The 204,068-nt window shown below is 69.1% G+C and carries 211 protein-coding genes and 2 pseudogenes (1 of these 213 only partly in view); 99 read left to right on the top strand and 114 right to left on the bottom strand.

What is annotated here, in order from left to right:
- Positions 1–621: 621 nt before the first annotated feature.
- Complete coding sequence (locus B0I29_RS32285; RefSeq protein ID WP_181558073.1) at positions 622–930, top strand: hypothetical protein; 309 nt, start codon at positions 622–624, stop codon at positions 928–930.
- On the top strand, positions 930–1,754 hold the full coding sequence (locus B0I29_RS32280; protein WP_245972883.1) for an aldo/keto reductase: 825 nt from the start codon (positions 930–932) through the stop codon (positions 1,752–1,754). Before B0I29_RS32285 ends, B0I29_RS32280 begins: the two co-directional genes overlap by 1 nt.
- Before the next feature lie 83 nt (positions 1,755–1,837).
- Here the strand turns inward: B0I29_RS32280 and B0I29_RS32275 are convergent, their stop codons facing one another.
- Genes B0I29_RS32275 through B0I29_RS32255 form a run of 5 tightly spaced genes read right to left on the bottom strand, consistent with a single transcriptional unit; the run spans position 1,838 to position 4,350 of the window.
- Positions 1,838–2,407 carry a hypothetical protein gene (locus B0I29_RS32275; protein WP_111652882.1) on the bottom strand — a complete coding sequence of 190 codons (570 nt, stop codon included), beginning with the start codon at positions 2,405–2,407 and terminating at the stop codon, positions 1,838–1,840.
- A complete protein-coding gene (locus B0I29_RS32270) occupies positions 2,404–3,006 on the bottom strand; it encodes a CDP-alcohol phosphatidyltransferase family protein (protein ID WP_245972881.1) in 603 nt (200 codons plus the stop codon). Before B0I29_RS32270 ends, B0I29_RS32275 begins: the two co-directional genes overlap by 4 nt.
- The gene (locus B0I29_RS32265) at positions 3,003–3,218 is read right to left on the bottom strand and encodes a hypothetical protein (protein WP_111652881.1); all 216 of its coding nucleotides are present in this window, start codon (positions 3,216–3,218) and stop codon (positions 3,003–3,005) included. Before B0I29_RS32265 ends, B0I29_RS32270 begins: the two co-directional genes overlap by 4 nt.
- A gap of 1 nt (position 3,219) precedes the next feature.
- Positions 3,220–3,543 (bottom strand): ArsR/SmtB family transcription factor, encoded by a 324-nt coding sequence (locus B0I29_RS32260; RefSeq protein ID WP_111652880.1) that lies wholly within the window; start codon positions 3,541–3,543, stop codon positions 3,220–3,222.
- A gap of 33 nt (positions 3,544–3,576) precedes the next feature.
- Positions 3,577–4,350: a phosphotransferase gene (locus B0I29_RS32255; protein ID WP_111652879.1), complete on the bottom strand. Its 774-nt coding sequence runs from the start codon at positions 4,348–4,350 to the stop codon at positions 3,577–3,579.
- Between the two features lie 134 nt (positions 4,351–4,484).
- Between B0I29_RS32255 and B0I29_RS32250 the strand changes: the two genes are divergently transcribed.
- Positions 4,485–5,039, top strand: a complete 555-nt coding sequence (locus tag B0I29_RS32250; RefSeq protein ID WP_111652878.1) for a DUF3558 family protein — start codon at positions 4,485–4,487, stop codon at positions 5,037–5,039.
- Here the strand turns inward: B0I29_RS32250 and B0I29_RS32245 are convergent.
- Positions 5,026–5,616 carry a hypothetical protein gene (locus tag B0I29_RS32245; protein ID WP_111652877.1) on the bottom strand — a complete coding sequence of 197 codons (591 nt, stop codon included), beginning with the start codon at positions 5,614–5,616 and terminating at the stop codon, positions 5,026–5,028. The two genes, B0I29_RS32250 and B0I29_RS32245, sit on opposite strands and share 14 nt — an antisense overlap.
- 103 nt (positions 5,617–5,719) lie before the next feature.
- Between B0I29_RS32245 and B0I29_RS32240 the strand changes: the two genes are divergently transcribed.
- On the top strand, positions 5,720–7,210 hold the full coding sequence (locus B0I29_RS32240; RefSeq protein WP_111652876.1) for an IMP dehydrogenase: 1,491 nt from the start codon (positions 5,720–5,722) through the stop codon (positions 7,208–7,210).
- Positions 7,210–8,733: an acetyl-CoA acetyltransferase gene (locus B0I29_RS32235; protein WP_111652875.1), complete on the top strand. Its 1,524-nt coding sequence runs from the start codon at positions 7,210–7,212 to the stop codon at positions 8,731–8,733. The genes B0I29_RS32240 and B0I29_RS32235 overlap by 1 nt, the downstream gene beginning before the upstream one ends.
- A gap of 63 nt (positions 8,734–8,796) precedes the next feature.
- Here the strand turns inward: B0I29_RS32235 and B0I29_RS32230 are convergent, their stop codons facing one another.
- Positions 8,797–9,957, bottom strand: a complete 1,161-nt coding sequence (locus tag B0I29_RS32230; protein ID WP_111652874.1) for an alkaline phosphatase PhoX — start codon at positions 9,955–9,957, stop codon at positions 8,797–8,799.
- A 244-nt stretch (positions 9,958–10,201) separates the two neighbouring features.
- Between B0I29_RS32230 and B0I29_RS32225 the strand changes: the two genes are divergently transcribed.
- Entirely contained in the window at positions 10,202–11,017 is an 816-nt protein-coding gene (locus tag B0I29_RS32225) for an SAM-dependent methyltransferase (RefSeq protein ID WP_245972878.1), read from the top strand.
- A 292-nt stretch (positions 11,018–11,309) separates the two neighbouring features.
- Here B0I29_RS32225 and B0I29_RS32220 read toward each other — a convergent pair whose 3' ends face one another.
- Both B0I29_RS32220 and B0I29_RS32215 read right to left on the bottom strand, forming a co-directional pair.
- Complete coding sequence (locus tag B0I29_RS32220) at positions 11,310–12,917, bottom strand: RICIN domain-containing protein (RefSeq protein ID WP_111652873.1); 1,608 nt, start codon at positions 12,915–12,917, stop codon at positions 11,310–11,312.
- A 96-nt stretch (positions 12,918–13,013) separates the two neighbouring features.
- On the bottom strand, positions 13,014–13,904 hold the full coding sequence (locus tag B0I29_RS32215) for an aldo/keto reductase (protein WP_220091465.1): 891 nt from the start codon (positions 13,902–13,904) through the stop codon (positions 13,014–13,016).
- A gap of 273 nt (positions 13,905–14,177) precedes the next feature.
- Between B0I29_RS32215 and B0I29_RS32210 the strand changes: the two genes are divergently transcribed.
- Entirely contained in the window at positions 14,178–14,753 is a 576-nt protein-coding gene (locus B0I29_RS32210) for a DUF1062 domain-containing protein (RefSeq protein WP_111652872.1), read from the top strand.
- 54 nt (positions 14,754–14,807) lie between these two features.
- Here B0I29_RS32210 and B0I29_RS32205 read toward each other — a convergent pair whose 3' ends face one another.
- Together B0I29_RS32205 and B0I29_RS32200 are read right to left on the bottom strand one after the other, a co-directional pair.
- The gene (locus tag B0I29_RS32205; RefSeq protein WP_111652871.1) at positions 14,808–15,176 is read right to left on the bottom strand and encodes a DUF4259 domain-containing protein; all 369 of its coding nucleotides are present in this window, start codon (positions 15,174–15,176) and stop codon (positions 14,808–14,810) included.
- A gap of 98 nt (positions 15,177–15,274) precedes the next feature.
- Positions 15,275–15,586 (bottom strand): hypothetical protein, encoded by a 312-nt coding sequence (locus tag B0I29_RS32200; RefSeq protein ID WP_111652870.1) that lies wholly within the window; start codon positions 15,584–15,586, stop codon positions 15,275–15,277.
- Between the two features lie 52 nt (positions 15,587–15,638).
- Here B0I29_RS32200 and B0I29_RS32195 point away from each other — a divergent pair, with 52 nt between their 5' ends.
- Both B0I29_RS32195 and B0I29_RS32190 read left to right on the top strand, forming a co-directional pair.
- Entirely contained in the window at positions 15,639–15,944 is a 306-nt protein-coding gene (locus B0I29_RS32195; protein WP_111652869.1) for a hypothetical protein, read from the top strand.
- A gap of 67 nt (positions 15,945–16,011) precedes the next feature.
- Positions 16,012–16,425, top strand: coding sequence for a hypothetical protein (locus tag B0I29_RS32190; protein WP_146616952.1), 414 nt, complete (start codon positions 16,012–16,014; stop codon positions 16,423–16,425).
- Positions 16,426–16,458: 33 nt separating this feature from the next.
- Here the strand turns inward: B0I29_RS32190 and B0I29_RS32185 are convergent, their stop codons facing one another.
- The 4 genes from B0I29_RS32185 to B0I29_RS32170 all read right to left on the bottom strand — a co-directional run bounded on the left by B0I29_RS32185 (position 16,459) and on the right by B0I29_RS32170 (position 21,746).
- A complete protein-coding gene (locus tag B0I29_RS32185; RefSeq protein ID WP_111652867.1) occupies positions 16,459–16,809 on the bottom strand; it encodes a hypothetical protein in 351 nt (116 codons plus the stop codon).
- A 51-nt stretch (positions 16,810–16,860) separates the two neighbouring features.
- Positions 16,861–17,862 carry an NAD(P)H-dependent glycerol-3-phosphate dehydrogenase gene (locus tag B0I29_RS32180; protein ID WP_111652866.1) on the bottom strand — a complete coding sequence of 334 codons (1,002 nt, stop codon included), beginning with the start codon at positions 17,860–17,862 and terminating at the stop codon, positions 16,861–16,863.
- A 49-nt stretch (positions 17,863–17,911) separates the two neighbouring features.
- The gene (locus B0I29_RS32175; RefSeq protein WP_111652865.1) at positions 17,912–18,850 is read right to left on the bottom strand and encodes a hypothetical protein; all 939 of its coding nucleotides are present in this window, start codon (positions 18,848–18,850) and stop codon (positions 17,912–17,914) included.
- Positions 18,851–18,938: 88 nt separating this feature from the next.
- Entirely contained in the window at positions 18,939–21,746 is a 2,808-nt protein-coding gene (locus B0I29_RS32170; protein ID WP_111652864.1) for a glycosyl hydrolase, read from the bottom strand.
- A 151-nt stretch (positions 21,747–21,897) separates the two neighbouring features.
- Between B0I29_RS32170 and B0I29_RS32165 the strand changes: the two genes are divergently transcribed.
- The 5 genes from B0I29_RS32165 to B0I29_RS47575 all read left to right on the top strand — a co-directional run bounded on the left by B0I29_RS32165 (position 21,898) and on the right by B0I29_RS47575 (position 26,074).
- The gene (locus B0I29_RS32165; protein WP_111652863.1) at positions 21,898–22,818 is read left to right on the top strand and encodes a LysR substrate-binding domain-containing protein; all 921 of its coding nucleotides are present in this window, start codon (positions 21,898–21,900) and stop codon (positions 22,816–22,818) included.
- 105 nt (positions 22,819–22,923) lie between these two features.
- Positions 22,924–23,439 (top strand): hypothetical protein, encoded by a 516-nt coding sequence (locus tag B0I29_RS32160; RefSeq protein WP_146616951.1) that lies wholly within the window; start codon positions 22,924–22,926, stop codon positions 23,437–23,439.
- A gap of 110 nt (positions 23,440–23,549) precedes the next feature.
- Positions 23,550–24,167: a DUF6518 family protein gene (locus tag B0I29_RS32155; RefSeq protein ID WP_111652861.1), complete on the top strand. Its 618-nt coding sequence runs from the start codon at positions 23,550–23,552 to the stop codon at positions 24,165–24,167.
- A 76-nt stretch (positions 24,168–24,243) separates the two neighbouring features.
- The gene (locus B0I29_RS32150) at positions 24,244–24,831 is read left to right on the top strand and encodes a TetR/AcrR family transcriptional regulator (RefSeq protein ID WP_111652860.1); all 588 of its coding nucleotides are present in this window, start codon (positions 24,244–24,246) and stop codon (positions 24,829–24,831) included.
- A gap of 49 nt (positions 24,832–24,880) precedes the next feature.
- Positions 24,881–26,074: a flavin monoamine oxidase family protein gene (locus tag B0I29_RS47575; protein WP_111652859.1), complete on the top strand. Its 1,194-nt coding sequence runs from the start codon at positions 24,881–24,883 to the stop codon at positions 26,072–26,074.
- 76 nt (positions 26,075–26,150) lie between these two features.
- On the opposite strand, the gene B0I29_RS32140 is transcribed toward B0I29_RS47575, so the two are convergent.
- Positions 26,151–27,464, bottom strand: a complete 1,314-nt coding sequence (locus tag B0I29_RS32140) for an FUSC family protein (RefSeq protein ID WP_245972876.1) — start codon at positions 27,462–27,464, stop codon at positions 26,151–26,153.
- A gap of 135 nt (positions 27,465–27,599) precedes the next feature.
- On the opposite strand from B0I29_RS32140, the gene B0I29_RS32135 reads away from it, so the two are divergent.
- Positions 27,600–28,301 (top strand): AraC family transcriptional regulator, encoded by a 702-nt coding sequence (locus B0I29_RS32135; protein ID WP_111652857.1) that lies wholly within the window; start codon positions 27,600–27,602, stop codon positions 28,299–28,301.
- Here B0I29_RS32135 and B0I29_RS32130 read toward each other — a convergent pair.
- Positions 28,286–28,858, bottom strand: a complete 573-nt coding sequence (locus B0I29_RS32130; RefSeq protein WP_111652856.1) for a dihydrofolate reductase family protein — start codon at positions 28,856–28,858, stop codon at positions 28,286–28,288. The genes B0I29_RS32135 and B0I29_RS32130 overlap by 16 nt on opposite strands.
- A 58-nt stretch (positions 28,859–28,916) precedes the next feature.
- On the opposite strand from B0I29_RS32130, the gene B0I29_RS32125 reads away from it, so the two are divergent.
- Entirely contained in the window at positions 28,917–29,378 is a 462-nt protein-coding gene (locus tag B0I29_RS32125) for a DUF427 domain-containing protein (RefSeq protein ID WP_111652855.1), read from the top strand.
- On the opposite strand, the gene B0I29_RS32120 is transcribed toward B0I29_RS32125, so the two are convergent.
- Positions 29,379–30,347: an aldo/keto reductase gene (locus B0I29_RS32120; RefSeq protein ID WP_111652854.1), complete on the bottom strand. Its 969-nt coding sequence runs from the start codon at positions 30,345–30,347 to the stop codon at positions 29,379–29,381.
- Between the two features lie 406 nt (positions 30,348–30,753).
- Positions 30,754–33,525, bottom strand: a complete 2,772-nt coding sequence (locus B0I29_RS32115) for a S8 family serine peptidase (RefSeq protein ID WP_111652853.1) — start codon at positions 33,523–33,525, stop codon at positions 30,754–30,756.
- Between the two features lie 152 nt (positions 33,526–33,677).
- On the opposite strand from B0I29_RS32115, the gene B0I29_RS32110 reads away from it, so the two are divergent.
- The 5 genes and pseudogenes from B0I29_RS32110 to B0I29_RS32090 form a co-directional block, all read left to right on the top strand.
- Positions 33,678–34,130 (top strand): hypothetical protein, encoded by a 453-nt coding sequence (locus tag B0I29_RS32110; protein WP_146616950.1) that lies wholly within the window; start codon positions 33,678–33,680, stop codon positions 34,128–34,130.
- Entirely contained in the window at positions 34,091–35,050 is a 960-nt protein-coding gene (locus tag B0I29_RS32105) for a hypothetical protein (RefSeq protein WP_111652851.1), read from the top strand. The genes B0I29_RS32110 and B0I29_RS32105 overlap by 40 nt, the downstream gene beginning before the upstream one ends.
- A gap of 17 nt (positions 35,051–35,067) precedes the next feature.
- Positions 35,068–35,616, top strand: coding sequence for a QsdR family transcriptional regulator (locus B0I29_RS32100; RefSeq protein ID WP_245972874.1), 549 nt, complete (start codon positions 35,068–35,070; stop codon positions 35,614–35,616).
- 65 nt (positions 35,617–35,681) lie between these two features.
- On the top strand, positions 35,682–35,891 hold the full coding sequence (locus B0I29_RS32095; protein WP_111652849.1) for a DUF3311 domain-containing protein: 210 nt from the start codon (positions 35,682–35,684) through the stop codon (positions 35,889–35,891).
- Between the two features lie 34 nt (positions 35,892–35,925).
- Positions 35,926–37,455 (top strand): annotated as a pseudogene (locus tag B0I29_RS32090) (sodium:solute symporter family protein); the annotation flags it as partial.
- 462 nt (positions 37,456–37,917) lie between these two features.
- Here the strand turns inward: B0I29_RS32090 and B0I29_RS32085 are convergent.
- On the bottom strand, positions 37,918–38,508 hold the full coding sequence (locus tag B0I29_RS32085; protein ID WP_181558072.1) for a TetR/AcrR family transcriptional regulator: 591 nt from the start codon (positions 38,506–38,508) through the stop codon (positions 37,918–37,920).
- A gap of 57 nt (positions 38,509–38,565) precedes the next feature.
- Here B0I29_RS32085 and B0I29_RS32080 point away from each other — a divergent pair, with 57 nt between their 5' ends.
- The 7 genes from B0I29_RS32080 (at position 38,566) to B0I29_RS32050 (ending at position 49,948) form a co-directional block, all read left to right on the top strand.
- On the top strand, positions 38,566–39,939 hold the full coding sequence (locus B0I29_RS32080) for an MFS transporter (protein ID WP_111652847.1): 1,374 nt from the start codon (positions 38,566–38,568) through the stop codon (positions 39,937–39,939).
- A 59-nt stretch (positions 39,940–39,998) separates the two neighbouring features.
- The gene (gene fumC / locus B0I29_RS32075; RefSeq protein ID WP_111652846.1) at positions 39,999–41,444 is read left to right on the top strand and encodes a class II fumarate hydratase; all 1,446 of its coding nucleotides are present in this window, start codon (positions 39,999–40,001) and stop codon (positions 41,442–41,444) included.
- Between the two features lie 7 nt (positions 41,445–41,451).
- Positions 41,452–42,660 carry a threonine/serine exporter family protein gene (locus B0I29_RS32070; RefSeq protein ID WP_111652845.1) on the top strand — a complete coding sequence of 403 codons (1,209 nt, stop codon included), beginning with the start codon at positions 41,452–41,454 and terminating at the stop codon, positions 42,658–42,660.
- A complete protein-coding gene (locus B0I29_RS32065) occupies positions 42,657–43,301 on the top strand; it encodes a YoaK family protein (protein WP_111652844.1) in 645 nt (214 codons plus the stop codon). The genes B0I29_RS32070 and B0I29_RS32065 overlap by 4 nt, the downstream gene beginning before the upstream one ends.
- Positions 43,298–44,896, top strand: coding sequence for an MFS transporter (locus B0I29_RS32060; protein WP_181558071.1), 1,599 nt, complete (start codon positions 43,298–43,300; stop codon positions 44,894–44,896). The genes B0I29_RS32065 and B0I29_RS32060 overlap by 4 nt, the downstream gene beginning before the upstream one ends.
- A 103-nt stretch (positions 44,897–44,999) precedes the next feature.
- The gene (locus B0I29_RS32055) at positions 45,000–46,322 is read left to right on the top strand and encodes a lipase family protein (protein WP_111652842.1); all 1,323 of its coding nucleotides are present in this window, start codon (positions 45,000–45,002) and stop codon (positions 46,320–46,322) included.
- 272 nt (positions 46,323–46,594) lie between these two features.
- On the top strand, positions 46,595–49,948 hold the full coding sequence (locus B0I29_RS32050; protein ID WP_111652841.1) for a CARDB domain-containing protein: 3,354 nt from the start codon (positions 46,595–46,597) through the stop codon (positions 49,946–49,948).
- Positions 49,949–50,922: 974 nt separating this feature from the next.
- Here the strand turns inward: B0I29_RS32050 and B0I29_RS47030 are convergent.
- On the bottom strand, positions 50,923–51,642 hold the full coding sequence (locus B0I29_RS47030) for a TetR/AcrR family transcriptional regulator (protein ID WP_245972872.1): 720 nt from the start codon (positions 51,640–51,642) through the stop codon (positions 50,923–50,925).
- A gap of 103 nt (positions 51,643–51,745) precedes the next feature.
- Here B0I29_RS47030 and B0I29_RS32035 point away from each other — a divergent pair, with 103 nt between their 5' ends.
- Positions 51,746–52,819: an alkene reductase gene (locus B0I29_RS32035; RefSeq protein ID WP_111652840.1), complete on the top strand. Its 1,074-nt coding sequence runs from the start codon at positions 51,746–51,748 to the stop codon at positions 52,817–52,819.
- A 2-nt stretch (positions 52,820–52,821) separates the two neighbouring features.
- Here B0I29_RS32035 and B0I29_RS32030 read toward each other — a convergent pair whose 3' ends face one another.
- Both B0I29_RS32030 and B0I29_RS32025 read right to left on the bottom strand, forming a co-directional pair.
- Entirely contained in the window at positions 52,822–53,394 is a 573-nt protein-coding gene (locus B0I29_RS32030) for a TOPRIM nucleotidyl transferase/hydrolase domain-containing protein (RefSeq protein WP_111652839.1), read from the bottom strand.
- A 41-nt stretch (positions 53,395–53,435) separates the two neighbouring features.
- Positions 53,436–54,047 carry a TetR/AcrR family transcriptional regulator gene (locus B0I29_RS32025; RefSeq protein ID WP_111652838.1) on the bottom strand — a complete coding sequence of 204 codons (612 nt, stop codon included), beginning with the start codon at positions 54,045–54,047 and terminating at the stop codon, positions 53,436–53,438.
- Positions 54,048–54,129: 82 nt separating this feature from the next.
- On the opposite strand from B0I29_RS32025, the gene B0I29_RS32020 reads away from it, so the two are divergent.
- Together B0I29_RS32020 and B0I29_RS32015 are read left to right on the top strand one after the other, a co-directional pair.
- Complete coding sequence (locus B0I29_RS32020; RefSeq protein ID WP_111652837.1) at positions 54,130–55,566, top strand: MFS transporter; 1,437 nt, start codon at positions 54,130–54,132, stop codon at positions 55,564–55,566.
- A 50-nt stretch (positions 55,567–55,616) separates the two neighbouring features.
- On the top strand, positions 55,617–55,841 hold the full coding sequence (locus B0I29_RS32015; RefSeq protein WP_146616948.1) for a hypothetical protein: 225 nt from the start codon (positions 55,617–55,619) through the stop codon (positions 55,839–55,841).
- Here the strand turns inward: B0I29_RS32015 and B0I29_RS32010 are convergent.
- The 6 genes from B0I29_RS32010 to B0I29_RS31985 all read right to left on the bottom strand — a co-directional run bounded on the left by B0I29_RS32010 (position 55,838) and on the right by B0I29_RS31985 (position 61,623).
- Positions 55,838–56,428 carry a TetR/AcrR family transcriptional regulator gene (locus B0I29_RS32010; RefSeq protein WP_111652835.1) on the bottom strand — a complete coding sequence of 197 codons (591 nt, stop codon included), beginning with the start codon at positions 56,426–56,428 and terminating at the stop codon, positions 55,838–55,840. The genes B0I29_RS32015 and B0I29_RS32010 overlap by 4 nt on opposite strands.
- 4 nt (positions 56,429–56,432) lie before the next feature.
- Complete coding sequence (locus B0I29_RS32005; RefSeq protein WP_111652834.1) at positions 56,433–57,290, bottom strand: SDR family NAD(P)-dependent oxidoreductase; 858 nt, start codon at positions 57,288–57,290, stop codon at positions 56,433–56,435.
- Positions 57,291–57,617: 327 nt separating this feature from the next.
- A complete protein-coding gene (locus B0I29_RS32000; RefSeq protein WP_111652833.1) occupies positions 57,618–58,277 on the bottom strand; it encodes a cation efflux transmembrane domain-containing protein in 660 nt (219 codons plus the stop codon).
- Complete coding sequence (locus B0I29_RS31995; protein ID WP_111652832.1) at positions 58,277–58,606, bottom strand: ArsR/SmtB family transcription factor; 330 nt, start codon at positions 58,604–58,606, stop codon at positions 58,277–58,279. The genes B0I29_RS32000 and B0I29_RS31995 overlap by 1 nt, the downstream gene beginning before the upstream one ends.
- 27 nt (positions 58,607–58,633) lie before the next feature.
- Positions 58,634–60,199 (bottom strand): glycoside hydrolase family 43 protein, encoded by a 1,566-nt coding sequence (locus B0I29_RS31990; RefSeq protein WP_111652831.1) that lies wholly within the window; start codon positions 60,197–60,199, stop codon positions 58,634–58,636.
- Positions 60,196–61,623, bottom strand: coding sequence for an MFS transporter (locus B0I29_RS31985; protein ID WP_146616947.1), 1,428 nt, complete (start codon positions 61,621–61,623; stop codon positions 60,196–60,198). The genes B0I29_RS31990 and B0I29_RS31985 overlap by 4 nt, the downstream gene beginning before the upstream one ends.
- Before the next feature lie 172 nt (positions 61,624–61,795).
- On the opposite strand from B0I29_RS31985, the gene B0I29_RS31980 reads away from it, so the two are divergent.
- Together B0I29_RS31980 and B0I29_RS31975 are read left to right on the top strand one after the other, a co-directional pair.
- Positions 61,796–62,446 carry a TetR/AcrR family transcriptional regulator gene (locus B0I29_RS31980; protein WP_111652829.1) on the top strand — a complete coding sequence of 217 codons (651 nt, stop codon included), beginning with the start codon at positions 61,796–61,798 and terminating at the stop codon, positions 62,444–62,446.
- An 8-nt stretch (positions 62,447–62,454) separates the two neighbouring features.
- Positions 62,455–64,365, top strand: a complete 1,911-nt coding sequence (locus tag B0I29_RS31975; protein WP_111652828.1) for a hypothetical protein — start codon at positions 62,455–62,457, stop codon at positions 64,363–64,365.
- On the opposite strand, the gene B0I29_RS31970 is transcribed toward B0I29_RS31975, so the two are convergent.
- Positions 64,352–65,197, bottom strand: a complete 846-nt coding sequence (locus B0I29_RS31970; protein WP_111652827.1) for a LysR family transcriptional regulator — start codon at positions 65,195–65,197, stop codon at positions 64,352–64,354. The genes B0I29_RS31975 and B0I29_RS31970 overlap by 14 nt on opposite strands.
- Positions 65,198–65,293: 96 nt before the next feature.
- On the opposite strand from B0I29_RS31970, the gene B0I29_RS31965 reads away from it, so the two are divergent.
- The gene (locus B0I29_RS31965) at positions 65,294–65,803 is read left to right on the top strand and encodes an SRPBCC family protein (RefSeq protein WP_111652826.1); all 510 of its coding nucleotides are present in this window, start codon (positions 65,294–65,296) and stop codon (positions 65,801–65,803) included.
- Here the strand turns inward: B0I29_RS31965 and B0I29_RS31960 are convergent.
- Positions 65,761–66,003, bottom strand: a complete 243-nt coding sequence (locus B0I29_RS31960) for a helix-turn-helix transcriptional regulator (protein WP_311733609.1) — start codon at positions 66,001–66,003, stop codon at positions 65,761–65,763. The genes B0I29_RS31965 and B0I29_RS31960 overlap by 43 nt on opposite strands.
- 118 nt (positions 66,004–66,121) lie before the next feature.
- The gene (locus B0I29_RS31955) at positions 66,122–66,556 is read right to left on the bottom strand and encodes a nitroreductase family deazaflavin-dependent oxidoreductase (RefSeq protein ID WP_111652824.1); all 435 of its coding nucleotides are present in this window, start codon (positions 66,554–66,556) and stop codon (positions 66,122–66,124) included.
- Positions 66,557–67,028: 472 nt separating this feature from the next.
- On the opposite strand from B0I29_RS31955, the gene B0I29_RS31950 reads away from it, so the two are divergent.
- Positions 67,029–67,832, top strand: coding sequence for a cyclase family protein (locus B0I29_RS31950; RefSeq protein WP_111652823.1), 804 nt, complete (start codon positions 67,029–67,031; stop codon positions 67,830–67,832).
- A 34-nt stretch (positions 67,833–67,866) separates the two neighbouring features.
- Here B0I29_RS31950 and B0I29_RS31945 read toward each other — a convergent pair whose 3' ends face one another.
- The gene (locus tag B0I29_RS31945; RefSeq protein WP_111652822.1) at positions 67,867–69,177 is read right to left on the bottom strand and encodes a vanadium-dependent haloperoxidase; all 1,311 of its coding nucleotides are present in this window, start codon (positions 69,175–69,177) and stop codon (positions 67,867–67,869) included.
- A gap of 14 nt (positions 69,178–69,191) precedes the next feature.
- Positions 69,192–69,731: a TetR/AcrR family transcriptional regulator gene (locus B0I29_RS31940; protein WP_111652821.1), complete on the bottom strand. Its 540-nt coding sequence runs from the start codon at positions 69,729–69,731 to the stop codon at positions 69,192–69,194.
- A gap of 117 nt (positions 69,732–69,848) precedes the next feature.
- Between B0I29_RS31940 and B0I29_RS31935 the strand changes: the two genes are divergently transcribed.
- The 4 genes from B0I29_RS31935 to B0I29_RS31920 all read left to right on the top strand — a co-directional run bounded on the left by B0I29_RS31935 (position 69,849) and on the right by B0I29_RS31920 (position 74,205).
- Positions 69,849–70,373 (top strand): hypothetical protein, encoded by a 525-nt coding sequence (locus B0I29_RS31935; protein ID WP_111652820.1) that lies wholly within the window; start codon positions 69,849–69,851, stop codon positions 70,371–70,373.
- Between the two features lie 81 nt (positions 70,374–70,454).
- A complete protein-coding gene (locus B0I29_RS31930) occupies positions 70,455–72,110 on the top strand; it encodes an FAD-dependent monooxygenase (protein WP_245972886.1) in 1,656 nt (551 codons plus the stop codon).
- Positions 72,107–73,744 carry a CocE/NonD family hydrolase gene (locus tag B0I29_RS31925; protein ID WP_111652818.1) on the top strand — a complete coding sequence of 546 codons (1,638 nt, stop codon included), beginning with the start codon at positions 72,107–72,109 and terminating at the stop codon, positions 73,742–73,744. The genes B0I29_RS31930 and B0I29_RS31925 overlap by 4 nt, the downstream gene beginning before the upstream one ends.
- Complete coding sequence (locus B0I29_RS31920; protein WP_111652919.1) at positions 73,741–74,205, top strand: DUF3237 domain-containing protein; 465 nt, start codon at positions 73,741–73,743, stop codon at positions 74,203–74,205. The genes B0I29_RS31925 and B0I29_RS31920 overlap by 4 nt, the downstream gene beginning before the upstream one ends.
- Positions 74,206–74,332: 127 nt before the next feature.
- Here the strand turns inward: B0I29_RS31920 and B0I29_RS31915 are convergent, their stop codons facing one another.
- The 7 genes from B0I29_RS31915 to B0I29_RS31885 form a co-directional block, all read right to left on the bottom strand.
- Entirely contained in the window at positions 74,333–75,856 is a 1,524-nt protein-coding gene (locus B0I29_RS31915; RefSeq protein ID WP_111652817.1) for a class I adenylate-forming enzyme family protein, read from the bottom strand.
- Positions 75,853–76,830 carry an acyl-CoA dehydrogenase family protein gene (locus tag B0I29_RS31910; protein WP_111652816.1) on the bottom strand — a complete coding sequence of 326 codons (978 nt, stop codon included), beginning with the start codon at positions 76,828–76,830 and terminating at the stop codon, positions 75,853–75,855. Before B0I29_RS31910 ends, B0I29_RS31915 begins: the two co-directional genes overlap by 4 nt.
- The gene (locus tag B0I29_RS31905; protein WP_111652815.1) at positions 76,827–77,993 is read right to left on the bottom strand and encodes an acyl-CoA dehydrogenase family protein; all 1,167 of its coding nucleotides are present in this window, start codon (positions 77,991–77,993) and stop codon (positions 76,827–76,829) included. The genes B0I29_RS31910 and B0I29_RS31905 overlap by 4 nt, the downstream gene beginning before the upstream one ends.
- 13 nt (positions 77,994–78,006) lie before the next feature.
- Positions 78,007–79,362, bottom strand: a complete 1,356-nt coding sequence (locus tag B0I29_RS31900; RefSeq protein WP_111652814.1) for a cytochrome P450 — start codon at positions 79,360–79,362, stop codon at positions 78,007–78,009.
- A gap of 92 nt (positions 79,363–79,454) precedes the next feature.
- Positions 79,455–80,561 (bottom strand): polyprenyl synthetase family protein, encoded by a 1,107-nt coding sequence (locus B0I29_RS31895; protein WP_375790647.1) that lies wholly within the window; start codon positions 80,559–80,561, stop codon positions 79,455–79,457.
- Between the two features lie 145 nt (positions 80,562–80,706).
- Positions 80,707–81,894, bottom strand: a complete 1,188-nt coding sequence (locus B0I29_RS31890; protein WP_111652813.1) for an aminotransferase class V-fold PLP-dependent enzyme — start codon at positions 81,892–81,894, stop codon at positions 80,707–80,709.
- Positions 81,895–81,918: 24 nt separating this feature from the next.
- Complete coding sequence (locus B0I29_RS31885; protein WP_245972871.1) at positions 81,919–83,013, bottom strand: hypothetical protein; 1,095 nt, start codon at positions 83,011–83,013, stop codon at positions 81,919–81,921.
- Between the two features lie 155 nt (positions 83,014–83,168).
- Between B0I29_RS31885 and B0I29_RS47570 the strand changes: the two genes are divergently transcribed.
- The 3 genes from B0I29_RS47570 to B0I29_RS31875 all read left to right on the top strand — a co-directional run bounded on the left by B0I29_RS47570 (position 83,169) and on the right by B0I29_RS31875 (position 85,539).
- On the top strand, positions 83,169–83,294 hold the full coding sequence (locus B0I29_RS47570; protein WP_260330041.1) for a hypothetical protein: 126 nt from the start codon (positions 83,169–83,171) through the stop codon (positions 83,292–83,294).
- 345 nt (positions 83,295–83,639) lie between these two features.
- A complete protein-coding gene (locus B0I29_RS31880; RefSeq protein ID WP_146616946.1) occupies positions 83,640–84,668 on the top strand; it encodes a hypothetical protein in 1,029 nt (342 codons plus the stop codon).
- A 1-nt stretch (position 84,669) separates the two neighbouring features.
- Positions 84,670–85,539 (top strand): NAD-dependent epimerase/dehydratase family protein, encoded by an 870-nt coding sequence (locus tag B0I29_RS31875; protein ID WP_111652810.1) that lies wholly within the window; start codon positions 84,670–84,672, stop codon positions 85,537–85,539.
- 158 nt (positions 85,540–85,697) lie between these two features.
- Here the strand turns inward: B0I29_RS31875 and B0I29_RS31870 are convergent, their stop codons facing one another.
- Positions 85,698–86,600: an SEC-C domain-containing protein gene (locus B0I29_RS31870; protein ID WP_111652809.1), complete on the bottom strand. Its 903-nt coding sequence runs from the start codon at positions 86,598–86,600 to the stop codon at positions 85,698–85,700.
- 62 nt (positions 86,601–86,662) lie between these two features.
- A complete protein-coding gene (locus B0I29_RS31865) occupies positions 86,663–87,385 on the bottom strand; it encodes an SDR family NAD(P)-dependent oxidoreductase (RefSeq protein ID WP_111652808.1) in 723 nt (240 codons plus the stop codon).
- Between the two features lie 82 nt (positions 87,386–87,467).
- On the opposite strand from B0I29_RS31865, the gene B0I29_RS31860 reads away from it, so the two are divergent.
- Positions 87,468–88,319, top strand: coding sequence for a LysR family transcriptional regulator (locus B0I29_RS31860; RefSeq protein WP_111652917.1), 852 nt, complete (start codon positions 87,468–87,470; stop codon positions 88,317–88,319).
- Between the two features lie 182 nt (positions 88,320–88,501).
- On the opposite strand, the gene B0I29_RS31855 is transcribed toward B0I29_RS31860, so the two are convergent.
- Together B0I29_RS31855 and B0I29_RS31850 are read right to left on the bottom strand one after the other, a co-directional pair.
- Positions 88,502–89,287 carry a nucleotidyltransferase domain-containing protein gene (locus tag B0I29_RS31855; protein WP_111652807.1) on the bottom strand — a complete coding sequence of 262 codons (786 nt, stop codon included), beginning with the start codon at positions 89,285–89,287 and terminating at the stop codon, positions 88,502–88,504.
- 241 nt (positions 89,288–89,528) lie between these two features.
- Positions 89,529–92,270: a CHAT domain-containing protein gene (locus B0I29_RS31850; RefSeq protein WP_111652806.1), complete on the bottom strand. Its 2,742-nt coding sequence runs from the start codon at positions 92,268–92,270 to the stop codon at positions 89,529–89,531.
- Positions 92,271–92,404: 134 nt separating this feature from the next.
- Here B0I29_RS31850 and B0I29_RS31845 point away from each other — a divergent pair, with 134 nt between their 5' ends.
- From B0I29_RS31845 to B0I29_RS31835, 3 genes are read left to right on the top strand one after another with little or no spacing between them, the layout of a single operon-like run.
- On the top strand, positions 92,405–93,661 hold the full coding sequence (locus tag B0I29_RS31845) for a S8 family peptidase (RefSeq protein WP_181558070.1): 1,257 nt from the start codon (positions 92,405–92,407) through the stop codon (positions 93,659–93,661).
- On the top strand, positions 93,662–94,294 hold the full coding sequence (locus B0I29_RS31840; RefSeq protein ID WP_245972870.1) for an RNA polymerase sigma factor: 633 nt from the start codon (positions 93,662–93,664) through the stop codon (positions 94,292–94,294).
- Positions 94,272–94,754, top strand: a complete 483-nt coding sequence (locus B0I29_RS31835) for a hypothetical protein (RefSeq protein WP_111652803.1) — start codon at positions 94,272–94,274, stop codon at positions 94,752–94,754. The genes B0I29_RS31840 and B0I29_RS31835 overlap by 23 nt, the downstream gene beginning before the upstream one ends.
- Here the strand turns inward: B0I29_RS31835 and B0I29_RS31830 are convergent.
- Positions 94,723–94,992 carry a hypothetical protein gene (locus B0I29_RS31830; RefSeq protein WP_111652802.1) on the bottom strand — a complete coding sequence of 90 codons (270 nt, stop codon included), beginning with the start codon at positions 94,990–94,992 and terminating at the stop codon, positions 94,723–94,725. The genes B0I29_RS31835 and B0I29_RS31830 overlap by 32 nt on opposite strands.
- Before the next feature lie 94 nt (positions 94,993–95,086).
- Between B0I29_RS31830 and B0I29_RS31825 the strand changes: the two genes are divergently transcribed.
- Genes B0I29_RS31825 through B0I29_RS31815 form a run of 3 tightly spaced genes read left to right on the top strand, consistent with a single transcriptional unit; the run spans position 95,087 to position 98,616 of the window.
- Positions 95,087–96,325 (top strand): beta-ketoacyl-[acyl-carrier-protein] synthase family protein, encoded by a 1,239-nt coding sequence (locus B0I29_RS31825; RefSeq protein WP_111652801.1) that lies wholly within the window; start codon positions 95,087–95,089, stop codon positions 96,323–96,325.
- 45 nt (positions 96,326–96,370) lie between these two features.
- Positions 96,371–96,700: a PadR family transcriptional regulator gene (locus tag B0I29_RS31820; RefSeq protein WP_111652800.1), complete on the top strand. Its 330-nt coding sequence runs from the start codon at positions 96,371–96,373 to the stop codon at positions 96,698–96,700.
- Between the two features lie 14 nt (positions 96,701–96,714).
- Positions 96,715–98,616: a hypothetical protein gene (locus B0I29_RS31815; protein WP_111652799.1), complete on the top strand. Its 1,902-nt coding sequence runs from the start codon at positions 96,715–96,717 to the stop codon at positions 98,614–98,616.
- 138 nt (positions 98,617–98,754) lie between these two features.
- Here the strand turns inward: B0I29_RS31815 and B0I29_RS31810 are convergent, their stop codons facing one another.
- Together B0I29_RS31810 and B0I29_RS31805 are read right to left on the bottom strand one after the other, a co-directional pair.
- A complete protein-coding gene (locus B0I29_RS31810) occupies positions 98,755–99,498 on the bottom strand; it encodes a maleate cis-trans isomerase family protein (RefSeq protein WP_111652798.1) in 744 nt (247 codons plus the stop codon).
- A complete protein-coding gene (locus B0I29_RS31805; protein ID WP_111652797.1) occupies positions 99,495–100,040 on the bottom strand; it encodes a TetR/AcrR family transcriptional regulator in 546 nt (181 codons plus the stop codon). The genes B0I29_RS31810 and B0I29_RS31805 overlap by 4 nt, the downstream gene beginning before the upstream one ends.
- Positions 100,041–100,124: 84 nt before the next feature.
- Here B0I29_RS31805 and B0I29_RS31800 point away from each other — a divergent pair, with 84 nt between their 5' ends.
- Positions 100,125–101,006: a DUF4437 domain-containing protein gene (locus B0I29_RS31800; RefSeq protein ID WP_111652796.1), complete on the top strand. Its 882-nt coding sequence runs from the start codon at positions 100,125–100,127 to the stop codon at positions 101,004–101,006.
- 25 nt (positions 101,007–101,031) lie between these two features.
- Here the strand turns inward: B0I29_RS31800 and B0I29_RS31795 are convergent, their stop codons facing one another.
- A complete protein-coding gene (locus tag B0I29_RS31795; RefSeq protein ID WP_111652795.1) occupies positions 101,032–102,096 on the bottom strand; it encodes a magnesium and cobalt transport protein CorA in 1,065 nt (354 codons plus the stop codon).
- Between the two features lie 25 nt (positions 102,097–102,121).
- Entirely contained in the window at positions 102,122–102,712 is a 591-nt protein-coding gene (locus B0I29_RS31790; protein ID WP_111652794.1) for a polysaccharide deacetylase family protein, read from the bottom strand.
- On the opposite strand from B0I29_RS31790, the gene B0I29_RS31785 reads away from it, so the two are divergent.
- Complete coding sequence (locus B0I29_RS31785; RefSeq protein WP_146616945.1) at positions 102,690–103,103, top strand: hypothetical protein; 414 nt, start codon at positions 102,690–102,692, stop codon at positions 103,101–103,103. The genes B0I29_RS31790 and B0I29_RS31785 overlap by 23 nt on opposite strands.
- 114 nt (positions 103,104–103,217) lie before the next feature.
- Here the strand turns inward: B0I29_RS31785 and B0I29_RS31780 are convergent, their stop codons facing one another.
- Both B0I29_RS31780 and B0I29_RS31775 read right to left on the bottom strand, forming a co-directional pair.
- Positions 103,218–103,583, bottom strand: coding sequence for a hypothetical protein (locus B0I29_RS31780; protein WP_111652792.1), 366 nt, complete (start codon positions 103,581–103,583; stop codon positions 103,218–103,220).
- 84 nt (positions 103,584–103,667) lie between these two features.
- A pseudogene (locus B0I29_RS31775) lies at positions 103,668–103,985 on the bottom strand (sigma factor-like helix-turn-helix DNA-binding protein); the annotation flags it as partial.
- A 252-nt stretch (positions 103,986–104,237) separates the two neighbouring features.
- Between B0I29_RS31775 and B0I29_RS31770 the strand changes: the two are divergent.
- Complete coding sequence (locus tag B0I29_RS31770; RefSeq protein WP_111652790.1) at positions 104,238–104,969, top strand: class I SAM-dependent DNA methyltransferase; 732 nt, start codon at positions 104,238–104,240, stop codon at positions 104,967–104,969.
- Positions 104,970–105,198: 229 nt separating this feature from the next.
- Here B0I29_RS31770 and B0I29_RS31765 read toward each other — a convergent pair whose 3' ends face one another.
- Together B0I29_RS31765 and B0I29_RS31760 are read right to left on the bottom strand one after the other, a co-directional pair.
- A complete protein-coding gene (locus B0I29_RS31765; protein WP_111652789.1) occupies positions 105,199–105,384 on the bottom strand; it encodes a hypothetical protein in 186 nt (61 codons plus the stop codon).
- Between the two features lie 23 nt (positions 105,385–105,407).
- Positions 105,408–105,875, bottom strand: a complete 468-nt coding sequence (locus tag B0I29_RS31760) for a riboflavin biosynthesis intermediates N-glycosidase (RefSeq protein ID WP_111652788.1) — start codon at positions 105,873–105,875, stop codon at positions 105,408–105,410.
- A gap of 484 nt (positions 105,876–106,359) precedes the next feature.
- Here B0I29_RS31760 and B0I29_RS31755 point away from each other — a divergent pair, with 484 nt between their 5' ends.
- The gene (locus B0I29_RS31755) at positions 106,360–107,043 is read left to right on the top strand and encodes a hypothetical protein (RefSeq protein ID WP_220091464.1); all 684 of its coding nucleotides are present in this window, start codon (positions 106,360–106,362) and stop codon (positions 107,041–107,043) included.
- On the opposite strand, the gene B0I29_RS47565 is transcribed toward B0I29_RS31755, so the two are convergent.
- Positions 107,028–107,153 (bottom strand): hypothetical protein, encoded by a 126-nt coding sequence (locus tag B0I29_RS47565; protein WP_260330043.1) that lies wholly within the window; start codon positions 107,151–107,153, stop codon positions 107,028–107,030. The two genes, B0I29_RS31755 and B0I29_RS47565, sit on opposite strands and share 16 nt — an antisense overlap.
- Positions 107,154–107,295: 142 nt before the next feature.
- On the opposite strand from B0I29_RS47565, the gene B0I29_RS31750 reads away from it, so the two are divergent.
- The gene (locus tag B0I29_RS31750) at positions 107,296–109,233 is read left to right on the top strand and encodes a potassium transporter Kup (protein ID WP_245972868.1); all 1,938 of its coding nucleotides are present in this window, start codon (positions 107,296–107,298) and stop codon (positions 109,231–109,233) included.
- Here B0I29_RS31750 and B0I29_RS31745 read toward each other — a convergent pair.
- The 4 genes from B0I29_RS31745 to B0I29_RS31730 are packed head-to-tail and all read right to left on the bottom strand — an operon-like array spanning position 109,216 to position 112,546.
- On the bottom strand, positions 109,216–110,013 hold the full coding sequence (locus tag B0I29_RS31745) for a MerR family transcriptional regulator (protein WP_111652785.1): 798 nt from the start codon (positions 110,011–110,013) through the stop codon (positions 109,216–109,218). The genes B0I29_RS31750 and B0I29_RS31745 overlap by 18 nt on opposite strands.
- A gap of 12 nt (positions 110,014–110,025) precedes the next feature.
- Positions 110,026–110,775 carry an ABC transporter permease gene (locus tag B0I29_RS31740; RefSeq protein WP_111652784.1) on the bottom strand — a complete coding sequence of 250 codons (750 nt, stop codon included), beginning with the start codon at positions 110,773–110,775 and terminating at the stop codon, positions 110,026–110,028.
- Positions 110,772–111,530 (bottom strand): ABC transporter ATP-binding protein, encoded by a 759-nt coding sequence (locus tag B0I29_RS31735; protein WP_245972867.1) that lies wholly within the window; start codon positions 111,528–111,530, stop codon positions 110,772–110,774. Before B0I29_RS31735 ends, B0I29_RS31740 begins: the two co-directional genes overlap by 4 nt.
- A gap of 35 nt (positions 111,531–111,565) precedes the next feature.
- A complete protein-coding gene (locus tag B0I29_RS31730; protein ID WP_111652783.1) occupies positions 111,566–112,546 on the bottom strand; it encodes a zinc-dependent alcohol dehydrogenase family protein in 981 nt (326 codons plus the stop codon).
- A gap of 79 nt (positions 112,547–112,625) precedes the next feature.
- Here B0I29_RS31730 and B0I29_RS31725 point away from each other — a divergent pair, with 79 nt between their 5' ends.
- Positions 112,626–112,976, top strand: coding sequence for a winged helix-turn-helix transcriptional regulator (locus tag B0I29_RS31725; protein WP_245972866.1), 351 nt, complete (start codon positions 112,626–112,628; stop codon positions 112,974–112,976).
- Here the strand turns inward: B0I29_RS31725 and B0I29_RS31720 are convergent.
- The 5 genes from B0I29_RS31720 to B0I29_RS31700 form a co-directional block, all read right to left on the bottom strand.
- Positions 112,963–113,556, bottom strand: a complete 594-nt coding sequence (locus B0I29_RS31720) for a DUF4352 domain-containing protein (protein ID WP_245972863.1) — start codon at positions 113,554–113,556, stop codon at positions 112,963–112,965. The two genes, B0I29_RS31725 and B0I29_RS31720, sit on opposite strands and share 14 nt — an antisense overlap.
- 123 nt (positions 113,557–113,679) lie before the next feature.
- On the bottom strand, positions 113,680–115,059 hold the full coding sequence (locus B0I29_RS31715) for a PepSY-associated TM helix domain-containing protein (RefSeq protein ID WP_111652781.1): 1,380 nt from the start codon (positions 115,057–115,059) through the stop codon (positions 113,680–113,682).
- A gap of 128 nt (positions 115,060–115,187) precedes the next feature.
- Complete coding sequence (locus tag B0I29_RS31710; protein WP_111652780.1) at positions 115,188–115,874, bottom strand: histidine phosphatase family protein; 687 nt, start codon at positions 115,872–115,874, stop codon at positions 115,188–115,190.
- 331 nt (positions 115,875–116,205) lie between these two features.
- Complete coding sequence (locus B0I29_RS31705; RefSeq protein ID WP_111652779.1) at positions 116,206–116,904, bottom strand: alpha/beta fold hydrolase; 699 nt, start codon at positions 116,902–116,904, stop codon at positions 116,206–116,208.
- Positions 116,905–117,070: 166 nt separating this feature from the next.
- A complete protein-coding gene (locus B0I29_RS31700) occupies positions 117,071–117,724 on the bottom strand; it encodes a hypothetical protein (protein ID WP_111652778.1) in 654 nt (217 codons plus the stop codon).
- 87 nt (positions 117,725–117,811) lie between these two features.
- Here B0I29_RS31700 and B0I29_RS31695 point away from each other — a divergent pair, with 87 nt between their 5' ends.
- The 3 genes from B0I29_RS31695 to B0I29_RS31685 all read left to right on the top strand — a co-directional run bounded on the left by B0I29_RS31695 (position 117,812) and on the right by B0I29_RS31685 (position 120,535).
- The gene (locus B0I29_RS31695) at positions 117,812–118,273 is read left to right on the top strand and encodes a hypothetical protein (protein ID WP_111652914.1); all 462 of its coding nucleotides are present in this window, start codon (positions 117,812–117,814) and stop codon (positions 118,271–118,273) included.
- 243 nt (positions 118,274–118,516) lie between these two features.
- On the top strand, positions 118,517–119,395 hold the full coding sequence (locus B0I29_RS31690) for a bile acid:sodium symporter family protein (protein ID WP_111652777.1): 879 nt from the start codon (positions 118,517–118,519) through the stop codon (positions 119,393–119,395).
- A gap of 363 nt (positions 119,396–119,758) precedes the next feature.
- Positions 119,759–120,535, top strand: coding sequence for an inositol monophosphatase family protein (locus B0I29_RS31685; protein WP_111652776.1), 777 nt, complete (start codon positions 119,759–119,761; stop codon positions 120,533–120,535).
- A gap of 20 nt (positions 120,536–120,555) precedes the next feature.
- On the opposite strand, the gene B0I29_RS31680 is transcribed toward B0I29_RS31685, so the two are convergent.
- Positions 120,556–121,554: a hypothetical protein gene (locus B0I29_RS31680; protein WP_146616944.1), complete on the bottom strand. Its 999-nt coding sequence runs from the start codon at positions 121,552–121,554 to the stop codon at positions 120,556–120,558.
- Positions 121,555–121,625: 71 nt separating this feature from the next.
- Between B0I29_RS31680 and B0I29_RS31675 the strand changes: the two genes are divergently transcribed.
- From B0I29_RS31675 to B0I29_RS31665, 3 genes are read left to right on the top strand one after another with little or no spacing between them, the layout of a single operon-like run.
- Positions 121,626–122,327: an SIMPL domain-containing protein gene (locus tag B0I29_RS31675; RefSeq protein ID WP_111652774.1), complete on the top strand. Its 702-nt coding sequence runs from the start codon at positions 121,626–121,628 to the stop codon at positions 122,325–122,327.
- A 15-nt stretch (positions 122,328–122,342) separates the two neighbouring features.
- Positions 122,343–122,786: a hypothetical protein gene (locus B0I29_RS31670; RefSeq protein ID WP_111652773.1), complete on the top strand. Its 444-nt coding sequence runs from the start codon at positions 122,343–122,345 to the stop codon at positions 122,784–122,786.
- A gap of 4 nt (positions 122,787–122,790) precedes the next feature.
- Positions 122,791–123,216: a PIN domain-containing protein gene (locus B0I29_RS31665; protein WP_111652772.1), complete on the top strand. Its 426-nt coding sequence runs from the start codon at positions 122,791–122,793 to the stop codon at positions 123,214–123,216.
- On the opposite strand, the gene B0I29_RS31660 is transcribed toward B0I29_RS31665, so the two are convergent.
- Positions 123,178–123,975 carry a class I SAM-dependent methyltransferase gene (locus B0I29_RS31660; protein ID WP_111652771.1) on the bottom strand — a complete coding sequence of 266 codons (798 nt, stop codon included), beginning with the start codon at positions 123,973–123,975 and terminating at the stop codon, positions 123,178–123,180. The two genes, B0I29_RS31665 and B0I29_RS31660, sit on opposite strands and share 39 nt — an antisense overlap.
- A gap of 87 nt (positions 123,976–124,062) precedes the next feature.
- Here B0I29_RS31660 and B0I29_RS31655 point away from each other — a divergent pair, with 87 nt between their 5' ends.
- The gene (locus tag B0I29_RS31655) at positions 124,063–124,878 is read left to right on the top strand and encodes a hypothetical protein (protein ID WP_111652770.1); all 816 of its coding nucleotides are present in this window, start codon (positions 124,063–124,065) and stop codon (positions 124,876–124,878) included.
- Here B0I29_RS31655 and B0I29_RS31650 read toward each other — a convergent pair.
- The 3 genes from B0I29_RS31650 to B0I29_RS31640 all read right to left on the bottom strand — a co-directional run bounded on the left by B0I29_RS31650 (position 124,875) and on the right by B0I29_RS31640 (position 128,502).
- Complete coding sequence (locus tag B0I29_RS31650) at positions 124,875–125,216, bottom strand: hypothetical protein (RefSeq protein WP_146616943.1); 342 nt, start codon at positions 125,214–125,216, stop codon at positions 124,875–124,877. The genes B0I29_RS31655 and B0I29_RS31650 overlap by 4 nt on opposite strands.
- Position 125,217: 1 nt before the next feature.
- Positions 125,218–126,918, bottom strand: coding sequence for a hypothetical protein (locus B0I29_RS31645; protein WP_111652768.1), 1,701 nt, complete (start codon positions 126,916–126,918; stop codon positions 125,218–125,220).
- 135 nt (positions 126,919–127,053) lie between these two features.
- On the bottom strand, positions 127,054–128,502 hold the full coding sequence (locus B0I29_RS31640; RefSeq protein ID WP_111652913.1) for a cryptochrome/photolyase family protein: 1,449 nt from the start codon (positions 128,500–128,502) through the stop codon (positions 127,054–127,056).
- A gap of 78 nt (positions 128,503–128,580) precedes the next feature.
- Here B0I29_RS31640 and B0I29_RS31635 point away from each other — a divergent pair, with 78 nt between their 5' ends.
- Both B0I29_RS31635 and B0I29_RS31630 read left to right on the top strand, forming a co-directional pair.
- On the top strand, positions 128,581–129,444 hold the full coding sequence (locus B0I29_RS31635) for an alpha/beta fold hydrolase (RefSeq protein WP_111652767.1): 864 nt from the start codon (positions 128,581–128,583) through the stop codon (positions 129,442–129,444).
- 36 nt (positions 129,445–129,480) lie between these two features.
- Positions 129,481–130,326 (top strand): MerR family transcriptional regulator, encoded by an 846-nt coding sequence (locus tag B0I29_RS31630; RefSeq protein ID WP_111652766.1) that lies wholly within the window; start codon positions 129,481–129,483, stop codon positions 130,324–130,326.
- Positions 130,327–130,829: 503 nt separating this feature from the next.
- Here B0I29_RS31630 and B0I29_RS45335 read toward each other — a convergent pair.
- Both B0I29_RS45335 and B0I29_RS31620 read right to left on the bottom strand, forming a co-directional pair.
- Positions 130,830–131,285 (bottom strand): hypothetical protein, encoded by a 456-nt coding sequence (locus B0I29_RS45335; protein ID WP_146616942.1) that lies wholly within the window; start codon positions 131,283–131,285, stop codon positions 130,830–130,832.
- Positions 131,286–131,617: 332 nt separating this feature from the next.
- A complete protein-coding gene (locus B0I29_RS31620; protein WP_181558069.1) occupies positions 131,618–132,226 on the bottom strand; it encodes a TetR/AcrR family transcriptional regulator in 609 nt (202 codons plus the stop codon).
- A 575-nt stretch (positions 132,227–132,801) separates the two neighbouring features.
- Here B0I29_RS31620 and B0I29_RS31610 point away from each other — a divergent pair.
- Positions 132,802–133,041, top strand: a complete 240-nt coding sequence (locus B0I29_RS31610) for a hypothetical protein (RefSeq protein ID WP_146616941.1) — start codon at positions 132,802–132,804, stop codon at positions 133,039–133,041.
- Between the two features lie 18 nt (positions 133,042–133,059).
- On the opposite strand, the gene B0I29_RS31605 is transcribed toward B0I29_RS31610, so the two are convergent.
- Entirely contained in the window at positions 133,060–133,344 is a 285-nt protein-coding gene (locus B0I29_RS31605) for a chorismate mutase (protein ID WP_111652763.1), read from the bottom strand.
- Positions 133,345–133,399: 55 nt separating this feature from the next.
- On the opposite strand from B0I29_RS31605, the gene B0I29_RS31600 reads away from it, so the two are divergent.
- Entirely contained in the window at positions 133,400–134,296 is an 897-nt protein-coding gene (locus B0I29_RS31600) for an alpha/beta fold hydrolase (protein WP_111652762.1), read from the top strand.
- Positions 134,297–134,375: 79 nt separating this feature from the next.
- On the opposite strand, the gene B0I29_RS31595 is transcribed toward B0I29_RS31600, so the two are convergent.
- The 5 genes from B0I29_RS31595 to B0I29_RS31575 form a co-directional block, all read right to left on the bottom strand.
- Entirely contained in the window at positions 134,376–134,795 is a 420-nt protein-coding gene (locus tag B0I29_RS31595) for a hypothetical protein (protein WP_111652761.1), read from the bottom strand.
- A gap of 147 nt (positions 134,796–134,942) precedes the next feature.
- Complete coding sequence (locus B0I29_RS31590) at positions 134,943–135,761, bottom strand: alpha/beta fold hydrolase (protein WP_111652911.1); 819 nt, start codon at positions 135,759–135,761, stop codon at positions 134,943–134,945.
- A gap of 42 nt (positions 135,762–135,803) precedes the next feature.
- Entirely contained in the window at positions 135,804–138,530 is a 2,727-nt protein-coding gene (locus tag B0I29_RS31585) for a helix-turn-helix transcriptional regulator (protein ID WP_111652760.1), read from the bottom strand.
- A gap of 11 nt (positions 138,531–138,541) precedes the next feature.
- Positions 138,542–140,077, bottom strand: a complete 1,536-nt coding sequence (locus tag B0I29_RS31580; RefSeq protein WP_111652759.1) for a sensor histidine kinase — start codon at positions 140,075–140,077, stop codon at positions 138,542–138,544.
- Positions 140,074–141,210, bottom strand: coding sequence for a PP2C family protein-serine/threonine phosphatase (locus B0I29_RS31575; RefSeq protein ID WP_111652758.1), 1,137 nt, complete (start codon positions 141,208–141,210; stop codon positions 140,074–140,076). Before B0I29_RS31575 ends, B0I29_RS31580 begins: the two co-directional genes overlap by 4 nt.
- 226 nt (positions 141,211–141,436) lie before the next feature.
- On the opposite strand from B0I29_RS31575, the gene B0I29_RS31570 reads away from it, so the two are divergent.
- Positions 141,437–142,942: a GGDEF domain-containing protein gene (locus B0I29_RS31570; protein WP_111652757.1), complete on the top strand. Its 1,506-nt coding sequence runs from the start codon at positions 141,437–141,439 to the stop codon at positions 142,940–142,942.
- A 40-nt stretch (positions 142,943–142,982) separates the two neighbouring features.
- Here B0I29_RS31570 and B0I29_RS31565 read toward each other — a convergent pair whose 3' ends face one another.
- Entirely contained in the window at positions 142,983–143,240 is a 258-nt protein-coding gene (locus B0I29_RS31565; protein ID WP_111652756.1) for a hypothetical protein, read from the bottom strand.
- A 130-nt stretch (positions 143,241–143,370) separates the two neighbouring features.
- Here B0I29_RS31565 and B0I29_RS31560 point away from each other — a divergent pair, with 130 nt between their 5' ends.
- Both B0I29_RS31560 and B0I29_RS46015 read left to right on the top strand, forming a co-directional pair.
- Positions 143,371–143,841, top strand: a complete 471-nt coding sequence (locus B0I29_RS31560; protein WP_111652755.1) for a hypothetical protein — start codon at positions 143,371–143,373, stop codon at positions 143,839–143,841.
- Between the two features lie 172 nt (positions 143,842–144,013).
- The gene (locus B0I29_RS46015) at positions 144,014–144,739 is read left to right on the top strand and encodes a hypothetical protein (protein WP_181558068.1); all 726 of its coding nucleotides are present in this window, start codon (positions 144,014–144,016) and stop codon (positions 144,737–144,739) included.
- A 13-nt stretch (positions 144,740–144,752) separates the two neighbouring features.
- Here the strand turns inward: B0I29_RS46015 and B0I29_RS31550 are convergent, their stop codons facing one another.
- Positions 144,753–145,073 (bottom strand): GIY-YIG nuclease family protein, encoded by a 321-nt coding sequence (locus B0I29_RS31550; RefSeq protein WP_245972862.1) that lies wholly within the window; start codon positions 145,071–145,073, stop codon positions 144,753–144,755.
- Positions 145,074–145,268: 195 nt separating this feature from the next.
- On the opposite strand from B0I29_RS31550, the gene B0I29_RS31545 reads away from it, so the two are divergent.
- Positions 145,269–145,478, top strand: coding sequence for a DUF4287 domain-containing protein (locus B0I29_RS31545; RefSeq protein ID WP_181558067.1), 210 nt, complete (start codon positions 145,269–145,271; stop codon positions 145,476–145,478).
- Positions 145,479–145,523: 45 nt separating this feature from the next.
- Here the strand turns inward: B0I29_RS31545 and B0I29_RS31540 are convergent, their stop codons facing one another.
- From B0I29_RS31540 to B0I29_RS46010, 3 genes are read right to left on the bottom strand one after another with little or no spacing between them, the layout of a single operon-like run.
- On the bottom strand, positions 145,524–147,545 hold the full coding sequence (locus B0I29_RS31540; protein WP_111652752.1) for an ATP-binding protein: 2,022 nt from the start codon (positions 147,543–147,545) through the stop codon (positions 145,524–145,526).
- Positions 147,546–147,551: 6 nt separating this feature from the next.
- Positions 147,552–149,693: an alpha-galactosidase gene (locus B0I29_RS31535; protein WP_111652910.1), complete on the bottom strand. Its 2,142-nt coding sequence runs from the start codon at positions 149,691–149,693 to the stop codon at positions 147,552–147,554.
- A complete protein-coding gene (locus tag B0I29_RS46010; protein ID WP_181558066.1) occupies positions 149,693–149,857 on the bottom strand; it encodes a hypothetical protein in 165 nt (54 codons plus the stop codon). The genes B0I29_RS31535 and B0I29_RS46010 overlap by 1 nt, the downstream gene beginning before the upstream one ends.
- A 126-nt stretch (positions 149,858–149,983) precedes the next feature.
- Between B0I29_RS46010 and B0I29_RS46380 the strand changes: the two genes are divergently transcribed.
- From B0I29_RS46380 to B0I29_RS31520, 3 genes are all read left to right on the top strand, one after another.
- On the top strand, positions 149,984–150,973 hold the full coding sequence (locus B0I29_RS46380) for a lipoprotein (RefSeq protein ID WP_220091462.1): 990 nt from the start codon (positions 149,984–149,986) through the stop codon (positions 150,971–150,973).
- An 85-nt stretch (positions 150,974–151,058) separates the two neighbouring features.
- Positions 151,059–151,322 (top strand): GlsB/YeaQ/YmgE family stress response membrane protein, encoded by a 264-nt coding sequence (locus B0I29_RS31525; RefSeq protein WP_111652751.1) that lies wholly within the window; start codon positions 151,059–151,061, stop codon positions 151,320–151,322.
- 126 nt (positions 151,323–151,448) lie between these two features.
- On the top strand, positions 151,449–151,736 hold the full coding sequence (locus B0I29_RS31520; RefSeq protein ID WP_111652750.1) for a hypothetical protein: 288 nt from the start codon (positions 151,449–151,451) through the stop codon (positions 151,734–151,736).
- Positions 151,737–151,742: 6 nt separating this feature from the next.
- Here the strand turns inward: B0I29_RS31520 and B0I29_RS47560 are convergent, their stop codons facing one another.
- Complete coding sequence (locus B0I29_RS47560; RefSeq protein WP_281270926.1) at positions 151,743–152,297, bottom strand: sugar O-acetyltransferase; 555 nt, start codon at positions 152,295–152,297, stop codon at positions 151,743–151,745.
- Positions 152,298–152,335: 38 nt separating this feature from the next.
- Here B0I29_RS47560 and B0I29_RS31510 point away from each other — a divergent pair, with 38 nt between their 5' ends.
- The gene (locus B0I29_RS31510; protein ID WP_111652749.1) at positions 152,336–152,995 is read left to right on the top strand and encodes a Type 1 glutamine amidotransferase-like domain-containing protein; all 660 of its coding nucleotides are present in this window, start codon (positions 152,336–152,338) and stop codon (positions 152,993–152,995) included.
- A gap of 930 nt (positions 152,996–153,925) precedes the next feature.
- Positions 153,926–154,408 (top strand): hypothetical protein, encoded by a 483-nt coding sequence (locus B0I29_RS46005; protein WP_181558065.1) that lies wholly within the window; start codon positions 153,926–153,928, stop codon positions 154,406–154,408.
- A 36-nt stretch (positions 154,409–154,444) separates the two neighbouring features.
- Here the strand turns inward: B0I29_RS46005 and B0I29_RS31500 are convergent, their stop codons facing one another.
- Positions 154,445–155,206, bottom strand: coding sequence for a YqjF family protein (locus B0I29_RS31500; protein WP_245972860.1), 762 nt, complete (start codon positions 155,204–155,206; stop codon positions 154,445–154,447).
- Positions 155,207–155,243: 37 nt separating this feature from the next.
- A complete protein-coding gene (locus B0I29_RS47945; protein WP_220091461.1) occupies positions 155,244–155,435 on the bottom strand; it encodes a phosphotransferase in 192 nt (63 codons plus the stop codon).
- A gap of 195 nt (positions 155,436–155,630) precedes the next feature.
- On the opposite strand from B0I29_RS47945, the gene B0I29_RS31490 reads away from it, so the two are divergent.
- Positions 155,631–156,059, top strand: coding sequence for a pyridoxamine 5'-phosphate oxidase family protein (locus B0I29_RS31490; protein WP_111652746.1), 429 nt, complete (start codon positions 155,631–155,633; stop codon positions 156,057–156,059).
- A 27-nt stretch (positions 156,060–156,086) separates the two neighbouring features.
- Here the strand turns inward: B0I29_RS31490 and B0I29_RS31485 are convergent, their stop codons facing one another.
- From B0I29_RS31485 to B0I29_RS46000, 3 genes are all read right to left on the bottom strand, one after another.
- A complete protein-coding gene (locus tag B0I29_RS31485; protein WP_111652745.1) occupies positions 156,087–156,551 on the bottom strand; it encodes a MarR family winged helix-turn-helix transcriptional regulator in 465 nt (154 codons plus the stop codon).
- 70 nt (positions 156,552–156,621) lie between these two features.
- Positions 156,622–156,834 (bottom strand): DUF3072 domain-containing protein, encoded by a 213-nt coding sequence (locus B0I29_RS31480; RefSeq protein ID WP_111652906.1) that lies wholly within the window; start codon positions 156,832–156,834, stop codon positions 156,622–156,624.
- A gap of 77 nt (positions 156,835–156,911) precedes the next feature.
- Positions 156,912–157,397 (bottom strand): hypothetical protein, encoded by a 486-nt coding sequence (locus B0I29_RS46000; protein ID WP_181558063.1) that lies wholly within the window; start codon positions 157,395–157,397, stop codon positions 156,912–156,914.
- Positions 157,398–157,515: 118 nt separating this feature from the next.
- Here B0I29_RS46000 and B0I29_RS31470 point away from each other — a divergent pair, with 118 nt between their 5' ends.
- Positions 157,516–157,920, top strand: coding sequence for a DUF2255 family protein (locus B0I29_RS31470; RefSeq protein ID WP_111652744.1), 405 nt, complete (start codon positions 157,516–157,518; stop codon positions 157,918–157,920).
- A gap of 11 nt (positions 157,921–157,931) precedes the next feature.
- Positions 157,932–158,792 (top strand): aldo/keto reductase, encoded by an 861-nt coding sequence (locus tag B0I29_RS31465; RefSeq protein WP_220091460.1) that lies wholly within the window; start codon positions 157,932–157,934, stop codon positions 158,790–158,792.
- A gap of 45 nt (positions 158,793–158,837) precedes the next feature.
- On the opposite strand, the gene B0I29_RS31460 is transcribed toward B0I29_RS31465, so the two are convergent.
- Together B0I29_RS31460 and B0I29_RS31455 are read right to left on the bottom strand one after the other, a co-directional pair.
- Positions 158,838–160,355 carry a non-reducing end alpha-L-arabinofuranosidase family hydrolase gene (locus tag B0I29_RS31460; RefSeq protein ID WP_111652743.1) on the bottom strand — a complete coding sequence of 506 codons (1,518 nt, stop codon included), beginning with the start codon at positions 160,353–160,355 and terminating at the stop codon, positions 158,838–158,840.
- Between the two features lie 256 nt (positions 160,356–160,611).
- A complete protein-coding gene (locus tag B0I29_RS31455) occupies positions 160,612–162,141 on the bottom strand; it encodes a sigma-70 family RNA polymerase sigma factor (RefSeq protein ID WP_111652742.1) in 1,530 nt (509 codons plus the stop codon).
- A 108-nt stretch (positions 162,142–162,249) separates the two neighbouring features.
- Between B0I29_RS31455 and B0I29_RS31450 the strand changes: the two genes are divergently transcribed.
- The gene (locus B0I29_RS31450) at positions 162,250–162,750 is read left to right on the top strand and encodes a DUF6624 domain-containing protein (protein ID WP_111652741.1); all 501 of its coding nucleotides are present in this window, start codon (positions 162,250–162,252) and stop codon (positions 162,748–162,750) included.
- Positions 162,751–162,778: 28 nt separating this feature from the next.
- Here the strand turns inward: B0I29_RS31450 and B0I29_RS31445 are convergent, their stop codons facing one another.
- On the bottom strand, positions 162,779–163,336 hold the full coding sequence (locus B0I29_RS31445; RefSeq protein ID WP_111652740.1) for a pyridoxamine 5'-phosphate oxidase family protein: 558 nt from the start codon (positions 163,334–163,336) through the stop codon (positions 162,779–162,781).
- A 253-nt stretch (positions 163,337–163,589) separates the two neighbouring features.
- Between B0I29_RS31445 and B0I29_RS31440 the strand changes: the two genes are divergently transcribed.
- Positions 163,590–165,032: an MFS transporter gene (locus tag B0I29_RS31440; RefSeq protein ID WP_111652739.1), complete on the top strand. Its 1,443-nt coding sequence runs from the start codon at positions 163,590–163,592 to the stop codon at positions 165,030–165,032.
- Positions 165,033–165,042: 10 nt separating this feature from the next.
- Here the strand turns inward: B0I29_RS31440 and B0I29_RS47020 are convergent, their stop codons facing one another.
- On the bottom strand, positions 165,043–165,633 hold the full coding sequence (locus B0I29_RS47020; protein WP_111652738.1) for a TetR/AcrR family transcriptional regulator: 591 nt from the start codon (positions 165,631–165,633) through the stop codon (positions 165,043–165,045).
- A gap of 79 nt (positions 165,634–165,712) precedes the next feature.
- On the opposite strand from B0I29_RS47020, the gene B0I29_RS31430 reads away from it, so the two are divergent.
- Complete coding sequence (locus tag B0I29_RS31430) at positions 165,713–166,771, top strand: MBL fold metallo-hydrolase (protein WP_111652737.1); 1,059 nt, start codon at positions 165,713–165,715, stop codon at positions 166,769–166,771.
- A gap of 50 nt (positions 166,772–166,821) precedes the next feature.
- Here B0I29_RS31430 and B0I29_RS31425 read toward each other — a convergent pair whose 3' ends face one another.
- The 3 genes from B0I29_RS31425 to B0I29_RS31415 are packed head-to-tail and all read right to left on the bottom strand — an operon-like array spanning position 166,822 to position 169,676.
- On the bottom strand, positions 166,822–167,967 hold the full coding sequence (locus B0I29_RS31425; RefSeq protein ID WP_220091459.1) for a sensor histidine kinase: 1,146 nt from the start codon (positions 167,965–167,967) through the stop codon (positions 166,822–166,824).
- Positions 167,960–168,637, bottom strand: coding sequence for a response regulator (locus B0I29_RS31420; RefSeq protein WP_111652903.1), 678 nt, complete (start codon positions 168,635–168,637; stop codon positions 167,960–167,962). The genes B0I29_RS31425 and B0I29_RS31420 overlap by 8 nt, the downstream gene beginning before the upstream one ends.
- A gap of 58 nt (positions 168,638–168,695) precedes the next feature.
- The gene (locus tag B0I29_RS31415) at positions 168,696–169,676 is read right to left on the bottom strand and encodes a LacI family DNA-binding transcriptional regulator (protein WP_181558062.1); all 981 of its coding nucleotides are present in this window, start codon (positions 169,674–169,676) and stop codon (positions 168,696–168,698) included.
- A gap of 224 nt (positions 169,677–169,900) precedes the next feature.
- Between B0I29_RS31415 and B0I29_RS31410 the strand changes: the two genes are divergently transcribed.
- Positions 169,901–170,848: an ATP-binding protein gene (locus B0I29_RS31410; protein WP_111652735.1), complete on the top strand. Its 948-nt coding sequence runs from the start codon at positions 169,901–169,903 to the stop codon at positions 170,846–170,848.
- Between the two features lie 37 nt (positions 170,849–170,885).
- The gene (locus tag B0I29_RS31405) at positions 170,886–171,260 is read left to right on the top strand and encodes an STAS domain-containing protein (RefSeq protein WP_111652734.1); all 375 of its coding nucleotides are present in this window, start codon (positions 170,886–170,888) and stop codon (positions 171,258–171,260) included.
- Here B0I29_RS31405 and B0I29_RS31400 read toward each other — a convergent pair.
- The 5 genes from B0I29_RS31400 to B0I29_RS31375 form a co-directional block, all read right to left on the bottom strand.
- Positions 171,236–171,460 (bottom strand): SRPBCC family protein, encoded by a 225-nt coding sequence (locus B0I29_RS31400; RefSeq protein ID WP_220091458.1) that lies wholly within the window; start codon positions 171,458–171,460, stop codon positions 171,236–171,238. The genes B0I29_RS31405 and B0I29_RS31400 overlap by 25 nt on opposite strands.
- A 7-nt stretch (positions 171,461–171,467) precedes the next feature.
- On the bottom strand, positions 171,468–171,803 hold the full coding sequence (locus tag B0I29_RS31395) for an STAS domain-containing protein (protein ID WP_111652733.1): 336 nt from the start codon (positions 171,801–171,803) through the stop codon (positions 171,468–171,470).
- A 187-nt stretch (positions 171,804–171,990) separates the two neighbouring features.
- Complete coding sequence (locus B0I29_RS47855; RefSeq protein ID WP_425452343.1) at positions 171,991–173,115, bottom strand: phosphatase PAP2 family protein; 1,125 nt, start codon at positions 173,113–173,115, stop codon at positions 171,991–171,993.
- A 29-nt stretch (positions 173,116–173,144) separates the two neighbouring features.
- Positions 173,145–173,897: a YdcF family protein gene (locus B0I29_RS31380; protein ID WP_111652732.1), complete on the bottom strand. Its 753-nt coding sequence runs from the start codon at positions 173,895–173,897 to the stop codon at positions 173,145–173,147.
- Entirely contained in the window at positions 173,897–174,496 is a 600-nt protein-coding gene (locus B0I29_RS31375; protein ID WP_111652731.1) for a TetR/AcrR family transcriptional regulator, read from the bottom strand. The genes B0I29_RS31380 and B0I29_RS31375 overlap by 1 nt, the downstream gene beginning before the upstream one ends.
- Before the next feature lie 217 nt (positions 174,497–174,713).
- On the opposite strand from B0I29_RS31375, the gene B0I29_RS31370 reads away from it, so the two are divergent.
- The 3 genes from B0I29_RS31370 to B0I29_RS31355 all read left to right on the top strand — a co-directional run bounded on the left by B0I29_RS31370 (position 174,714) and on the right by B0I29_RS31355 (position 177,449).
- On the top strand, positions 174,714–175,892 hold the full coding sequence (locus tag B0I29_RS31370; protein WP_111652730.1) for a serine hydrolase domain-containing protein: 1,179 nt from the start codon (positions 174,714–174,716) through the stop codon (positions 175,890–175,892).
- 335 nt (positions 175,893–176,227) lie between these two features.
- Positions 176,228–176,863 carry a maleylpyruvate isomerase family mycothiol-dependent enzyme gene (locus B0I29_RS31360; RefSeq protein ID WP_111652901.1) on the top strand — a complete coding sequence of 212 codons (636 nt, stop codon included), beginning with the start codon at positions 176,228–176,230 and terminating at the stop codon, positions 176,861–176,863.
- 109 nt (positions 176,864–176,972) lie between these two features.
- Positions 176,973–177,449: a hypothetical protein gene (locus tag B0I29_RS31355; protein ID WP_181558060.1), complete on the top strand. Its 477-nt coding sequence runs from the start codon at positions 176,973–176,975 to the stop codon at positions 177,447–177,449.
- Between the two features lie 126 nt (positions 177,450–177,575).
- Here B0I29_RS31355 and B0I29_RS31350 read toward each other — a convergent pair whose 3' ends face one another.
- Genes B0I29_RS31350 through B0I29_RS31340 form a run of 3 tightly spaced genes read right to left on the bottom strand, consistent with a single transcriptional unit; the run spans position 177,576 to position 179,194 of the window.
- Positions 177,576–178,115 carry a hypothetical protein gene (locus B0I29_RS31350; RefSeq protein ID WP_220091456.1) on the bottom strand — a complete coding sequence of 180 codons (540 nt, stop codon included), beginning with the start codon at positions 178,113–178,115 and terminating at the stop codon, positions 177,576–177,578.
- A 23-nt stretch (positions 178,116–178,138) separates the two neighbouring features.
- Positions 178,139–178,543, bottom strand: coding sequence for a DUF3224 domain-containing protein (locus tag B0I29_RS31345; RefSeq protein WP_111652728.1), 405 nt, complete (start codon positions 178,541–178,543; stop codon positions 178,139–178,141).
- 36 nt (positions 178,544–178,579) lie between these two features.
- On the bottom strand, positions 178,580–179,194 hold the full coding sequence (locus B0I29_RS31340; protein WP_375790656.1) for an SDR family oxidoreductase: 615 nt from the start codon (positions 179,192–179,194) through the stop codon (positions 178,580–178,582).
- A gap of 49 nt (positions 179,195–179,243) precedes the next feature.
- Here B0I29_RS31340 and B0I29_RS31335 point away from each other — a divergent pair, with 49 nt between their 5' ends.
- Positions 179,244–179,717, top strand: a complete 474-nt coding sequence (locus B0I29_RS31335; RefSeq protein WP_311733621.1) for an NUDIX domain-containing protein — start codon at positions 179,244–179,246, stop codon at positions 179,715–179,717.
- 10 nt (positions 179,718–179,727) lie between these two features.
- Here B0I29_RS31335 and B0I29_RS31330 read toward each other — a convergent pair whose 3' ends face one another.
- The 4 genes from B0I29_RS31330 to B0I29_RS31315 all read right to left on the bottom strand — a co-directional run bounded on the left by B0I29_RS31330 (position 179,728) and on the right by B0I29_RS31315 (position 182,644).
- Positions 179,728–180,126, bottom strand: a complete 399-nt coding sequence (locus B0I29_RS31330; RefSeq protein WP_111652727.1) for a hypothetical protein — start codon at positions 180,124–180,126, stop codon at positions 179,728–179,730.
- Between the two features lie 380 nt (positions 180,127–180,506).
- Positions 180,507–180,800, bottom strand: coding sequence for a hypothetical protein (locus B0I29_RS46365; protein ID WP_220091455.1), 294 nt, complete (start codon positions 180,798–180,800; stop codon positions 180,507–180,509).
- 54 nt (positions 180,801–180,854) lie between these two features.
- The gene (locus B0I29_RS31320) at positions 180,855–181,622 is read right to left on the bottom strand and encodes a hypothetical protein (RefSeq protein WP_111652726.1); all 768 of its coding nucleotides are present in this window, start codon (positions 181,620–181,622) and stop codon (positions 180,855–180,857) included.
- A gap of 320 nt (positions 181,623–181,942) precedes the next feature.
- Entirely contained in the window at positions 181,943–182,644 is a 702-nt protein-coding gene (locus tag B0I29_RS31315) for an alpha/beta fold hydrolase (protein WP_111652725.1), read from the bottom strand.
- Between the two features lie 46 nt (positions 182,645–182,690).
- On the opposite strand from B0I29_RS31315, the gene B0I29_RS31310 reads away from it, so the two are divergent.
- Positions 182,691–183,260, top strand: coding sequence for a TetR/AcrR family transcriptional regulator (locus B0I29_RS31310; RefSeq protein ID WP_111652724.1), 570 nt, complete (start codon positions 182,691–182,693; stop codon positions 183,258–183,260).
- On the opposite strand, the gene B0I29_RS31305 is transcribed toward B0I29_RS31310, so the two are convergent.
- The 5 genes from B0I29_RS31305 to B0I29_RS31280 form a co-directional block, all read right to left on the bottom strand.
- On the bottom strand, positions 183,205–184,305 hold the full coding sequence (locus B0I29_RS31305; RefSeq protein ID WP_111652723.1) for an acyltransferase family protein: 1,101 nt from the start codon (positions 184,303–184,305) through the stop codon (positions 183,205–183,207). The genes B0I29_RS31310 and B0I29_RS31305 overlap by 56 nt on opposite strands.
- Before the next feature lie 74 nt (positions 184,306–184,379).
- Positions 184,380–184,811 (bottom strand): ATP-binding protein, encoded by a 432-nt coding sequence (locus tag B0I29_RS31300; protein WP_111652898.1) that lies wholly within the window; start codon positions 184,809–184,811, stop codon positions 184,380–184,382.
- Between the two features lie 41 nt (positions 184,812–184,852).
- Positions 184,853–188,380 (bottom strand): glycoside hydrolase family 9 protein, encoded by a 3,528-nt coding sequence (locus B0I29_RS46360; RefSeq protein ID WP_220091454.1) that lies wholly within the window; start codon positions 188,378–188,380, stop codon positions 184,853–184,855.
- Positions 188,381–188,431: 51 nt separating this feature from the next.
- Entirely contained in the window at positions 188,432–189,319 is an 888-nt protein-coding gene (locus B0I29_RS31285; RefSeq protein ID WP_111652722.1) for an LLM class flavin-dependent oxidoreductase, read from the bottom strand.
- A complete protein-coding gene (locus B0I29_RS31280; protein ID WP_220091453.1) occupies positions 189,319–191,052 on the bottom strand; it encodes an FAD-binding oxidoreductase in 1,734 nt (577 codons plus the stop codon). The genes B0I29_RS31285 and B0I29_RS31280 overlap by 1 nt, the downstream gene beginning before the upstream one ends.
- 80 nt (positions 191,053–191,132) lie before the next feature.
- Between B0I29_RS31280 and B0I29_RS31275 the strand changes: the two genes are divergently transcribed.
- Together B0I29_RS31275 and B0I29_RS31265 are read left to right on the top strand one after the other, a co-directional pair.
- Positions 191,133–191,597, top strand: a complete 465-nt coding sequence (locus tag B0I29_RS31275) for a MarR family winged helix-turn-helix transcriptional regulator (protein ID WP_111652721.1) — start codon at positions 191,133–191,135, stop codon at positions 191,595–191,597.
- 534 nt (positions 191,598–192,131) lie between these two features.
- Complete coding sequence (locus tag B0I29_RS31265) at positions 192,132–194,504, top strand: carboxypeptidase regulatory-like domain-containing protein (RefSeq protein WP_111652719.1); 2,373 nt, start codon at positions 192,132–192,134, stop codon at positions 194,502–194,504.
- A 51-nt stretch (positions 194,505–194,555) separates the two neighbouring features.
- Here B0I29_RS31265 and B0I29_RS31260 read toward each other — a convergent pair whose 3' ends face one another.
- Positions 194,556–195,233 (bottom strand): hypothetical protein, encoded by a 678-nt coding sequence (locus B0I29_RS31260; RefSeq protein ID WP_111652718.1) that lies wholly within the window; start codon positions 195,231–195,233, stop codon positions 194,556–194,558.
- 66 nt (positions 195,234–195,299) lie between these two features.
- A complete protein-coding gene (locus B0I29_RS31255) occupies positions 195,300–196,631 on the bottom strand; it encodes a hypothetical protein (protein WP_146616938.1) in 1,332 nt (443 codons plus the stop codon).
- Between the two features lie 143 nt (positions 196,632–196,774).
- On the opposite strand from B0I29_RS31255, the gene B0I29_RS31250 reads away from it, so the two are divergent.
- The 9 genes from B0I29_RS31250 to B0I29_RS31210 all read left to right on the top strand — a co-directional run.
- Positions 196,775–197,239 (top strand): MerR family transcriptional regulator, encoded by a 465-nt coding sequence (locus tag B0I29_RS31250; RefSeq protein ID WP_111652895.1) that lies wholly within the window; start codon positions 196,775–196,777, stop codon positions 197,237–197,239.
- A complete protein-coding gene (locus B0I29_RS31245) occupies positions 197,236–197,694 on the top strand; it encodes a carboxymuconolactone decarboxylase family protein (RefSeq protein WP_245972859.1) in 459 nt (152 codons plus the stop codon). Before B0I29_RS31250 ends, B0I29_RS31245 begins: the two co-directional genes overlap by 4 nt.
- A 224-nt stretch (positions 197,695–197,918) precedes the next feature.
- The gene (locus B0I29_RS31240; RefSeq protein WP_111652715.1) at positions 197,919–199,382 is read left to right on the top strand and encodes a hypothetical protein; all 1,464 of its coding nucleotides are present in this window, start codon (positions 197,919–197,921) and stop codon (positions 199,380–199,382) included.
- 300 nt (positions 199,383–199,682) lie between these two features.
- Positions 199,683–201,104 carry a DUF6461 domain-containing protein gene (locus B0I29_RS31235; RefSeq protein WP_183192743.1) on the top strand — a complete coding sequence of 474 codons (1,422 nt, stop codon included), beginning with the start codon at positions 199,683–199,685 and terminating at the stop codon, positions 201,102–201,104.
- A gap of 242 nt (positions 201,105–201,346) precedes the next feature.
- Positions 201,347–201,988, top strand: a complete 642-nt coding sequence (locus B0I29_RS31230; protein WP_111652713.1) for an NADPH-dependent F420 reductase — start codon at positions 201,347–201,349, stop codon at positions 201,986–201,988.
- A 629-nt stretch (positions 201,989–202,617) separates the two neighbouring features.
- On the top strand, positions 202,618–202,974 hold the full coding sequence (locus B0I29_RS31225) for a hypothetical protein (protein ID WP_111652712.1): 357 nt from the start codon (positions 202,618–202,620) through the stop codon (positions 202,972–202,974).
- Between the two features lie 43 nt (positions 202,975–203,017).
- Positions 203,018–203,362 carry an ArsR/SmtB family transcription factor gene (locus tag B0I29_RS31220; protein WP_111652894.1) on the top strand — a complete coding sequence of 115 codons (345 nt, stop codon included), beginning with the start codon at positions 203,018–203,020 and terminating at the stop codon, positions 203,360–203,362.
- Positions 203,363–203,366: 4 nt separating this feature from the next.
- A complete protein-coding gene (locus tag B0I29_RS31215; RefSeq protein WP_111652711.1) occupies positions 203,367–203,831 on the top strand; it encodes an SRPBCC family protein in 465 nt (154 codons plus the stop codon).
- Positions 203,831–204,068, top strand: the beginning of a protein-coding gene (locus tag B0I29_RS31210; RefSeq protein WP_111652710.1) for a dihydrofolate reductase family protein. The gene runs 386 nt beyond the window's last position; 238 of the gene's 624 nt are visible here — the first part of the coding sequence; it begins with the start codon at positions 203,831–203,833; its stop codon lies off the right edge, out of view. Before B0I29_RS31215 ends, B0I29_RS31210 begins: the two co-directional genes overlap by 1 nt.

Here is a 204,068-nt window from a genome sequence, read left to right as displayed (position 1 = left end):
GGTCGACACTTCGGAGAAGTCACTTCCCGGACCCGCCGAAGACCAGCTTAGAGCACCGCTTCTCACCGCCTCTTGACACAGAGGGGTGCCAGTTGCGGGATCGCGATGACGAGGGTTCCGTGGCGGTTGCTGGGCCTCCAGCGGTTGCCGGCGACGCCTGTCCGTCAACGTTGCCTGGCGAAACGTCTCGGAGCGATGTCTCGGCAGCCGTTATCGCAGCGCCGGAGTCCGGTTCCCGCCCTGCGGGATCGGGCTCGCCCGCGATCGGCGGAGGGTCCGACGAGCCCGGGCCGGCCATCCGAGGTTCCACTTTCGAGGCGAAGACTGCGGAGCCTATGCCGGCGCACTCCCATCACCCGCGCTGCGCATGCCGGGGTCTGCCTCACGCGTCAATCAGAGCGGGCACTCCGGGACACCCGCGTTGCTCCCCACCGTCGGGGCGGATCGGCGGGAATGGCCGCCGCTGGAATCGGCGTGTTCAGGAACGCGGGCCTCCCGGCAAGAAGATTGGAGCCGGCCAACGCCGATTCCGCGTCGGCATGATCGCCGGTCCGCCCGGGCGCATGCGTGGCAGGTTATTTGAAGCGACGTGAGCGGTGGGGCCGTCTACGGTCGTCGGTGATGACTGTTGACGGATCGCCGCTCGTCAGCGACAAGTGGCCTCGCCTTGCCGCGGCGCTCACGGCCGCCCTTTGCGACCTCGGCGAAGGCGGCTTGGCGGGGCAGGTCGCCGGGCTTCGTGCTCTTCAGGACTGTGGGTGTGGCGAGGACTTCTGTCAGAGCTTCTATACGCAGCCTCCGCCGGACGGCGCCTACGGGCCTGGTCACCGGAACGTGAACCTCGATCAGCCGTGCATGATCGTTCTTGACATGGTCGATGACGTGATCATGTTTGTCGAGGTAATCGACGGGCGTGATTTGCTTCGATGATGGAGACGACGTTCCGTATCGGTGGTGACCTGGTGGTGCGCAGGCTCGGGTTCGGTGCGATGCACCTTCCGGCCGCACCCGGACCCGCTCGTGAAGCCGCGATGGCCCTGCTCCGGCGGGCGGTTGAGCTGGGTGTCACGCTGATTGACACCGCTCATCTGTACGGTGCCGGAGCCAACGAGGAGCTGCTGGCCGAGGCGCTTCACCCGTATCCCGACAACCTCGTCATCACGACCAAGATCGGTGTTGCTCAGCACGGCCCTGACGCCGAGTGGCGGCTGGACGGGCGGCCGGCGACGCTGCGTGCCCAGGTGGACAACGCGCTGCGCCGCCTGCGCGTCGAGCGGATCGAGCTGCTTCAGCTGCACCGGATCGATCCGGAGACGCCGCTTGCCGATCAGGTCGGCACGCTCCGGGATCTGCGCGACGAGGGCAAGATCGCGCGGATCGGGTTGTCCGAGGTCAGCGTCGCCGAGCTTGACCAGGCGCGCCGGATCGTCGACATCGCCAGCGTGCAGAACCGGTACAACATCCTGGACCGCGAGCACGAGCCGGTGCTGGAGGCCTGCGCCCGGGACGGGATCGCCTTTCTGCCCTGGCGACCCGTCGCTGCCGGTAGCGCGGATGCGAACGCGGAGATCGCGGCGGTGGCGGCTCAGGCCGGAGCGACGGCCACCCAGATCTCGCTCGCTTGGCTGCTTGGCCGATCGCCGGTGATGCTGCCGATTCCGGGTACTACGCGGATCGCTCACCTGGAGGAGAATCTGGCCGCGGAACGTATTCAGCTCACCACGGCCCAGCGGGAGACCCTGGACCGGCTGTGACGAAGCAGCGGGAACCCGAGCAACGGGAATCAGCGACTCTCGGGAGCGGGTCAGCTGGCTCTCGGGAGCGGGCCAGTCGGCTCTCAGGAGCCGGCCAGCGCGATGGCGACGAAGCGGATCGCTCGGCCCAGCATGCACATCGCTGCGAACACGGCCGGGCGCATGGGTGTGCGGCCCAGGTAGACGCTGGCGGCCAGCAGTGGTGGAAACCCGGTGATCGCGCTCAGAAGCAGCATGCCCGTCGCCTGACGAGGGCGGTCCATCACCTCGATCAGCCGGGCGCCGGCAGCCTTGGGACGCGCGAGCAGAGTGCCCAGCCGGCCTGGTGACGTGGGCACCGCATCCGGCAGACCTGGTGGTGAGGGCACCGCATCCGGTCGGCCTGGCGGGGTTGGCGCTGCATCCGGCGGGCCTGGTGGTGTGGGTGGGTGGCGGTCGAGGCGTTGTCGCAGCCATGCTGATCGGAGCGCGCCGCGTGCGGCCAGGAAGATCAGAACCTTGCCGGCTGTCTGGCCCGCGGCGGCGGCGAGGCCGAGCGCCACGGGTGGGGCTTCGGTCGTCAGTACGGCGGTGATCACGTATGGCTCGGCCGGGGTGAACGGCAGGAAAGCCGACAGGAACCCGACGGCCACAGCCGTCAGGACCGCGATCATGGCCGGGCAAGTGGTAGCCCCGCCGGCAAGCAGGCGGTCGGCACGGCCGGCGATCCGACCGGCAGTCTGGCGGTGTGGATCAGGGAGGCTACCTTCACCGCGGTGACCGCGAGGGCGAACGTGACCGCCACGGCCACCGGTGCGGCGATTGCCAGGATCACCACGGCCGCGGTGTTCAGAGCTTTCGCCGGCGGTGACCAGTTCCACCAGTACACACGGCGATCCACCTGGGCGAAGTAGTTCGGGCTCAGCAGTGGCCAGCGCAGGAACATCAGGCTCAGCAGCTGGTCGATGACCATGAACTGGATCAGGAACACCGCGATCGGCCACACGGTGGCGGGTTGCAGCACCACCAACGCGGCGGCGCAGGCTGACGTGCACGCGCGGTCCGCGACGATGTCGAAGACCGCACCGGTACGCGTCTCCTGCCCCAGCGCCCGGGCTGCGGTGCCGTCGAGGATGTCGCCGATCCAGTAGGTCAGGTACGCAGCGACGAGCAGGGAAACACTGCGGTGGGTCAGCGCCGCCATGGCGAGACCGATGGAGGCGATCGTGCGTACCGAAGTGATGGTGTTGGGGATGGTGACCAGGGTGGTCATTCGGCGTCTTTGAGGATGCGTTGTATGTCGGCGGTGCGCCGGTTCAGGTCGGCCAGCTGCGTGCTCAGGTCGGTGAGGAGGCGCTGGGTTTCGGTGTACTGCCGTTGCAGCTCGTCGGAGACGCCGGCGCGTTTGCGGACTCCCGCGTACCAGATGGCGGCGATGAGCAGGGCAGCGACGGCGACGAGGAAGACCGAGGCGGTGATGTCCATCTTAGTTGCTTCCTTCATGGCTCAGGGTCGCGACGGCGGCCGCCACCACGTCGGGCGTGAGGTGCAGGGAGAACGGGGTGGCCTCGTAATACTTGAGGGCCTTGCCGTCGGGTGACAGCTCCAGGTGGGCGGTGACCAGGCCGGCCTTTTCCAGCTTCTTGAGGTGCACCTGCAGCAGCGCGCGGCTGATGCCGAGGTCGCGGGCGAGCTGCGAGACGTAGGTGCGTCCGCTGGTCAGGGCCGCGAGCACCCGCAGCCGGTGCGGGCTGGCGAGCGTGGCAAGGACCTCGACCAGCCGGTCACCGCTCAACTCGCCTTGGCTCATGCCAACTATTATTGGCATGTGCAAAGCTAGCCGTCAAGCGGTGAAGAATCCGTCCGGCAGGGCCGCCACCTCCGCCGCCGACTGCTCCATGTTGGCCGCGACCGGCAGCAGCGCGATGCCGACGGGATCGCCGGCGTCGGCCATCCGGCGCAGCGCCGCCGCGTGCCGGCGGGCGCGTTCCACCACCACGCCGCGGAACGCGAGCCGATCACCCTGGTAGCCGTAGGCGTCCAGCAGTAGGTGCAGGCGGCGGGAACGGTCGTCGAAAGCGTCGAATCCGAAGTGCCGGGCGGCACCCCGCGTGTACAGCGGCACCCAGGACAGTGCCGAGAACGCCAGATCGAGCTCGCGGGTCGACGGTCCCGCGGTGTCCCAGTCGAAGAAGCCGACGAGGCCGTCGGCGTTGACGACCGCGTTGTAGGGCGCCGCGTCCTGGTGCCCGACGACCATCCCGGGCCGCATCGGCCCGAGGGCGAACCAGCGTTGATCCTCCGGCGGAGAGAAGTCCGCCGTCGCATCGTGCAGCCGCCGCAACCACTGCCCCACCTGGACCAGCGTCCGGTCGGTGAATGCCCACTCCGGCCACGGAATCCGCGAACCGATCACCTCCCCGGGCAGATAGGTCAGCATCTCCCGGCCCTGCTCGTCGAAGCCGAGAGCCCGCGGCGCGCCCTCGAACCCCGCTCTCTCCAGATGCCGCAACAGCGCGTGCACCGTAGGCGTCCACGGCGACGCCCGCTTGTGGACGACATCCCCGATCCGCACGGCTCCGACAGTGTTTCCGCCAGGCAGAACCTCTTCACTCATCGGTCCTTCATAGCGGCCGCACGCCGGCGCCGACACCGAGTTTTGGGGTTTCTTTGGCGAGGTCGCGCATCCTTTCGGCAGAGGCCTTAAAAACCCTTAAGACCCCTTTTGTGTACGCCCGAAGGAGAGCCCTCATGAAGCGTCGCCTCGTCGCCCTCGCTGTTCTCGCCACCGTCTCGCTGACCAGCGGTTGTGGTCTGCTGGAGTCCGCAAGCGCCGGAGCCGCGCCGGCCACGAAGTCCACGGCGAAGGCCCAGCCGACGAAGCCTCAGCCGACGCCCTCCACTAAAGCCGAGCAGCCCGAGACGAGCGTCAAGGACAGCGGCGACATCCCCGACCCCTGCACGCTGCTCTCCGAGGCCGAGGTGACCGGTCTGACCGGCCGGATCGTGAGCCAGATCGACGAGGACGGTGTCGAGTCCGGCGAGTCGGCGCGGTTCTGCCAGTGGCAGCAGGAGGGTGGGCAGCTCGCGGTCTTCCTGAGCCGCACCACCCCCGCCGACTTCCAGGTGACCGTCGCCGACGCGCAGTGGGTCGACGGGGTGGGCGAGGACGCGTACGCGCACTCGGGTCACCTGTTCGTGCTCTACGGCACCGTGCAGGTAGACGTCTACTCGCGAGGCGCTTCCGACGAGCAGAACATCGCCGACGCGAAGCAGGTGGCGAAGCTGCTGCTCACCCGGATCTGACCGTCGAGGTGATGCGGACCAGGGACGGGGAGCGGGGTGTCGAGCCGAACCCGAAGCGGACCGGCGGGTCGACGTCGGTGAGGTGGCCGAGGTCCACGCCGTCCAGGACGCCGGACGCCGAGGTGATCGGGTGCAGGTCCTGGGCGGCGTACCACTCGCGGCGTCCGTTGCCGGCGGTGCCGTAGGTGCGGACGCCTTTCAGCAGGCGGGCGGGCGTGTCGATAAGGCGTACCCAAGCTGGTTGCCGGGCCAAGGGTGGCGGGACCGCGCGCAGGAGCGCGCCCAGCGCGCCGCGGCGGCCGGTGGTGAAACGCAGGGTGAGCGGGCCGGCGGTGACGGACCATCGCGGGCCGTGCCGCTCGACGGCGACCGGGAGCACGCGCACGTCGTCGAAGGAGTACGTCTCGGCGATGAACCGGCCCAGTTCCTCGGTCGGCGCCAGCAGCTCGCGGCGGCCGCCGGGATGTTCGATCATGACGTCGCTGACCGGGCCGAACGGGGAGCGCGGCCAATGTCCCAGGACGAGTCGGGTACCGCTCGACGTCCCGACCCCGGCGATCCATCCGTCAAAACGCACCGGCCAGTCTTACCCGCTGTGTCCGTCGTCCATGCCGTTTTCGCTGGTACGGTCGTCCGATCATGCCGCCTGAAACGGACATTACACACAAGGGAGTGCAGCAGTGCGGATCCTTCCCGAGATCTCCCGCACCTTCGGTGAGTACCTTCTCGTCCCCAACCTCACCGACGAAGACTGCACGCCGGGCAACGTCGATCTGTCCACACCGCTCGTGCGGCATCCGGTCGGGCAGGAGTCGCCGATCCGGATCGCCACCCCGCTGGTCAGCGCGATCATGGGCGCCGTCTCGTCGCCGCAGCTGGCGATAGCTCTCGCGCAGGTCGGCGGCCTCTCGTTCATCCATCAGAACCAGCCGATCGCCGAGCAGGCCGGCATGGTCTCGGCGGTCAAGAAGCACAAGGCCGGCTTCCGGCACAACGACGTCAACATCGAGCCGACCGCGACCCTCGGTGAGGCCGACGAGCTGCTCCGGTCCACCGGCCGGCAGGTCGTCGTGGTCACCGACGACGGGACGCCGTCCGGGCTGTTCCTCGGGATGATCACCGCGCAGGACTTCAACTTCCACCGGCACCAGATCGGTGACGCCGTCGAGACCCGGATGCGCCGCGGCGCCGCCCTGGTCACCGGCACCCCGGGGATGTCGCTGACCACGGCGAACGAGCTGCTCTGGGACTCCCGCCAGGACGTGCTGCCGCTGGTCGGCGACGACGGCCGGGTCACCGCGCTGGTCCAGCGCCGCGATTACGAGCTGCACAAACAGTTCAGCAACGAGACCGTCGACGCGTCCAAGCAGTTCCGGGTCGGCGCCGGGGTCAACACCCACGACTACCGGGAGCGGATCCCGGCGCTTGTCGACGCCGGCGCGGACGTGCTGTGCCTGGACTCCTCGGACGGTTACTCGGTCTGGCAGAAGCACGTCATCGAGTTCGTCCGCAAGGAGTACGGCGACGACGTCCGGATCGGCGCCGGCAACGTCGTCGACGCCCGCGGGTTCGACTATCTCGCCGAGGCCGGCGCCGACTTCGTGAAGGTCGGCATCGGCGGCGGCTCGATCTGCATCACCCGCGACCAGAAGGGCATCGGCCGCGGCCAGGCCTCCGCGCTCGCCGAGATCGTCACGGCTCGCGACGCCTACGCCGAGGAGACCGGGATGTACGTGCCGCTCTGCTCCGACGGCGGCGTCCTGCACGACTCGCACATGGCGATCGCGTTCGCGTTCGGTGCCGACTTCCTGATGCTCGGCCGCTACTTCGCCCGGTTCACCGAGAGCCCGGCGCCGCTGGTCAAGGTGCGTGGCCAGGCGCTGAAGGAGTACTGGGGTGAGGGCAGCGCGCGGGCCCGCAACGTCGCCCGGTACGGCCAGGGCAGCGAGCTCGCGTTCGAGGAGGGCGTCGACGGCTACATCCCGTTCGCGGGCAGCCTCTACGACAACGTCAAGGTCACCCTCGCGAAGCTGCGCTCCACGATGGTCAGCTGCGGCTCGACGACGCTACGCCGTTTCCACGACACCGCGATGCTGGTCCAGGTGTCCCAGCAGACATTCGTGCAGAACTCCGAGGACATCGAACGCAATGAGCGGCCTACTGTCGTCTGATGCACCTCGACCCGCGAACTCCGATTCTGGTGGGTGTCGGCCAGACCTCCGAATTGCTCGACAGCCCGGACTATCGCCGACGCTCACCCGTGGAGCTGGCCGCCGATGCCGCACGAGCCGCGCTCGCCGACACCGGCGCCGATCCCGCGGCGGTGATCGCTGCCGTCGACACGGTGGCCACCACCCGCCAGTTCGAGAACTCGCTGCCCGGCGCGCGGGCCCCGCTCGGCCGTTCCGACAACTTCCCGCGCTCGGTCGCGCAGCGCCTCGGTGCGCATCCCGCGCGGGCGGTCCTCGACGTCACCGGCGGCCACACCCCGCAGCGCCTGGTCAACGAATTTGCCGCGGCCATCGCCGCCGGCAACCACGAGGTGGTCCTTCTGAGCGGTTCGGAGGCCATCTCCACCATTCTTGGGTACGCACAAAGCCCTGCCCGCCCCGACTTCAGTGAACACGTCGACGGCGATCTCGAGGACCGTGGCTTCGGACTGGACGGCCTGCTCGACCCGCACACCGCGGCACACGGCCTGACCGACACCACCAGCCAGTACGCGCTGTTCGACAACGCCCGCCGGGCCCGGCTCAAACTGTCCCGCGAGGACTACGCGACCGCCATGGGTGAACTGTTCGCCCCATTCACCCGGGTGGCCGCCGCCAACCCGCACGCGGCCGCGCCGGTCGAACGCAGCGCCGCCGAACTGGTCACGCCGACCGAGGCGAACCGGCCGATCGCCGACCCGTACACCCGGTACGTGGTGGCGCGGGACAAGGTGAATCAGGGCGCGGCGATCGTCCTCATGTCGGTGGCCGCAGCGACCCGGCTCGGCGTGCCCAGCGAACGGTGGGTCTACCTTGCCGGCCACGCTGACCTGCGGGAACGTGATCTGATGGACCGGGCCGACCTGTCCGCCTCGCCGGCGTCGGTGATGGCGGCGCGGCACGCCCTGGAGGTGGCCGGGATCGGGTTCGACTCGCTGGAGTTCGTCGATCTGTACAGCTGCTATCCGATTCCGGTGTTCACCATCGCCGACGCGTTCGGGCTGACGGCCGACGATCGGCGCGGGCTGACCGTGACCGGTGGGCTGCCGTTCTTCGGTGGCGCCGGCAACAACTACTCGATGCACGCCATCGCCTCGGTGGTGTCGCTGGTCCGGGGGCAGCCCGGGAGCTGCGGGTTCGTCGGGGCGAACGGCGGGGTGATGAGCAAGTACTCGGCGGGGGTCTACACGGCCGCGCCGACGCCGTGGCGGGCCGACGACAGCGCCGCGCTGCAGGCCGAGATCGACGCCTGGGCGGCTCCGGAACAGGCTTTTGTCGCGGACGGGTGGGCGGTGGTCGAGACGTACACCGTCAAGCACGGGCGGGACGGGTCGCGGACCGGGGTGGTGATCGGGCGGCTGGAAGCGGACGATCGGCGGTTCATCGCGGTGTCCGACGCGGATCTGCTCGGCGGTGCTGAGCCGATCGGGACCCGGGTGTTCGTGCGCTCGGTGGACGGGATCAACCGGGTGAGCGTCGTTTAGGCGTACCCAGGAAAAGAGCGCATGCGGGGGTCCTGGAGGGACCCCCGCATGGTCTTTATCGCCTCAGGTGCGGAACGGGCCGGTGATGCAGTACGTGATGCCGCCCGACGACGAGCCGGATGTGCCGCGCTGCGACGAGAAGTAGAGGCGGTTGCCGGCCGCGGTGAACGCCGGGCCGGTCAGCTCCGACGAGCCCTGGCCGCTGACCCGCAGGAACACCGAGATCTTGTCGTCCGGGGTGATCAGGTTGATCTCCATGTTGCCGCCGTCCTCGGCGACGTAGAGGTCGCCGAACGAGGATCCGGTGACGTTGTCGACGCCGGTCAGCGGCGCGGTGCCGGGGCTGACCAGGCTGTCGTCGTAAGCGAGCTCATACGTGCTGGTCAGGAGGTTGACCTGCCAGACGCGGTTGTCGCCCTTCGTGGTGAACCAGACCGTGTCGTTCGCGTAGTGGCAGCCCTCGCCGCCGTTGAACGACTTCGATCCGGACACCTGACTGCGAGTCTGGGTGGGCGATCCGTCCGGGTCCGGCACGTTCTGCCAGGTGAACGAGCCGGAGGTGCCGCTGCCGGCCACGAACACCTGCAGAACGCCGGCGGACAGGTCGCCCCAGGTGGTCGGCACGAACCGGTAGAAGCGTCCGTTGGTCTCATCCTCGGTCAAATAGATGACCTTGCGGACCGGGTCGGCGGCCGCCGCCTCGTGCTTGAACCGGCCCATCGCCGGGCGCACCACCGCGGTCCCGCCGAGCGGATAGGTCTCCCACACCCGGCCGAGAGTGACCTCCTCGCAGGAGAGCCAGGTGTTCCACGGCGTCTTGCCGCCCGCGCAGTTCTGGTTGGTGCCGGAGAGGATCCGCGACGCGCCGATGACGGTGCCGCTCGCGTCGAACAGGATCCGCGAGGCGCCGCCGCCCGCGGATGAGGAGACCTCCGAGTTGGAGACGTAGATCCAGCCGGTGCCGTTCGGGATCACCGCACCGCCGTCCGGGGCGTCGTGCCAGGTGTACGACGTGCCCGGAACGACCTGCCGGGAACGGGCGATGATCTTGCTGGTGAAGCCGGCCGGCAACTGGATGCCGTTCGCGTCGGCGGCCTGGAGGGCGCCGTAGGGGCCGGTGGCGTTCTGCGCGGGCGCGGCGTAAGCGGCCGACCAGGCGGTGAAAGGCAAGGCCAGGCCGCCCGCGCCGGCCATCGTGGCGCGCAGCAGTTGTCGCCGGTCCATGTGTACTCCTGGATGTCTGTGGGGTGGGCCTCCAGGAAGCGGGTTGATGTTGTCCGCCGAGTGCCGGGCGCCCGGCCAATAGGCGAACTTCGATCGTCAGAAGTGGTTCTTGGGGATCACCGCGTGCACGCCGACCGTGCGGTCGACGACCTGGGAGACCTCGAAGTCGGCCGGCGCCAGTCCTACGGCGACACCGTGTCCCGGGCGTGTCCGAGCAGTGAAGAAGATCGTCTATTGTGCAGGCGTGGATCCCACGAACGCAGCCCCCCAAGGCATTGATCCGAACCAGCCGCACCCCGCACGCCGCTACAACTACTGGCTGGGCGGCAAGGACAACTTCGCCGCCGACCGCGCGTCCGGCGACGAACTCCAGCGACTGTTCCCGAAGGTGCGCCTCGGCGCCCTCGCGAACCGGGCCCTGCTCCAGCGGGCCACCCGATTCCTCACCGCCGAGGCGGGGATCCGGCAGTTCCTCGACATAGGCACCGGCCTGCCGACCGCGGACAACACGCACGAGGTCGCACAGCGGCACGCCCCGGACAGCCGGGTGGTCTACGTCGACAACGATCCGCTCGTGATGGTGCACGCCCGGGCGCTGCTGAACAGCAGTCCTGAGGGGCGGACGGCGTACATCGAGGCCGACCTGAACGATCCCGAGTCGATCCTCGCGAACCCGACGCTGAGCGAGACGCTGGATCTGAAGCAGCCGGTCGGCCTGATGCTGATCGCGGTCCTGCACTTCATCCACGGCCACGGCTCTGCTCAGCCGATCGTCCGCACACTGCTAGACGCGCTCCCGGCGGGCAGCTACCTGGTGGCCACCCACGCGACGTCCGACTTCGGCACCCCGGAGCAGCAGGCGCTCTACCAGCAGCTGATCGCCCAGGGTAAGTCCGACGTGTGGACCCGTCCGCACGACGAGTTCGCGGCGCTGTTCGACGGCTTGGAGCTGGTCGAGCCGGGCGTGGTGCCGGCCAGCGAGTGGCGCCCCGAGCCGGGAGCCGAGATCCCGGAGCGCTCCGACATCAACGTCTGGACCGCGGTAGGCCGCAAACCCTGAGGCTCCCGCGGTGGTCGAGGGCTGCGTGTCGATTTCGGGCGCAATCCTCACCCGAACTCGACACGCTCGCGGGCCGCGGCCGGTGTGTGTCGATTAGGGGTGCGATTCGCGCTTAAAGTCGACACACACTTCGGCCAGCGCCCGCGGTGGCCGGGGGCGTGTCGACTCTCGTTCAGTCCGCGAGCGCCCTGGTGACGCGCAGCCATCACGAAGTCAGCCAGTCGAGATCTTGGACCGCCGCCCCGCGGCCGCCCGCGCCGAGTTCAGCGCGAGCGGCCGGGCCTCCAAAAGATCAACACCAGGTCAGAACCGAGTTCGTACGCGTGACGTTGCTGATCGTGTTGTTGCTGCCCGTGCACGGGCTCCACGTGATGTTGGTGTTGGCGACGGTCAGGTTCCGGAAGCTGATCCCCGACGACGGGGCGAACTCGGTGCGCGCCGCGATCCGGATCTCACCGCCGCCGCTGACCGTGCCGGACACCCCGGCGATCACGCCGTTGTAGCAGTTCTCGACGAGGATCGCGTTGTTGCCGGTGTTCGCGATGTCCACCCGGTCGACGGTGAAGCCGCCACTCTCCGAGACACAGAAGATCCCTCGGCCGCCGGCGCGCGCTTTGACCGTACCGACTTTGATGTTGTTGGGGTAAGCGTCGCCGACGCGTCCGTTGCGGTTGGCCATCCGGAAGGCGGCGTAGCCGGTTCCGGCGCCGGCGTTGTCGGCGTCCACGGTTCCGACCGTCGCGTTGATCGTCTGGTTCAGCAGCAGGCCGGACTCGCCGACGCTACGCGCCGTGACGGTTCCGATGGTGATCCCGTCGACGCCGTAGGTCTCCACGGCGTGTGACGAGGCACCCGACACGTAGACGTTGTCGATCCGCACGTTGCGGGTCCACTCGGCGGTGTTGCCGCGGTTGTCGATGCGGACGCCGAGGCCGGCGCTGAGCCGCATGTCGAGCTGGCCGAGCCACACGTTGGACACGTTGCGCATGAAGATGCCGTAGATCGGCGAGCCGGTCAGGTTCAGGTACGGCACCTCGATGTTGCTGACGCCACGGGCATAGATCGGGGCGTAGTCGCCACTGCCCGTACCCGTGACGTTGATCGTGCCGCAGACGGAGAGTGACGTATAGCTGGCGAGTGAGATGCGACTGCCCGCGGTCATCGAGCCGTTGCCGCGGACCACGACGCGCTGGATGGAGGTACGGCCGGCGGTGAGGCTGCCGATGCCGGCCTGGACGGCGGCGCGGAAGTCGGTGCCGGTGTAAACGGCGGTGCCGGAGGCGTTGCGGGCGGTCCAGGTGCTGCCGCTGACGGTCACCTCGGACTGGAACGTGCCGGTGCCGCAGGCCGCCGTGGTGCTCACCTGGGCGAGGGTCCATTGCTGGTTGGCGCCGTCGGCGTCGGCGAACTGGGAGATGATCCCGCCGTCGGCGGTGGACCATTCCCACAGGTCAAGGGCCTTGCCGGTGTGCCGGTTGATGAACCGCACGTCGCCGTTTGCGGAGTCCTTCAGCGTGAACTGCTGACGGGTCGTGCCGTTGTCGCTGTTCTGGATCAGCTGGGTGCCGTCGGTGGCGTTCGGCAACTCGAGGAAGAGCCCGCTGTGCCGGCTCTTGATCTTGTACCAGCCGCTGCCGGCGTCGACGAACTGCCACTGCTGCCAGTTTCCGTCGTTGCGGCTGAACTGGGCGATGCCGGCGCCGGCGGCGGTGGACAGGTTGTAGACGTCCATGGCTTTGCCGCTGTGCCGGTTGACGAAGACGTACCAGGCCGCGGTGTTGACGCTTGCGGCACTGGCCTGTTGCAGGCCGATGGCGGCGCCGGCGCCGCCGAGCAGGAGGACGACGGCGCCGATCAGAGCGGCCCGCCATCTGCGGGGATGTCTCGGGGATGTGGACATGGGGGATCCTTCGGTCTTGTGAGCGCTAACAACGAGGCGCGGCCCCTCGGGGGTGGGAGCGCGCCCATCGGCACAATATAGACGTAAGTGGATTCTCTATGTCCACGGCAGCGACGAGCGCGTCCGCCAGTACCGCTCACTCGGCTCAGCGAGGCCGGACAGTCGCTCCAGATCACTGTCGGTCAGCGCGAGAGTGGCCGCCTGCAGGTTGGAGGCGAGCTGCCCGCTGGTGGCAGCACCGGAGAGCACGATCGTCGCCCATGGCTGATGCAGTGCCGCGGCCAGGGCGACCACGTCCTCGGCAAGTCGTCCGTTGGCCAGGGCTTCCTTGACGATCACCGCCCGCCCGGACGCATGCGCCTCAGCCAGGGCATCCCCGGCTCCGGTCTCGAGAAGATTCCAGGTCGCCTGCACGCTGCGAAACAACGGCATCCCGTCGACCTCGATCGCGCAGGCGGCCCGGATGGTGTCGGCCTGCGCGGGCCCGCTGGTGGACAGACCCACCACAGCACCCTGCCCGGCGAGCCGGCGATGCAGATCCGTATCGGTCAGCACCGGGCTGTCCGGCGTCACCGAATGAACCTGATAGAGCCCGAGCCGCTCCCCGAGCAGCGCCCGGGTTTCCCCGAGCTGCCGCGCGAACGTGGACACACTGTGGTCCTTGACTTCGTGGACTTCTGCCGTGACCTGCCAATTCGCTGTATAGGTGTAACCCCACTTGCTCCCGGCGATCGCGTCGTCATGCCCCGGCAGCCACCCGGCCAGAAACTCCTCGGCCCGGCCATAGGACCGCGCCACGTCGAAATACCGGACCCCGGCCGCATAGGCCTGGTCCAGAAGGGTTTCCGCCCGCTCCCGCAAAACCTCGGCCGTGCGTTCCGGCGGCAGATCCCGCTCCCGCCCGAGATTGATGTACCCAGGCCGTCCCACAGCGGCCAGCCCCAGCCCGATCCGAGCCACTCCGTCGATTCCGTCAAACAGTTCCACAATCGTCGACAATGCCAGCTCATTGTCGAAAACCGGTGGAGCCGCCCGGCACCACGCTGTTAGCGTCGCCGGATCACCGACGAAGGACGGGCCGTTGTACACCTGCTGAGACATCCACCGCGCCGCGTACAGCGGCAGGGTCCTGCTCGCTGAGAGCAGTGACATCCCGCATGGGCAAAGCGAGTGCCGGCACTCGCTCCATCACCATGCGCGGACACCCTCCGCGGAGCGCAGTCTCCGCACGGAAATGTCGCAGCAGAACGGCAAAATTCAATGTCAAGACCCACGACGGTACGCCGTATCGCGCGAACCTGGCAGGTCCGCCCGAAAGCCCTGCCGCTGATCCGCCGCCGATGCCTGAACTGCAGCTCGGCGCGTTATCGAGCGAACGGAAAGTTCCGGGTCAACGCGAACCACAAACTCCTCGACGTCTGGCTGCTGGCACTCTGCACCGGATGCGGAAAGACCATCAAACTGACCGTTCTGGAACGAGCCAACGTCCGCACCATCAACCCCAGGTCGCTGACCAGATTCCACGACAACGACATCACCCTGGCGGCGAAACTGCTGGCAGATCCACGGTTGCTGCGCCGCAACGACGTATCCCTCGACTGGTCCGACGCGTGGACCCTCCACCGGACGAACATGGAGATCCCGGCGGACGACAAGATCGAGATAGCGGTCGGCTCCACCGAGCGCATCCCGATCAGACTGACAGTCCTGCTGTCAGCCGGCCTGGAGACGTCCCGATCCGAGGTGTACCGACTGATCGCCGACGGCAACCTGGCCCTGAGCCGCCCGTTGCCCGCCAAACCATCCACCGGCTTCACCTTCACCATCCACTGTTAGCCGGATGATCCCGACCGGCGGGGACGCACCGCGCGTCTCTGCCGGTCGGCTCGGTCACCTGGCGCGGATCGCCTCGGCGAGCTGGTCGAACGTGCGCTCCAGCACCGTTCGTCGCTGCTCCTTGTGCCCCGGAGCCGGCTCCAGCCCATCGATGCGCGCGTCCCACACGGCCAGGAAGGTCGCCTTCCACGCCTCGACCGTCGCGGCCGCGGGCAGCTCGACGCCGACCCAGCCCTTGCTAGCGAGAACGTGCAGGACCTCGAGGTTGCACGGAACGGCGACACCCCAGTACTCGTCGGGCTCCAGCTCGACCGGATCACCGCCCATGGCGTCCTCAACCTCACGCACCAGCCGCGCGGTGAGAACCGACAGATGATCCGCAGCCGTGTCGCTGTCAAAGTTGCCGCTGCCCCAGGTACCCACGGCCCACACCCTAATAGGGAGCGCCCTCGCGACGCGCCAGGCTCTGACATGAGCGGGCGGTGGCCCGCTGCTCTTCACCCTCTGCCATCGTGCGTCTCTTACAGCAGGGGTAGACGCTCGCCGGCCGGACCGCGACCGTTGTCGAGAAAGAAGAGGTAGCAACGCAGGTCGTCGGCGAGTCTGCCATCGAGGTATCGCAGGTAGTCGGTGAGGCCGGCGCCGACGTCCTCATCGCCGGGCAGGCCGCCGCTGCCCCAGTCCTTCTGCTTCCGCAGGATCCACTCTTCCCATGTACCGCCGAACACGTCCTCGGGATCTGACCGGAGGGAACGCTCCGACAGAGACGCGAACACCGCATCGATGTGCGGTATCGGATCCCAGTACCGCGGCACGGAGAGATGATCTTGCATCTGGACACGATAGCGTCGCGGGTCGCGTTCACTGCCTCGCTACGCTTGCCCCGTGAACCCGGCGGCCGAGAGAGCGGAGCGGATCCGGCTCTTGACGGAGATGGCACGGATTCTGCTGGCAGCTGGTGCTGACGAGGACCAGATCGCGAGCGAGCTGCTCCGGCGGACCGATTCGCCGGTCTCGGTGATCAAGGCTGTCCATGACGCCACAGGGATGGACCTGGGCGAGGCCAAGTGGGTCGTACACCGCAATCTGGATCCCGGGGTCCGCAGAGCCGCGGAATCCTTGTGGCAGGACCTGCTGGACGGAATTGCCCAGCTCCACGAATCACCCAGCGCCCCCGACTCGGACCGCTAGATTCTCGGCGGGAGATCCGATCGATTGCGCTTGTGTGCGCTTCATATCCTGCGTCCAGGAGGCGCAAATGACCAATGCTGAGCTGATCGATCGGTTGATCGAGGAGGCAGCTCACGCCCTTGACTGGCGTGGCAATTGCGCTACATCGGGACGCCTCCCTGTCTTCAACCTCTGGGGACCGGTCATGTATCTGACTCCGGACGGCGAGGTCGTTATTGACCACGAGGATGACGGGCCGGCGCGACTGGCCGAGCCCGCCGAGCGCGACTTCGCGCTCGCCCGAGCCGCTGAGCAGTATCCGGAACTCGCCTACCTGAAGCCGCCGAAACCGCCGAATTCGGCTACGTGCAGCCTGTGCTGCGGCCGTGGCCGGGTAGCGGTCTCGCAATGGGCGATCGTGCCGTGGCAGGACGGACAGGAACCCAGATCGTTCGTGTACTGCCCGAAGTGCAACAGTCTTGGATGGACCGTGACCGGCTGAGCTCGCACCGCGGCGCCGTATCGAGTGGTCCCGTCAGCGGAATTCGGTGACTACGGTGATGGGGCCGACGATGTTGGCGTTGAGGGTGTCCAGGTCTTCGGCGGGGATCCAGTATTCGAGGATGGTGCGGCCGCCTACCTGGTGGACCTCGTATCGGTCGAGGAATGAGCGGCGGACCTCGAAGCGGGTCACGTAGCCTGCGCCGGAGGCTGGGACGTTCCAGTCTCGGGCGATCATGGTGGCGTATTCCTCGTTCAGGACCGGGTAGAAGATCGGCTGGTCCGGGAGGCGCGGGGGCCAGGCGCGCCAGTCTGAGGCTTCGACCAGCGCCAGCTCCTCCGGGCCGGTCGGCCGCCACAACGTCACCGTCTCGGGATTCTCCACCGGGTCATGATCGTCCAGCTTGGGGGCGGCGGCCAGTGAATTCGGGGTGGCTCAGCCGGGTTCGGATTCGTGGCCGGCGGGGTGGGTGCGCAGGAGGCCGTCGTAGGCGTGGGCCGCGGTGATCTCGCCGGTGATGACGCGGTGGATCGTGCGGGTTATCGGCATCGGCAGTGAGTGGCGGTCGGCCAGCTGGACGGCGGCGTGGACCGTTTTCACGCCCTCGGCTACCTGGCCCATCTCGGCGAGGATGTCGTCGAGGGTTCGGCCTCGGCCCAGCTGTTCGCCGACGTGGCGGTTGCGGCTGTGCGGGCTGATGCAGGTTGCCACCAGGTCGCCCATGCCGGCCAAGCCTGCCAGGGTGGCCGGCTCGCCGCCCAGCGTCACCGCCAGGGTGGTGAGCTCGGCCAGGCCTCGGGAGATCACGCCGGCTCGGGTGTTGTCGCCCACGCCCAGGCCCTGGGCGATGCCTGTCGCGATGGCTACGACGTTCTTCAGGGCGCCGCCGATCTCGCAGCCGATGACGTCGTGGTTCGTGTAGACGCGCAGCAGGCCGCGCCGGAACACGCGCTGGATCTCGGTGGCGACGGTCAGGTCCTCGGTGGCGATCACGGTGGCGGCTGCCATGCCGGCCATGATCTCCTTGGCCAGGTTCGGACCGGTGAGCGCCGCGGCGGGGTGTCCCGGCAGCACATCTTTGATCACCTCGGTCATCCGGAGCAGCGAGTCACGCTCCAGGCCCTTGCTGAGGCTCACCACCGGGATCCACGGGTGCAGGTCCGGCCGGACCAGTTCCAAGGTGGCACGGAACGCTCCGGTGGGCACGCCGACCACCAACAGTTCCGCGTGGGCTGCCGCCTCGGCGAGGTCCGAGGTGGCGCGGAGCCGGGCCGGCAGCGGGAATCCCGCGAGGTAGCGATCGTTGGTGTGCTTGGCGTTGATCTCGTCCGCGGTCTCCGGGCTGCGGGCCCAGATCAGCGACTCGTGATCTCTGCGGGTGAGAACGGACGCGACCGTGGTACCCCACGAACCAGCCCCCAGCACGGTGATCCGCATGATTCCCCTATCCGTCGGCAACTCAGGATACGGCCGTGAGAACGATTTGTTACCGCCCCGAAATAGAAATGAGCGCCAGCACCGCCGGGGCGTGCCGGCGTCGCTCGATGCGGGAGGCCGCTGATGCGAGCGCCTCCTGGTAGACCGCCGGTTCGGCGTCGATCAGGGCGCGCAGCAGTGACAGGGCGGCGGCGCGGACCGGTTCGACGGCGTCGACCGCGCGTTCGACGAGGAACGGCACGAATTCCGGCGCCGGCTGCCGGCCCATCGCGCGCACGGCCCGCTCCCGCACGTACCCGTTGCGGTCGAGGCTTGCCAGCGCGCAGGCCAGGGGAGGGGCGCCGGGAAGGACCGCGGCGGCCGCGAAGAGCCGGAGCTGTTCGGCCAGGTCTCCGCGGCGGGCATGGTGGACGAGGCCGTCCAGCAGGTAGGGATGGGTACTGAGCTTCCGCAGTGCGGCCCGCGCGGCGTCGTCCTTCAGCGGAATGAAGTCGTCCAGCAGGTGGCGGGCGAGACCGAGTTCGAGGCGTACCGGCCAGGCCGCGAAGTAGTCCGGTCCGCCGGCCGGTTCGGCGACGCTGACCGGGGCGGGCACCCGGAGGGCACGGACGCAGAGGCTGCCCAGCCAGACGCCGAGTGCGCCCATGAAGATCGGTATCGCGCCGTCGATGCCGTGCCGGATGCCGTCCACCAGCACCGCGACCCCGCCGCCGAGGAAGAGCACCACGCCCATGACCAGGAACAGCCGGTCTCGTGACCGCGGCGGAACCACGTCGGCATCCGGTGCTCGCCAGAACGTGCGGAGGACGAGATAGCCGACGGTGCTCACGGTGAGGCAGGCCGCCATGAGCAGCGGCGCTTCGAGGGCGGCCCGGGCCAGGTCGATCACGCTGTGGGCGACGCCGGCGCCGATCGCGGCGAAGATCCCGCCGACGACGACCCAGGCGATGACGTCGGTCCGGTCGGGGCGGCGGGACGTGCTGCGCATTCGCGGGAACGTACCAAAAATGATCTTGATTGAGAATCGGAAAAGCGGTGGCCTGCCTCAGCGAGCTCTGGGGCAGGCCACCGGGAGATCACTGGTAGGGGATCAGCGTCACCGGGCCCAGCAGGCCGTTCTTCGTCGGGGTCCGGCTCGCGAACTCGGCCGGCCTGGTGATCCGCAGGCGGTTGAGCAGCACGCTCGCCACCGTGACGGTCACCGTGTTGGCGCCCGGCCGCAGCGTGCTGCCGAGGTCGATCACGGTGTCCAGCTGATCGGCCGGCTCGACCTGGCGGCCGTTGACGAACACCTGATAGGAGCCGCCGACCGCGCCCACGTCCAGCAGGGCTTTCCCGCCGCGGGAGGTCACCGTCGTGGTGTAGCTGCCGACGCCTACGGCATCTTCGATGCCGGGAATCTCGCTCCAGGAGCGCAGCGCCACGTCAGAGATCTTGTGGGTACGGTGGACGGTCGTCGATGACGAGTCCGTGCTCGTTCCGGGGAGCCATTCGTCGAGCGTGAGATTCCACGATCCCAGGGTGACCGGGGTGCCGGTGGTCAGTGTCGGCGCGGTGATCCGCTTGCCGGTCCAGGTCGGGCCGGCCAGGGCGATGATGGTGGCCGCGCCGGCGGGCAGCGAGACGGTCAGCGTGGTGCGGTTGCCGTTGCGGGTCGCGCCGCCGACGGCTTCGATCTTGCCGGTCCAGGCGTCCAGACGGTACGGGACGGCGGTGGTCCGGCCGGCGAGGGACACCGACGTGGTGACGGCCGTGGTGGCGCTGTTGACCAGGACGTAGTAGCTGGTGTCGCCGTCGGTGCGCAGGGTCGAGGTCACCGACTTGTTGGCGACCTGGGCGTCAGGTCGCACGGCCAGCTTGGTGAGCGCGTCGGCGTCGTCGGTGGCGGTGCGGACGTTCGGTGATTTCCGGAGCTTGGTGAAGACAGCGCGCAGGGCACTGTCATCCGAGGCTGCCGCTGCGGCCGTTTGGGCGTACCCAATGGTGTGTTGTGGGCCGGCGCCGATGATGATCAGCTGGAGTCCGTCCTGGGTTTTGCGGGCGATAGCCCGCGCGGTCTCCAGCGACATGGGTGAGCTGTCGACGACGAGTGCGCGGTAGGGGGTCTTTCCGCTCAGCGAGCCGGGGGTGACGTAGCCGTAGGTGTAGCCCGCGGTAGCCAGGAAGCTGCCGTCGTGGGTCGGGGTGTCGCCGCCGAAGGTCTGATTGAGGACGGCGACGTCGTAGCGGGCCTGGCCGGTCTGCAGGGTCTGCTGCATGCGGGCGTAGTAGTCCGCGAGTTCCGGTTCCATGGTCCAGGTGGCCTGGCGGGGGCCGAACGCCTCACCGATGTTGCTGCCGAAACCGTGGAAACCGGGCCAGTACGCGGCGTTGTCGGTGATGGTGCCGTCCGCGCTCGGCGGGATCGTCGGGTACGGCAGACCGTGGAAGATCATCTGGTTGATGCCGCGGGAGTACTCCCGGTTGGCGAGCGCGGCGATCTGCGCGGGCGTGAGTCCGTAGAGGTTGCCGAAGCCGCCCGGGAGCATCTCACTGCTCACGACGGTCTTGCCGGCGACGACGGCGCTGGTGGAGGCGGTGCGCATCCGGGCCTCGGAGCAGCCGAGCGACTCGCACTCGGTGATGTCGAGACGTTTGGCGGCGTCACCGAGGTCGATCGGCTCACCGTACGGCTGGGCGCGGAACTTCAGTCCCAGCTTGTTGGCCCAGGCCTTGATGGGTTCGAGGTGATTGCCCAGGTAGAGCTTGTTGATGGTGGCTTCGATGTCGTGCTGGATGCGCTCGGCGTTCGCGGCCTGGCCGTCGGCGTAGGTGTACACCGGGGTCGGCGAGGCGAACGGGCTGGCCGGCGCGGTCTTCGCCAGGACCGGGAGGTACGTCTGAAGGCTGTAGCCGTTGGTCGCGCGGAACGTCCGCAGGAAGTCGCTGGACCACAGCTGAGCGCCGCTCAGTTCGAGCGAGTCCTCGAAGATCGAGCCGCCGTTGGCCTTGAGCAGCCGGCGGGTGTCGGCGTCGAGCAGCTTGTCGAAGTACGCGATGAAGGCCTTCGTGCCGGCCGTGTCGAGGTGGTTGACGACGCGCGACTCCGGGTCGGACAGCGGCGAGACGGTGCTGCCGAACGGGGCGTCGTTGCGTTGCGCGGTGCCACGCTTCCAGTAACCGGTGACGATCCAGGTGCCGTCGCCCGGCGCGGTCCAGGTCAGCTGGCCGTTGCGGACCGTGCCGCTGATGTCGGTGACCGTGGTGAGGTCGACCTTCGGCTGGGTCTCGGCGCAGGCGGCGACGCATCGGGTGGCGGTCGCCGTGACGTACGTGGGCTTCGAGGTCTTGATCGTGGTGGTGACCACGCCGTTCTCGGAGGTGCGGTCCTGGTACGTGCGGGCGGCCGGCGCCGGGACCGCCGCCGTGAAGGTCGTTTTCGCGGCCACGACCGCGCTGCCGGTGACCAGCTCCTGGCTGGCGGCGTCGGTGGAGACGTCCAGGCCGGGTACCGCGGCGGGCCAGCGGCTGCCGAGCGTCAGGTCGATCTGGACGCCGAGCTTCTGGCCCTCGGCGAGGACGGCACGGACCGCGGCACGCCAGTTCGCGTCGCCGTACTGGTGTTTGTCGGGGTCGACGACGTAGTCGGTGCCGTCCATGACCATGGCGATCTCGACGCCTTTGTAGCCGGCGGCGGCCACCTGGCGCAGCTGCTTCACGGCGGTGGTGGCGTCGACCGAGGACGGCCACCACCAGCGGAACATCGCGCTGTAGTCGGAGCGGGCGGCGGTGAAGTCGGTGACGAAGCGGGAGGGGTGGTGGGTGCCGGCCTGTGCGGTTGCCGCGATCGAGAGGGTGGCGGTCAGGGCGCAGGTGACCGCGAGGGTTCGTCGGGGTAGGTGCATACCGTGATCTCCTGGGGGTTGTTATCTGAAACGTTTCATAAAATTGACGGCGTTGTGGCTATGGAGAGGGCGGTGCTGTTAACGTGACGGAAATCATCCGTTGATCGGACGGTAGGCCTTCTCGCCCGGCCCGGGCAAGGACGGAGCATCCATGAACTCGATTGATGCCGCCATCACTGCCGTCGATGATCTGGCCGCGCTCGACCTCAACATGCTGACCGCGCTGCGGGCCCTGCTGCAGGAGCGCGGTGTCACCCGGGCCGGTGCCCGGCTCGGGCTCGGGCAGCCCGCCACCAGCGCGGCGCTGCGCCGGCTGCGGCAGCATTTCGACGATCCGCTGCTGGTGCGGACCGGCACGGTCTACGAGCTGTCGCCGCTGGCAGCCGTGTTGCTCGGCGCCGTCGAGGAGGCTCTGGCCGCCGCCGAGTCGGTGTTCCTCGGCGCGCACGGATTCCGGCCGGCGGCGTCGCACCGCACGTTCACCGTGATGGCCTCGGACGGATCACTCGCGCTGCTCGGTGCGGCGCTGCTGCCCCGGTTCGCGGCCTTGCCTCTTTTGAGGCTGGAGTTCGTCCCGCTCGTTCTTGATGACGTCGATGCCACGCTGCGGGCGGTCGACGCGGTGGTGATGCCGCGCGGGATCTTCGCCGGACATCCTGCCGCTGACCTGTGGTCGGATGAGTTCGTGCTGGTGGTCGGGGAGCGGTCGGCGCTGCGGGCGGGCGATGTCACGCCGGAGCGGCTGTCGGCGATGGAGTGGGTCAGCTCGTTCCACGGGCCGTCGGTGCTGACGACGCTGGAGTCGTGGGGGATCCGGCCGCGCGTGCAGGTGGTGGTGCCGAGTTATCTGGCGATTCCGCTGCTGCTGGCCGGGTCGGAGCGGCACGTGGCGTTGTTGCAGCGGCGGGTGGCGGAGCAGATGCGGGCAGTCGGCGGGGTGCGGATCCTGCCGGCGCCGGAAGGGGCGCGGGAAATTCGCATGGCGTTGTGGTGGCACGCTTCTCGCGAACGGGATCCGGCGCATTTGTGGTTTCGGGAAATGGTCATTGACTCATTAATGCAGCCCTTTTAGTGAGTCGTTTCAATTATCGTGGTGGATTGCTGGGGTGCCAGGAGGGAGCGTGGGCGACGGTCCCGGCGCGACCGCCGCCGTTGTGGCGCGGCCCAGACGTTCCGCATGGTTAAATACCGAAATGTCTGGCTCCGGCGCCCCCGCGCCCCGAAACTGGTGACCGCGGCGAAGTGGCAGGTCGCCGATATCGGCGGCCCGCGGACACCGACTGATGAGTACGTCAGCTCCAGAGTCTGGTTCACCCTGCGCGGAATCGACTTTCCTGAAACCGGATGGCACGACGACCCGCTGCCGACGCTCAGCACGGCAGCGGCCGCATACGAGTCCATCCGTGACGGCGAGCCTGAGGCATTCTCCTACTTCTTCGACGGGCCGTACTTCCTCTACTACCGCCGGATCGACACGTCGCCGCCGACGGTGTACATCGAAGGCAACTGTGACGGCGACCCGGATGACGTCTTCTCTGTCACGACGGGCGAGATGCTGCTGGAAGAGCTCCGGCACACGCTGTATGAAGCTGCACGAGTCCTGCACGCGGAAATCGCTGACAAGAAGCACATCGACACGTCGGTGCAGCTCGCCGCTGATCTTGTCGACCGGCTTTCCTTGAAACAGACCTGATCCAGGTTCACGACTCCGGGCAGGGGTCTGCCTTTCGGTCGATCCGCAGGCGGGGAGGTCGGCCGCGAAGAGGATCTGGCACGGCCTGAGGCTGCCTAGGGTCAACGGCCATGATGATCATGCGGCGGGTGGCTGTGGTGGCGCCGGTGGCCGGGTTTCTGCTGGGGTTTCTGGATTTCGTCTGGATCAAGTTTCTGCCGTCCCCGCTGGCTGACCTGGGCAATTCACTGGCTACGTGGGCGGTCGCGGCGTTCCTGCTGACCTGGTTCGGCCGGTGGCGGCTGCCGATGGCGATTCTCGGCGCGGTCGTCTGCCTGGTGGTGGCGGTGCCGAGTTACTACCTGGCCGCCGCGTTCATTCAGAACGACGACTGGCGCAATCTCTACGACGTCAACGCGTTCCTGTGGATGGGGTTCGGGGTCGTCGCGGGAGTCGTTTTCGGTGGTGGAGGAGTGCTCGCCCGGTCGGGTGGGCCGCTGCGGTTGCCGGCGCTCGCGCTGCCCGGTTCGGTGCTGTTCGCCGAAGGGGCGGTCAATCTTCTGCGGCTCGGCAATCCGGACTATGAGACCGGGGACCTGCTTGCCTATGCCGCTCTGGTGATCGTTCTCGGTCTGGTGGTGACGGTGCTGCTGGCCCGCTCGTGGCGGGATCGGCTGCTGACATGCGCGTGGGCGGTGCCGCTGACCGCGGGTGGCTGGGTGCTGCTGACGGCGTCCGGGTTCCGGTAGGCGTGCGTGCGAAGCTGAACTCGTGACAGGACACGCGGCCGCCCGTACTCGTTCTCCGAAGCGTACCGAAGCGCAGATGCCGCAGCTCATCGATGCGATCTGCGAGGTCATCGCGGAGCGAGGGTACGAGAACACCCGCTTCACCGATGTCGCGAAACGCGCCGGGACATCGGTGGGGAGCCTGCAGTACGCGTTCGGCAGCCGGGAGAACATGGTCGCCACCGCGCTGGAGGACCGGGCCGGACGGTATCTCGCCGAAATGCAGGCCGGCGGCGCGGAATTGGCGTCGCCGCTCGCCCGGCTGCGCTGGCTGGCATCGCATCTGGCGGCCGGCGTCGGCGGTGACGAGGCCGCCCGGCTGGAATGGCTGATCTGGACCGAATATTGGCGGACATCGCTGCGTGACGAACGGCTGCGGGTCACGTCGACCGAGTCGTACCGCAGCTGGGTCGCGATGATCAGTTCGGCGATCTCGGAATGTGTGGATGCCGGTCTGGTGGCCCCGCGGGAGGACGTGCACGCCATCGCGGTGGCGGCGCTCGGGATGGGTGACGGGCTCGGGGTGCAGGTGTCGCTCAGTGATCGGGACTTCGGCTGGGAGGACGCCGGGCGGATGGTGCGTACCTGGCTGGGACTGGCTCTGAACTGCCCGGATCTGCTGTAGCGGGCGTCGTGGTATCTCCGTATGATACGGCGATACCAAAGGAGGTCCGATGGATGTCGTCATTGTCGGCGCCGGCATCGCCGGGCTGATCGCACGCCAGGAACTGGAGCGGGCGGGGTATTCCACGCTGGTTCTCGAGGCTCGGGATCGGGTCGGCGGGCGGACCTGGACGCAGCGGTTTCCGGGCTGCGGGACGCCTGTCGATCTGGGGGCGGAGTGGGTATCGCCGGAGCATCACCACGCACTGGTGACCGAGATGGCGGCACACGGTGTGACTCTGGCCGGGGTGGTCGCGCCCGAGACGGCGGCACACGGTGGGACTTCGGCAGGGGTTGTGGCGATCGTGGAGCGGGATGCCGCGCGGATCGCGTTCGGTGATGCCGCGCTGCCGGTTGACCTCGATGTGCCGTTCGCGCGGTATGTCGCCCGGCTCGACCTCACCGCTGACGCCCGCGCGGTGCTGCTGTCGCACGCGTTCACGCTGATGGGCGGCGACCCCGACCACTACTCCGCGGCCGCGGTGCTGCGGGAGGTGGCCGGTTTCGGTCATCGCTATCACGACGCGTTCGAGGCGCACGGCGTTCGCATCGCCGGCGGCGCCGACGGTCTCGCCCGCGCCCTCGCCCGCGAGGGCCACGGCGAGATCAAAACCAGCACGCCGGTCCAGGCCGTCCATATCGAGCATGATGGGGTACGCGTAGAGGCCCACGACCTCACTGTCACTGCTCGGGCCGTCGTGCTGGCCGTGCCGGTCAACACGCTCGGCGGCATCACCGTGACACCGGAGCCGGACGTGCTGACGCAGGTCAAGAAAGTGCTGCCGCACGCGGGTGCAGCTGCCAAGGTCTGGTATCGAACCAGCGGCGGCGCGGGCGAGATGGCCGGTGACGGGCCGGTCAAGGAGTGCTACTCGGTGCCGGCCCGCGACGGTGGACGGCTTACCGCGGTCTTCTCGCTCGACCGGGAGAGCGAGGCGGCCAGAGTGGAGTTCGAGCAGGTCACCGGCTCGGTCACCGGGGAGCGGCTGGCCGCCGACTGGGTCGCTGATCCGTACGCGCTGGGCACCTGGATGGCGTTCGCTCCCGGTCAGCTGCCGTTGCTGCGAGGGCTGGAGGAGCACGTCGGGCCGGTGCTGTTCAGCGGCGGGGACATCGCGGCCGGCTGGCTGGGCTGGATGGACGGCGCTGTCACGTCGGGGCGGTACAGCGCCGAGAAAGTGGGGCGGCTGCTTGCCGGGGGCTGACTTCGGCGGTGCTCTGCGCGTACCCAAGGAAGGGCCGGCGGCGGGTCGCGGTGAGTGACCCGCCGCCGGGTTTGGGTTAGCGCTTGCCGGTGGTGGTGAGGGCTTTTTCCCAGGCCAGGCGGACGGCGGGGAGGATTTCGGAGACCGCGGGGATGCCGGGGCCCGGTTCGCGGAGGCCGACCGAGAGGGCGGGGGCGGAGCGTTCCAGGGAGCCGGCCATGCGGTCGATGTCGGTGATGATCGAGCCGGTCAGGACCAGGACGCCGGTGTCGTCGACCTCGGTGCGAACCTTGCGCAGGGTCTGTTTGCGGGCCTCGCGGAGTTCGTCGAGGACGCCGTGGAGTTCGCCGGTGTCCTGCATGGCGTGCGCGGTGAACGCTTCCGACGCTGCCGTGAGGACCTCGCCGATCGGTTCGGGCACGTGCGGGGCCTGTGGTGTGGCGGCGGCGTCGAACATCGAGCGGGCTACCGAGTTGACCTGCTGGACGCCGTGTTCGAGAGTGCGCAGGGTCTGGTGGATCGGGGTGACCCGGGTGGTCGGCGTGGTCGGTGACCAGCGGGCCTGGCGGGCGAGTTCGTCGACCGCCGTGACCGCGTCGTCGAGGTCCTCGCCCAGGTTGCGGGAGCGTTCCAGCCAGTGCGCGGCCTCGTCGCGGGTGTAACCGCCCTGGACGCCGGCGCCGAGGCGGCCGAGCAGGTCGGCGATCTCCGAGGAGAGGTGCGCCAGCTTGTGCCGGGCGCGTTCCCGGGGTGTCATCCCGCCGACCAGCGGCGAGAGGATCACGCCGACGACGATGCCGAGGGCCGTCGCCGCCACGCGCTGCCAGACGAAGTCCTCGGTCACGGCGCTGCCACCCACGATGATGCCGAGCGAGGTCAGCGGGACGGTCGCGGAGGCGTCGCCGAGGCGCAGCAGGCGGCCGGCGGCCAGGCCGAACCCGGCGATGATCGCGATCGACCACGGGCTGAGACCGAACGCGTGCCACACGCCGACCGTCACCGCGATGCCGGCGAGGGTGCCGACGAGGCGCTGGGCGCCTTCGCGGACCGAGGCGAACGAGCTCATCTGCACCGACAGCGTCGCCGAGATCGCCGCGAAGATCGCGCCGGGCAGGTGCAACGTTTCAGCAGCCGACCAAGCGATGGCGGCGGAGGCCGCCGTGACCAGGACGGAGCGGGCGAAGGTGGGGTCGATCCGGGCCCGGAGTTTCCCGGCGGTTTCGGTGACTCGCTCGGGTAGGTGGGGCAGCAACCTTCTCGTTCCCGCGCGGACCGCCTTCTCGACTGCGGGTCTGACCTTGCGGCGCAGAAGTCCTGCCACGACGGCACAGAGCGTGAGGCTCAGGACGACGAAGGTGGTCGGGTTGGCGGAGGCGAGCGAGTGGAGCAAGGAACTCGGCTTTCTGTGCATTGCGGCTGGTCTGTTGCTGCAAAGCTATCGCCGAGTCGGTGGTCTTAAGCCGCAATTAGGGCGATTGTGACGGGGGTCGCGCCCAAGAGAGTGATCATTTGTATCCTTGGATCTGTGGGACTGACGTTCACTACGCGTGATTCTGACTCGCCGTGGATCGACACGGTGTGGACCTGTCGCAGCTCGCGGGTGGACACGATGACCTCGGTCGCCACACCTCACTGGGGACTGGTGTTCTGGCAGCAGGACGGCCGGTCGTTCGCGGGCGTCACCGGGCCGGAGACCAGGGCAGGGACCGCGCCGGTGCCGGAGGGCGCGGATTTCACCGGGATCGAGTTCGCGGTGGGTACGTCGTTGCGGTCGGTGCCCATCGAGTCATTGGTTGACCGGGGCCTGGAACTGCCTGGGCCTTTCGTTCTTGACGGCTCCCGCTGGGAGATCCCAGGGCCTGACGACGCTGAGGCGCTGGTGTCACGCCTCGTTCGGGCCGGAGCCGTCGTGCGGGATCCGCTGGTTTCCTCGGTGCTCGACGGGTCTTCCTTGGACGTGCCGGCGCGGACGGTTTCGGCGCGCACGGTGGAACGGCGGTTCCGGGCGGCGACCGGGCTCACCCAGGGTGCGGTACGGCAGATCGCCCGGGCCCGGGAGTCCGCGACCCTGCTCGCCGGTGGGATGCCGGTCGCCGACGTCGTCGTGTCGGGCTCCTATGTCGATGAGCCGCACCTGGCCCGGGCGTTGCGGCGATTCGTCGGGCGCACAGCCGGTGAGCTGCGTACCGGTGGTGGCGGGGCGATCGCGCTTCAGCTGACCTCGTAGATCAGTTTCAGGACGCCGTTCGGGTACGCGGCGGAGTCCTTGAGCTTGAGCACCCGCTTGTCGTTGTCGGCCTCGCTGAACAGGCGCTTGCCCGCGCCGAGAAGCACCGGGAAGACGAGCAGGTGGTATCGGTCGATCAGGCCGTCGTCGGAAAGGCGGCGGGCCAGTTCGGCGCTGCCGTGGATGAAGATGGCGCCGCCGTCGGACTTCTTCAGCGCGGCGATGTCGCCGGAGGAACGCAGAATCGTCGTCGGGCCCCAGCCGTCGACCAGGGCGTCCTCGGTGAGGGTTTCCGAGACGACGTACTTCGGCAGGTCCTTGTAAGCGGCGTGGTCCTCGGAGTCGCGCCAGATCGGTGCGAACGCCTCGTAGCTGCGGCGGCCGAACAGCAGCGCGGTGGTCTCGGCGAGTTCCTCGCCCTTGAGCGCGAACGCCTCCGGCAGGAACTCGACGTCGTTGATGACCCAGCCGCCGCTGCGGTGGCCCTCGACGGTCCCGCCGGGTGAGTCGACGACGCCGTCGAGGGACATGAAACCGGTGTAGATCAGTTCGCGCATGGTCTTCATGGTAGGACGGGTGTCTTGTACAGAAACGACAGCGAGCCATGCTGGGACGATGGAATCGGTCTGGGATTACCCGCGCCCACCGCGCCTGGAGCGCGCCACTGCCCGGGTGACGGTCGTGCACGCGGGGCAGGTGATCGTCGACAGCGACAGCTGCTGGCGGGTGCTGGAGACTTCGCACCCGCCCGTCTACTACGTGCCCCGTCAGGACATCGCCGCTGGTGTGCTGGAGCTGGGCGAGGGGCGGTCGTACTGCGAGTTCAAGGGCGTCGCCGATTACTGGGACCTCGTCGCCGGAGACGTCCGGGTGTCGCGGGCCGGCTGGTCCTACGCACGCCCCACACCTGCGTACGCGGACATCGCTGGCGCCGTCGCCTTCTATCCGAGCCGGGTGGACGAGTGCCGGGTGGGCGGCGAGCTCGTCCGGGCGCAGGACGGTGACTTCTACGGCGGCTGGATCACGGCGGACATCACCGGCCCGTTCAAGGGCGGTCCGGGGACGACGGGGTGGTGATCAGTTCTTTGCGTACGGGTTCGCCCAGGCGGAGTGGTCCACCGCGTTGAGGCGCTGCAACTGGTCGCCGGTCAGCTGCAGGCCGACGCCGTCCAGGGCGGTGTCGAGCTGGCTGACCTTGCTGCCGCCCAGCATCGGCCGGATGTTCCGGCTCAGCAGCCACGCCAGGACCACCTGGCTCCGGCTCGCCTCGGACTCGGTGGCGACCTCGTCGAGAACTTTCAGACGGGCGGTGTTGCCGGGGTGGTCGTACACGTCGTCGATCGGCTTCGCCGGGTTGTCGTAGGCGCCCGACATCAGCGGGGTGTACGCCCACAGATCCAACTGATGCTCGGCGGCGTAGTCGGCCTGCTCGTCGCTCAGCACTCCGAAGCGGTGCACCACGCCGGGGGACAACATGCCGGGACGCGGGCGCAGGTACGTCGCGTTGAGCTGCAGCGCGTCGAACGGCCGGGCTCCGATCTTCGTGGCGTGGGCGCGGCCGCGCTCGACCAGCCAGGCCGGGAAGTTGGAGACACCGAACCGGTCGGCGTCGAGGCCGGCGAGAGTCTCGACGACGTCCTCGATGGGCACCGACCGGTCCTCCTGATGCAGCCACAACAGGTCGACCCGGTCGAGGCCGAGCCGTTCCTGGCTGCGGGCGAAGGCGGCTTTGATCGCGGCGGGTGACAGGCCCTCGCGGCGGTCCGGCCAGGAGCCGGGTTCCAGTGGTTCGGCGCCTAGTTTCGTGGCGATCTTCACCTGGTCGCGGACGCCGGGGCGGGCGGCCAGCCAGCGGCCCAGGATCTGCTCGCTGTCGCCGCCGTGGCCGGTGTCGCTCGCCCAGAAGGAATAGCAGTTGGCGGTGTCGATCCAGGTGCCGCCACGCTCGACGAATCGGTCGAGGAGTGCGAACGAGGTGTGTTCGTCGATGGTGGTTCCGAACATCATCGCGCCGAGGACCAGTGGGGAGTGGGTTGCTTTCTCCATGGTGTCGACTGTGGCACCTGGAGCGCGCTCCAGGTCAAGCGAAAGTGTTGATGAGGTGAGGGCTGTGGTCCGCGTGAGCGGATGAGGCTGGGCATTGGGTGGAGGGCGACGTACTGCGAAAGTGGTTACACCCGTTGTGGGCGTGACCACATCCGCAGTGGGTGTGGGACCAAAACTTGTATGTGCCTCGAGCCGAGCGAGGCCTGGGCCGCTTCATCGTCCAAGCGTCGACAGAGGTCTCGCGAGCCGCCGTTTTGCTCGCATGGGCCAAGGAACGGCGCGGATAGGCCCGGTCGGAAGCCTCCGCAGCGGCCGATGCCTTCATCCGGTGGATTGACAGGCCATTTCAATCTGACCGCCCGGCCTGGGCCGGGCGCACTCGGGTGCGCCCGGCCACTGATGGTTGTCAGGCCGGTTCGAAGCCGGTCAGGTGCAACGAGAATGCTCTGATCGAGCCGGTGTCGGCGTTGGCCCGGTCAGCCACCTGGAATGTCCAGGTGCCGTCGGCCGCCGACGACCGCAGCGCACTCAGCGGTGAGTTCGGCTTCCAGCTGCCGGTGTACGGCGCGTTCGCTGACAGTGCCGCGCTGAACGGGTTCGCCGCGCTGTCGTCGAAGACCACCTGGCACAGGTTGTTGCCGCCGCCTCCGCTGCGGGCGAACAGCGTGGCCGTGCCGCCGCCGGGGGCGGTCAGCGTGCCCACCAGGTCGCCGACGAACGTGTGGTCGAGGCCCACCGTCGGTGAGGCCGCTGTCGTGTTGCACTCGGTGCCGTCGATGGAGAACGTCAGCGAGGATGCGTACCCGACGCCGGTGACCGACACCGTCGCCGCGGCGCCGGTGGGGTCGTTGTCCGGGATCGCCACCGGGTCGCCGGTGTACGCGAAGTCCAGCACCGTCGATGACGGCTGCCCCGTCGGTACGGCCGGGTTGCTGGTTGTCGGGGACAGCACGCCGGCGAACGTGGTTCTGATCTTCAGGGTCACCGGGCGGCCCAGCGGATAGTCGGCGGCCAGTTTCAGGGTGTAGTCCCTGGTCTTGGACGCCCCCGCGGCGATGTTGCCGTACGAACGGCTGCGCGGCGTCACCGTGGCCCTCGGATCGTCGGTGTCGACGACCACGTTCACGCCGGTCGCCGTACCGTCTCCGATGTTTTCCGCAGGAAGGGTGACCGTCGCTGTCTCGCCGGGTTCGAGGTAGGCGTCGCTGTCGCCGGTGGTCGGGGTGACCGTGGGTGTGCCGGCTCGGACGAGTGGCTGCGGGGTGGCGCCGGTGTTGCGTAGCAGCAGGTCGGCGCGGATGACGCCGTAGCCGGTGCGGTTGTCGTATCCGGTGGGCGCGAGGTCCAGCGCGGTGCCGGTCAGGGCGGTCCTGATCTCGGCGTTGGTCAGGCCCGGGTTGCCGGAGAGGGCCAGGGCGGCGATGGCGGCGGCGTGCGGTGCGGCCGCCGAGGTGCCGAAGAACGGGGCGAAGTCGGCGATCGACGTGGTCACGCCGTCCGCCGCGGTGATCTGCGGCTTGGCGCGGACGGTGCCGCCGGTCGAGGAGAAGTCGCCCGGGGTGATCGGGGTGCCGTCGGCGTTGTAGAAGATCCGGCGCGGGCCGTCGGAGGTGAACCGTTCCGGCTGGGACTGGCGGGTGTGCAGGTTCGGGTACGGCCCGGCCGGGTTGGGCGGGTCGCCTGCCTCCAGGTCGAAGGGCAGCGGCTCGGCCGCCGGGGTGGCGGCGACCGCGAAGGCCTGCTCGGCGGCGCTGTGCCCGCGCAGCACACCGGGTGTCGAGAAGCCGGTGAACCGGCCGCGGAAGATGCTGAGCTGCAGGTATCGGTCGGCTCCGGCGAACTTCACGACGGCGAGTTTCTGGCCGGTGCCGGATCCGGTGGCGAGGATCTCGAACGGGTCGTCGTCGCCGTCCTGCACGTCCTGGGAGAACCCGGTGACGTTGCCGGCCCGGTCGAGCACGTACAGGTCGTAGTCGTTGGCCGAACCTTCGAGCGGGTCGGCCCACCACAGGGTCGTCACGCGTCCGGCGCTGTTCGGGGTGAGGCCGTTGAACTCCTGCACGCCCGTACCCGGGTCGAAGTCGTGGGCGTCACCGGCGATCTTGCCGATGCCCCGGCCGGAGTCGACGAAGTCGCCCTCCCAGTTGCCGGAGGTGCCGTCGAGGGTGTTGCCCTCGTTGCCGGCCGAGCTGAAGTAGTAGGCGCCGTCGGCGGTGACGTCGTTGACCGCCTGCGCCGGAAGACCGTCCTGGAACGGGCTCTCGTGGTAGTACACGACATCGTCGACGATGATGTCGCACCCGGCGGTGAATCGCAGCGCCCGGATGTTGTCGGCGAAGCTGACCTCACTGGTGAAGGCGGTGGCAAAACCCAACTGCGCATTGGGTACGAGGTCGTGAATGATTTCGAGCATCGCGGTGCCCTCGTCGCCGGAGCCTTCCTGACCGGTGAGCACGTCGACGTCGGCGGGCAGGTCGCCGGTGGACTGGGACTGGGCGAGGGAGTCGACGCCGTCGGAGAGGGCGCAGACCTTCACGCCGGTTCCGGTGACCTTGTAACGGGTCCGTGCCGTGTCGGCGGCGTGGGTCCGGTCGCCCTCGGAGATGACCGAGCCCTGGTTGACGGCGGCCGCTCTCGGTGCGGCCGCTTTCTGCAGGGCGGTCTCGATCCGGGCCACCTTGGCGCCCTTGGACTCAGGTTCGGGTACGGCCTTCGGGTCTTGTTGATGCCCGCTGATCAGGCCGTGTTTCAGGTTGACGGTGGTGACGTCTTTCCAGCCCGCGATGGTGGTGATCGAGGTGAGCGGTGCCTCGACCAGGACGGTTCCGGTCTCGGGTGACGGGTATCGGATCCCGGCGCCGACGCCGCGGAGCCTGTCGATGAGGTCGTCGCCCACCTTCTCGGCGTGGACTTCGATCTCGGTGGTGCCGGACTTGGTGACCTCGACGCCCGTGTCGAGCCTCGGCAGGGCGCCCGTGGTCACCTTGTTGTTGCGTTTGCGCAGCTCGATCGCGAGCCGGCTGTCGAGTTTGCGCTCCGCCGAGGTCATCGACTTCTTGAGCTGCTGGAGTGCGGCGATCTGGGCGTACGCGCTGGTTGCCGGATCTGCCGGTGCTTGAGCGTTGACACCGGGCGTGGCCAGGCCGACGACGGTCACGCCGGCCGTGAAGATCACCATTGAGCGCTTGAGTACATTCAATGCCGAGCCCCCATACTGACATCCATCGATTTGATGTTCATGGATGTTAGTCGCGTGTGGACCGACGGTCGACATCCCAAAAAATGTCGTAGGGCGGTGCCATGCTGTCGGCGAACGGGGGAGGTTCGGTCGTGGACGGCTTCGTGAAACTCTTCGTGGACTACTGCCAATACGTCGTGCACGCTTCCGGCGACGCGTCCGGCGTGGGGATCTACAAGATCGGCGACGGCCTGGTGCATCCGGGCGGGCCGACGGTGCTCACCGGGTTCTGCGGGACGCACACCGGCTGGATCGAGGCGCGGGCCCGAGTGCTCGACGGCGAGCCCGAGGTGCTGCCGCTCGACGAGTGGGACGCGGTCAGTGAGGCGACGCTGTGGTGTCCGAGCGGGCGGTTCTCGGTGCGCGGGCTGATGGGTGGTTCGGCGCCTGAGCTGAGCGGGATCGCGGTTCCGCGCGGGCTGATCCGGGTGCGGGTGCATGCGCGGGATCGGCTGCACGAGACGGTTCGGGGGGAGGGGATCCGCCCGAGCAGCACGAGGTTCTGGTGTGGCCGGTTGACGAGGACGCCGGGTGGCGCACGGTGATCGATGACCGGGAGCGGTTCTGGGAGCAGAAACCGGGGGAGGCGGCCGCGGAGTTGATGGTCGGGCTGCTGACTCAGGCCGACGACGGCCACACCTTGAACTGGTCGTGGGCCCGCGCCGGCGAGCCGATCTTCCCGGCGCCGCTGACCACCCTGCCGGACGACGAGACCAGCATTGTCCGTTTGCTGGTCAGCCCGGATGGGACCCGTTTGGGCGTACGGAATGAAGGGGTTCCGGGTCGTCTTGCCGTGACCCTCGGGCTTGTCTGGGATCATCTGCTCGACTGTCTTGAGTCCGGTGCCGACCCGGCGCCGTGGGAGGCGAAACTGCAGGCCACGGCGGCTGAGGCGCGTGAGCGGGCCGAGCATCAGCGTCAGGTCGCCGATGATCGGGAGGCGCGGGCCTGGGGTGGCGCCAAACCCACCGAGCGGCTGCGGGAGCTGGACCGGCAGACGCATGCGCGCCCGCTCGCCGTTCTTGACCGCGCGCTGCTCGATCGCCTGGCCGCGCTGCCTGCCGCTCGTCAGAGGGAGGTGGCGATGTGGGCGGCCCGGCGTGCCGTCGAGAATGCCGGCCTCGACCGGGCCGGCTGGGTGGCCGACATCCTCGCCCTGATCGAAACCGGTCAGCCACTGCCGCCGTGGCTCACCGATGACTATGGACAGGCCGCGTTCCGGCGGCTCTTCACCGATCCGGACCTCCCGCACACCCTGATCACGTTGCCGAACGGGCAGCCCGACTTCCTGCAGATGTCCGTGGCGTTCCCGGCCCTGACCGGATTGGGTCATCAGGATCCACTGGCCGCGGCGATCGAGGCGGTCTACGGGGCTGCCATCAGCCACGGCCACGAGCACGCACGATTCCTCCGTGAGGCCCACGTGATGGTCGGCGAAACAGGGGACATCGATGAGCGCGGGTGACCGGTACGGTGCTGGGGGTGACCGGCCAACGGGTGGTGAGCGACGACGAGGTGACCCGCGCGGGGTGCCACTTCTTCCTGCGGCACGGCACCATCACCATGGACGATCTGGCGGCCGCCATGTGCGTCAGCCGCGCCACGCTGTACCGGGTGACGCACGGCCGCGACCGCCTCCTCGGCGATGTGCTGTGGCGCCTCGCGGAGCGGATGCTCGCCGAGGCCGTGCGCCGCCGCACCTGCGACGGTGTGGACGGTGCCCTCGAGGTCACCCAGCGGTTCACCGGGTGGCTGCGTGCCGACGAGTCGTTCCGCCGGTTCATCGCGACCGAGCCGGACGTCGCGGCGCGGATTCTGCTGACCTACGCCGGTGGGGTGACCGGCCGGGTCGTCACGGCCCAGCAGGAAATCTTCAAGGAGGTCGGACTGGACAACGCGAGCGCCGACCTCGCGTACCTGTATGTGCGCATCATCGAATCGGCGCTCTACTCGGAGCTGGTCTCCGGACACAGTGCTGATCTTGGCGTGGCCGAACGCGCAGCGAGGACACTGCTGCTGACGGGTTGTTGAGACAGCCGTCGCAGCTTTGTTGTTAATCATGGTGTAACGCATAGAGGGCTGCATATGGTGCGGCGATGCCCACACCCGCCCCGCGGTCGCGGCACTGGCAATGGCTGCTGGTACTGCCGACCGTCGCGCCGCTGCTCACGCCGTTCGCGAACCGGCTCGAACCGACGCTGATCGGCGTCCCGTTCTTCTTCTGGTACCAGATCGCGTGCGCGGTGTTCGCCATCGTGATCATCACGGCGGTCTACCTGGCGACCCGCGAGGACAACCGTGAGTGACCGCCACGTCGAGGTCGGCGTCTTCCTCGCACTGATGGCCGTGGTGGTGGTTCTCGGGTTCGGCGCGGCGCGCTGGCGCGCCTCGGAAGATCCGCAGACGCTGGAGGAGTGGGGTGTCGGCGGACGCTCGTTCGGCAACTGGGTGACCTGGTTCCTGATCGGCGGGAGCATGTACAGCGCGTACACGTTCATCGCCGTGCCCGCGCTCACCTACGGCGTCGGCGCGATCGGATACTTCGCCGTGCCGTTCGCGATCGTCACGACACCGCTGACGTTCCTGTTCACCACCCGCGCCTGGTCGGTGGCGCGCCGGCACGGATTCGTCACGCACAGCGAGTTCGCGTCCGCGAGGTTCGGCTCACCCGGCCTGGGTGCCGCGGTCGCGGTCACCGGGATCCTCGCCACCATGCCGTACGTGGCCGTGCAGCTCCTGGCCCTGCAGGCCGTGCTGCGAACGGTCGGCTTCGGCGGCGAATGGCCGATGCTGGCAGCCGTCGCCGTGGTGTCGATCTGCACGTTCCGCTCCGGCCTGCGCGCGCCCGCCCTGCTCTCGGTCGTCAAAGACATCCTGATGGCGTGGATGCTGCTGACCGCGGTGCTCATGGTCGCGATGTACGGCGGCTGGGATCGCACCTTCCGCGTCGCCGGCGAACACTTCGCCGCGACTCCGTCGCCGGCCGACGGCCTGCTCCTGCCGCAGGTCGGCCACCTCGGCTTCCTCACCCTGGTCATCGGCTCAGCCCTGGCGGTCTTCGCCTATCCCCACGCGCTGGTCGGCATGCTCGCGGCCAAAGACCGGGCGACGGTACGCCGGAACGCCGCGGCGCTCCCCGTCTACTGCATAGCTCTGGCGTTGATGGCGCTGCTCGGCTTCTTTGCGTTGTCACGAGGGGTGACGCCGGTCGACGGTGACCTGAACACCGTCATTCCGCGGCTCATCCACGAATACTTCCCCAGCTGGTCGGCGGGGATCGCGTACGCGGGGCTGAGTGTGGCCGCGCTGATTCCGGCGGCGGTCATGTCGATCGCCGCGGCGAACGCGTTCACCCGCAGCCTGTTCCGGCCCTATCTGCGCCCGGACGCCACGCCGGCCACGGAAGCTCGGGTGAGCCGGTGGGTGTCGCTGATCGTCAAGTTCGGTGCTGCGGCGCTGATTCTCGCGGTGGATCCGGCGTACTCGGTGGAGCTCCAGCTCATCGGCGGTGTGGTCATCCTGCAGACGATCCCGGCGGTTTTCATCGGACTGCTGACCGGGTGGTTCCACCGGGTCGGGTTGATCGCTGGTCTGCTGGCCGGCCTGGGTGTCGGGGTCGGGATGCTCTACGACATCCCCCGGGCCGACGGGACCGGCCACTTCGGCGGGTCGAGTTGGTCGGTGAGCTTCCTCGGCTTCGGGCCGGGCACGACGGTGTACGTCGGGGTGGTCGCACTGGCGGTCAACCTCGTGGTCGCCGTCGGGCTGACGCTGGTCCTGCGGGCGTCGGGGGTGGCGGCCGGCGTCGACGCGACCCACCCGGACGACTACCTCGCCGACGCGGGGGACGCGAAGCTGAAGCGCCTCGACGGCCTGATCGACGGATTGCCGCGCAAGCCGCTCTCGGTTGACGGGCGGGGTGCCCATACGGCCGGCGCGGTGCGGACCCGCGAGGCGGAGCCGGCGCTGCGGAGCGGCTCGGCGGCGCCGGAGTCGTTGTCGCAGTCGGGGCCGGGGCCTGGGTCTGGGTCTGGGTCGGTTCCCAGTGTTCCGGTTCCGCGTGACGCGGAGGGGTTCCCGAGGGAGTTGGGTGCCTTTTCGCGGGAGGCGAGTTCTTTCTCGCGGGATTCGAGTTGGCTGCCTCCGGACTCGGGGTGGCCGCCGCGGGGTGGCTCAGGCCGGCCTCCGGGCGACGAGCCCGATGACATCCGAGCCACGACGACGCGGTAGCCCCGAGCCCGCAAGCCGGCTTCCGGCCGGCTTGTGCTTACGGTCGTGTTTTCGGCGTTCGAGCGACCGTAAGCGCGAGCCGGTGAGGAACCTGCCCTCGGGTCAGTGGGGTGTGCGGTGGGGGGCCAGGACTCGGTTGATGCGGTCGGCCAGCCAGGGGCCGAGCTCGCCCGTGCCGTCGATCGCCCAGGTGAGCTGGGCTCCGGAGTAGACCGCGTACAGCGTGTCGGCCAGGTCCGCCGCGTCGTCGATCTTCAGCTCGCCGGCGACGGCTGACTCCTCGATCAGGGCCACCAGCTGGGCGCGTAACGCTCGGCTCTGGGCCACCGAGTGGGTGTGCAGGACCTCGTCGGTGAGGTCCAGCTGGAGGAACGCCAGGTTGTTGGCCATGCCCTCGCGGGTGGTGATCGGGGCGGTGAAGGCGATCAGGCCGTCGCGCAGGGCATCCAGAGGGCCGGCGCCGCCTGCCCGGGCCTGCTCGAAGGCGGCGCCGACCGAGCCCGCCTCGCGGGTGGCGAAGGCGACGAGCAGGCCGTGCTTGGAGCCGTACCGCTGGGTGAGCGCGGGCGGGGTCAGCCCTGCTCTGCGGGCGACGGCGGCCAGCGTCAGGCCGGCGGGTCCGACCTCGGTGACGGTGTCGGCGACCGCCTGGAAGACCTCGTCGTCGCTGACCATGCGTGGGCGTCCCGTCATACCGGGCATCCTAGTTCCCGCTTTACTTTACGAACGTACATAAAGTAATTTGGCGACGTGACCCTTCTGCTGCTCTGCGCTGCACAGGCGATGCTGATCATCGACGTCGTGGTGGTGAACGTGGCCGTCCCCGCGATCCGCGCCGACCTCGGCATCCCCGACGAGCGGATCGTGCTCGTCGCGATCGCCTACACCCTCACGTTCGGCAGTTTGCTGATCGTTTTCGGACGGGCCGGGGATCTCTTGGGGCGGCGGCGCCTTTTTCTGTACGGGTTGTCGCTGTTCACCGTCGCCTCTTTCGCCACGGGTCTGGCGCAGAGCGAGTGGCAGTTGCTCGCCGCCCGGGCCGCGCAGGGTGTCGGCGCGGCGATGGTCGCCCCGGCCGCGCTGGCGCTGCTGACGACGGCGTTCGCCGAGGGCGCCGGCCGCAACCGGGCGCTCGGGTACTGGGGTGCCGTCGGGTCGGCCGGCGCGATCGGCGGTCAGCTGCTCGGCGGGCTGATCACCAGCACGCTCGGCTGGCGCTGGATCTTCCTGATCAACGTGCCGATCGGCGTGGCCGTGATCGCCGCCGCCCGCTGCCATCTGACCGAGAGCCGAGCTCGTGACAGAACACCGCTTGACCTGCGTGGCGCTGTTCTGCTGGCCGGCGGTCTGGCCTCGGCGATTCTGGCGCTCACCGTGAGCCCCTGGCTCGCCGTCGTCGCCGTCGTTCTTCTGGCAGCGTTCGCCGTGGCGGAGCGGCGGCATCCGGATCCGATCCTGGACGCGACCCTGCTGCGTACCGCCGCCGTCGGCCGGGCCAATCTCCTGCTTGCCGTCAATGCGGGGGCACTCGGTGCGACGCTGTTCTTCACGACGATGTACCTCCAGGAGATCCTGGGCTATCCAGCTGTCCTGGTCGGGCTGGCGTTCGCCCCGGTCACCCTGGTCGTCCTGATCGTCTCGCCGCGGGCCGGTGCGCTGGTCAGCCGCTTTGGTCCCCGTGCGCTGCTGACCTGGGGTTTCCTGTTGCTGGCCGCCGGGATGTTCCTGCTGGCGCGCCTGCCTGCCGACGGCAGCTACCTTCGGGATGCCCTCGTACCGCTGCTGCTGGTCGCTCTCGGGAGCGGTCTGTCCTACGCCCCGATGTTCGTCGCCGGCACCACCGGCGTGCCCGGCGACCGCCAGGGCGTGGCGTCCGGCCTGCTCAACTCGGCGCAGGAACTCGGCGCAGCCACCGGCCTCGCCCTACTCGGCGCACTAGCGGCAGCAACAGCGGCAGCAGCAGCAACAGCGGCGGCAGCAACAACAGCGGCACCGGCGGCAGGGACAGCGGCGGCGGCCGGATACCGGATCGGGCTGCTTGCGGCCGGTGCTGCGATGCTCGCCTGCCTGCCACTGATCCGAGGAATTCCTGCTAGATCGACAAGTGCACATCGGACGCACTGATCGTGCACTGACGATTGGTCTGCTCCTCTCATCAAGAAACTTTGACGAGGGGAACAGCCATGACCGACCCGCAGCTTCGCGACGTGCCGATCGGCATCAGCGCCACCGGTAGCCGGACCGAATTCGACAGCATGGGGGACGTCGACGTTCCCGCCGGGCACTACTGGGGCGCGCAGACCCAGCGTTCCCTCATCCACTTCTCGATCGGCGACGACCACATGCCGATCGAGGTCTACCACGCGTACGGGTACGTCAAGAAAGCATGTGCCCTGGTCAACGAGGCGGCCGGCCGGCTGCCCGAGTGGAAGGCCGCCGCGATCGTGCGGGCCGCCGACGAGACGATCGACGGCAAGCTGGACGCCGAGTTCCCGCTGTACGTGTGGCAGACCGGCTCCGGCACCCAGTCCAACATGAACGTCAACGAGGTCCTCTCCAACCGGAGCATCCAGCTGCTCGGCGGTGACCTCGGCAGCCAGCACCCGGTCGGTCCGAACGACGACGTCAACATGGGACAGAGCAGCAACGACACGTTCCCCACGGCGATGCACGTCGCGGCCGTACGGATGCTCGACGACGTCCTGCTGCCCAAGGTCGAGGCGCTCACCGAGGCCATCGAGGCGAAGGCGCAGCAGTGGGACTCGATCGTCAAGATCGGGCGTACCCACCTGGAGGACGCGGTCCCGCTGACCGTCGGTCAGGAATGGTCCGGGTACGCGGCCCAGCTGCGCGCCTGCATCGCCGAGATCCGCCACGTCCGGGAGGGACTGCTCGAACTCGCCGTCGGCGGCACCGCGGTCGGCACCGGCCTGAACGCGCCGAAAGGCTTCTCGAAGGACGTCGCCGCCAAGATCGCTGAGCTGCTCGGGAAGCCGTTCGTGACGGCACCGAACAAGTTCGCGGCGCAGGGCTCGCTCGACCCGATGGTGCGGGCCAGCGCCGGGCTGCGCGGCCTCGCCGTCGCCCTCATGAAGATCGCCAACGACATGCGCTGGCTGGCGTCCGGCCCGCGGACCGGGTTCGCGGAGTTGCTGCTGCCGCAGAACGAGCCGGGCTCCTCGATCATGCCGGGCAAGGTGAACCCGACACAGTGCGAGGCGATCGTGATGATCGCGATCCAGGTGCTCGGTGACGACTCGGCGATCGCGTTCGCCGGCTCGCAGGGCAACTTCGAGCTGAACGCGATGCGCCCGGTGATCATCAACAACTTCCTGCACTCGGCGCGGATCCTCGCCGACGGCTGCGAGAAGTTCCGCACGTTCTCGGTCGAGGGAACGCAGGTCAACGAGAAGAAGGTCGCCGAGTACGTCGCGGAGAGCGTGATGCTGGTGACCGCGCTGAGCCCGGTCATCGGGTACCAGAACTCCGCGCACATCGCCGAGTCGGCCATCGCCGAGGGGACCACGCTCAAGGAGGCGGCGCTCGCCTCCGGCAAGGTTGACGAGGAGACCTTCGACAAGATCGTCAACCCGCTCGCCATGGTCGGCGACGGCGTCGAAGGGGCCTAGGCACACCATGGATGACGGCCTCCTCACCGCCGCCGCGGTGCTGCACGCCAACGGCAACGAGACCGAGGATTCGATCACGGCGGTGAAACGGGCCGGCGCGGCGCTCGGCCACCCGCTGACCCCGGAGTTCACCTGGGACACAGCGGCCCTGAGACCAGTGGAAAGCATCAAGGCAACGCCGCTGTCGATCAACATGGCCCGGGTCGAGGCCACCACGCAGGCCATCGACGATCTGGAAAACCAGCGGGTCACGCCCGAGGGCTTCGCGGATCGGGTACGCCAGGCCCGCGACCTGCCCGCCGCCGGAACACTGCTGTTCACCCTGGCCGCCGTGGTCGGCGCGGGCGGGCTGGCCGTCATCTTCGGCATCCGGCACTGGCCGGCTCTGCTCGCCGTCTGCGCCGCGGCGGGGCTCGGCGCCCTGCTGCGGCGCGGGCTGGGCAGATACGGCGCCGGCGCGGTCGCCCAGGCCTTCGCGGCCGCCCTGCTCGCCGGGGTGATCGGCGCGATCGCGGTACGCCTGAATCTCAGCTCCGACCTGCGCCTGGTCGTCGTCTGCCCGTGCATGGTGCTGGTACCCGGCCCGCACCTGCTCAACGGCGCCCTCGACCTCGCGGCCATGCGGCTGCGGCTCGGCACGACCCGGCTGATCTACGCCGGGCTGATCCTGCTGGGCATCTCGGCCGGCCTGCTCATCGGCCTCGCCCTTGGTGGCGAGTCGTTGCCGGCGACCGCGCCGGGCCGGGAGATCTCCTGGTGGCTCGACGCCCTCGCGGCCGGCGTGGTCGCGCCCTGTTACCTGATCTTCTATTCGGCGCGGCTGCGGATCGCCGCCTGGTCGGCCGCCGTCGGCGCGCTGGTCCACGCGGTGCGCTGGTACGCCCTCACCGTCTGGCACGTCAACCTGGCGATCGGCGCCGGAATCGCCTGCCTGCTGGCCGGGGTGCTGCTCATCCCGGTGGCGCGCCGGTACCGCGTACCCTTCGCAGCCGTCGGCTTCGCCGCGGTGGTCTGCCTGATTCCCGGGGTCTATGTCTTCCGGGCCGCGAGTGCGCTCGCGCAGCTCGCGTTCGCCAAGGGTGACGCCGCCGCGCTGCTGGTAACCGGTGCGCAGGACGCCGCGACCGCCGTCGTCATCCTCCTTGCCATGGTCATCGGCCTGCTGCTGCCGATCACCGCCTGGCGTCTGATCAACAACCGCAAGGGCGCGTCATGACCACCAGACAACTGACCACCGGCCTGCTCAGCCTCATCGCCGGCCTCTCCGACTGCCTCGGATGGCTGCTGCTGCACGGCGTCTTCACCGCACACATCACCGGCAACCTGGTGGTCTTCGTCGCCGACGTGGCCCGGGGACGCACCCCGGATCTCGGCCCGCTGCTCACCATCCCGGTGTTCATCCTGGCGACAGCCGCGGCGACCCTGCTGGCGTTGCGCTTCCACGAGGACCTCGCGGTCCAGCGGTGGCTGCTGTGCGGGCAGACCGTGCTGCTGATCGCGGCCGCCCTGTCCGGCGCGAACCTGGCGACGCTGCTCCTCGCGGTCTGCGCGATGGCCCTGCAGAACTCGCTGCTGCACCTGCTCGTGGCACCGGCGCCGTCCACGGCGGTGATGACCGGCAACGTCGTCTCGGCGACGATCGCCCTGGTCAGGCTCGCTGTCGCCAGAGGTGACCGGCAAGCGGCGGCCACCGCGTTCGGCAACACCTGGCCGCTGCTCGCCGGCTTCACCATCGGCTGCGTCCTGGCCGGGGTGACCGCCAACGCGATCGGTAACACCGCCTGGTTCATCCCGGCAGCGGTGTCCCTGGCGACGACCGTATGGCTGTGGACGCGGCCGGCAGGCGGAACCCGATGAGCGCCGCCGGTGCGTGGGCGCCGCTGCGCCGCCCGGTGTTCCGCGTGGTGTGGATCGCCGCCTTCATCGCCAATGTCGGCACCTGGATGCAGACCGTCGGCGGCCAATGGCTGCTGCTCGAACAGCACAGCTCCAGCCTGCTGGTCTCCCTCGTGCAGAGCGCCTCCAGCCTGCCGGTTCTCCTGCTGGTCATCCCGGCCGGTGTGGTGGCCGACTTCCTCGACCGGCGGCGGCTGCTGCTCGCGGCGCAGGCCGTCCAGGCCGTACTCGCCGGGCTGCTGGCGGTGCTCACCGCGGCCGGGCACACCTCACCGGAGCTGCTGCTGGCCTTCACGTTCCTGCTGGGCTGCGGCGCTGCGGTCCAGCTGCCCGCGTACCAGTCCTTCGTCTCGGATCTGCTGCCTCGTACCGAGGTCGGTCAGGGCGCGACGCTCAGCTCGCTCGGCGTCAATCTGGCCCGCGCGGTCGGTCCGGCGATCGCCGGTCTTCTCCTCGCCCACCTGGGCGTTCCCTGGCTCTTCGCGCTCAACGCGCTCTCCTTCGTCCTCTTCGGCGCCGCCCTCGCGGCCACCCCTTCCCAAAGATCAAAAGCCACTTCAGGGGTACGCGCAACGAGCTGGTCCACTCTCGAAGCCGGTGGCCGTTACGTCACCTACGCCCCGGTGGTCCGCCGGATTCTGCTGCGCCTGGTGATGTTCGCCGTGCCCGCCAACGTGCTCTGGGCCCTGCTCGCCCCGCTGGCCGAACGCCACCTCGGCCTTGGCGCGTCCGGGTACGGCATCCTGCTCGCCGCCGGTGGTGTCGGCGCTGTCGCCGGCGCGCTCCTGCTGCCCCTGGTACGCGACAAGATGTCACCATCGCTGCAGCTCACCGTGGCCGGCGTGGTCTACGGCGCCGGTCTGATCGCCCTGGCGTTCTCCCGCAACCTGATCGAGGCGTCGATCATCCTGCTGCCCGTCGGCGTGGCCTGGATCGCGGTGATCGCCGGCCTGAACGCCGCCACCCAGGCGTTCCTGCCCGACTGGGTCCGCGCCCGCGCCCTGTCGGTGTACCAGATGGTGCTGTTCGCGACGTTCGCCGGCAGTGCCGCCGCCTGGGGTGTCGTCACCACCTGGATCGGCCTCGGCACCACGTTCGCCGTCGCCGGATTGCTGCTGCTCGCGACCACGGTGGCCGGGTTGTGGCTGCCGCTGCACCGCACCGACATCGGCGACCGGACCGCTGTCCCGTACGACACCTCGCCGGCGAAGGAGAGTGCCGGCTCCGACGATCCGCTGGAGATCGTCGTCCGCTATCACGTGTCCCCGGAGCACCTGGAGGACTTCCTCGAAGCGATCGAGAACCTGCGCACCAGCCGCCTGCGCATCGGCGCGACGCACTGGGCGCTGCTGCGTGACGCGGCCGATCCGGCGCTGCTGACCGAGCGGTACCGGGTGGCGTCCTGGGCGGACCACCTCGATCAGCACGAGCGCCGGCTCACGCCGTTCGACCGGCAGGTGGAGCAGCGTGTCGACGACCTCGCCGACGCCGTCGAGCCGGCGCGGCACCTGGTCTTCGTACCCGTCCCGCACCGGGTGGCCGCCGCGCGAGAGTGAGAAAACATCCCTCTGGTTTGTCTCGGTTCCTGAAGTTACCTTCCGGTAACCGCACGGTTTCCCATCGATTTCGATGACTGAAAACCGAGTCAGTGGAGGGCACATGTCCGGTCGTTTCCGCATGTCCGTAGCGATTCTCGCCGCAACCGTCGCCGCCACGACGGTTGCGGCGGTCCCGGCGCAGGCCGCTGTTTCCCGGGGGATCACGATCCCCGCGTTCTACGACCCGCCGGCAGACCTGCCCGCGGCCGACGGCACGCTGATCCGCACCCAACCGCTCAAGCTCGCTCTCTCCTTGCCCGGCATCACCGGCACCCTGCCCGGCAGCGCGACCCGGATCATGTACAAGTCGACCGACGCGGGCGGCGGCCCGGTCGCCGTCACCGGTGCCTACATCGAGCCGGCCGCCGCCTGGCGTGGTTCCGGATCGCGGCCGCTGGTCGTGCTCGCGCCCGGGACCATGGGCCAGGGCGACCAGTGCTCGACCTCGCTCGCGCTGGAGAAGGGCCTGATCCTCGGCATCGGTCAGGAACGTTCGACGGTGTCGATCGGGTACGAGATCCTGGCGATCTACCGGCTGCTCGCCAAGGGCATCGCGGTGGTGCAGACCGACTACCCGGGACTCGGTACGACGGACCGGCTGCACACCTACGTCGGCCGCGTCGACTCCGGGCATGCCGTGCTCGACGCCGCCCGCGCCGCCAAGAAGCTGACCGGCACCTCGGTCACCGCGGCCTCGGCCGTCGGACTCTACGGGTACAGCCAGGGCGGCGGCGCTGTCGCGTCGGCCGCCGAGCTGCAGCCGACGTACGCGCCCGACGTCAAGCTCACCGCGACGTACGCCGGTGCGCCGCCGGCCAACCTGATCGACGTCGTCGCCGCGATCGACGGCACCGAGCTGGTCGGCGCGCTGGGCTGGTCGATCAACGGGTTCACCCAGACCGTGCCGGCGCTGAAGCCGCTCGTCGACTCCTACCTCAACGACGCCGGCCGGGCCGCGCTCGCGGATCTGTCCACCATGTGCGTCGGCGACGCGCTCTTCGGGTACGCGAACAAGCGCAGCACCGGGTGGACCAGGAGCGGTCAGTCGCTGGCGTCGATCATCGCGGCCGAACCCGTCCTGAAGGCCGCCATCGGCGATCAGCTGATCGGCACCCGCAAGCCGGTCGGCGTGGTCCGGGTGGCCACCGGGGTGAGCGACAACCTGGTCGCCCACGGCCAGGCGCGCACTCTCGCCGCCGACTGGTGCCGGCGCGGTGGAAAGGTCGTCTACGACCCGATCCTGCTCGCCGACTCGGGCAGCCCGCTGCTGAACCATTTCGGTCCGCTGCTCACCGACCAGGGCACCGCCGTCGACTGGCTCACCCTGCGGCTCGCGGGCGTCCCGGCGATCTCCAACTGCGCGCTGCTGCCGGTTCTGTTGTAGGGGCGCGGCAACGCTCCTCCGCCTGAGCGGGTCGTCACGGCACTTGTCGTGACGACCCGCTCTGCTTTGTGCGTACCCAAGGGGCTTGATCTGGGTCTTGATCTTGGGCTCGCAAAGTATCGATCGCAGTCGTTGACGAACTGGTGACGCATCTGAAACATTGAATGCCCCTTGCTGAAAGAACTTGGCAAGGAGCCGGAAATTTGTTCCAAGAGCGTCGCAATATCTCAGCACCGTCTTCCCCCGCTCCCGCCCCGCACAGGACGGAACCCATGAGACGCAGCAGATTCCTCGCCGCGGTCGTCGCGGCCGGCATGATCGTCCTCGGCATGTCGCCGCCGGCAGCGAACGCCGCCGGACCCAACCTGGCCGCCGGCAAAGCCGCCTCCGCCAGCGGATCCCTCGGCGCGCAACCCGCCTCCGCCGTCACCGACGGTAACCAGCAGAGTTATTGGGAGAGCCCGAACGGATCATTCCCGCAATGGGTGCAGGTCGACCTCGGCGCCACCGCCACGGTCGACCAGGTGATCCTCAAACTGCCGCCGGCGACCGCGTGGGCCACCCGCACGCAGACGCTGAGCGTGCAGGGCAGCACGAACGGATCCAGCTTCAGCACGCTCTCGGCCTCGGCCGGCCGGGTCTTCGACCCGGCGACCGGCAACACCGTCACCATCGGTTTCACCTCGGCGAGCGTCCGGTACGTGCGGGTCAACGTCACCGCCAACACCGGCTGGCCGGCGGGCCAGCTCGCCGAGTTCGAGGTGTACGGCCCGAGTGGCCCCGTCGATCCCGACCCCGATCCTGACCCGCCGACCGGCTCGAATCTGGCGCTGAGCAAGCCGATCGAGGCGTCGTCGTCGACGTTCAACTTCGTGGCAGCGAACGCCAACGACACCAGCGTGAGCAGTTACTGGGAGTCCACCGGCTTCCCGTCCACACTCACCGTGAAGCTGGGCGCCGACGCCTCCCTTACCGGCGTCGTCGTCAAGCTGAACCCGGACGCGGCCTGGGGTGCGCGTACCCAGAACATCCAGGTCCTCGGCCGGGCCGGAACCGCCACCGGTTTCACCGAGCTGAAGGCCCGCGCGGACTACGGCTTCAACCCGTCGACCAACCAGAACACCGTCACGATTCCGGTCAGCGGCAGCGCGTCGGACGTACGGCTGCAGTTCTTCAGCAACACCGGCGCGCCCGGTGGGCAGGTCGCCGACTTCCAGGTGATCGGCGCCTGGGCGCCGAACCCGGACCTGGTCGTCACCTCGGCCACCTGGACACCGGCGGCGCCGAGCGAGACCAGCGCGATCACGCTGTCCGCGGTGGTCCGCAACTCCGGCACGGCCGCGTCCGCCGCCACCAAGCTGGACTTCCGGCTCGGCGGAACCGTCGCCGGCACCGCCGACGTCCCGGCCCTGGCCGCGGGTGCCGCGGCGACCGTCACCGCCAGTGCCGGTACGAAGGCGCAGGGCAGCTACACCGTGTCGGCGGTCGTCGACCCGGCGAACACCGTCGCCGAGACGAACAACGACAACAACACGTTCACCGCGTCCTCGCAGCTGGTGGTCAGCCAGGCGCCCGGACCCGACCTGCAGGTCACCGCGATCAGCAACACCCCGGCGAACCCGGCGGCCGGCGCCGCGGTGAGCTTCACCGTCGCGGTCACCAACCGGGGTACGAGCGCAGCCGGCGCCAGCACCACCCGGCTGGTCGTCGGCAGCACCACGCTGACCGGCGCGACTCCGGCGATCGCGGCCGGGGCGACCACGACCGTCACCATCGGCGGCACCTGGACGGCCACCAGCGGCGGAGCCACCGCCACCGCGACGGCCGACTCCGCGGGTACGGTCGCGGAGACCAACGAGAACAACAACGTCCTGACCAAGTCGATCGTCGTCGGACGTGGCGCCGCGGTGCCGTATACGTCTTACGAAGCCGAGGCCGCTCGTTACCAGGGAACCCTCGTTCAGACCGACCAGCTGCGCACGTTCGGCCACACCAACTTCGGTACGGAATCCTCCGGCCGCCAGTCGGTACGGCTCAACAGCACCGGGCAGTTCGTCGAGTTCACCTCCACGAACCAGGCGAACTCCATCGTGGTGCGTAACTCGGTGCCGGACTCCGCGAGCGGCGGCGGTCAGGACGCCACGATCAGCCTGTACGTCAACGACGTCTTCAGCCGCAAGCTGACCCTGTCGTCGCGTAACAGCTGGCTGTACGGCACCACCGACGACACCGAGTCGCTGTCCAACACACCCGGACCGGACGCCCGCCGGCTGTTCGACGAGTCGCACGCTCTGCTGGCGTCGTCGTACCCGGCCGGCACCCGCTTCAAGCTGCAGCGCGACGCCGGTGACTCGGCGGCGTTCTACATCATCGACCTGGTCGATCTGGAGCAGGTGGCGCCCGCCGTCTCGCAGCCGGCCGGTTGCACCTCGATCACCACGTACGGCGCGGTGCCGAACGACGGCGCCGACGACACCGCCGCCATCCAGCGGGCCGTCGCCGACGACGAGAACGGCGTGATCAGCTGCGTCTGGATCCCGGCCGGACAGTGGCGGCAGGAGCAGAAGATCCTGTCGGTCGACCCCACGCGTGGACAGTGGAACCAGAAGGGCCTGCGCAACGTGGTGATCCGCGGCGCCGGCATGTGGCACTCGGTGCTGTACTCCGACACCCAGCCGCAGAACGCCACCGGCGGGATCAACCACCCGCACGAGGGCAACGTCGGCTTCGACATCGACGACAACACCCAGATCTCGGACATCGCGATTTTCGGCAACACGCAGAACCGGGCGAACCGGGGTCATGGTCTGAACGGGCGGTTCGGTCGGAACACCAAGATCAGTAACGTGTGGATCGAGCACGTGAATGTCGGTGCCTGGGTCGGGCGGGATTACTCGGACACCCCTGCTTACTGGAACCCGGGTGACGGGCTCGAGTTCACCGGTATGCGGATCCGGAACACGTTCGCCGACGGGATCAACTTCTCCAACGGGACGCGTAATTCACGGGTGTTCAACTCGTCATTCCGTACCAACGGCGACGACGCGCTCGCGAGCTGGGCGAACCCGTACGTGAAGGACCAGTCGGTGGACATCAACCACGACAACCACTTCCTGAACAACACCATCCAGCTGCCGTGGCGGGCCAACGGCATCGCCATCTACGGCGGGTCGAACAACTCCGCGCAGAACAACCTGATCTACGACACGATGAACTACCCCGGCATCATGCTGGCGACCGACCACAGCCCGCTCGCGTTCGGCGGCACCACGCTGCTGGCGAACAACGGTCTGTACCGCACCGGCGGGGCATTCTGGAACGAGGACCAGGAGTTCGGGGCGATCACCCTGTTCCCCTCGACGAAGGACATCACCGGCGTCACGATCCGCGACACCGACATCGTGGACTCGACGTACGACGGCATCCAGTTCAAGAACGGCGGCGGCAACATGCCGAACGTCGCCATCACCAACGTGAAAGTCGACAAGTCGGTCAACGGGGCGGGGATCCTGGCGATGAGCGGGGCGCGCGGCAACGCGGTCCTCTCCAACGTCACAATCACCAACTCAGCCGACGGCAACATCGTCACCCAGCCGGGCTCGCAGTTCGTGATCAGCGGCAGCTGACACCAGTCAACCCGCGGTGCTCCCGGCTCGAATGAGCCGGGAGCACCGTTCGTCTTCGCCCGGGGGCACCGTTCGTCTTCGACGAGGCCGCCGCCGCTGTCGCGGGGCCGCCGCCGTCTGTCCCATTCTCCCGTGCCGCCGTCGCTGTCCTGGGGCCGATGTTGTCTGTTCCAGGGCCGCCGCGGTCTGTCTCGGGGCCGCCGCCGTTTGTCCCGAAGCCTGGCTGCACAGCACGGCCGCCGCGGCGTCCAGCCAGCAGCCGTGAGCGCCAGCCGGTTCGGGTTGGCTGTACCGGAGGGTCGCCGTGGTGTGCAGCCAGGAGCCGTGAGGGCCAGCCGGTTCGGGATGGCTGTACGGGAGGGTCGCCGTGGCGTGCAGCCAACAGCCGTGAGCGACAGCCGGCTAATCACGACGACCTCGTCAGCGGCGGGTCGCGCGGGTCAGGCGGGTGTGTCGATTTCGGGTTCGATACGCGCCCTAATTCGACACGCACCGGCGGGGCGCTCGCGGCGTGTCGAATTAGGCCTTGGCCCACGGAATACCGGACCTGACCACAGAGCGAGCAGCCCACAGAGCGAGGAGCTTGCAGGTCGAGCCGATCGCAGGGCGAGCCGTAGCTCAGATAGGTCATAGGACTCTCATAAGGTGCCTGAACTACGGCTGGGGGACACAAGCCGTAGACCAGGCACGTCATCGCAGCGCCATAACACGTCCGAGCTACGGCTCGTCCTGCGGCGAGGAAGACCTACGCGATAGAACCCCGCCGGCCCAGGCCCGACAACGGCCTTGTGGGGTGCCGGGCGGACCTCAAGTCGACACGAGTGGCCGGGCTGCGGCGTGTGTGTCGAGTTCGGGTGCGGATCGAACCCGAAATCGACACACCCCTCGCGAGACGGGCGCGGCGACACACTCCGGGGCTGGGCTGGGCTGGGCGACCGGGGTTCCGGCGGCCAGGGCTGCTTGGTCCGAAGGGGTCAGGGGTGCAGGACGTTCATGGCGCGGTCGAGTAGCGCGTTTCGGGAGACAGCGCCGTCGCACGACTCCCAGACCTGCATCGCCGCGTTCAGGCAGGCCAGCGCTGAGGCGACCAGGGCGCGCGGCGCCGGATCCCGGTCGGCGGACAAGCCCGCGGACAGGCTCGCGGGCAGACCGGTAGACAGGCCCTCGGGCAGACCGGCGGGCAGACCGTCGGACGGGCCCGCGGACGGGCCTGTAGGTAGGGCGGTGGGCAAGTCTGCGGCCGCGGCGCCGGAAAGGCGGGTGGCTACCAGGGGGACCAGCAGCTCCTCCCAGCAGCGCTGTTTCTCCCGGTGGCGGGCCTTCATCGTGGGGCTGCCCTCGATCATCCGGAGGAAGGCCAGGGAGCGCTCCGGCGTCTCGGCGTTCATCGTGATGATCGGGTCGAAGGTGTGCCGCAACGACACCCAGGGATGCTCGGTGGCCGGGCGGGCGGCGAAGGCTGCGGCGAGCATTGGCCCGAGGTCTTCGAGCCAGGTCAGGACCACGTCCTCCTTGGTGCCGAAGTACCGGAAGAACGTGGTGCGCGACAGGCCCGCCTCGGCGGCGATCTGCTCGACCGTGGTGTTGTCGCAGCCCTGCTCGGCGAAGAGCCTCGTCGCGATGGCGCTGACCTCGTCACGCATCGCCTGCCGGGTGCGTTCGCGCAGGGACGGCTTCGCCGCTGTGTCCTTCACGACAGGATCTTATCCCGTATCAAAGTGGGACTGAGTACCACTTTGATCTACCGTTCCTAGTGCCGTCGGAAAACGCCGGACAACGCCTGTGAGAAGGAACCGCATGTCGAAGCTGTTCACGCCCCTGAACCTGGGCGCGGTCAACCTGCGCAACCGCATGGTGATGGCCCCGCTCACCCGGCTCCGGGCCGGAGCGCACGGTGTGCCCGGAGATCTGCTGGTCGAGCACTACCGGCAGCGCGCCTCGATGGGTCTGATCGTCACCGAGGGCACCTGGCCGATCCGCGAAGGCCGGACCTGGATCGGCCAGCCCGGCATCGAGACCGCCGAGCAGGTCGAGGGCTGGCGGCGGGTCGCCGACGCGGTGCATGCCGAGGGTGGCGCCATCGTCATGCAGATCATGCACGGGGGCCGGATCTCGCACCCGGAGATCACCGGCACCGGCCGCATCGTCGCGCCCAGCGCCATCGCGGCGCCCGGCGAGGTCCGGCTGCCGGACGACAGCAAGGCCGACCACCCGGTCCCGCACGCGCTGACCGCCGGCGAGATTCCCGGGATCGTCGCCGGATTTGTCGCCGCGGCTCGCAACGCCATCGAGGCCGGCCTGGACGGCGTCGAGATCCACAGCGCCAACGGGTACCTCGTGCACCAGTTCCTCTCGCCGGCGTCGAACACCCGCACCGACGAGTACGGCGGCTCGCCGGCCAACCGGGCCCGCCTCGCCGTCGAGATCCTGACCGCCGTCGCCGGTGCGATCGGCGCCGACCGGACCGGGCTGCGGATCTCGCCTGAGCACAACATCCAGGGTGCGCTGGAGACCGACCCGGCCGACGTCGCCGCGACGTACACCGCGCTCGCCGAGGGTCTCGCGCCGCTGGGCCTGGCGTTCGTCGACATCCTGCACGCCGACCCGGCCGGTGAGCTGGTGCAGAAGGTCCGGCACGCGGCCGCTGCCCCGACGATTGTCAACACCGGCTTCGGTACGCCGACCACCAGGGAGTCCGCGCTTGCCCTGCTCGACGACGGCCTCGCCGAAGCGGTGGCGATCGGCCGCGCCGCTCTGGCCAACCCCGATCTGGTCGCCCGCTGGGCCGGCGACGCGGCGGAGAACGCTCCCGACCCGAGCACGTTCTACGCGCCGGACGCCCGTGGCTACACCGATTACCCGACCCTCTGAACTCAAACGGTTTCGAGGACGGTTTCGAGGATCGCGGCGAGTGGCCGGGGCAGGACGCCTCGGCCGCTCGCCGTTTCGGTGAGCAGTCGTGCGTACCGAAGGTTGCGTCGTGAACTGCTGCGGATGAAGCGGTGCATCTGCGCCTGGAGGTCCTGGCCGCGCCAGGCCGGTTGTTTCTGGAACGAGCGGAACGAACGCAGATCGCGCTCCGCCTCGAAGAGGGCGGTGACGGCGCCGGTGCCGGCCGCGCGGATCAGCTCGTCCTCCAGGTCGTCGGCGCAGACCTGAAAATCGGTCAGCTCGCCGCGGAACAGCTCTTGCTCCTGCAGGTCGCACAGGCCGACGCGTCTCATCCCGGCCGGCAGCATCATCACGAAGCGGCCGATCGCGTGCGCGCCGCCGATCGGCACGATCACGACGCGCTCGGCCGCAAGATCCCGGGAAAGAAAGGTCGCGGCTGTCTCCAGGGCGATCTGGTCGGTGATGCCCTCGACGAGGATGACCGCGGACGCCGACGCGACCCGGGACATGGCGTCGGCCGTCGCCTGCAGTGAGGCGGCGTTGGCGGCGGGCATGCCCGCATCATCGGCCATCGACGACCGTCGGCGAAAGCGAGTTACCCGCCGTAGACCAGCCGCTGGATCGCCTCGGCGATGTCCTCGACGGCGGCTTCCAGATCGGCGTCGCTCGCGTTCGCCAGCTGGGTGTACCGCGCGTCCCGGATCGCGGAGATCATCTCGGCCAGCCGCGGCGCCGCGATGCTGGTCGTGGCCGTTCCGTCCCGCTGGTCGCGGCTGATCTTGTCGGAGGCGCGTTCGTCCTGGCGGCTCTTCACCCGGGTCATGAAGTCGCGCAGCTCGGACGAGGTGGCGACCGCGGTCGGCGCGCACTTCATCACGCCGGCGTGCTCCCGCCACAGATACGCCGACGACCGCAACTGCTCGCGCAACAACTCGCGCGAGGGTCCGTCGCTGTCGAACCAGACGTGCGACGCGCCCAGCGTCTCCCAATACCGCGACATCAACGCGGTCAAAACCGCCCCTTTCGTACGGAAATAGAAGTAGAACCCGGTCCGCGACAGACCAGCCGCCCGTGCGAGATCGTCGATGCTGACCGACTCGTACGGCTGCTCGCCGAAGAGCCGGCGCGCCGCGTCGAGGATCGCGGCCTCGCGCAGGTCACCTTTCGACGGACCGGATCGACGCCGGGTGGACGTTGCCTGAGTCATTCCCGCACCCTACCGATGTGATTCTTGACGCCCGACCAGAAAAGTTGACACGCTGTCGAAAACGAGGTCTAGCATAGCGGACGTGAACCCGTCCCCACGCCCGGCGCTGCTGCTCATAGCCGCCGCGGCCAGCAGTTTCCTGCTGTCGCTGATCCAGTCCATCCCGGTGCCCGTGCTGCCGCTCATCTCGCAGCAACTCGGTGCCGACGCCACCACCGTCGGATGGGTGACCACCGCGACCCTGCTCGCCGCCTCGGCCTGTACTCCGCTGCTCGGCCGCCTCGGGCACGTATTCGGCATCAAGCCCGTGTTCATCGCGACGCTGATCGTCACGTTGATCGGCAGCGTCCTGGCCGCCACCGTGCACGACATCGGCTGGCTCATCGTGGCCCGGGTCCTGCAGGGCACCAGCATGGGACTCTTCCCGCTCGGCATCAGTCTGCTGCGCCACGAGATGCCCGCGCACAAGCTGACCAACGGCATGGCCGTGGTGGCGTCCACGCTCGGCGTCGGCGGCGGCATCGCGCTGGTGGCCGCGGGCCTACTCACCCAGGACGGCGCGGATTACCGCCGGGCCTTCTGGCTGTGCGTGCTGGTCACCGTGATCGCCCTGGCCCTGGCGTTCACCCTGCCCCGCCGGGCCGGCGCCGGCGGACGGGTCGACCTGGTCGGCGCGGCCGTCCTCTCGATCGGCCTGGTCAGCCTGCTGCTGCCGATCTCGCAGGGTCACACCTGGGGCTGGAGCTCGCCACGCGTACTGATCCTGTTCGCCGCCGCCGTGGTCATCCTGGTCGGTTTCTACTTCCTGCAGAGCCGTACGGCCGCGCCGCTGGTCTCGGTGGAGATGCTGCGCCACCGGCCGATCCTGGTCACCAACCTGGCGGCGATGGCCGTCGGCTTCGCGATGTTCGCCGGCCAGCTGGCCACCAGTTACTTCGTGCAGATCCCGCGGGCCGCCACCGGATTCGGTTTCACCGCCACGGTGCTGGAGACCAGCATCGTGTACCTGCTGCCCGGCGCGATCGTCAGCATCGTGATCGGCCCGCTCGCCGGGCGCCTCGTCGGCCGGATCGGCCCGCGATTCGTGCTCGCCATCGCCTGCGGCATGGCAGCGATCGCCTCGACGTCACTGGCGTTCCTGCACAGCGGCAAGATCGAGGTCATCGTCGCGTTCGTGGTCGTGAGCTGCGGCATCGCCATGGCGTACGCCGCGATGCCGGCCCTGCTGATCAGCCACGTGGAACCCCACGAGACGGGCATCGCCAACTCGGTGAACTCGATCATGCGGACCGTCGGCGGCACCATCGGCAGTGCCCTGGTGATCACGATCCTCGCGGCGCGGACCCAGCAGATCGGCACGGTCGCGCTGCCGACCGAGAACGCCTTCCGGCTCAGCTACGGCCTCGGCGCCATCGTGTACGCGGTCGGCGGCGCGCTGGTCCTGTTGTTCATCACGGGCGCTCGGTCACGCGTACCCGAGAAGGCTCTTGACCTTGAAGTTGCTTCTCGTCCTTTGTGAACACTGCGGTTCGCCGGCTTCTCGTAACCTGCGCCACCTACCCTGCGGCGATGATGATCGATCTCCTGGGGCGGGTGGCGCGGCCGGGCGCGCTCTCGGTTCTGCCCAATCCCGCAGCGGTTCTTGGCACCACTGCCGGATACACCATCCGGATTTTCAGCGTGGCGTCGATTCCGGCGGCCGGGGTGAACGCGGAGTTCCTGGCCGCCGCGATCGAGGAGTATGCGAATGACCCTGAACTCCGCGCGGCCATCGGCTCATCCGTCGCTGTCTAACCGCCGGCCAGCGCCGCCTGGATGATCTCGCGCGCTGACCCGGCCGTGGCGGTGAAAGCCGCCGGGTCGCGCCCGATCCGCTCGGCGCCGGCGCGCATCACCCCGGACAGCAGCTCCACGGTGAGCGGCACATCGTCGACCGCACGGAACTCACCGCGGGCGACGCCGGCCCGGACCACGTTCTCCACCTCGACCACGATCGCGTGGAACGGGCTGCCCGGCCCCTTCGGCGCCTCCGGATCCGACCGGAACATCAACTGCATGACCGGGTCGGTGAACGACTCCAGGACCACCCCGATGATCTCGCTCATCCGGGCCGGGGCCGGATCCGAAGCACGGGCGGCGATCGCTTCGACCCGCTCGACGGTCGGCCGGCCCACCCGTTCGATCAGTGCCCGGGACAGGGCACCCTTGTCCCGGCCGTAGTTGTAGAGCGTGTTGCGGGCCAACCCGGTGCTGGCCGCGATGTGACCCATGTTGATCGTGTCGTAGTCGCGCTCGGCCAGCAGTTGCCGCATCGCCTCGGCGAGGCCGGCCCACACCATCTCATGGTGCTCCCCGATGCTGGCTCCCCGAATCCGCGGCATCCGATCATCCTGCCGTAGCGAGGATTCCCGGGTTGTGGCGGCGCAGGTTCGCGGCACTGACCCGGTCGAGCATCCGGTCGGGCAGCACCCGGGCCAGGCGGATGAGCAGCGCCGCGTCCCGGCCGATCGTGTACCTCGTGCGCGGCCTGCGCGTCGTCACCGCCTTCACGATCACCCGCGCGGCGGCATCAGCGGTCACCCCCGACGCGGTGCCGGTGGACATCAGCGTGTTGATCGCCTGAACCAGCGTGCCGTACCGTTTCTCCTGCTCCGGCGTCATCGCCGCCGCCAGATGGTTCGCCGTCGCGACCCCGCGGGACGCCATCTGAGTGCGCACGCCGCCGGGTTCGATCACCATCACGGGTACGCCCAACGCCGCCACCTCCCGCCGCAACGAATCACTGACCGCCTCCAGGGCGAACTTCGCGCCCGCGTACGCCCCATAGGTCGGCATCGCGATCCGCCCGCCGATCGAGCTGATGTTGACGACCCGCCCCTTGCTGCGCAACAGCGCCGGCAGCAGCGCCTGGGTCACGGCGATGTGCCCGAACAGGTTCACCTCGAACGTCCGCCGCCACTGCGCCATCGGCATCACCTCGACCGGGGCGTTCACCTGGATACCGGCGTTGTTGACGAGCGCACGCAGCGGCCGGGCGTCGGCGGCGACCCGCGCGGCGAGCGCCGCCACGTGTGCGGCCTCGGTGATGTCGAGAATGACCGGCTCGATGTTCTCTCCTCGGATGGCGTCGGCGTCCCGCTCGCGCCGTACCCCGGCCAGAACGTGGAATCCCTGGTGGGCGAGCGCACGTGCGGTCGACGCACCCAGCCCGGTGGACGCCCCGGTCACAACAACAAGCTCCATAATCGCCTCCAATTTATCCGACAACCTGTCGCAAAGATTACGACGGGTTGTCGCCAAAACTGAAGGGCCGGGGGTGTGACGCCGGGCGCAGATCCGCGCGAGGCCCGCCGCACTCGGCAGGTCCCGCGCGCTGAAAGCGTTCTCCGGCTCGGTCTCCACGCCACTGGCCTCGACCCAGCGCCGGTCGTCGGTGTGCAGCCAGTCGTCGCTAGCCAGCATTGACTGGCCAGCGCTTGTGGTCGTTGGCAAGGACTCATCGCGACCGTGAGCGCCGGCCGGGTCAGCCCGTGACCGCTAGGCCGCTGCGGCTGTGGGTGAGCTGCGGCGCTACCTCGGGCAGCAGCCGTCTGTGCAGGTGGTTGCCGCTGGTGGGATTGGTGGGCAGCACGTGTCGCCTCGCCAGGTGTCGCGGCCTTCCTTCAGTGCGACTGCCGCGATCACCAGGGCGGCCAGCGGGTCGGCCCAGGTCCAGCCGAACAGGGAGTTCAGGGCCAGGCCCACCAGCAGGACGCCGGACAGGTACGTGCACAGCAGGGTTTGTTGCGAGTCGGCTATCGCTGTTCGGGAGTTCAGCTCGCGGCCGGCCTGGCGCTGGGCGTAGGAAAGGCCCGGCATCACGGCGAGGGATAGGGCCGCCAGACTCAAGCCGACCGTGGAATGCGAGGCCTCCGCGCCGCCGGTCAGGGAGCGGAACGACGAGACTGTCACCCACGCTGCCAGGGCGAAGAACGAGATCGCGATCGCTCGCAGGGCCACCTTTTCGCGGGCTTGCGGGTCGTGGCCGGCGAACTGCCACGCCACCGCGGCGGCTGAGGAGACCTCGATGATGGAGTCGAGTCCGAATCCGATCAGGGCGGTGGAGTCGGCGGCGGTGCCGGCGCTGATCGCTACGGCGGCTTCGGCCACGTTGTAGGCGATGGTCACGCCCACGAGGATGCGGATCCGCCGGGTGAGCGTCGCACGACGAGCCGGGGAGTCCAGGCTCATCAGCAGCAGCCCTTTGCCTCGCTGTCGGGGCAGGCCGCTGGGTCGACCGCCAGGACCAGGCCCAGCAGGTCGTCCAGGGCGTGGCGCAGGCGGACGTCGGCCAGTTCGTAGCGGGTGCGTCGCCCCTCCGGGGAGGCCGCGACCAGGCCGCAGCCTCGTAGGCAGGCCAAGTGGTTGGACAGGTTTTGCCTGGTCACGCCGAGGAGGTCGGCCAGCTCGGCCGGGTAGCCCGGGCCGTCGCGCAGCGCGAGCAGCAGCCGGGCCCGGGTCGCGTCGGACAGGGCGTGGCCGAAGCGGGCGAGGACCTGCCCGTGGGTGACCGTCTCCATGCCGCCGACAGTACAGCGAATGCTGTACTAACAGAAAGGTGTTTCCTGTCCGTGGTAGGCGAAGTGGCTGACGGTGACCGTGCCCTCCGAGGCGAAGACGCCGGTTACCCGGCCGGTGAAGGAGGCGGCGGTCTCGGAGGACCAGTACCGGCCGTCGAGTTCGGCGAGGCAGATGCCGCCGGCGATCAGGCGGATCCGGTCGGCGCCGTCGCCCTCGGGGCCGCCGGTTCCCGGTGCGGGCAGGCTGGTCTCGATGCGCAACTCGACCTGACCGGCGAGCTCGGGCCGAGCGGCCGGGATCTGGGCGGCCGGGATCTGGGCGGCCGGGAGGTGCGCGGCCGGGATCTGGGTGGTCCAGCTCTGTTCCAGATCGGCCAGCTTGGCGGTGGCGGTGACCGTGGTGCCGTGGCCGTCGCCCCGCGCCTCCAGGGACAGGTGGAAGTGTTCGTCGTAGCGGCAGGCCAGGCCGCCGGCGCCTCGGCTGGCGTCGACGGTCGCGGTGAACGTGCTGGTCAGATGGCGTTGGCGGCGACCGATGAAGGCCGGGCGGAACGCGCGCATGCCGCCCGTCACGCCGTGCAGGGTGAGCCGCCCGGGCGCCTCCGTCAGAGAGCCGACCGATTCAGGGGAGCGGCCGATCGCGAGCCATCCGGGATCGTCGAGCGAGGTGAGGTCGAAGCTCTCCGAGACAGCGCCGGCGCTGGGCAGAACCCGCACCGGGCGGGCCTGCGGCCAGCCGTCGTGCCAGGTCACCGTGGTGGCGAAGGTTTCCCGGCCGAGCGGGGAGAACGCCTTGGTCCGGCCCAGTACACGGACGCCGAGCAGGACCAGCACGTCGTCGCCGCCATCCGGACCGGCGACAAGGTCGGCGTGCCCGACGCACTGGACCGGGCTGTCGTACCCGGCGGCCGTGACGATCGGGTTGGCCGGGGCGCCCGAGAACGGGCCGGTGATCGACGGGCCGCGGGCGATGCTGACGGCGTGGCCGCGTTCGGTGCCGCCCTCGGCGATCAGCAGGTACCAGAATTCGCCGCGCCGGAAGACGTGCGGGGCCTCGGGGAACTGCCGGCCGGTGCCGGACCAGAGCGGGCGCGGCTCTTCCAGAGCCTTGCCGGCGGTGAGGTCGACGCGGACCTGCTGGATGCCGTGATGCGTGCCGGCGGCCGGTCCGGACGTGATGAAACCTGAGTAGGTGACATAGGCGTTGCCGTCGTCGTCCCAGGCCAGGTCGGGGTCGATGCCCTCGATCCCGGCGATCTCGGTGCCGTCGTCCCACGGCCCGGCCGGGTCCTCGGCGGTGAACACGACGCAGCCGCGCGGCCCGCCGGTGACGATCACGATGAGGTGGAACCGGCCGTCGTGGTGGCGCAGGGTGGGCGCCCACACGCCCATGCCGGACGCCGCCTGCTCGATGCCGAGCTGTTCGGGCCGGGTCGCGACGTTGCCGATCTGCTCCCAGGTGACCAGGTCGTGGCTGCGGAAGATCGGCAGGCCGGGCAGGTATTCGAACGTCGAGGTGGCGATGTAGTAGACGCCGTCGACGAGCACGACGCTCGGGTCCGGGTGGAAACCGGGAAGGATGGGATTGATCATTTCGCTTTCCGTACTCGGAGGATGCCGACCGCGGAGATCGCGGTTAGGACCAGGGCGACCGCCCAGACCGCGCGGTACCCGCCGGTGATGGCGACGACCTGGCCGGCCAGGACCGGGCCGAGGGCCTGGCCGAGGTTGGAGCCGAGCCCGGCGATGCCCAGATCGCGTCCGGCGGCGTCGCGGTCCGGCAGCACGTCGATGAACAGTGCCTGGTCGACCGGCAGGTAGATGCCGAACGCGATGCCGGCCAGGATGCTCTGCACGAACAGCGCGGGCAGGGCCGGCCAGAGCAGCGGGATCAGCATCGAGATCGCCATCAGCACCGAAGCGGCGATCACCAGGGGTTTGCGCCGGCCGATCCGGTCGGAGATCTTGCCGGCCAGCAGCAGCGCGACGATGGTTCCGGGCAGCGAGGCGACGGTCAGCAGCGGGGCCATCCGGGTGGCGTCGGTGAGGCTCAGCGCCGGGGAGATGTAACTCTGGAGCATGAACAGCGCGAATGTGGTCGATGCCGCGTACCCGAAGCTGAGCAGGATGCGCGACAGCCAGACCCAGCGGAAGTCGTGATCGCGCAGCGGGATGAGGAAGCCGCGGAAGAACGTGCCCCAGTGGTGCGGCGCCACGACGAGATCGGTCGAGGGCCGGTCGCGCAGCAGCAGGACGAAACCGGCGACGCCGGCCACGACCAGGGCCGCGTACACGTAGATGATGTCCAGGCCGACCAGCGGCAACAGCACGCCGGCGCCCACACCGCCGACGATGCCGCCGGCGAAGTTGCCGAGCCCGCCGATGCCGGAGGTGGTGCCGACCTTCTCCTCCGGGACCCGGTCGGCGACGGTGGTCTGCAGCGTCCCGGGGATCAGGTTGAGGGTGGTCTGCGCGCAGGTCCAGAGCAGGGCCAGGATCGCGATGGTGGGTGCGTGCCGGACCGCGACCAGGAAGCCTGCGCCGACGACGGCGCCGAACACCATCCAGGGCGCGCGCCGGCCGAACCGGCTGCGGGTGCGGTCGGAGAGTACGCCGACAACCGGCTGGACCAGCATCGTGGCGATCACCGCGACGGCGGTGACCAGGGACAGTGCCTGGGCGCGGGCCGCGTCGAATCCGGCGAGCAGGTCGAGCAGGCGCTGCTGCTCGGCGGAGGCGGTCGCGGTGCCGGCCTCGACGGCGGCCTTCAGGTCGTTGAGCGCGGCCAGGTCGACACCCGCGTCGGCGCCGGTGAACCAGTTCGCGAACTCGATCATCTGCACCTGGTTGGGCAGCAGGACGCCGAGCATGCCGCCCCAGACGGCGGTGATCGCGGCGAACGCGAGGGTGTACCAGAGCAGGTAGCGGCGGAACGGCTTGCCACCGCGGTAGGCCATCGAGGTGCCGGGCGTCGCCGGTTCGGTCATATCGGTGGAAACCGCTTGATCGCTGATCACAGAGATCCCCTTCACGAAAAACAGTGGGGAAAGGAGGGAGGCTGCGAGCTGCCTCACGTGAAAGCTGAGTAAAGAGGCGGTTTGGCTTCTGTGTCAAGGATGTTTCACGGACTCTTGCCGAAATCGATCAGCGATTGCTAGCTTGCACTCAACATTCGCGTCGGAGGTTGGCATGGACACCGCACCGTCCCGCAAACGTGGCCCGTACCAGCGCTCCCGGGAGCGCCGCGAGCAGATCGTCCTGGCCGTCGTCGACCTGGTCGATGAGCTCGGCCACGACGGCGTCACCACCGCGCAGGTCGCTGCCCGGTCCGGGTCCAGCGAGCCGACCGTGCTCTACCACTATCCGACGAAGGACCACCTGCTCGTGGCCGCTCTGGAGCGGATGGACGAGCTCGAGGCGGAGATCCTGGTCGACAGCGGCGACGACGCGATGCTCGACTACGAGCCGCTGCGGGCGAACGCCGACGCGACAATCGCCCTCAGCGAGAACCGGCTGCGCCTGTTCGTCGTGCTCAAGGGCCAGGCGGCGACACCCGGGCATCCGGCGGGGGAGTACTTCGTCCGGCGTACCGAACGGTCCATGGAGATCTTCGCCCGGCTGATCGCCGGTCGGCAGAACGCCGGTCTGGCCCATCCCGGCCTCGACCCGCGCGACACCGCCCGCCAGGTCATCGCGCTGTGGGAGGGCCTCACCTTCATGCGCCTGACCGATCCGACCTTCGACGTGGGCCAGTCACTGATCGACGGCATCCGCCGCCTGACCGGCGAGAACTGGATGCGCGCCCTGGCCGCCCTGAACGACCCGACCAACGGACTTTAGGAACCACCATGACTTTTGACCAACCGTACGTCGACGTCGACGAGCAGCGTGCGACGCCGCATCCGCACCGGTACGTGCACGGTGGTTTCACCGGCACCGAGACGCGGTTCTCGATCTACTTCCCGCCCGCCTCGGACTATCAGGGGCGGTTCTTCCAGCACATCACGCCGGTGCCGGAGAGTGAGCACCTCGCGCAGGCCGCGACCGGGCAGGAAGACAAGATCGGGTTCGCGTTCAGCGCCGGCGGATACTTCCTGGAGACCAACGGCGGCGGGCAGTCCGGCGGACCGGGTTCGGGCGCCGATCCGACGATCGCCGGATACCGCGCCAACGCGGCCGCCGCTTCTTACTCGCGCTTGGTCGCGGCTCAGGTCTACGGCGAACACCAGACCTTTGGGTACGCGTATGGCGGCAGCGGCGGGGCGTACCGGACGATCGGTGGTGCGGAGAACACCAGCGGGGTGTGGGACGGGTTCGTTCCCTACGTGCCGGGCAGCCCGATCGCGGCCCCGAACGTGTTCGCCGTGCGGATGCACGCTCAGCGGCTCCTGCGCGACAGGTTCGATCTCATCGTGGATTCCTACGAGGCGGGTGGCGACGGTAACCCGTACCCACGTCTGTCGGTGGAGGAGAGTGAGGCGTTCGCCGAGGTCTCGCGGATGGGGTTTCCGGTTCGATCGTGGTTCGGGCATCGGACGATGGGGTCGCACGCGTTCTCGACGATCTATCCCGGTGTGGTGGCGGTCGACCCCGGCTATTTCACCGATTTCTGGACCGTGCCGGGCTATCTCGGGGCGGATCCGGAGTCGTCGGTGCATCGCGATCGGGTACGCCTGAACAGCGAGGTCGTGGCCGTGCTGACGCGCGCTGACCGGCCGGATCTCGGGCCGTTCGCGGAGGATGCGGACGGGCCGCGGGGCGGTGTCGACGAGGCGTTCAAGGGTGCTCACTCGGGGCAGGATGTCGTGGTGGCGGTGCGCTTGGCGCGTACCCCTGAAGTGGCGACGCAGGGCGCCGAGCTGGTCGTCGCAGGTGGGGCGCGGGTACGCCTGAAAGGCGTGCACGGTGACCTCGCGGTGATCGACATGCCGGACCTGGTGGATGTCAAGGTCGCGCCCGGTGAGACGGTTGAGATCGACAACAGTAACTTTTTGGCGGCGCAGACCTATCACCGTCACCAGGTGCCGGACGCGGAGTTCGCGGTCTGGGACCAGTTCCGCGACGAGGAGGGCGCTCCGCTGTTGCCGCAGCGGCCGATGCAGCTCGGGCCGATGTTCGCGGCCGGTGCGGCGGGCAGCGTGCAGAGCGGCCGGATCACCGGGAAGATGATCATTGTGGCGAGCCTGCTCGATCGGGAGGCGTTTCCGTGGCAGGCGGACTGGTACCGGGCGAAGGTCGCGGCGCACGCGCCGGACGATGTGCGGCTCTGGTTCGTCGACAACGCGCTGCACGGCGACGACGAGCGGCAGGAACACCCCGCGCACACGGTCAGTTATCTGGGTGTGCTGCACGAGGCGTTGCGTGCGGTCGCCGCGTGGGTGGAGAAGGGTGTTTCGCCTGTTCCGGACACGTCCTACGCGATCGCCGACGGGCAGGTCACGGTTCCGGCCGCGGCTGCGGAGCGTGGCGGTGTCCAGCCGGTTGTCACTCTCCGCGTTGCCGACGGTGTGGTCCAGGCCGTTGCCGAGGCGCCGCCGGGTGCGGCGCCGATCGTACGCGTGCAGTGGGATCTTGATGGTGATGGTTCGTTCGAAGTGGACGAGATCGTGGAGCCGGCCGGCCGGGTCGTGCTGGAGCGTGCGCATGGCGGTGGGTCGTTCGTTGCCGTTCGGGTGAGCGCTCAGCGCGACGGCGATCCGCACACGCCGTTCGGGCGGATCGACAACGTGGCTCGTGCTCGGGTGGTCACCAGCGCTTAGCGGCCTGTCGCAGGGTCTCGCGGACCTGGGTGACGCCGGGGTTGGTGTCGGCGCCGGGGCGCTGGATCAGGAAGAGCGTGTTCAGCGGGGGTTCCTCGGGATCGTGCAGAAGGATCAGCCGTCCCTCTGCCAGGTGGTCCTGGCAGAGGGATCGTGGCAACACGCTGTATCCGGCTCCGGCGGTGACCGCGGAGAGCACCGCGTACAGGTTCGGCACGGTGACGGCGGCCTGACCGCCTTTGTGGCCGGTCGTTCGCCAGTAGCGGCGCACGATCGGCAGGTCCTCCGCGTACGCGATCAGCGGGATGTCGTGGAGGTCGCCGTGCTCCGCCCATGCGGGCGCGGCGACCAGCAGGTATTCCTCGTCGGCCAGTGGGGTCGACTCCAGACCGCGTCCGGTCGGCCGGCGCGTGGTGATGATCAGGTCGTGGCGGCCGGTGCGCATGTCGTCGAGGAGTTGATCGGGTAGCCCTTGGGTTATCCGTAACTCCAGCCCTTCGGCTATCAGTGGGGCGAGGGCGGGCAGGACGCGTACACAAAGAAGCTCTGAAGGACCGGCCAGGTGCACGACTTTCGGGGTGGTCTGGTCGAGGGCCGCCAGGGCGTCCAGCGGGACGGCGATACGGGCGGCCAGCTCGTGCGCGTGAGGGGTCGGCTCGACGCCTCGGGGAAGCCTGCGGAAGAGGTCGCGCTCGATCTGCTTTTCGAGGGTACGGATCTGCGTGGTCACCGTGGGCTGGGAAAGGCCGAGGTGAGGTGCGGCGGCGGTGAACGAGCCGGTGCGGTACACCGCCAGGAAGGTACGCAGCAGGTTGAGGTCGGCCTGGTGCACGCGGTCCAGCCTATATCGGATATGTGATGACCTATTGGTATCCGGGCGCGTGGCCGACCTAGCGTGGTGATCGTTGTTCACGCGATAGGAGCCACCATGCAGAACTCGATCAACTGGCCGGCGAAATACCTGCCCGGCACGGGGGACAACTTCGTCTCCAACGAGGTCATCGTGCGAGGTGTCAGCGCCGAGCGGGTCTGGGCGCGGCTGGCCGACACGTCGGCGTGGGAGTCGTATTACGACAACGTCGCCGACATCTCGTTCCCCGGTGGTGACGGGCCGTGGCTGGCGGACGGGGTGGCGTTCCGTTTCGGGACGTTCGGGTTCCCGCCGCTTGACGCGCGAGTGGTGGAGTTCCAGGAGCCGTCGCCGGCGTCACCCGGGCGTTTGTCGTGGACCGCTCGTCAGGACGGGGAACCGGCTTCACGATTGGACGTCCTGCACGCCTGGCTGGTCGAGGATCTGCCCGGTGGGCGGGTGCGGATCCTCACGCAGGAGACCCAGATCGGTCAGCCGGCCGCGGAGCTGGCGGCACAGGTGCCGAATCCGATGCTCAACGGGCATCAGGCCTGGTTGGACGGCCTCGTCCGGGCGTCGGCGGGCTGAGTTTCGGGGTTGTTGAGGTGGGGGCGTTTGGCTCTGATCCAGGCCTCGACGTCGCGGGTTCGCCAGATCTTGCCCTGTTCGAGGTTGGCGACCGGTCTCGGGAAGTCGTCGCGTGAGGTGAGTTTGTAGACGCGCTGGCGGGAGATGCCACCGAGCCGGACGCGGATCTCGTGGGCCCCCATCAACTGAAGCTTCGCCATGCGCATGACTATAGGCGTCAAGCAAGTGGTGATGCGACACCGTGTACTTCGTTGGTGGAGGTTTTCCGGCTCGTGTCACCGGTTGACCGGGGTGCCGTTGACCGCCGGGCAGGTCCGGTCACTGGGCTGACGGCTTGGAGCGGGTGAGTTCGAGGACGGGGATCGTACGGATGCCCCGGGTTTTCTCGGCGTATCCGGCGAAGCCGGGGTAGCGGGCGGCCTGCTCGGCGAACCGGCGGTCGCGCTCGTCGCCGCCGAGGTCGCGCACGGTGACCGGGAACGTCTCGGTGCCGATCTCGACGGTGCCGTGGCCCGCGGAGACGAGGTTGTAGTACCAGCCGGGATTTTCCGGCGCTCCGCCCTTGGAGGCGATCACGTAGACGATGTCCTTGTCGCTTTCGTGCGCCAGGTACATCATCGGGCTGACCATCTCGCGTCCGCTCTTCCGGCCCCGGTGATGGACCAGGACCATGGGCGCGTTGTCGAAGGGGCCGCTGACACGGCCTTCGTTCGCCCGGAACTCCTCAATGACCTTGGTGTTCCAGTCACTCATCGGTTTTACCTCGTCCCCTCGTGAGTCCTGATCACCGGTAACGATGCCATGCGGTCGAGGCGGCTGCCGATGCAGCGGGGGTGTCCGGGCGGCGCGGTGCGGCGTTGTCACAGATCTTGTGCGGTTCGGCCGTCCGATCGACCGCAAACTCACGAGTTTCCGGGAAAGCCGTCGTGGCGTGTCGGTTCCGGGTGGGCCGAGGGTGTCCGCGGGTGCCTTGGTGACGCCGCCCGGCCACCGTGGGCGAGGATCTTGGACACCCCGCCGTGGGGCCGAGCCGTCGCTCAGGAGGGTTATCGGGCGCTCATTAATGCGCCCGTGACTGGTGAAGGTACGACGCCGATGCCTGAGATCACCGTCCACCGAACGGCTGAGTGGGGATCGGCGCTCAGTATTCGGTGGAGGGATGTGGCGAGGCCGGCGAGTGGGCACGATGGTGGGGAACCGCTGTCGAGCCGAGGGAAACGACCCTATGTGCACCGAACCGGGCCCCAGCAACCACCAACTCACCCGCCGAGGCGCGCTGCTCGGTGGCGCCGCCGCGCTGGCCGCTGCTGTCGCGGCGCCCGCGCCGGCCCGGGCGGCGCCACGGCACGGGTTGCGGGATCTCACCTATCCGCTGACCACCACGTTTCCCGGGTTCGCGCCGGGTGAGGAGGCGGTTCGCCGCACGGTCAAGACGATCGCCGACGACGGTTACTTCATGCAGGAGTGGCGGGTCATCGAGCACATCGGCACGCACGTCGACGCGCCCGCCCACTTCACCGCCGGCGGCCGGGTCGCGACCGAGCTGCAGCCGGCCGAGCTGATCGTGCCGGCCGTGGTCATCGACATCGCGGCTCGCGCGGCGCGCGAGCCCGACACGGTGGTCACCGTGAGTGATCTGCGCACCTTCGAGCGACGGTACGGCCGGATCCCGGACCGTGCGGCAGTGCTGATGCACTCCGGGTGGGGGAGCAGGGTTGGTGACCCGGATGCGTTCCGCGGCACCGACGCGGCCGGTGGGCTGCACTTCCCCGGGTTTGGCGCGGACGCCTGCGAGTGGCTGCTGAGCCACCGGCGGATCAGCAGCCTGGGTGTCGACACGCTGAGCATCGACCCGGGGGAGTCGGAGACCTTCGATACGCACCTGCTGCTGACCGGCGCCGACCGGTACGGCATCGAGAACCTGGCGAACCTCGAACACCTGCCGCGGTCCGGGGCGACGATCTTCGTGGGGCTCATTCCGTACGAAGGTGGGTCGGGGGGCCAAGCGCGAGTGCTGGCGACGTGGTGACCCGCGCGGGTTGCGCGGGTCACCACGGCCGGTGTCAGCTCAGCCGGTTGAAGACGCTCGCGGCGACCGCATCCCCCGCGGACAGGCCGGCGTCGGCGTCTTGCTGGTAGTTCACCCCCAGGTACACCCGGCTGCGGGCGTTCTCGGCCGCCGCGGACGAGAACGAGGTGTACGTGCGGTACTGCTGCTCGTTCGGGTCGGCGCTGTCGACGCGGAAGGCGATGTCGTCGGTGCCGAAGTACCGCCGCATGGCACCGGCCCACGCGCCCGCGAGGGTGGCGTGCGCGGAGATGTACGCCGGTGACGGCGGCGAGAACCGGGTGCCGTCCCGGTCCACCGACAGCGGCTGCCAGCCCGGGTCGGCCTCGGTGTCCGGGTTGCCGTCCGTGCCGGCGAGCCGGATCGCGGTCTCCGGACGCCACCGGTCGGCCGGGGTGTCGTACTTCGCGTCCCAGGCGACGATGGCGGCGTCGGCCATCGCCAGGCTGACCAGCGTGTACAGCTTCGCCGCCTGGGAGGACTCGAGCTGCTGGGCCTGCGCCACGATCGCGGTGTGCCGCAGCAGCTGGCCCGGCGGCTTGTAGGTGCCGGCCACGTCGTTGGCCCAGAAGAACGCGATCCGGGTCTGCTCGGCGGTCCGCGTCGTGGAGTCCACGGCGCCGAGCGATTTCACCTCGTTGAGCTGCGCCGCGTACTCCGGGCTGGTCAGCGCCGCGGGCAGCGGCGGCCGCAGCTGAGAGCCGGAGCTCAGCGTGAACGGGGTGACCCGGCCCCAGTTCGGCGTGGTCGCCGGGCCGGATCCGGTCTCGCGCCACTGCCCGGGTTCGAGGCTCTCGGCGTACGGCGTGGTGTCGGTCGAGCCGTCGCCGGTGCGGGCGGCCAGGATGCGCTGGGCGGCGGTGATGCCGACCGAGTTGCTGAAGCCCTCCGGGCCCGGTGAGCCGATCGGCTTGTACTTCGAGGCCTGGGTGAAGTACGCCGCGAAGTCCACGCTGGGGAAGAGCTGCGGGAGCACGGTCCGCGCCGCCGCGTTGATGTTCAGCACCAGGTCGTACGAGAAGTTCGGCTCTCGCGGCACACGCGCGAGGTACGGCCTGGTGTTGCCGGACAGGGACACGACCGTGTCGTAGAGGGCCGCGTTGAGGATGGCCGCCCGGCGGGTGAGCGGGCCCGGCGCGAGATCGGTGCGGGTGAACGCGTACCGCAGCGCCTCGTTCCACAGGATGACGTAATCGATGGTGGCCGGTACCGCCGCGGCCCGGCCTGGGCCGGAGAGCACAGTGCCCGCCCCGATGGCGGCGACACCGAGGGCCAGTGGTTGACGGAGAAGGGTTCGTCGTTTCATTTGATCAATCTAAATCAATGCGTACGCGTCGTCAGACCCTCCGCGCCGCGCAGGAACGTCTCGCAGATCAGCGCCGGGTCGAAGAGGCAGCCGGCCGCCATGGCGCCGTCACGGAGCATGACGAAGTGCTGCGCGTCCGGCTCGGGCAGCAGCGTGGTGATCGTGTCCAGGAACCACTGCCGGTGCGCGATGACCACCCGGTGCACGGGGTGATCGGGGTGCGGGTATTCGGCCACCGCGTTCAGGAACGCGCAGCCGCGGAAGCCGGGGGACCGGATGCCCTCGGCGATCGACGCGGCGACGGCGCGGATCGCGTCCTCAGGTTTCCGGTCGGCCATCGCGCTGGTCACCTGGCCGCGAATCGCCTGGTCGGCGCTGTTCAGGTAGGCCAGGACGAGGTCTTCCTTGCCGGGGAAGTGCCGGTAGAACGTCGCCCGGGTCACCTTGGCCTCGGCGATGATCCGATCGACGCCGACCGAGTGGATGCCCTCCGCGTAGAAGATCGCCGACGCGGTGGTGAGCAGTCGCAGGCGTGCCTCGGAAGGTGCGGTCATGGGCTCACTCTAGCCGGATTCCGCCCTGGGAGATAGAACGTTCGGTCTTGACGAATCGGGTCACCGTCCGTCATCGTTCTTGCCAAGACAGAACGTTCGTTCTCCCAAAGGATCGCGATGACCGCCACCCTGCGCCGGCTCTACTTCGTCCGCTTCGCGTTCGCCATCACCTGGGCCGCGGTGATGCTCGCGATCGCCGACGAGCTCAACCCGCTCGTCGTCACCCTGCTGGTGGCGTACCCGCTGTTCGACGTGGCGGCGGCGGTGGTCGACGCCCGAGCCGGCCGGTCGGCCCTGCTCTACCTCAACATCGGGATCAGCTCGCTCGCCGCGATCGGGCTCGCCGTCGCCGGTACGTCCGGCATCCCGGCGGTCCTGCGGGTGTGGGGTGCCTGGGCGGTCGTCGCCGGACTGGTCCAGCTGATCGTGGCCGTCAGGCGCCGGGCGATGGGCGGCCAGTGGGCGATGATCCTCAGCGGTGGCATCTCGGTGCTGGCCGGCGCCTCGTTCGTCGCCGGCGCCTCCGCCGCGAACCCCTCACTGACCAACGCCATCGGGTACGCCATCCCCGGCGCGATCTTCTTCCTCATCTCCGCCGTCCGCCTGGGCCGCACCGCGAAGGAAACCGCGACAGCGCGGTGAGATAGCTCTTGACGCGCAACATGTTTGTCACAAAACTGTGCCGGAGTTCGCGGCGGCAGAGGGAGTGGCGAGTTGGCGATCGTGATCGTGGGCGCCGGCATCGGTGGCCTCACCGCCGCGCTCAGCCTGCATCAGGCCGGGTTCCGTGACGTCACCGTCTACGAACGAGCCGCCTCACTGCGGCCGCTCGGCGTCGGGCTCAACCTGCTCCCGCACGCCGTCCGTGAGCTCACCGAGCTGGGCCTGGGCGACCGCGTGGCGAAACTCGGCGCGGCGCCCAGCACCCTCGCCTACTACAACCGGCACGGCCAGCAGATCTGGAGCGAGCCGCGCGGCCTCGACGCCGGATATCGCTGGCCGCAGCTGTCGGTGCACCGCGGCCGGTTCCAGATGGAGCTGCTCGCCGCGGTGCGCGAGCGGCTGGGGCCCGACGCGGTGCGCACCGGCCACCGCCTGATCGAGGTCGATGCCGACGAGCGAGCACACTTCGAGACCGCGGACGGGCCGGTCACCGTCGCGGCCGACCTGATCATCGGAGCGGACGGCATCCACTCGGCGCTGCGCCGGCAACGACATCCCGGCGAGGGCGAACCGATCGGGAACGGGCTGACCCTCTGGCGCGGCACGGTACGCGCGCCCGGCTTCCTGGACGGCCGCACGATGATCATGTCGGGGGACGCGGAGCAGAAGTTTGTCGCGTACCCCATAGGTCCGAATTTGATCAATATCATCGCTGAGCGTCGCGGCCCGGGGTTCGCCGGGACCGGCGCGGACTGGAACCGTGCGGTCGATCCGGAGCCGATCATCGCGCTCTTCGAGGACTGGCGTTTTCCGTGGCTCGACGTGCCGGGGCTGCTGAAAGCCGCCGACGAGATCCTCGAGTACCCGATGGTGGACCGCGATCCGATCGGCAGCTGGACTTCCGGGTTGACGACGCTGCTCGGCGACGCGGCGCACCCGATGTATCCGAACGGCTCCAACGGGGCGTCGCAAGCGATCATCGACGCGCGTACCCTCGCCTTTCATCTCGCCACCGCGCCCGCGGTGACCCAGGCGCTGGACGCCTATGAGGCGGATCGGCGGCCGGCCACCACCGCGCTCGTGCTGAGCAACCGGCGGCAGGGGCCCGAGCAGGTGATGGTGCTCGCCCACGAGCGCGCGCCGGGCGGGTTCGGGCACATCCACGACGTGATCGCGCCGGACGAGCTGACCGAAATCGCCACCGGTTACAAGAAGGCGGCCGGCTTCCACCCGTCGGCGCTCAACGAGCGGCCGTCGCTGTCGCCGCCGGTGCTCGACGCGGCCCGGCTCGCCGCGGTGATCTCGCCGCTGCGCCGGACCCTGCTCACCGCGGCCCGTGCCGCCGAGCACCTGCCGGAGATCCCGGACGCGCAGATCGAAATCCTCCGGGTGCTGCCCAGGGGCGTGGTGGCCGGTCCCGGCGAGCTCGCCGACCGGCTCGGCCTGAGCCGCCCGACGGTCAGCAATCTGCTCACCACGATGGAGGCGAACGGGCTCGTCGAGCGCCGCCCCCGCCCCGGCAACCGCCGCCACGTCGAGGTCCTCGCCACCGCGAAGGCCCTCGACCTGTTCGACCGCTTCGACCTCGCCAGCGGAAATCTCGTTGCCGACGCCGTGGCCACTCTGTCCGCGAACGATCGGTCAGCCCTCGCCGCCGCGGTGCCCGCGCTGGAACGCCTGCGCGACGCGCTCACGCTCTTTAAGGACACCCCATGAGTACGCTCGGACAGCGTTTCTCGCGCTGGATGCAATCGCGGACACTGACCGGCCTCACACCCGGGCCGCACGACATCACGATCCGCAAGGACCTGCGGGTGCCGATGGACGACGGCGTCGATCTGCTCGCCGACCTGATCACCCCGATCGGCGAGACCGATCCACGGCTGCCGACGATCGTGATCCGTGGACCGTACGGTCGTCGCGGTCCGGTCGCGGGTGAGGCCCGCGCCCTGGCCCGCGAGGGTTTCCCGGTGCTGTTCCAGAGCTGCCGGGGCACCTGGGGCTCCGGCGGTGTCTTCACCCCGCAGGTCGACGAGCAGCGCGACGGCCTGGCCACCCATCGCTGGGTGCGGGAGCAGCCCTGGTTCACCGGGTCGGTCGCCACGTTCGGGCCGAGCTACATGGGATACACCCAGTGGGCGGTGGCCGCCGACCCGGAGCTGGCACCGGACGCGTTGTGCCTGCTCGTGACGATGCCTGACTTCGGGGCGATCACCTGGGACAACGGCGCGTTCGCGCTGCGCAACGCGCTCGGCTGGACGCAGATGATGGACCGGATGATCCGCCGGGACATGCTGCCGCTGGGCCTCGCGATGATCCGTCCGGATCCGAAGCTGGGCCGGGCGTTCGGCGTGCTCCCGCTGAGCGACGGCGACACGGCCGCGACCGGCCGGGCCGTCCATTGGTACCAGGACTGGGTCGGCCACGAGCGGCTGACCGACGAGTACTGGACCCAGCAGTCGCACACCGCCTCGGTCCCGAGCGTCACCGCCCCGGTCAACATGATCACCGGCTGGTACGACATCTTCCTGCCCTGGCAGCTGCGCAATCATGCCCAGCTCGCCGCGGCCGGGCGGGCGCCGCGGCTCACCATCGGCGCGTGGGGGCACACGTCCCGGGGCATGGGCGGCGTGGCGGTGGGGGAGGCTGTCGCGTTCCTCAAGGAGCAGTTCGCCGGGGTTCCCAGCGGGCGGACGGCGCTTGTCCGGGCGTACCGAACGGGGGAGGAAGAGTGGCATGACCTCCCGGCCTGGCCACCGCCGGGTGTCGCTGCCGAGGCGTGGAACCTGCACGCGGACGGGCGGCTGTCGACGGAGCCGACCGCCGGGGGAGTGACCGCTTATGTCTATGACCCGGCTGATCCGACGCCGGCTGTCGGTGGTCCGAGTCTGCTGCCGAACTCCGGGCCGGTCGACAACGCCGCCCATGAGAGTCGTGCCGATGTGACCGTTTTCCGGGGTGAGGTGCTCACCGAGCCGGTCACGGTCGCCGGGGAGCCGGTGGCCCGGATTCAGTTCCGCTCGTCGCAGCCGAGTGCCGATGTCTTCGTCCGGATCTGCGATGTGCACCCGGACGGCCGGTCGATGACGGTGTGCGACGGGATCCGGCGCGTCGTCTCTGATGACGGCTTTGACGAGGTGACCGTTTCGCTGTGGCCGACGTTCCACCGGTTCGACGCCGGGCACCGGATCAGCGTGCAGGTCAGTTCCGGCGCCCACCCGCGATATGCCCGCAACCCCGGCTCCGGCTCGCCGGCTTTTGACGCGGTGACGCTGCACCGCGCCGAGCAGGAGATCTCGCATGACGAGTTCCGGCCGTCGTTCCTGGACCTGCCGGTGTGGGCCGGATGAGCGCGCCGGCGGTTCCCGGCCTGGAGGCGGTGTTCGAGGTGGAGGCCCGGCTCGGCGAGCTGGAGGACCACGGTGTGACCCGGGCCGGCCACCGGCGCGTCGTACCGATCGTCGGCGGCCGGGTGACCGGCCTGTTTTCCGCTGAGATCCTGCCCGGCGGGGCGGATTGGCAGTTGGTCCGCGCTGACGGCGCGATCGAGATCGACACCCGGTATTCGGCGCGGGTTGCGGGTGGTGGTTATGTCTACATTCGTACGTTCGGGGTGCGCAGTGGCGATCCTTCGGTGCTGGAGGCCCTGCTGCGCGGCGACCCGGTCGATGCGTCGGAGTACTACTTCCGGCTGGGCGTGCGACTGGAGACGTCGGATCCATCGTTGAGCGCGCTGGAGCAGTCGATTTTTGTGGCGTCCGCGATCCGGGAGGCGGATCGGGTGCGCTACACGGCGTATCGGGTCACCTGACGTTCGGCGGGTGGCGCAGGGGCATCGCCGCGGTGCACGACCTCGCCCCGATGGCGGCCAGGTCCGGATCTTGTGAGTTTCTGTCCGCCACGCAGCCGCAAGCTCACAAGATCTGTGCTTACCCTGATCACTCTCTGGTGCTGAGCAGGTCGCGGACGGCCTTACGGTTGATCTTTCCGACGCTGGTCAGCGGCACCGCGTCCAGCACTGTCACCTCGCGCGGATACTTGTAGCGCGCCAACCTCTCCCTGGTGAACTCGACCAGCGCCGCGCCGCTCACCTGCTGCCCCGGCTGGAGTTGCACCACCGCTACCACCTCCTCGCCGTTCTCCGCGTCCGGCCTGCCCACGCACGCCGCCACCTGCACCGCCGGGTGCTCCAGCAGTACGTCCTCCACGTCACGCGGGAAGACGTTGAAGCCGCCCCGGATGATGAGGTCCTTCAAGCGGTCCACCACGAACAGGTAGCCGTCCTCGTCGAGGTGGCCGATGTCGCCGGTGTGCAGCCAGCCATCGCGGACCGTCCGCGACGTCTGCTCCGGGTCGTTCCAGTAGCCGAGCATCACGCCGGGGCCGCGTACGCAGATCTCGCCGTCCTCACCGGCCGGCAGGGAGAGCCCGGCAGCGTCGCGGATCTCCACCTCGGCGTGCGCGAGCGGCTTGCCGACGCTGCCGGGCCGGTGCTCGGAGAGCGACTCCGCCGAGATCACCGCGCTGGACTCGGTGCAGCCGTACCCCTGCAGCACGGTCACGCCGAACACCTTCTCGGCCGCGCTGCGGATCGCGGGCGGCAGGGTCGCCCCGCCGGAGCCGAAGGTCTGCAGCGACGACAGGTCGTGGTCGCCTGGCGGCTGGGCGAGCAGCATCTGCAGCATCGTCGGCACCACCGGACTGGACTCCAGCCGATGTTCGGCGACCAGTTCCAGCCAGCCGGCCGGGTCGAACCAGCGCTGCAGCACCGAGACCAGCCTGCGCTGCGAGTGCAGCCCGGCGATGGTGACGATCAGGCCGTAGGCGTGCGACAACGGCAGCGGCAGCAGCGACCTGGTCGCGGCCGACGTGCGCGAGGCCAGCTCCAGGCCGCGGCCCGCCTCCCACAACCCGCGATGGCTGAGCATGACGCCTTTCGCACGCCCGGTGGTCCCCCCGGTGTAGAGCAGCGCGGCCAGGTCGTCGTCCGCTCGCGGCTCGATCCCGGCCGGCTCGCCGGCCTCAAGATCTTCAAAAGACACAAGCCCCTTGGGTACGGAATAACCGGTCACGAACGTGGTGATCGACAGGCCCTCGGCGGCCGCGGCGAACAGGTCGGCCAGCTCCGGGCTGATGATCGCCGCGACGGCGCCGGAGTCGGTGAGGATGTGCCGCAGCTCCGGCACACTCTGCAGGAAGATCACCGGGGTCACCACAGCACCGGCCCGCCAGATCGCCCGGTAGGAGATGAACACCTCGGGGGCGTTGGTCATCAGTACGACGACCCGGTCGCCCGGCCGAACCCCGTGGGAGCGCAGGCCGGTGGCGGCCCGCGCCGACCGGTCGTGGATCTCCCGGGAGGTCAGCCATCGGCCCTCGAAGAACAGCGATTCGTAGTCGCCGTGGCGTTCGTAGGCCTGCTCGGCGAGCAGAGCGAGATGGTGGTCGCCGACAGCGCTCATGACGCCTGCTCCATCGCCAGCCGGGCCACCTCGTCGAAGGCGGCGATGTCGTCGCCGAGCAGGAATCGGTCCACCTTGGCGCGCCGCCAGTACAGGTGGGCGTCGTGTTCCCAGGTGAACCCGATGCCGCCGTGCACCTGGATCACCGTTTCGGCGGCCTGTTCCAGGGTGGTGGCCGCGGCGGCCTTGGCAGCGGCGGCGGCCAGGGGCAGCTCGGCGGGGGAGTGGTCGGCGGCCCACGCGGCCCACCAGACCAGCGACCGCAGCTGTTCGACCGCGACGTACACGTCGACGAGCATGTGCTTGATCGCCTGGTAGGAGCCGATCGGGCGGCCGAACGCCTGCCGTTCTTTCGCGTACTCCACGCCGATCTCCAGCAGGCGGGCGGCGGTGCCGAGGCCTTCGGCGGCGAGGATCGTGCGGCCGACACGTTCCGCGCGTTGCCACAGGGCGGCGGCGTCGCGTACCAAAGGGGGGTTGTCGCCCAGGGTGACGTCGCCGAGAGCGCGAGTGGCGTCGATGGGTTCGCGGGCGGTGACCTGGCCTGGACCGCAGGTCAGGGCGCCGGATCGCAGGGCGAGGAAGGTGTCGGCGCCGATCGCGTCGAGGACCGGGCCGGTGTCGTCGGCGACCGCTACGGCGAGGCTGCCGTCAGCGAGGCCGGCGAGGCGGTCCGGGTCGCCGTCCAGGAGAACCGCGGCGCGGGCGAATCCGGTGAGCGAGGGTCCGGCGAGCACCCGGCCGGCCTGTTCGGCGACGACGGCGAGGTGCAGGACGCTGCCGCCGCCTCCGCCGGCGCTCTCCGGGATGGTGATCGCCGCGAAACCGCTCTTGACCAGTTCCGCGCGTCCGGGCCTGATCGCTGCGTCGCCGTCCAGCGCTGCGCGAGCCGCCTGTGGAGCTTCCGCAGTAGCCAGGAATTCGGCGGCCGCGGCGGCCAGGTCGCGGTGTTCCTGATCCAGGTCGAAGTTCATCGCGGGACCCCCTTGTCGGCGCGGGGCTCGGCGGGCAGTCCGAGGACCCGCTCCCCGATGATGTTGCGGAGTACCTGGTCACTGCCGCCGGCGATGGCCATGCCGGGCATCACCGCCTGCATGGTCTGCCAGGTGCCGGTGCCGTCGCGCGAGACCGCGACGCGCGCGTCGCCGCCGAGGACGCGGACGGCCAGGTCGGTCAGGTCACGCGCTGAGCGGGTGCCGCTCAGTTTGCCCGCCGACGCTTCCGGGCCGGGGAACTCGCCGCGGCTGAGTTTCGACAGCTGGCGGTACCCGGTGTAGCGGGCGCCGAGCGCGGCGACGTATCCGCGACCCAGCTCCTGCCGGGCCAGGGCTTGCCGGTCGGCGGGCAGCGCGCCGATGTGTCCGGCGAGGTGCCGGGCCACCGTTTCGGGTTTGGGTCCGATCGTGGTGCCACCGCCGCCGAGCGACAGCCGCTCGTTCATCAGCGTCGTCAGCGCCACGGTCCAGCCGTCGCCGGGTTCGCCGAGGCGTTCGGCGTCGGGGATGACCACGTCGTCGAAGAAGACCTCGTTGAAGTGCGCGTCGCCATTCATCTGCCGCAGCGGCCGCACGGTGACGCCGGGCGCCTTCATGTCCACCACGAACATGGTCAGGCCACGATGTTTGGGCACGTCAGGATCGGTACGGGCGAGCAGGATGCCGTAGTCGGCGAGGTGCGCGAGCGTCGTCCAGACCTTCTGCCCGGTGATCCGCCAGGCGCCGTTCTCCCGGACGGCTCTGGTACGCAGGGCGGCCAGGTCGCTGCCGGCGGACGGCTCGCTGAACAGCTGGCACCAGAGGTCGTCGGCCCGGAGCAGCCGTTGGAGATAACGCTGTTTCTGGTCGTCGCTGCCGTGCAGGATCACTGTCGGGCCGCACATGCCGATGCCGATGAGGTTGATCAGGCCGGGCAGGCCGAGCCGGGACATCTCCTGGTCGACGATCGCCTGCTGCATCGGGGTGCCGCCGCGGCCGCCGGCCTCGATGGGCCAGGTGACGCCGACGAAGCCGGCGTCGTAGAGCAATGCCTGACGGGCGCGGTCGTTGGTGCGTACCGAAAGGCGGTCTTGATTGTGATCCAGGAAAGAGCGCACTTCGGTACGCCAGGCGGCCTCGTCGGGGGTGTCGTCGAAGTCCATTCCGGTCCCCGTCTCAGTTCTCTGATCGGTTTTTCTGGAGGACGACCGGCTGGCCGTCCTTCGGGAAGGGCAGCGAGTGATGGTCGAGGCGCGGGACATAGCCCGGGTCGATGTCCCAGTGGTAGGTCCGCAGCAGGCGATGCAGGATTGATTTGATTTCGAGGCCGGCGAAGTAGAGGCCGATGCACTTGTGCACGCCGCCGCCGAACGGCTCCCAGGCGAAGCGGTGTGAGCGGTCCTCGCGACGCTCGGGTGCGAACCGCTCCGGATCGAAGGCGGTGGGGTTGGTCCAGTACTGATCCATCAGGTGGGTGAACTGGATGCCGAGCGCGCACATCGTGCCGGCCGGGATGCGCACGCCCTGCACGACCGTGTCCTTGACGGTGTAGCGGACCAGCACCGGAACCGGCGCGCGAAGCCGCAACGCCTCGCGCATGACCAGGTCGATCGAGACGAGTGATTCCAGCTCGGCGCGTTCCGGTGCCGGTCCCAGCGTGAGGGCCTCGGCCCGGCAGCGGTCCTGCCACGCGGGATGCTGGCCGAGGTACTGCAGGATCGTCGAGGTCGTGATGGTCGACGTGTCGTGCGCCGCCATCATCAGGAAGATCATGTGGTTGATGACGTCGTCGTCGGAGAACCGCTCGCCGTCCTCGGTCTCGATGTGGCAGAGCACCGAGAAGATGTCGTCGCTCGCGCTGGCCCGCTTCGCCGGCAGATAACCGCGCAGGAAGTTCTCCAGTACCCGGCGAGCGCGGTACGCCCGGCCCCAGCGGGTGAACGGCACGTCGGCCCGGACGATGCCGGCGGCGGCCTGCACGCAGGTGATGAACGCTTTGTTGACCCGGGCCATCCCGGCGTCGCTGGTGTCCCGGGCGCCGCCCATGAACAGGTCCGCGGCGATGTCGAGGGTGAGCTGCTTGATCCGCCAGTGTGCCCGGAACCGTTTGCCGGCCTCCCAGCTCGCCATGCCGTGCTCGATCGCCGGGTGCAGCCGGCGGGTGTATCCGTCCAGCCGGTGCTGGGTGAACGCCTCCTGCATGATCCGCCGGTGGCTCAGATGGTCGTCGAAATCGATGAGCATCAGGCCCCGGTGGAAGAACGGGCCGACCAGCTGTGACCAGGCCGGCCCGTTGGCGAACGCCTTGTCCCTGTTCTGTAGCGCCTCACCGCAGGCGTCCGGGCCGAGCAGCATGACGGTGTGCTTGCCGAGCATGTACGCCGGAGCGACCGGACCGTAGTGCTCCCAGTGGCGACGGTAGAGCCCGATCGGATCTCGCTGGTATTCGAGGAGCAGGCCGAGCCAGGGCAGACCGCGGTCCTCGGGGCGCAGCGGGGCTACGTGTTGTGGTACCCGAGCGTCGGCCGCCATGGCTCACCTCGAAAGAGCGTCCTCGTATCGACCAGCGTGATTCGCCGGGGATGCTCTGTCAATGTCGGCGCTTTCTTTATGAGCTGCGGGCTTTATGAGCTGCGGGTGACTGCCGCGTCGGCGAGCGTGAGCAGCACGGAGCGGGCGGTCTCGTCGATCGTGGCGGTGTCGAGCGCCGACCGGGAACGGTCCAGCAGGTCGGCGATCATCTGTTCGGCGGCGGCCAGCGCGCCGGTGTCCACGATGATGGTGCGCAGGATGTCGATGTCGGCGGGGCCGGGCGGTTCCCCGCTGAGCAGGGTCTCCACGACATCGCGCTGCCGGGCGTCGCCGTGTTGCAGGGCGAGCGCGATCAAGACGGTGCGTTTGCCTTCGCGCAGGTCGTCGCCGGCGGGCTTGCCGGTCGTGGCGGGGTCGCCGAACACACCGAGAACGTCGTCGCGCAGCTGGAAGGCCTCCCCGAGAGCCAGGCCGAACCGGGAGAGCCGGGCGAGCAGCTGGTCGTCGGCGCCGGCAAGGCTCGCACCGAGCAGCAGCGGGTGCTCGACGGTGTACTTGGCGCTCTTGTAATGCGTGACGCGGCGGGCCCGGTGCAGCGCGTCGTGCGGGCGGCTACCGCCGATCGCCTGTTCCAGCAGGTCCAGGTACTGCCCGCCCATGAGCTGGGTGCGCATCGGGTTGAAGACGGCCCGGCCGCGGGCCAGTGACCGCGGGGGCAGGCCACTGCCGGTGTAGAGCTCGTCGCTCCAGGTCAGGCACAGATCGCCGGCGAGGATGGCCGCGGAGACGCCGAAGTGCCCGGCATCCTTCTCCCAGCCGTTGCCGTGATGCAGGGCGGCGAACCGGCGATGCATCGAGGGCGCGCCGCGCCGGGTGTCGGAGGCATCCATGACGTCGTCATGGATCAGCGCTGCGGCCTGCAGGAACTCCAGCGCGGTGGCCGCGGTGACGATGGCCGCGTCGTCATCGGCACCGGTGGCGCGCCACGCCCAGTAACAGAAGGCGGCTCGCAGACGTTTCCCGCCGTTCATCAGGTCCGTGACGTAGTGCACCAGCGGGGCGCAGTCGGCGCTCACGTCGGCGAGCAGCTCGGTCTGCACGGCCAGGAAACCGTGGACGGTGCGGTGAACCCGGCCGCGCAGGTCCGCCACGTCCAGCGGTGAATCCGTACGCGCGGGGTGGCGCGATGTCACACTCACGAGCGGGTACGGGGGGACAGGTCCCGGCGACGACCGTCGGCAACTATCTCTCTGATCATGATTCTTTATTATCAAGATTTCTCGTCAGGATGCTAGTCCTGCGGGAGGCGGCAATTGTCACGGCGCACTCTGGCGGATCGCGAGGTCAGAGGCTCGCGATCAGGGTCGTGACGAGGCGGTCGACGTCGGCCGGTGTGACGTGCAGGTGCGGCGACACCCGGATCGCGTCGCCACGGCGCGCCACGAAACAGTTCGCCTTCTTGAGAGCGGCGGCGACCTGGTCGGTCGCGCCTTCGGGTACGCGTACGCCGAGCACATGTGGCCCGTGCAGCTCGGCGACGGTGACGTCGAGCCCGGCGGCCGAGATCCGCGCCGCGATGTCGCCGGTGATCGTGGCAAGGGTGCCGGCGATGCGGGACGGACCCCAGGCCAGGACCTGTTCCAGAGCTGCCACGGCCATCGGGGTCAGCTCGAACAGTGTGCGGGCGCCCTGGTCGTACCGTCGCGCGCCCGGAAGGTAGTCGTCGCGGTAGTCCACGAGCCCGGCGAAGTCGTCCGAGCCGGCTCGGACGATCCAGTTCTCCTCCAGGGGCCGGCCGTCGCGGTGCTCCTCGGCGACCCAGAGATACCCGCGGCCGAACGGCCCCAGCAGCCACTTGTATCCGACCGAGACCACGAAGTCGGGGCGCAGCGCGGCGACGTCGAGCGGCATCACGCCCAGGGACTGGCTCGCGTCGATCACCAGCCGAGAACCAGCCGCATGGGTACGCGCGGCGACCTGCTCGATATCGATCAGCCCGCCGTCGGTCCAGTGGACGTTGGGCACCGAGACGATCGCGATCCGGTCGTCGATCTCCGCCAGGATCGCGTCGGTCCAGGTCTGCCCGGGTGATCGGGTCACGGTGCGAATGCTCGCGCCGGAGCGTTCAGCCAGGCGGCGCCAGGTGTAGACGCCGGACGGGTATTCGTCGGCCAGGACCAGGATCTGCTGCCGTTCCGTGATGCTGAGGTTGGCCGCGGCGACGGCGAATCCGTAACTGGTCGCCGGAACCAGCGCGATGCCCTCGGCGCTGCTGTCCTCAGTGCCTTGCTCTTCGCCGTTGTTGCCGGCCTTGCCGCTGCCGAAGAGTCGTCCGGCCAGCGACCGAAGTCTCTCCGCCCCGGCGAACCAGTCATCCTCGCCGATCTCCCACGGGCGGGCTCGCTGCCGCAGCGCCGCCTCGCCGGCCGCGCGAACCGCGTGGAGGACCGGTGACAGGCTGGCCGCGTTGAAGTACGCGATCTCGTCCGGCACCTCGAACAGGTCTCGCTGGGAATCCCACTCAACGGCCACACCGGAGCCTACCGCGTTGAGCGACTATTGATTTTGCGCGTTCTGCTGGGATTGGGCGAAATCCCAGTCGTAGCGGCGGCCGGCCGGCTCGTCGTCGCGCCACGTGATTTCCCAGGTCCGATCGGCATTCTGGGAACACGCCATCAATTGACCGTACTCATTGCGCTCTTTCAGGGTCGGCTTTTCGTCGCCCGCCGGAAAACGGAATGTCACGGTGAAGCTGGTGAAAGCGGATGGTCGTCCGTTGGGGCTCTGCAATCGATCGTCCCAGCCGAGCGAGTCGAAGCCGCGCTCGCGGAATGGTCGCCAGAGGCCCTTGGGGTGGTACTCGACGCGCCATTCGCTCCTTGAGGAGATCGGTGGATCGAAGACCAGCCAGATCTTGAGTTTGTTGATCTGTTCCCGTAACGGGATGAGGGTGATCTTGCCGTCGTTGCGATGCGCGGTGAGGCAGATCGACTCCAGGCTGGCGATCTGCTCGCTGTGTACCGGCACGATGGGACGCATCGTCCGGTTCGTCACCAGCGGTTTCGCCGTTGTCACTCGCCGTTCGACGATGAGGTCCGCGTTGTCGTTCTCGCCGATGCCGACGGTCACCTCAAGGGTTTCGGCGAACAGCGGCCGTTCCCGATCACTGATCCGCTCGATCGCTTCCAGGCAATTCTGCAGGGTGGCTCGCGCGGATTTCACGCGAAGAGCCTCGTCGGCCAGCTGGCCGCGTAACTCCTTGACCTTCTGGACGAAGTAGAACTGCCAAACCTTGATCACGAGGTACAGCAGGCCGGTGACGAGGACCGCGACCAGCAGAGCCCGAAGGATCCGGGTCGAGAAGTCGCTGAGCTGGGCGACGTCCGCCGCCACCGCGAGCACTGCCAGCGAGAACACCGCTGCTGCTGCGACCGGTTTTCTCCAGCGGGCCGGCCCGGAGGGTTCGGGCGGCGTCGGTGACATTCCACCAATGATGCCCAGGTGACCAAGGGAAGCAAATACTCTACCGGGTGAACCGTCACTGTCGAGTGCTGATTGTGCGGCGCGGAGCGGTTCGTGCTTAATTGGCGTGTCAGGTTCGGGGCGGTGGGCGGAAACCTTCCGATACCCCTTGCCCGGATGCTGCGACATCTGCATTCTACGGAGAGCTACATAGTGCTCTGTCGATCACTTAGGGGATCATCATGCCGATCCACTCGTCGGTGAGACTCGCGCTCTCCCGGCCTCGGCCGAAAGGTCCCCACGCCAGCCCAGGGGGCTCGGAATCGACCGGTGAGGGCGGAAACATGTCATCGAGGCTGGCCGCGGTCATCGGCCCGAACGGCCTGCTCGCTGCCGCGCTGCTGTTGTCGGCGGCCCTGGTGGGGCTGGTGACGGCATTGGTGGGAATCGCCGTGGTCGCGTTCACCTAGACGGGTGCTCAGGAAAAGCTTCCGCCTTCGCCGGTCAGCGGACTGATGCGACAAACGGGCGAGGCGATCGTACGAATCATGATTTCCCCTGGTCGGCTAGGCGTTTGCTCCGCCCGTTGAAGAGCGGATCAACACCACCATACGGTGGCGCCGAATCCTTCAACGGTCGTCCGCACAATTGGGTGACTGTCCCCGACACGCAAGATTGACGAGTTGCCACCCGGGGCCGCCGGTGCGACCGGCATCGACTTTGGTCTGGCAGAAATAGACCGACGGCAGCAGCGGCCGGCGGCGGGGAAGCGCGAGTGTGTGAGGCACGCGTTTCCCGGCCGGAAGGACGAACAGGTGGACAAGCGATGGCGTCGCTGGTTGGCGGTGGCCGCCCTGCTGGTGCTGGCGCCGTGGACGGCCGAGTGTTCCTGGGGCGGATTCACCGTCGGCGACTATCCGGTGGTGATCCTTTTCCTGGGGCCGCTCTACGGTGGCGCCGCGGTGCTGATTCGCGAGGCGGCACGTCGTTCCGGTGGTGGCTGGCCGGTCATCGTGCTGCTCGCGGCGGCGTTCGGGGTGGTGCAGGCAGCGCTGGTGGATCAGTCGTTGTTCAACCCCGGGTTTCTCGATGACACCGAGTTCGCCGGCATGGGATCGACGGCGACCGACATCCCGATGTTCGGGTTCAGCGCTGAGGAGGCCTTCAACTATGTGGGCAACCATGTCCTGTTGAGCATCTGCGCCCCGATCATGCTGGTGGAGTCGGCGCAGCGCGAGTCGTGGCGGCATCGTCCGTGGCTGGGCCGGTGGGGACTGCTGGGTTTCGGCGTGCTCTACCTGCTGGGCAGCTTGATGATCTTCTCGGACAGTGAGGACGGGCGGAAAGGCTTCGTGCTCGCCCCCGAGCAGGCGTGGCTAGCCGTGAGCGTGGTGATCGGGCTGGTCGCGGTGGCGATGCTGCCCCGGTGGCGGCGCACGACGCAGCGACGTGAAGGATTCGTCCCGCATCCGCTGCTGTGGGGGCTGTTGCTGCTCGCCCTCCAGCTGGGTCTGTGGTTCTTCACCGGCTGGCCCCTGGTCGGCGCGAGCATCGTGGCAGCCGGGACGGCCGTGGCGCTGGCGGTGACCTGGTCGCGCCGCGCCGGTTGGGACCAGCGGCACGTCGTGACCGGCTGGTCGGCCGGTCTGCTCGCCGCGGCGGCCGGTGCGTTCTTCGCTCCCGCGTACCGGCCGGCGTCGGCGCTGATGGCGCTGGTCAGCGACCTGACGGTCGTCGCGGTGGTGATGGCGCTGGTGATCGGGGCGTACCTTCTCGCCGCCCGGTGGGCGGAAGATCGTCAGGTGGGAAAGACTGGCAGCACCATCGGACGAACTCAGGAGTGACGTGCCCCGCATCGCTGTGACCGGCGGCAGTGGCAAACTCGGCCGCGCCGTCGTGAAAGAACTGCTCCAGCATGGGTTCGAGGTGCACAACCTCGACCTGGCGCCGCCCAGGGAGAGCCTCGCCCCGTACACCCGGGTTGAACTGACCGATTACGGTCAGGTGCTCGGCGCGCTGACCGGTGTCGACGATCGGTACAGCAGTGTGGACGCGGTCGTGCACCTGGCCGCGATTCCCGGACCGGGCATGGCGCCGAACGCGACCACGTTCGCCAACAACATCACCTCCAGCTACAACGTGTTCGCCGCGGCCCGGACGGCCGGCATCAAACGCGTCGTGTGGGCATCCAGCGAGACCCTGCTCGGCCTGCCGTTCGACAGCCCGCCGCCGTACCTGCCGGTCGACGAGGAGTACGCGGCCCGGCCGGAGACGTCGTACTCACTGGCCAAGCATCTCGACGAGCAGATGGCCGCCCAGTTCTGCCGGTGGGATCCCGAGCTCACGATGACCGGTCTGCGGTTCTCCAACGTGATGGAGCCGGGTGACTACGCCGCCTTCCCCGGTTTCGACGCCGACCCGAGGCAGCGGATCTGGAACCTGTGGGGGTACATCGACGCCCGCGACGGGGCGCAGGCCGTGCGGCTCGCACTCGGGTACGACCAGCCCGGCCTGGAGGTCTTCGTGATCGCGAACGCTGACACGGTGATGAGCCGCCGGACCGCGGACCTGGCCGCCGAGTACTTCCCGGACGTGCCCGTCACCCGCGAGCTGGGTGAGCACGAGACACTGCTCTCCATCGAGAAAGCTCGACGGCTGCTCGGTTACACCCCGGAGCACAGCTGGCGGTCGCCCGCAGCCACCGGCGATAGCTGAGGCCGCACCCGCCGGGAAATGCCGCGGCCCCACCCGCCGGGGAAGGCTGGGGCCGTGGCCGCCGGGAAAAGGTGAGGCCGCGGCCGCTGGGGAAAGGTGAGGCCGCGGCCGCTGGGTGCGGGCCGCGGCCTGGAGCCGGTGCTGGGCTGGTGCTGGTGTCAGCCGCGGGAGCGCGGCAGGCAGCACTTCTTGTACTTGAGGCCGGAGCCGCACCAGCAGGCGCCGTTGCGCTCCGGGGGCCAGGAGATCTGGCCGCCGCCGTGGCGCTTGATCACCAGGTCGGTCTGGCCGGCGCCGGCGCGGCGGACCAGCTCGCGCTCCAGGCGGGCGCGGTGCCCGTCCCAGGTGCCGCCGTTCTTCTCGGCCTCGTCGGCAGGCAGGGCTTCGAAGTCGGCCTGCGGCCAGAACACCAGGTCACCGGTGGCTGAGGCCGCGGTCGTGGCGGTCGAGGCGTTGGTGAGCCGGGTCTCGAGGCGCTCGGCGAGGTTGTCGTGCGCGTCGTGCGAGAGGCCGATCGCGTGGCGGATGCGGTGCCGCTGCTGCAGCAGGAAGAACAGCGTCCCCGCGTCCTCCGCGTCGGACGGCTCGCCGGCGCCGCGCTCGGCGAGGGCCTCTTTCACCGCCTCGGTCAGCCACTGCTCGGCGATCCGGTGGCGGCCGCCGACGGCCAGGGCCGCGCTGACGTACGCCGCCGCGTCCGGTTCCTTGGTGAGCAGCGGGCGCAGCGGCTCGAGCTCGGCGGTCGCCTCGTCCTCGCGGCCGGCCCGGAACAGCAGCCGGGCGCGGACGGCGCGGGCCGCGGAGACCTGGGCGTCGTCCCTTTTTCCGTACGATTCAAGGGCCTTGTCCACGTATCGCAGGGCCGCTTCGAGCTTGTTGCGGCTCTCCGCGATCTCGGCGGCGAGGGTGAGGGCGAGCCCCGCGTCCTCCGGGTCGGCCAGTTTGCCGTCCTCGGCGGCGCTCGACAGCTCGGCGGCGACGCCGAGCGGGTCGGCGGCACCAAGGACGGTTTCCCGGAGCTCAGTAAGGTCTGCGCTGGTCAGATTCGCTTTCAACGACACGTCCCTGACCGTACTCTTTGCGCGGTTCCATCGCTGTTGATCTGGGTCTCACTTTCCCCGGTTCACCAGGGGATGACGCCCTCGTCGTTGTAGAAGGCGCCGGTCGGTCCGTCGTCGGGCAGCGTCGCGAGCCGGATCGCGGTGGCCGCGGCCTCCTGCGGGGACCGCCCCTGGAAGCCGGTGAAGTCGGTGGCGACCAGGCCCGGGCAGGCCGCGTTGATCAGGATGTTCGTGCCGGCCAGCTGCCGAGCATAGTGCACGGTGACAGCGTTGAGGTACGACTTCGTCGGCGAGTAGGCGGCCATGATCGGGCCGACCTCGACGGCCGGGTCCGACTGCCAGGTCAGCGAGCCGACGCTGCTGGAGATGTTGACGATGCGCGGCGACGCCGACCGGCGCAGCAGCGGCAGCATCGTATTGATCACCCGGATCACGCCGTAGACGTTGACGTCCACGACCTCGCGGACGACGTCGAGGTCGAGGGTGGTCGGGTCCTGGGCCCAGCCCGGGCCGGTCGGCCCGGAGATGCCGGCGTTGTTGACGAGAACGTCCAGCTCGGTGATCAACGTTGCGGCCTCGGCGACGCTGCGGTCGCTGGTGACGTCGAGCGGCACCGCGAACGCGTCGATCCCGCTCTCCCGCAGCCTCTTCACGGCCGCCTCGCCGCGGGCGGCGTCGCGGGCGCCGATCGCTACGCGGTAGCCCTTCGCGCCCAGTCCGGCCGCGATCTCGTATCCCAGTCCCTTGTTCGCGCCGGTGACCAGCGCGGTCTTGATGTCGCTCATGACGCCGATCGTGGCTCGGCGGACCGTGCTGCCGTTACACCGTTGCGGTGGGCTGTGATACCCGGCGGGTATCGTGCTGGGCGTGGACCTGCTCGAGACCCGCGAGCTCCGGTACTTCGTGACCGTCGCCGAGGAACTGCACTTCAGCCGCGCGGCTGAACGCCTCGGCATCGCCCAGCCGCCGCTGTCCCGGGCGATCCAGCAGCTCGAACGGCGCCTCGGCGTCACCCTGCTCGACCGGGACCGCCGCGGGGTGGCGCTCACCGACGCCGGCCAGGTGCTCCTGGAGGAGGCCCGCGCGGTTCTCGACGGTGCGGCGGCGGCCGCTCGGCGTACCCGGCGGGCCGCGTCGTCCACCGGCCGCCTGACGCTGGCGACGAAAGCCGGCGCCAACCACGAACTGTTGCAGCGGCTCCTGGATGCGCACGGCGCCGAGGTCGAGGTGCTGCTCTGCGGCATGGGCGAGCAGGCGCTGATGCTGCGCGACGGCCGCGCCGACGTGGCGTTGATGCAGCGGCCGTTCGACGCCCTGGCCGGGTTCGACACCGAGGATCTGCTGACCGAGCGGCAGGTCGCGATCGTGCCCGCCGCGCATCCCCTCGCCGCCCGCTCGTCACTGACGATGGCCGAGGTCGCCGCCGTGCCGGATCTGCCGGTGGCACGCTGGCCGGGCCAGGACGGTGTCTACGAGCCCGGCCCGGGTCCGGAGATTCACGACCTGTCCCAGCTGGCGCAGCTGATCGCTCTCGGTCACACGTCGGCGGTCCTGTGTGCTTCGTCGCGGACGTGGCTGTGGAGCGCCCACGCGGCGATCCCGCTGGTCGACGCCCCGCGGGTCACGACGGTGCTGGCCTGGCCGCCGCACAGCCGTTCGCGGCTGCTCGCCGATCTGGTCCGCACCGCGGGTCAGCTCGATAGGCCTGAGGCCGGCTGACTTCTCGGAGGCCGGCTCTTGGAGCGACGTTGTCGCTCGGAGGCCGGCCTTTGGAGCGACGGTGTCGCAAAGCCTCACACCCACTGCGGGCGTGGTCACACCCACAGTGGGTGTGAGGCCTTGAAGTCTGTGTCAGCGGGGGCCGGGAGGCGGCAGTCGGTGTTTGTCACGCCGGGGCCCGATCACAGGCAGGCGTCGAGGTCGGCGAAGAGGTCGGCGGGGACGTTATGCCCTAGTTGCTGCCAATAGCGGCGGCCGAGCGCCCACGTCGCGGTGAGGGCTGCGGCGAGGGAGTCCGGGTCGGCGGTTGCCGTCGTGCGGTGGATGGCGTGCACGACCTCGGAGGGGAGGTCGGACTCGGCGTTGCGGGACGGTGTGAGCCAGTGCTGGGTGCGGTTCTCGGCGAGGCGGGCCATCCACAGCAGGTGCCGCTGAGTGTGCGCCAGGGCATCGACGGCACGTAGCAACTCGCCGCGCTGGGTCACGTGATGGGCGAGCAGCAGCCAGTTGGCGAACCGGCCGCAGAGCTCGTCGATCTCGGCGGGAGTGGTGGGCAGCGCAGCCTGCGCGGGCAGCGAGTCGAGGGCTTCGCGGAGGGCGCCGGTGCGGTCGAGCACGATCATCCGGTCGGTGGGGCCGCTGCGGGCGGGCCATGTGCGTACCGAAGGGATGTTTTGCTCGGTGGTGAAGTGGAATTCGCCGCGCAGCAGGCGGGGGAAGAACACCACGTGGGTGCCGAACTCGTTGACGACCGTGTGCTGGATCGTGCCGATCTGGTCCAGCCAGGCGCGTTCGTCCAGGGTGGCCTCGGCGCCGGCGAAGAGCCAGAACTCGATGTCGCTGTGGCGGTCCGCCTCACCGTTGACGAACGAGCCGTAGACGAGGGCGGCGACGAGGCGCTCGTCGGTGCGGCAGAGGTCCTTGACCCGGGTGATCAGGTGTTCCTGTGCGAGCAATGCTTCCTCCATGAGCGGTGTTCAGCGCCGGGTGCTGGTGCTGTCGGCGCCGGGGGCGCGTTTGCTGGGGATGTCGGACAGCAGTTCCTGGCCGCGGCGGTCCACCAGGGTGGTGACCGCGTGCTGGGCCACGCCGAGCACGATCGCGTAGGCCAGGATCTAACCCGGGGTGTCGAGGTTGTCCAGGCCGGGCACGAACCGGCCGTGTCCTGCATATGAAAGGGGAGGCGCCGGATCGGGTGTGGATACGGGTTTACGCGATCGGGGCAGCGGCGCCGACGCAGACGAAACCGGCCGCTGCTGCCGCGGCGGTGCCGTCCTCGCCGGCCACGCGTTTCTGGATCTCGGCGAGGGCGTTCGGGACCGCCACGCCGGTCAGCAGGAGCTCGTGCAGGGCGATCATCATGGGCCGGGTCTGCACGTCGGGCACCGGTACGACGGAGGCGACGATCTGCCGGGCGCCGCGGGACAGCAGAGTGGCGCTGATGCCCAGCACCTCGTCGCCCGCGTGCACGACCGTGCGGCCGGTGTCGCAGGCCGCCAGGATCACCGTGGCGGGTACCCGGTCGAGGCGTTCCATGTCGTACACGGTGAGCGGGCCGTCGCTGAGCATCAGCGACGAGAACAGCGGGTTGCTCGGCTGGACCCGGCCATGCGCGGCGATGTGCGCCAGGCTCGCGCCGTTCATGGCCCGGGTCACTGCGCCCACGGTGGCCTCGGCGCCGGTGATCGGCTGGGTGCCGTGCAGAGCGGCCAGCGATTCCGCTTCGGCGACGGCGCCCGGCAGGCCGTATCCGACGATGACCCGTCGCCCGGTAGGCGCACTGATATCACCGGCAAATCGGATATGTCGCCCGGCATTGTCGAGCGCTTGATCGCGGTCGCCGGCCGGTGGCGCTATGGAGTGGCTCTCGCCGGCCGGGCCAGGGCCGGTGGCGGCTCGGTGCCACAGCGTTGCCGACGGTGCTACCGACACCGGGCGGCCCGCGCAGGACGGCAGGACCGACCAGGGCAGCGACTGCAGCGGGCCGGTCGGGATGACCACCAGCGCACGGTCGCCGAGCTCGGCGGCGACCGGGCCGAGCAGCATGTCGTCCAGGGCGGTCGCCGCCGCCCTGAGCAGCCTCGCCGCGGCTTCCCGGCTGGCCGGGCGCGCCGTCGGGTGACTCAGCCGGCGCAGGGTGAACGTGACCTGGTCGACCAGGTGCCCGGCGGCGGCCACCGGCGCCACGGCCCGCAGGACGCATCGGCCGCCGGAGACGGCGAGGACGTACAGCATGCCGTCGTGGGCGAGGAACTCCAGCAGGGCGGAGTCGCCCAGCGTACCGGCCAGGCCGGGCAAGCCGACCGGTTCGATGCCGTCGGCGGCGACGTCCTGGCGCTGCATCCGGCAGTAGTCGCGGATCCAGCGTTCCAGGGTGATCTGTCGCTGCACCAGGCGGGTGACGTTGCGCCCGGCGAGGTGCCCGGACCGGATCTGGGCGGCGGTGGCGCGTAGCTCGGCGACCGCGTCGGCCACGATCGGGTCCTCCGGCGGGCGGGCCGGGCTCAGCAGCAGGTGGCTGGCACGGCCGCGCTCGGCCCACCGGAATACCCGATCGGGGCGGCGCTCGTCCATCGCGATGTGCAGGCCCAGCTCGACCAGTTCGAGGCGGTGCCCGGACGCGTGGGCGCGCAGGTCGGTGGCGCCGAGGGTGGCGCGGTGCTCGTCGAGGATGCGCAGGCCGGCGCGGACCGCCGCGGTGGCGCCGCGCCGGTTGTCGTCGAGCAGGCGGAGCTGGGCTTCGGCGTACCAGCCGCGGGCGCGCAGCACGGCGGTGCCACGCCGGCGCAGGGCGGCGCCGGGGCGCAGCAGGCGGTGGCTGCGATCGTGGTGGCCGCGTTCCCGTGCCAGCCGGGCGGCCAGCAGCCGGGCTTCCAGGGCCACGGCCGGCCAGCCCGCTGCCTCCAGGGCGGGAATGAGTTGCTCGACCTCGTTCAGGCGTACCGCCGGTGGGTGGCCCAGTGCCGCGCGGCAGGACAGGACCATCAGCCGGGCGGCGGTGGACCACTGGCGGCGGCCCTGCCGGGCGAACTCGCGGCCGGCGAGCCGCGCCTGCGTCAGGGCCGTGGTGGTGTCGCCGTCCAGGACCGCGGCCCGGGCCAGGACCAGGCGTACCTCGGGGATGTCGCTGCGGCGGTGTTCAGCCTCGAACGCCGTGATCGCCTGTTCGGCGGCTTCCCGGGCTTCGGCGGTCAGGCGTACCGACAGCAGCAGCCGGCTGCGGTCGGCCAGTAACGGGCCGGTTTTGAAGTTCAGCTCGGGGACCAGGTTTTCGGCCTGGCCGAGGTGGTGCAGGGCGGCCGGCACGTCGCCGCGCAGGGCGTGCACCTCGGCGAGGTTCTGGTGCACGAAGGCGGCGAACATCTTCAGTTCCAGGCGGGCGCTGAGGTCCATGGCCTCGTCCAGGTCGGCCTGGGCGGCGGCGAAGTCCTGCCGGTGGCCCTGCAGCAGGCCGCGGTTGAGCAGCACCCGCAGCGTCCACAGGTGATCGTCGCCTTTGCGGAGCGCGGGCAGGGAGCTGCGATAGCTGGCCAGGGCGTCGTCGAAGCGGCCGAGCTGGTGCATGATCGCGCCGCGCTGGGCCTCGGCGCGGGCGTGCGGCACCCCGGTCAGGTCGAGCAGGGCGGTGTCGATCTCGCGCAGTGCCGCCCGGGAACGGCCGCGCCGGTTGAGGACGAACGCGAGGGTCATGCGGGCTTCGGCGGCGAGCAGTGCGGAGCCGGCGCGGCCCGCCCACCGGATCGCCGAGCGCAGGTGCCGCAACGCGACGTCGAGGTCGGCGACGTGCATCGCGGCGAGGCCGATGGCGCGTTCGGCGACGGCCGCGGCTTCCGGGTTTCGCTCGGCGCGGGCCGTACGCAGGACGGCCGCACCCAGGGACGCGGCGCGCTGCGGCTCGGAGTCCGCCAGGCGCAGAGCTTCCCGGGCATCCAATATGGTCGATTCGGCCATAAACTTGTGGTCCAGCGCAGTCTGCGGAAATGGGCCCGGCGGTAAACGTATCCATGATGGCCCGGGCGCCTCTGAGTGATGAGCCTAAACCGTACGGGAAGAGGTCGGCCATGCCAGGGAGCAACCGTCCGGACATGTTCTACAAGCATGATCAGATAGTCGTCGCCGAGGGCGATCGCGCCGCGGTGCAGAGCGCACTCACCGAGCTGGGCATCGGCGTCACCGGGTCGAGCGACATTCGTGAACTCGGCCTGCAGCGGCTCGAACTGGTCAACGTGGACCGCATCCGCGGTGACGCGTACCTGACGCAGTACGCCGAAGCGATCCTGCGGGCCGAGCGCCCGGGCGCCGGCCCGCTGCCGGTCGACAACCTCGACCTGCTGCTGTTCCGGCTTCGGTTCGACTTCGCCCGCCTGTACAGCGGGTGGGTTCCGGTCATCGCCAAGAACCGCACCGTCACGACCGCCGAGGGCTTCGACGAGATCATCGGCGGCCGGCCGTCCGGGCCCGTCGGGGAAGCGGAGATCGACGCCAACGGCGAGATCAACGGCGGTGGCGAGATCAACGGCGGCGGTGGCGGCCTGACCGTGCTGAAAGGCCACGTCAATGTCATCAACGGCCCGCGGGACGCGGGGGCCGGCGTGACGATCTGTGTCCTGGACACCCCGGTCTACCAGCACGCCGCCTTCGACGGCCACGCCGTCGAGGGCCTGGAGAAGGACGACGGGGCCGGCGAGGTGCCACCGATGGCCGGGCACGGCACGTTCGGCGTGGGCGTCATCCTCGGCCAGGCGCCGGCGGCCACCATCCGCAGCTGCCCGGTCCTGGGCACCGACGGCGGCGCCGACCTCTGGACGGTCGCCGCGACGATGATGAGGCTGGAGAGCGAGGGACGCCTTGACGCCGACATCCTGCATCTGCCGTGGGGCTGCATCACCCGCGACGGCAAAGCGCCGTACGTGCTCGCCGCCGCCATCACCAAACTGGCCCGGCCCGGCCGCGTGATCATCGCCTCGGCCGGCAACCACGGCGACTCCGGCGATCCGGACGTGCCGGAGAACGCGCCCGGTTACCCGGCCGCGCTGCCCCAGGCCATTGCGGTCGGCGCCACCGGCCCGCGCGGCGAGCTCACCGACTTCACCCCGAAACCACTGTCGGCGCCGTGGATCGACGTCGCGGACAGTGGGGACCGGCTGCGCAGTACCTATCTGCGCGACGGGTACGCACAATGGAGCGGCACGTCGTTCGCGGCCGCCCGATTCACCGGCCGCCTGGCAGCCGGTGAGACGGCCGGCGAGACGGCCGGCGACAGGGACTCCGGGGACATCGTCGCGGCCGCCAGAGCCCTCTCCGCACGGTGGCGGGCCGCTTACGACCGGGACTATTCATAGGTGAGCCGGAGGTCTGTGATGCGCGACGACCCGGAAGTCATCGCCCTGGTCACGGCCGCCCGTGACGGTGACGCCGGCGCCTGGAACGCGCTCGTCGAGCGGTACGCCCCACTGGTGTGGTCCACCTGCCGGGCGTACCGCCTCGAGGCCGCCGACGCCGAGGACGTGGGGCAGACCGTCTGGCTGAGCCTGATCGAGCACCTGCCGAAGATCCGTACGCCCGCCGCGCTGCCCGGCTGGATCCTCACGTCGACGCGCCGGGAAGCCCTGCGCGTGCTGCGGATCGGGCAGCGCACCCGGCCGGACGACACGCTCGGCGAGCTCACCGCGGACGCTGATCCGCGCGATGTGGACGAGGAACTGCTGGCGTACGAACGGGAGATCGCGCTGCGGGCCGCCTTCACCGAGCTGCCGACCCGATGCCAGCACCTGCTGTCGCTGCTGATGCAGGATCCACCACCGCCGTACAGCGTCATCAGCTCGAGAATGGGTATGCCCAGGGGTAGCGTCGGCCCGATCCGCGCCCGATGCCTGGACCGGCTCCGGCACTGCCCCGCGCTGGCCGCGTTCATCGAGGAAGGTTCCGATTCCACGGGAGGCGGTGGCACGCGTGAGCAACGAAACCTGGCATGACGACGACCATCTGTTCGCGTCGCTGACGAAAGCGCTCCACGAGGCCGAGGCCGTGCCGCCGTCCTTCGTGGAGAGCGGCAAGGCGGTCTTCGCCTGGTCCACCATCGACGCGGAGCTCGCCGATCTGACGTACGACTCCGAGCTGTTCGCGCCCGAGCTGGTGGACGCGGTCCGGTCGCAGGACGCGTCGTTGCGGGCGCTCACCTACGCGACCGCCGAGCTGACCATCGAACTGGAGATCACCGGCGACGCGGTCCTCGGCCAGATCCTGCCGCCGCAGCCCGGAGCCGTGACGATCTACGTGTCGATCGGGCCGGAGTCCGAGGCGCCGATCGACGAGATGGGCTTCTTCGCCGTCCGCCCGGTGCCGCGGTCGGCGTTCCGGCTGCGCTGCGCCACCACTTCAGGGCTGGACATCAAGACCGGGTTCATCGCGCCGCCGAACTCCCCGCACAGGTAGTCACCGGCGGGTACACGCTGGCGACGGTCGCCAACGCCCAGCGCATCCGTGCGGCCGCCGTCTCCGGGTGGTCGCCGTACTCGGCGGCCATCAGGGCGGCGCATCCGCTGATGCCGCCGTGCTTGACCCACGTCAGCGCGATGGCAGCGGTGACCTCGGCGTGACCGAGTGCACGGCTCTGCGGCAGGTCGCTGGCGAACAACGCCTCAGCGCGGCCGATTCGCAGGTCGAGGGTCATGACACACCTCCCGTGTCGTTGTCTCCAACGCACGGAGGGCGCGGCATGCCCCGTGGATACGTTAGAACTACGGGAAGCCCATGGAAGGATTCGCATGAGTGTTCCTGACGTCGTGATCACCGGATTGGGTGCCACCAGCCCGCTGGGCGGGGATGTGGACAGCCTCTGGCGCAACCTGCTGGACGGCCGTTCGGGGGTTCGCCGCATCGACGAGCAGCTCCAGGGGTTCGCCCACTGGCGGGACCTGCCCGCGCACATCGCGGCGCCGATGGCGGTCTCACCGGACACGCTGCTGTCCCGGGTGCAGGCACGCCGGCTGGACCGCTGCGAGCAGGCCGCCCTGGTCGCCGCGAAGCAGGCGTGGGAGGACGCGGGCACTCCGCAGCTCGAGCCGGAACGGCTGGCCGTGGTGATCGGCACCGGGATCGGGGGAGTGTCCACGATCCTCGATCAGGACGACCTCATCGAGGAGAAGGGTCCGTCGAAGGTCTCCCCGCTGACCATCCCGATGATGATGCCCAACGGGCCGGCCGCCTGGGTGAGCATCGAGCTCGGGGCGCGGGCCGGCACCTATACGACGGTGTCCGCGTGTGCGTCCGGCGCCGAGGCGCTGAGCATGGGCGCCCGGCTGATCCGGTCCGGTGAGGCGGACGTGGTGATCGCCGGTGGCGCCGAGGCCTGCATCACGCCGCTCACGATCGCCGGGTTCGCGCAGGCCCGGACGCTGTCGCGGCGCAACGACGAGCCGGAGCGGGCGTCGCGTCCCTTCGATGTGGACCGGGACGGGTTCGTGCTGGGGGAGGGCGCCGGCGTGGTCATCCTGGAGCGGGCCGATTTCGCGGCCGCCCGTGGCGCGCGGGTCCTGGCGAAGCTGGCCGGTTTCGGGCTCACCGCCGACGCCCACCACATCACCGGTCCCGACCCGGAGGGCAAAGGCCAGATCCGGGCCATTCAGGCGGCGTTGTCGTCGGGCGGGCTGACCCCGGCCGACGTCGAGCACGTCAACTGTCACGCCACGTCGACGGTGGTCGGCGACATCGGGGAGGCCAACGCGATCCAGGCGGCGCTCGGTGATCACGTGGTGCTGACCGCGCCGAAGTCGAGCATCGGGCACCTGGTCGGCGCGGCCGGTGCGGTGGAAAGCATCATCACCGTGCTGACGATCCGGGACGGGATCATCCCGGCGACGCTGAACCTGGAGTCCAAGGCGCCGGAGGTGAAACTCGATGTGGTGACCGGGCAGCCGCGCCGGCAGCCGGTCCGGGCGGCGATCTGCAACTCGTTCGGGTTCGGCGGGCAGAACGTGTCGCTGCTGTTCACGCGGCCGGACTAAGACCTGGTTAGACCCTATGTAGAAAACCAGGCTAGGGTGTCTGCCATGACGTCCCCCGTACGAGTGACGGCCGCCGTGTCGAAGGTGCTCGCGGCGTTCCTCGAAGATCCTGAGGCCGACCGTTACGGCCTCGACCTGATGCGCGCCAGCGGACACCCCAGCGGCACGCTGTACCCGATCCTGCTCCGGCTCCAGCGTGCCGGCTGGGTGGCGGCCGAGTGGGAGCAGATCGACCCGGTCGCCGCCGGCCGGCCCGCCCGGCGCTATTACCGGCTCACCCCGGACGGCCTGGTTGCCGCGCGTACCGAAATCGCCGCCTTGCGGCAGCAGCTCGACCGGGCGCTCGGCGGCGTCGCGAAGCCGAGGCCGGCATGAGCAGGGAGAGCGGCATGAGTAGGCTCGCTCGCTGGGCCCTGGACGCGGCCGCACGCCGCTGGCCCGCCGAGATCCGCGAGGAGATGGCGCGCGAGTGGCACGCCGAGCTGACCGCCATCGAGAGTCAAGGACAACGACTTGGGTACGCCCTGAGTCTGCTGACCTCGCCTCCCGTGCGGGACCGGACCGGCGCGCCACGCGGCTGGGCCGAGACGACCGGGTCGCTCACCCCGGCCGCGGTGCTCGTGCTGGCCGGCCTGTTCACCCTCGGCGTCTCCGGGCTGACCACCGCGGTCGCCTCGGTGGGGCTGCGGTTCGCCGGCGTCGAGGCGTACATGATGACCTGGACCCCGGCCATCGTCAGCGGCCTGCTGCTCTCGGTGTGGTGCGTGCTCGCCGGTCGGTGGCTGGGCCGGCGGATGCCCCTGGAGACCGATCGGCTCGCCTTCTACACCCCGCTGCTGCTCACGCCCGCGCTGCTGGCGCCCGTCGCGACCGACCTGTTCCACCTGCTGTCACTGGTCCTGGCGCTGATCGTCTGGGTGCCGGGGATCGGTCTGCTCGGTAAGCGCGGTGTGCTGACCAGGCTCATCGGCGTACCCATGGTGTGTGGTGTCGCGGCAGTTGCCGCGACCGTGCCGATGGCGGTGACCAGCGACGAGGGGTGGAAGGTCGCTGTCGCGTCGCTGACCGGCGGCTTTCCTCCGGAGTCGTTCTTCGTGATCCTGGACGGGCTGAGCAGCCGGGCGTTCTACAGCTTCGGGCCGTGGGCGATCACGCTGGTCGCGTTCGCGGTGCTCGCCCTCTCCTATCAGAGCGGGGCGATGCGACCGGTCCCCAGGGTCTTGCGGGCCGAAGAGGCTCAGGAATCCGGGTCGGCTCCGGCGGCCGTGTCCGCGGCCGGCGCCGTCTGTGTCGCGCTCGCCATCAGTGGCTGGGCCTACACGGTCACGGTGCTCACCCCCGCGATGCCGGGCGTCTCGGCCAGCGCGCCGATGCCCGGCGGCGACGGCGAGATCTACCTCTGGGTGGCCGAGCTGCGCTGGGGAGCGATCCTGCTCGCGGCGCTCGGATTGCTCGTCGCCGCGGCCGCCCGCAGACGCGCGGTGGTCGGCGCGGTCGTGCTCGCGGTGCTGCTGCTCGTGGCCAACGCCGTGCTGACCCAGATCGAGGCGGACGTGCTGCCGGTGGCGCTGCTGGTCGGGGGCGTCGCGGCGCTGCTCGCCTGGCTGACCGTCGGCGGTCCGGTCGAGGGGGCGCGGCTGGCCGGCACGATTCGCCGCCGGGTCGCCGTGGGCGCGGTGATCGCGGCGGCCAGTTCGCCGCTGCTGCTCAGCCAGGGCACGCCGGGGGTGAACCACCCGTTCCTGCCGGCTTCGATGCTGCCGGTCACGACCGGGCTGGGGCTGCTCGGAGTGCTGCTCGCTGCGGTCGCTGCGGTCTCGCTGAGCCGCCGCCGGCTTGCGGTGTGGGTGCGGGTGCTGCTGGTCGCGGTGCCGTCGGCGATCGTCGTGGTGGCCGGGCTTCTGCCTGTCGACGTGAGCTCCGAGGACGTCGGTTACGCGCAGTTCGGCGGCTTTGTCGGGCTGCCGTTCGCGGTCGTCGTGGTGGCGTTGCTGCGGCGGCATCGGGATCGGGCGCGGGGGCGTACCGCGGTGATCTGGACCTTGATGGTTCTCGCGGCTGTTCCGGGGACGCTGGCGTTGTGGCTGGCCTCGATCTACTTCGGGATGGTCGCGCCCAACCTGCTCTTCGCGATCGAGGGCTCGGGGTATCCGGCGGACGGGTTGTCGGTGGTTCCCGGTGCGGCGTTGCTGGTGGCGCCGTTCGCGGTACTGGTGGCGGCGCGGCTCGACGGGGGAGCGGAGGCCGGCCAGCGGGTGGAGCCGGTGCCGGTCCTCGACCCGGTCGGCTGAGGTTATTGCAAGAAGTTTGCAACTGCGGGATAGTGGTCACAGGAACGGGTGTTGCGTGGCCGTGACCCGTCGTTCCGCAGCATGAGGGCGTCCCGGCCCGCGATGATCCAGCTCGCCGGGGCGCCCTTGGCATGTCCGTTAATGATCGCGCAGCAGGGAACCCGCGCCGCTCACCCGGTCGCTGATGCCGTGCTCGCGCAGCGCGTGCCAGAGCGTCGCCGTGTTGATGGCGATCACCGGTTTGCCCAGCTCCTTCTCCAGTTCCTCGGCCAGCCCGACGAACGACAGGTTGGTGCCGACCTGGACGATCGCCTCGACGCCCGGACCGTCCAGCTCCGCGATCACCTCGCGCAGCCGCTCGGGCGGCACCCGGGCGATGTCGGTCGCGGTCGGGCAGCGCAGGCCGGTGATGGCCGCGACGTCGAATCCGGCCTCGGTGAAGAAGCGGCCGACCTCGCGGTCGGCGATCGGCTGGTACGGCGAGAAGACCGCGATCCGGCGGCAGCCGAGCTCGTGCAGCGCTGCCCGGCAGGAGCTCGCGCCGGTGGTCACCGGCAGCCCGGTCTGCTTGCGCAGCCGCTGCTCGAACGCGGCGTTGCCCTCGACACCGCCCCAGAACGTCTCGGCGGACATCCCCATGACCATCCGATCCGGCTCGGCGGTGAGCACGTCGCGGACCGCCGTGTCGATCGACGCGCGGATCTGGCCGAGCAGCGCTTCGAAGCCGGCGTCGTCGTTCATCACCGGGTTCGGGATGTGCATGGACCCGGCGCGGAAGGCGACACCGGGAACGCGGGCACTCCAGTAGTCGTGCTCGACGACGGTGTTGGTGCTGGGCACGATCACGCCGAAGACGGCGCGCGGTCCGACGATGTTGGTCAAGGCTGCCCCAGTGATCTCGTGACGGTATCGACGATGCGGTGGGCGCGGTCGCGCGCGGCGGTGCGGTCCAGCAGCAGCGCGTCCAGCAGCAGCGGCGAGGCGATCATCGCGACGCCGTCCTCGCGGTCGCCGTCGCCGACGCCGGCGGCACGCATCACCTGGTGGAACGGGGCGAGCAGGTCGCTGACATAGCGGTGGCGCAGCTCGGCCATCCCGGCGACGACCAGGGCCTGCAGGAACGCGCCGACCGGCCGGTCGCGCAGGCGGTCGCAGAGCAGGTCGACCTCGGCGTGCAGATCCTCGGCGAGGTCGCCTTTCGGCTGGCCTGGCGGGATCGGGGCGACGTCGATCAGTGCGGCCAGCACGGCGGCCGGTGTCGGCCAGTGCCGGTAGATGGTCGACCGGGAGACGCCGGTGACCTGGAACAACCGTTGCGCCGTCAGCGCGGCCGGGCCCTCTTCGAGCAGCAGTTTCAGGGCCGCCGTGAGCACGATTGCCTCGGTGTCGCTGGTCGGCCCGGCAGGACGTCCTGGTCGAATCACCTGGTTAACACTACACCTTGTACGCGAAACTAATAGCCGCTACATTCCGTACCGGAAACCATCCGGCAGAGCCCTGGAGGACCGATGCGTCCGCACGTCGAGATCGTTGATGAACGTGACCTCATCTGGCACGTCGCCGAGTTCCAGCACGCCACCGGCGACGCCGAGCAGCGCAACCTCAGCTACGACGAGGAGGACGGCTCCGCCTCGCTGAAGGTGCGCTTCACCAGCGACTGGTCACGCCCCGCCGGCGTGCACCAGGCCGACACCGAGTGGTACGTCCTGTCCGGCCAGGTCGTCATCGGCGACACCACGCTGAACGCGCAGGGGTACTGGGCTGCGCCCGCCGGCGTCTGGACCCCGGCGATCACGGTCACCGAAGGCACCGAGGTCCTGCTGTTCCGTGAGTACGGCGACTGGCACTTCGATCTCGCCGCGTCAGCCGGCTCCGACAAGGAGCTCGTCGTGCTCGACAGCGCGGCGATGCCGTGGATCGACGTCAAGGACGGCAGCCCGATGCGGTTCGACCTCGGCGGCACGCCGGTCCCGGGTCTCTACATCAAGCTGCTGTACCGCGACCCGAAGACCGGCTTCTACACCCGGCTGATCAAGGCGAAGCCCGGCTGGCGGGAGCAGCCTCTCGCGCATCACCCCTGCTCGGAGGAGGCGTACTGCCTCGACGGCGCGTTCGACTACAACTTCGGCAAGATGTGGCCGGGCACCTATTTCTGGCGGCCGCCGCTGATCCGGCACGGCGACTTCACCGCGGACGCCGAGGCCGGGTGCACCTGGCTGATCCGCTCCGACGCCGACCTCGTCGACTGGTACACCGACAACGCGCGGGTCGAGATGCACGGCGACGCCACCAACTGGGGCGAGGGCTTCCCGCAGAGCGTCGCACCGCGTTACATCGAGCCGGTCCGCTCCCGCAGCATCGGTCGCTGGGGCGACCCCGCCTATCAGTGACGCTTTTTTTTGGTACGGGTTTGGGTCACAGCCAGCCGGCGCGGCGCAGCAGCAGGTAGAGCAGCGCCGCGCTGGAGACGATGATCAGCATGACGCTCGCGTATCCGTAGTGGCTGGCCAGGCCGGGCATGTGGGCGAAATTCATGCCGTACAGCCCGGCGATCGCGGTGGGCAGCGCGCCGATGGCGGCCCAGGAGGCGATCTTGCGCATGTCGTTGTTCTGATCCACGGTCAGCTGGGTGAGGCGGGCCTGGAGCAGGGCGCTCAGGACGTCGTCGAAGGCGACCACCTGCTCCATCGCGGCGGTGTGGTGATCGGCGACGTCGCTGAAGTACCGGCGGACCTCCGGCGACAGGTCGGTGAAGTGCTCACCGGCCAGCGCGGCGAGCGGGCGGTGCAGCGGAACCACTGCTGCCTTGAACTTCATCTGCTGCCGTTTCAGCTGGTAGATCTGCTCGACTGTGATCGGGGTCCCGGGCGCGAACACGGCGGCCTCGGTCAGGTCGAGGTCGGTCGACATGGCGGCGGCGATTTCGACGTACCCGTCCACGAGGCGGTCCAGGACCGCGTGCGCTACCGACCACGGGCCGCCGGCCAGCAGCCGCGGGTCGGCGCTCAGGTCGGCGCGCAGCGAACCGAGCTCCATGACGGTGCCCTGGCGGACCGAGATGACGAAGTCCGGGCCGACGAACAGGAAGACGAAACCGGTGCTGACGATCTCGCTGGTGGCGGTGACCCGCTCGTGGTCGAGATATTGAGCGGCGTGCATCACGAAGAACACCACGTCCTCGTACCGCTCGATCTTGACCCGCTGCTCGCGGTGCAGGACGTCCTCGACGGCGAGCGGGTGCAGGCCGAACACCTCGGCGACCCGGTTCAGCGCGGCCTCGGTGGGCTCGTGCAGGCCGAGCCAGACGAACGCGCCGTCGGTCGCTCGGGCCTGCTCCCGCAGCCGCGCCAGGTCGGCGGCCGAGCCGGGACTCTCCACCACGGTCCCGTCGACGAACAGGTCGCAGCCCACGATCGCGGTGTGGTCGGCGCGCCCACGGCCGGCTGGCCGGGGCGGCTGCCAGGTGCGTCGTGCGTCCACTGATCGCTCACCCCCGGTCGGGAGCTTACTGAGGTTTACCGGTGAGGGTGAAGCGGTGGTCGAGCCAGGGGAGCAGTTCGCGGTACGCGATGATCGAGTCGGGCTGGCCGCCGTCGTGGGACAGGATGATCGAGCCCTTGCGGGTCTGCTTCTGTACGGCTTTGACCACACGCTGGACGTGCTGGGCGTCGGTTTCGCCGGCCGGGTGCGACCAGTCGCGCGGGTCCACCCGCCAGTAGATCGATGTCATACCCAGGTCGGCGGCGATCCGCACCATCGGCGTGGTGAAGTTGCCGGCGGGGGCCCGGAAGTAGCCGATCTTCGCGTCCGGTGCGGCCTTGTGGATGGCGTCATTCGTACGCTTGAGGTCTTTTTTGATCTTGTCGGCGGGGAGCTTGCCGAGGTGTTCGTCGTGGTGCCAGCTGTGGTTGCAGAGGCTGTGGCCGCCGGCGACGATCTGCCGGATCAGGGCGGGGTGGTCCGCGACATTCGTGCCGATCACGCAGAAGGTGGCGTGCACGTCGTACTTGGCGAGGAGTTTCAGCAGCTGCGGGGTGGTGTCCGGGTCGGGGCCGTCGTCAAAGGTGAGCGCGATGGCCTTGCTGCCGGTGGTCATGAAACTGCCGCCCGGGCCGCTGCCTTCGGGTGGCTTCGTGGTTGTGGTGGGGCCGGCGCTGCTCGGGGCGCTGGTGGCCTCGGTGGGGCGCGGGGAGACGGATGCCGGTGCGCTTGACGCCGGTGCGCTTGATGCCGGCGGGTCTGATGCGGACGGGCTCGGCGCCGGTGGGCTTGATGCCGGTGGGCTGGGCGCTGTCGTCGGTGCCGGGCTCGGCGGCTCGGAGACGGTGGTGGCCGTCGTGATGGCGGGAGTAGGCGCCGCCGGTGCTGCCGAGGGTGGTGCTGTTCCGCAGGCGGCGGTGGTGGCCGCGCTCACGGTGATGACAGCGATGGCCTTCATGGCCCTGGTCCGCATCGGAAACCCCCGTTTTCTCGGCGAGATCCCATGATTCGGGCTGTCCGATGAGCACGGTTAGGGCGGACGTAACAGGGTGATCAACAAGACGGATCGGTTTTGCCGTGCCGCGACCCCGCCGGATCACCGGTGAGGTCGCGGCCGCGGATCAGTGGGTCCTGGCCGGAACGGGACTGGTCGCCGGCCGGCGGCGGACGAAGTAGAGGGAGGCACCGGTCAGGCCGAGGGCCAGGGCGAACAGCGACAGGTGCAGGGCCGGGTCGGCGATCGGGACGAAGCCGATGACGGCCACCGGGATCTGGACCACGGCGATCAGGGCGGCGAGCAACCAGCGGCGCTGGCCGCGCCAGAGCAGAGCCGTCCACACCGGCGACGAGGCCACCAGCAGGGTCAATGCGTCGAGGACGGCGTGCAGGGTGGGGTTGTGCACCCGGTTGTGGGCGAACGCCTGCGCCGGTGAGGCTATCCACAGGGCGGCGACGAGAAAACCGGTGATGACGGCGGCACGACGCATGAACAGCCTCCCAGAGTAACGACTCCGTTGCTTTTGGTAACCAACGGTACGGAAGGGATGGGAGGGCGTAAAGGGCCGTACCGGTCAGCTCACCCGGGCGGCGGGATGCGACATGGCGGTGACCAGGTCTTCGCGGGCACGGGCCACCCGCGAGCGGATCGTGCCGACCGGGCATTCACAGACCTCAGCCGCCTCGGCGTACGACAGGCCGAGCACCTGGGTGACCACGAACGCCTCACGCCGCTCGTCGCTCAGGCCGGCGAGCAGATCGGTGAGGGCCTGCTGCTCCTCGAAACGAGGGCGGCTGTGCGGGTCGGCGGCATCGGCGGTGACCACCCAGTCGGTGACGCCTACGACCCGGGGCCGGCGGGTGACGTGCCGGACGTGGTCGGCGGCGGTCTTCTCGTCGCGGTGCTTCGAGCACAGGTACGGCCGCAGGACGCGAACGGTTCACGGGAACCAGGGCGGCCGCGACCGAAACGCTGGGTTGCCGGGCTTTTCGCGGGTTTTCTGCTGGGTGCCGGGGGCGCTGGTGGCGAGCGGTTCCCATTCGTTCTCTGAGCATGGGTTCTTCGGGTTCATGGATCTGCCGCGAGTAGTGCGTCGCCAGGAAATCGGTGGTCAGGCCCTGGCGCTTTGCCCGAGGCTGCCTTGATGAGCAGCAGTGACCTGTGGGATGCCGAGACGGCTGAGCGTTACGACGAGAGTTCCGCTTTCATGTTCGCACCGGAAGTGCTGGAGCCTGCGGTCCGGTTTCTGGCAGAGATGGCAGGCGATGGACCGGTACTGGAGTTCGCGATAGGTACCGGGCGAGTGGCCATACCCTTGGCCGAACGCGGCGTGTCCGTGGCCGGTATCGAACTCTCGCAACCGATGGCCGACCAGCTCCGCAAGAAGCGAGCGGATATCCCTGTCGTGGTCGGCGACATGGCGACCAGCACGGCGCCCGGGGAATTCTCGCTGGTATACGTGGTCTGGAACAGCATCGGAAACCTGCGCACCCAGGCTGAGCAGGTCGCCTGCTTCCGCAACGCCGCCCGCCATCTCACCCCCGGAGGTCGATTCGTCATCGAGCTGTGGATCCCGGGCATCCGGCGCTTTCCGCCGGGGCAGGCGGCTGTGCCCTTCCACATCGGCCGGCACCACGTCGGCTTCGACACCTATGACATGGCCACCCAACAGGGCACGTCCCATCACTATCGCCGCCACTCAGACGGCACGGTGACCTATGGCGCCAGCAACTTCCGCTACATCTGGCCGGCCGAATGTGACCTGATGGCTCAGCTCGCCGGGATGCACCTCGAACGCCGTCTCGCCGACTGGAACGGCAGCCCTTTCACGAACGACTCCGAAAGCCACGTCTCCGTGTGGCGAAAGCCGATGTGAAGCCCGGGATTGCAGGCCATACGACGTACTTTGGCGCCACACCCACTGCAGATGTGGTCACATCCACAACGGGTGTAACCACGTTTTGCGGTACGTCGCCCTCTACCTGCTACCGGCAATCTTGAGCGATTCTCCACCCCTCCAGGTGGAAAATCGCTCAAGATCTCCAGGAAGTCATCGCGCGGCATGCCTGCGCACTGATCTGCCGCAGTCCGCTTGCGGTCAACGTTCAGCAGCTCCGCCCAGCCCTCATGGGCGAGATCTGCTGCGACCAGGATGTCGCGCCAATCGCCTTGAGCCATCGCCACAGCGAGTAGGAATCGCTGGCTGCTTCGGCCAGCAGACCGAGAATGGGATCGACCTCGTCCGGCGGGAACCGTTGGCGGGCATAGGCATCCAACCGGCTGCTGATCATATGCGCCAGTGTGCCTTCGTCAGTTAACCCCTCGGAGATAGGTGGGCGCGCCCACCGGCGCGTAGCTGGGTGCGGGTGCGCATCAGGATTCGTCCGAGCATGTTCTTGCCGGTGCCGCTCCGGCCGCGTCCCCAGTAGTCGTCGGTGCTGGTGTCCTCGACGATCTCCTCGTCGCCGGTGTCCAGCAGGGTGGCGCGGATGTCGGCGTGGGCGGTGAACTTGGCCGTCACGGCCCGGCGCATGACGTCGTCTTTGACCCGTTCCCAGTCACGGCGCAGCGGCCGGGACCGGTCGCGGCCCAGCTCGGCGGCCCGCAACGGGGTCGCAGCCCGCCGGATGAGGTCGGCGTGGCGGGTTCCGGGGAACTTCTGGGCTTGGAAGTAGTGCTCGGAGGTCGTCCACCAGTGGCCGTCGAGGTCGAAGCCGTGGCCGGAGAAGTTGGAGAAGCAGCCGTACGGAACCTCGTCGGCACCGTAGAAGTAGATCGTCACCTGGGCCTCGGAGCGGGTCGGGGATCTGCACCGTGTCACAGGCATCGACAGAGCGGCAACCGAGTTCGCCGGCCACCCCGGGTCAGCCGCGAGTCGCGCACTCACGAGGGTTCTGGGCAAGACGGGAAGCAGGATCAATCTCCGATGAACACCAGTTCACCGTGCTCGGCGGCACAGCGCACAGCCATGGCGTGAAGCCGTCGCAACCCGCGACGCTCAGGGCCGGGCGTCGCTTCGGTGAGCAGAAGTTCGACCTCGATCATCAGGTGCCGCAACTGGGCAGAGCCGAGGCTGCCGCGCTGCGCTGGACCCGGAGGTCAGCGACAAGCTGAGGTGTATCGGGGGCGTCAAAGGCGAACCCGATGGTGTCGACATCGCGTTAACGATCATCCCGGCGGATGAAAGGGCGCCTTTACTTGTCGTCATGGCTGCTCCGGGAAGATCCTTGCTGCGTTCGGATTTCTGGCGATGGTCCTCTGACGAGTTGAGCCGCCTGGTTGCTCCGGCCGGGCCGGCCACGAGCGTCGAGCTCAAAGTCGTCGTCCCCGAAGAGGCGCACGCGTTCACCTGCGCGGCGCTCGGCGTCGACCTCGACTGGGCCGCGACCCGCCGGGTGTGGTTCCTCGACACGCCGGACCTCGCGCTGGAGCGCAGCGGTGTCGTCGCCCGGCTACGCCAGATCGGCGACGGACGCGACGACTCGGTGATCAAACTGCGGCCGGGTCGTCCGGTCGCGGCCAAGCGCTGCACCGTCGAGGTTGACGCGATGCCGGGACGCCTCGTGCGCACCACCGCGATCCGTAAGCGTCTGCGCCACGGCATGGCCGAGAGCCGCCGCCCGTGGTCGGCGTTCTTCTGCCGCACACAAAGAATCCTGTTCGCCTCGCAGGCGCCCGCGGGCCTCACCATCGATGACCTGGTGGCGCACGGGCCGGTGGGCGTACGCCGGATCAAGGTTGTCCCGGACGGCCTGGACCGGCGGCTCACCGTGGAGCGGTGGACGTTCCCGGACGGCTCGTGGATCCTCGAACTCTCCACTCGCTGCGCGGCCGCGGAGGCCCTTGAGGTCGCCGCGCGGACGGCGGAGGTGTTGCGGGCACATCGGGTTGAGGCGATCGGTCCTCAAGAGACCAAGACGCACGCCACGCTCGCCTATTTCAGCCGGTGACCGGGCTTCTCGGCAGGGTCGAGCAGCGGGGTCCAGAGCAACGCGGCCACGCCCAGGGCGACGCCGATGAACGGGCCGATCGCGACGGCTAATCCGATGAGAATCACCATGGCCTCACCATCCTCCCTGCGTCGGGGGAGCGCCCGCCCGGCTCTGGATTAATACGCGCTATTAACGGCCGTCCGCCGAGATCCGCTCGATACTGGATCTGTCTGCGTTGATCATCGGCGCAGCGGCCGAACGGGGATGATCGTGCTCGACCAGAAGCTGCCCGCTGCCCATGCCGAGGGCGGGACCGGGCACGATGCTGTGCGCCTGGCGGTGGTGGTCGGGGCGCTCGGTGTGGTGTTCGGCGACATCGGGACCAGCCCGATCTACACGTTGCAGACCGTGTTCAACCCCGCCGACCCGCATCCGGTCCCGGTCAGCACCGGCAACGTGTACGGCGTCGTCTCGCTGATCTTCTGGTCCGTGATGATCATCGTGACGCTGACGTACGTGCTGCTCGCGATGCGCATCGACAACGACGGTGAGGGCGGCATCATGGCCCTGATCACGTTGCTGCGCCGGTGGACGGCGCCTCGGGGCAGGCGTACCGCTGCCGCTCTTGCCGGGCTGGGCATCTTCGGGGCGGCGCTGTTCTTCGGGGACAGCATGATCACGCCGGCTATCTCCGTACTCTCGGCTGTTGAGGGTTTGAAGATTGTCGCCCCGTCGCTGGAAGAGGGGATCGTTCCGATCACCGCGGTGATCATCGTGGTGCTGTTCGCGGTGCAGCGGCAGGGCACGGCGGCGATCGGGCGGCTGTTCGGGCCGATCATGATCGCCTGGTTCGCGGCGATCGGCGGGTTCGGTGTTGCCGGTATCGTCGAGGAGCCCGGAATCCTCAAGGCGCTGTCGCCGAGTTATGCGCTGACGTTTCTGGCCGGGAATTTCGGGATCGCGTTCTTCGCGCTCGCCGCGATCGTCCTGGCCGTCACCGGCGCCGAGGCGCTCTACGCGGACATGGGCCATTTCGGTCGTCGGGCGATCACCCGTGGCTGGTTGTCGCTGGTGCTGCCGGCGTGTGTGCTGAGCTACCTGGGTCAGGGCGCGCTGATCCTCAAGGATCCGGCCAACATCAGCAGCCCGTTCTTCCTGCTGGTTCCGGGCTGGGGACGCTGGCCGATGGTGCTGCTGGCCACCGCGGCGACGGTCATCGCCTCGCAGGCGGTGATCACCGGGGCATACTCGGTCGCCGCGCAGGCCGCGCGTCTCGGCTACCTGCCACGGCTGCGGATCACGCACACGTCGGCGTCCACGATCGGTCAGATCTACGTTCCGTGGATCAACTGGCTGCTGCTGGTCTCGGTGCTCACGCTGGTCTTCGCGTTCCGCAGTTCGGCAGCGCTGGCGTACGCGTTCGGCATGGCCGTGATCTGCACGATCACCATCACCACGCTGCTGTTCTTCTACGTCGCCCAGTCGCGCTGGGGCACCCCACGATGGGTCCTCGCCGCCGGAGCGATCATCCTGGTCTCGGTCGACCTCCTGTTCGTCGGCGCGAACCTCACCAAACTCGCGCACGGCGCCTGGCTGCCGCTGCTGATCGGCCTGACCGCGTTCACCGTGATGACCACCTGGCAGCACGGCCGCGAGATCGTCACCGCGAACCGGCAGCGCCACGAGGGCTCACTGCGCGACTTCGTCTCGCAGCTGCAAGCCAGCACCACGACGGTCACCGTCCCCGGCACCGCCGTCTTCCTCAACCGCGGCGGCCAGACCGCTCCTCTGGCGCTGCGCGCCAACGTCGAGAACAACCACGTCCGTCACGCTCGCGTCGTGATCATGTCCATCGAGATCCAGCCACTGCCCAGGGTCCCGGAGGCGGAGCGCACGGTCATTGACGATCTTGGGTACGGAGATGACGGCATCATCTTCGTGACCGTTCGTTACGGGTACATGGAGACGCCGGACATCCCGGCCGCACTGCGCGGACTGTCGCCGGAGCAGACCGAAGGGCCGCTCGACACCGACGACACCACCTATTACCTGTCCAAGATCGAGCTGCTCAGCTCGGCGGAGCGGACCATGGCGCCGTGGCGCAAGCGGCTGTTCATCGCGACCTCGCACATCACCGCGGACGCCGCCGAGCAGTTCGGCCTGCCGCGCGACCGGACCGTCATCATGGGCTCACATATCGACGTTTAGCCTTTCCTGCCGGGTCCAGCTCGTCCAGCCACGTTCGCGCATCAGGTTGCGCATCCGATAGGCCTCCGGGTGGGCCTCGTCGGCGAGCGCGTCGAGCAGGTCGAACGGCAGGTCGTCGCTCGTGTCGTCGTCGCTCATCAGCTCGCCGCTGGCGTACGCCTCCTCGGACAGCGTGGCCATGATGTCGGCGGCCTCCCGAAGCCGTTCGTCGATCAGGTCGCTGTCATGCTCGCTGTCCGGGTCGAACTCCAGCAGCTCGGACAGGACGTGGTACAGCCGCACCATCCGCGGGTCCTCGAGTTGCGCGAACTTGGACGGTATCCACTCGCGGATCTCGTCCGGCCAGCGGGCCGCGACCAGGATCCAGCCGTCACGTTCGGCCGCGATCAACTTCTCCGACGTGCCGATCTCGCGGAGCCGGTCGAGGTACGCGAGAACCTCCGGTGGCAGCGCGCCGCTGTTGCCGGCGGCCAGCTGGGCGATCTGTTTGCGGCTGGTCTCCAGCCGGGTGATCTCGTCGGACAGCCGGGTGTCGATGCGGTGGATCGCCGCCGCGAAGGCGTCCTCGCCGGCGTCCAGCAGCGCGGTGATCTCGGAGAGCGGCACCCCGGCGTCGGCCAGGGTGCGGATCTTCAGGAGGGCGACGACGGCGGTCGCGCCGTACCGCCGGTAACCGGAGGCGTCGCGCTCCGGCTCCGGCAGCAGGCCGATCTGGTGGTAATGGCGTACCGCGCGCACGGTGACGCCCGCGTAGGACGCCAGTTGCCCGATCGTCAGCATGACTCTGATCCTTTATGAGATCTTGCGCTTGTACACCATGGTGGCGAACACCCACGCGACCACGAGGATGCCGACGCACCAGGCCAGCGCGGTCCAGATGCCGGTGCCGACGGGCTGGCCGGCGAACAGGTTACGCAGCGTGTCGACGATCGAGGTGACCGGCTGGTTCTCGGCGAACGCCCGCACCGGGGCGGGCATCGTCTCGGTGGGCACGAACGCCGAGCTGACGAACGGCAGGAAAACCAGCGGATACGCGAACGCGCTCGCGCCGTCCACCGACTTCGCGGTCAGCCCCGGGATCACCGCGATCCAGGTCAGCGCCAAGGTGAAGATCACCAGGATGCCGAGCACGGCGAGCCAGCCCAGCACGTCCGCGCTGGTCCGGAACCCCATCAGCAGGGCGACGAGGACGACCACGACCAGCGAGATCAGGTTGGCGACCAGCGAGGTCAGCACGTGCGCCCAGAGCACCGCCGACCGGGCGATCGGCATCGACTGGAACCGCTCGAAGATCCCACCCTGAAGATCAAGAAAAAGACGATAAGCCGTGTACGAGATACCGGACGCGATCGTGATGATCAGGATGCCCGGCAGCAGATAGTCGACGTACTCGGCGGAGCCGGTCTCGATCGCGCCGCCGAATACGAAGACGAACAGCAGCAACAGGGCGATCGGCATGATCGCGGTGGTGATGATGGTGTCCGGGCTGCGCGCGATGTGCCGCAGCGACCGGCCGAGCAGAACCCTGGTGTCGCCGATCATTTCTTGCCTCCGACAAGCTTGAGGAAGACGTCCTCGAGGGTGGGCTGCTTCTCGACGTACTCGACCTTGGCCGGTGGCAGCAACTGCTTGAGCTCGGCGAGGGTGCCGTTCACGATGATCCGGCCCTCGTGCAGGATCGCGATCCGGTCGGCGAGGTGCTCCGCCTCTTCCAGATGCTGCGTCGTGAGCAGCACCGTCGTGCCGCCCGCGGCGAGTTCCTTGACGGCCTGCCAGACTTCCAGGCGCGCTTCCGGGTCGAGGCCGGTCGTCGGCTCGTCCAGGAAGATCACCGGCGGGTTCCCGATCAGGCTCATCGCGATGTCCAGCCGGCGGCGCATGCCCCCGGAGTACGTCGCCACCCGCCGGCCGCCCGCCTCGATCAGCGAGAACCGTCGCAGCAGCTCGTCGGCGATGGTGCCGGCGTTCTTGAGGTGCCGCAGCCGGGCGACCATCACCAGGTTCTCCCGGCCGGTCAGGATCTCGTCGACGGCCGCGAACTGTCCGGTCAGGCTGATCGACTCGCGGACGTCGGCGGCCTGTGAGACGACGTCGAAACCGTTGACGGTCGCGGTGCCGGCGTCCGCCTTGAGCAGCGTGGACAGAATCCTGATCACGGTGGTCTTGCCGGCACCGTTCGATCCGAGCAGGGCGACGATGCTGCCGCGGGCGACCTCGATGTCCACACCGCGCAGCACCGTCACGTCCTTGAAGGACTTCTCCAGCCCCTGTACGACGACTGTCGATGGAGTACTCATGAGCGCCAGCATGAAGGGTTGACGCTGCGTCAGGGTCAAGCCGTTACGACGACCTTTCCGGACGGTGTTCCTTTCTCCAGGTACCGGTGCGCCTCGACGATGTCGTCGAAGTCGAAGACCCGGTCGATCGTGGGGCGCAGCACCCCGCTGCGGACACCGGCGGCCAGGAACGCCGCGACGCGCCGGACGGTCACCGGGTCGACCATGTCGGCGAAGCCCATGTAGCGGTGGATGGTCAGCGACGGGTTCGCCGGGAACGACGCGGGCCTCGGGTCCAGCCAGCCCACCGTCGCCAGGGTGCCGCCGAGCTTCGCGGCCAGCGACAACTCGGCCAGGCCCGGGCCCATGACGGCGTCCAGGATGATGTCGGCGCCTGCCCCGCCGGTGTGCCGCCGGGTCGCCTCGCCCACGTTCTCACGGTCGGTGGCGATCACCGCGGCGGCACCGGCGGCGAGCAGGCTCTCCTCTCTCGCGGTGTGCCGGGTGACCGCGATGGGCACGGCACCGATCTGGTTGGCGATCTGGATCGCGGCCCGCCCGACACCACCGGACGCCGCGGTGATCAGCACGCGGTCGCCGGGCCGCATCCCGCCCTTCTCGACGAGCGCGCCGTACGCGGTGAAGTACGAGACCCAGAGCGCAGCCGCGTCGACGGGGCCGAGACCGGCCGGCCGCGGCACGACCCGGCCGGCGAGGACGGTGGTGTATTCGGCGTAGGCGCCCTTGTCCTCGAAATCGGGCAGGGCGGCCAGGATGACCGGGTCGCCGACGGCCAGCCCGGTGACCTCGGCACCCAGCGCGTCGATGACGCCGGTCCCTTCGACGCCGAGCCGGGCGTGCGGCAGCCGGATCGGTCGCGGCGACTGGCCGGCGCGGATCATCTGGTCGAGCGGGTTCACGGCGAAGGCCTCGATGCGGACGCGTACCTCGCCGGCGGCGGGTTCGACGACCGGCTCGTCGACGATGCGCAGGACTTCCGGACCACCGGTCTCGTCGAACACGACTACTCGTGGCATTGATGGCTCCTTGTGTTTCCAGGGGGTTCGGGAAAAACGCTACGGAGCCGATAGGAACCCGCTGGTAACTTTTGATCCCGTGCACAAGGTCTTCCTCGCTGACTGCCCTGCCCGCCTGGCCATCGAGATCATCGCGGAGAAATGGGCGGTGATCGTGCTGTTCGCGCTCAGCCTGGAGCCGCAACGGCCCGGCGAGCTGGCCGAGCTCATCGGCGGCATCTCCCGCAAGGTGCTCACCCAGACGTTGCGGCGACTGCAGGCCTACGGCCTGGTCGAGCGACATGCGTACGCCGAATCGCCCCCGCGCGTCGAATACAGCCTCACCGCACTCGGCGCCACCCTGGTCGAACCGATCAAGGTGCTCACCGACTGGGCGCGGGTGAACGGTGAGGCGATCGTCGACTTCCAGGAGTCCTCTAGCCGAGGGTGACGGTGGCGCCGCCGGAGAGCAGGAAGTCGTGGAGTTCCAGGGTGGACAGCTTTGCCTTCTTCGGGATGTCGAAGACGAGCTTGCCGGTGACTTTCTCGCCGGGTTCGAGCTTCTCGAAGAACGTCCGGGTGTCGCGGTTCAGGTAAACGGCGGTGAGCTCGTCGTTGCGGTATGACTCGCCGGTGGTGTCGGTGGCCTTCTGCGCGGCGCCGATCAGGTATTTCGGCTCGTCGGCGATATTGCGGACGGATAGTGAGACCACGCAGTACCTGCCCTCGGCGGTGCGTTCGAGGTTCTCAATGCCGACGCTGGTCCGCGAGCAGTCGACGGCGGTGACGACGAACTCGAACTTGCCGTCGCGTACCGGGTCACCCGGGCCGGGCGGTCGTTGGGTTTTTGACGCCTTGGCCTTTGATGCCGTGGGCCGTGCTTTCCCGGCCTGCGGGTCCGCGGCGGCTGCCGCTTGTTCCTGACTCCGGTACTGCTCGGCGGTGGCGCCGGCCGCGAACAGGGCGACGATCACCGCGGCGGCGGCCAGGACGGCGAGCAGCAGCTTGAGTGGCGGTGCGGTCCGCTTCACACCTTCACTGTGAGTTACGAAAAGGTCATTTGCTACCTGTTTGGCCTGATCAGCGGAAAGCTTCGCCTGATCGGACATGCCGGTGGACGGGTGCTCAGCCGCCTACCGGCATGTCCGATTTCCTCAGCTCTCGGTGCTGCCCCGGACCGCGCCGACGATGGCGTCGATCACGATGAACGCCACGAGGGGGATGCCGAACAGTGGCAGCGCCCAGGCGAGACCGAACACGACCGGCACGCCGGCGACGATGCCCCAGGTCGGCAGCTGCTGCCAGGCGCTACGGGCCGGCGGGGTGCCGACCGGAGCACGGCGATCGGTGCGGGTGGGCCGGCGCTGCCACCACATCCGGTAACCCCAGATGATCACGGTGATCAGGCCGATGGCGAGCGCGGCCAGGATGAGCTGGTTGAAGACGCCGAACAGCAGGCCCATGTGCGCGTTGACGCCCCACGAGGTGAGCTTCGCCAGGAACGGCCAGTCGGCGAAGTCGACCCGGTCGGCGATCGCGCCGGAGGAGTCGAGGGCGACGCTGTCGAGGCGTACCGGCCAGAGGTTGTCGTTCTGGGTGACCGTCCACGTGCTGGCGGCGTCGGCGGGCAGCGAGATCTGCACCGGGCCGTCGAGGCCGGCGTCGCGGGCGCCGGTCAGCACCGCGTCGATGGCGGCCGGATCGCCGGCGCCGGACGCGGGTCCGCCGTGGTGACCGCCGGACGAGGCGGTGGCTTCGGTGGCGACGTAGGGCCGGTTGCCGTCCATCGCGTCGAGGGCCGCACCGAAGTTGGCGCCGGCATAGCCCGACCAGGTCAGCCCGGTCGCCGAGATGATCAGCAGGCCGAGCAGCAGCCAGACACCGAGGGCGCCGTGCCAGCTGCGGGTACGGCGGACACCCTTCTTGGCCTTCAGCTCGGGGGCGAGCATGCGGCGGGCACTGCGGGTGCGGCGCCACCAGAGGATCACGCCGCCCAGCGCGATGATCCACAGCCAGCTCGCGGCGAGTTCGGAGTACAGCTCACCGGTGGTGCCGAGGTGCAGGTCGCGGTGGAACTGGTCCAGCCACGTGGTCAGCGGCGTCGACGTCCACCAGGTGGTCAGCTGGCCGGTCACCTCAGCGGTGTACGGGTCGACGTAGACGGTGTGCACCAGCTCCGACTCGGCGCTGAGCTCCGGGGACGTGAAGTCGACCTGCGTGGTGCGATCAGCTTCGGTCACGCGTACCCCAGTGAGGTCGCCGTCGGGGTGCGCGGCGCGCGCCGCGGCAATCTGCTGGACCAGCGGAAGGGTCGCGGTTCCGGGATCGTCGACCGTGAGCTCGGCGCTGTAGACGATCTTGTCGAGGGTGGGGGCCATCGTGAAGAGCAGGCCCGTGGTGGCCGCGACCAGCAGGAACGGCGCGACCAGGATGCCGGCGTAGAAGTGCAGGCGCAGCAGCAGAGGGCCGAAGCTTCGGGTGGGAGCGGTGCGGCGTTCCGCGGCTTTCGCAGGAACGGTTTCGGTCACGGCCATTCGGCGGTCCTCGTGGGGTGTCGGCGGCGCTCGATGGGTGCGCCGGCATCCGGGGGTGTGACCCCCACGACATTGGGGAGGTCATCGCAGTAGTCGCCGCCCGGTCCCCGGAAGTTCCCAGCAAGTTGTCAGCGATATGTGAACATCCGTTTATCACCCTCGAGATGAGTGTGTTCGTTGTAGGTCGACATCCACAGACCGCTGGATCCGGCGATGATTTTCGTGACGCCGGTGTTCACGATGACCTTGCTCAGCGACGACCAGACCGTCGCGAGGGTGACCGGGTCGGCCTTGGCGCCGCAGGTCAGCTGCGCGACGGCCATGGCGATCGGCCCGCCGGAGCTGACCACGACGACGTCCCGGTGCTCGTTGTCGTGGAGCTGCGCGACGACCCGGTCCAGCACGCCGGCGACGCGGGCGTGGAAAGCGGCGAACGACTCGGTGTACTCAGCGTCGTAGGTGCCGGACGTCCATCGGCCGGTGGCGGCTTCGAAAAGCTCCTGAAAGACGCGTTCGTCGGCCAGCAGGTCGCGGTAACGGGGCTCGTGCACCTCGACGACACCGTGAAAGTCGAACTCGTCCCAGCCGGGGTCCTTCTGCACCGGAATCGAAGCGCCGAGTCCTTCGAGGATCCCCGCGACGGTCTGCTCGTGGCGTCGCAGCTCACCGCAAAGGACCAGGCCAGGCCGGATGCCACGCTCAGCGAACGACCTGCCGAGCGCCCGGGACTGCTCCCCACCGAGCTCCGACAGCACGTCGTAATCAGCGGCCCCATACGACGCCTGCCCATGCCGAACCAGAAGCAACCTACCCACGATTCAACCCCTTTTTCGTTCGTACGATAGTCAGCGCCCGTCGATATCGATGCCCCCGAGCTCTGCGGCCGGAGGGGTGTGTCGATTTCGGGTGCGATACGCGCCCAAACTCGACACGGGAGTGGCTGGCGCTCGATACCGCCGACCGGGCAGCCGGGCTGGCAGCGGTTATGAGGTCGCACGTTGTGGTTGCGTGCGGTCTCATCCACGCCGATCGGTTCGTTGCGTGCGACCTCGTTTCGTTCCGGTTCGTCGTCCGCGGCGGGCGGTAGCGCGCGGATTCGCGGGTGGCCGCTCGCGGGTGTGGCCTATCGGAAAGTCCGCGGTTGAGCTATGCGAACCGCGAGGTCATCGCTGCGATGCGGGTGGCTACGGCGTGCGGGTCGACGATCTGGTGCAGGTGCTCGCCGGGGATGTGGGCGACGGGCCAGCCTCGGGACTCCGCCTCGGCTGCCTCGTCGTCGTAGGCCGGGCAGAACTTGATGTAGGCGCACGGGCGGGCGTCCCAGCCGGGTGGGGACGGGATCGTGGACTCGTAGTAAGCCAGGGGGAGTCTTGGCTGCTCGGCTGACACGTCGGCCCGGGTCTGCGGGTCGGGGAACATCGGGGCTACGTCTGATTCGTCCCACCACGCGGTCCACTGGGGCAGGCGGTCGTCGACGACCTTCGAGCGGAGGAAGTCGAGGAACTCGGGCGGGGCCACCGGGGACTCGCCGTGCGGCGGCGGCATTCCGGCATCCACGAACACGCAGCCGGCCACCGGGCGTGGGGACGCGTCAACGATCACCGGGACGAACAGGCCGGCGTTGCTGTGGGCCACGATCACTACCGGTCGGTTCTCCGGCAACTGGGCGATGGCTGTCGCGACTGTCGAGGCGACCGCCGGCCAGAACGGTGGGGCGGCGTCGGCTATCCCCAGCAAGGACGGGACTATCGCGGTCACGCCCCGTGCTTCGAGGGCCTGCGCTGTGGGCGCCCAGGTCAGTGGGCCTACCGATGGGCTGTGCACGAGGACGAAGACAGGCTCCATCCGCCTACCCTGCACGATCGGCCGCGCGTGGCGGCGCCCCGATCGTCACGCTGACCGCGAACAGGGGTGCTTTGCGCGTACCCAAGTAGGGTTTTGCCTGTGGTGCGTGTGCTGGTGACCGGGATGTGGTCGCGCTCGCCGACGCCGTCGAGGGTTTGCTGGGCGGCTAGAGGAACTGGCCTATCGCGCGCCGGGTGCCGAAGTGGCGTGAGACCAGCTCGTTGACCAGCGTCGACATCGCGTGGGAGTCGCCGCCGGTGGCGTTGACCAGCATGGCGGCGGTCGCCGCGTTCACGCGGACTGTCACCTCCCCGCCCACGACCCTGGCGTCCACGACCTGTGGGGGTGCCCAGCTGTCGGGCGCGGGCTGTGACACCCACGAGGGAGGCGGAGGCGGTGGGGCATGGGTGGGTTTCGTGGCGGCGGGCTCGGCGGTGCTCGACGGGTCGTGGCAGGTCAGGCAGACGCCGGTGGCGCCGGTCAGGACGTATCGGGTCACGGCTACCCGGTTCAGCGGCTGCCAGCAACGGTTACCGCACCCGGAGCAGGAGACGCCCGGCAGGTACGCCTGTGCGGCGGCGTGCGCCTCCACGGCCTGCCGCGCGTCGTCGGCGTGGTCGAGGGGACGTTGCAGATCGCTCAGGCGTCCGTCGAGCGCGAACCATCGCGGCTGCGCACCCGAGGGACCACACGCCCAATAGCGTTGTGCCCGGGCGTAACCCTCTGCGCTCGCCCGGGGATGGCGGCGGAGCGCCAGGGTAAGCAGACCCCGTCCGTCGGGGCCGGTCGTCAGCGTGAAGCGGTCGGCCTGTTCTGTCACGGCCGCATCATCGGCACAGGGTTCGCCGGGTCGAGAAATTTCGGCTGACGCATTGAGTCGGTCTCAGGAGCGGTGGAGTATCTGCCGATGGTCACCGATCAGGTGCTCGCGCGTATCGGTCAGGGTGTGTCGCTGCACCACCATCAGGGTTCGCGTGATGCCGCGCGGGTGTTGTTCGCCGAGGTCTGGGACGAGATCGGCGGGGAGCTGGGGGATCCGTTGCACGTCTGTGTTCTCGCGCATGCGATGGCTGACGTGCAGGACGATGCCGGCGAGGAGCTGGTCTGGGATCTGCGGGCGCTGGCGGCGGCTGACCTGCTCAGCGATGAGCGGGTGGGGGAGGCGGGGGTGCCGTTGACGGTGGCGGGGTTGTATCCGTCGCTGCATCTGAATGTCAGTGAGTGTTATCGGAAGCTGGGTGAGGTGGGGCTTGCCCGGGAGTATCTGGAGCGGGCGCGGGAGGGGATGGGTGCGCTCGGCGACGACGAGTACGGGCAGTTGATCAGAGATGGCCTGGAACGAGTCACCCAGCAGCTGAACACCATGTGAGGGTCAGTCGTCGCCGCGCGCCAGAGGTCTTGGGCTGACTGATAGTCCAAGCCGACGCCGGCCGGCATCTCGATCTTGGCGGCCTTCGGCGTCTGCGACGGGGATGTGGGGACCGCGCGCGAGGTCGTAGAGGGCTGTTGACCACGCATTGTCCGTCGTCTCTATACCTGAGAGTGGTGATCTGGCGGGAGCGGCTGAAGTGAGGATTCCTCGCTTCAGGTTGCTCCGGCAGAATCCGGCGGCATGGACTCGCCATTGACGGCTGTCGGGTTGCCTGTCGCACTCGGCATCATCATGCTCGGCCTCGGACTGGGTTTGACCGTCGCCGATTTTCGCCGCGTCGTGAGCTATCCGCGGCCGGCTCTGATCGCGCTCGGCTGTCAGGTGCTGTTGCTGCCGGTGCTCTGTTTCGGACTTGTCGTCGCGCTGGATCTGCCGCCCGCGCTCGCCGTCGGCATGATGCTGCTCGCGGCGTCACCCGGCGGGACCACGGCCAACCTGTACAGCCATCTCTTCGGTGGGCACGTCGCGCTCAACGTCACCCTCACCGCGGTCAACTCGGTGCTCGCGGTCGTCACGCTGCCGATCGTCGTGAACCTCTCGGCCGGGTACTTCCTGCCCGACGCCGGGTCCATCGGCCTTCAGTTCGACAAGGTGCTGCAGGTGTTCGCGATCGTGCTCGTGCCGGTCGCCATCGGTATGGCGTTGCGGTCACGGTTCCCGGCGGTCGCCGACCGCCTGGCGCGGCCGGTCAAGATTCTCTCGGTCATCGTTCTGGTCGCGGTCATCGTGGGTACGGTCGTCAAAGAACGTGAGAACGTCGCCGCCTACTTCGTCGCTGTCGGCCTGGCGGTCCTGCTCTTCAACGTCGTGAGCCTGGCCATTGGGTACGGCGCACCGAGGCTGGCCGGCGTCGGCAGGCGCGAGTCGATCGCGGTCGGCATGGAGATCGGCATCCACAACAGCACCCTGGCGATCACGATCGCGGTCAGCCCGACCCTGCTGAACAACACCGAGATGGCGATCCCGGCGGCGGTGTACGGCATCGTCATGTTCTTCACGGCCGCCGCCTTCGGCTACCTGGTCACCCGGCGCAAGGAGAGCGTGCCGGCCGCCGGATAGGGCGGCCCAGCTCCGATCTGACAGATCGGGCGGGCCGGTGCACGGGGTGAGCCGTCGCTCAGCCATGTAATCGGACTCTCATAAGACGTCTGGACTACGGCCGGGGGGTGCGAGCCGTCGTCCAGCCACGTTTTCGCTGCCCGATGGCATGTCTGAGCTACGGCTCGCCCCGCCGCACCGAGAGCTCAGCGCGGCGCGGGCCTGCGCTGCCCTGCTCAGCACGGCCCGGCTCAGCACGGCACGGGCCTGTTCGGCTCAGCGGCCAAACCCAGCCAAACCCAGCCCAGCCCAACCCAGCCCGGCTCGGTACAGCTCGGCGCGGCTCGAAATGCGGCTCGGTGGGCTTCCGATAGCGTTCGTGTGATGGATAGAGATCTTGGCGCGGCGCGGGAGCTTGCGGTCGGGCTGGCGGTTCGGGCCGGGCGGTTGCAGATCGATCGGCGTGACACTCTGCGGGTTGGCGCGCCCAAGGCGCATGCCAACGATGTCGTGTCCGATGTTGATATCGACAGTGAGCAGCTCATCGTCGATGCGATCCGGGCCGCGTGGCCGGATGACGCGGTGCAGGCCGAGGAGGGGCACGGGCGGGACGGGGCCAGCGGCTGGAAATGGGTCATCGATCCGCTGGACGGGACGCGGAATTACATCAGCCGTACCGGGCCCTGGTCGGTGTGCATCGCGCTCTATCAGGGTGACGAGGCTCGGATGGCGGTGGTGCACGAGCCTGTCGCCGGGGAGACCTTCAGCGCTGTTGACGGTGGGGGAGCGCTGCTCAACGGCGAGGTGATCTCGGCGTCGGGTGGTGGGTCGCTGGCTGAGGCCTTGATCGGGGTCAGCTTCCAGCCCAATCCTCGGACGAAGGATCGGGCCGGGCGCCTCATTCGGGAAGTGCTGCCGCTCGCCGGGGACATCCGCCGTCTTCCGGCCGCGCTGAATCTGGTCTATCTGGCTTGTGGCCGGCTTGACGGTGGCGTGGCTCTGGACACGAAGCTGTGGGACATCGCCGCCGGTGCGCTGATCGCCCGGGAGGCCGGCGTGGTCCTCGGGGGCCGGGATGCGGACTTCTCGACCGAGCTGACGATCGGCGCCGGCCCGGCGCTGTGGGCGGAGCTGTCGGAAAAGGTCCGGAAAGCCGCCTGAATCCCTGCCGGATGACGCGGCTACTTCAGCGGATACGCCTGGATCAGGGGCCGGTACAGATCCACTGCTGACGGCACCTGCTCCAGGCCGAGTTCGATGTCCTTGGCGTCGCGGGCGCACCACCACTTCACGAACTTCGCGGGCGGCATTCCGGCATAGGACCCGTCGATCGTCTGCGGATTCGCGGCGGCCGCGGCGATGGTGCGTACCCAAGAAGTGAATTTTTTGCCGTCGGGGTCCCATGCCCGATCGGCGTCGGTGCCGTCCTGCACGGTGGAGCCGATCTCGCCGACGCCCCACTGCATGCGGAACTCGCGCCAGGCGTCGCGGGCGTAGCGGAAGAACTCGTCCGGCGTGGAGTAACTCTCGATCCTCGGCGGGACACCGGGGAAGGTGTACGTGTCCCAGGACAGCAGGTCGGCCGGGTCGTTGGTGCCCACGTACCGTCGCCAGTCGCTGGTGGGGAACTCGCTGGTGTTGAACCGCTGCCAGTACCACATCAGGTTCTTCTCCAGGGTGACCTGGGCGTGCGCGGGGTGACGGTCGATGATGTCCCGGTACTTGCGATAGGCGGCCTGGTACGCCGAAGGCTCGGCGGCCCGGTCGCGGTGTTTGAACCAGGCCGCCTGCGCCTCGTGGAAGTAGATGACCGAGACGCGGATCCCGCGATCCTTCACCACGTCCAGGAACTGGCGCAGCCGGGCGTCGTCACGGACCCGGTGGGAGATCGTGATGATTTCCTCGGGGTGCTTGCGGATCGCCCAGTCGAGCAGCCGGCCGACCATCGAGGGCTCGCCGGGCAGGGGCAGTCTGCCGCCGCTGAACAGCCGGATCCCGATGGGGCTCTGGTATCGCTCGCGCTGGATGTCGTAGAGGCGTACGAAATTCTGCCAGGTGTCGGGTTCGCTTGGGCCCTGAGTCGAGGAGATGACGCCGAATGCGGTGTCCGTGCCGGCCGCGTGGGCGGGCAGGGGCAGGGCGATGAGGGTGAGGGCGGAGAGCATGGCTAGCCGCTTCATGACGGACACCTCTTAAAATGTTAAAATCCGATATTGCGGTACTTTTAGCATAAAAGCGGCAAAATAGGACGATGAAGAGATCACTTGTCGTCCTCGCCGCCCTTCTCACGTTCGTCTCGGGAGGTGGCAGCGCCGCTCACGCCGCCACCACCGAGGACCGGGAGAGCATCGTGGTGACCGGCGCCGGCGAGGTCTCCGGCGTGCCGGACCTGCTCACCGCGAACTTCGCCGTGGAAACCACCGCCGCAACGGTCAAGGAAGCGCTCGACCGCGCCAGCACGGCGGCCACCCGGATGCGCGAAACCCTCGTCCGCGCCGGGATCACCAAGGCCGACCTGCAGACCGCCGATGTCAGCATCAGCGCGCGACGCGACGAGCACGAGAAGATCACCGGCTACAGCGTGAGCCAGGGCCTCACCGCGAAGATCCGGAACCTGGCGAAAGCCGGGACACTGATGTCCGACGCCATCAAAGCGGGCGGCGACGCGGCCCGGCTCAACGGTGTGTCGTTCGCGATCGAGGACGACGAGGCGCTGCTCACCGAGGCCCGCAAGAAGGCGTTCGCGAACGCCCGCGCGAAGGCCGCGCTCTACGCCAAGGAGGCGGGCCGCCCGCTCGGCCGCGTCGTCAAGGTGAGCGAGGACGCCCCGAGCCTGTGGGCCAGCGGCGGCCACAAGAACCTGGCGGCGTACGACTCCGCGCTGGCGATCGAACCGGGCCGGCAGGGGCTGACCGTGACGATCACCGTGGAGTGGGCCCTCGGTACCGCGTAGCCGTATCCTCGCCGGGTGACGGACGAGATCGTGACCATGGTGCGCGAGCATCTGCAACCCGGCGAGGAATGCCGCGCCGCCATCTGGGTGAGCCGCGCCGAGGAGCGTACGCCGATGAAGCTCACCTGGTCCGAGCTGTCACCGCTGCGGTTCCGGCGGCGCGGCCGCGGCCCCGGTTTCCGCGAGGACGTCCAGGGCACCGCGCACAGCCTCGCCGTCGGCCTGGACGCGCACATCCGCCTGGTCACCGAACCCCGGGTCCTGGCCCTGACCAGCAGCCGGCTGATCGTCCTGTCCCGGCGCTCGGCATCGCTGCGCCCGCGCTGGGAGTGCCCCCGCACGGACCTCGACGCGGCCACCGAGGAGGAGGCCGGGCGCCTGCGCCTGATCTTCTCGGACGCCTCCTCGGTCACCCTGCTGACGCCGGCCGCGCACATCCAGGAGTTCCTGGCAGGCTGATGACATGGCCCGATTCGTCATCGACGCACCCACCCTGCTGCATCTCGTCGACAACGCGCTGACCGTCGATCCCGGTCATCAGCTGGTCGCGCCGAACAGCATCCGCTCGGAGGCGTTGCAGCTGCTGCTGCGCGACGTGCGCCGCGGCGAGCGTACCGATCGGTCGGCTCTGGACACCCACGAGCGGATCACCGAGCTCAAGATGCGGCTGCTCGGCGACCGGGTGTCGCGCACGACGGCCTGGCGGATCGCCCGGGAGCAGGACTGGGACACCCTGCGCGACGCCGAGTACCTCGCGGTGACCCGGCTGCAGGCCGACGCCCTGGTCACTGTCGACGCCGACCTGGCCGCCATCGCGGAGAACATCGTCCCGGTGGCCCCGGTGCACGCGCTACTCGCCGCCGAGCACCGCGACGGTCAGCAGATGTGAGCTGATCCCGAACATCGCCGGTTCCTCTTCGACGCTCCGGAGCGCTTCAAGCAAGGCTTGGGTACGCTCATCGCCCTCGAGCCACCCGTCCCGATCCGCGAACAACCAGGCGCCGCCCTCCAGCGCGTACGTCGTCGCCCCGGTCAGCCCGGCGTCGGCGAACTCGCCCGCGATCTCGTCGGGGTGGTGGAAGTACGCGAGGGTGAACAGGTCCTGGTCGAACGGCTCGTGCACCCCGGTGACCAGCTCCGCGTCGGTGATCCGGCGAACCTCCGGTTCGGGGTACCGGCCCCGGATCAGGGTGTCGTAGAGCCCGGCGTACCGGCTGATCGTGGCGGCGGCGACGACCCCGCCCGGCGCGGTGACCCGGGCGGCCTCACGCAGCGCCGTCACTCGCTCGTCGCGGTCAGGCAGGTGATAGAGCGGCCCGAGCAGCAGTGTCGCCTGATAGGCGGCGTCCGGCTCGTCGAGCCGGCGGGCGTCGCCGAGGACCGCGTCCACGCCGTCGATCGCCCCGGCGTGCTCGACGTGCAGCGGCATCGGGTCGACCAGCCGCACCGGATATCCGTCGGCGGCCAGCCAGCGCGCGTGCGCGCCGGCGCCGCCGCCGACGTCGAGGATCCGCGCCGGGGCGGCCGGCAATCGTCGCCGCAGGACGTCCTGGGTTCGCAGGAACTCCAGCCGGCCGCGGCCGGCGTGCAGCCGCGCCACCTCGCCGCCCCGGTCATAGTAGCCGCTGATCGCATCGATGGTCGCCATCGGTTGATGGTCGATCAGCCGTACTGAGTGTGGCAACGGATATACGGTGGGTCCCTGATGGACTGATCCATCGATAGCCTTGACCGCATGGTGTGCTCGTCGTGTGGCCTCGACAACGACCCGTCCGCGACCTTCTGCGCTCGCTGCAACGCGACTCTGGGCAGCCGGTCTGTTCCTTTTCACGAGGAGCCGGCTTTCGAAGAACCCACCTTTGCGTACGCGCAACCCCGGCGCTTCTCGTCCCCGCTGCCGCTGATCGCGGCGGGTGTGGTGCTGCTGCTCCTGGTCGTCGTCATCGGTGTGGTGATCGCGAGTCGCGACCCCGATCCGGTGGCCGGTCCCGGTCCGGGGCCCGGTCCTGTGCCGACGACGACCGATCCGGTGCCGACCACGGATCCGACCACCGACTCGACCACGCCACCGACGACCTCCCCGGCGCCCGAGCCCACCGCGAACCCGCAGGAACAGGCCGCGGTCATCGACGCGATCCTGGATCGCAGCGTCGCCAGCCGCGGCAAGCTGAACGCGGCGATCAAAGCCGTCGGCGGCTGCGACCGGATCACCAGTGCGCTCGCCGACATGCGCGAGGTCGGCGTGGAGCGCCGCCAGCAGATCAGCGAGGTCGAGGCCGCCGATCTGTCCGGGCTCGCCGGCGGGGAGACGCTGCGCTCGGCGCTCACCACCGCGCTCGGTCACTCCCTCGACGCCGACGAGCACTTCGTCGCCTGGGCCGAGCCGGCCGTCGCGGGTGACTGCGCCGATTCGTCGTCGCGCAGCGCCGCCTGGGCCCGTGGTCAGTCGTCGTCGGACCTGGCCCAGGCCGCGAAGAAGCAGTTCGTCGCGGCCTGGAACCCGGTCGCCACCCCGCTCGGCTTCGCCAAGCGAACCAACAAGAACATCTAGAAAGGCCAGCTAGCCGCCACGATCGCGCTGATCGCGACGATCGCTTCGGCCGCCGTACGCGCATTGCCCGTGCTCTCCGCGAGCCGATGCAGAGCGGTGTCGAGGCGGCGGCGGTTCTCCGGCGTCGGCCGGGTCAGGCCCTCCTCGATGACCGAGATCTCGCGCTGTGCGAGGGCCGTGTCCGGGTGGTCCTGGCGCAGCGTGGCCAGATGGGTCTCGACCTGCTCGCGCGGGCTCAGGTCGTAGTAGTTGGTCTGGTGGACGGTATTCTCGCCGCCGAAGTTCTGGACGCCGCCCTGGAAGTTGACGTCGCCGAAGTTGAAGTGGGAATCGGGCATGTCACGCACCACCCTTGGTCCGGTTCTGCTGGGTCACCGTGTTGGTGCCGCCGAAGCTCTGCACGCCGCCGTGGAACACCAGGTCGCCGAAGGTGTAGTTCGCCACGTTGGTCTCGAACTCGCCGGTGTCGACGCCCTGCTCCCGCAGGTACCCGATGACCGCCTCGGTGACCGTCTTGTCGAGCAGCTTGATGTATTTCGACGAGTCCAGTTTCTGCATGAACTTGCCGGTCTCGCGGCCGGCCAGGTCCCGCACGCTGAACAGGGAGCCGTAGTCGTAGAAACGGTACTCGTCGGCGTTGCGGGCCGACTTGGCCATCCGATGCGAGAGCCATAGCGCGTCCCAGCCCACGCGCAGCAGCAGCCACGGGCCGTACAGATTGTCGAGGACGTACAGCCGCAGCGTGTCCGACCAGGACCGCGACAGCACCCGGTCGGCACGCAGGTTGTCGGCGATCCGGTACTCGGTGCGCAGCGGGGGAAGGACGTGGGCCACGAATTCGGCGTACAGAAGGCCGCCCTCGACCGCGAGATGAACGAATGCGGTGACCGAGACGCCGCTGTCCTGCGCGGGCAGGACGGGGTGACCGGCCGGGGTGGTGATCTTCTTGCCGTTGGCCGGGACCACGACGCGCAGGTAATGCCGCAGGCCACCCTGTGGGCAAGCCTCGATCGCGGCGATCGTCTCGTCGGACGCCCGGGTGAACGGGGTACGGGTCTGCCGGTCGATCATCGGGTCGTCGCTGCGCCGTGAGCCGTCGGCAGCGACGTACGGGACCGTGTAGACGTTCGGGATCCGCTCGCCGTCGCGCAACCGGGTGTCACGCATGCCGAGGACCGCGGCGTTGACCCGCCGGTTCAGCTCGTGCGGATCCAGCTCGACCCGGTCACCGTCGCGCGGGCGCAGCCGGATCGCGAACGACCAGCCGTGCTTGAGCCCACCGGCCCCGGCGAACGGGTTGTGGTCGTGCACCGCGATGTTGCCGCGCTGCATCCGCGCCACCGCCGCGAGCCGCCGCTCCACCCGCTCGATGCCGGTCCGCGGCAGCGTCGCCTGCACGCCGGGCGCCAGCTCACTGAACATGATGTTGTACGCGAACCAGCGGGAGATGAAGAGAACCCCGGCCATCGCGATCGTCAGCAGGATCGGCGCGACCAGGGCGAGGCCGCCGACGCCGCTTTCGATCATGGTCGAGGCGGTGGGTGTCTCGGCGAACTGGAGCAGGCGCTCGGCCAGCCAGTCCGGCACCGCATCCACCATCAGCCCGAGCCCGACCACCAGCAGGAACAGCAGCACCAGGCAGACGAACCCGATGATCAGTGCGGTGAACAGGCCGAAGCGCAGCACGCGCAGCCGGCCGCCGCGCCCGGCCCGGGCCATCATGATCACCGAGCACAGGCCCAGCCAGGACAGCGTCCACCAGCCACTCAGGCAGGTACCGATGATCAGGACCGCGGTGACCATCGCGTACCGGATGATCAGCAGGCGGCGGGCGCGCAGGCAGTGCCGCAGCACCGGGTCGAGGTCGAAGCCGAACGACGGCGGCACCGCCTTGCGTTCCGACTCGAGCACCTCGCCGATCACGGCGTTGGCGTACTCGATGTCCACGTAAGCCGCGCTGCACAGGCCGCGCGTGGTGTCACTGAACTGGTCGGCGGGCGTGTACGAGGGCGTGCCGAGCGGCGGTTCGGGTTGGGCCACCCGACGACCATATTGGCGGTGATCGCTATCGGGGCATGGTCCGTAAGGTCGATATGGGCCGCCTACTTGTGCTTTACGCGTACCCCATCGGTCCTTTGTGGCCGAAAGGCCGCGGCGCGGTGCTCGGGGTGAGGGTCACGGAGCGTGCGAGCCGCGGGATTTCTCCTGGTCGAGCAGGGCGTCCAGGTCGCTGAGGCGATGCAGGCCCTGCAGGGGCTGGCGCATGCGGTGGTTGCCTTCGAGGCGGCTTTCGTTGCGGGCGAGGAAACTCCAGTAGCCGGCCGTGTAGGGGCAGGCGTGGTCGCCGACGCGGACTTTCGGGTCATAACGGCAGCCGCCGCAGTAGTCGCTCATCCGGTTGATGTAGGCGCCACCGGACGCGTAGGGCTTGCTGCTCATCCGGCCGCCGTCGGCGAACTGACTCATTCCGATCACGTTGGCGGTCATCACCCATTCGTAGCCGTCGACGAACGAGCGGTGGAACCAGTCGGCGACCGCGCCGGGCCGCCAGCCGCGCTGCATCGCGTAGTTGCCGAGAACCATGAGCCGCGGGATGTGGTGCACCCAGCCGCGGTCGCGGACACCGGCGAGGACGTCGGAGAGGCAGCGGGCCTCGACCGCGTCGGCGTCCAGGCTGGTGAACCACTTCGGCAGCTCGTGTCGTGCGGTGAGCTCGTTCGCGGCGCGGTAGTCCGGCTCGAAGTACCAGTAGAGGTGCCAGACGAAGTCGCGCCAGCCGAGGATCTGCCGGACGAAGCCCTCGACGCTCGCCAGCGGAGCCTTGTTCTCGCGGTAGGCGCGCTCGGCGCGTTCGATGACCTCGACCGGGTCGAGCAGTCCGAGATTGATCGCCGGGCTGAGCATGCTGTGCGCCATCAGCGGGTCACCGGCGAGCATCGCGTCCTCATAGGGGCCGAACGTCGGCAGCCGGTGGGTGAGGAAGTGCCGCAGCCGGGCGAGGGCCTCCTTACGGGTGGCCGGGAACAGCCGCGGGCCGTCGTTGCCGACGAACGTGATGCCGTCCTCGCGTTCCCAGCGGTCCAGGTCAACGCGGACCTGCTCGTCGATGTCGTCCTCGACGATCGCCGGGGGAGTGGGGATGTCCAGGCTCTGCGGTGGCGGTTCCCGGTTGTCGGCGTCGAAGTTCCACCGGTTGCCGGTCGGCTCGTCGCCGTCCATCAGCACGTCGTGGTGGCGGCGGGCGTACCGATAGAAGTCCTCGAGGCGCAGGTGGTCGCGCCCGCGCGCCCAGGCGACGAAGTCCTGCGGGTCGGTGACGAACCCGCGCGGTGGCAGCATTTCCACGTTCTTCATACGTTTCACCAGGTCGCGGGCGGCGCGCGAGGTGGGATGGCAGACGGTGACCTCGTCGGTGACGGCCTCGGCGTAGGTGTCGGCGCGGATCAGCCGGACATTGTCGTCCTCGGCACGATGCCGCAACGCGGACAGGATCAGGTGGGCCTTCTGCCGGTGGAAGGCGCGGCGCCGGAACACCGCCTTCGACTCGATGAGCAGCACGGACTGCCCGGGCTCGTCGAGGAAGTGCGGGCCCAGCTGGTCGGCGAACAGCCACCGGCGTCTCATGTCCGCCATGCTGCCTCAGCGTCACCCGATCCGATGTGGGTCCGTGAAAACGTCACACCCCGGTCGTAGGGTCGGTTCATGACGCAGCCGCAGACGAACACCCTGGCCACCCCGGACGTGGATCTCGTTTATGACGTGCGCGGGCCCGGTGGTCTGCCCATTCTGCTCATGATCGGGCAGCCGATGTCGGCGGAGGGCTTCGTCGCCCTCGCCGAGCACTTCACCGACCGGACCGTCGTCACCTACGACCCGCGTGGTCTGGGCCGCAGTGTCCGCAAGGACGGCCGGACCGACCACACCCCGCAGGATCAAGCCCTCGACCTGCACCGGCTCATCGAGGCGCTGGGCGCCGGCCCTGTCGACGTCTTCGCCAGCAGCGGCGGAGCGGTCACCGCGCTCGAGCTCGTCGCCGCCTATCCGGGTGACGTCACCACCCTGGTCGCGCACGAGCCGCCGATCAACGCGGTGCTCCCCGACGCGGCGGCGGCCGAGCGCGCCCGGGCCCGCTTCCACGACGCGTACCAGGAGAAAGGCGGCAGCGCGGGGATGGCCGCGTTCATCGTGATGACCTCCTGGCAGGGCGAGTTCACCGACGAGTTCTTCGCCCAGCCGCTGCCCGACCCGGCCGCGTTCGGCATGCCGGCCGTCGACGACGGCAGCCGCGACGACCCGCTGCTGTCGAAAAACTCCTGGGCCATCAGCGACTACGTTCCCGACGCTGCCGCGCTGGCCGCCGCACCCACCCGGATCGTGGTCGCGGTCGGTGAGGAGTCGGCGGGGACATACACGGCTCGCACCGCTCAGGGCCTCGCGGCGCTGCTGGGCCAGGAGGCGACGGTCTTCCCCAGTCATCACGGTGGGTTCCTGGGCGGCGAGTTCGGGTACGCCGGCAAGCCGGAGGAGTTCGCGGTCAAGCTGAAGGAGACGCTCGCCGCCCGTTGACCCTGACACGGTGTCAGAGCCGATGATGGGCGGACCATGTTCAGTATTGGAGAATTCGCCGGCCTGGGCCGGGTGTCGGTGCGCATGCTGCGCCACTACGACGCCATCGGCCTGGTGCGTCCTGCGTTCGTCGAGCCGCACAGCGGTTACCGGTTCTACACGGCCGCGCAGCTGCGGCAGCTCAACCGGGTGCTGGCGCTGAAAGATCTGGGGTTCAGCCTCCACGAGGTGCAGACCCTGATCGACGAGAAGCTCGACCCCGCCCAGCTGCGCGGCATGCTGCGCCTGCGCCGGGTCGAGCTGGAGACTCGGATGCGGCAGGACACCGCACGCCTGGCCCAGGTCGACGCACGTCTCCACATGATCGAGAGTGAGGGGCACATGGACACCGGAGACGTCATCCTGAAGTCCATCCCGGCGACGCGGGTCGTGCAGCTGTCCGGCATCGCCGCGGGTTACGACCATCCGTCGTCGATCACCGAGAACCTGAGCCCGCTCTATCCACGGCTGATGCAGCTGATGGAGGAGCACGGGGTGGCGATGACGGGGGCGCCGCTCGCTTGGTACGAGCCGGCACCCTCCGGCCCGGACGACGAGACGATCGCGGTGCACGCGGCGTTCCCGATCGGCGAGGCCGAGGTGGGCGCGGACACGGGCATGGAGGTGGTCACGCTGCCGCCGATCGAGCACGCGGCGACGGCCCTGCACCACGGCCCGATGTCCGAGGCCTTCCGCACAGGCCAAACAATCGCCGCCTGGATCGACGCCCACGGCCATCGGGCTGCTGAGCCGGGGTTCGCCCGCGAGGTCTACCTGGACTGCCCGCCGGGCGAGTTCGACAAGTGGGTGACCGAGATGCAGGTGCCGGTGCGGGTTTCCTGAGCCCGGGTCGCCGGGGGTCTTGAGTTCGCTTCCTTGCGCTCGGGTTCCTGCGCTAGGTTTCCTGGGCTTGGGTTTCCTGGGCTTGGGTCTCTGTGCTTGGCTTTTGAGCTCGGGTTTCCTGAGCGTGGTTTTTCTGGAGCTTGTTTTTCTGAGCTCGGGCCGTTGTGGGTCGAGCTTCGCTGCGGTGCGGTGGGCGGGATTGCGTCCGTATTCGCCATTGGGTAACCCCATCAATTGGCCTAATACGGCGTGAGGATAGAACCCTTTTCGGGAGGCGCGCGTTCGGGGAAGCGACTTTTCCGATGGCGACTCTTCTGCCGACCAGCTGAGGCGGTTGGGTGGCGTTGGTGGATTGGCCTCCCGGGTGTGCTGGCTGGCCCGGACGCTGCTGGGTTGAGGGTCGTTTGTCGAGGCGGTGCTTGTCGAGGCTGTGCTTGTCTGGGCGGTGCTCGTCTGGGCGCCGGGGGCCTGGGCGCCTGGGGCGATCGGGGTGTTTTGTGTGCTCAGGGTGCTTTGTGTGGTCGGGGAGTTGGGCGCGCTGGGTGGGAGGTGATATTGCCGGTGCCGGTGCCGGTGCCTGCGTCGGTGCCTGTGCTGCGGCCTTCGTCTCGGATCCGTGATCTCGGGCGGTCTGCTTCGGTCCGTCTTGGCCTGGGCTTTCGTGCGTCGCGGGAAAGGTTGGTGCGGGAGGCATGGACGCTGGTGGGGTCGGTCCTGGAATCGGCGCTTTTGCCGTGGCTGCCAGGACGTGGCTCTGGGATGTTACGACTGGCGATGGCGATGGCGATGGCGATGGCGATGGCGATGGCGATGGCGATGGCGATGGCGATGGCGATGGCGATGGCGATGGCGATGGCGATGGCGATGGGCTTGGAGTCGCGGTGGGTGTCGTGGAAGCGGCGGTGTCTTGGTCTTGAAGCTGGCGCAGGCGTCGGGCGTGCCGTTGCGTCAACCCCCACGAGCGATGCCGTTTGTGGTCACGTCGGAAGTCCTCGGCCGCGGCCGAATAATTGCGGCGCAGCGTCGGATCACGGAGATGCCTCGTTGGGAATAGAGTAAGCTGCTGCGCCATAGCCCCATTGTCCGCCGCCGAGTCGGGACCGGCGACGGCAATTGCCCGATTTTCACATTCAGAAATGATTGGAAACCGGGTTGCTGATGCAGATCGGCCCCTGCTAGAAATGGGCAGGTAATGGCTATGGCGGGCACTTTTGTGATCGTTTGCTGTGGGTGATGAGCGTCCCGCTTGGCGCCTGCGGTCGGGGGCGCGGGCTTGGTCGTGGGTGGGTTGTCAGGGCTGGTCTGACAGGATGCGGTTCAGGTGGTAATCGAGGGTTCGCCGTACGTCGGCGTGGCTTCGGCGATGGTGGAGGAGGTCGATTCCCAGACCGGTGATGCCGCTGACCAGCAGGTCTGCCTCTCGGGCCGGGTCCACTGACGGGCGCGGGCCGGCTGCCAGGATCAGGCCGACTATCAGGTCCTCCAGCGGGCTGTTCTCGTGCAGGAAGACCGCGGCCAGGGCGGGGTCGGTGAGGCTGCGTGCGTAATAAGCCGCCATCACCGCGAGGCTATCGCGGCGGTGTTCGTCGAGCGGAAGCAGCTCTTCGAGGGTGGCGCGCAGCAGGACCCTCGGGTCGTGGGCGTTCCGGAGGGGCGTGATCCGTTGCCGGGCCCGGTGCTCGTTGTCGCGATGGAGCATGGTCAGGGCGCTGACCAGCAGATGTTGTTTGTCGGTGAAGTGATATTGCACCACTCGTGGTGACACTCCGGCCTCGGTGGCGATCTCGCGGATGGTGGCACTTTCCAGGCCTCGTCCGGCGGCGATGCGCCAGACCGCTTCGGCGATCTGACGCCGGCGGGCGGACGGCTTTGGGTTCGGCGCCGGCATCTGTTGCTGCATTGGCTCCTGCCGCGGCCCCGGCCTCTTTGCTTGGCCCGGCCTCGGTCCCTGCGCCGGCCCCGCTCCTGGGCCTGGTCCTGGTCCTGGCTCCGACTCTCGCTCGGTGGGAGCGGCGGGCAGCGGCGGGTTCTTGCGGGATCGGTAGGCGCGGGCCTGGCAGGCGCGTGAGCAGTAGACCGGGCGGCGGCCCCGAGCGGGAGGGCGCGGGACGCTGTCAGAGGGCGAGGGCGAGGGCGAGGGCGAGGGCGAGGTGCGGTCAGCGCCCGGGACGCTGCCGCCCGGGATGCGGTCGGAGCTCGGGATGCGGTCAGGGCCCGGGATGCTGTCGGGACCCGGGATGCGGTCAGGGCTGGGCGGGCTGTCGGCGGTTGGGGGGCGTTCAGGGGATCTGGGTGTCGTGAACTCGGATTGTGTTGGGGGCCGCACTGGGCCACGGCACACCGGGCAGGTTATTTCATCACGCACTTGTTCAGGTTAGCCGTGAGGAATCCGTGACGTATCTGCGGATTTCTGCTTGTGATGTGGATACGGGGGATGGTCTCGTTGATACGTTCGTATCGCAACGGGGGTGAGCCGTGAATGAAGCTTGGTATCGGCTGGCGATGCTGCTGGTGCTTGTTGCCGGGGTCTGGGAAGGTCCTGTGGCGATCGTCTTCTCGCTGCTGGACCGGGATCCGAACTGGTTGACCGCCGCCAACTATCTTGATGCGCCCTGGCGTTACATTGCCGCGGTCGTGGTGGCGGGTGTTGCGTTCGGGATCATTGCGGTGCTTGACATCCGGCACAAGAGGCTGACGGGCGCCGGGCATGAGTGAGGCACCAGGCGGTGCGTGCTAGAGGTTGGTGGCGCGGTGTTCGGCGAGTTCTAGGGTGATGAAGGCGCTGATCATCGCCCGGTAGACCTGCTCGGCCACGTCGGGGGATGCTCCGGCCTCCGTGGACAAGGCTCGGACTCGGGCGATGACCTGATCTACGCGGGCGGGTGCGCGTACAGCATGGTCGTTGGTCTTGAAGGCCGCTGCTCGCCGCACCAAGCGCTCGCGGGCAGCGAGGTGGCGCACCACCTCGGCGTCGAGCGCGTCGATCTGGTCGCGGATGTCGGCGAGGGAGTCGGGCATCCGGCGATCCTTGCACGGACGGTGGTGTGTTGGCACGCTGCGTGATGGGGGTGCCATGAGTAAGGAGATTTTCTTCGATGTGGACGGCGGCTCGTTGGCCGCTTTGGATCACGGTGGGGCTGGGCGGCCGGTGCTGCTGGTGCACGGTACGGGGCATAACGCGGCGGCTTGGGAAGCGGTTGCCGCAGGGCTGGTGGCGGACCATCGGGTAGTCGCGGTCGATCTGCGCGGGCATGGGCACAGCAGTGCTGACTCGGTGAACGCTGAGCAGTATTGGCGTGATCTGGCGGTGGTTGTCGCCGGGCTGGGGTGGGAGCGGCCGCTGCTGGTGGGGCACTCGACTGGGGGTTATGCGGTTACGGCTGTGGTTGCGGCCGGGCTGGTCGAGGCGGCCGGTATCTGTGTTGTCGATGGACTTGTTCTTGATGATCGGGCAGGTGGGGCGGCTGCGCTCGCGGAGATTCGGACGCCGGAGATGGCTGGGCAGTTGCGGCGGGCGTTCGGATATGGGCGGCGATTCGACGCCGGCCAGGGAGATGCGGGCCAGGGAGATGCCGGGCAGCGGGATGCCTGGATTGAGAAGCAGGTGGCGGGGATTGCGACTGACTGGCTCAACGCCGGCGCCGACCCGGAACTCGTGCGGGCGGTGTCAGTACGCCACTTCATCGGCGCCGTCCGGCGGCCTGCGCTTGAGGAGGTCATGGTGACGGCGACCGCCTCGCCGGACGCGCCGATCTTCCCGAGCGTCGACGTCTACGAGCAGGTCTCCTGTCCGATAACGATCGTGCTGCCGGAGCAGGGCTTCTATGCGCCGCGCCGCGCCGAGGTCGCTGCGGTGGTAGCGGCGGCGCCCGGACGTTGTCTCGTTGACATGCCGGGCGGGCACAACGTGGTCATGACGCACCCCGATCTCGTGACGAGCGCCGTCCGGAATGCGACCTTGGGCGGCTGATGGAAGCCGCACGACGGGACCGGGAACGGCGATGGTCAGGGCTGGCCAGGATTCACCGGCCGGCCGCGACCACTGGCGGTCAGGCTACGGCTGTGCCCACTGTGCACGTGTTGGCCTTGACGCTGCCGTTGTCGATGACGCAGACCATGATGGTGACCTCGAAGCCGTCCGTGATGCTCTTGTTGAAGTCCTGCTGGGTGCCCGCTCCGGTGCCCAGGTAGAGGTCGGGCGGGTAGTAGAAGTTGCCGTTGTTGTCCTCGTATGACCAGCTGACGCTGACACCGGCACCGTCGGAGGCGTTGTCATACAGGGTGAAGATCTCGCTGGTGGCGTTGAAGTAGACCTGCCCGGCGTTGGCCACGTAGCCGCCCCAAGCCTTGGTCTTCAGGCGCAGGTTCGTCTCCGCGTGCGCCGGTGCGGCGCCCAGAGTGACCGCCAGAATTGTTGCGGATGCCGCTGCCAGCAGTCCGGTGATTGCCTTCGTGAAAGCCGTGCGCATGTCGTGCCCTCCGTGACTGACGTGCGACCTCATTCGTCCTGTGTGGACGCTCCCGGGATGGTAAGCGTTCATGATCATCAGTGTCTATCCCGTGGGCGTACCCGAGCAGGGGCCGCAGGCGAAGCGCCTGCGGCGACCGAAACGGGTTTAAGAGGCGATAAAAGCCAGCAAATCGGCATGCAGCCGGTCACGATCCGTGTCCGGCAGCGCATGGCCGCTGCCCGCATAGACCTTCAGCGAAGCCCCGGCGATCAATGACGCCGAGCGTGCGCCGCCGACCGCGAGCGGCACGATCTGGTCGTCGTCACCGTGGATGACCAGTGTCGGGACGTCGATCGCCGCGAGATCCGGGCGGAAATCGGTCGCCGAGAACGCGGCTATGCACTCGAACGCCGCGCGGTGGCCGCATGCCATGCTCTGCGCCCAGAACGCGTCGCGAAACCCCTGGTCGACATCGCCCCGGCCGAAGAACGGGCCGTCGGCGAGGTCGCGGTAGAGCTGAGCGCGGTTCGCCTTCTCGCTCGCGCGCAGGGCGTCGAAGACCGAAATCGACATGCCGGAAGGGTTGTCCGCCGTGCGCAGCATCAGCGGCGGGACCGCGCTGACCAGCACCACCTTCGCGACCCGCGCGGTGCCGTAGCGGCCGATGTAGTGGACGATCTCGCCGCCGCCGGTGGAGTGGCCGACCAGGGTGATGCCGGTCAGGTCCAGGCGTTCGACCAGGCAGGACAGGTCGTCGGCGTAGGTGTCCATCTCGTTGCCGTGCCAGGTCTGGCTGGACCGGCCGTGGCCGCGGCGGTCGTGCGCGATGACCCGATGGCCGTGCTCGGCGAGGAAGAGCGCGGCGGCCTCCCACGCGTCGGAGTTCAGCGGCCAGCCGTGGCTGAGGATGACGGGTGTCCCGTCGTGATCACCCCAGTCGCGGTAGAAGATCTGCGCGCCGTCGTCGGCTGTCACCAAAGGCATGACGGTCAGCCTGCCGCCTACCACCCGAAATCGGACCACGTGTCACACGTGGTCGAGCCGATCCGAGAGCTGCCTACGTGACGAGATGCCGAGCTTCTGGAAGACCTTGCGCAGGTGATAGTCGACGGTGTTGACGCTGAGGAAGATGGTCGCGCCGATCTCGGCGTTGGTGCGGCCCGCGGCGGCCAGCTCGGCGACGGTCAGCTCCTGCGGCGTGAGCTGGGCGGGCCGGCCGGGCACCGATTCCTGCCGGGTCTCGCCGGCGGCTTCGAGCTCGCGGGTGGCGCGCACGGTGAACGGGTCCGCGCCGGCACGTTCGAAAAGATCCGCGGCCTTGCGGAGGTGCGGCCTCGCGTCGCGGCGACGCTTGGCGCGTCGCAGCCATTCGCCGTACGCGAGATGGGCCCGACCTTCGTCGATAGCGGCGTAGGCCCCGTCGAGGTCGGCGATCGCGTCGAGAAAGTCCTGCTCGTTTCCGTGGACGACGGCCTGAACACGATGCGCGACGCCGCGAGCCCACCGTGACCCCGAGGCGGCCGCGAGTTCGGTGAGCTGCGCGGCGGTCGTGAAAGCCTCGGCGGTGAACCCGCAGTGCGCTGCGGCCTCGGCGAAGTCCGGCCAGGTGACCGGCGTGACGTGGAAGAACGGGTCGTCGACGAACGGCTTCAGCTTCTGATAGGCCTCCGCGTACCGTCCTTCGGCGATGTCGACAGTGGCGAGCGCCGCCATCGCCGTGGAGTGCACGCCGCCGAAACCCATGGCGTACGTCGCCTCGGCCATCGCCAGTACCTGGGGGCGAGCCGCCTCGGACCAGGCCAGGGTTGCCACGTTGACCACGTGTTCGGCGTCGTACCCGATGGCGCGGCGCAGCTCGCGGACCTGTTCCATGTATTTGAGCGCCTGCCGTGGTGTCCCGCCGAGCGCCTCGGAGAGTGACAGCACCCAGAGCGCGCTGTCCAGCTTCTGCAGCGAGCCGGTGTCCCGGGCGGCGGCCGCGAACTTCTCCAGCAGCCGGTGCCGGGCCTCCGCGTCCCACACCGCGGTTGCCAGGGCGGCCACGCCGTGACCGTAATTGAGCATCGATGCGGGATCCATCCGCTCGTACAGATCGAGGGCGGCCCGGATCGCCGGCACCGCGTCGGGGTACGGCTTGAGGATCAGCGCGCTGATGGCGCGCAGGATGACGGCGGGATCGCCCTCCTTCAGCGCGGCGCCCTCGGCGAACCGGCGGCCCAGCTCGGGCCACTCGATGCCGGCGGTCAGCCGTTCCGGGCTCAGCGCCCACTCCCACGCCTTGATCAGGGCGGCCTGTTCCAGATCGGTGTCGTGGCCGTGGAAGTGCCGGGCCGCCTCCAGGGTGTCCGCGCTGGCCCGGGTCAGGGTGGGCGCGGCCACGAACATCGCGTAATCCGCGCCGATCACGGTGAGCCGCCCGCGCGACACCGGGTCGAGCAGCCCTTCGTCGATCTCGTCGATCAGGTCTTTGGCAAGCTGACTCGTACCGGCCGCGAGCGCGGCCTCGGCCGCGCGGACCAGCCGCGCATATCGCACGCCGCCGGCCGGCGTCAGGGTCGCGGCCTCCATGAGTACGCGTGCCCGCGAGGCGAATCCACCGCGCTCGGCGGCGAGGTCGGCAACCCGTTCCAAGCGCTGCGCGACCTGCTCGTCGGTGCCGAGGGTCGCTTTCGCGGCATGCCACGCGGCGTGCTCGACCAGGTTGAGCTCGTCGGCGCGCACGGACAGGGCGCGGTGCACGCGGCGGCGGTCCTTGCCGAAGGCGGCGTTGTACGCGGCACCGCGGACCAGTGGATGCCGGAACAGCACCGAGCGGCCCAGCTCGACCAGTCCGGCGGTCTCGGCCGTGTCCGCGACGTCGGCGGGCAGCCCCAGGTCACCGGCGACCGCGGTGATCAGGTCGAGGTTGCCGGTGGCGTCGGCCGCGGCGATCAGCAGCCACAGCTGGGCCTCGGCGCCGAGCTTGCGGACCTGGCGCAGGTAGTGCTGTTCCAGGCGGCGGCCGACCGGCAGCGGTTCGTCGCCGAAGCTGGACTCGGTGAGCTGCCGGACAGTCAGCTCGCCGGCCAGGTCCACCAGGGCGAGGGGGTTGCCCGCGGTGGCGGCGAAGACCTGCACGGCCACGGCTGGGTCGATCCGTTCGGGCAGGGTACGCATCAGAAGGCGTACCGCGGCGTCCTGCGGCAGGCCGGTCAGGTGCCGCGCCGGGATGCCGGCGGCCTGGTTCGTCAGAGCGGGGGAGTCGCGGCCGGCGAGCAGCAGGGTCGCCGACTCGGCTTCGAGGCGGCGGGCGACGAACGCGAACACGTCCAGGGACTCGGCGTCGAGGTGATGGGCGTCGTCGATGGCACACACCACCGGGACGGTGTCGCCGGCCGCGCCGAGCAGGCCGAGCACGCCGAGGCCGACGAGGAACCGGTCCGGTGGCGGGCCGTCGGTCTCGCCGGCGGCGACGAGCAGGGCCTGCCGGTGGCGTTCGGGCAGCGCCGGCAGGTGGTCGCGCAGCGGGCGGATCAGCCGCTGGGCCGCCGCGAACGGCATCGTCGACTCGGCCTCGTACCCGTCGACGCGGATCAGCTGGACACCGGTCAGCCTGGCCGTGGCGGTGTCCAGCAGCATCGTCTTGCCGATGCCGGGATCGCCGAGCAGCAGCGTGGAGCCGCCACGGCCGTTGCGGGCGTTACCGATCAGGATCTCGAGCTCGCGCAGTTCCTGGTCGCGGCCCAGCAGACCAGTGGCGTTATCCGGGGGCACGGGCGGTGATCCTAATCGGCCGGTGTTACCGGCAGGGTGAACCAGACCGAGGCGCCCTGCTCGACGTCGAGGTCGAGCCAGATGTGGCCGCCGTGGTACTCGACGATCTTCTTGACGATGGCGAGGCCGATGCCGGTTCCCTCGTACGCGTCGCGGGCGTGCAGCCGCTGGAAGATGACGAACACCTTGTCGGCGAACTGGGCCTCGATGCCGATCCCGTTGTCCCGGACGTTGATCTTCCAGAAGTCGCCGTCCTGCTCGGCGCTGATCCGCACCTCCGGTGGCACGCCGGGCCGCTGGAACTTCAGCGAGTTGCCGATCAGGTTGGCGAACACCGTGCTGATCAGCGGCTCCTCGCCGTGCACCACGGGCAGGTCGGACCAGGTGACGTGCGCGTCGCCGTCGGCCGTGGCGGTGACCACCTCGGTCAGGTCGACCGGGGTGAATCCGGTGGTGATGCGCCCGATCCGGGAGAACGCGAGCAGGTCGTTGATCAGGCGTTGCATGCGCTGGGCGCCGTCGGTGGCGAAGGCGATGTACTGGTCGGCGCGGGCGTCGAGCTGTCCGGCGTACCGCCGCTGCAGCAGCTGGCAGAAGCTGGCGACCTTGCGTAGCGGTTCCTGCAGGTCGTGCGAGGCGACGTACGCGAACTGTTCCAGGTCGCGATTGGACCGGGTCAGCTCGGCGGTCTGTGCCTCCAGCATCTCCTTCGCGGCCTCGACCTGCGCGCGGGCCTCGCGGACCTCGGACAACTCGGTGGCGATCTTGAGGCGCATGCCGTCGACGTCGTCGGCGAGGTCGCGCAGCTCAGGCGAGCCGTCGCTGGTGATCCGGCGGTCGTAGTTGCCGGCCGCGACCTGCCGCACCTGGGCGGCGAAGTCGGTGACCGGCCGGCTGACCAGGCGGTCGAGCAGCAGCAGCATCAGGATGCCGACGACGACCACGATGACCCCGGCGGTGATCTCCAGGACCACCAGCGTCGACCCGGTGCTGCGGGCGGCGTCGACGGCTTCGTTGCGCAGGACCAGGATGTTCGCCTGCAGGTCGGTGACCGAGGTGCGTACCGCGTTGAACCGGGCCGTGCGGGCCGCCTCGTCGAGCTGGACCGGGTCGGAGGCCCCGCCGGTGTCGCCGGAGCCGATGACCGGCTCGGCGACAGTGGTCCGCCAGGCGGTCGACAGCTCGCGGACCTGCCGCACGCTGTCGGCGATCGCGGCGCGGCCGTTGTCCGCGTTGAGCCGCTCGATGTCGGCGAGCAGCTTCTCCTCGGCTTCGCGGCCACGTTCGTACGGTTGCAGGTTCTCCTCGGAGCGGCTGAGGGCGAATCCGCGTACCCCGGTCTCTTGATCGAGGTAGGCCGAGTAGAGCTCCTGGCCGGCGACCCGCATCGGGCCGGTCTTCTCCAGGATGGTGTCCAGGTGGTCGTTGCTGCGAGTGGTGGTGACCACGGTGAGCACGCCGATCACGGCCATGAACACCCCGGCGACCGCGACCAGCGCCGCGACGCGTCGCCGCAGGGTCCAGGTACGTAGTTCGAACCAGGTCATCGGCCCTGCCCTCTCGTGATCAGCAGCATCGCGACGTCGTCGGCCAGGCGACCACCGCTGGCGCGTTCGGCGCGGTCCACCAGCCAGCCCGGCAGCGCCGGCACCGGCACCGGCGGCGTTCGTTGTCCCGCCTCGACGAGCAGCCGGCACAGCCCCGCCTGATCGAGGGGTCCGATCAGCCCATCGGTGTACATCAGCAAAGACCAGTCTTTCGAGGGAAGAGCCATGGGGTACGCGGGGACAGGCCGCGACTCGACGCCCAGCATCAGTCCGGTGCGTGCCGGGAGCAGCGTGGCGGTGCCGCCGGCCAGCAGGACCGGTGGTGGGTGGCCGGCGAGGCGTACCGTCGCTTGGTCGTTGTCGAGGTCCAGGGTCGTCATGGCGACCGTGGTGAACACCTCGCGGATGCGGCGTTCGCTGACCAGGACCTGCTCCAGGGCGGGGATCACCCGGTCGTCCGGCACCCCGGCGAGGACCAGCGCGCGCCAGGCCACCCGCAGCCGGGCGCCCAGGGCGGCGTCGTCGGCGCCGTGCCCGCCGACGTCGCCGACGATGGCGCGCAGGGTCTGCCCGGTCTGCACCACGTCGTAGAAGTCGCCGCCGAGCAGGCCTTCGGCCCGGCCCGACCGATAGAAGGTGTGCACCTGGACGGTCGTCGACGACATCAGGGGTTTCGGGAGCAGGCCGCGTTCGAGGCGGGCCGACTCGGCCTGCAGCAGCTCGACGTCGTGCAGCCGGTGGGCGTTCTCGTCGGCGCGTTTGCGTTCTACCGCGTACCGCAGGGCGCGGCCGAGCAGCAGCCCGTCGACCTGCCCCTTGATCAGGTAGTCCTGGGCGCCCTCGGCGACGGCGACCATGCCGAGGTGCTCGTCGGAGCGGCCGGTGAGCACACACACCGCCGCGCTGCCCGCCATCGCGAGCAGTCGGCGCAGGCCGTCGATGCCCTCGGCGTCGGGCAGGCCGAGGTCGAGCAGCACACAGTCGGTGTTCGCGAGCAAGGTCTGTGCCTGAGCGAGGCTGGCCGCGACGGCCAGGTCGAACGCGCCGGCGCTGTCACTGAGCAGCTCGCCGACGAGGAAGGCGTCACCCGGGTCGTCCTCGACGAGCAGGACCCGCAGCCGCGTGCCGGTCACCGCATTGTGGCGTCGGCGGGCGCTGACGCGTACTCAATGGTGTTGATGTTGTGATCCTTTCCCGCGGGCTGCCGGAGAAGTATGGCCCATGGGGGCCGCGGACTATTTGTCAGACAGCAAATGATGTCCGATTCGGGATCACTCAGACGGCTTAGCGGGGTGCGGGTCGCTGCCGATGAGTATCTGGGTGGCGTGACTCGGTGACGTGTCGAGGAGGGCGGCGTAGGTGACGCAGTCGGTGCTGAACCGGCCTGACCGGGGCGAACCGGTCGATGTCGCCGTCCTGCGCGCGAGTGAGCCCGAACCCGTCACCGAACTGGACGCCGCGCGGCACGCCCGGCACATCCGGTTGTGGTGGATGTGGCTCGCCGCCGCGCTGGTGTACTGCGTCGGGCAGCTGTTCACCACCCTGACCGACCCGGTCGGCGCCACCATGGCGTTCGCCATGCCGGTGCTGTTCGCCGTGGGGATCGCTGCCGGTGTACGCCTGAACCGGCCGAAACCGTCCGCACCCTGGCTGATGCTGGCGGCAGCCGGACTGGTCACCGTCGCCGGATACTGCCTCTGGGTGGCCGGCGCGAGCACCGTCGCGTTCACGGTGTTCCTGCTCGTCTATCCGATGGAGGCCGTGGCGCTGCTGCTGATCGTCCGCGGCGCTTCCTGGCGGCGCGACCGGGCCGGGATGCTGGACACCGCGATGATCTGCGTCGGGCTCGGGCTGGCCTGCTGGCTGCTGGTGATCACCCCGCTGATGCGGCTGGACGACTCGTTGCCCGGTGACGTGCTGTCCGCGCTGTTCCCGTTCGGTGATGTGCTGCTGCTCGGCGTACTGATCCGGTTCTTCACCTCCCGGGGCCAGCGCAACGCCGCGTTCTGGCAGATGAGCGCCTCGGTGCTGCTGCAGACCGTGACACACATGTCCACCCTGATTCCGCTGATCTTCGCGGTCACCGTGCCTGATCTGCAGCCGCTGACCTCGTTCGCCGCGTTCCTGATGGCGGGCGCGGCGATCCACCCGTCGATGCGGATCCTCACCGGGCGGCCGCTGCGCCCGGTCACCGAGATGTCGCCCCGGCGGGTGATGCTGGTCAATCTGGCCTGTATGGCCGCGCCGGCGCTGCTGCTCGCCCAGGGCTTCCTGCAGGACGGCAAGGTCGACTGGATCGCGGCCGGTATCGGCTGCATCCTTCTGTTCGCGCTGGTCTCGCTGCGGATGGTCGACCTGGTGGGACAGGTGCAGGACAAGGCTCGCCAGCTCGACGCGGTGGCGCACATCGACGCGCTCACCACACTGCCCAATCGGCGGGCGTGGGATCTGGAGCTGTATCGGCGGATCGCCGCCGCACGCCGGCACGGTAATGCCGTCGTGGTCGCGATCATCGACCTTGATCACTTCAAGCGGTACAACGACGAACACGGTCATCAGGGTGGGGACGAGCTGCTGACCGATGCGGCGGCTGCCTGGCGTACGCAGGTGCGGCCGGAGGATCTGCTCGCGCGGTACGGCGGCGAGGAGTTCGGGGCGATCCTGGACCATGCGCGGCTGGCCGATGCTGACCGGATCATCGAGAGGCTGCAGGCGGTGACGCCGCTGGGGCAGACGTTCTCGGCGGGGGCTGCTCAATGGGACGGCAGCGAGACCCCGGAGGAACTGGTGGCGCGGGCGGACGCGGCGTTGTACGCGGCCAAGCGGGCCGGGCGGGACCGGCTCTACGTTTCCAGCACACGCTGAAGCGCCCGGCGTTTCGTGTCCGGGCGCTTCAGCGTGTTGCTCAGACCAGGGGTTTTGTGGCGTACTCGTACGTGGGCTCCGGGGTGGTGGTGGCCGGCTTCGCACCGCTCAGCTTGGCGTTGACCTTCTCGGTGCCGGTGTTGAGCAGCGCCTTCGCCTTTTCCTGCGCCTGGATCACGCGGGGGTTCGCGCTGGCCTGGCGGGCGGTCGCGGCGATCTGCTCGAACTTCTCACGGCCGGCACGCGTGCCGAGCACGTAGCCCACGGCGAAACCGGCGGCAAGCTTGAAAACCTTCACGATTGTTCTCTCCTTCAGCCTGCTTCGTCTTGCCTACGTACAGAAGCGTGCCCAGCCCTCCGCACAGCGAAACCGTTCCGGTGGGTGATTTAGGAGCCAGGGGTACGGGATTCGGTAGGGTCGCTGCCTGATGACACAGCGATGCGGCGACCGAGCGACGTTCGCGGTGGAGGTCGGCGGGGTGGCAACGCCGGGGATGCGAGTCGTTGATCTGTGGGCCGCGGGCAGGCGGCTGACCGTCGACGACAACGCGGCCTATGTTCCGTCGCTCCTCCTCTACATGCGAATCGATGCGCAGCGGGAGGTCGCGGCATGTCCCTTTCCTGGCCGCTCGCCGACGGAGGTCTTCCGGCTGCTGGACGAGGATGAGACTGAGCTTCGTGAGCGGTTCCGGTTCCTGCAGTGGACCGAGATCGTCGACAACGTGACGGCTTTCGCGTACCGGGACGGCGACCTGGTGATCGTCTTCGGGTTCTGGCGGGAGAGCCATCCCGTACCGGAGGAGGTGGGCCAGGTCTTCACCACCAGAATCCGACCCTCGGAGTTCGCAGCGATCGTCGAGCAAGCAGCCGACCTGCTGGCCGCCGAGCCCAGTCGGTGACCCGGCAATGAAATCCAGTTCGTCCTGGAGCCCGTAGACCGGGTGTCGCCGTGGGGCAAAGACCGGCGGACATTGCCCTGGTGGATTGTCACGCTCATGGGCAATCATTTCTTGATTTGAAAATCGGGCGGGGATGCTCGTCGAGTACTGCTTGGCTGCGGACAATTAGAGTATGGCGCAGCAGCTCGCTTTGTTTCCGACGAGGCATCTTCGGGATCGGACGCTGCGCCGCAATTATTCCGCGGCGGCTGAGGATTTCCGGCGGGAGCACGAGCGTCATCGTTCGTGGGGTTTAGAGCAACGGCATGCCCGCCGCCTGCGCCAGTTGCAGGATCCTGGTGACCGCGGTTCCGAGGGGGCTGCCGGCGATGCTTGTCCGCCGGTTTCGCCGGGTGATCCCGATCAGAGTTGCGCTCTGGAATCCGTGGGGCCGGCGCTGGCGGCTGAGCCTATCCCGGTGGGACCCGCACTTTCCGTGACGGGAGAAGAGGCAGGTCAAGATGGGTCTAACCAGGCCATCCGAGATCCTCTAGGCGAGGGCGAGGGCGAGGGCGAGGGCGAGGGCGAGGGCGAGGGCAAGGGCGAGGGCGAGGGCGAGGGCGAGGGCAAGGGCAAGGGCAAGGGCAAGGGCAAGGGCAAGGCTGGGGGTCGGGTGTCGAGGCCTGGCATCTCACGTACCGCCGAGCGACCCGGGCAAATCAAACGCTCAGTTCAACGGTTCTTGGGACAGCGACGCTCAGGCCGGCGGCCCGCGCTCGGCAGGCCCGGACCTGCCGTTCGTATTCAACAGCGCGGCTATATCGGCATACTTCTGTCACTGTGGACTGATGCCGTTGATCGGCAAATGAATCGCCACCGAAAACCGCGCATTCGCGAACGCGGGCCGCCGGGAAAATAGGGTCGGCACCGCATTAAATGGTCCGGTATCCCTCGGACACGAGGAGCCCAGCCAGGGTACGACGCAGCGTGGACGTGCCCGAACGTCGCAGGTGGTTGCTCAGGATCCGGCGCCGCAGATTCGTCGCGAGGCCGATATAGAGCAGTCGCAGCGACGGGGCGTTCTCGTTCGGAGGCCCGGGCAGGTCGGGAAAGACCGAAGGCGCAGCCCACCACGCGTAAACGCCGCTGCCACGACTGAGTTCGTTGACAGCGTCAGAGAGCTTGACCGGCACGCTGGTCAGCAGTCGATGAGCCTCGGAAATCCGAGCGTGATTGGTGGGTAGGTCGTTCATCAGCTCGCCCTCAGACAGGGTCAGGTACGCCCGACCCGCTTCAGCATGGGCTCACCCCTCTGCGCGGAGACTACCGGCGTCAGGACGGCACCACCACCGGCAATGAGACGTGAAGCTTGCGGATCTGGATGATCTAAAACTCGGCCTGGTTCGGCGATGAGTTTTGGGTTGGGCGCTGGTCTACCGTTTATGACTGTGACTGAACCTGTGAAGGGCCCGGCCAGCTACTTTCCGTCGATCGAGAAGAAGTACGGGAAGCCGATCCCGTACTGGAAGGACCTCATCCGGGCGTCGCCGCTGGCCCGGCACAGCGAGCTGGTCGCCTGGCTGAAGGCCGAGCACGGCCTGGGGCACGGGCACGCCAACGCACTGGTGGCACACACCCTGGCCGAGACGAAAAGCTGACAGCCCGGACGAAGCCGACCGCATCGGGATCGGCTGAGGCCGGCTTCACGCCGAGGCCAGGACCGGCACCGTCGCCGCCGGCAGGGTGAACGTGAAGCACGAGCCGCCGCCCGGATTGTCCGACGCGCTGATGGTGCCGCCGTGCCGCTCCACGATGCGCTGGCAGATTGCCAGGCCTAATCCCGTACCCAAGAAGTTGCTTGAGGTGTGGGCGCGGTGGAAGTTTCCGAAGATGGCGGCGTGCTGGCCGTGCGGGATCCCGATGCCGTTGTCGGCGATCGTGAACGTGACGAGATCGCCGGCCCGGTGGGCGTCGATGGTCAGGAACGGTGTCACGCCGGGCGCGGTGTATTTGATCGCGTTGCCGATCAGGTTGTCCAGCAGTTGCCGCAGCAGCACCGGATCGGCCGCGACCGGGGGAAGTGCGCCGATGGAGAACTTCGGTTCCACCTTGCCCGCCGCGACCGCCGCATCCGCGCGGGCACTCGTCACATCGGTGACCAGCTCGAAGGTGTCCACCGGGATCGGCGAGGCGGTCGCCTGGCGGGCTGTCGTGTAGGCGAGCAACCCGTCGATGAGACCTCGCATCCGCGCCGACGTCCGGCTGAGCCGGTCGAGATCGTCCAGGGCCTGTTCCAGGCTCGGGTGCGGGGGAGCGGCGGCGACCGACTCGTGCACCGCCGAGGTCCAGCCGTCAACTCCCGCCAGCGGGTTGAGCAGGTCGTGGGCGACGACACCGGCGAAATTCGTGAGTTCGTCGCGGTGCCGGTGCTCGGCGGTGACGTCGTGGAAGAGCACCACCGCGCGGTGGCTGCCGTCCGGACGGGGCAGAGCGGTGGCGTTGACCTTGACGAACCGGCCTTCCGGCACGCCGGCGTTGCGGACCAGCATCTCCACGCCGTGCACGTCCTGCCCGGCCAGGGCCTGCAGATAGGCGAGATCGTTGTCCGGGAACGGGGTGCCGTCGACGTGGTAGAGCCCGTAGAACTCGGCGCCGGCCATCCGGTCTCCGGGGCTGGTCACGCCGCCGAGGAGCGTACTGACGGCGGGGTTTCGCAGTGAGACACGGCCGTCCGGTTCGATCACCGCGAGGCCGTCAGCCATCGAGTCGATGATGGCTCTGAGCAGGTCTTTATCCCGGGCGAGCTGGTTGTGCAGGTGGCGGCGTTCGTCGCGGCCGAGGGCGAGGGCGAGACCGACGACGCAGACCAGGGCGACGAACAGCTGCACGATGACGGCGCGCACCGCGGAGTCCGCGACGTCGGCGAACGGCCCGGAGCCGCCGAGGGTGTACTGCACGGCGATCGCCCCGACCACCGAGTTGTGCAGCAGCACGAACGGCGACGACAGCCGGGTGGCGACCAGGACCGTCCAGCCGAGCAGGGCGAACGACAGCGGCAGCCGGTCCTCGTAGGCGAAACCGGCGAGATAGGCGGCGGTGGTGCAGGCGACGATGCCGACGTATTCCACGACCCGCCACCGCGACGTGCGCGGCCAGAAAGCACGCCATGAACCTCGATGGCTCAGCGCCGCACCCGCGAACATCCCCGCCGACCCGATGATCAGGATGCTGGCGGTGTTGCGGGCGAGGCTCAGCACCGCGAGTTCCAGGGGGTAGCTGCTCTTGTCCAGCCATTCGCCGAGCGATCCGATGGCGCATCCGCAGACGCTCGCGCCGAACCCCGCGCCGAGCAGCGCCCACAGATCACGCGGCGCGCGCATCGGCTCCCGGCCGCCGCCACCCCACAGGCCGGGTCTCCACCGCGACAGCAGCACGCCGAACATGGTCGCCTGCACGATCCCCGCAACCCCGAACCCCGCGGCCTGCACCGGATGAGCGTCGGTCGCCAGCATCACCGCGGCCAAGACCAACGGCAACACCACAAAATCCACCCATTTCGTACGCGCAAAGCGCTGCGCGCACCACCAGATCGCCCCGACGCCCGCGGCCGGCCACACCAGCGACGTGCCGGCATGGTCTAGGGCACTGCGGCGCCCGATGTACACCGCCACCCCGAAGAACAGGGCGAACAGCACGGTGCGGGCCAGTGCGAGCCGGTAACTCACCTCCCCTTATCGGCGCTGCCCGGCGGTCGCTGAGTTGGTGCGGATCGCCTGGATTAAAACGAGTCTTTCGGGGAAGAGGACCGGCGCCTGCACGCCGGCGACGGCCAGGGTGCGGCCGCTGAGCTCGACTCCGTGGTCCCACCAGGGCAAACGGTTCCCGCCGGGTGCGCGGATCTCATCGGCCGGGGCCAGCGGGGCGAGGCGGTAGACGGCGTGCGGGTCGAGGCCGGGAAGGCGTACCCGACCCGGGGGTGACCAGACCGGGGTGGCCGTGGTCGCCAGGGTGAAGACGGCCTCGGAGAGGTCGTCGGCGACGACGCCGTGCACCCACAGCGACGGGTCCGGGTGGTCGGAGCGCACGACCGTGCCGTGGTGAAGCAGGCCGCGGAGCCGTTTGTAGAGCCGGATCCACTCGGCGAGGCGTTCCCGGTCGTCCGGGCCGGCCTTGGTGAGGTCCCATTCGATGCCGAAGTGGCCGAACAGCGCGGTCCCGGCCCGGAAATCGAGAGTGTGTACCCGGCCGGTGGTGTGCGAGACGGTCGGGCCGACGTGCGCGCCGACCATCTCGGGCGGCACGAGCAGGCCGGTCCACCGCTGGATGGCCTGGCGTTCCAGGGCGTCGTTGCAGTCGCTGGCCCAGATCCGGTCGGTGCGTTCGAGAATGCCGAGGTCGACCCGGGAGCCGCCGGACGAGCAGGACTCGATCTCGACGCCGGGATGCCGGGCGCGCAGTTCGTCGAGCAGCCGGTACACCTGCAGGGTCTGCGTGTGCACGCCGGCTTCGCCACCGGGGGAGTGGCCGGCGTCGATCAGGTCCCGGTTGTGGTCCCACTTGAGGTACTCGATGTCGTACTCCGTCAGCAGCGCGTCGAGGCGCTCCAGCAGATAGGCGTACGCCTGCTCGTGCCCCAGATCGAGGACCTGCTGGTGACGGGCCTCGGGTGGGAGCCGGCCGCCGGTCGCCAGGATCCACTCCGGGTGGGCGCGGGCCAGATCCGAGTCGACGTTGATCATCTCGGGTTCGACCCAGAGCCCGAACCCCATACCGAGAGCGCGGACGTGGTCGACGAGCGGGTGCAGGCCCTTGGGCCAGACGGTCTCGTCGACGTACCAGTCACCGAGACCGGCCCGGTCGTTGCGGCGGTGCCGGAACCAGCCGTCGTCGAGCACGAACCGTTCCACGCCGACCTGCGCCGCGACGTCGGCCAGCGCGGTCAGCTTGGTGAGGTCGTGGTCGAAGTAGACCGCCTCCCAGGTGTTCAGGATGACCGGCCGCGGCGTGCGCGGGTGCTGCGGCCGCGATCGCAGATAGCGGTGGAAGCGGTGCGACAACGCGTCGAGGCCGGAGCCGTAGGAGCCGTAGAGCCACGGGCTGCGGTACGACGCACCGGGCGCGAGCCGGACCTCGCCGGAGAGCAACAGCTCACCGCCGCCGAGCAGGGAGACGCCGGTGGAGGTGCGTTCGGCGAGCGTCCGGTGGTTGCCGCTCCAGGCCACGTGAACGCCCCAGACCTCGCCCGACCGGAACCCTAACCCGGTCTCGCCGGCCGCGAGAATGTACGAGGAATCCGCGCCGGTGCGGCCACGCCGGTTCTCCCGCAGCCGGGTGCCGACGGTGAACGGCTGCCGCTGCGGGATGCGTTCCCGCTTGTGCCGGCCGGTGAAGTCGAGGATCTCACCGGCCTCGGTGGGTACCGGGAACGTGGGGGTGAGGCTGTCGACCTGGAACACCGAGCCGGGGTCGTCGTTGGTGACAGTGGCCCGCTGGCGCAGCAGGCCGTCCTCGGTCATCTCGATCTCGATCAGCAGGGAGAGGCCGGCGTCGGCGTCGCGGGCGTGGACGGCGAGCCGCCGCGGTTCCTGGCTCACCTGCGTGGTTTCGAAGAACGTGGAGAACGCGCGCCCGTCCCGGTGCCCGGTCAGGCCCGGCGTCCCGGTCCAGCCGGCCGACTGCTCGGGCAGCAGGCTGACCGGCACGGCCTCATCGATGGTGTTGGAGACCGGCTGCGGGATCGAGGCGAGCTTCAATGGCGCGGGATCCAGGTCGCCGATATCGGCGCCCCAGTGCAGGATCCGCGGCAGGCGAGGACCGGTGTGGTCCAGCACCAGGCTCACTCCACCGGCACGCCAGTGCAGCAGCTCATCCATCACAGGTACGGGCAGTCCCAGAGCGGCTCGGTGGGTTCGATGACCACGACCTCGAGGCTGTCCGCCTCGGTGTGGTCGGCGGGCAGCGGCGGGCCGGCAGCGAGCAGGGAGAACGCCGCGACGAGCGCCACGGCTGCCGTCGCCAGCAAGGTTCGTTCGCGCACAGTGTGTCCTCTCGCCGGTCGTACATCGTTTCAACCGTGCACTAGCCAGTCAACCGTTCCTGGGCGTACATCAGCTGGGAATCGGCGGGCTGCGATGGATGCGGGGGTCGCGTACAGTCACCGGCCGTGATCAGAAATGCCTACTTTTCGATAGCCGCCCTCGGCGTGACGGCCCTGCTGGCCGGTTGTGCCGGGTCTTCTTCGCCCACGTCCTCGGCGCCCGCCGCTTCCGTCACGCCGGCGAGCAACACCGCCGAGATCTGCGCGTCCAGTGGCACCGCCGCACGTGACGTGGTCGTCGACCTGTTCGCCAAGATGGCCGAGGTCGCCGACGAGCCGGATCCGGAAGCGGCTCTCGCCACGGTCTACACCGAGACGTTCGGCAAGCTCGGTACGCAGATGCGTACCGACGCGGCCCGCGCCACCGACCCGGCGTTCGTGGCCGTGCTGACCGGGATCGCCGACGCGGCCGCCGGTGTCGCCGCCTCCCCGGACAACCCGGACACCGCGCAGTTCGAGGCCGCGATCGGCAAGCTCGACCAGTTCTGCCCGTCCGCCGGGGAATCGGCGGGCACGGGCTCCTCGACCGGCACGGGTTCCTCGACCGGCACGGGTTCCTCCACGGGGACAGCTGATGCCGGCACGCCGGTCGGCACCGTCTGCGACCTGCCGGTCACGTTCGACCTCGTCGACGACTGGAACCCCAAGAAGGTCGACGTCGACGACGACAACCCGCTCGCCGAGCTGACCAAGAAGGGCACGCTGCGGCTGGCCTGCGAGATCGACGCCAAGCCGGCCGGGCACATCGGCTTCCTGCGCGTCTGGACCGGCCCGGCGAAGCAGGTGGATCTGCGGGCCGCGCTCAAGCCGTTCCTCACCGAGTCGAAGACCCGCAAGGTCGTCTACACGCCGGTCACGGCCGGTGGCCTGGACGGGCTGGACGTCAGCTTCGAGCAGTACCAGAACCTGACCGAGGAGTGGCTGCCGCACCGCGCGTTCGCGGTGAACGCCGGCTCCGGTGTGATCGCGCTGGACCTGGGCGGACTCGACGCCGCCGAGCACAAGGCGATGCTTCCGGCGTACGAATTGGCGACGAAGACGCTGACCGTCAAATAGATCACGGTTTGGCGGACGCGGTGGAGTGGGCATCTGAGCGGTCGGCACCAATCACCGCTCGGATCACCCCTCGGCAAGGAGCATCGTGGAAGTCACCGGAATCCTCACCGCGATCATCATCGGCCTGATCATCGGCGCGCTCGGCCGGCTCGTCGTTCCGGGTAAGCAGAACATCCCGATCTGGCTCACCCTGGTGATCGGTGTCGTCGCCGCCATCATCGGTACGTTCCTCGCCGCGGCTCTCGGTGTCGACGACACCCGCGGCGTCGACTGGATCGAGCTCGCGCTCCAGGTCGGCCTCGCCGCTGTGGGTGTCGCCCTCGTCGCCGGGACGCGCGGACGCCGCTGAAATCGCCGTTTTGTCGATGCCCGCCGGGATCACACCGGCGGGCATTGTGCTGTCCGGGTGATTTCGGGCTCTCCGCGCGGAAGTCGTGGCACCGCGCGGGCGCTGTTCGCGATAGCCTTGCCGCATATGGCTACCTTTCGCAGCGCCTCAGTCCTCCTCTCCTCGGACGGCACCCGGACTCCCGGCACCGCCGCGCTCTTCGCCGAGCCCGCTCGCAAGGGTGGGGTCCCGCCCTGGGCGGGCGACTTCCGGCCCGCCAACAGCGCCGGCAACGGCCCTAAGAACGCGGTCGGCAAGACCTTCACGCTGGAGTTGCCGGACGGCAGCACCGGCAAGGTCGTGGTCCAGAGCCTCAAGAGCGGCAAGGGTGGCGTCGTGCTCGCGCTGATGGGCGAGGACGCACCACCCTTCTGATCCAGCTCAGTTCTCCGGTTTCAGGCGTTTCCGTTCGACGATGCTCGTCGCTGTCACCACTGTCAGCGACGGCACGTCCTTCGCGACCACTGCGCCCGCGCCGACGACCGAGCCGCGACCGATCGTCACTCCAGGGGCGATCGTGGCCGCCGCGCCGATCCACACGTCGTCCTCGATGACGATCGGCGCGTGCGTGATGTAGTCGAACCGCTCGCCGACCTCGACGGGATGCCCCGACGTACTCAGGGTCACCCGCGGCCCGATGAGCACACGATCGCCGATCGTGATGCCGCCGTAGTCGAGGAAATAGCATCCCTGGTTGATGAACACGCGTTCGCCGAACGACGCGTTGAGCCCGTGGTCGCAGTAGAACGGCGGCAGGATCGTCAGCGAGTCGGGGACCGGGCCGCCGAAGATCGCGGTGAGCACCGTCCTGCGTCCGTCGAGGTCGTCGAACGGCAGCGCGTTCAGGCGTGCCGTCAGGCCCATGACGAGCTGCACGCGCTCCGCGAAAGCACGTGACTCCGGTGTCCGGGTGGGTAAGCGTTGCTCGTTGCGCACGAGATGATGCTGACACGTCGCATTGTTTTGGAGGCACCGTGAAGCTGTTGCTCACCTCAGGTGGGGTCACGAACCCGAGCATCGAGGCCGCGCTCGTGCGGCTTCTCGGCAAGCCGATCGCGGAGAGCCACGCTCTCTGCGTACCGACGGCGCTGTGGGGTCACCCGATGTGCGGACCTTCTTCGGTACGCCGATTCGTGGCCGCCGGGTCCGGATCTCCCCATTTTTCCGGGCTGGGGTGGGCGTCGCTCGGTGTCCTGGAGCTGACCGCGCTGCCCACCGTCGGCGCGGAGCGATGGGTGCCGTGGGTCCGGGAAGCCGACGTGCTGCTGGTCGACGGCGGTGACGCGACCTATCTGCACCACTGGATGCGCGAGTCCGGGCTGGCCGAGCTGCTGCCGTCGCTGCCCGGCAAAGTCTGGGTGGGCGTCAGCGCCGGAAGCATGGTGATGACACCCCGGATCGGCGACTATTTCGTCGAGTGGGCGGGCGCGCCGGACGACCGTACCCTCGGGGTTGTCGATTTTTCGATCTTCCCGCACCTGAACGCCTTCCCGACGAACACCCTGGCCGACGCCGAACGATGGGCCGCGGGGATCGGCGGGCCGTCCTACGCCATCGACGAGCAGACAGCCATCGCGGTCGTCGACGGCGCGGTCGAGGTCATCTCCGAAGGACAGTGGACAAAGCTGACCTGAAGCCGGCGCGGTCGCTTCGCCGGAGATAGTGGTGCCGCGCGAGGACGAGCCGTAGTTCAGCCATGTCATCGCAGCCTGAACGCAGGTGTGAACTACGGCTCGCCTCCGCGCCCGGCCGATCTTGGGTCGCTGTGCCGATGGGAGGGCGAGCCGGGACCAGGATCGCGGCTGAGCGCCTGCGATAGCTCTCGTTGCATGTCGCCGTTCCGACGATCTTGTGCGGTTCGGCCGTCCGAGCAGCCGCAACCGCACGAATTTCCGGGAAGGCGGGGCGCGGTGTGTCGATTTCAGGTGGTCCGTGAGTTCCCTGGTGACGCGCTGCGACGACCAACAGGGAAGAGTTTCGGCTTTGTGGAGTCCTGTGGGGGTCAGAGCACCCAAGGGTTACCAAGATCGGCGGCGACCTTCGTTGGAGGCTCGCTCTCCGTGCCGGTTCGGTGAGTGGTGTGGGCCGGGTGGCCGCCGGGATTACCCTGCGTCCATGGGTTTGGCGGGGGCGCGGCGGATTGCGCCGTGGCGGTCTGTTCTGGAACTGGCCGCGGGATTGGCGGGCCTCGGTGGTTTGTGGTTCGTGGAACCGCCGAGTTCGGGCTGGGGCATCGCCGTTTTTACGGGAGTCCTGGGCATCGCGGCGGGTGCCGCCGTTGACGGGGCTCGCGGGATCTGGCGTGCCGGCCAGGCCGGTGGATCAACGCGGACTGACAGCGCCGGAGGGTCCGTGGCGGCCGTCCGGGCGGGGGATCAGCGCGGGCCGGTCGCACCGAGGGATTAGCGCCGGGCGGGCCAGGCTGAGGGGTCAGCGTGAGCCCGTCGCGCCGGGGGATCAGCGCTTGCCTGAACGCGCTATCCACCATTTGTTCATCGACGGGGCACGAATGCTGAGTTGATCTTCGATGCCAAGATCACCTAGCGTCTCGCTGTGTGATTTCTATGCGAATTGTTTCCGCCGTTCTTCTTGGCGTTTCCGTTATGGGCCTGGCCGCGTGCGGTTACGAGGCCGCCACCGAGGTGGCCGCCCCGGCCACCACCGCAACTGCCGCCGCCACCACGCCGGCGGCCGAACCCACCGCGACCGCCATTGCCTCGAAGACGGACAAGGAACTCTGCGAGGAAGCGAACAAGGCGGCCGACTCCTTCAAGAAGGCCATTCTCGTTCTGGCGCAGAGCGGTGCCAGCGAGATCGCGCCCGCCGACGCGAAGGCGATGCTGGAGGACTTCGCGGCCCAGCTGACCACCGCCTCCGAGGGCGCTGACAGCGAGGTCGCCACGGCGATCAAGGCGCAGGCCGCCGCGTCGGAGAAGGCTGCCCAGGCCAAGGACCCGGCTTCCGCCCTGGACTCGGCGGAGACGACCAATGCCAGCAAGCAGATCAACGCGGGCTGCAAGAAGGCCGGCGTCACCACGAACTTCTGATCGACAGCCGGTGATTGCCCGGTTCGTGCTGGGCAATCACCGTGGCGCTTGGTGCGTACCCTCGCCGCGCAGGACGTCCGGGGCGCCGAAGGTGACCGGTACGCCGGGGGAGTAAAGGACGCTGTCCGGCGCGCGCAGCGGCGCCGGCAGCCCGGCCGCCGCGACCAGGGTGTCGTCGAGATCGAGCAGGTCAGCCTGGTGAAGCGGCCAGCGCGGGTGCTCGTTCGGCAGATGCAGCGAGCGTCCCCAGGCGTGGGTGTGCAGTCCCCAGCGGGCGGTGACGAAGTGTTCCAGCGCGCTCGGCGTCGCGACCGGCTCGCCGACCTGGATGGTCATCCTGCTGGTGGCGGGCCGGGGCGACGGCCAGCGGCGGCGGCTCGTGTAGTTCAGCACGTCGCCGCTGCGGGTCATCCGCATCCGGGACCACATGTACGGCAGCCGCAGCGACACCCGCGCGGTCAGGACCGGCAGGAGTCGTTCGGCCTCCAGCGACAGGAACACCACGGCGCGCCGGCCCTGGTGGTCGACGCTGTAGAGGCGGACGTTCGTTTCGCAGAACGTACCCAGATAGGGCACGCCGGGTCCGCGCAGAAAGCCCAGCCCGACCATCCGGAAACCGATCAGCCCGACGTAGGTCACCCCGTCGAGGGTGTCGGGGACGGTTCCGGCCGGCAGCAGCGGCGCGACCAGGGCGGGGTCGATCGCCCAATGCAGAAACGCCAGGTCGGACCAGCGCTGCACCAGCACCGGACGACGCACCGGCCGCACGGTCTCCGCGGTCACATCCTCGACTCTCACGCTGCCCATCATCGCTCACGCTCTTCTTGGGTACGCGCTAAGAGCGCCACACTCGATCAATGATCACCGTCCGTAGGACTGCGGGGGTGTGCACGCCGCTGTCCGCGATCAGGAAGAACCAGTCGTCCATCGGCTCGCCGAACCGCGCCCACTCGAAGTCCAGCAGCGCCGTCAGCTCGCCGTCCCGGGCGAGCCAGTTGCCCCAGTGACAGTCCGCGTGAACCGGCACCAGGGCGTCGGTGTGTGCGGGTGCCGTTTCCGCAATCGCCGTGAGCCCATCGAGAGGCTGTCCGCCGTCGTCATCGGGCCCGGGTCGCGCCCGAGAACTGATGCCGCGATCATTCTCGCTGGATTCGTTTCGGTGGATCGCATGCGGCAAAAATGGTACTTGCGCGCTACACCACGCCATCACGAAGGGGATGAGATGAGCACTGCGACAGGACTGCTGACCGCCGAGGACCTGGAGTTCCTGGCCCGGCCGCTGCACGGGTTCCTGACCGTGGCGGCCGGCCCGCAGCCACCTCAGCCGCGGCCGGTCTGGTTCGAGGCCGCCGCGGACGGCACGATCCAGCTGTTCACCGAGCCGGACTCGCTGAAAGTCCGGCGCCTCAGCCGTGACCCGCGCGCCTCGATCGTCGTGGCGGCCCCGGTCGGTGAGCGCGAGCGCTGGGTGTCGATCGCCGGGCGTACCACGGTCGAGGCCGACGGCGCGAACGAGCTGGCGGCCCGGCTCGCCGCCCGTTACTGGGATCTGGACGACGCGGTACGCGCCGCCGACCTGACCGAGATGCTCGCCATCAACCAGCTGCGCATCGTGATCCATCCGGAGAAGGTGAGCCGGTTCGCGTACTGAAGAAGGCGCTGGTGCCCCAGTCACAGATCAGGGCTGGGCGTTAGCGATCATTCGCCGCATGACCTTGAGGGCGGCGACGTAATCCGCGTCGGAGATGCCCTCGTGGATCGTGGTCCGCAAGGCTGTCACCAGCTCTCTGACCTCGGCTTGCTTGGTACGGCCGGTGTCGGTCAGGGCCAGCCGCCCGGCGTCGTCCGCCGCGATCCACTGCCGGTGCAGCAGCTGGTTGATGGCCCTCGGAACGTCGTACGGAGTGTCGGCGACCTCGGTCAGCTGCCTCGCGACGTCCTCGCGGGTGAGGCCGTCCCCGGAGCTCACCCGGGTGAGCGTCCACCACTGCGGCTGCGTCACGTCGATCGCTGCCATCGCATCACGCAGCTGGTTCACGACGGCCTTGTGCACGGCGCCGCTCCAATAGCCGATGGGCTGTGCGGCGAGCGCGTCATCGGCAGCGGCGGGATCGGCGGTCGCGGGCACAACGGGCGAATCCATAGCGGCCACTCTAATTCCCGCACTGATCCCGCCGGGCCGGTGAAGGTCCTGTCACCGGCCCGGCGGATCGTCATCGGCCTCGGCCGGTCTTCTCCTGCAGGTCGTCGATGTGCTGGGAGGCCTCGGCCTTGGTCAGGTTGTCCGGGACCTCCTCGTGCGCCTCGGTGGCCAGGGTGTGCAGATAGGACTCCTGCGCCCCGGTTGCCGGCTCGTCCCCGGTCGTCCAGTCCTCGGGGTCCTTCACCCGGTTGTCACCCGTCGTGGCGTTGCTCGGGTCAGTCATGGCGCCGTCCTTCCGATCCGGTTCTTCGAACGCCCGTGCCATTACCCACCGCCTCGCACATCACACCAGGTAACTCGTCAGGTCGCTGAGTCGAGCACCCGTTGGACGATGTCCCGGTCGGTGCCGGTGGCGTAGACGGCGAAGGCGCCCGCGTACACGTAACCGGCCCAGGTCCCGGAGCTGGTCTCCCGGACGCCGGGCCCGTGCGCCGGGTCGAAGGTGGCGGAACCATAGAAAACGACACCTGACTGAGGGCTGCAGGCGGGCGCGCCGGGCGGAGCCCACTGGTGGATGTTGAACGAGCAGGCGCTCATGTCCGTCTGCTCCCAGGCCTCGGGGACGTCCACGCGGACGCCTCGATATGCGATGGTCTTCCAGACGGCCTGACTGACGGACGCGCTCGCGAACGGAGCCGCCGGAGCCGCCGGAGCCGCCGGAGCCGCCGGAGCCGGCGATGCTCCCGGCCGTGCTGCCGGCGTTTCTTCGGGCCAGAAAAGGGCGACCCCGCCGAGCACCGCACAGCCTGCGGCGAGCAGAGCAACCCACATCGTTCTCGCGGTCATGACGCTTCGACGGACACGATCCCGGGCAGGTTCCCGTCAGGCCACCGCGTACCCAATGGGGGTTTCTGCTGTTACCCCTTTCCGCAGAGGCTCCCTCGGTGTCGTGAGGTGGAGTTGTATGGAAGACGTGGCACACGAAGCGACAACCACCACCTGGACGACCGGCGAGCTGACGGCGATCGGCCGCGCCGAAGAACTCGGGCTCGCCTCGCGGCGGCCGGACGGCACCCTGCGCCCCTACGTGACCATGTGGGTGGTGCGCGCCGGCGACGACCTCTACGTCCGCTCGGCCCGCGGACCGGCCAATCCCTGGTACGCCCGCGCCCTGCGCAGCGGCACCGGCCGGATCCGAGCCGGCGGTCTCGAACGCGAGGTCACCTTCGACCAGCCGGCGTCCGGCGTGCACGCCGGCATCGACGCCGCCTACCACGCCAAATACGACCGATACGGGCCCGCGATCGTCGGCTCCGTCGTCGGGCAGGACGCCGCCGCGGTCACCATCCGCCTGCTTCCCATCAGCTGAAAGGAACTTCCATGCTGACTTTGAACAACGGCGTGACCATGCCGGAGATCGGCTTCGGCGTCTTCCAGACGCCGCCCGACGAGACGCGCATCGCCGTCGGTGAGGCGTTATCGGCCGGCTACCGGCACATCGACACCGCCGCTGCGTACGGCAACGAGCGCGGCGTCGGCGAGGCGATCCGCGGACGCGACGACGTGTTCGTCGAGACCAAGATCTGGATCAGCGATTTCGGGTACGCCGAAACGCTGCACGGCTTCGAGAAGAGCGCTGCCAAACTCGGCGTCGACCAGATCGACCTGCTGATCCTGCACCAGGCGCTGCCGTCGGAGTTCGACCGGACCCTGGAGGCGTACCGCGCCCTGGAGACCCTGCTCGCCGACGGCAAGGTCCGCGCGATCGGGGTCAGCAACTTCATGGTCGACCACCTGACCCGGCTGCTCGACACGGCCACCGTCGTGCCGGCGATCAACCAGATCGAGGTCCACCCGTACTTCACCCAGGCCGAGGTACGCGCCTTCGGCGAGAAGCACGGCATCATCACCCAGGCGTGGTCCCCGATCGGCGGCATCACGTTCTACCGCGACAGCGGGCACACCAGCACCCTGCAGGACCCGGTGATCGGCAAGATCGCGGCGGCGCACGGCCGGACGCCGGCGCAGGTGATGCTGCGCTGGCACCTCCAGCAGGGCCGCTCGGTCATCCCGAAGTCGACGAACCCGAAGCGCATCGCCGAGAACTTCGACGTCTTCGGCTTCGACCTGACCGCCGAGGAGCTGGCCGCGATCGACGCCCTGGACACCGGCAAACGCGGCGGCCCCGAGCCCACCGCCGTCACCCTCGCCAACTTCGGCATGCCGATCCCCGAGGCCTGATCAAAACGCGGCCCGGAGGAAACCCTCCGGGCCGCATCGATCGCGTCAGCGCTGCAGGGTCAGCAGACCCGGACGGTACGGAAGCAGCCCGTAGTCACCGCCGGAACTGGGTGACCGGCCCTGGTAGAGCAGCCGCAGGTTGCACGGGTCAATGGTCATCGTCTGATCGGCGCTGACCCGGACCAGCTCACCGTGGCTGATGTCGTTCGTCCAGGTGGCGCCGCTGTTGGCCTTGCCGGCGAACGGGTTGCCCTCGGTCGCCGCCTGCGGAGTCCACGAGCCGCCCAGGCTGCTGGCCGTGAACGACCGGAAGTACCGCCCGTTCGACCCGATCGCCTCGACGATCATCAGGTACTGGTTCTGGCCCTGAACCTTGTAGACCTGAGGTGCTTCGAACAGGTTGTTGGTCGTATCGCTCATGACGACCGTGGACGTACTACCGAAGTTGCCCGGGAAGTTACCGATGGGCATGCTCGCCCGGTAGATCTTCCCGTTGTCGCCGGCGAAGAACAGGTACATGGTCGTGCCGTCGCCGATGATCGCCTGGTCGATCGGCCCGGTGCCGGAACCGGAGATGCTGCCGGTGAAGAGCGACTGCGCGGCCGACCACCCGTTCGCGTTGGTCGGATCGGTCGAGGTCCGGTAGGAGAACGCGGTCGGCCCCCACTGGTACGCGAGCACCCAGATGCTCTTCGGCGCGAAGTAGAACAGCGACGGCGCGACGGTGGCCGACGACATCGTGTTCTGGCCGGCCGAGGCCATGTCCGACCAGTTCGTGAAGAGCCCGAAGTTCATCGAACCCCAGGTCGTCCCGGTGTCGTGCGTGGTCGCGTACACAAGCTGCCGCCCGTTGTAGGGCACCGTGGTGAAGTCCTTGAGCGCCACCCACCCCGACTTCGGGTTCGCCAGCGAGCCGGTCGAGGTCCATCGGTATGACGACGGAAGGGAACAGCCGGCCGTCGGCGATGTGCTCGGCGTACTGCCACCGAGCCGCACGAGCTGCCACTGCTGGTTGGCGCCGTTCCAGTCCGCGTACTGAACAACGTTCGCGCCGTCGCTGGTCGCGGCGCCCTGGACTTCGACGGCCTTCCCACTGTTCCGGTTGATCAGCTGGATATAGCCGTCAATGTCCTGGACGCTGAACTGCTGGTTTGCGGCATTGGTGTCAGTCCATTGGACGACGGATCCGCCGTCGGTCGTGGACCAGTTGTAGATGTCGAGGACCTTGCCCGAATGCTTCGACTTCAGCCGGTAGTAGCCGCCGCCGGAATCCACGAACTGCCACTGCTGCTGCACCTGGTCACTGCGCGTCCACTGAGTGATTCGCGCGCCGTCGCTGGTAGCCAGGTTGTAGACGTCCAGCGCCTTCCCGCTACCACGGTTGACCAGCACATATGTAGCGCTGGTATCGATCGTCGCGGCCGATGCCGGCGTCGCGCTCACCGCGACGGCTCCGCCTCCGGCCAACAAGATCAGCGCGGCCAGAGCGCCGCGCCACCGCCTGCGGCGAGTCACCCTCGGCGTCACTTCAGCTAATTGCGGGGGTACGCGGTAACTGCCCATTGTCATGCCGGACTCCTGGGGAACGGGGTGGGAACGAGATGACCAAAAATGGGAGCGCTCACATTTGGTGAGGCGATATTGCCAGATGATTTCCGATGTTACAAGGCGTCCATGTCCAAGCGGTATTTCCGCAGGTGAATGCGTGTTTACGAGATGCGACTCGGGTGCTGACCCGCACATAACAGTTCCTGGGAAAATCACTGGGAACAGCAATTTCAGCGATTCCTGTTATTCGCTTACGTGTGGCAGGGTCGGGTCATTCAGCCAGCGGTGGGCGTACCCAAAAGGAAGTGTCGTCACGGAAGCCGGCGGTGGTGTCGGACTGGTCGACCCAGAGCTCGTCGGCGCGGTGCCGCAGGAACCAGCCGGGGTAGTTCGCCGCTTCGAGAGTGACGGAACCGGTGACCTGGCCGGGCCGGGGGCAGAAGGTGGCGTCGCCGCGGAAGAGCGCGGTGGTGTCGTCGGGGTCCAGCCGGACCCGCCAGGACGAGTGCCGCAGGTATCGGCCGCCGGTGACCCGGAAGGAGTAGCACCGCGCGTCGGCGAGCCCACGGACTACGTCGAAGGTCGCCTGGCGGCGTGCCGTGACGGTATTGCCGGGACCGACCTGGGTCAGCATCCCGAGGTCGGCGGCGGCCGTGACGTAGCGGCCGGCGGCGTTGGCCGACTCCAGCGAGGCCGGTCCCGTTCGCAGAAGCCCGGCGCCGGCCGACGCGGCGGACGACGGGTCAGCCGGCCCGGCTTCCGCTGACGGCGCGACCGGCGCTGACGATGCGACCGGCGCCGGCGCCGCGCCCGCCGCTGTGCCGGGCGCGGCGATCGTCGCCGGGCGCTCCGGGTTCGCCAGTTCGGCTACGCCGACCGTGGCGCCGGCGGCGAGGGCTCCCGCGGCCACCGTCGCCACCACCGGATGAGCGGCCGCGAGTGGCGCCAGCTGGCTGAACACCCCGGCCATCGAGCCGGCGGCGAGAGCGCCGCCGTCGCTCGCGCTCTTGGCAAGAACCGCCGCGGTCAGTGTCGCCGGCACCGGGAACAGCACCAGACTCGGCAGCAACCGGTCGGTCGCCATCATGTCGCGGGTCGCCCGCTGACAGTGCGGACAGTCCCGGACGTGCCGGGACAGGCGTTTGCGCCACCGCGAGCCGGGCACGCCGTCCCATCCCGCCAGCTCACCGGTCAAGCGGGGACACCTCGGCCGGGCGTCCGACGCCGCCACGATGGCCCGGCCGATGTCGAGCTGGGCGCGCATCCGCTGAACCCGCACGCCCGCGTGGATCACGCTGATCCCGAGAGCGTCAGCGAGTTCGGTCCGGGACAGCTGGCCCGCCACCTCCAGCCACCACAGCGACGCCAGCGCCTGGTCATCCGGATCGAGCCAGCGCGAGGCCCGGCGCACCTGCCGCCGCTGCCCGGACAGATCCACCCGCAGATGAGTGACATCCTCGAACGAAGCGTCGGCGTCAGGCAGCCGTGAGACCTCGTCGAGCGGCGCCGACTGGTCGGCGGCCCGGTTCACCCGATGCTGATGAGTGCTGATCTGCCGCATCGCAATGGCTGCCAGCCAGGGCCGGAAACTCTCCGCCGACCGCAGCGACCCCAGCTGTCGCAGGGCCCGGACCATGACGTCCTGTACCACGTCATCGACGTCGGGATGTTCACCGAGCGCATTGACCACCAGCGTGTACACCACCGGCAGATGCGCCGCCACGAGCTGTTCGAGCGCGACCCGGTCCCCGGCTTGAGCCGCCCGGACCAACCCTGTCAGGTCGGTGTGGGTGGCGCGCATTCCGTCCCACCACCCTTTGCCGCTTCATCAAGTATTCGCGATAGTCAGACGCCTAGCCTCGGCCAGGGTGTAGGAGGACGTCAATGCCAGGATGCCTACCGTGGGCGCATGGTCAACGAAGCCCTCGCCCAGGAACTGATCGCCATGACGAACGAGGACCGCGCCCTGCAGCCCGGCGCGCTCAGCGACGACTTCACCGCCCAGCTGGCGCATCGACGAGTCACCGTCCGCAACGGCGACCGGCTGGCCGAGATCCTCGACGAACACGGCTGGCCCACGCGCGACCTCGTCGGCGAGGAGGCAGCCCGCCGGGCGTGGCTGATCGCGCAGCACGCGGACCGCCAGCTCCATCTACAACGGCGTGCCCTGACCCTGATGACCGAGGCGGTGCGCGCGGGCAACGCCGACGCGGCCCAGCTGGCGATGCTCCACGACCGCCTGCTGGTCAACGAGGGCCACCCGCAGATCTACGGCACCCAGATCGCCGGAGTCACCGACGGCGCCCCGATCCCGTGGCCCTGCGAAGACCCCGCCCAGATGGACGAACGCCGCGCCGCCGCAGGCCTGGACCCGTTCACCGTCCACACCACCCGACACGCCCCGGCCTGACGCCCCCGCCGACCGTGAACTCACACGGTCAGCCCTCGGGGAAGATGGGGCGGCCGTCGATGCTGACGGCGTTCTTCACACGGCGGTATTCGGTCAGATCCGTGTCGCTGCGGCGTCCGTGGGAGCGGATCAACAGATCACGATCACCTTCGTACGCCATCAGGGGCACCGAATAGCCGCATGAATCGCTGATGCGGTCGACCTCGATGTCGATGACCGAGCGGGCACCATGTGTGTCCGGGGGTGCGGGGAACAGGCTGAGTAGCTCGGCGTACTCAGGGCTGGTGATCGGGACGGCACGGCCGTGACCGTACAGGCGCACGATGTTGGGCGGGCCCTGGAAGGCGCAGAACATGATGGTGATCCGGCCGTTCTCGCTGAGGTGGGCGGTCGTCTCGGCGCCGCTGCCGTGGTAATCCAGGTACGCCACCCGGTGTTCGCCGAGCACCACGAATGTGCCGCCCATGCCCTTGGGGGAGACGTTGACGTGGCCGCCCGGCCCGTTCGGCGCGGTGGCCACGAAGAACATCGGCTGCGCCTCGATGAAGTCCCGCAGCCGCCCGTCGATTCGCTCATGCAGCTTCATGGGTCCGATCCTGCCCCGCGCCCGCAAGCCTCTCGATCGGGTTTCCCACTGGGCGGATCGAGCTGCTAACCTCGCCACCGCGCCGGAGGCCCACAGGGACTTCGGCGGTGAGGTTTCGACGATCTGGCCTTCTCCGGGTTCTCCCGGCTTGTCGTCGACTCCTCGGTCGTGACGCCAGGGCAAGGGCGAGACCACCCCCAACGGGGTGGGTTCCTGCCTGCCCCGGACGCCCGACCCAAGGAGCTTTCCGGTTATGAGTCAACCGTCCGCCACCCGCTGGCTTGTCCTGGCAGCCGTGGGTGTCGCACAGCTGATGGTGGTTCTCGACGCCACCATCGTCAACATCGCGTTGCCGTCCGCCCAGGTGGACCTGGGTTTCAGTGACGACAACCGGCAGTGGGTGGTGACCGCGTACGCCCTGGCGTTCGGGTCCCTGCTGCTGATCGGTGGCCGCCTCGGCGACCTGTACGGCAGAAAACAGATGTTCGTGACCGGCCTGGCCGGGTTCGCGGTGGCCTCCGCGCTCGGTGGCGCCGCCGGGAGCTTCACGCTGCTGGTGATCGCCCGGGCCGGCCAGGGTGTGTTCGCCGCGCTGCTGGCCCCGGCGGCGCTGGCGCTGCTGTCCACCACGTTCACCGACCCGAAGGAGCGGGGCAAGGCGTTCGGTATCTTCGGCGCGGTCGCCGGTGCGGGCGCGGGTCTGGGCCTGCTGCTCGGCGGCGCGCTGACCGAGTGGCTGTCGTGGCGCTGGTGCATGTACGTCAACCTGGTGTTCGCGGTCCCGGCCGCCATCATGGCAATGGTGGTCATCGGAGCGGACACCGAACGGCGCAAGCAGGCCGTCGACGTGCCCGGCGCGGTCACCGGGACGCTCGGTCTGTTCGCCGTCGTCTTCGGTTTCTCGTCCGCTGAGTCGCGCGGCTGGGACTCACCCGTGACGATCGCCTCACTGGTCGCCGGGCCGTTGCTGCTGCTCGCGTTCGTCCTGATCGAGAGTCGTGCCGCGGCGCCGCTGCTGCCGCTGCACGTGGTCCGGCACGCGACCCGCGGTGGTTCGTACTTCGCGATCGCCGCTCTCGGCATCGCGATGTTCGGGGTGCTGCTGTTCCTGACGTTCTACTTCCAGCAGAACCTCGGCTATTCACCGCTGCGGGCAGGGTTCGCGTTCGTGCCGCTGAATCTGACCATCATCGCGGTCTCGGCCGGCGCCGCGCGGGCGCTGCTGCCGAAGTTCGGGCCGCGCGCGCTGATTGTTGGCGGCCTGACCCTGGGCGCCGTGGGCATGGTGCTGCTGGCCCGGATCGACGAGGGTTTCGGCTATCTCGACGTGCTGCCCGCGCTGCTGCTGATTGGGGTCTGCGCCGGCCTGCTCTACACGACCACCTACGCGACGGGCACGCTCGGTGTGTCGTGGGGTGACATGGGTGTCGCCTCCGCGATGCTCAACACCGCGTCGCAGATCGGCGGTTCGATCGGCACGGCCCTGCTGTCCACCGTGTTCGCCGACGCGGTCAGCGACTCGGAGGCGGGCTCCATGCTCGGCGCGGCGGTCGACGGTTACGCCAGTGTGTTCTGGTGGGCGGCGGGCCTCACGGCGATCAGCGCGGCGGTGGCTTTCGTCCTGATGCGGTCCACGAAGGCACAGATGGCGGCTCAGTTCGAGTGGGCTCCGCCGGCTGGTGCTGCCGTGCACTGACGGCAGGGGATCACGGCGCGTAACCGCGCAGGATGAACGCGATCGTCTCCTCCAGGCCCTGCTCGGCCTGTTCGTCGGTGAATCCGCCGCTGAGAGCGAGCGCGGTCAGACCCTGCAGAACAGCGATCAAGGGTACGGCGAGAAGCTCCATCGATCCGGCACGGACCTCGCCCCGGCGCTGTCCGTTCTCGATCACTTCGGTCGCCATCGTCAGCAGTTTCTGGGTGGCCGCCATCAGTTCGTCGGAGGCATCGGGCTCGTGTTTGCGGGTGAACATCAATTCGAGCAGGGCCGGATGGGTGGACGCGAAGGCCACGTAGGTGCGGGTTAGTGCGGCGAGCCTGCGGGCGAACGTCTCACCGGCCCGTACCAGGTCGTCGGTCATCGCGGCGGTGAGCCGCTGGTATCCCTCCAGCGCGAGCGCGTCGAGGAGCGCCTGCTTGTTCTTGAAGTGGCGGCTCGGCGCGGCCGGGCTGACCCCCGCCTCACGGGCGAGCTCCCGCAGCGACAGCTCGGCCGGGCCCCGGTCACGCAGGGTGTTCTCGGCTAGCGCCAGCAGCGTGGTTCGCAGGTCACCGTGGTGGTAGGGGCGGGTCTTCATGATCTGAGCCTACCGTGATGTAAGCGACGAACACATTGTGAGCATTGACTACATTGTTATCACTGCTTACATTCGAGGCATGACGAAGACTCCTGCCGCCTCGAACATCGCCGCTCAGATCGGCGGGAAAATGAGCGGGCCGCGCCGCACCCGGGTGGAAGCCTCACCGCAGTTCGCCGACGGCAAGTTCCGCAACAACGTCCCGACCGCCACCGGCATCCCGCTGTCCGCCGTGCCCCGGGTGGCCGCCGCCGTCTTCACCGGCGGCGCCGCCCGCCGCCCGCATCAGCCGGTTCCGCTGGTCAGCGCGGCCGCCACGGACGCGCGAGGCCTGCACGTCACCTGGTACGGGCACTCCACCGCGCTGATCGAGATCGAAGGACAGCGGGTCCTGCTCGACCCGGTGTGGAGCGAGCGCTGCTCGCCGTCGCAGCTGGCCGGGCCGAAACGGCTGCACCAGCCGCCGGTCGCGCTGGCCGATCTGCCGCCGGTGGACGCCGTGGTGATCTCCCACGACCACTACGACCACCTGGACATGGCGTCCATCCAGACCCTGGCCGGGCGGCCGGATGCGACGATCTTCGTGGTGCCGCTCGGTGTCGGCGCGCACCTGGAGCGGTGGGGTGTCCCGGCGGACCGGATCGCCGAACTCGACTGGAACGAGAGCACCACCGTCGGTGGCCTGGACCTCGTCGCGACGCCGGCCCGGCATTTCTCCGGCCGCGGATTCAGCCGCGACGAGACGCTCTGGGCCAGCTGGGTGATCAAGGGACCGTCGCGCAGCGTCTTCTATTCCGGTGACACCGGCTATTTCCCCGGGTTCGCCGAGATCGGTGAGCGGCACGGTCCGTTCGACGTCACGCTGGTCCAGGTCGGTGCGTACGGCGACGACTGGGCGGACATCCACATGGTGCCCGAGGACGGTGTGCGTACCCATCGTGATGTTGATGGTGGGTTGATGATCCCGGTGCACTGGGCGACGTTCGACCTGGCGGCCCACGACTGGTCCGAGCCGGCCGAGCGCACCTGGCGTGAGGCCAAGGCCCGCGACATCCGCCTGGCCATCCCGCGCCCGGGCCAGCGCGTCGACGTGGACAGCCCGCCGGAGATCGACGCCTGGTGGCAGCAGGTCGCCTGACGTCAGCGCGCCCGGCCGCGGTTACCCCCGCTGGTGACTGCGCCGGCCTATCAGCTCGGGCCGGCGCTGACATCCCGCAGCGGCAGGTCGGCCCGCACCGCATAGAAGCCATCCGGCCGCATCCCGGTGGTGAGGGTGCCGCCGGCGGCGTCGGCGCGTTCGCGCATGCCGATCAGGCCGTGGCCGGTGCCCTGGCCCTGGTGGCCGGCCCGTGCCGCGTTGATCACGCTGATCCGCAACGTGCCGGCGGAATAGGACAGGTCAAGGTCCGCGCGGCGTGCGGTGCCGTGTTTGCCGGCGTTGGTCAGGGCCTCCTGCACGATGCGGTACGCCGCCAGGCCGGCCGGGCCGGTCAGCGGCGCGGGTGTGCCGTGCCGGGAGACCTCGACGGTGAAGCCGGAGCGGGTGAAGCCGTCGATCAGGCCGTCCAGGTCGTCGAAGGCCGGCGCCGGGGACCTGCTCGACGGCGGGTCGTCGTCCTGGCGGAGCAGGCCGACGGTGGCGCGCAGCTCGTCGAGGGCGGTCCTGCTGGTGTCGCGGATGCCGGCCAGCGCCGCGGTGGCCTGGTCCGGGTGGGTACGCATCAGGTGGTGCGCGACGCCGGCCTGCGCGTTGACCAGGGTGATGTGGTGGGCGACGACGTCGTGCAGGTCGCGGGCGATGCGGATCCGTTCCTCCTGCACCTGCCGGCGGGTGTCCGCGGCGGCCCGGTCGCGGATCTCGGCGAGCAGCGCCCGGCGGCTGCGGGTGGCGTCCCCGGCGGCGACCGCCGCCGCGATGTAGTTGATCGGTAGCAGGTTCGCGAGGTCGATCACCCCGCCGGGCTGCCACGGGGCGATCGACGCGGTCATCGCCACGGCGGCGGCGACACCGGCGAGCATCGCGGTACGGCGGCTGCGCAGGTTGGCCAGGGTGTACAGGGCGACGACGCTCGCCACGTTGACCAGGACCAGGTGGTGCGCGGTCAGCGGGAGAGCCGCGCCCGCGGCGATCGTCACGATCGTCACGGCGAGCGGGTACCGCAGCCGGAACAGCAGGGCGAGCGAGCCGTGCAGGATCAGGATCAGCTGCGTGCCGTCGGGTTTGTTCCAGACGCCGTCGGCGCCCGGGTACGACAGGGTCGCCATCATGATCATGGTGACGGCCAGGGGCGGCACCCAGATGCGCCATGCCGCGCGTCCCACGCTGTCAGACACCGCCGGCCAGGCCGTTCTCGTAGGCGAAGACGACCAGCTGGGCTCGGTCTCGCGCGCCCGTCTTCATCATGGCCCGGTTGACGTGGGTCTTCGCCGTCGCGGGGCTGATGAACAGGCGATCCGCGATCTCGGTGTTCGACAGGCCGGCGCCGACCAGCGTGGTGATCTCGCGTTCCCGGGCGGTCAGCTCGGCCAGCAGTTCGGGACGCGCGGCCGTGCCGGACGAGGACTTCACCGGTTCCTGGGTAAGGAACCGCTCGATCAGCGCCGTCGTGGCAGTGGGGGAGAGCAGGGACTCGCCGGCCGCCACCGTCCGGATCGCCTGGATCAGCACGCCGGGGTCGACGCCCTTGCCGAGGAAGCCGCTCGCGCCGGCCCGCAACGCCGACACCACGAACTCGTCCGTCTCGAACGTGGTCAGGATCAGAATGCGGGTGCCCGCCGGGCCGGCACCGGAAGTGATCAGACGGGTGGCCTCGATGCCGTCCATGTCCGGCATCCGGATGTCCATCAGCACCACGTCGGGACGCGCGTCGCGCGCCACGCTCACCGCCTCGGCGCCGGTCGCGGCCTCGCCGACGACGTCGATGTCCGGCTGAGCGTCCAGCAGCAGCCGGAACGTCGCCCGCAGCAGCGCCTGATCATCAACGAGAAGCACACGGATCGGCATGGTCACAATTCCCATTCAACGGCACATTCTTGGGTACGCCTTCAGCAGGCCGCAGTCGTCAGGAAGACGCCCGCTGGATCACCCGCAGGGACCCTTCCGTCGTACCGAGGTCGTGGTCTTGACCTGCGAGAGCTGCCACCACGGCAGCGGCCTGCCGCGCGCCTGCCTGGTGCAGGTCGAAGGCGACGGTGCTCAGCGGCGGTGACGCCAGCCGGGCGGTGGGGATGTCGTCGGCGCCGACCACGGCCAGGTCACCCGGCGCACTGAGGCCGTGCTCGCGCAGGCCGGCCAGGACGGCGATCGCGGTGTCGTCGTTGAAGGCGCAGACACCGGTCACGCCCTGGTCGAGCCACTGCCGGACCGCGGCGGCGGCATCGGCGATCTCCAGGGACGTGCTGAGTGCGAGGGGCGCCGGCAGGCCCGCGGCGGCGCAGGCCGAGTTCGCGCCGCGCAGCCGTTCGTCACCCATCGGTTTCAAGGCGGTGTGCGCCGGTAAGGCGTACCCAAGCTGGGTGTGACCGCGATCGATCAGGTGGGTGGCCTGGGCGTGGCCGACCGGCTCCATGATCTCGAGGTCCTCCCCGGCGTGCGGTGGAAGGACCGCGACCGCGCCGGCGGAGTGCAGCGCGGCGGCGGCCTCGCGGGTGAACGGCAGCAGGCCGATCACGGCGGAGGCGGCGACGGTCGCGCAGACGTCGGCGACCGGACGGCCGTGCGCTCCTTCGAGATGGGTCACGAGGGTGAGGCCGTTCTCGGCGAGGGCGGCGGCGAGCTCCTCGATGTAACGGCTTATCCCCGACCCGATCGGCAGGTCCGGGATCGAGAGCAGGACGATGTCGCTGCGACCGGCGGCGAGCGAGCGTGCCGAGGCGTGCGGGCGGTACTGCAGGGTCTTGGCCGCGTCGAAGATCCGGCGCCGGGTCTCCTCCGGGATGGACTGGCCCGGGCGGTTGTTCAGCACGAAACTCACCGTGGTCCGGGACACGCCGGCGAGGCGGGCGACGTCTTCGCTGGTGATGCGCTTCGCGGGTCGCGTCATGATGCTCCGAATCCCTCCGCCTACGTGGCGGCCCCATCCTACGACGCTGCGCAAACGCGCGTTAGCGGCGCCCATCCCTCGACCGGGATCACCGGGCAGGCTGATGGACCGGCGCCCGGGGTATCGTGGGGAACGGATGAAACCCTGTCTCGGTGGGACGCCGGCGTTCCTGATGCCGGGTCCGAACTCGTCACGGCGGCACCGAGGCGGACACGAGGTCCATCATGACCGGCGAGAGTGATCGGTACTCCCCAGTGGAGTCCCGGGTGTGGGACCTGGTCAGCGGTTACGGGCCGGATGTCGACGGGTTGTGCCGGGCGAGCGCGGCGCTGATGACAGGGTTCGCCGGCATGGGACTGTCGGCCGGTCCGGTCGGCACGGTTCCCCGGGTCCGGTTCTTCAGTGATGCGACCAGCTCACGGCTGGAGTCCGCACAGTTCACCCTGGACGAGGGTCCGTGCCGCGACGCGACAGCGTCCGGTGAGCCGGTGCTGGTGGAGGATCTGGCCGCCGATTCCTGGCGGGAGCGATGGCCCTGGTTCACCACGGCCGCGCTGAGCGCCGGGGTGCGGGCTGTCTTCGCGCTGCCGCTGCACGCCGGAGGGGTCGTCCACGACGGCGCCATCGACCTGTACCGGCCGGTGCCCGGCCCGCTGACCGGCGCCGATCACCTGGCGGCGACGACGTTCAGCGCCGCGATGGCGGAGTTGCTCACCATCGAGCGCCACGGCTTGAATCTGACCGATGCCTTCCAGCGTGCCCGGCCGGGGAACGCCGCCGCGCCGGAGGCTCCCGGCAACGTGCTCATGGCCTGCTGGTTCGGACCGGTGAAGCTGAGCGCCGTACGCTCGCGGGTCCGTGCCCACGCCCTCGGCCTGGGGTTGCGCGACGGCCAGGCACGCCGATTCGTGCTGGCGGTGCACGAGGCGATGGTCAACGCGGTGCGGCACGCCGGCGGCCGCGGACAGCTGCTCCTGTGGCACCGCGACGACCAGCTGTGGTGCGAGATCAGCGACCACGGGCCGGGTATCCCCGCCGAGCACACGTACCTGGCGGACGCCGGGTCGATCGGGCTGCAGATGATCCGGCGGGCCTGCACCAGCTTGGAGATCACCACCGATTCCAGCGGCACCCGCCTGCTGCTGGGTCACCGTCTCAACCCGCCCTCGTAATTCCCGGAGTACGCCTTTTCGCAGTGGAGCCGCGACGATGAGCACGGAATACGACAGTGAGCCCTATGTCGAGGAGGTCGAACTGCGCCTCACCGTCACGGAGGCCGGGTCGCGCTGCGATGCCGTTGTCGTCGAGGTCGCCGGAGAGCTCGACATCGGCACCACGGCCATCTTTCACGGGCTGCTGTCCGCGATCCTCGACGGCCGGTCCGGCCAGCCGCTGGAACTCGACCTGACGGGTCTGGAGTTCTGCGATCTCAGCGGCCTGCGGGCGCTGCACGCCCTCGGCTCGGCGGAGGTCCAGCAGCGCAATCGGGTACGGATCGCCGCGGCGGGATCCGCACTCGACCTGCTGCTGAACCTGTGCCGGATCCCGGCGATCCTGGGTTACGTTCCGGAACCCTTGCGATGACCTCGGCCAGGGTCCTCTTCGTACGCACGCAGGATCAGGCCGTGGAAATGGTGGACGCCGTGTTCGGAAAGGCCTGAGCCCTTGGGGTCGTACACGATCCGTCCTTGATCGAAAGCGGGAGTCGCCATGCCTCGCTGGACGCTCTCGACGATCGCGATGTGGCGGTCGCCGGTGCGGTCACGGACCACGGCGATCGGCATGCCGGCGTCAGGCGGAGTTGGCCGCGGGGTGGCGCAGGCGGTGGGCGGGCACGCCGGCGGCGGTGAGGCGGGCGGCTATGTCGGTACGCGCGCTGTCGAGGAAGACGGCCACCTTGTAGTCGTCGCCCAGCTGGCAGGCGGCGGCGAGGGTGCCCAGGTTGATCGGGTCGACCGCGCCGACGTCGCCGAGATCGAGGACCAGGCGCAGTGGGCGGGTGTGCCGGATGGCCTGGACCAGGGTGCGCCGCAGGTCGACCGCGTCGTCGGCGTCCAGGTCGCCGTGCGGCTGGATGACCAGCGTGCCGTCGGGGTGGTTCCCGACATCGACCGTGGTAGCGGTCATGGCGCTTTCACCTTCCGTTACCCGGTGCTTCGTCGAGTGGTCAACGGTAGGGGTGGCGGCCGCGCTCGTCGAGGCCCACTGTGGAAAGTTCAGGTGGTCACGGAGCGGTAACGGCGATCAAGCGGAAATGAGGAAGGCCGGAGCCCCGTGGTGACGGGGTGCTCCGGCCTTCCTCAAAGGTGTGACGCTATAGCGGGCCGGTCAGCCCTGGCGGCCGCTCCAGCGGGGATTCTTCGTGTTGATCACTACCTGGCGACCGCGGCGACGGGTGACGATGCTGCCCGGCTTGCTCTTGAGCGAGCGCAGGGAGTTGCGAACCTTCATGACGCTGACCTCTTTCCGCGCCGGCGTTGGCTTCCGCCGCGCGCAATGGGTTGAACACCGCCGCCGGCGCCGCTATTTCCGGTGGCCCCGCCTGCGCCGGGATCTGGCGGCGGATGGTCCGGGCGGCGCTCGCCGGCCGGTTCCGCGAGAACATCACCTGGAAGAGCAGTGGCGCTCCGATCGTCATCCAGGCTCCGATCACGAAGTACCGGACGAAGTCGGCGGCCATTGACTCACCCAGCAGCAGCGGGCCGGACACCTTGATGCCGATGAGTACCGCCATGCCGAGGACGAACTTGGCGATCTGCGTTCCGGCCGGTCCCTGCGCCTCCCACTTCACGTACTTCTGATCCAGGACGTATCCGATCAGGAGACTGCTCATGGCCCCTGCCGCCTTGACGTAGTCGTCCGACGGCAACCAGATCAGCCCGGCGGCGATCGGGACGAGCCAGAGCAGCAGCAACTCGGCCCGCTGCCGTTCGTCGGCGTAGGTGAACATCCGGCCCGCGGCGATCGCGCAGGCGAATCCGAGGGCGGCTCCCACCAGGACATCAGCAAGCGTGTGCACGCCGAGGTACATCCGGGAGAACGCCACCAGCAGAACCAGGACGATGCTGAGCGCGGTGAACCACTTCTTGCGAATGATCGTCGCAAGTGCTGTCGTCAGGGCCGCGATCGCCTGGGTGTGCCCGCTCGGGAACGAATATCCGGTAGCGGTCTCCGCCCGGATGGGAACCAGATCGAGGTCCCGCAGGAAGGGCCGTTCGACATGGAACACCTCCTTGACCGCGTTGTTGGCGACACCCGATAACAGGTACGCGAAGCCGATCCGGTATCCCCACCGTTTGCTCAGGCACCAGAAGACGAAGCAGATCACCGAGATGGCGACGTAGTCTTCCGCCAGAATCGTGACCCCGGTGAACACCTCGGTGAAGAACGGGGTCCTGATCGATTGAAGCCATTCCAGGGTGTCCAGCATGAAATCCATTTCTCTGCGCTCCGAATTACCCACGACGACTACCTCGCCAGGTAGAACTTCATGAAGGCCAGGAGCTCCCTCGTGTAGTCGACGGGAATCTGGTACCACGGCGTATTCGCGTGGAGATGCGTGCTGCCGATTCCCGCTTCCTCAGCGATCTCGTTCGCCCTGAGGATGTGGTAGTCGCTCGTGATGAAGGCCGTGGTGTACCCGGCATCGAAGTGCGCGTCCAGAAGGCGCTTGGTGAGGACGAAGTTCTCCTGGGTGCTGGTCGACTCGTTTTCCTGGAGGATCCTGTCCTCCGAGACCCCGTGTGCGACCAGGTACCTCCGCATCGCGAGCGCTTCGGTGATGGATTCCCCATGACCTTGCCCGCCGGAGACGGCGATGACGGCACCAGGGTTCGCGGCGGCATATTCGACAGCCACCTCCAGGCGGGAGCGAAGCGATGGCGTCACCTCCTCGCCATTCAGCCCGGTCCCGAGGACGACGAGGGCATCCTCCTCGTACGACACGGTGTCCACCCTGCCGAAAATGGCGATGGATGCGACGGAGAGGACCATCAGCGCGTTGGCGATCAGGATGACGATCTTCACCCACTTGAGCGGGCCTTTTCGGGTCCGGTCCCGGATCCGGTCGCGGTACAAGCCGGAGAACAGATAGAGGGCACCCATCACGAACGTCGCGATGATGCCGGAATTGATGCTGATGGTGAACAGGACGATCACGGCATCGAGAATCAGGAGCGCCCCGATGGCGATCCCGAGCGCTCCGCGGCGGTTGCTCCCCATCAGGCGACCATCCCGCGCCAGACGACGTCCAAGGCGCTGCGCACTCGCTGCTGCGTCGCCGGATCATCGATCCGGTCACCGCGCGCGACGAACTGGTAATAGAACACCCCGATGATCGCGTCGAAGCACGCCTCGACGTCGAGATCATCGCGCAGGGTGCCGCGCTCGACGCCGGCGCGCAGCACCTCCTCGATCGGCGCTCGGCGGCGGGAGACATATGACTCCCAGTACTCCTTCTGCAGCGCACGATCGGCCATGACCAGCCGGATGCGGTGCCGGAACCGCACCTCGGAATAGCCGGTCGCCGCGACGATCCCGCCGTCCCCGAAAATCGACCCGAAGACGGCCGAGCGGATGTCGCCGTCCAGATCGATCTCAGGGAAGCCGGAACGCTCGGCATCCAGGGCCGCGGCGATCAGCGTCGTCAACGACGGCCAGCGCCGATACAGCGCGGCCCGGCTGACGCCGCTGCGCTCGACGAGCCTGCTCGCGGTGACCTCTTCCTCGGCATCGATCAGGCTCAGCGTCGCGGCGAAGACCCGGCCGTCGATGTTCTCATCGCGCGGACGGCCGGGGCCATGAGGGTGATCCGGCGTCATGCGGTGGGCACCCGTCGGGAGAGGCGGTGTCGGCGCATGGAGGCCTTCCGGTCAGGGGGCGGGGCCTCGAGGGCAGCGCCGTTCTACGGGGATTACGAGAATAGCATTCTCCCAACTGGCCGCGGATCGGCGCGGGACGTGACCGGGGGTCAGATCAGGGGGCGGTCGGGGAAGCACCCCATATCGCCGGGAGCTCACAACCGGCCACTGTGGAGGAATGTCGACTCATGACCGTTCCACCCGTACGCCGGCGAGGCGGTTCGGCCTGACGCTGGTGGCCGGCGCCCTGGTCCTGGCCTGCGTGCCATCGCCGGCGGTGGCCGGGCACGCACCCGGCCGTGCGGCCGTGACGCTTCAGCGTGACGTGAACGCGCTGCTGGCGACCGGTGCCACGGGCGTGCTCGCCGAAGTCAGCGCCGGCCCGCGCCCGGTGACGGCTCGGGCGGGTGTCGCCGACCCGGCCACTCGCCGCCCCATCGCGTGGGACGCGAAGCATCGGATCGAGAGCACCACCAAGTCGTTCGTCGCGACCGTCGTCCTGCAGCTGGCCGGCGAGGGCACGGTCGGCCTGGACGATCCCGTGGACCGGTGGCTTCCCGGACTCGTGGGTACCGAGGTCACCGTCCGGCAGCTGCTCGGACACACCAGTGGGCTGCCTGATTACGCCGACGACGTGCCGCTGGGGCAGGCCACCACGGCCGAGGAGTTCGACAGGGAGCGTTTCCGCACGTATTCGCCCGGCCAGCTGGTCGCCATGGCGATGCGGCACCCGCCGGTGTTCGCGCCCGGGCAAGGCTGGTCGTACTCCAACACCAACTACGTCCTGGCCGGGATGATCATTGAGAAGGTGACCGGCGCGCCGTGGGAGCAGGCGGTGCACGAACGCATCATCGAGCCGCTCGGCCTCACCGGAACCGTCATCCCGGGCACCTCGGTTTACCTGCCGTCGCCGCGCCTCGCCGCGTACCAGCGTCTGCGGCCGGGTGACCGGCCGGTCGACGTCTCCACGCGCGTCTCCGGCCACGCCGACGCGTCGATCATCAGCACGCCGGGCGACGTCAACCGCTTCCTTCGCGCGCTCCTGGGCGGCAAGCTATTGCCGCCGCTCCAGCTCACAGAAATGCAAACTACGGTACGCGCGGAGCCCTTCGAAGCGGTGTGGGACGAACCGGGATATGGGCTGGGCCTGATGAAGCGTCGCCTCCCGTGCGGCGGATGGGTCTGGTTCCACGGCGGCGGCTGGTGGAACGCGATCACCGACAACGCCGTCACCCCCGACGGCCGCCGCGCTGTCACGGTGGCCATCGCCAGCTCCCTGGATCCGGGCCAGGACCCCACCGCCCAGGCCAAGGCGTCGGCCGCGCTGATCGACCACGCACTGTGTGGTGAACGCTAGACCGTCAACCGGCCAGGAGCCGCGAGCGTGGCGATTACTCCGTACCCTCGGCAGGCAGGTTTTCGGGCAGGCCCAGCCGGGGGAACCGGTCGCTGTGGAACGTGGTGATCCCGGCGATCGCGCCGCCGGTGATGCGCAGGACGTCGAGGGTCAGCGGCAGGTAGACGCCCTCCTGCTTCTGCCAGTGGTAGAAGGCGACGGTCGAAGGCCTGCTCGTCGACCTCGTCCAGCTTCTGCATCACGCCATCCTTCCGCCTGGTGGTCTTCCGTCGTAGGTATGACGGCCGCGGGCGTGACAACTCATCACCGATCAGTTGTTCGGTACGGTCGTGGGCGTGACGCAGGCTGCTGTTTGGGACGTGGTGCACGGTGAACGCGCGGCTCTCGCCCGGGATCTGGAGGGTCTCGGCGCTGATCAGTGGAGCGCACCCACCGCCTGTGTGGGGTGGGACGTGCACGATGTCCTGGCTCATCTGGTGGACAGCGCGAAGACGACGCGGTGGGCTTTCGTCCGGGACATGGTCGCGGCGCGCTTCGACTTCGACCGGCAGAACGCTCTGGGTATCGCGCGTGAACGACGTGCGGATCCGCAGGAGACCCTCGCTGAGCTGCGGACTGTCGTGGCGCTGACCAGCACTCCGCCGGCGCCGATCGGCACACGTCTCGTCGAGGCTTTCGTCCATGGTGAGGACATCCGGCGGGCGGTGGGGCTGCGGGGCGACTACCCGGTCGATCAGGTCGTGGAGGCGTTGCGGCTGCAGCTGCGCACATCGGTGAAGATGGGCGGCGGCAAGGAGCGGACGAACGGGCTGCGGCTCGTCGCCTCGGACGCGGCGGTCGACGTCGGGGGTGGGCCGGAGGTCCGGGGTTCCGCTCTGGCGTTGTTGCTCGCGGTCTCGGGCCGTCCGGTGGAACCTGACGAGATCACCGGTCCGGGAAGTGCGACGCTCCGCTATCGCGCCGCCTCCTGAGGAGCCTTGGTGTCGCCGGCGTCACTGTGGTGATCACGGGCCGGGCTTCGGTCCGTACAGTCTGCTGGTGAATGGGGAAACTCCCGCGGCGAGCGGGCGCCCGCGTCAGGTGACCGCGGCTTTCTGGTGTCAGCTCGGTGTCGCGGGATTGGTCATCGCTGTGGCCGTGGCGAGCATCTCCGGCGCATTTCTGTTCGGGCGGACGTTCCTCGTCGCCTCGCCCCAGTTGGTGACGACCGGCGGACTGCTGCTCGGCCTGGCCGCATTCCTGTCGGTCGCGGCGGTCGGCTTGCGCCGACAGAGCCGACTTGCGTACGGAATGAGCCTGGCCGGTTTGGTTCTTCCGCTGTTGCTCGTGGTGGCGGGCAGTCTGGGTCTGGGGGTCAGCACGACGTACCACCAGTCTTGGGGCTACGTCTCCTACGATGAGGCCGAGGAGTTGGGCTCGCTGGCCGCGCGCTTGGACACCTGGGTGATGCTGTCGAGCGGCGTGACCAGCATGGCAGTGACCATCGGAGTGCTGCTTGCGGTGGCGGCCGTCGTGCTGCTGCTGACCGGTCCGTCCCGGCGATTCTTCGCGCGATAGCCGGCCGGCCGGCTATCTCAGTAGCCCGTTTCGGGGTTGATGTGGCGAGGAAGTCACGGATGGATTCGTATTGATGCTTGCACCGCTCAAGATTGAAGGTGTTCCTGTCGGCGCGAGCGCGACGTTCTAGGTGTCGTATTCGCCGAGGTCCCAGGGCGGTGAGAAGGCCATGTAGTCGCCGGGTTCGGCGGTGACCCACCAGATCTCGTCGCCGGCCTCCGGCTCGTCGGTGATGAGACCGAAGGTCTGGTTGAACCGTTCGACTTCGAACGGCTCGACGACGATCCGGTCGAACGTCACCCCGTCCAATTCCTTGAGCCGGCGTTGATAGAGCTCCTCGGCGAAGAGATCGATCTTTGCCTCGACGAACCGTCCGTCACTGTCGAACAGGTACAGCGCGACGAAACCGCGGCCGCCGAAGTCGGACGGCGTGGTCAGGAAGAATTGCCCGCCGTCCGCGGTGTGCCCGACGTGCTTGGCCTCGTAGTCGTTCTGGTCGATGGCGATCCGCTCCGGCCGGCCCTCCAAGGGGTAGTCGAAGCTGGAGTCCTCGGCCTGCCCTGACTCGGCGTCCGGTAGCGGGAACCCGCAGCCACCCATGAAACCGGCCGCCGCCAGGACCGTCGTCATGACCAGCGCGAGCCTGGAACGAGTTCTGAACGCCATGATCCACAAGGCTAGGCCATGGGTCAGGACAGTTCGTAGTCGAACCAGATGCGGTGGGTGCCGTCCTCGTCGACGGTCAGGCCTCCCGTGCCGCGGATGCCGGTCAGGTCGCCGGTGCCGCTGGCGGGGACGATGGTCAGGAACGGGGCCTGCCGGTCCGTGCCCGTGGTGGTGGCGGAGTGCGCGAAGTTGAAGGCGCCCGCCTTGCCGCCGACGCTGCCCTCGAAGGACTCCATCGCGACGTACGTCCCCGTGCCGCTGGCCGGGTCGAAAGCGGCCGTGAACAGTGTCTCGGCCCGTCCCTCGATCTCGCCGGTGAACGCCTTGCGCATCGTGGCGACACCGACCGGCAGGCCAGTTTTGATCTCGGGGCCCGGCACGGGGGCCGCGGTGAAGTCGGCTACTTCGAAGGTTCCGGTTGCACGCATGTCTCGCACAGTACGGCGACCCCCTGACAGTTTCCGTCAGGATTGCGGGCGGCTCATCTGCCGAGTACGGCGCCGCCGTTGAGGCCGATGATCTGGCCGGTCAGGTAGCCGGCCTCGGGGGAGGCGTTGCAGTCCGAGGGCCCAGCCGTGGAGCGCTGCCTTCGCTGCCGCGTACGACCCGGCCGAGTGTGCGCCGGAACCTCCCCTCTGGGCGGCGGCGGAGCTGATCATGATGAGCCGGCCGCCCGGTCGCGTCAGAGAGTCCATCAGCGCGTTTGTCAGCAGCACCGCGGTGATCAGGTTGATGTCCAGGTCCTGACGCCAGGAGGCGGCCAGGGCGTCGAGGCCGGTGTCCGCCAGCGGGGTGATGATGGCGCCGGCGTTGTTCACCAGCACGTCGACCGTGCCCATCGCCGTGATCTGGTCGGCGGCGTGCCGCACCTGGATCGGGTCGGTCAGATCGGCGTTGACGGGCACCACACGTGCGTACCCAAGGGTTTGATTGATGGTTGTGGTGGTTTGTTGCAGGAGGTTCTCTCGGCGGCCGATGATCACCGCGGTGTCGCCCTGCTCGGCGAGCCGGTGGGCGATCGCGCGGCCGATGCCGGTCGCGCCGCCGGAGACAACCGCCAAACGCGAGGAATCGACCATGTTCGAACGGTAGCGGATCGTTGACTCGCCGTGCGGTTAGCCTGGGGCGGTGACCGAGGATTTCACCGCCACGCTACCGCGCAAGCGGATGGGAGCGGGCGCGCTGCTGACCGATGATCGGGGCAGGGTGCTGCTGGTTGAGCCGACCTACAAGGATTATTGGGAGATTCCGGGTGGCTCGGTGGAGGCGGACGAGTCGCCGCTGACGGCGGTGGCGCGGGAATTGACGGAAGAGCTCGGGCTGTCGATTCAGCCGGGCCGGTTGCTGGTGACCGATTGGGTGCCGCCTCGCGTGGGGCGTACCGAAGGCTTGATGTTGCTGTTCGACGGCGGGATGGTCACGCCGGAGCAGGCGGCGCGGATCCGATTGCCCGCCGAGGAGCTGCGGAGCTGGGCGTGGAGCAGCGAGGAGGAGGCCGGGGAGCGGCTGCCGGAGTTGCTGGCTCGGCGGATGGCCGCGGCGGTGCGGGCCCGGGCTGAGGGGATCGCGGTCTACCTGGAGAACGGCCACTTCGTGGCCTGATCGCAGCGCCTCAGAGATCGTACGGGTAGAGGCGGACATCCGCGTGAGCGACATGGATTTGTATCCAGCTGCCGTCCATGTCTGGCGGCGGACGTTCCGCGAAGTCCAGCAGGATCATCGAGCCGTCCACATCCAGCTCGCCGGCGCCGTCGGGCGTCAGCCGCAGTCGCCTGCGCAGGATCACCGTGTGACCGCCGGCCGAGATCGCTGGTCCGGGTTCGGCCGCAGGCTTCGCGTTCGCGCCCCAGCGCATCTCGGCGTCGATGGTCCACTCGACGTGATAGCGCCCGGGCGGAGCGTCCGGCGCGCCGCACCACGGCACTGCCGTCCGTCCCACCGGGGTTTCGATCTGCGCGAGCGGGAACGGGCTCCCGTCGAATTCGCGCAGGTTCTCCATCTCGACGAGCACCTCGCCATCATGCCCGCCGGTTTACCTGACACGCACGGATGACCCTCGGCCTAAGATCGCGCAAGCCAGGCGGGTGTGTCGATTTCGGGTTCGATACGCGCCTTAAATCGACACGTTTGGCGGGGCGTTCGCGGTGGGTTCGCTCCCGCCCGGCCCGCCGCTCAGCCGGCCGCCACCGTCATCACGTGCGGTCGCACCGCCGATCCGAGCAGTGACAACGTCTCCTGCCCGGCATCAAGCCCGGCCAAAACGCCGATCGGCATCGGCAGATTCGGTCCGGCATGCCCGAAATCGACATTGCCCAGCGCCGTCGAACTGCTCCAGCGGCACCGCGAAAGCCGTCGCCTGCACCAGCGCGATGCGATTGAACAAACCCCCGATCAACTTCCCTTGGGTACGCCCAGCGCGCCAGCATTCCCACGACGAGCTCGCAGGCCGTTGAGCTCCGCGGCGATCTCCGCCGGCGTAGCCGCGCTCCGCCACCGCTGCCGGCCGACTTCCAGCAGCGGCGCCCGGCGCACCCGAAATCCCATCCGCGTGAGCACGCCGACCGTCTGCTCGACGTTGGGCTCGTAGGCGGCGGGCAGCGGCCCGGACAGCGAAGCGATGACAACAAGATCGCCGGCACGCAACGCACGAGGCCGCAGCAGCGAAGGCAGCCCATAGTCGGTCATCGATGCAGTATTCATATGGGTGTCGGAACGGGCCACACATTTCGCCGGCTCCACTCAGCAGGCCGAAAACGAATGCCTCCCACGCTGGGGCTCGTGCACGAGGAGCCGATGGGTGCTCGACTCGGTTCGGGCGGCTGTCGCGGACGCTTCGCGTGGTGGCTGGGAGCCGGTCGAAACCCTCGCGTCGCTCCTGGTGGACCTCGTCGCCTCGGGCAGCGCGGACGATGGTCGTGCCGCGCTGGGCGTACTCAAGGAATGGCCGCGCGTCGTGCCGGCCGGGGCGCTCCGGGTGAGTTTCAGTCGCACTCCACCAGCTTGGATGTCCAGGTGTTCGCGATCCGCTGCCAGCACGGTGACATGCAGCGGCTGATCGCCAGGGTTGATGGTCACCGCGCTGATCCCGGTGACGGCGGCGAGTTGGCCGGCATCGGTGCCGGCGTATCCGGCCAGGGAGGTGACGGCATCGCGGACGTCGAAGCCGTCGCTGGTTCGGGTGAAGCGCGCGGAGATGGTGTTGATGCCGTCGGAGGCCGTCAGGTTGCCGCCGGCTGCCAACCGGAGCCAGACATCGATGGAATTGGGGATGGCGGTGGTGGCGTGGCCGTCCGTCACCGTGATGAGGTGCCAGCGGCTGCCCAGATAGTCCGCGCTCACGGCGCCGGGCGACGCCGCCGGCAGTGATGACATGGCGGACCGGCCTGGCTGGTCCTGGTGGCTGCGGGCACGCTGGATGCCGAGAACGAGCAGCGTGCAGACGCCGGCAACGGTGAGGACCAGGGCGATCCGGCGGACCCGTCGGCGGAGTGCGGGGGAGTCGGTCACCTCACCCCGATTGCCCGTTCACGTCAGAGGCTTCCGGGTCCATGACCGCAGTCTCGCAAGCCGCGACCATGAACTCGGCGGATTGCGGGGAGTACGCCCGTGCCCGCGACACGAGGTGTCAGCTTCGGCGAAGTGGGGGATTCACGGACGGGAGGTCCGGTTAGCGGACGTTGATCGGTGGCTGCGATCATGATCGTTGTTGACTCCGCCGGCCGGTCCGTGCCTCAGTCGCCGGACCGGTCGGCGGGCCTTTCCGCCACAAAGCCAGGCCACAAAGCCAGGCCACAAAGCCAGTTGGTGTCGGCTCGGTGGGCGGCCGCCTACGTAGGCAGGTTGAGCAGCAGATCCCGTACCCAAGAAGGTTGGGAAAGGAACGGGTGGTGGCCTGCGTCGAGCTCTACTACCGAACCCGCCCTGCGGGCGAACGACCGCTGTGACGCCGCCGGTGTGCCCTTGTCGGCGGCGCACACCAGGTAGGTCGACGGGATGTCGTGCCAGGCGGCCGCGCTCACCGGCTGGGCGGTCACCTGGACGCTCTGCGCCGCCAGGTGGGCCGGCGCCTGCTCCTGAACGGCAGCGTCGCAGTCCTGCAGGAACGTGTCGGTGAGCAGTTCCGGGCGTACCCCGAATGTTCCGGCCTGGAGATCGACGGTGAGGAACGGGGACGGCTTGCCGTCGCCGAAATCGGACAGGCTCTGGCCGATCTCGGGTAGGTAGCTGGAGATGAGCAGCAGGTGGCGCACGGCGGGGATGCCCGCGGCGGCCTCGGCGGTCACGATGCCGCCGTAACTGTGGGCCACCACGACGGTGGGCTCGTCGCTGTCCTGGAGGACCTGGCGCACGGCGGCGACGTCCTCAGGCAGGCCGGCGCCGCTGGTTCCGGGCGGTGTTCCCGTCTCGCCGCAGCTGGGCAGAGCTGGGGAAACGCTGGCCACGCCCTGGTCGGCGAGCAGTGCCGCGGTGCGGTGCCACCACCACGAACCGTTCTGTACGCAGGCCCCGTGCACGAATACGACTCTCATCTGTTCGACGGTAGACGTAGCAATCGTTACGCGAAAAAATGGGGCGATGGGACGGCGATCGCAACCGGAGATCAAGCAGCGGCTGCTGGACGCGTGCACCGATTACGCGCTCGATCACGGGCTTCCTGATCGGCTCGAACCCCTCGCGCGGGCTGCCGGGACGTCGGCTCGGATGCTGATCTATCACTTCGGCACTCGGGACGCGCTACTGAGGGCGGTTCTCGGGCATGCGCGGCAGCGGCAGCTCGACAGCTTCGGTGCGTTGTTGCGGGCTCGGCCGGGGGAGGGCTACACCGTCACGCTGCGCAACGCCTGGGGTGCGATGACCGGGTCGGAGGGGAAGCCGTTTCTGCGGATGTTCAATCAGCACGGGGAGAGTCCGGTGCGGCATCTGTGGCCCGGGTTCCGGCGGGCCGCGACCACCGACTGGCTGGAGCCGCTCGCCGACGGGTTGCGCAGTATCGGTCGTGAGGATCAGGCCACGCTCGTGCTGGCGGTGATCCGAGGGCTGCTCATGGACCTGGACGCCACCGGCGATGCGGCCCGGACCGGCAAGGCGTTCACCGACTTCGTCGGCGGACTTGCCGGGAACTCCACTCCAGGAAAGCGACAATAACCAGCAAAGCTACCGCAACGGCCGGCAGCCAGAGCATCCGATGCACGATCCAACCGGCTGAGTCGGGTGGGCCGGACAAACCGGCGAGCGCGGTCACCCCGAGCAGCGCGCTCTGGTGCCACAAGAAGATCGTCATCGCTGTCAGGTTGAGGCCGGCCACGACCGCCCAGCAGCCGGGATGGCGCAGCCACCGGTTCAGCCTCGCCCACAGCAGCAGCGCGATGCCGATCTGCGCCGCCGACAGGGCGGCGGTGAGCAGCGACGGCGGGTTGAGGTTCGAGCGGCCGTCGCCCGGCACCCCGACCAGGCTCGCCGGATAGCCCGCCGCGATCAGCAGGGCACCGCTGATCAAACCCGCCGCCAGCAGGCGACGACCCCAGCGCGGTCCGGCGAGCCGGCCCCGCGCCACGGCAACCCCGAGGGTGTACGGAACCAGCCAGGCACTCACGCAGTTCAGATACGCGGGCCACCCCGGCATACCCGGCGTTATGGCGTACCGAAGGGAATCGACAGTGAGTAACGCGGCGAGAGGGACCAGAGTCGCCGCGGCGCCGAACCGGTCGACGGCGCGCACGACAAGCGGGGTGAGCGGCAGCAGCAGGCCGAGGACCAGCACGAACCACAGCGGGCTGAGCGCGATCTTGGCGAACGTGTGGAGCGTGCGCGGGTCGGTGTGCCGGAGTGCGGTGAGGATCAGCAGCCAGACGCTGAGGAAGACGGCGACCGGTGGCAGGAGGCGGCGTGCCCGACCGGCAAGCCAGCAGAGCGTGGGGCTCCGGGACAGGCCGCGGGCCGCGGCGTAACCGGAGACGAAGAAGAACAGGCCGAGGGTCTGCAGTACCCAGGTCAGCGGGGTGAGGCCGGGCATCGCGGTGAGAGGACTGGCCTGCCGGAGACCGCCGCCGGAGCCGATGGTCAGGCCGGTGACGAGCCAGTGTCCGGCCACCACACCGAGCATGGCGATGGCGCGGAGCCCGTCGACGGCCCGTTCCCGATCTGGCGGTGTGGCGGCGGCAACGGTGGCGGTCCACAGAGCGGCGGTCATGAGGACGAAAAGTAGGCGTGGGGGTTACTCGATGTCGTCACACGACGGAGCTACGAGGACCTGGTACCTCAGGGTTACGCGACCCTCGGGAACGACGCCCACACGTGCTTGGTGTCGTCGGTGGCATACCAGCCGACGTCGATGGAGAAGGACATGGCCAGCAGCAGGCCGCGCCCGCCCGCGTTGATCGGGCGGGTGTCGGACAGCTCGGGAAGGTTCTCCAGGTCGTGGTCGGCGACGTCGAGGACGAACTCGTCGTCGCTGCACAACAGCCTGATCAGCGTCGGTGGCCGGCCATGCCGGATGGTGTTGCTGGCCAGCTCGGTCGCGACCAGCACCATCCGTTCCGGGATGTCGTCGAGGCGTTCCCCGTCGATGAGGGGATTGCCGGTGAGGGCCTCGTGCAGCTGTGCCCGCAGGGTATGCAGATCAGCGCTGGTGTTGAGCTCCCAGACATTGAGTTCCTGCGCGGTCGGCGGCGGCGGTGACGTACGAAGTTGACCCACCGCCCGCAAGTGCCCAGCACCGGCCGCTTCCATTCCTGACTTCAGGTTCCGTTAATCAGCCAGGTCGCCAGGTCAGGGCTGAACGTCCCGGCCGGCAGCCCGCGCAACCTGCCGCAATCGCCGTCCGAGTCGCCCGGAACCTTGATCCACAGCAGGAATTCCGCACCGCTGGTGCTCACCCCTGAGGGGGTACCCAGCTTCACTCCGGCCGGGTTGCACCAGTCACCGGCTGTGCCGCCGTTGCCGTTACGGCTCGTGTCGATCACGTACGGCTTTGCGGCCTGTCCGCGCGTGGACAGCCCGGCGTTGACGGCACCGGCATAGGCCGTCGATTCGGCGGTGGTGAAGAAGTTCGACACGTTCACCGCGAACCCGCGCGCCCCGGCGATCCCGGCCTGGACCAGCCGGGCGGCCATCGTGTCGCCGTCGACCCAGCTGGAGTTGCCGGCGTCGACGTACGCCCAGGTCTGGCCGCTGAACGCGGCCACGGCGTGCGCGATCAACCCGTACCGGGTGGTGCGTTCGGCCTCGGTGAGGCAGTCGACAAGCGCGACCCCGTCCGGTTCGATGATCACGACGGCGGGACGTCCGGCCACCCCGGCGGCGAACTCGGTGATCCACTGGCGGTAGGCCGCCGGGCTGCCGGCCCCGCCGCTGGACTCGCCGCCGCAGTCGCGGCCGGGCACGTTGTACGCGACCAGGATCGGCACCTGCCCGGCAGCAGCCGCGCCACTGACGTAGGTGCCGACCGCGCTGCGGATGTCGCCGCTCCAGTTACCGAACCAGGCCGCGCCCGCCTTGCCGGCCAGGGCCGAGCGGATCCCGGCGGCCCGCGAGTCACCCGGGTTGGCGGCCACCCACTGGGTCGCCGGGAAGTCCGGGTTGGCATAGAAACCGTTCGCCGCGGCCAGCTGGGCCACCGACGACCCGGTAGCGGACGGCAGCCAGTCGCCGACCAGTGGCCGGTCGGTGTCCTGGCCGTAGTTGAACGAGTGATCCGCGTTGCCGGGCGTGTTGCTGTCGCGCAGGTGCCACTGGTGGCCGGTCGGCCGGAACACGCCGATGGTGTCCCTGCCGTCGCCGTTCCAGTCGCCGATCAGCGGCTTGTCGCCGGTGCTGCCGTACACCGCGGTGATTTCCGGCGAGGCCGTCCCGGTGAGCTGCTCCCGCAGCGCGAACAGCCGGCTCGACGGCCGGTAGTAGCCGAGGCTGTCGGTGCCGTCACCGTTCCAGTCACCGACCAGGATGGTGTCGGTGGAGGCGCCGAACTTCACGCCGATCTCGGCGGGACCGCTGGTGAGGCTGTCGCGGATCCGCACGGTCTGATCACCCGGCCGCCAGGTGGCGACGGTGTCCTTGCCGTCACCGTTCCAGTCACCGACCAGCGGGACGTCGGCGGTGGTCGCCCACGCCGCCGTGTAGGAGTAGTCCGGCAGCCCCGCGCTCAGCGCGTTACGCAGCCAGAACTGCCGGGTCGACGGCCGCCAGTATCCATAGCCGTCGACGCCGTCACCGTCCCAGTCACCGGCCAGCGGCACGTCACCGGAGCCGCCCACGACGAACCCGGGGATGTCCGAAGCGCCGGAGGAGAGATCGTTGCGCAGATAGGCGGTGGCGTTCGAAGGCCGCCACACGCCGATGGTGTCCCGCTTCACCACCGGGGCAGGAGGCGTCGTTCCACCCACGCCCAGCAGCGCGAACGCCAGCAGCCCCGTTGACGTGAAGTCGATCGCCGGCTCCACGCTCATCCACGCGTCCGCGTCGTCCATGAACCGCGCACTGTTGCCGGTGAACGCCGCATAGGCGTCACTGCCGTCCGCCGGGCACGGCGCCGTGTCACCCTCCTCAAGATCGGTGAACACCGCCTCGTTGTTCGGCCCGTTCACCGCCGCGCCGGCGAGAATCGCGCCGGCGCCGTTGTTGCTCCCGCGCAGATTCGCGACTTGATGATGAGGACATCTCGGGTACGCGGAACCGACCCCGACGATCAGCGAAACGCCCCACGGGTTCCCGCCGAGCACCCAGCTGGCCTGCGACTGAGCGAACTGCGCGTACCGGGGTGTGCCGGCCACCGCGTCGTACCGTGCGGCCTGCGCGATGAGGCCGAGCGCGTGCGAGGTGGCGTCGAAATTGGTGTAGTCCGCCGCGGCCCGGAACCGGTCCGCCTCGGCTCGGGTGACCGCCGCGTCGAGCTGCGTGCGCTGATCGGCGAGCAGCTGGTCGGCGGTGACGGCGAGCCCGGTGGCACCGGCCGCGGTGATCGCGGTGACCAGGTCGGTCAGGGCGACGCCGCTGACGTCGTACAGGTTCAGGGTGTCCCGGGCGCCCGCGTCCAGGTATGCCTTCGCCCAGGTCGCGCCCTGGGTCAGCCAGGTACCGGCGCGGCTGTCACCGAGTGCCCGGGCGGCCAGGGCCAGCTCGGTCGCGCCGAACGCCATGTCGTCCTGCCAGACCGTCTCCGGGTAGTAGCCGTTCGGGAACGACGTGACGAGCTCGCCAACGCCGGTGGTCTGCGCTTTCGCGTAGATGGTGGCGGCCGTGTCCAGCTCGGTCTGCGCCCGGGCCGGGTCGCTGGTGGCGTGGGTCTGCGCGGACAGGGCGAACGCGGCGGCGACCCGGCCGGCCAGGTTCGGGCTCAGGGGAGCGCCGGGCGCGTTGGCGCGCAGCACCGGGCGGTACTTCAGGTAGTAGCTGCCGGTCCCGGCCGTGTCCTGCACGGCGTCGTCGGCCTGCGGCTCACGCCAGGCCCAGTGGTCGCCGATGAAGTCGGCCTCCTCGTTGCCGCCACCGATGCCGACCTGGGCGTACAGGACGCCGGTGTCCTCGTCCCACATCTTGTCGAGCCAGCTGACCGCGTGCTCGATCTCGGCGGCGCGGGCGGTGTCGGCGCTGCCGGAGCGCTGGGCGACCAGCAGGGCACCGGCCGCGTACGCCGTGGTGTGGGTGAACTTCAGGTAGTCGCCGGCGTCGAACCAGCCGCCGGCCACGTCGACCGGTGCGACACCGCTGATCGGCGTCAGCGTTCCGGCGATGGTGTCGTCCCAGGGCTCGGTGCCGGCGTACGCGGGCACCTGGTAAACCGTCGCGGAGGCGTCGGCGAGGTGCGACGGCTGACGGCCCAGCAGCCCGGGGATCACGTTCGCGCCGTCACGCTGGGTCTGGAAGAACTGGGTCATGGTGCCGGCCACTGGTGCGTACAGATCGGCCTTGGGTTTGATCTCGAAGGTTGGCGACTCGGTGACGCCGGTGATCCGGATCGTGTAGCGGCCCGGGGTGGTCACGGTGGAGAAGTCGATCGGCAGCACGCCGGTGTAACCGGTGTTCCAGCCGCCACGACTCGCACCGACCGTGCCGCTGCCCGCCGTCCCGCCGCCCGCGGCGACGACCGTGAACGCGGCCCCGGCCTGCGCGGACGTGCCCAGCAGGTACGCGACCTTCGGCTGATCAGCCGGGTAACCGACCTGATTCAGGCGGATGTACGAGGTCACGGCCGCGCTGGCGGGTGTTCCGGTGACGGCGAGGCCGCCGGCGGCGAGCAGCATGGCAACGAGCGCCTTTAAAGATCTCATGCATGTCCATCCATCGATTGCTCGGGATGGCCGCACGGTATCAAAGTTGTCCTATGTGGCGGGTGCCGTTCTGCCGCGCTCGCGGGCGACGAGCTCGCGGACCGCGGGGGCGACCTCGGCGGCGAGGCGTTCGGTGGTCGCGTGGTCGTCGCCGCCGACGATGAACGCCGAGATGCCGTGGTCGAGGGCGAGACCGGCGAGGTACTCCGCCCACTGATCGCTGTCTTCGCCGGCGCGCATGAAGTTCATCAACCGGCGGACGTCGGACGGCTGGCGGCCCGCCTCGGTGGCGGCCTCGTCGATGCGGGCGTTCATCTCCGGCAGCGAGTCCGGGCCCTTCGGGAGGTAGTCCATCGACGGCAGCCATCCGTCGCCGAGCGCGCCGGTCAGCGCCAGCATCCGCTTCTTGTAGGCGCCGATCCAGATGCCGATGTCGTGCGCCGGCCGCGGTCCGCGTTTCGCGCCCTTCACCGTGTAGTACTCGCCGTCGTGGTCGACCCGCCCGCGCGCGTCCACATCCCAGAGGTCGCGGATGATCCCGATCCCTTCGGCGAGCGCGTCAACTCCCTGACCTGGCGAGAGTCGTCGCCCGCCCATCGCGGCGATGCCGTCCCAGAACGCGCCGGCGCCGAGTCCGAGCTCGATGCGCCCGCCGCTGAGCACGTCCAGCGACGCGGCGGCGCGGGCGAGCACGGCCGGCGGCCGCAGCGGAAGGCTCAGGACGTTCCCGCTCAACCGAATTCTTTGGGTACGCGCGGCGGCGTAGGACAGCAGGGTCCAGGTGTCCAGGAATCCCGGTTGGTAGGGGTGGTCCTGGAAGGTGACCAGGTCGAGGCCGGCCTTGTCGGCGGTGATAGCGAGGTCGACGGCTTTGCGCGGGTCTTGCGCGCCGGGTGTCACGAAGGAGCCGAAGAGCAGGTCGTGCCCGTAGTCGGTCATCAGATTTCCCTTGGTTTTACATTGAAATTGTCGCGGAACAGGTTGGTCGGGTCGTAGTCGTTCTTCAGGCCGCGCAGCCGCTCCAGCACCGGCGGCGGGAACGCGTCGGTCAGCCGTTCCGGCCGGGTGTCGGTCTCGAAACTGAGGTACAGCCCGTCGAAGTGGTGGGCGAGGCGGTCCCAGGCGTTGTTCAGCGCGGCCCGGTCGCCGCCCATCGCGGTGACCTGGAATTCCGGGGTGCGGTGCGTGAACGCCGTCTCGCCGGCCGGGGTGTCGGCGATCGCGCCGCCCATGTGCCGCAGCTGGAAGAAGTAGACCTGTCCGGTACGCAGTAGCCGGGCCGCGTCTTGCGCGAACTCCGGCGTCAGCACCGGCAGGAACGCTGACCGGGTCACCGGCTCACCCCGGCCGTGGTGACCGTTCGGACCCACGTCGGCGGCCTCGGCCATGACCTGGGCGTACGAAGTCAGCACCACCTGCTGCTGGGCGAGCAGGCCGGTCTGGGCGAACGGCGTGAGCCGCTCCACCACGATCTCCGGGTCCGGGTTGTCGACCAGGCCGTAGAGCTGGACGACCGACTGGCCCTGCCGGGGCGGGCCGGTGACCAGGAAGACCGTGGTGTCCCGGTCGGCGGCGCGGGCCACCTCACCGAATTCGACGAGGGTCTGCTCGATGTCCGGGCTGACCAGCACCAGCTGCGCCCAGCCGACCTTGTCTGTTTCTTCGACCTCGAACTCGAAGGCGGTCGCCACCCCGAAGTTCGCGCCCGCGCCGCGGACCGCCCAGAACAGGTCCGGGTTCTCCTGCGCGCTGGCCCGCACGTGGGTGCCGTCGGCGGTGGTGAGCTCGACGGCCCGCAGGCGGTCGATGGTGAGCCCGTGCTGGCGCGACAGCAGGCCGATGCCGCCGGCGGTGGCCAGCCCGCCGACACCGACGCCGCCGTAGTCGCCGGAGCCGAGCGCCCAGCCGTGCTCGTCCAGGGCGGCGGCAACCTGTTTCCAGGTGGCGCCGGGGCCGATGCGTACCAGCCGCTGGTGTTCGTCGAGGACCGTGATCTCGTTCATCGCACTGACGTCGATGACCAGGCCGCCGTCGTTGGTGGAGCGGCCGCTGACACCGTGGCCGGCACTGCGTATGCCGAGCGGCACGTGCCGGTGCCGGCGCGCGAAGGACAGGGCGTCGGCGACCTCGGCGGGGTTTGCCGGGCGCAGCACCAGGCCGGGGGAGCCGCCACGCAAGTAGGTCGAGCGGACACCGCGGTAACCGGGGTCACCGGGTTCGATCGCTGTCTTCCGGAGCGACGCGGGGATGTCGTCGTAGTCGATGCCGTCGCGGCGCAGGGCGCGTACCGCTGCGGGCCGTCGTGAACGGTCGCGGTCGCCGGCCTTCTCGATCAGCCGGTCGACGTCGTCGAGCGTCGTCGCGGGAGCGATCTCCGCGTCGAGTGCGGTGGTGATCAGGCGGGTGCCGGCCAGGAGGGCGAGGCTGTCGAGGGCTTTCTCGGCCATGGCCGGGCTGACTTTTTTGTGGGTCTCGCCGGTTTCGCGGGGTATGGCGATCTGGATGCTCTCGGTGCGGCCGGCCAGCCAGGCTGCCGTGGTCCACGGATCGAGCCCGTTGTCCTCGTCTTTGAGAACCACGACGTCCAGGCCGCCGGCCTCGGCCCGCTCGGCCAGCGCCGCCAGTGTTCCGGGCTCGGCCAGGCTCAGCTCGATGCCCCATTCGTCCGCCACGTGATCCTCCGGATCAGATATCGTCTGTCCAGCAGACGATATCTCGACAAGACGGTATTGCAAAGCGATAGTATGGCCGGGTGAGCGAACAGGACCTCGGGGCAGCGCTGGGCATCCTGCTGCGGTCGTACGCGAACGCGGTCGGCCCGGTTCTCGGCGCGCTGCCGCACGGCGCCCGCGGATACCAGACGATGTGCGAGGTCGTGCGCGAGCGTCAGCCCAGCCAGGCAGCGCTGGCGGCGCGGCTCGGCATCGACCGCACGGCGATGACCTACCTGATCGACGACTTGGTGTCAGCGGGCCTGGTCGAGCGCCGCCCGAACCCGGACGACCGCCGCCAGCGGCGCATCGTGGCCACCGACCATGGGCGGGACGTGCTCGCGGCGCTCTGCGAGAAGGTGACGACGGCGGAGGATGTGGCCCTGGGAGCCCTGAGCGAGGCGGAGCGGGCGGTCTTCCGCCGCCTGTTGTTCACGGCGGCCGGAGCCGGAGCGGTCCACACACCGGAGACGTGCGCGATGGTCGAGGAAGCGCTGACCCCCTGAGATCCGGCGCCTCCGCAGGAGAGAAGCGCCGGGTCAGCGCGTTTACTGCGCGCTCTCATCGGGAGTTGGCCCCGGGGCAGCAGGTTTCATTCCGTGCCGAAGCCGCGACCCAAGACGGGTTCGCCTACCGGGCGGTGAAGGTCTGGACAGGTGGCATCGAGCCTCCCGATCAGCCGCGAACCCACGGCAACTCAGTCGCCTATCACAGCTCGCTGACTCTGACGTTTGACGGGCCGCACCAGATCGGCGTGACGGGCACGCAGGCGTAGGTCCTTTGGGCGCCGCGCACTATGTCGAAGGCGTCAGCCATGCACCCTCTCCAGCTCTCGATCAAAGGCCCTGAGCCTAGGATCCGGAAAGGTCTGATGAATCGGCCGGACGGTCCGGTGGGGCAACGACGTTCGGCCGAACGTCGGCGACCGAGGGTGGTCCGCCGGTAGATTTCGGCCTGACGCAGCGCCGTGCCCGGGGAGCCCCCGCAGATCCGTTGTGCTTTGAGAACTTCGTAACCGTAGGACTTCTATCGGGGGAATCATGGGCCGCTCGCGCCTGGTTCGCGCCGGATCAGCCATCGCCGCCGGGCTGCTTGCCGCGGCAGCGCTCAGCGCGCCCGCGTCGGCCGCCGGCGGGGGCACGATCCAGGGCACCTTCACGTCCGCTGCTGATGCGCCGATCGCCAATGCCGGCGTGGTCGCCTGGTCGGCCGACCAGGAATGGCTCACCAGTACGGTCACCGACGCGGCCGGCCGTTACCGGCTGGACGAGGTGACCGCCGGCGGCGTGCGGCTGCAGTTCGACGACCAGGGACGCGTGCAGTGGGCGCCCGGCGCGCGTCACTCCGAAGCTGCCGCCCTGCATAGCCTCGCCGAGGGTGGCACGCTCACTGTCGACGAGCGGCAGCTGGCCACCGGCACGCTCCAGGGGCGTTTCGCCGAGGCGTCCGGGGCCGGCGCCCAGGCCGAGGTGACCGTGGTGGGCAACGATCCGGGGGTGTCAAGCCGCCAGAGCGTGTCGACCGACGCGGCAGGCGCGTGGAGTGTCGAGGCGTTGCCGGGCAGCTACAAGGTCTCCTTCCGCTGGGGCAGCAGCGAGCAGTGGGCCGTCCGGCAGACCAGCGACACCGACGCCAAGGCGGTGACGGTCACGGCCGGCCGGACCACCTCGCTCGACGAGCAAAAGCTGGCGACGGGTACCGCCGGCGGGCGGATCACCGACGCGGCCGGGGCGCCGCTGACCGGGGCATACGTGAGCCTGAGCCGTGACGACATGCCGGTGGGATCCGCGTTCACCGCTGACGACGGCAGCTACTCCTTCGGCGAGGTACTGCCCGGCACGGACTACACGGTGTCGTTCTCGGTGAACGGCGGCGCCCGGCAGTACGTTCCCGGCGCCACCGTCCGCGAGCGGGCCCAGCGGTTCACGATCGTGGCCGGCCGGCTCACCACCATCGACGACCGGCTGTTGGAGGTCGCGACGATGAGCGGCCGGCTGGCCGGCACCGACGGCAGCAGTCCGTTGGCCGGTTACCACGTCATGGTCGAGCTCGCCGGCAGCGGCAGCCCCACTTACACGACGACCGGCGACGACGGCCGGTGGAGGCTGTCCGGTGTCTACCCGGGTGACTACCGCGTCGCGTTCATCTCGCCGGATTACCAGCGCGAGCAGTACGCGTACGGGCAGGGCAGCCCGGCCGGCGCCGACCTGATCACGGTGGCGCCGGGCGCCTCGGTGACCGTCGACGACACGTGGGTGCCGGGCGCGACCCTGGTGGTCAAGGCGGTGGACGCCGCCACCGGCGCTCCCGTGAAGAACATCTGCGTGTGGGTCTTCGCCCCGCGCGACGGCCGCGGATGCAGCGACAGCAGCCAGGTCACCGTCGAGAACCAGCCCGCCGGCGAGTTCCCGGTGTCGGTCTCCCCGGCCGGCGGCAGCAACTACCTCCCGGAGTACCACCGGCGTGTGCGGCTCGTACCGGGCAAGACCACGACCGTCACCGTGCCGCTCACGCAGGGCGGCACCGTGGCGATCACGACGATCGCCCGGGCCACCGGCGCGGCCGTGCGCGACACGTGTTTCCTCCTCAAACAGATCGGCGACGGCTCTCTGGGCGACTCCTACGGCGCCTGCAGCGACGCGGCCGGAAAGTCGATCACCCAGGCGATCGCAGCCGGGACGTACGAGCTGTTCGCCATTGCCCCGACCGGTTACGGGCACCAGTGGGTGGGCAGCCGGAGCGGCACCGGCGACCAGCGGGCCGCCGCCCGGATCGTGGTCAAGGCCGGGCGGACCGTCACGGCGCCCAAGGTGCTGCTCGACCCGCCCGGCACGATCACCGGCGTGGTCTCCGACGCGACCGGCAAACCGCTGCCCGGTGCGGAGGTGGCGTACTCGGCGGAGACCGGCGGCGTTACCAGCTGGAGCACCGAGACCGACGCGCAGGGCCGCTATCGCATCAACAAACTCGGTCCGTACGGCTGGCCGCTGCTCTTCAGCTCGGCGGGCCACCCCCGCGAATGGTCCGGCCATCAGGGCAACCGCTTCCAGGCGAAACTCGTGCCGGTCGTCGCGGGCGGCAATACGACCTACAACTTCCGTACGGCGATCCCGGCGAGGCTGAGGGGCACAGTCACCGTGCCGTCCGCGCCGCGGGCGACCTGGCGGATCCACGCGAAGAACGCCGTCACCGGCGATGAGATGGCGAGCTTCGACAGCAGCAGCGCCGATGACGGCGGCGGTTACTCGATGCCGCTGATCGGCGGCCAGCGGGTGAGAATCTCCTGGAGCTTCTATGGCGACAGCGTGCCCTGGACCGAGGGGTGGCACGACAACGCCACCGACTTCGGGTCCGCAACCAGGGTCAACATCCCAGCGTACGGTTCGCGCAGGGCCGATCTGGTTCTGCGGTAGCCGCGAACCTGAGTATGCGATCGTTGTCGCCAACCTTGGCATTGGGTGCGATCAATGCCGGGTCTCGTTCAGCAGAACACGCAGCTCCTCGTGGGGGAATTTGTCACTGCCCTGTCGGATGCTGTAGAAGTCGGCATTGTTGTCACCTGACTGCCGGGCCCATCGGTGGCCGGCCTCGTTGGCGTACCAGGTGACGTTCTGCCCTCGAAGGTCGGCGCGAGCCAGCCAGTCGGCGGCAGTGGGCCAGTACCCGGTCCATCCCGCCGGACGCAGGGAACTGTAGGCGGCCTCGACCGTGGCGACGGCCCCATCCACGTCGTCGTCGTCGAAGACCGCAGCGAACCGGCACAGCAGGGCGAGTGCTGGGCCGGGATGGCGTTCGCGGTCCACGGCCTGACAGATCGACGCCAACTCGCACCAACGCAGCACGTGGGGATGCCACTGCGCTAAATCGTCCCAGCCGAGTTGGGCGGGCTCGCGCATACCCGGAAGCAGGATCCCGAGCTCGTGGTGGTCGAGTTCGAGGCAGACATCAAGCACCAGACGGCATCCGCCGCCGACGTCGAACGCGACCTCGACACCCTCAAAGTCCTCGTCGTCGTCCCCGATGTCACCGAAGCCGTCGTCGAGTTGCTCGGCTAAACCGCCGAGCCGCTCAAAGCCTGCTTCGCCCTCATGAGCGAAGGTATAGCGAGCCCAGAACAACGGATCCTGAAGAGCGAAAGCCATGACCTGATCATGCCTCCCGTGCCCGACGGGCCCAGGCGGCAAGAACGCCGCCCGGGACCGCACCGGTCACGGTACGAAGATCTTCTTGCTCACCGCGGCCTGGAAACTGGCCGGGTCGCCCGGGTACCGTGCGCGCCACCAGCCGGATCGGCTCTCGGTCAGCCGGCTCTCGAATTCGTAGCCGGTGCCGTCCCAGTACGACTGGTCGTCGTCGCCGATGGCCAGCCAGTCACCGGTGCCGGTCTCGGAGAACTGGAACTCGACCGGAATGGTCCCCGGCGTCAGGCTTCCCGGGAACTGGACGTGACCATGCAGGTGCACCGCACCGCTCGCCTCGCGGGAGGCGGTGAAGTCCGATACCGACGACGGCTGGAGCACGACGACTGTCACGTCGCGCTGGCTGCGGGCCACGTACGGGTCCGGGTAGCCGTCCGGCCGTGCCGGTGCGGAGTAGGAGACGCGTACCGTCGTGCTCTGGTACGGCGTCGCGGTCAGCGTGTAGGTACCGTCGGCGGCGACCGGCGCGCCGTCGAGGTAGTCGCAGCTGTCCTGGGTGTCGCACGCGAGCAGGTTGACCTGGCCGGTGGAGACCGGCACCCAGCCGTCCGGCGTGTTCCACGTGGCCGTCCCGGAGACGGTGATCGGCTCGCCGGCCTTCACCTTCTTGGCCGAGACCGTCGCGGTCACCTTGGTCGCGCGCGGTTTGATCGTGACGACCGGCGTGTCGTAGGACGACGACATGTTGTAGGGGTGGGCCTGGTCGTACGAGTAGTTGATGGCGATGTTGCGGTCGCCGTCGACGATCGGCACCGCGGCGGTGAACCTGCCGTCAGCGCCGGTGGTCGTTTCCTGCCAGTCGTTGCTCAACAGGGAGACGGGTGCGTCTGCCACCCGCCGGATCTCCATGGTGCCGGGCTGACGGCCTTTCAGCACACCGGTCACGCTGACCGACCGCTTCTCATAGGTCGCCGTGGCCGGCTTGACCGTGACCGAGTCGATGAACGTCACGACCACGTAGGCCAGCTGCCCGGCGTCCGTCACGCTGGTGGTGACACCGTTGGTGTCGGTCACCTCGACGTCGACGGGGTAGTAACCCATCTGAGGCAGGATGAACGGTTCCTGGGTTGCCCAGACCTGGGTCTCGTCCTCCTGCTCACCGCGGTAGCGCCAGAACGAGTCGCTGGAGGCGATGACGTTGCCGGTGCCGTCCTTGACGTCGGCGTGCACCGCGGACACTCCGTCGACGGACCGGATGCCGACGAGCAGGACGCCGGTGTTTCCCTCGTATTCGCTGGTTGCGTACTGGATTTCCGGGCCGGAAGCGGCCTGTGCCGCCGCCGGGACCGCGAAGACCGTCAGCGCTGCCAGCACGGCCATGACGAGCCGAGCCATTCTCATGTGGATCCTCCCCGTGTGAACCTCGCTCATATCGAGCGATGGCGATCATACGGACCGGCTACGACACTTTTCCGAAGGCGGCCGGTGAGGAAGAGGCGATCCGGGTTTGTGTTCGAGCGCGCTCGAAGATCTACCGTCGGGCCATGAACGCGAACGAGCAACTGGCTCAGGCTTTGCGGCTCGCCGTCGACCCACCGGGTGGTGTCTCGGTCGACGGCCTGCGTGACCTGGTCGCCGACGACGACTCCCTGCGGTGGGACATCGCCACGGCGGCCCAGCGCGTCGGCGTGAGCCCGCACACGCTGCGGTACTACGAGCGCATCGGTCTGGTCACCGTTCCCCGCAATCCGGCCGGGCACCGTGCGTACGATGCGGCGGCCGTGCGGCGGCTGGTGTTCCTGACCCGGATGCGGACCTCGGGGATGCCGATCAGTGACCTGCGGCAGTACATCGAGCTCGTGGACCGTGGCGACGTCACCATCCCGGATCGCCTCGACCTGATGCTGGAGCATCGCGACACGCTGCGGGCGCAGATCGCGCAGCTGCAACTGGCCTTGGCGGCCACCGAATACAAGATCGCAACGTACGGGGGAGCAACCCAACCATGAGCGAACCAGCCATCAGCAGCCCAGCCATGAACAGCGCACAGCACGACGTCACCAGCACCGACAACCTGGACCGGCGCCGGCACGGCCTTGACGTCCTCGCCCGCATCGACGGCGACGCAGGCACCTCGGTGATCAACTCGCTGGCCGACGTCTCGCCGGCTCTGGGTCATCACGTCGCGGCGTTCGCGTTCGGCGACATCTACGACCGGCCAGGCCTCGACCCCCGGTCCCGGCAGCTGGTGACCATCGGCGTGCTCACCGCCCTCGGCGGCTGCGAACCCCAGCTCAAGGTGCACGTGGGCGCGGCACTCAACGTCGGGCTGAGCCCGGACGAGATCGTCGAGGCGATGCTGCACGCCGCCGTCTACGCGGGATTCCCGCGAGCATTGAACGCGACCTTCGCCGCGAAAGAGGTCTTCGAGAACCGCGGAGTGCACACGACTCAGGCCCCCTGAACCCCGGCGGCTGCCGAAACCGCCGGGGACGCGGGTCAGAAGAACGTCGGCTCGCGCGCGCTCCGCGCGCCCGTCGCGCTTCTTGCTTGGGTACGGGATCAGCGCACCGCGAAGCCTCAGCCGGGCGAAGCGCCAGAGCGGAAGGTCGCGGCGGTTCGTGTCCACCCATGGCTCACGTCGGGTCACTGCCGGGCGGCCTGGCAGAGCTGGTCCATCATGGAGGCATGACGCGGAACCCGCTCCTGCCCGTGCTCGCCGGCTCCCGGGCAGTGCTGGTCGGCCGTGACGTCCCGGAGCCGGACGCCGACTACCGCTTCGGCCGTGGCTGGGAGTCGGCCGAGGTAGGGACGAAGCGATTCAGTCAGGTCCTGGTCTCGCCGGTCCACCAGGCCTTCGAGATGACGGGGGTCGTGGAACTGGTCGGTGATTCGCCTCCGGCCGAGGTGATCGAGGCGGTGTGCCGGGCTGCCGCGGAGGTCTCCGACACCCTGCTGTTCTTCTACGCCGCAACCGGCCCGGTCGGCGACCAGTCCGAGCTGGCGACGGTCGCGGAGATCATGCGTGGCAGCGCTGCCACGCGGCTGGTGGTGCTGCTGGACTGCCCGGACATCAGTACCGCGGCGTCGCATTTCCTCCTCCTGGCCGACACCGAGCCGGACCGGGTGTCGCTGCTGGCGGGCGGGCGGAGCATGCTGTTCAGCAGCGAGATCGACCCGTTGACCAGCAATCTCACCGAGGTGATCGCGGCCGGGGTCGAAGGCGGCTCGGAGGCGCTGGACCTGTTCTCCCTCGGTAACGCGGTGCGGGCCAAGTACACCGAGTTGCGGGAGGCGGTCGAGAACGAGTGGATCCCGGGTGAGAAGAGTCTGATCTGCTACGCGGGCAAGCGGGTGGCGCTCGGCATCAACCTGGCGTCGCCACCGAGCGGGGAGGAGCCGCTACGCCGCGAAGTGGCCCGCAGCGTCGGCCCACGCGGACCATGGAATTTCAGGAACGACGCTGTCGTCATGAACGCCGTGAGCGCGCTCACCGAAGTGATCCGGGCGGCGGCGCCTGCCTCATGGACGCCGAAGGAGGGCACCGAGCCGGAGGACGTCGCCGTCAAGGAGCCGACGGCGGAGAACGAGGCGCCGGGCCGCTACGTGTGGGTCGTACCCGGGGCCCGTCGTCTGAAGGTGTTCCGCGGTGGCGGCAACGTTCCGTGGACGTCCGCGTGGACCTTCCCTGATGACCCACGGCTGTTCGACGCCGACACGCGTGAGCTGATAGTGCGCCAGCTGCACGTGGACGGGATGATCCCGGCACCTGGCTTCTCCGCGACAGCGGCCGTACACGTCCTGTTCCCGTCGAGGCAGTCGAGCATCGAGGCCGAACTGCGGGCACTGATCGCGCTGCGGGTTCCTGGTTGGACGGCGACCGCGGCCAGCGACTCGGTCGGAGCTCGCTGGAGGGTACAGGACCCCGAGGATCAGGGCCGGTCCATCAGCATCGAGACGGAGCCGGGAGGCGGGGGCGGCGACGTGACCGTGATCGGGAGGACCGCACTCGGGGTGGAGCAGCGGATCCTGCTGCCTCACAAGTTGAGCAGACCCAGCGGGTTTCATACCGTGCCCCTCGGGGAGGCGGTCGAGGCCTTGACCGTGATGGGGGTCCTGCCGGTTGTGGCGCAATGGGGCGTTGCCCGATGACCGCCGAGCGGGAGGCGTTCGATGCCCTGCGGCCAGCGGCTGCTCAGCCTTGTGGGCTTCGTTTCGTTGGTGGGCGCGAGCGGCGATCGAGGGTAGGCCGATGGACCGCCGCTCGGGGGCGGGCAATTTCCACCAGTCGGCACTCCCGAGCACCTTTTCCAAGAAGCGCTCCGCTTCGCAGTCGCTCCGTTCCTGAGCTGAACCGGGCGGCTGCGAACCGCTGTTGGGTACGAGAACCGGCGCGCCGCTCGCGACCACGTAGCTGCCCACCCGGGGGCGCGGCGTGTGCGAAGGCTTACCGTGTCCTCAGTCGTTTCTATTCATAACCGGCCGACGCAGGCCCGCGATCACTGGCGGGGCTGGATCGGCCGTTTCTACACGGTCGGTGAACGGCTGGGGCAGGGTGGATCAGTGGCACCGGCAGCCGAGGACTACTCGTGGCTCGTGGAGACTCAGACGCTCGGTTTCAGCTTCAATCTGGCTCTGGTGCGTGGGCTCGCACCGGACGACGTCATCGCTCAACTGGGCGGCCCGGACCCGGTGGACATCATCGGAACGGCGTTGCTGGAACCGGCCGCCGGCCTGGCGATTTCGCTGCCGGACCCGGATACCTTCGACGCCACCGTGACAACAGGGCTAACGTTCGTCGCGGCCGCTCGCGTCGGTTCCTGGACGCTGATCGTAGAACCGCTCGGGTCTCTGTGCGCCATCCCGGCCGTCGCCCGGATGCTGTCGACCAGCGGTGAGATGGTCTGCTTCGACTACCACGAGCACGGCACATCCCGCTTCTCCTGGTCGCGTGACGGCGACATGCTGGTCGTACTCGAACCCGAATCCCCGGCGTTACGGGAGGGCAGCAGTCCGGATCAGCTCAACGACACGCTCACCCAGCTCGGCTTCACGGTGGAACGAAGCGACGACGTGCCGTATGACCGCCTGTATGGGCAGCGGACACTGGCGCTGATGGAGTGCCTGACCGGCGTGCGGATCACGCCCGAGCTGTTGGACAGCACGGCCTACCGATGTGCCGCCGTTCCCGGGCCGAGTGGCTGGGGCTCAGGCGCGCTCGATCCGTCGGCGGCCGGATCGTTTCTGATCGAGTTGCGGGAGCTGCTGGCGGATTATGCCGACGACCCGGCGGACCACAACAACCCGGACCGCTTCGCATGGTTCGAGATGGGCGTCACCGACAAACGAGTCAGAGCGACCGGGCACTACGGCCTCCAACTGTTCACCGCGGATCCCGCCTTCCTGCGAGCGGTCGCTCATGCTTCGCCCGAACTGCACCACCGATTGATCCGATGGCTTCGTGACCAGCCCTTCGCGGAGGCCGGGATCTTGAACGAACCCTGGTTCGCACCTGTCCGGAACGCCCTGCACCGCGGCGCTCCGATCCCCAAGGCGGAACTACGAAAGGCCGAACAGCACCTCGACTCGTCGAGCCCGGACGATCGCCGTGAGGGCCCCGGCCGGCGGGCCTTCCGGTCGCTTCGATTCCAGCCCGGCAGGAGCATCGACCCGGGCGCGATGACCTGCATCCTGATGTCCCAGTTGGCAGGGTTCCGCAGCACCGGTATCGCCGAGATCGTACCCGCCGTTCGGCAGGCTTTTCCGGAGCTCGCCGACGTCGAGATCCCCGAACAACCACCGGAACGGGACCGAGCGCGCCGCTGGCGCGAGACCCGCGAGCACGTGCGCGAGCAGCAACGAAACGGGACGTAGGCAGCCGACTGGGGCAGCCGAGGACCCGGCAACGATCGGCTCACTCTAAGATCCGTCCAATCAAGATTGTGAATACAAGGGCTTCCCTCCAGCCGGAGACGTACCACCTCGGCGGTGGACATGCCCATGTGATCAGGCCGAGGACCTTGATCTCTGTTGGGTCAGGGGCTTGCGCACTAAAACCCATCCGCTCGATCGTTCTCGAAGGAATAGGCTCGGGTACGCCGGAGTTACTGCTCGCCATGACGACTTTCGGAATCATCGGGGCTGGGCACATCGGGAGCCAGGTCGCTCGAGCAGTGATCGCTTTGGGAAACGACGTGGTGATCGCGAATTCGCGTGGACCCGAGACGCTCACCGCCCTGATCGACGACCTCGGCCCGTCCGCGCGGGCGGCGACGGCGCAGGAGGCCGCTGCTGCCGGTGACGTGGTGGTCGTCACCGTGCCCTTCGGTAAGTACAAGGACGTTCCCGTCGAGCCGCTGGCCGGGAAGATCGTGCTCGACACCAACAACTACTACTGGGAGCGCGACGGCCGCTTCGGGGAACTCGACCGCGGCGAGGCAACCACCTCGGGCCTGCTGCAACAGCACCTGCCTGATGCCAAGGTGGTCAAGGCGTTCAACCACATCACCGCCGTCGACATCACCACCACCGGCTCCCCGGCCGGTACGCACGGACGGCGCGCACTCGTGGTGTCCTCGGATCATCCCGACGCTGTCGCCTTCGCCACTGACCTCTACGACCGGATCGGTTTCGATACGGTCGACGTAAGCCCTCTGAGCGAGTCGTGGCGGGTCGAGCGCGACCGTCCGGCGTATGTCTCCCGGCAGGACAAGGCCGAGCTCGAAGCGAACCTGGCGAAGGCTCCACGCACGATCTGACCCACGAGGGTTCCGCCGCACGACCCGCCGGTGTGGTGCAGCGGAACCCTCACTCGCCGGGCTGGATGCACCGACCCGGTCGCTCCACAGCGAACCGGACCAGCCTTCCGGTACGCGGCGTCGTCGGCCACCAGGGCGGAGGGCGCGGGCCCCGCGTGATGGAACAGCGTGAGGCTGATCACCACCTCGACGCTGGTGGGGTGGTCGGTGCGGCGTTGCTCCCAAACCGGTGATCGGGGCGGGGAGCAGGCGGGGTTGAAATCGGCAGCGTCGAGCAGCGCTGAACGGCGTTCGGTAGCGTTGGGCGACGGCGGCTGAGCAGGCCGAAGCTGCGTTTTTGCTGTTCAGCGGCTTGGTCGGGCTACGTTCACACAGGAGTGGTCGCAGGATTCGTGGGTCAAGGTCGGATCTGGTAGTCGATGTCCCGACCCCCGGTGGGCGGCCTTGTCAGGTGAGGTGGCCGATGAGGCCGGGGCGGGAACTCGATTAGATCACGCTGAGCGCGTGCGGATCGATGCTCCATGCGGCGGCGACTCGCATGACGTCGTCCTGGTCGGGCCACCTGCCGCCCGGTTCGGTCACGGAGGCCCGCACCTAGCCCGTCCTGTCGTTCCGCGATCATGAACCTCATGGAGGGTCAGCAGGCGCCGCGGTCGGTCGAGGGTGGGGCGAAGGTCGTCACGCTCTGCGGATCGATCAAGTTTGAGGCTGAGTTCGCGCAGGTCAATCAGCGGCTCACGATGGAAGGTTGCGTCGTGATCAGCCTCGGGATGTTCAGCCTTCCCGATCTGCCGGGCTACGACTGGGCAGTCGACAGCGAGGACCTGAAGGGGCGCCTTGGCCGCGTTCACTTCCAGAAGATTCGCATGGCTGACGAGGTGTACATCGTGGATCCGGGCGGCTACGTCGGTGAGTCGACCCGGCGGGAGATCGCCTACGCGGAGGCGCTCGGCAAGCCGGTTCGGTATCTGAGTCGCGAGCGCTGAACGCGACCTTGACGCATTCCGTTATGGGAATATGATGGCTGGCATGGCACGAGCAGCGACGACCTCGGACGCGTTCAACGCGATCGCCGAGCCTCAGCGGCGGGACATTCTGGCGCTGTTGCGGGCGGGTGAGTGGCCGGTCACTGACCTGGCGCAGGAGCTGGGGATGAGCCAGCCCCGGGCGTCGAAGCACCTGCGGGTGCTCCGGGAAGTCGGGCTGGTCCGGGTCCGGGAGGTGGGCAAGCAGCGCCTCTACGGCCTGGACGCCCAGGGGCTGCGGCCGATTCACGAGTGGGTCGGCGGGTTCGAGCGGTTCTGGAACGGGAGTTTCGACCGCCTGGAAACCTACGTGCAGGACCTCAAGCAGACGCAGCAGCAGGAGGATTAGGGCGATGCCAGAAACACGGACAGCCGACCGGGAGGTGGTGATCTCCCGGGTCATCGACGCGCCTCGGGAGCTGGTGTTCGCAGCGTTCACCGAGGTCCGGCACCTGTCTCAGTGGTGGGGTCCGGAGGGATTCTCCACCACCACGCGGTCCTTCGCATTCCACGCCGGTGGTGTCTGGGACTTCGTGATGCACGGGCCGGACGGCACGGACTACGCCGAGTGGATCACCTGGACCGAGATCGTCGTGCCGGAGCGGATCGCGCTGCTGCACGGTGAGTCCCGCGACGATCCGAACGCCTTCGTGTCGGTCCTGACCTTCGAGGTGGAGGGCGCGGCGACCCGGATCGTGATGCGCACGGTGTTCCCCACCAAGGAACTGCGCGACGAAGCGGTCGAGAAATACCACGCGATCGAGGGCGGACAGCAGACTCTCGGCAACCTGGCCGCCTACGTCGAGGAGATCAACTGATGGCCGGCAAGGTGTTCTTCAGCGTCTCGATGTCGCTGGACGGCTTCATCGCGCCGTCGTCGCCCGAGGAGCTGATGGGCAAGCAGTGGATGGAACTGCAGGGGTGGGTGTTCCCGCAGCGGTTCTTCCGGGAAAACCTGAAGTTCGGCGGCGGGGGAGGCGAGGAGGGGCGCGACAACGACATCCTGCGGGAGACGTTCGAGCGCACCGGCGCGAGCGTGATGGGCAAGCGCATGT

Source organism: Actinoplanes lutulentus, from assembly GCF_003259845.1.
Taxonomy (GTDB): domain Bacteria; phylum Actinomycetota; class Actinomycetes; order Mycobacteriales; family Micromonosporaceae; genus Actinoplanes; species Actinoplanes lutulentus.
Note: the sequence above shows the minus strand (reverse complement) of the source record. Positions and strands in the feature narration are given on the sequence as shown.

What these genes read in the sequence shown, in the direction of transcription:
- B0I29_RS31865 (WP_111652808.1), bottom strand. Translation starts at nt 87,385, where the DNA reads ATGAGCGACATCAAGACCGCGCTGGTCACCGGCGCGAACAAGGGACTG.
- B0I29_RS31580 (WP_111652759.1), bottom strand. Translation starts at nt 140,077, where the DNA reads ATGACCTGGTTCGAACTACGTACCTGGACCCTGCGGCGACGCGTCGCG.
- B0I29_RS31995 (WP_111652832.1), bottom strand. Translation starts at nt 58,606, where the DNA reads ATGGAGACGGTCACCCACGGGCAGGTCCTCGCCCGCTTCGGCCACGCC.
- B0I29_RS31655 (WP_111652770.1), top strand. Translation starts at nt 124,063, where the DNA reads ATGGTGTGCTCGTCGTGTGGCCTCGACAACGACCCGTCCGCGACCTTC.
- B0I29_RS31535 (WP_111652910.1), bottom strand. Translation starts at nt 149,693, where the DNA reads ATGGATGAGCTGCTGCACTGGCGTGCCGGTGGAGTGAGCCTGGTGCTG.
- B0I29_RS47020 (WP_111652738.1), bottom strand. Translation starts at nt 165,633, where the DNA reads ATGAAGACCCGCCCCTACCACCACGGTGACCTGCGAACCACGCTGCTG.
- B0I29_RS32050 (WP_111652841.1), top strand. Translation starts at nt 46,595, where the DNA reads ATGAGACGCAGCAGATTCCTCGCCGCGGTCGTCGCGGCCGGCATGATC.
- B0I29_RS31465 (WP_220091460.1), top strand. Translation starts at nt 157,932, where the DNA reads ATGCTGACTTTGAACAACGGCGTGACCATGCCGGAGATCGGCTTCGGC.
- B0I29_RS31820 (WP_111652800.1), top strand. Translation starts at nt 96,371, where the DNA reads ATGACGTCCCCCGTACGAGTGACGGCCGCCGTGTCGAAGGTGCTCGCG.
- B0I29_RS47575 (WP_111652859.1), top strand. Translation starts at nt 24,881, where the DNA reads ATGGATGTCGTCATTGTCGGCGCCGGCATCGCCGGGCTGATCGCACGC.
- B0I29_RS32130 (WP_111652856.1), bottom strand. Translation starts at nt 28,858, where the DNA reads ATGCGCGAACTGATCTACACCGGTTTCATGTCCCTCGACGGCGTCGTC.
- B0I29_RS31415 (WP_181558062.1), bottom strand. Translation starts at nt 169,676, where the DNA reads ATGACGCGACCCGCGAAGCGCATCACCAGCGAAGACGTCGCCCGCCTC.
- B0I29_RS31265 (WP_111652719.1), top strand. Translation starts at nt 192,132, where the DNA reads ATGGGCCGCTCGCGCCTGGTTCGCGCCGGATCAGCCATCGCCGCCGGG.
- B0I29_RS46005 (WP_181558065.1), top strand. Translation starts at nt 153,926, where the DNA reads ATGCGAATTGTTTCCGCCGTTCTTCTTGGCGTTTCCGTTATGGGCCTG.
- B0I29_RS31315 (WP_111652725.1), bottom strand. Translation starts at nt 182,644, where the DNA reads ATGAGAGTCGTATTCGTGCACGGGGCCTGCGTACAGAACGGTTCGTGG.
- B0I29_RS31650 (WP_146616943.1), bottom strand. Translation starts at nt 125,216, where the DNA reads ATGCCCGATTCCCACTTCAACTTCGGCGACGTCAACTTCCAGGGCGGC.
- B0I29_RS31255 (WP_146616938.1), bottom strand. Translation starts at nt 196,631, where the DNA reads ATGAGAATGGCTCGGCTCGTCATGGCCGTGCTGGCAGCGCTGACGGTC.
- B0I29_RS32095 (WP_111652849.1), top strand. Translation starts at nt 35,682, where the DNA reads ATGCCCACACCCGCCCCGCGGTCGCGGCACTGGCAATGGCTGCTGGTA.
- B0I29_RS31980 (WP_111652829.1), top strand. Translation starts at nt 61,796, where the DNA reads ATGGACACCGCACCGTCCCGCAAACGTGGCCCGTACCAGCGCTCCCGG.
- B0I29_RS31375 (WP_111652731.1), bottom strand. Translation starts at nt 174,496, where the DNA reads ATGACGCCGGATCACCCTCATGGCCCCGGCCGTCCGCGCGATGAGAAC.
- B0I29_RS31520 (WP_111652750.1), top strand. Translation starts at nt 151,449, where the DNA reads ATGGCTACCTTTCGCAGCGCCTCAGTCCTCCTCTCCTCGGACGGCACC.
- B0I29_RS31660 (WP_111652771.1), bottom strand. Translation starts at nt 123,975, where the DNA reads ATGGCGACCATCGATGCGATCAGCGGCTACTATGACCGGGGCGGCGAG.
- B0I29_RS31690 (WP_111652777.1), top strand. Translation starts at nt 118,517, where the DNA reads ATGGACTCGCCATTGACGGCTGTCGGGTTGCCTGTCGCACTCGGCATC.
- B0I29_RS31470 (WP_111652744.1), top strand. Translation starts at nt 157,516, where the DNA reads ATGGAAGACGTGGCACACGAAGCGACAACCACCACCTGGACGACCGGC.
- B0I29_RS31845 (WP_181558070.1), top strand. Translation starts at nt 92,405, where the DNA reads ATGTTCTACAAGCATGATCAGATAGTCGTCGCCGAGGGCGATCGCGCC.
- B0I29_RS31830 (WP_111652802.1), bottom strand. Translation starts at nt 94,992, where the DNA reads ATGACCCTCGACCTGCGAATCGGCCGCGCTGAGGCGTTGTTCGCCAGC.
- B0I29_RS32115 (WP_111652853.1), bottom strand. Translation starts at nt 33,525, where the DNA reads ATGGTGATCTTCACGGCCGGCGTGACCGTCGTCGGCCTGGCCACGCCC.
- B0I29_RS31920 (WP_111652919.1), top strand. Translation starts at nt 73,741, where the DNA reads ATGAGCGCGCCGGCGGTTCCCGGCCTGGAGGCGGTGTTCGAGGTGGAG.
- B0I29_RS32230 (WP_111652874.1), bottom strand. Translation starts at nt 9,957, where the DNA reads ATGGACCGGCGACAACTGCTGCGCGCCACGATGGCCGGCGCGGGCGGC.
- B0I29_RS32150 (WP_111652860.1), top strand. Translation starts at nt 24,244, where the DNA reads ATGCCGCAGCTCATCGATGCGATCTGCGAGGTCATCGCGGAGCGAGGG.
- B0I29_RS46000 (WP_181558063.1), bottom strand. Translation starts at nt 157,397, where the DNA reads ATGACCGCGAGAACGATGTGGGTTGCTCTGCTCGCCGCAGGCTGTGCG.
- B0I29_RS31285 (WP_111652722.1), bottom strand. Translation starts at nt 189,319, where the DNA reads ATGACCGACTACGGGCACGACCTGCTCTTCGGCTCCTTCGTGACACCC.
- B0I29_RS31370 (WP_111652730.1), top strand. Translation starts at nt 174,714, where the DNA reads ATGTCGACTCATGACCGTTCCACCCGTACGCCGGCGAGGCGGTTCGGC.
- B0I29_RS31740 (WP_111652784.1), bottom strand. Translation starts at nt 110,775, where the DNA reads ATGATCGGCGACACCAGGGTTCTGCTCGGCCGGTCGCTGCGGCACATC.
- B0I29_RS31925 (WP_111652818.1), top strand. Translation starts at nt 72,107, where the DNA reads ATGAGTACGCTCGGACAGCGTTTCTCGCGCTGGATGCAATCGCGGACA.
- B0I29_RS31240 (WP_111652715.1), top strand. Translation starts at nt 197,919, where the DNA reads ATGACGCGGAACCCGCTCCTGCCCGTGCTCGCCGGCTCCCGGGCAGTG.
- B0I29_RS32270 (WP_245972881.1), bottom strand. Translation starts at nt 3,006, where the DNA reads ATGACCACCCTGGTCACCATCCCCAACACCATCACTTCGGTACGCACG.
- B0I29_RS31675 (WP_111652774.1), top strand. Translation starts at nt 121,626, where the DNA reads ATGAAGAGATCACTTGTCGTCCTCGCCGCCCTTCTCACGTTCGTCTCG.
- B0I29_RS32200 (WP_111652870.1), bottom strand. Translation starts at nt 15,586, where the DNA reads ATGCAAGATCATCTCTCCGTGCCGCGGTACTGGGATCCGATACCGCAC.
- B0I29_RS31960 (WP_311733609.1), bottom strand. Translation starts at nt 66,003, where the DNA reads ATGGCGAAGCTTCAGTTGATGGGGGCCCACGAGATCCGCGTCCGGCTC.
- B0I29_RS31430 (WP_111652737.1), top strand. Translation starts at nt 165,713, where the DNA reads ATGACGAAGACTCCTGCCGCCTCGAACATCGCCGCTCAGATCGGCGGG.
- fumC (WP_111652846.1), top strand. Translation starts at nt 39,999, where the DNA reads ATGACCGACCCGCAGCTTCGCGACGTGCCGATCGGCATCAGCGCCACC.
- B0I29_RS32280 (WP_245972883.1), top strand. Translation starts at nt 930, where the DNA reads ATGGAGACGACGTTCCGTATCGGTGGTGACCTGGTGGTGCGCAGGCTC.
- B0I29_RS31640 (WP_111652913.1), bottom strand. Translation starts at nt 128,502, where the DNA reads ATGAGACGCCGGTGGCTGTTCGCCGACCAGCTGGGCCCGCACTTCCTC.
- B0I29_RS32000 (WP_111652833.1), bottom strand. Translation starts at nt 58,277, where the DNA reads ATGAGCCTGGACTCCCCGGCTCGTCGTGCGACGCTCACCCGGCGGATC.
- B0I29_RS31600 (WP_111652762.1), top strand. Translation starts at nt 133,400, where the DNA reads ATGAGTAAGGAGATTTTCTTCGATGTGGACGGCGGCTCGTTGGCCGCT.
- B0I29_RS32190 (WP_146616952.1), top strand. Translation starts at nt 16,012, where the DNA reads ATGACCAATGCTGAGCTGATCGATCGGTTGATCGAGGAGGCAGCTCAC.
- B0I29_RS32235 (WP_111652875.1), top strand. Translation starts at nt 7,210, where the DNA reads ATGCACCTCGACCCGCGAACTCCGATTCTGGTGGGTGTCGGCCAGACC.
- B0I29_RS32265 (WP_111652881.1), bottom strand. Translation starts at nt 3,218, where the DNA reads ATGGACATCACCGCCTCGGTCTTCCTCGTCGCCGTCGCTGCCCTGCTC.
- B0I29_RS32070 (WP_111652845.1), top strand. Translation starts at nt 41,452, where the DNA reads ATGGATGACGGCCTCCTCACCGCCGCCGCGGTGCTGCACGCCAACGGC.
- B0I29_RS32010 (WP_111652835.1), bottom strand. Translation starts at nt 56,428, where the DNA reads ATGCCGCGGATTCGGGGAGCCAGCATCGGGGAGCACCATGAGATGGTG.
- B0I29_RS31910 (WP_111652816.1), bottom strand. Translation starts at nt 76,830, where the DNA reads ATGAACTTCGACCTGGATCAGGAACACCGCGACCTGGCCGCCGCGGCC.
- B0I29_RS31695 (WP_111652914.1), top strand. Translation starts at nt 117,812, where the DNA reads ATGGTCACCGATCAGGTGCTCGCGCGTATCGGTCAGGGTGTGTCGCTG.
- B0I29_RS32250 (WP_111652878.1), top strand. Translation starts at nt 4,485, where the DNA reads ATGAAGCGTCGCCTCGTCGCCCTCGCTGTTCTCGCCACCGTCTCGCTG.
- B0I29_RS47570 (WP_260330041.1), top strand. Translation starts at nt 83,169, where the DNA reads ATGTCATCGAGGCTGGCCGCGGTCATCGGCCCGAACGGCCTGCTCGCT.
- B0I29_RS31460 (WP_111652743.1), bottom strand. Translation starts at nt 160,355, where the DNA reads ATGGGCAGTTACCGCGTACCCCCGCAATTAGCTGAAGTGACGCCGAGG.
- B0I29_RS32060 (WP_181558071.1), top strand. Translation starts at nt 43,298, where the DNA reads ATGAGCGCCGCCGGTGCGTGGGCGCCGCTGCGCCGCCCGGTGTTCCGC.
- B0I29_RS31410 (WP_111652735.1), top strand. Translation starts at nt 169,901, where the DNA reads ATGACCGGCGAGAGTGATCGGTACTCCCCAGTGGAGTCCCGGGTGTGG.
- B0I29_RS31730 (WP_111652783.1), bottom strand. Translation starts at nt 112,546, where the DNA reads ATGCCACGAGTAGTCGTGTTCGACGAGACCGGTGGTCCGGAAGTCCTG.
- B0I29_RS31790 (WP_111652794.1), bottom strand. Translation starts at nt 102,712, where the DNA reads ATGACCACCGGCAGCAAGGCCATCGCGCTCACCTTTGACGACGGCCCC.
- B0I29_RS31630 (WP_111652766.1), top strand. Translation starts at nt 129,481, where the DNA reads ATGTTCAGTATTGGAGAATTCGCCGGCCTGGGCCGGGTGTCGGTGCGC.
- B0I29_RS31955 (WP_111652824.1), bottom strand. Translation starts at nt 66,556, where the DNA reads ATGAGTGACTGGAACACCAAGGTCATTGAGGAGTTCCGGGCGAACGAA.
- B0I29_RS31420 (WP_111652903.1), bottom strand. Translation starts at nt 168,637, where the DNA reads ATGCCGATCCGTGTGCTTCTCGTTGATGATCAGGCGCTGCTGCGGGCG.
- B0I29_RS31915 (WP_111652817.1), bottom strand. Translation starts at nt 75,856, where the DNA reads ATGAGCGCTGTCGGCGACCACCATCTCGCTCTGCTCGCCGAGCAGGCC.
- B0I29_RS32035 (WP_111652840.1), top strand. Translation starts at nt 51,746, where the DNA reads ATGTCGAAGCTGTTCACGCCCCTGAACCTGGGCGCGGTCAACCTGCGC.
- B0I29_RS31605 (WP_111652763.1), bottom strand. Translation starts at nt 133,344, where the DNA reads ATGCCCGACTCCCTCGCCGACATCCGCGACCAGATCGACGCGCTCGAC.
- B0I29_RS31590 (WP_111652911.1), bottom strand. Translation starts at nt 135,761, where the DNA reads ATGCCTTTGGTGACAGCCGACGACGGCGCGCAGATCTTCTACCGCGAC.
- B0I29_RS31765 (WP_111652789.1), bottom strand. Translation starts at nt 105,384, where the DNA reads ATGATCAGCAGCCGGTTGGATGCCTATGCCCGCCAACGGTTCCCGCCG.
- B0I29_RS31345 (WP_111652728.1), bottom strand. Translation starts at nt 178,543, where the DNA reads ATGCGTGCAACCGGAACCTTCGAAGTAGCCGACTTCACCGCGGCCCCC.
- B0I29_RS32055 (WP_111652842.1), top strand. Translation starts at nt 45,000, where the DNA reads ATGTCCGGTCGTTTCCGCATGTCCGTAGCGATTCTCGCCGCAACCGTC.
- B0I29_RS32220 (WP_111652873.1), bottom strand. Translation starts at nt 12,917, where the DNA reads ATGTCCACATCCCCGAGACATCCCCGCAGATGGCGGGCCGCTCTGATC.
- B0I29_RS31680 (WP_146616944.1), bottom strand. Translation starts at nt 121,554, where the DNA reads ATGAAGCGGCTAGCCATGCTCTCCGCCCTCACCCTCATCGCCCTGCCC.
- B0I29_RS31620 (WP_181558069.1), bottom strand. Translation starts at nt 132,226, where the DNA reads ATGCAGCAACAGATGCCGGCGCCGAACCCAAAGCCGTCCGCCCGCCGG.
- B0I29_RS31405 (WP_111652734.1), top strand. Translation starts at nt 170,886, where the DNA reads ATGAGCACGGAATACGACAGTGAGCCCTATGTCGAGGAGGTCGAACTG.
- B0I29_RS31950 (WP_111652823.1), top strand. Translation starts at nt 67,029, where the DNA reads ATGTGCACCGAACCGGGCCCCAGCAACCACCAACTCACCCGCCGAGGC.
- B0I29_RS31735 (WP_245972867.1), bottom strand. Translation starts at nt 111,530, where the DNA reads ATGAGTACTCCATCGACAGTCGTCGTACAGGGGCTGGAGAAGTCCTTC.
- B0I29_RS31250 (WP_111652895.1), top strand. Translation starts at nt 196,775, where the DNA reads ATGAACGCGAACGAGCAACTGGCTCAGGCTTTGCGGCTCGCCGTCGAC.
- B0I29_RS46365 (WP_220091455.1), bottom strand. Translation starts at nt 180,800, where the DNA reads ATGACCGACTATGGGCTGCCTTCGCTGCTGCGGCCTCGTGCGTTGCGT.
- B0I29_RS31785 (WP_146616945.1), top strand. Translation starts at nt 102,690, where the DNA reads ATGGCCTTGCTGCCGGTGGTCATGAAACTGCCGCCCGGGCCGCTGCCT.
- B0I29_RS32085 (WP_181558072.1), bottom strand. Translation starts at nt 38,508, where the DNA reads ATGACGGGACGCCCACGCATGGTCAGCGACGACGAGGTCTTCCAGGCG.
- B0I29_RS31940 (WP_111652821.1), bottom strand. Translation starts at nt 69,731, where the DNA reads ATGACCGCACCTTCCGAGGCACGCCTGCGACTGCTCACCACCGCGTCG.
- B0I29_RS31825 (WP_111652801.1), top strand. Translation starts at nt 95,087, where the DNA reads ATGAGTGTTCCTGACGTCGTGATCACCGGATTGGGTGCCACCAGCCCG.
- B0I29_RS31965 (WP_111652826.1), top strand. Translation starts at nt 65,294, where the DNA reads ATGCAGAACTCGATCAACTGGCCGGCGAAATACCTGCCCGGCACGGGG.
- B0I29_RS32120 (WP_111652854.1), bottom strand. Translation starts at nt 30,347, where the DNA reads ATGGAGAAAGCAACCCACTCCCCACTGGTCCTCGGCGCGATGATGTTC.
- B0I29_RS31260 (WP_111652718.1), bottom strand. Translation starts at nt 195,233, where the DNA reads ATGGCTTTCGCTCTTCAGGATCCGTTGTTCTGGGCTCGCTATACCTTC.
- B0I29_RS32065 (WP_111652844.1), top strand. Translation starts at nt 42,657, where the DNA reads ATGACCACCAGACAACTGACCACCGGCCTGCTCAGCCTCATCGCCGGC.
- B0I29_RS31560 (WP_111652755.1), top strand. Translation starts at nt 143,371, where the DNA reads ATGACACAGCGATGCGGCGACCGAGCGACGTTCGCGGTGGAGGTCGGC.
- B0I29_RS31490 (WP_111652746.1), top strand. Translation starts at nt 155,631, where the DNA reads ATGAGCACTGCGACAGGACTGCTGACCGCCGAGGACCTGGAGTTCCTG.
- B0I29_RS31635 (WP_111652767.1), top strand. Translation starts at nt 128,581, where the DNA reads ATGACGCAGCCGCAGACGAACACCCTGGCCACCCCGGACGTGGATCTC.
- B0I29_RS32005 (WP_111652834.1), bottom strand. Translation starts at nt 57,290, where the DNA reads ATGGAGCTTGTTGTTGTGACCGGGGCGTCCACCGGGCTGGGTGCGTCG.
- B0I29_RS31945 (WP_111652822.1), bottom strand. Translation starts at nt 69,177, where the DNA reads ATGAAACGACGAACCCTTCTCCGTCAACCACTGGCCCTCGGTGTCGCC.
- B0I29_RS31705 (WP_111652779.1), bottom strand. Translation starts at nt 116,904, where the DNA reads ATGGAGCCTGTCTTCGTCCTCGTGCACAGCCCATCGGTAGGCCCACTG.
- B0I29_RS31745 (WP_111652785.1), bottom strand. Translation starts at nt 110,013, where the DNA reads ATGCTGACGATCGGGCAACTGGCGTCCTACGCGGGCGTCACCGTGCGC.
- B0I29_RS32170 (WP_111652864.1), bottom strand. Translation starts at nt 21,746, where the DNA reads ATGCACCTACCCCGACGAACCCTCGCGGTCACCTGCGCCCTGACCGCC.
- B0I29_RS31855 (WP_111652807.1), bottom strand. Translation starts at nt 89,287, where the DNA reads ATGGAGGAAGCATTGCTCGCACAGGAACACCTGATCACCCGGGTCAAG.
- B0I29_RS31380 (WP_111652732.1), bottom strand. Translation starts at nt 173,897, where the DNA reads ATGGGGAGCAACCGCCGCGGAGCGCTCGGGATCGCCATCGGGGCGCTC.
- B0I29_RS31885 (WP_245972871.1), bottom strand. Translation starts at nt 83,013, where the DNA reads ATGTCGCAGCATCCGGGCAAGGGGTATCGGAAGGTTTCCGCCCACCGC.
- B0I29_RS31230 (WP_111652713.1), top strand. Translation starts at nt 201,347, where the DNA reads ATGACGACTTTCGGAATCATCGGGGCTGGGCACATCGGGAGCCAGGTC.
- B0I29_RS31935 (WP_111652820.1), top strand. Translation starts at nt 69,849, where the DNA reads ATGACCGCCACCCTGCGCCGGCTCTACTTCGTCCGCTTCGCGTTCGCC.
- B0I29_RS31245 (WP_245972859.1), top strand. Translation starts at nt 197,236, where the DNA reads ATGAGCGAACCAGCCATCAGCAGCCCAGCCATGAACAGCGCACAGCAC.
- B0I29_RS46015 (WP_181558068.1), top strand. Translation starts at nt 144,014, where the DNA reads ATGGCGCAGCAGCTCGCTTTGTTTCCGACGAGGCATCTTCGGGATCGG.
- B0I29_RS32180 (WP_111652866.1), bottom strand. Translation starts at nt 17,862, where the DNA reads ATGCGGATCACCGTGCTGGGGGCTGGTTCGTGGGGTACCACGGTCGCG.
- B0I29_RS31400 (WP_220091458.1), bottom strand. Translation starts at nt 171,460, where the DNA reads ATGCCGATCGCCGTGGTCCGTGACCGCACCGGCGACCGCCACATCGCG.
- B0I29_RS31220 (WP_111652894.1), top strand. Translation starts at nt 203,018, where the DNA reads ATGGCACGAGCAGCGACGACCTCGGACGCGTTCAACGCGATCGCCGAG.
- B0I29_RS31445 (WP_111652740.1), bottom strand. Translation starts at nt 163,336, where the DNA reads ATGAAGCTGCATGAGCGAATCGACGGGCGGCTGCGGGACTTCATCGAG.
- B0I29_RS31550 (WP_245972862.1), bottom strand. Translation starts at nt 145,073, where the DNA reads ATGAACGACCTACCCACCAATCACGCTCGGATTTCCGAGGCTCATCGA.
- B0I29_RS32285 (WP_181558073.1), top strand. Translation starts at nt 622, where the DNA reads ATGACTGTTGACGGATCGCCGCTCGTCAGCGACAAGTGGCCTCGCCTT.
- B0I29_RS32125 (WP_111652855.1), top strand. Translation starts at nt 28,917, where the DNA reads ATGGAATCGGTCTGGGATTACCCGCGCCCACCGCGCCTGGAGCGCGCC.
- B0I29_RS31815 (WP_111652799.1), top strand. Translation starts at nt 96,715, where the DNA reads ATGAGTAGGCTCGCTCGCTGGGCCCTGGACGCGGCCGCACGCCGCTGG.
- B0I29_RS46360 (WP_220091454.1), bottom strand. Translation starts at nt 188,380, where the DNA reads ATGAGATCTTTAAAGGCGCTCGTTGCCATGCTGCTCGCCGCCGGCGGC.
- B0I29_RS31595 (WP_111652761.1), bottom strand. Translation starts at nt 134,795, where the DNA reads ATGCGCACGGCTTTCACGAAGGCAATCACCGGACTGCTGGCAGCGGCA.
- B0I29_RS31800 (WP_111652796.1), top strand. Translation starts at nt 100,125, where the DNA reads ATGCGTCCGCACGTCGAGATCGTTGATGAACGTGACCTCATCTGGCAC.
- B0I29_RS47855 (WP_425452343.1), bottom strand. Translation starts at nt 173,115, where the DNA reads ATGGATTTCATGCTGGACACCCTGGAATGGCTTCAATCGATCAGGACC.
- B0I29_RS31455 (WP_111652742.1), bottom strand. Translation starts at nt 162,141, where the DNA reads ATGCGCGCCACCCACACCGACCTGACAGGGTTGGTCCGGGCGGCTCAA.
- B0I29_RS31780 (WP_111652792.1), bottom strand. Translation starts at nt 103,583, where the DNA reads ATGCGTCGTGCCGCCGTCATCACCGGTTTTCTCGTCGCCGCCCTGTGG.
- B0I29_RS31850 (WP_111652806.1), bottom strand. Translation starts at nt 92,270, where the DNA reads ATGGCCGAATCGACCATATTGGATGCCCGGGAAGCTCTGCGCCTGGCG.
- B0I29_RS32160 (WP_146616951.1), top strand. Translation starts at nt 22,924, where the DNA reads ATGGTTAAATACCGAAATGTCTGGCTCCGGCGCCCCCGCGCCCCGAAA.
- B0I29_RS31225 (WP_111652712.1), top strand. Translation starts at nt 202,618, where the DNA reads ATGGAGGGTCAGCAGGCGCCGCGGTCGGTCGAGGGTGGGGCGAAGGTC.
- B0I29_RS32260 (WP_111652880.1), bottom strand. Translation starts at nt 3,543, where the DNA reads ATGAGCCAAGGCGAGTTGAGCGGTGACCGGCTGGTCGAGGTCCTTGCC.
- B0I29_RS32030 (WP_111652839.1), bottom strand. Translation starts at nt 53,394, where the DNA reads ATGCCCGCCGCCAACGCCGCCTCACTGCAGGCGACGGCCGACGCCATG.
- B0I29_RS31450 (WP_111652741.1), top strand. Translation starts at nt 162,250, where the DNA reads ATGGTCAACGAAGCCCTCGCCCAGGAACTGATCGCCATGACGAACGAG.
- B0I29_RS31305 (WP_111652723.1), bottom strand. Translation starts at nt 184,305, where the DNA reads ATGACCGCCGCTCTGTGGACCGCCACCGTTGCCGCCGCCACACCGCCA.
- B0I29_RS31900 (WP_111652814.1), bottom strand. Translation starts at nt 79,362, where the DNA reads ATGGCGGCCGACGCTCGGGTACCACAACACGTAGCCCCGCTGCGCCCC.
- B0I29_RS32155 (WP_111652861.1), top strand. Translation starts at nt 23,550, where the DNA reads ATGATGATCATGCGGCGGGTGGCTGTGGTGGCGCCGGTGGCCGGGTTT.
- B0I29_RS31350 (WP_220091456.1), bottom strand. Translation starts at nt 178,115, where the DNA reads ATGGCGTTCAGAACTCGTTCCAGGCTCGCGCTGGTCATGACGACGGTC.
- B0I29_RS32255 (WP_111652879.1), bottom strand. Translation starts at nt 4,350, where the DNA reads ATGAGTGAAGAGGTTCTGCCTGGCGGAAACACTGTCGGAGCCGTGCGG.
- B0I29_RS31485 (WP_111652745.1), bottom strand. Translation starts at nt 156,551, where the DNA reads ATGGATTCGCCCGTTGTGCCCGCGACCGCCGATCCCGCCGCTGCCGAT.
- B0I29_RS31770 (WP_111652790.1), top strand. Translation starts at nt 104,238, where the DNA reads ATGAGCAGCAGTGACCTGTGGGATGCCGAGACGGCTGAGCGTTACGAC.
- B0I29_RS32015 (WP_146616948.1), top strand. Translation starts at nt 55,617, where the DNA reads ATGATGATCGATCTCCTGGGGCGGGTGGCGCGGCCGGGCGCGCTCTCG.
- B0I29_RS32165 (WP_111652863.1), top strand. Translation starts at nt 21,898, where the DNA reads ATGAACTCGATTGATGCCGCCATCACTGCCGTCGATGATCTGGCCGCG.
- B0I29_RS32175 (WP_111652865.1), bottom strand. Translation starts at nt 18,850, where the DNA reads ATGCGCAGCACGTCCCGCCGCCCCGACCGGACCGACGTCATCGCCTGG.
- B0I29_RS31715 (WP_111652781.1), bottom strand. Translation starts at nt 115,059, where the DNA reads ATGGCCGTGACCGAAACCGTTCCTGCGAAAGCCGCGGAACGCCGCACC.
- B0I29_RS31395 (WP_111652733.1), bottom strand. Translation starts at nt 171,803, where the DNA reads ATGACCGCTACCACGGTCGATGTCGGGAACCACCCCGACGGCACGCTG.
- B0I29_RS31215 (WP_111652711.1), top strand. Translation starts at nt 203,367, where the DNA reads ATGCCAGAAACACGGACAGCCGACCGGGAGGTGGTGATCTCCCGGGTC.
- B0I29_RS47565 (WP_260330043.1), bottom strand. Translation starts at nt 107,153, where the DNA reads ATGGTGATTCTCATCGGATTAGCCGTCGCGATCGGCCCGTTCATCGGC.
- B0I29_RS31685 (WP_111652776.1), top strand. Translation starts at nt 119,759, where the DNA reads ATGGATAGAGATCTTGGCGCGGCGCGGGAGCTTGCGGTCGGGCTGGCG.
- B0I29_RS31310 (WP_111652724.1), top strand. Translation starts at nt 182,691, where the DNA reads ATGGGACGGCGATCGCAACCGGAGATCAAGCAGCGGCTGCTGGACGCG.
- B0I29_RS31665 (WP_111652772.1), top strand. Translation starts at nt 122,791, where the DNA reads ATGGCCCGATTCGTCATCGACGCACCCACCCTGCTGCATCTCGTCGAC.
- B0I29_RS31905 (WP_111652815.1), bottom strand. Translation starts at nt 77,993, where the DNA reads ATGGACTTCGACGACACCCCCGACGAGGCCGCCTGGCGTACCGAAGTG.
- B0I29_RS32025 (WP_111652838.1), bottom strand. Translation starts at nt 54,047, where the DNA reads ATGACTCAGGCAACGTCCACCCGGCGTCGATCCGGTCCGTCGAAAGGT.
- B0I29_RS31440 (WP_111652739.1), top strand. Translation starts at nt 163,590, where the DNA reads ATGAGTCAACCGTCCGCCACCCGCTGGCTTGTCCTGGCAGCCGTGGGT.
- B0I29_RS31975 (WP_111652828.1), top strand. Translation starts at nt 62,455, where the DNA reads ATGACTTTTGACCAACCGTACGTCGACGTCGACGAGCAGCGTGCGACG.
- B0I29_RS31990 (WP_111652831.1), bottom strand. Translation starts at nt 60,199, where the DNA reads ATGATCAATCCCATCCTTCCCGGTTTCCACCCGGACCCGAGCGTCGTG.
- B0I29_RS32210 (WP_111652872.1), top strand. Translation starts at nt 14,178, where the DNA reads ATGTCAAGACCCACGACGGTACGCCGTATCGCGCGAACCTGGCAGGTC.
- B0I29_RS32275 (WP_111652882.1), bottom strand. Translation starts at nt 2,407, where the DNA reads ATGATCGCGGTCCTGACGGCTGTGGCCGTCGGGTTCCTGTCGGCTTTC.
- B0I29_RS31480 (WP_111652906.1), bottom strand. Translation starts at nt 156,834, where the DNA reads ATGACTGACCCGAGCAACGCCACGACGGGTGACAACCGGGTGAAGGAC.
- B0I29_RS31340 (WP_375790656.1), bottom strand. Translation starts at nt 179,194, where the DNA reads ATGGTCGATTCCTCGCGTTTGGCGGTTGTCTCCGGCGGCGCGACCGGC.